This is a genomic window from Vreelandella halophila (assembly GCF_019903425.1).
Taxonomy (GTDB): Bacteria; Pseudomonadota; Gammaproteobacteria; order Pseudomonadales; family Oleiphilaceae; genus Halospina; species Halospina halophila.
In genome coordinates this window covers 337,016-558,743 of sequence record NZ_JACHUZ010000013.1, presented here as the reverse complement: position 1 = coordinate 558,743, position 221,728 = coordinate 337,016, and the positions used below count along the sequence as shown (strand labels likewise).

General features: G+C 62.1%; 221 protein-coding genes (2 of these 221 cut by a window edge). 129 read left to right on the top strand and 92 right to left on the bottom strand.

Annotated elements, in window-relative coordinates; genetic code table 11:
- Both H4I92_RS06900 and H4I92_RS06895 read left to right on the top strand, forming a co-directional pair.
- On the top strand, positions 1-1,804 hold the 3' portion of the coding sequence (locus tag H4I92_RS06900) for a M3 family metallopeptidase (protein ID WP_077529910.1). Its footprint begins 248 nt before the window's first position; the window shows 1,804 of its 2,052 coding nt (coding positions 249-2,052); the start codon falls outside the window, past its left edge; it ends in the stop codon at positions 1,802-1,804.
- A gap of 17 nt (positions 1,805-1,821) precedes the next feature.
- The gene (locus H4I92_RS06895; protein ID WP_077529909.1) at positions 1,822-2,085 is read left to right on the top strand and encodes a YheV family putative zinc ribbon protein; all 264 of its coding nucleotides are present in this window, start codon (positions 1,822-1,824) and stop codon (positions 2,083-2,085) included.
- A gap of 9 nt (positions 2,086-2,094) precedes the next feature.
- Here the strand turns inward: H4I92_RS06895 and H4I92_RS06890 are convergent, their stop codons facing one another.
- The 3 genes from H4I92_RS06890 to H4I92_RS06880 are packed head-to-tail and all read right to left on the bottom strand — an operon-like array spanning position 2,095 to position 4,075.
- Complete coding sequence (locus H4I92_RS06890; protein ID WP_077529908.1) at positions 2,095-3,000, bottom strand: ABC transporter substrate-binding protein; 906 nt, start codon at positions 2,998-3,000, stop codon at positions 2,095-2,097.
- A 12-nt stretch (positions 3,001-3,012) separates the two neighbouring features.
- Positions 3,013-3,399, bottom strand: coding sequence for a DoxX family protein (locus H4I92_RS06885; RefSeq protein WP_077529907.1), 387 nt, complete (start codon positions 3,397-3,399; stop codon positions 3,013-3,015).
- A 22-nt stretch (positions 3,400-3,421) separates the two neighbouring features.
- Entirely contained in the window at positions 3,422-4,075 is a 654-nt protein-coding gene (locus tag H4I92_RS06880) for a hypothetical protein (protein WP_077529906.1), read from the bottom strand.
- 264 nt (positions 4,076-4,339) lie between these two features.
- Between H4I92_RS06880 and coxB the strand changes: the two genes are divergently transcribed.
- Genes coxB through H4I92_RS06865 form a run of 3 tightly spaced genes read left to right on the top strand, consistent with a single transcriptional unit; the run spans position 4,340 to position 7,683 of the window.
- The gene (coxB, locus tag H4I92_RS06875) at positions 4,340-5,122 is read left to right on the top strand and encodes a cytochrome c oxidase subunit II (protein ID WP_077529905.1); all 783 of its coding nucleotides are present in this window, start codon (positions 4,340-4,342) and stop codon (positions 5,120-5,122) included.
- A 31-nt stretch (positions 5,123-5,153) separates the two neighbouring features.
- Positions 5,154-6,740: a cytochrome c oxidase subunit I gene (gene ctaD / locus H4I92_RS06870; RefSeq protein WP_077529904.1), complete on the top strand. Its 1,587-nt coding sequence runs from the start codon at positions 5,154-5,156 to the stop codon at positions 6,738-6,740.
- Positions 6,741-6,795: 55 nt separating this feature from the next.
- Entirely contained in the window at positions 6,796-7,683 is an 888-nt protein-coding gene (locus H4I92_RS06865; protein WP_077529903.1) for a cytochrome c oxidase subunit 3, read from the top strand.
- A gap of 16 nt (positions 7,684-7,699) precedes the next feature.
- On the opposite strand, the gene H4I92_RS06860 is transcribed toward H4I92_RS06865, so the two are convergent.
- Entirely contained in the window at positions 7,700-7,906 is a 207-nt protein-coding gene (locus tag H4I92_RS06860) for a DUF2909 domain-containing protein (protein ID WP_077529902.1), read from the bottom strand.
- A 45-nt stretch (positions 7,907-7,951) separates the two neighbouring features.
- On the opposite strand from H4I92_RS06860, the gene H4I92_RS06855 reads away from it, so the two are divergent.
- The 9 genes from H4I92_RS06855 (at position 7,952) to H4I92_RS06815 (ending at position 17,711) form a co-directional block, all read left to right on the top strand.
- Positions 7,952-8,662, top strand: coding sequence for an SURF1 family protein (locus H4I92_RS06855; RefSeq protein WP_077529901.1), 711 nt, complete (start codon positions 7,952-7,954; stop codon positions 8,660-8,662).
- Entirely contained in the window at positions 8,663-9,259 is a 597-nt protein-coding gene (locus tag H4I92_RS06850) for a hypothetical protein (protein ID WP_077529900.1), read from the top strand.
- Positions 9,260-9,273: 14 nt separating this feature from the next.
- Positions 9,274-10,335 (top strand): COX15/CtaA family protein, encoded by a 1,062-nt coding sequence (locus H4I92_RS06845; protein ID WP_077529899.1) that lies wholly within the window; start codon positions 9,274-9,276, stop codon positions 10,333-10,335.
- Between the two features lie 15 nt (positions 10,336-10,350).
- Entirely contained in the window at positions 10,351-11,253 is a 903-nt protein-coding gene (cyoE, locus tag H4I92_RS06840; protein ID WP_077529898.1) for a heme o synthase, read from the top strand.
- Entirely contained in the window at positions 11,253-11,918 is a 666-nt protein-coding gene (locus H4I92_RS06835; RefSeq protein ID WP_077529897.1) for an SCO family protein, read from the top strand. The genes cyoE and H4I92_RS06835 overlap by 1 nt, the downstream gene beginning before the upstream one ends.
- An 85-nt stretch (positions 11,919-12,003) precedes the next feature.
- On the top strand, positions 12,004-12,657 hold the full coding sequence (locus H4I92_RS06830) for a TetR/AcrR family transcriptional regulator (protein ID WP_077529896.1): 654 nt from the start codon (positions 12,004-12,006) through the stop codon (positions 12,655-12,657).
- Entirely contained in the window at positions 12,654-13,736 is a 1,083-nt protein-coding gene (locus tag H4I92_RS06825) for an efflux RND transporter periplasmic adaptor subunit (protein ID WP_077529895.1), read from the top strand. The genes H4I92_RS06830 and H4I92_RS06825 overlap by 4 nt, the downstream gene beginning before the upstream one ends.
- Before the next feature lie 2 nt (positions 13,737-13,738).
- Positions 13,739-16,810 (top strand): efflux RND transporter permease subunit, encoded by a 3,072-nt coding sequence (locus H4I92_RS06820; protein ID WP_077529894.1) that lies wholly within the window; start codon positions 13,739-13,741, stop codon positions 16,808-16,810.
- The gene (locus tag H4I92_RS06815; protein WP_245800859.1) at positions 16,800-17,711 is read left to right on the top strand and encodes an alpha/beta fold hydrolase; all 912 of its coding nucleotides are present in this window, start codon (positions 16,800-16,802) and stop codon (positions 17,709-17,711) included. The genes H4I92_RS06820 and H4I92_RS06815 overlap by 11 nt, the downstream gene beginning before the upstream one ends.
- A gap of 9 nt (positions 17,712-17,720) precedes the next feature.
- Here the strand turns inward: H4I92_RS06815 and H4I92_RS06810 are convergent, their stop codons facing one another.
- Both H4I92_RS06810 and H4I92_RS06805 read right to left on the bottom strand, forming a co-directional pair.
- On the bottom strand, positions 17,721-18,947 hold the full coding sequence (locus H4I92_RS06810) for an NADH:flavin oxidoreductase/NADH oxidase family protein (protein ID WP_077529893.1): 1,227 nt from the start codon (positions 18,945-18,947) through the stop codon (positions 17,721-17,723).
- A gap of 46 nt (positions 18,948-18,993) precedes the next feature.
- A complete protein-coding gene (locus H4I92_RS06805) occupies positions 18,994-19,596 on the bottom strand; it encodes a TetR/AcrR family transcriptional regulator (RefSeq protein ID WP_077529892.1) in 603 nt (200 codons plus the stop codon).
- Between the two features lie 144 nt (positions 19,597-19,740).
- Between H4I92_RS06805 and H4I92_RS06800 the strand changes: the two genes are divergently transcribed.
- The 3 genes from H4I92_RS06800 (at position 19,741) to H4I92_RS06790 (ending at position 22,320) form a co-directional block, all read left to right on the top strand.
- Positions 19,741-20,580, top strand: coding sequence for an ion transporter (locus H4I92_RS06800; RefSeq protein WP_077529891.1), 840 nt, complete (start codon positions 19,741-19,743; stop codon positions 20,578-20,580).
- A 59-nt stretch (positions 20,581-20,639) separates the two neighbouring features.
- Positions 20,640-21,950 (top strand): serine hydrolase domain-containing protein, encoded by a 1,311-nt coding sequence (locus tag H4I92_RS06795; RefSeq protein ID WP_077529890.1) that lies wholly within the window; start codon positions 20,640-20,642, stop codon positions 21,948-21,950.
- A 112-nt stretch (positions 21,951-22,062) separates the two neighbouring features.
- The gene (locus H4I92_RS06790; RefSeq protein ID WP_077529889.1) at positions 22,063-22,320 is read left to right on the top strand and encodes a hypothetical protein; all 258 of its coding nucleotides are present in this window, start codon (positions 22,063-22,065) and stop codon (positions 22,318-22,320) included.
- 14 nt (positions 22,321-22,334) lie between these two features.
- On the opposite strand, the gene H4I92_RS06785 is transcribed toward H4I92_RS06790, so the two are convergent.
- Positions 22,335-23,444: a hypothetical protein gene (locus H4I92_RS06785; RefSeq protein WP_077529888.1), complete on the bottom strand. Its 1,110-nt coding sequence runs from the start codon at positions 23,442-23,444 to the stop codon at positions 22,335-22,337.
- A 91-nt stretch (positions 23,445-23,535) separates the two neighbouring features.
- Between H4I92_RS06785 and H4I92_RS06780 the strand changes: the two genes are divergently transcribed.
- Genes H4I92_RS06780 through H4I92_RS06770 form a run of 3 tightly spaced genes read left to right on the top strand, consistent with a single transcriptional unit; the run spans position 23,536 to position 28,069 of the window.
- On the top strand, positions 23,536-27,072 hold the full coding sequence (locus H4I92_RS06780; RefSeq protein ID WP_143512619.1) for a response regulator: 3,537 nt from the start codon (positions 23,536-23,538) through the stop codon (positions 27,070-27,072).
- Between the two features lie 10 nt (positions 27,073-27,082).
- The gene (locus H4I92_RS06775) at positions 27,083-27,634 is read left to right on the top strand and encodes a hypothetical protein (RefSeq protein WP_077529886.1); all 552 of its coding nucleotides are present in this window, start codon (positions 27,083-27,085) and stop codon (positions 27,632-27,634) included.
- Positions 27,635-27,685: 51 nt separating this feature from the next.
- Complete coding sequence (locus tag H4I92_RS06770) at positions 27,686-28,069, top strand: response regulator (RefSeq protein WP_077529885.1); 384 nt, start codon at positions 27,686-27,688, stop codon at positions 28,067-28,069.
- Positions 28,070-28,095: 26 nt separating this feature from the next.
- Here the strand turns inward: H4I92_RS06770 and H4I92_RS06765 are convergent, their stop codons facing one another.
- Positions 28,096-28,341, bottom strand: coding sequence for a hypothetical protein (locus H4I92_RS06765; protein ID WP_077529884.1), 246 nt, complete (start codon positions 28,339-28,341; stop codon positions 28,096-28,098).
- 362 nt (positions 28,342-28,703) lie between these two features.
- Between H4I92_RS06765 and queC the strand changes: the two genes are divergently transcribed.
- Both queC and queE read left to right on the top strand, forming a co-directional pair.
- On the top strand, positions 28,704-29,366 hold the full coding sequence (gene queC / locus H4I92_RS06760; RefSeq protein WP_077529883.1) for a 7-cyano-7-deazaguanine synthase QueC: 663 nt from the start codon (positions 28,704-28,706) through the stop codon (positions 29,364-29,366).
- Positions 29,366-30,028: a 7-carboxy-7-deazaguanine synthase gene (gene queE / locus H4I92_RS06755; protein WP_077529882.1), complete on the top strand. Its 663-nt coding sequence runs from the start codon at positions 29,366-29,368 to the stop codon at positions 30,026-30,028. Before queC ends, queE begins: the two co-directional genes overlap by 1 nt.
- A gap of 39 nt (positions 30,029-30,067) precedes the next feature.
- On the opposite strand, the gene H4I92_RS06750 is transcribed toward queE, so the two are convergent.
- From H4I92_RS06750 to H4I92_RS06735, 4 genes are all read right to left on the bottom strand, one after another.
- Positions 30,068-30,361, bottom strand: a complete 294-nt coding sequence (locus tag H4I92_RS06750) for an Lpp/OprI family alanine-zipper lipoprotein (RefSeq protein WP_077529881.1) — start codon at positions 30,359-30,361, stop codon at positions 30,068-30,070.
- A gap of 100 nt (positions 30,362-30,461) precedes the next feature.
- Positions 30,462-30,977, bottom strand: a complete 516-nt coding sequence (locus H4I92_RS06745) for a L,D-transpeptidase family protein (RefSeq protein WP_077529880.1) — start codon at positions 30,975-30,977, stop codon at positions 30,462-30,464.
- 17 nt (positions 30,978-30,994) lie between these two features.
- Positions 30,995-31,708 carry a metallophosphoesterase gene (locus H4I92_RS06740; protein ID WP_077529879.1) on the bottom strand — a complete coding sequence of 238 codons (714 nt, stop codon included), beginning with the start codon at positions 31,706-31,708 and terminating at the stop codon, positions 30,995-30,997.
- 60 nt (positions 31,709-31,768) lie between these two features.
- Complete coding sequence (locus H4I92_RS06735) at positions 31,769-32,155, bottom strand: hypothetical protein (RefSeq protein ID WP_077529878.1); 387 nt, start codon at positions 32,153-32,155, stop codon at positions 31,769-31,771.
- 152 nt (positions 32,156-32,307) lie between these two features.
- Between H4I92_RS06735 and H4I92_RS06730 the strand changes: the two genes are divergently transcribed.
- Genes H4I92_RS06730 through H4I92_RS06720 form a run of 3 tightly spaced genes read left to right on the top strand, consistent with a single transcriptional unit; the run spans position 32,308 to position 35,485 of the window.
- A complete protein-coding gene (locus H4I92_RS06730; RefSeq protein ID WP_077529877.1) occupies positions 32,308-34,047 on the top strand; it encodes a potassium/proton antiporter in 1,740 nt (579 codons plus the stop codon).
- Positions 34,047-34,511 (top strand): cupin domain-containing protein, encoded by a 465-nt coding sequence (locus H4I92_RS06725; protein WP_077529876.1) that lies wholly within the window; start codon positions 34,047-34,049, stop codon positions 34,509-34,511. Before H4I92_RS06730 ends, H4I92_RS06725 begins: the two co-directional genes overlap by 1 nt.
- Positions 34,508-35,485, top strand: coding sequence for a CobW family GTP-binding protein (locus tag H4I92_RS06720; RefSeq protein ID WP_077529875.1), 978 nt, complete (start codon positions 34,508-34,510; stop codon positions 35,483-35,485). The genes H4I92_RS06725 and H4I92_RS06720 overlap by 4 nt, the downstream gene beginning before the upstream one ends.
- On the opposite strand, the gene H4I92_RS06715 is transcribed toward H4I92_RS06720, so the two are convergent.
- The 3 genes from H4I92_RS06715 to H4I92_RS06705 are packed head-to-tail and all read right to left on the bottom strand — an operon-like array spanning position 35,471 to position 38,139.
- A complete protein-coding gene (locus H4I92_RS06715) occupies positions 35,471-36,145 on the bottom strand; it encodes an OmpA/MotB family protein (RefSeq protein WP_077529874.1) in 675 nt (224 codons plus the stop codon). The genes H4I92_RS06720 and H4I92_RS06715 overlap by 15 nt on opposite strands.
- Complete coding sequence (locus tag H4I92_RS06710) at positions 36,142-36,999, bottom strand: motility protein A (RefSeq protein ID WP_077529873.1); 858 nt, start codon at positions 36,997-36,999, stop codon at positions 36,142-36,144. The genes H4I92_RS06715 and H4I92_RS06710 overlap by 4 nt, the downstream gene beginning before the upstream one ends.
- A 33-nt stretch (positions 37,000-37,032) precedes the next feature.
- Entirely contained in the window at positions 37,033-38,139 is a 1,107-nt protein-coding gene (locus H4I92_RS06705; RefSeq protein WP_077529872.1) for a GGDEF domain-containing protein, read from the bottom strand.
- A 175-nt stretch (positions 38,140-38,314) separates the two neighbouring features.
- Between H4I92_RS06705 and H4I92_RS06700 the strand changes: the two genes are divergently transcribed.
- The 4 genes from H4I92_RS06700 to H4I92_RS06685 all read left to right on the top strand — a co-directional run bounded on the left by H4I92_RS06700 (position 38,315) and on the right by H4I92_RS06685 (position 41,071).
- A complete protein-coding gene (locus H4I92_RS06700; protein WP_077529871.1) occupies positions 38,315-38,938 on the top strand; it encodes a YbhB/YbcL family Raf kinase inhibitor-like protein in 624 nt (207 codons plus the stop codon).
- Entirely contained in the window at positions 38,938-40,074 is a 1,137-nt protein-coding gene (locus tag H4I92_RS06695) for an iron-containing alcohol dehydrogenase (protein ID WP_077529870.1), read from the top strand. Before H4I92_RS06700 ends, H4I92_RS06695 begins: the two co-directional genes overlap by 1 nt.
- The gene (locus H4I92_RS06690) at positions 40,074-40,511 is read left to right on the top strand and encodes an acyl-CoA thioesterase (protein WP_077529869.1); all 438 of its coding nucleotides are present in this window, start codon (positions 40,074-40,076) and stop codon (positions 40,509-40,511) included. The genes H4I92_RS06695 and H4I92_RS06690 overlap by 1 nt, the downstream gene beginning before the upstream one ends.
- A gap of 113 nt (positions 40,512-40,624) precedes the next feature.
- Positions 40,625-41,071, top strand: a complete 447-nt coding sequence (locus tag H4I92_RS06685; RefSeq protein WP_077529868.1) for a thioesterase domain-containing protein — start codon at positions 40,625-40,627, stop codon at positions 41,069-41,071.
- On the opposite strand, the gene H4I92_RS06680 is transcribed toward H4I92_RS06685, so the two are convergent.
- Both H4I92_RS06680 and bluB read right to left on the bottom strand, forming a co-directional pair.
- Complete coding sequence (locus tag H4I92_RS06680) at positions 41,068-41,967, bottom strand: haloalkane dehalogenase (protein ID WP_077529867.1); 900 nt, start codon at positions 41,965-41,967, stop codon at positions 41,068-41,070. The two genes, H4I92_RS06685 and H4I92_RS06680, sit on opposite strands and share 4 nt — an antisense overlap.
- The gene (gene bluB, locus H4I92_RS06675) at positions 41,964-42,623 is read right to left on the bottom strand and encodes a 5,6-dimethylbenzimidazole synthase (protein ID WP_077529866.1); all 660 of its coding nucleotides are present in this window, start codon (positions 42,621-42,623) and stop codon (positions 41,964-41,966) included. Before bluB ends, H4I92_RS06680 begins: the two co-directional genes overlap by 4 nt.
- A 79-nt stretch (positions 42,624-42,702) precedes the next feature.
- Between bluB and H4I92_RS06670 the strand changes: the two genes are divergently transcribed.
- Positions 42,703-42,909, top strand: coding sequence for a DUF2905 domain-containing protein (locus H4I92_RS06670; protein WP_077529865.1), 207 nt, complete (start codon positions 42,703-42,705; stop codon positions 42,907-42,909).
- 76 nt (positions 42,910-42,985) lie between these two features.
- Positions 42,986-43,522 carry a macro domain-containing protein gene (locus H4I92_RS06665; RefSeq protein ID WP_077529864.1) on the top strand — a complete coding sequence of 179 codons (537 nt, stop codon included), beginning with the start codon at positions 42,986-42,988 and terminating at the stop codon, positions 43,520-43,522.
- Here the strand turns inward: H4I92_RS06665 and H4I92_RS06660 are convergent.
- The 5 genes from H4I92_RS06660 to H4I92_RS06640 all read right to left on the bottom strand — a co-directional run bounded on the left by H4I92_RS06660 (position 43,512) and on the right by H4I92_RS06640 (position 46,892).
- Positions 43,512-44,246 carry a substrate-binding periplasmic protein gene (locus H4I92_RS06660; protein ID WP_179105643.1) on the bottom strand — a complete coding sequence of 245 codons (735 nt, stop codon included), beginning with the start codon at positions 44,244-44,246 and terminating at the stop codon, positions 43,512-43,514. The genes H4I92_RS06665 and H4I92_RS06660 overlap by 11 nt on opposite strands.
- 204 nt (positions 44,247-44,450) lie before the next feature.
- Complete coding sequence (locus H4I92_RS06655; protein WP_077529862.1) at positions 44,451-44,696, bottom strand: zf-HC2 domain-containing protein; 246 nt, start codon at positions 44,694-44,696, stop codon at positions 44,451-44,453.
- Between the two features lie 75 nt (positions 44,697-44,771).
- Entirely contained in the window at positions 44,772-45,614 is an 843-nt protein-coding gene (locus H4I92_RS06650) for a peroxidase-related enzyme (protein ID WP_077531685.1), read from the bottom strand.
- Positions 45,608-46,222, bottom strand: a complete 615-nt coding sequence (locus tag H4I92_RS06645) for an RNA polymerase sigma factor (RefSeq protein WP_077531684.1) — start codon at positions 46,220-46,222, stop codon at positions 45,608-45,610. Before H4I92_RS06645 ends, H4I92_RS06650 begins: the two co-directional genes overlap by 7 nt.
- A gap of 118 nt (positions 46,223-46,340) precedes the next feature.
- The gene (locus H4I92_RS06640) at positions 46,341-46,892 is read right to left on the bottom strand and encodes a carboxymuconolactone decarboxylase family protein (protein WP_077529861.1); all 552 of its coding nucleotides are present in this window, start codon (positions 46,890-46,892) and stop codon (positions 46,341-46,343) included.
- Between the two features lie 140 nt (positions 46,893-47,032).
- On the opposite strand from H4I92_RS06640, the gene H4I92_RS06635 reads away from it, so the two are divergent.
- Positions 47,033-47,674 (top strand): TetR/AcrR family transcriptional regulator, encoded by a 642-nt coding sequence (locus H4I92_RS06635; protein ID WP_077529860.1) that lies wholly within the window; start codon positions 47,033-47,035, stop codon positions 47,672-47,674.
- 41 nt (positions 47,675-47,715) lie between these two features.
- Here H4I92_RS06635 and H4I92_RS06630 read toward each other — a convergent pair whose 3' ends face one another.
- Positions 47,716-48,174, bottom strand: a complete 459-nt coding sequence (locus H4I92_RS06630) for a hypothetical protein (RefSeq protein ID WP_077529859.1) — start codon at positions 48,172-48,174, stop codon at positions 47,716-47,718.
- Between the two features lie 188 nt (positions 48,175-48,362).
- On the opposite strand from H4I92_RS06630, the gene H4I92_RS06625 reads away from it, so the two are divergent.
- From H4I92_RS06625 to H4I92_RS06610, 4 genes are all read left to right on the top strand, one after another.
- Complete coding sequence (locus H4I92_RS06625; RefSeq protein WP_077529858.1) at positions 48,363-50,510, top strand: FAD-dependent oxidoreductase; 2,148 nt, start codon at positions 48,363-48,365, stop codon at positions 50,508-50,510.
- Positions 50,511-50,668: 158 nt separating this feature from the next.
- Entirely contained in the window at positions 50,669-51,187 is a 519-nt protein-coding gene (gene ectA / locus H4I92_RS06620) for a diaminobutyrate acetyltransferase (protein WP_077529857.1), read from the top strand.
- A gap of 93 nt (positions 51,188-51,280) precedes the next feature.
- Positions 51,281-52,717, top strand: a complete 1,437-nt coding sequence (locus tag H4I92_RS06615; RefSeq protein WP_077529856.1) for an aspartate kinase — start codon at positions 51,281-51,283, stop codon at positions 52,715-52,717.
- 163 nt (positions 52,718-52,880) lie between these two features.
- Positions 52,881-53,954 carry a sigma-70 family RNA polymerase sigma factor gene (locus tag H4I92_RS06610; protein WP_218668162.1) on the top strand — a complete coding sequence of 358 codons (1,074 nt, stop codon included), beginning with the start codon at positions 52,881-52,883 and terminating at the stop codon, positions 53,952-53,954.
- Between the two features lie 9 nt (positions 53,955-53,963).
- On the opposite strand, the gene H4I92_RS06605 is transcribed toward H4I92_RS06610, so the two are convergent.
- From H4I92_RS06605 to pdxH, 7 genes are all read right to left on the bottom strand, one after another.
- The gene (locus tag H4I92_RS06605; RefSeq protein ID WP_077529855.1) at positions 53,964-54,413 is read right to left on the bottom strand and encodes a DUF3429 domain-containing protein; all 450 of its coding nucleotides are present in this window, start codon (positions 54,411-54,413) and stop codon (positions 53,964-53,966) included.
- Complete coding sequence (locus H4I92_RS06600; protein ID WP_077529854.1) at positions 54,413-54,712, bottom strand: DUF6482 family protein; 300 nt, start codon at positions 54,710-54,712, stop codon at positions 54,413-54,415. Before H4I92_RS06600 ends, H4I92_RS06605 begins: the two co-directional genes overlap by 1 nt.
- A 73-nt stretch (positions 54,713-54,785) precedes the next feature.
- Entirely contained in the window at positions 54,786-55,187 is a 402-nt protein-coding gene (locus tag H4I92_RS06595) for a fluoride efflux transporter FluC (RefSeq protein WP_077529853.1), read from the bottom strand.
- On the bottom strand, positions 55,184-55,561 hold the full coding sequence (locus H4I92_RS06590; protein ID WP_143512617.1) for a fluoride efflux transporter FluC: 378 nt from the start codon (positions 55,559-55,561) through the stop codon (positions 55,184-55,186). Before H4I92_RS06590 ends, H4I92_RS06595 begins: the two co-directional genes overlap by 4 nt.
- On the bottom strand, positions 55,558-56,166 hold the full coding sequence (locus H4I92_RS06585) for a DNA-3-methyladenine glycosylase I (protein WP_077529851.1): 609 nt from the start codon (positions 56,164-56,166) through the stop codon (positions 55,558-55,560). Before H4I92_RS06585 ends, H4I92_RS06590 begins: the two co-directional genes overlap by 4 nt.
- Positions 56,163-56,864 (bottom strand): 4'-phosphopantetheinyl transferase family protein, encoded by a 702-nt coding sequence (locus tag H4I92_RS06580; protein ID WP_077529850.1) that lies wholly within the window; start codon positions 56,862-56,864, stop codon positions 56,163-56,165. Before H4I92_RS06580 ends, H4I92_RS06585 begins: the two co-directional genes overlap by 4 nt.
- Entirely contained in the window at positions 56,837-57,472 is a 636-nt protein-coding gene (gene pdxH, locus H4I92_RS06575; RefSeq protein WP_077529849.1) for a pyridoxamine 5'-phosphate oxidase, read from the bottom strand. Before pdxH ends, H4I92_RS06580 begins: the two co-directional genes overlap by 28 nt.
- A 125-nt stretch (positions 57,473-57,597) precedes the next feature.
- Here pdxH and yfbR point away from each other — a divergent pair, with 125 nt between their 5' ends.
- On the top strand, positions 57,598-58,197 hold the full coding sequence (yfbR, locus tag H4I92_RS06570) for a 5'-deoxynucleotidase (protein ID WP_077529848.1): 600 nt from the start codon (positions 57,598-57,600) through the stop codon (positions 58,195-58,197).
- Here yfbR and H4I92_RS06565 read toward each other — a convergent pair.
- Both H4I92_RS06565 and H4I92_RS06560 read right to left on the bottom strand, forming a co-directional pair.
- Complete coding sequence (locus H4I92_RS06565; RefSeq protein WP_179105642.1) at positions 58,176-59,147, bottom strand: L,D-transpeptidase family protein; 972 nt, start codon at positions 59,145-59,147, stop codon at positions 58,176-58,178. The genes yfbR and H4I92_RS06565 overlap by 22 nt on opposite strands.
- The gene (locus tag H4I92_RS06560) at positions 59,122-59,589 is read right to left on the bottom strand and encodes a MarR family transcriptional regulator (protein WP_077531682.1); all 468 of its coding nucleotides are present in this window, start codon (positions 59,587-59,589) and stop codon (positions 59,122-59,124) included. The genes H4I92_RS06565 and H4I92_RS06560 overlap by 26 nt, the downstream gene beginning before the upstream one ends.
- A gap of 224 nt (positions 59,590-59,813) precedes the next feature.
- Here H4I92_RS06560 and H4I92_RS06555 point away from each other — a divergent pair, with 224 nt between their 5' ends.
- Positions 59,814-61,619 (top strand): ExeM/NucH family extracellular endonuclease, encoded by a 1,806-nt coding sequence (locus tag H4I92_RS06555; protein ID WP_080506798.1) that lies wholly within the window; start codon positions 59,814-59,816, stop codon positions 61,617-61,619.
- 22 nt (positions 61,620-61,641) lie between these two features.
- The gene (locus tag H4I92_RS06550) at positions 61,642-63,651 is read left to right on the top strand and encodes a putative bifunctional diguanylate cyclase/phosphodiesterase (RefSeq protein ID WP_077529845.1); all 2,010 of its coding nucleotides are present in this window, start codon (positions 61,642-61,644) and stop codon (positions 63,649-63,651) included.
- Here H4I92_RS06550 and H4I92_RS06545 read toward each other — a convergent pair.
- Positions 63,611-64,150, bottom strand: coding sequence for a DUF4136 domain-containing protein (locus H4I92_RS06545; protein WP_077529844.1), 540 nt, complete (start codon positions 64,148-64,150; stop codon positions 63,611-63,613). The genes H4I92_RS06550 and H4I92_RS06545 overlap by 41 nt on opposite strands.
- A 76-nt stretch (positions 64,151-64,226) precedes the next feature.
- Positions 64,227-65,810, bottom strand: a complete 1,584-nt coding sequence (locus H4I92_RS06540; protein ID WP_077529843.1) for a methyl-accepting chemotaxis protein — start codon at positions 65,808-65,810, stop codon at positions 64,227-64,229.
- Between the two features lie 151 nt (positions 65,811-65,961).
- Here H4I92_RS06540 and H4I92_RS06535 point away from each other — a divergent pair, with 151 nt between their 5' ends.
- A complete protein-coding gene (locus H4I92_RS06535) occupies positions 65,962-66,687 on the top strand; it encodes an SIR2 family NAD-dependent protein deacylase (RefSeq protein ID WP_077529842.1) in 726 nt (241 codons plus the stop codon).
- Between the two features lie 196 nt (positions 66,688-66,883).
- Here the strand turns inward: H4I92_RS06535 and H4I92_RS06530 are convergent, their stop codons facing one another.
- The 5 genes from H4I92_RS06530 to H4I92_RS06510 form a co-directional block, all read right to left on the bottom strand.
- Positions 66,884-67,651 (bottom strand): energy transducer TonB, encoded by a 768-nt coding sequence (locus H4I92_RS06530; protein ID WP_077529841.1) that lies wholly within the window; start codon positions 67,649-67,651, stop codon positions 66,884-66,886.
- Positions 67,648-68,064 carry a biopolymer transporter ExbD gene (locus H4I92_RS06525; protein WP_077529840.1) on the bottom strand — a complete coding sequence of 139 codons (417 nt, stop codon included), beginning with the start codon at positions 68,062-68,064 and terminating at the stop codon, positions 67,648-67,650. Before H4I92_RS06525 ends, H4I92_RS06530 begins: the two co-directional genes overlap by 4 nt.
- Complete coding sequence (locus H4I92_RS06520; RefSeq protein ID WP_077529839.1) at positions 68,061-68,465, bottom strand: ExbD/TolR family protein; 405 nt, start codon at positions 68,463-68,465, stop codon at positions 68,061-68,063. Before H4I92_RS06520 ends, H4I92_RS06525 begins: the two co-directional genes overlap by 4 nt.
- A complete protein-coding gene (locus H4I92_RS06515) occupies positions 68,452-69,198 on the bottom strand; it encodes a MotA/TolQ/ExbB proton channel family protein (protein ID WP_179105641.1) in 747 nt (248 codons plus the stop codon). The genes H4I92_RS06520 and H4I92_RS06515 overlap by 14 nt, the downstream gene beginning before the upstream one ends.
- A 145-nt stretch (positions 69,199-69,343) precedes the next feature.
- Positions 69,344-69,895, bottom strand: a complete 552-nt coding sequence (locus H4I92_RS06510; protein ID WP_077529837.1) for a hypothetical protein — start codon at positions 69,893-69,895, stop codon at positions 69,344-69,346.
- 147 nt (positions 69,896-70,042) lie between these two features.
- On the opposite strand from H4I92_RS06510, the gene H4I92_RS06505 reads away from it, so the two are divergent.
- From H4I92_RS06505 to H4I92_RS06495, 3 genes are all read left to right on the top strand, one after another.
- Positions 70,043-70,702 carry a hypothetical protein gene (locus H4I92_RS06505; protein WP_077529836.1) on the top strand — a complete coding sequence of 220 codons (660 nt, stop codon included), beginning with the start codon at positions 70,043-70,045 and terminating at the stop codon, positions 70,700-70,702.
- A gap of 74 nt (positions 70,703-70,776) precedes the next feature.
- Entirely contained in the window at positions 70,777-72,669 is a 1,893-nt protein-coding gene (locus tag H4I92_RS06500; protein WP_077529835.1) for a DUF294 nucleotidyltransferase-like domain-containing protein, read from the top strand.
- 9 nt (positions 72,670-72,678) lie between these two features.
- Positions 72,679-73,401, top strand: coding sequence for a 3'-5' exonuclease (locus tag H4I92_RS06495; protein WP_077529834.1), 723 nt, complete (start codon positions 72,679-72,681; stop codon positions 73,399-73,401).
- Between the two features lie 70 nt (positions 73,402-73,471).
- On the opposite strand, the gene H4I92_RS06490 is transcribed toward H4I92_RS06495, so the two are convergent.
- Together H4I92_RS06490 and H4I92_RS06485 are read right to left on the bottom strand one after the other, a co-directional pair.
- Entirely contained in the window at positions 73,472-75,139 is a 1,668-nt protein-coding gene (locus H4I92_RS06490) for a BCCT family transporter (protein ID WP_077529833.1), read from the bottom strand.
- A 51-nt stretch (positions 75,140-75,190) separates the two neighbouring features.
- Positions 75,191-75,607, bottom strand: a complete 417-nt coding sequence (locus H4I92_RS06485) for a universal stress protein (RefSeq protein ID WP_077529832.1) — start codon at positions 75,605-75,607, stop codon at positions 75,191-75,193.
- 246 nt (positions 75,608-75,853) lie between these two features.
- Here H4I92_RS06485 and H4I92_RS06480 point away from each other — a divergent pair, with 246 nt between their 5' ends.
- Together H4I92_RS06480 and H4I92_RS06475 are read left to right on the top strand one after the other, a co-directional pair.
- Entirely contained in the window at positions 75,854-77,311 is a 1,458-nt protein-coding gene (locus H4I92_RS06480; RefSeq protein WP_077529831.1) for an NAD-dependent succinate-semialdehyde dehydrogenase, read from the top strand.
- 2 nt (positions 77,312-77,313) lie between these two features.
- Positions 77,314-78,147 carry a uroporphyrinogen-III synthase gene (locus H4I92_RS06475; RefSeq protein WP_077529830.1) on the top strand — a complete coding sequence of 278 codons (834 nt, stop codon included), beginning with the start codon at positions 77,314-77,316 and terminating at the stop codon, positions 78,145-78,147.
- Here the strand turns inward: H4I92_RS06475 and H4I92_RS06470 are convergent.
- Together H4I92_RS06470 and H4I92_RS06465 are read right to left on the bottom strand one after the other, a co-directional pair.
- Complete coding sequence (locus H4I92_RS06470) at positions 78,101-79,456, bottom strand: MATE family efflux transporter (RefSeq protein WP_218668161.1); 1,356 nt, start codon at positions 79,454-79,456, stop codon at positions 78,101-78,103. The two genes, H4I92_RS06475 and H4I92_RS06470, sit on opposite strands and share 47 nt — an antisense overlap.
- Before the next feature lie 129 nt (positions 79,457-79,585).
- On the bottom strand, positions 79,586-79,756 hold the full coding sequence (locus H4I92_RS06465) for a hypothetical protein (RefSeq protein WP_179105640.1): 171 nt from the start codon (positions 79,754-79,756) through the stop codon (positions 79,586-79,588).
- Positions 79,757-80,151: 395 nt separating this feature from the next.
- On the opposite strand from H4I92_RS06465, the gene H4I92_RS06460 reads away from it, so the two are divergent.
- Positions 80,152-81,297 (top strand): porin, encoded by a 1,146-nt coding sequence (locus H4I92_RS06460; protein WP_179105639.1) that lies wholly within the window; start codon positions 80,152-80,154, stop codon positions 81,295-81,297.
- A gap of 133 nt (positions 81,298-81,430) precedes the next feature.
- Positions 81,431-81,976, top strand: a complete 546-nt coding sequence (gene gloA, locus H4I92_RS06455; RefSeq protein ID WP_077529827.1) for a lactoylglutathione lyase — start codon at positions 81,431-81,433, stop codon at positions 81,974-81,976.
- Here the strand turns inward: gloA and H4I92_RS06450 are convergent, their stop codons facing one another.
- Positions 81,977-84,241: a sensor domain-containing phosphodiesterase gene (locus H4I92_RS06450; RefSeq protein ID WP_077529826.1), complete on the bottom strand. Its 2,265-nt coding sequence runs from the start codon at positions 84,239-84,241 to the stop codon at positions 81,977-81,979.
- A gap of 11 nt (positions 84,242-84,252) precedes the next feature.
- On the bottom strand, positions 84,253-84,480 hold the full coding sequence (locus H4I92_RS06445) for a hypothetical protein (protein ID WP_077529825.1): 228 nt from the start codon (positions 84,478-84,480) through the stop codon (positions 84,253-84,255).
- Between the two features lie 237 nt (positions 84,481-84,717).
- On the opposite strand from H4I92_RS06445, the gene mqo reads away from it, so the two are divergent.
- The 3 genes from mqo to H4I92_RS06430 all read left to right on the top strand — a co-directional run bounded on the left by mqo (position 84,718) and on the right by H4I92_RS06430 (position 87,478).
- Positions 84,718-86,199: a malate dehydrogenase (quinone) gene (gene mqo, locus H4I92_RS06440; protein ID WP_077529824.1), complete on the top strand. Its 1,482-nt coding sequence runs from the start codon at positions 84,718-84,720 to the stop codon at positions 86,197-86,199.
- A gap of 110 nt (positions 86,200-86,309) precedes the next feature.
- Positions 86,310-87,200, top strand: coding sequence for an esterase/lipase family protein (locus H4I92_RS06435; RefSeq protein WP_077529823.1), 891 nt, complete (start codon positions 86,310-86,312; stop codon positions 87,198-87,200).
- Entirely contained in the window at positions 87,197-87,478 is a 282-nt protein-coding gene (locus tag H4I92_RS06430; protein ID WP_077529822.1) for a hypothetical protein, read from the top strand. The genes H4I92_RS06435 and H4I92_RS06430 overlap by 4 nt, the downstream gene beginning before the upstream one ends.
- Here H4I92_RS06430 and H4I92_RS06425 read toward each other — a convergent pair.
- Complete coding sequence (locus H4I92_RS06425; protein WP_077529821.1) at positions 87,463-88,065, bottom strand: SCO family protein; 603 nt, start codon at positions 88,063-88,065, stop codon at positions 87,463-87,465. The genes H4I92_RS06430 and H4I92_RS06425 overlap by 16 nt on opposite strands.
- On the bottom strand, positions 88,062-88,910 hold the full coding sequence (locus tag H4I92_RS06420; protein WP_077529820.1) for a cytochrome c oxidase assembly protein: 849 nt from the start codon (positions 88,908-88,910) through the stop codon (positions 88,062-88,064). Before H4I92_RS06420 ends, H4I92_RS06425 begins: the two co-directional genes overlap by 4 nt.
- 154 nt (positions 88,911-89,064) lie before the next feature.
- On the opposite strand from H4I92_RS06420, the gene H4I92_RS06415 reads away from it, so the two are divergent.
- Positions 89,065-89,427 (top strand): DUF4870 family protein, encoded by a 363-nt coding sequence (locus H4I92_RS06415; RefSeq protein WP_077529819.1) that lies wholly within the window; start codon positions 89,065-89,067, stop codon positions 89,425-89,427.
- Between the two features lie 18 nt (positions 89,428-89,445).
- On the opposite strand, the gene H4I92_RS06410 is transcribed toward H4I92_RS06415, so the two are convergent.
- A complete protein-coding gene (locus tag H4I92_RS06410; RefSeq protein WP_077529818.1) occupies positions 89,446-91,683 on the bottom strand; it encodes an ATP-dependent helicase in 2,238 nt (745 codons plus the stop codon).
- A gap of 62 nt (positions 91,684-91,745) precedes the next feature.
- On the opposite strand from H4I92_RS06410, the gene H4I92_RS06405 reads away from it, so the two are divergent.
- The 3 genes from H4I92_RS06405 to H4I92_RS06395 all read left to right on the top strand — a co-directional run bounded on the left by H4I92_RS06405 (position 91,746) and on the right by H4I92_RS06395 (position 94,982).
- Positions 91,746-92,129 (top strand): DUF2237 family protein, encoded by a 384-nt coding sequence (locus H4I92_RS06405; protein ID WP_077529817.1) that lies wholly within the window; start codon positions 91,746-91,748, stop codon positions 92,127-92,129.
- Between the two features lie 2 nt (positions 92,130-92,131).
- The gene (locus tag H4I92_RS06400) at positions 92,132-94,231 is read left to right on the top strand and encodes a tRNA(Met) cytidine acetyltransferase TmcA (protein WP_077529816.1); all 2,100 of its coding nucleotides are present in this window, start codon (positions 92,132-92,134) and stop codon (positions 94,229-94,231) included.
- A gap of 67 nt (positions 94,232-94,298) precedes the next feature.
- Positions 94,299-94,982: an ankyrin repeat domain-containing protein gene (locus H4I92_RS06395; RefSeq protein ID WP_077529815.1), complete on the top strand. Its 684-nt coding sequence runs from the start codon at positions 94,299-94,301 to the stop codon at positions 94,980-94,982.
- A gap of 5 nt (positions 94,983-94,987) precedes the next feature.
- Here H4I92_RS06395 and H4I92_RS06390 read toward each other — a convergent pair whose 3' ends face one another.
- Positions 94,988-96,130 carry an enoyl-CoA hydratase/isomerase family protein gene (locus H4I92_RS06390; RefSeq protein ID WP_077529814.1) on the bottom strand — a complete coding sequence of 381 codons (1,143 nt, stop codon included), beginning with the start codon at positions 96,128-96,130 and terminating at the stop codon, positions 94,988-94,990.
- Between the two features lie 138 nt (positions 96,131-96,268).
- On the opposite strand from H4I92_RS06390, the gene H4I92_RS06385 reads away from it, so the two are divergent.
- Positions 96,269-96,610 (top strand): c-type cytochrome, encoded by a 342-nt coding sequence (locus H4I92_RS06385; protein WP_077529813.1) that lies wholly within the window; start codon positions 96,269-96,271, stop codon positions 96,608-96,610.
- Between the two features lie 172 nt (positions 96,611-96,782).
- Here the strand turns inward: H4I92_RS06385 and ppnN are convergent, their stop codons facing one another.
- A complete protein-coding gene (ppnN, locus tag H4I92_RS06380; RefSeq protein WP_077529812.1) occupies positions 96,783-98,162 on the bottom strand; it encodes a nucleotide 5'-monophosphate nucleosidase PpnN in 1,380 nt (459 codons plus the stop codon).
- A 77-nt stretch (positions 98,163-98,239) separates the two neighbouring features.
- On the opposite strand from ppnN, the gene thiI reads away from it, so the two are divergent.
- On the top strand, positions 98,240-99,742 hold the full coding sequence (gene thiI, locus H4I92_RS06375) for a tRNA uracil 4-sulfurtransferase ThiI (protein WP_077529811.1): 1,503 nt from the start codon (positions 98,240-98,242) through the stop codon (positions 99,740-99,742).
- Positions 99,743-99,780: 38 nt separating this feature from the next.
- Here thiI and H4I92_RS06370 read toward each other — a convergent pair whose 3' ends face one another.
- The 5 genes from H4I92_RS06370 to H4I92_RS06350 form a co-directional block, all read right to left on the bottom strand.
- A complete protein-coding gene (locus tag H4I92_RS06370; protein ID WP_077529810.1) occupies positions 99,781-101,742 on the bottom strand; it encodes a methyl-accepting chemotaxis protein in 1,962 nt (653 codons plus the stop codon).
- 29 nt (positions 101,743-101,771) lie between these two features.
- On the bottom strand, positions 101,772-102,608 hold the full coding sequence (locus H4I92_RS06365) for a substrate-binding periplasmic protein (protein ID WP_179105638.1): 837 nt from the start codon (positions 102,606-102,608) through the stop codon (positions 101,772-101,774).
- 182 nt (positions 102,609-102,790) lie between these two features.
- Entirely contained in the window at positions 102,791-103,186 is a 396-nt protein-coding gene (locus H4I92_RS06360; RefSeq protein ID WP_077529808.1) for a phosphate ABC transporter substrate-binding protein, read from the bottom strand.
- Positions 103,187-103,197: 11 nt separating this feature from the next.
- Positions 103,198-104,397: a porin family protein gene (locus H4I92_RS06355; protein ID WP_077529807.1), complete on the bottom strand. Its 1,200-nt coding sequence runs from the start codon at positions 104,395-104,397 to the stop codon at positions 103,198-103,200.
- 37 nt (positions 104,398-104,434) lie between these two features.
- A complete protein-coding gene (locus H4I92_RS06350) occupies positions 104,435-106,048 on the bottom strand; it encodes a methyl-accepting chemotaxis protein (protein ID WP_077529806.1) in 1,614 nt (537 codons plus the stop codon).
- A gap of 265 nt (positions 106,049-106,313) precedes the next feature.
- Between H4I92_RS06350 and uvrD the strand changes: the two genes are divergently transcribed.
- The gene (gene uvrD, locus H4I92_RS06345; protein ID WP_077529805.1) at positions 106,314-108,464 is read left to right on the top strand and encodes a DNA helicase II; all 2,151 of its coding nucleotides are present in this window, start codon (positions 106,314-106,316) and stop codon (positions 108,462-108,464) included.
- Here uvrD and H4I92_RS06340 read toward each other — a convergent pair.
- Complete coding sequence (locus H4I92_RS06340; RefSeq protein ID WP_077529804.1) at positions 108,440-109,318, bottom strand: patatin-like phospholipase family protein; 879 nt, start codon at positions 109,316-109,318, stop codon at positions 108,440-108,442. The genes uvrD and H4I92_RS06340 overlap by 25 nt on opposite strands.
- Before the next feature lie 160 nt (positions 109,319-109,478).
- Positions 109,479-110,447, bottom strand: coding sequence for an integron integrase (locus tag H4I92_RS06335; protein ID WP_077529803.1), 969 nt, complete (start codon positions 110,445-110,447; stop codon positions 109,479-109,481).
- Positions 110,448-110,573: 126 nt separating this feature from the next.
- Here H4I92_RS06335 and H4I92_RS06330 point away from each other — a divergent pair, with 126 nt between their 5' ends.
- The 3 genes from H4I92_RS06330 (at position 110,574) to H4I92_RS06320 (ending at position 112,731) form a co-directional block, all read left to right on the top strand.
- Positions 110,574-111,164, top strand: coding sequence for a hypothetical protein (locus tag H4I92_RS06330; protein WP_143512615.1), 591 nt, complete (start codon positions 110,574-110,576; stop codon positions 111,162-111,164).
- 109 nt (positions 111,165-111,273) lie between these two features.
- Positions 111,274-111,810: an NYN domain-containing protein gene (locus tag H4I92_RS06325; RefSeq protein ID WP_077529801.1), complete on the top strand. Its 537-nt coding sequence runs from the start codon at positions 111,274-111,276 to the stop codon at positions 111,808-111,810.
- 90 nt (positions 111,811-111,900) lie between these two features.
- Entirely contained in the window at positions 111,901-112,731 is an 831-nt protein-coding gene (locus H4I92_RS06320) for an alpha/beta fold hydrolase (RefSeq protein WP_077529800.1), read from the top strand.
- Between the two features lie 220 nt (positions 112,732-112,951).
- On the opposite strand, the gene H4I92_RS06315 is transcribed toward H4I92_RS06320, so the two are convergent.
- Complete coding sequence (locus H4I92_RS06315; protein WP_077528626.1) at positions 112,952-113,902, bottom strand: IS5 family transposase; 951 nt, start codon at positions 113,900-113,902, stop codon at positions 112,952-112,954.
- A 140-nt stretch (positions 113,903-114,042) separates the two neighbouring features.
- On the opposite strand from H4I92_RS06315, the gene H4I92_RS06310 reads away from it, so the two are divergent.
- The 8 genes from H4I92_RS06310 (at position 114,043) to H4I92_RS06275 (ending at position 118,934) form a co-directional block, all read left to right on the top strand.
- Entirely contained in the window at positions 114,043-114,300 is a 258-nt protein-coding gene (locus tag H4I92_RS06310) for a type II toxin-antitoxin system Phd/YefM family antitoxin (protein WP_077529799.1), read from the top strand.
- Positions 114,288-114,590, top strand: coding sequence for a type II toxin-antitoxin system RelE/ParE family toxin (locus tag H4I92_RS06305; protein WP_061332717.1), 303 nt, complete (start codon positions 114,288-114,290; stop codon positions 114,588-114,590). The genes H4I92_RS06310 and H4I92_RS06305 overlap by 13 nt, the downstream gene beginning before the upstream one ends.
- Positions 114,591-114,682: 92 nt before the next feature.
- Positions 114,683-115,360, top strand: a complete 678-nt coding sequence (locus H4I92_RS06300; protein ID WP_077529798.1) for a hypothetical protein — start codon at positions 114,683-114,685, stop codon at positions 115,358-115,360.
- 96 nt (positions 115,361-115,456) lie between these two features.
- Positions 115,457-116,245: a DUF4124 domain-containing protein gene (locus H4I92_RS06295; RefSeq protein ID WP_143512614.1), complete on the top strand. Its 789-nt coding sequence runs from the start codon at positions 115,457-115,459 to the stop codon at positions 116,243-116,245.
- Positions 116,246-116,539: 294 nt separating this feature from the next.
- On the top strand, positions 116,540-117,574 hold the full coding sequence (locus H4I92_RS06290) for a hypothetical protein (protein WP_077529797.1): 1,035 nt from the start codon (positions 116,540-116,542) through the stop codon (positions 117,572-117,574).
- 172 nt (positions 117,575-117,746) lie between these two features.
- On the top strand, positions 117,747-117,989 hold the full coding sequence (locus H4I92_RS06285) for a type II toxin-antitoxin system Phd/YefM family antitoxin (RefSeq protein WP_058092928.1): 243 nt from the start codon (positions 117,747-117,749) through the stop codon (positions 117,987-117,989).
- Positions 117,986-118,249 (top strand): Txe/YoeB family addiction module toxin, encoded by a 264-nt coding sequence (locus H4I92_RS06280; RefSeq protein WP_077529796.1) that lies wholly within the window; start codon positions 117,986-117,988, stop codon positions 118,247-118,249. The genes H4I92_RS06285 and H4I92_RS06280 overlap by 4 nt, the downstream gene beginning before the upstream one ends.
- A gap of 358 nt (positions 118,250-118,607) precedes the next feature.
- Positions 118,608-118,934, top strand: coding sequence for a helix-turn-helix domain-containing protein (locus H4I92_RS06275; protein ID WP_077529795.1), 327 nt, complete (start codon positions 118,608-118,610; stop codon positions 118,932-118,934).
- A 23-nt stretch (positions 118,935-118,957) separates the two neighbouring features.
- Here H4I92_RS06275 and H4I92_RS06270 read toward each other — a convergent pair whose 3' ends face one another.
- The 4 genes from H4I92_RS06270 to H4I92_RS06255 form a co-directional block, all read right to left on the bottom strand.
- Positions 118,958-119,212 (bottom strand): Txe/YoeB family addiction module toxin, encoded by a 255-nt coding sequence (locus H4I92_RS06270; protein WP_077529794.1) that lies wholly within the window; start codon positions 119,210-119,212, stop codon positions 118,958-118,960.
- Positions 119,209-119,460, bottom strand: coding sequence for a type II toxin-antitoxin system Phd/YefM family antitoxin (locus tag H4I92_RS06265; protein ID WP_077529793.1), 252 nt, complete (start codon positions 119,458-119,460; stop codon positions 119,209-119,211). The genes H4I92_RS06270 and H4I92_RS06265 overlap by 4 nt, the downstream gene beginning before the upstream one ends.
- Positions 119,461-119,643: 183 nt before the next feature.
- Positions 119,644-122,274 (bottom strand): cyanophycin synthetase, encoded by a 2,631-nt coding sequence (cphA, locus tag H4I92_RS06260; protein WP_077529792.1) that lies wholly within the window; start codon positions 122,272-122,274, stop codon positions 119,644-119,646.
- Positions 122,261-123,121 carry a cyanophycinase gene (locus H4I92_RS06255; RefSeq protein ID WP_077531680.1) on the bottom strand — a complete coding sequence of 287 codons (861 nt, stop codon included), beginning with the start codon at positions 123,119-123,121 and terminating at the stop codon, positions 122,261-122,263. The genes cphA and H4I92_RS06255 overlap by 14 nt, the downstream gene beginning before the upstream one ends.
- Before the next feature lie 96 nt (positions 123,122-123,217).
- Here H4I92_RS06255 and H4I92_RS06250 point away from each other — a divergent pair, with 96 nt between their 5' ends.
- From H4I92_RS06250 to H4I92_RS06235, 4 genes are all read left to right on the top strand, one after another.
- Entirely contained in the window at positions 123,218-124,144 is a 927-nt protein-coding gene (locus H4I92_RS06250; protein WP_077529791.1) for an isoaspartyl peptidase/L-asparaginase family protein, read from the top strand.
- A 170-nt stretch (positions 124,145-124,314) separates the two neighbouring features.
- Positions 124,315-125,148 (top strand): MipA/OmpV family protein, encoded by an 834-nt coding sequence (locus tag H4I92_RS06245; RefSeq protein ID WP_077529790.1) that lies wholly within the window; start codon positions 124,315-124,317, stop codon positions 125,146-125,148.
- 110 nt (positions 125,149-125,258) lie between these two features.
- A complete protein-coding gene (locus H4I92_RS06240) occupies positions 125,259-126,107 on the top strand; it encodes a PhzF family phenazine biosynthesis protein (RefSeq protein WP_077529789.1) in 849 nt (282 codons plus the stop codon).
- A gap of 114 nt (positions 126,108-126,221) precedes the next feature.
- Positions 126,222-127,691 carry a malate:quinone oxidoreductase gene (locus tag H4I92_RS06235; RefSeq protein WP_077529788.1) on the top strand — a complete coding sequence of 490 codons (1,470 nt, stop codon included), beginning with the start codon at positions 126,222-126,224 and terminating at the stop codon, positions 127,689-127,691.
- A 44-nt stretch (positions 127,692-127,735) separates the two neighbouring features.
- Here the strand turns inward: H4I92_RS06235 and H4I92_RS06230 are convergent, their stop codons facing one another.
- Genes H4I92_RS06230 through H4I92_RS06215 form a run of 4 tightly spaced genes read right to left on the bottom strand, consistent with a single transcriptional unit; the run spans position 127,736 to position 131,465 of the window.
- Positions 127,736-128,569 (bottom strand): aldo/keto reductase, encoded by an 834-nt coding sequence (locus tag H4I92_RS06230; RefSeq protein ID WP_077529787.1) that lies wholly within the window; start codon positions 128,567-128,569, stop codon positions 127,736-127,738.
- Complete coding sequence (gene arfB / locus H4I92_RS06225) at positions 128,566-128,979, bottom strand: alternative ribosome rescue aminoacyl-tRNA hydrolase ArfB (protein ID WP_077529786.1); 414 nt, start codon at positions 128,977-128,979, stop codon at positions 128,566-128,568. Before arfB ends, H4I92_RS06230 begins: the two co-directional genes overlap by 4 nt.
- Positions 128,980-128,991: 12 nt before the next feature.
- A complete protein-coding gene (locus tag H4I92_RS06220) occupies positions 128,992-130,785 on the bottom strand; it encodes a DUF748 domain-containing protein (protein WP_218668159.1) in 1,794 nt (597 codons plus the stop codon).
- On the bottom strand, positions 130,704-131,465 hold the full coding sequence (locus tag H4I92_RS06215) for a DUF748 domain-containing protein (RefSeq protein WP_218668158.1): 762 nt from the start codon (positions 131,463-131,465) through the stop codon (positions 130,704-130,706). Before H4I92_RS06215 ends, H4I92_RS06220 begins: the two co-directional genes overlap by 82 nt.
- Before the next feature lie 155 nt (positions 131,466-131,620).
- Between H4I92_RS06215 and H4I92_RS06210 the strand changes: the two genes are divergently transcribed.
- Positions 131,621-131,971 (top strand): hypothetical protein, encoded by a 351-nt coding sequence (locus H4I92_RS06210; RefSeq protein WP_077529785.1) that lies wholly within the window; start codon positions 131,621-131,623, stop codon positions 131,969-131,971.
- A complete protein-coding gene (locus tag H4I92_RS06205; RefSeq protein ID WP_077529784.1) occupies positions 131,968-132,576 on the top strand; it encodes a DedA family protein in 609 nt (202 codons plus the stop codon). The genes H4I92_RS06210 and H4I92_RS06205 overlap by 4 nt, the downstream gene beginning before the upstream one ends.
- A gap of 5 nt (positions 132,577-132,581) precedes the next feature.
- Here the strand turns inward: H4I92_RS06205 and H4I92_RS06200 are convergent, their stop codons facing one another.
- Positions 132,582-134,306, bottom strand: a complete 1,725-nt coding sequence (locus tag H4I92_RS06200; protein WP_077529783.1) for a diguanylate cyclase — start codon at positions 134,304-134,306, stop codon at positions 132,582-132,584.
- Between the two features lie 390 nt (positions 134,307-134,696).
- On the opposite strand from H4I92_RS06200, the gene H4I92_RS06195 reads away from it, so the two are divergent.
- The 5 genes from H4I92_RS06195 to H4I92_RS06175 all read left to right on the top strand — a co-directional run bounded on the left by H4I92_RS06195 (position 134,697) and on the right by H4I92_RS06175 (position 138,616).
- Positions 134,697-136,112, top strand: coding sequence for an ATP-binding protein (locus H4I92_RS06195; RefSeq protein ID WP_218668157.1), 1,416 nt, complete (start codon positions 134,697-134,699; stop codon positions 136,110-136,112).
- Positions 136,109-136,801, top strand: coding sequence for a response regulator (locus tag H4I92_RS06190; RefSeq protein WP_077529781.1), 693 nt, complete (start codon positions 136,109-136,111; stop codon positions 136,799-136,801). Before H4I92_RS06195 ends, H4I92_RS06190 begins: the two co-directional genes overlap by 4 nt.
- A 138-nt stretch (positions 136,802-136,939) precedes the next feature.
- Entirely contained in the window at positions 136,940-137,386 is a 447-nt protein-coding gene (locus tag H4I92_RS06185) for an EF-hand domain-containing protein (protein WP_179105637.1), read from the top strand.
- A gap of 108 nt (positions 137,387-137,494) precedes the next feature.
- On the top strand, positions 137,495-138,460 hold the full coding sequence (locus H4I92_RS06180; protein ID WP_218668156.1) for an alpha/beta fold hydrolase: 966 nt from the start codon (positions 137,495-137,497) through the stop codon (positions 138,458-138,460).
- 12 nt (positions 138,461-138,472) lie between these two features.
- Positions 138,473-138,616, top strand: coding sequence for a hypothetical protein (locus tag H4I92_RS06175; protein ID WP_179105636.1), 144 nt, complete (start codon positions 138,473-138,475; stop codon positions 138,614-138,616).
- Between the two features lie 54 nt (positions 138,617-138,670).
- Here H4I92_RS06175 and H4I92_RS06170 read toward each other — a convergent pair whose 3' ends face one another.
- Positions 138,671-139,600, bottom strand: a complete 930-nt coding sequence (locus H4I92_RS06170; protein WP_077529778.1) for a LysR family transcriptional regulator — start codon at positions 139,598-139,600, stop codon at positions 138,671-138,673.
- A gap of 155 nt (positions 139,601-139,755) precedes the next feature.
- Here H4I92_RS06170 and H4I92_RS06165 point away from each other — a divergent pair, with 155 nt between their 5' ends.
- On the top strand, positions 139,756-140,493 hold the full coding sequence (locus H4I92_RS06165; RefSeq protein WP_077529777.1) for an SDR family oxidoreductase: 738 nt from the start codon (positions 139,756-139,758) through the stop codon (positions 140,491-140,493).
- Positions 140,494-140,552: 59 nt separating this feature from the next.
- Positions 140,553-141,284: an oxygen-insensitive NADPH nitroreductase gene (nfsA, locus tag H4I92_RS06160; protein WP_077529776.1), complete on the top strand. Its 732-nt coding sequence runs from the start codon at positions 140,553-140,555 to the stop codon at positions 141,282-141,284.
- Positions 141,285-141,305: 21 nt separating this feature from the next.
- On the opposite strand, the gene H4I92_RS06155 is transcribed toward nfsA, so the two are convergent.
- Both H4I92_RS06155 and H4I92_RS06150 read right to left on the bottom strand, forming a co-directional pair.
- Positions 141,306-142,403 carry a GGDEF domain-containing protein gene (locus H4I92_RS06155; RefSeq protein WP_077529775.1) on the bottom strand — a complete coding sequence of 366 codons (1,098 nt, stop codon included), beginning with the start codon at positions 142,401-142,403 and terminating at the stop codon, positions 141,306-141,308.
- Positions 142,404-142,553: 150 nt separating this feature from the next.
- Positions 142,554-143,165, bottom strand: coding sequence for a class I SAM-dependent methyltransferase (locus H4I92_RS06150; protein WP_218668155.1), 612 nt, complete (start codon positions 143,163-143,165; stop codon positions 142,554-142,556).
- Positions 143,166-143,324: 159 nt separating this feature from the next.
- On the opposite strand from H4I92_RS06150, the gene H4I92_RS06145 reads away from it, so the two are divergent.
- Together H4I92_RS06145 and H4I92_RS06140 are read left to right on the top strand one after the other, a co-directional pair.
- Entirely contained in the window at positions 143,325-145,310 is a 1,986-nt protein-coding gene (locus H4I92_RS06145; protein WP_077529774.1) for a TonB-dependent receptor, read from the top strand.
- A complete protein-coding gene (locus H4I92_RS06140) occupies positions 145,310-146,401 on the top strand; it encodes a PepSY-associated TM helix domain-containing protein (RefSeq protein ID WP_077529773.1) in 1,092 nt (363 codons plus the stop codon). The genes H4I92_RS06145 and H4I92_RS06140 overlap by 1 nt, the downstream gene beginning before the upstream one ends.
- Positions 146,402-146,478: 77 nt before the next feature.
- Here the strand turns inward: H4I92_RS06140 and H4I92_RS06135 are convergent, their stop codons facing one another.
- Complete coding sequence (locus H4I92_RS06135; protein ID WP_077529772.1) at positions 146,479-147,615, bottom strand: porin; 1,137 nt, start codon at positions 147,613-147,615, stop codon at positions 146,479-146,481.
- Between the two features lie 319 nt (positions 147,616-147,934).
- Here H4I92_RS06135 and H4I92_RS06130 point away from each other — a divergent pair, with 319 nt between their 5' ends.
- A complete protein-coding gene (locus H4I92_RS06130) occupies positions 147,935-148,588 on the top strand; it encodes a substrate-binding periplasmic protein (RefSeq protein ID WP_179105635.1) in 654 nt (217 codons plus the stop codon).
- Positions 148,589-148,595: 7 nt separating this feature from the next.
- Here H4I92_RS06130 and H4I92_RS06125 read toward each other — a convergent pair whose 3' ends face one another.
- The gene (locus H4I92_RS06125; protein ID WP_077529770.1) at positions 148,596-149,090 is read right to left on the bottom strand and encodes a YcgN family cysteine cluster protein; all 495 of its coding nucleotides are present in this window, start codon (positions 149,088-149,090) and stop codon (positions 148,596-148,598) included.
- A gap of 119 nt (positions 149,091-149,209) precedes the next feature.
- Here H4I92_RS06125 and H4I92_RS06120 point away from each other — a divergent pair, with 119 nt between their 5' ends.
- From H4I92_RS06120 to H4I92_RS06095, 6 genes are all read left to right on the top strand, one after another.
- Positions 149,210-150,589 (top strand): M20/M25/M40 family metallo-hydrolase, encoded by a 1,380-nt coding sequence (locus H4I92_RS06120; protein ID WP_077529769.1) that lies wholly within the window; start codon positions 149,210-149,212, stop codon positions 150,587-150,589.
- A gap of 52 nt (positions 150,590-150,641) precedes the next feature.
- A complete protein-coding gene (locus H4I92_RS06115) occupies positions 150,642-153,266 on the top strand; it encodes an EAL domain-containing protein (protein WP_179105634.1) in 2,625 nt (874 codons plus the stop codon).
- Between the two features lie 6 nt (positions 153,267-153,272).
- A complete protein-coding gene (locus H4I92_RS06110; protein ID WP_077529767.1) occupies positions 153,273-153,467 on the top strand; it encodes a CPXCG motif-containing cysteine-rich protein in 195 nt (64 codons plus the stop codon).
- 14 nt (positions 153,468-153,481) lie between these two features.
- Positions 153,482-153,883 (top strand): MAPEG family protein, encoded by a 402-nt coding sequence (locus H4I92_RS06105; protein ID WP_077529766.1) that lies wholly within the window; start codon positions 153,482-153,484, stop codon positions 153,881-153,883.
- Positions 153,884-154,025: 142 nt separating this feature from the next.
- Positions 154,026-156,698, top strand: a complete 2,673-nt coding sequence (gene acnA, locus H4I92_RS06100) for an aconitate hydratase AcnA (RefSeq protein ID WP_077529765.1) — start codon at positions 154,026-154,028, stop codon at positions 156,696-156,698.
- 238 nt (positions 156,699-156,936) lie between these two features.
- A complete protein-coding gene (locus tag H4I92_RS06095; protein ID WP_077529764.1) occupies positions 156,937-157,260 on the top strand; it encodes a DUF2288 domain-containing protein in 324 nt (107 codons plus the stop codon).
- A 141-nt stretch (positions 157,261-157,401) separates the two neighbouring features.
- On the opposite strand, the gene H4I92_RS06090 is transcribed toward H4I92_RS06095, so the two are convergent.
- Together H4I92_RS06090 and H4I92_RS06085 are read right to left on the bottom strand one after the other, a co-directional pair.
- A complete protein-coding gene (locus H4I92_RS06090; RefSeq protein WP_077529763.1) occupies positions 157,402-158,223 on the bottom strand; it encodes a TatD family hydrolase in 822 nt (273 codons plus the stop codon).
- Between the two features lie 81 nt (positions 158,224-158,304).
- A complete protein-coding gene (locus H4I92_RS06085) occupies positions 158,305-158,841 on the bottom strand; it encodes a methyltransferase (RefSeq protein ID WP_179105633.1) in 537 nt (178 codons plus the stop codon).
- Positions 158,842-158,955: 114 nt separating this feature from the next.
- Here H4I92_RS06085 and asd point away from each other — a divergent pair, with 114 nt between their 5' ends.
- Together asd and H4I92_RS06075 are read left to right on the top strand one after the other, a co-directional pair.
- A complete protein-coding gene (gene asd / locus H4I92_RS06080) occupies positions 158,956-159,825 on the top strand; it encodes an archaetidylserine decarboxylase (RefSeq protein ID WP_077529761.1) in 870 nt (289 codons plus the stop codon).
- Between the two features lie 61 nt (positions 159,826-159,886).
- Positions 159,887-160,507: a DUF962 domain-containing protein gene (locus H4I92_RS06075; protein ID WP_077529760.1), complete on the top strand. Its 621-nt coding sequence runs from the start codon at positions 159,887-159,889 to the stop codon at positions 160,505-160,507.
- On the opposite strand, the gene H4I92_RS06070 is transcribed toward H4I92_RS06075, so the two are convergent.
- Positions 160,501-162,222 (bottom strand): aminotransferase class III-fold pyridoxal phosphate-dependent enzyme, encoded by a 1,722-nt coding sequence (locus H4I92_RS06070; RefSeq protein WP_077529759.1) that lies wholly within the window; start codon positions 162,220-162,222, stop codon positions 160,501-160,503. The two genes, H4I92_RS06075 and H4I92_RS06070, sit on opposite strands and share 7 nt — an antisense overlap.
- A gap of 129 nt (positions 162,223-162,351) precedes the next feature.
- Between H4I92_RS06070 and H4I92_RS06065 the strand changes: the two genes are divergently transcribed.
- From H4I92_RS06065 to H4I92_RS06050, 4 genes are all read left to right on the top strand, one after another.
- On the top strand, positions 162,352-162,711 hold the full coding sequence (locus tag H4I92_RS06065; RefSeq protein ID WP_077529758.1) for a DUF6164 family protein: 360 nt from the start codon (positions 162,352-162,354) through the stop codon (positions 162,709-162,711).
- 103 nt (positions 162,712-162,814) lie between these two features.
- Entirely contained in the window at positions 162,815-164,443 is a 1,629-nt protein-coding gene (locus H4I92_RS06060; protein ID WP_077529757.1) for a methyl-accepting chemotaxis protein, read from the top strand.
- Between the two features lie 159 nt (positions 164,444-164,602).
- Positions 164,603-165,127: a gamma-glutamylcyclotransferase family protein gene (locus tag H4I92_RS06055; protein ID WP_077529756.1), complete on the top strand. Its 525-nt coding sequence runs from the start codon at positions 164,603-164,605 to the stop codon at positions 165,125-165,127.
- The gene (locus H4I92_RS06050) at positions 165,124-166,647 is read left to right on the top strand and encodes an AbgT family transporter (protein ID WP_077529755.1); all 1,524 of its coding nucleotides are present in this window, start codon (positions 165,124-165,126) and stop codon (positions 166,645-166,647) included. The genes H4I92_RS06055 and H4I92_RS06050 overlap by 4 nt, the downstream gene beginning before the upstream one ends.
- Positions 166,648-166,692: 45 nt before the next feature.
- On the opposite strand, the gene H4I92_RS06045 is transcribed toward H4I92_RS06050, so the two are convergent.
- Positions 166,693-168,723: a CASTOR/POLLUX-related putative ion channel gene (locus H4I92_RS06045; RefSeq protein ID WP_077529754.1), complete on the bottom strand. Its 2,031-nt coding sequence runs from the start codon at positions 168,721-168,723 to the stop codon at positions 166,693-166,695.
- A 179-nt stretch (positions 168,724-168,902) separates the two neighbouring features.
- Between H4I92_RS06045 and betI the strand changes: the two genes are divergently transcribed.
- The 6 genes from betI to H4I92_RS06015 all read left to right on the top strand — a co-directional run bounded on the left by betI (position 168,903) and on the right by H4I92_RS06015 (position 177,371).
- On the top strand, positions 168,903-169,508 hold the full coding sequence (gene betI / locus H4I92_RS06040) for a transcriptional regulator BetI (RefSeq protein ID WP_077529753.1): 606 nt from the start codon (positions 168,903-168,905) through the stop codon (positions 169,506-169,508).
- Positions 169,499-170,962, top strand: a complete 1,464-nt coding sequence (betB, locus tag H4I92_RS06035) for a betaine-aldehyde dehydrogenase (RefSeq protein WP_077529752.1) — start codon at positions 169,499-169,501, stop codon at positions 170,960-170,962. The genes betI and betB overlap by 10 nt, the downstream gene beginning before the upstream one ends.
- Before the next feature lie 79 nt (positions 170,963-171,041).
- Positions 171,042-172,727: a choline dehydrogenase gene (gene betA / locus H4I92_RS06030; RefSeq protein WP_077529751.1), complete on the top strand. Its 1,686-nt coding sequence runs from the start codon at positions 171,042-171,044 to the stop codon at positions 172,725-172,727.
- A gap of 127 nt (positions 172,728-172,854) precedes the next feature.
- The gene (locus tag H4I92_RS06025) at positions 172,855-174,057 is read left to right on the top strand and encodes a choline transporter (protein WP_077529750.1); all 1,203 of its coding nucleotides are present in this window, start codon (positions 172,855-172,857) and stop codon (positions 174,055-174,057) included.
- Between the two features lie 104 nt (positions 174,058-174,161).
- On the top strand, positions 174,162-175,529 hold the full coding sequence (locus H4I92_RS06020; RefSeq protein WP_077529749.1) for a flavin-containing monooxygenase: 1,368 nt from the start codon (positions 174,162-174,164) through the stop codon (positions 175,527-175,529).
- A gap of 156 nt (positions 175,530-175,685) precedes the next feature.
- The gene (locus H4I92_RS06015; protein WP_218668154.1) at positions 175,686-177,371 is read left to right on the top strand and encodes an AMP-binding protein; all 1,686 of its coding nucleotides are present in this window, start codon (positions 175,686-175,688) and stop codon (positions 177,369-177,371) included.
- A gap of 84 nt (positions 177,372-177,455) precedes the next feature.
- Here the strand turns inward: H4I92_RS06015 and H4I92_RS06010 are convergent, their stop codons facing one another.
- Entirely contained in the window at positions 177,456-178,295 is an 840-nt protein-coding gene (locus H4I92_RS06010; RefSeq protein WP_179105632.1) for a tetratricopeptide repeat protein, read from the bottom strand.
- A 67-nt stretch (positions 178,296-178,362) separates the two neighbouring features.
- Positions 178,363-179,322 carry a YbgA family protein gene (locus tag H4I92_RS06005; RefSeq protein WP_077529747.1) on the bottom strand — a complete coding sequence of 320 codons (960 nt, stop codon included), beginning with the start codon at positions 179,320-179,322 and terminating at the stop codon, positions 178,363-178,365.
- Between the two features lie 145 nt (positions 179,323-179,467).
- On the opposite strand from H4I92_RS06005, the gene H4I92_RS06000 reads away from it, so the two are divergent.
- From H4I92_RS06000 to H4I92_RS05990, 3 genes are read left to right on the top strand one after another with little or no spacing between them, the layout of a single operon-like run.
- A complete protein-coding gene (locus H4I92_RS06000; RefSeq protein WP_218668153.1) occupies positions 179,468-180,136 on the top strand; it encodes a hypothetical protein in 669 nt (222 codons plus the stop codon).
- Positions 180,133-180,744 (top strand): ABC transporter ATP-binding protein, encoded by a 612-nt coding sequence (locus tag H4I92_RS05995; protein ID WP_077529746.1) that lies wholly within the window; start codon positions 180,133-180,135, stop codon positions 180,742-180,744. Before H4I92_RS06000 ends, H4I92_RS05995 begins: the two co-directional genes overlap by 4 nt.
- Positions 180,731-181,534: an ABC transporter permease gene (locus H4I92_RS05990; protein ID WP_077529745.1), complete on the top strand. Its 804-nt coding sequence runs from the start codon at positions 180,731-180,733 to the stop codon at positions 181,532-181,534. Before H4I92_RS05995 ends, H4I92_RS05990 begins: the two co-directional genes overlap by 14 nt.
- Positions 181,535-181,752: 218 nt before the next feature.
- Here H4I92_RS05990 and H4I92_RS05985 read toward each other — a convergent pair whose 3' ends face one another.
- Positions 181,753-182,604, bottom strand: a complete 852-nt coding sequence (locus H4I92_RS05985) for an SAM-dependent methyltransferase (protein ID WP_077529744.1) — start codon at positions 182,602-182,604, stop codon at positions 181,753-181,755.
- A 504-nt stretch (positions 182,605-183,108) separates the two neighbouring features.
- Between H4I92_RS05985 and H4I92_RS05980 the strand changes: the two genes are divergently transcribed.
- Genes H4I92_RS05980 through H4I92_RS05965 form a run of 4 tightly spaced genes read left to right on the top strand, consistent with a single transcriptional unit; the run spans position 183,109 to position 186,548 of the window.
- Entirely contained in the window at positions 183,109-183,666 is a 558-nt protein-coding gene (locus tag H4I92_RS05980) for a nicotinamidase (RefSeq protein ID WP_077529743.1), read from the top strand.
- Between the two features lie 14 nt (positions 183,667-183,680).
- A complete protein-coding gene (locus H4I92_RS05975) occupies positions 183,681-185,024 on the top strand; it encodes a nicotinate phosphoribosyltransferase (protein ID WP_077529742.1) in 1,344 nt (447 codons plus the stop codon).
- On the top strand, positions 185,017-185,358 hold the full coding sequence (locus tag H4I92_RS05970) for a TraR/DksA family transcriptional regulator (RefSeq protein ID WP_077529741.1): 342 nt from the start codon (positions 185,017-185,019) through the stop codon (positions 185,356-185,358). Before H4I92_RS05975 ends, H4I92_RS05970 begins: the two co-directional genes overlap by 8 nt.
- An 8-nt stretch (positions 185,359-185,366) precedes the next feature.
- Positions 185,367-186,548, top strand: coding sequence for a cation:proton antiporter (locus H4I92_RS05965; RefSeq protein ID WP_077529740.1), 1,182 nt, complete (start codon positions 185,367-185,369; stop codon positions 186,546-186,548).
- Here H4I92_RS05965 and H4I92_RS05960 read toward each other — a convergent pair.
- Positions 186,534-187,094: a DJ-1 family glyoxalase III gene (locus tag H4I92_RS05960; RefSeq protein ID WP_077529739.1), complete on the bottom strand. Its 561-nt coding sequence runs from the start codon at positions 187,092-187,094 to the stop codon at positions 186,534-186,536. The genes H4I92_RS05965 and H4I92_RS05960 overlap by 15 nt on opposite strands.
- 21 nt (positions 187,095-187,115) lie before the next feature.
- On the bottom strand, positions 187,116-187,730 hold the full coding sequence (locus H4I92_RS05955; protein WP_077529738.1) for a Yip1 family protein: 615 nt from the start codon (positions 187,728-187,730) through the stop codon (positions 187,116-187,118).
- Between the two features lie 178 nt (positions 187,731-187,908).
- On the opposite strand from H4I92_RS05955, the gene H4I92_RS05950 reads away from it, so the two are divergent.
- Positions 187,909-188,640, top strand: a complete 732-nt coding sequence (locus tag H4I92_RS05950) for a sulfite exporter TauE/SafE family protein (protein ID WP_077529737.1) — start codon at positions 187,909-187,911, stop codon at positions 188,638-188,640.
- Here the strand turns inward: H4I92_RS05950 and H4I92_RS05945 are convergent, their stop codons facing one another.
- Positions 188,641-190,242, bottom strand: a complete 1,602-nt coding sequence (locus H4I92_RS05945) for a methyl-accepting chemotaxis protein (RefSeq protein ID WP_218668151.1) — start codon at positions 190,240-190,242, stop codon at positions 188,641-188,643.
- Between the two features lie 150 nt (positions 190,243-190,392).
- On the bottom strand, positions 190,393-191,319 hold the full coding sequence (locus H4I92_RS05940; protein ID WP_077529735.1) for a LysR family transcriptional regulator: 927 nt from the start codon (positions 191,317-191,319) through the stop codon (positions 190,393-190,395).
- Between the two features lie 147 nt (positions 191,320-191,466).
- Here H4I92_RS05940 and H4I92_RS05935 point away from each other — a divergent pair, with 147 nt between their 5' ends.
- Entirely contained in the window at positions 191,467-192,528 is a 1,062-nt protein-coding gene (locus tag H4I92_RS05935) for an SDR family oxidoreductase (RefSeq protein ID WP_245800856.1), read from the top strand.
- Between the two features lie 12 nt (positions 192,529-192,540).
- On the opposite strand, the gene H4I92_RS05930 is transcribed toward H4I92_RS05935, so the two are convergent.
- The 4 genes from H4I92_RS05930 to dctP all read right to left on the bottom strand — a co-directional run bounded on the left by H4I92_RS05930 (position 192,541) and on the right by dctP (position 196,552).
- Complete coding sequence (locus tag H4I92_RS05930) at positions 192,541-193,467, bottom strand: metal-dependent hydrolase (RefSeq protein WP_077529734.1); 927 nt, start codon at positions 193,465-193,467, stop codon at positions 192,541-192,543.
- A gap of 105 nt (positions 193,468-193,572) precedes the next feature.
- On the bottom strand, positions 193,573-194,883 hold the full coding sequence (locus H4I92_RS05925) for a TRAP transporter large permease (RefSeq protein WP_077529733.1): 1,311 nt from the start codon (positions 194,881-194,883) through the stop codon (positions 193,573-193,575).
- The gene (locus tag H4I92_RS05920) at positions 194,880-195,413 is read right to left on the bottom strand and encodes a TRAP transporter small permease subunit (protein ID WP_077529732.1); all 534 of its coding nucleotides are present in this window, start codon (positions 195,411-195,413) and stop codon (positions 194,880-194,882) included. The genes H4I92_RS05925 and H4I92_RS05920 overlap by 4 nt, the downstream gene beginning before the upstream one ends.
- Positions 195,414-195,493: 80 nt before the next feature.
- Positions 195,494-196,552 carry a TRAP transporter substrate-binding protein DctP gene (dctP, locus tag H4I92_RS05915; protein ID WP_077529731.1) on the bottom strand — a complete coding sequence of 353 codons (1,059 nt, stop codon included), beginning with the start codon at positions 196,550-196,552 and terminating at the stop codon, positions 195,494-195,496.
- A 138-nt stretch (positions 196,553-196,690) separates the two neighbouring features.
- Between dctP and H4I92_RS05910 the strand changes: the two genes are divergently transcribed.
- The 13 genes from H4I92_RS05910 to H4I92_RS05850 all read left to right on the top strand — a co-directional run bounded on the left by H4I92_RS05910 (position 196,691) and on the right by H4I92_RS05850 (position 209,253).
- Positions 196,691-197,419: an enoyl-CoA hydratase-related protein gene (locus H4I92_RS05910; protein WP_077529730.1), complete on the top strand. Its 729-nt coding sequence runs from the start codon at positions 196,691-196,693 to the stop codon at positions 197,417-197,419.
- 191 nt (positions 197,420-197,610) lie between these two features.
- Positions 197,611-198,396 carry an SDR family NAD(P)-dependent oxidoreductase gene (locus H4I92_RS05905; protein WP_077529729.1) on the top strand — a complete coding sequence of 262 codons (786 nt, stop codon included), beginning with the start codon at positions 197,611-197,613 and terminating at the stop codon, positions 198,394-198,396.
- The gene (locus H4I92_RS05900) at positions 198,396-198,866 is read left to right on the top strand and encodes a PaaI family thioesterase (RefSeq protein ID WP_077529728.1); all 471 of its coding nucleotides are present in this window, start codon (positions 198,396-198,398) and stop codon (positions 198,864-198,866) included. Before H4I92_RS05905 ends, H4I92_RS05900 begins: the two co-directional genes overlap by 1 nt.
- 48 nt (positions 198,867-198,914) lie before the next feature.
- Positions 198,915-200,126: an acyl-CoA dehydrogenase family protein gene (locus tag H4I92_RS05895; protein WP_077529727.1), complete on the top strand. Its 1,212-nt coding sequence runs from the start codon at positions 198,915-198,917 to the stop codon at positions 200,124-200,126.
- 15 nt (positions 200,127-200,141) lie between these two features.
- A complete protein-coding gene (locus H4I92_RS05890) occupies positions 200,142-200,909 on the top strand; it encodes an SDR family NAD(P)-dependent oxidoreductase (RefSeq protein WP_077529726.1) in 768 nt (255 codons plus the stop codon).
- Between the two features lie 4 nt (positions 200,910-200,913).
- Complete coding sequence (locus tag H4I92_RS05885; RefSeq protein ID WP_077529725.1) at positions 200,914-202,002, top strand: phosphotransferase family protein; 1,089 nt, start codon at positions 200,914-200,916, stop codon at positions 202,000-202,002.
- Positions 201,999-202,781, top strand: coding sequence for a 5'/3'-nucleotidase SurE (gene surE / locus H4I92_RS05880; RefSeq protein ID WP_077529724.1), 783 nt, complete (start codon positions 201,999-202,001; stop codon positions 202,779-202,781). The genes H4I92_RS05885 and surE overlap by 4 nt, the downstream gene beginning before the upstream one ends.
- Positions 202,782-202,826: 45 nt before the next feature.
- Positions 202,827-204,491, top strand: a complete 1,665-nt coding sequence (locus tag H4I92_RS05875) for a long-chain fatty acid--CoA ligase (protein WP_077529723.1) — start codon at positions 202,827-202,829, stop codon at positions 204,489-204,491.
- A gap of 200 nt (positions 204,492-204,691) precedes the next feature.
- Entirely contained in the window at positions 204,692-205,555 is an 864-nt protein-coding gene (locus H4I92_RS05870; protein WP_077529722.1) for a branched-chain amino acid ABC transporter permease, read from the top strand.
- 2 nt (positions 205,556-205,557) lie between these two features.
- A complete protein-coding gene (locus H4I92_RS05865) occupies positions 205,558-206,589 on the top strand; it encodes a branched-chain amino acid ABC transporter permease (protein ID WP_077529721.1) in 1,032 nt (343 codons plus the stop codon).
- The gene (locus H4I92_RS05860; RefSeq protein ID WP_077529720.1) at positions 206,582-207,349 is read left to right on the top strand and encodes an ABC transporter ATP-binding protein; all 768 of its coding nucleotides are present in this window, start codon (positions 206,582-206,584) and stop codon (positions 207,347-207,349) included. Before H4I92_RS05865 ends, H4I92_RS05860 begins: the two co-directional genes overlap by 8 nt.
- Positions 207,336-208,043, top strand: coding sequence for an ABC transporter ATP-binding protein (locus H4I92_RS05855; protein ID WP_077529719.1), 708 nt, complete (start codon positions 207,336-207,338; stop codon positions 208,041-208,043). The genes H4I92_RS05860 and H4I92_RS05855 overlap by 14 nt, the downstream gene beginning before the upstream one ends.
- Before the next feature lie 46 nt (positions 208,044-208,089).
- Positions 208,090-209,253 carry an ABC transporter substrate-binding protein gene (locus H4I92_RS05850; RefSeq protein ID WP_077529718.1) on the top strand — a complete coding sequence of 388 codons (1,164 nt, stop codon included), beginning with the start codon at positions 208,090-208,092 and terminating at the stop codon, positions 209,251-209,253.
- A gap of 60 nt (positions 209,254-209,313) precedes the next feature.
- Here H4I92_RS05850 and H4I92_RS05845 read toward each other — a convergent pair whose 3' ends face one another.
- Positions 209,314-209,769: a MaoC family dehydratase gene (locus H4I92_RS05845; protein WP_077529717.1), complete on the bottom strand. Its 456-nt coding sequence runs from the start codon at positions 209,767-209,769 to the stop codon at positions 209,314-209,316.
- A gap of 120 nt (positions 209,770-209,889) precedes the next feature.
- Between H4I92_RS05845 and H4I92_RS05840 the strand changes: the two genes are divergently transcribed.
- Positions 209,890-210,918, top strand: a complete 1,029-nt coding sequence (locus H4I92_RS05840; protein WP_077529716.1) for an NADP-dependent oxidoreductase — start codon at positions 209,890-209,892, stop codon at positions 210,916-210,918.
- A gap of 45 nt (positions 210,919-210,963) precedes the next feature.
- Here the strand turns inward: H4I92_RS05840 and H4I92_RS05835 are convergent, their stop codons facing one another.
- Both H4I92_RS05835 and H4I92_RS05830 read right to left on the bottom strand, forming a co-directional pair.
- Positions 210,964-212,106 (bottom strand): acyl-CoA dehydrogenase family protein, encoded by a 1,143-nt coding sequence (locus H4I92_RS05835; protein WP_077529715.1) that lies wholly within the window; start codon positions 212,104-212,106, stop codon positions 210,964-210,966.
- Positions 212,107-212,117: 11 nt separating this feature from the next.
- Positions 212,118-213,314: an acyl-CoA dehydrogenase family protein gene (locus H4I92_RS05830; RefSeq protein WP_077529714.1), complete on the bottom strand. Its 1,197-nt coding sequence runs from the start codon at positions 213,312-213,314 to the stop codon at positions 212,118-212,120.
- A gap of 424 nt (positions 213,315-213,738) precedes the next feature.
- On the opposite strand from H4I92_RS05830, the gene H4I92_RS05825 reads away from it, so the two are divergent.
- On the top strand, positions 213,739-215,064 hold the full coding sequence (locus H4I92_RS05825; protein ID WP_218668150.1) for a DcaP family trimeric outer membrane transporter: 1,326 nt from the start codon (positions 213,739-213,741) through the stop codon (positions 215,062-215,064).
- A 101-nt stretch (positions 215,065-215,165) separates the two neighbouring features.
- On the opposite strand, the gene H4I92_RS05820 is transcribed toward H4I92_RS05825, so the two are convergent.
- Both H4I92_RS05820 and H4I92_RS05815 read right to left on the bottom strand, forming a co-directional pair.
- Entirely contained in the window at positions 215,166-216,332 is a 1,167-nt protein-coding gene (locus H4I92_RS05820; RefSeq protein WP_077529713.1) for an acyl-CoA dehydrogenase, read from the bottom strand.
- A gap of 60 nt (positions 216,333-216,392) precedes the next feature.
- On the bottom strand, positions 216,393-217,598 hold the full coding sequence (locus H4I92_RS05815; RefSeq protein WP_077529712.1) for a 3-oxoadipyl-CoA thiolase: 1,206 nt from the start codon (positions 217,596-217,598) through the stop codon (positions 216,393-216,395).
- Between the two features lie 193 nt (positions 217,599-217,791).
- On the opposite strand from H4I92_RS05815, the gene H4I92_RS05810 reads away from it, so the two are divergent.
- The 3 genes from H4I92_RS05810 to H4I92_RS05800 form a co-directional block, all read left to right on the top strand.
- Complete coding sequence (locus H4I92_RS05810) at positions 217,792-219,138, top strand: hypothetical protein (RefSeq protein ID WP_077529711.1); 1,347 nt, start codon at positions 217,792-217,794, stop codon at positions 219,136-219,138.
- Positions 219,139-219,264: 126 nt separating this feature from the next.
- Positions 219,265-220,089 (top strand): IclR family transcriptional regulator, encoded by an 825-nt coding sequence (locus H4I92_RS05805; protein WP_077529710.1) that lies wholly within the window; start codon positions 219,265-219,267, stop codon positions 220,087-220,089.
- Positions 220,090-220,406: 317 nt separating this feature from the next.
- On the top strand, positions 220,407-221,728 hold the 5' portion of the coding sequence (locus tag H4I92_RS05800; protein WP_077529709.1) for a 3-hydroxyacyl-CoA dehydrogenase NAD-binding domain-containing protein. Its footprint extends 790 nt past the window's final position; only the first 1,322 of its 2,112 coding nucleotides appear in the window; it begins with the start codon at positions 220,407-220,409; its stop codon lies off the right edge, out of view.

Here is a 221,728-nt window from a genome sequence, read left to right as displayed (position 1 = left end):
GGTTCACAAGCGCTGCCTGCAGAAGATCACGGAGTACAGTTCCGAGATCAGCCATAACGGCGCGCTCTGCGAGGCCTACAAGCGCCTTGCGGACAGCGACGAGTTCCCCCGTCTGCAGGAGGACCAGCAGGAGGCCCTCCGCCAGACCCTGCGTGACTTCCGGCTCGGGGGCGTGGATCTTCCGGAGGCGCAGAAGGCGCGTTTCGCCACCCTTTCCCAGGAGTTGGCGGATCTGGAAAGCCGCTTCGGCGACAATGTGCTGGATGCCACCCAGAACTGGTACCGCCAGGTGACCGATGAATCCGAGCTCGCCGGCCTGCCGCAGACCGCTCTGGACAGCGCCCGCCAGGCGGCGCAGCAGCGTGGCATGGACGGCTGGGTGATCACCCTGGATTTCCCCTCCTTCTACCCGGTACTGACCTACTGCGATAACCGTGAGCTGCGCCGTGAGGTGTACGAGGCGTTCACCACCCGCGCCTCGGATCAGGGCCCGGATGCGGGGACCTGGGACAACAGCCCGCTGATTGACGAGATCCTGAAGCGCCGGCACGAGCAGGCGCAGCTTCTGGGTTACGACAACTACGCCCAGCTGAGCCTGGCAACCAAGATGGCGGCCAGCGAGGACGAGGTGCTGGGCTTCCTGAACCGGCTGGCCGGGCGTGCGAAGCCGGTGGCCGAGCGCGAGCTTGAAGAGCTGCGTGAATTCGCCCGGGAACAGGGTGGCCCGGAACCTCTGGAGGCCTGGGACCTGGGCTATTATGGCGAGAAACTGCGCCAGGCGCGGTTCAGTATCTCCGAGGAGGAAGTCCGGCCCTGGTTCCCAGTGGACCGGGTGATCAACGGCCTCTTCCGGGTCGTCGAGAAGCTGTTCGACGTGCGCATCGTGGCGGATGAAAGCATCCCCGCCTGGCACGATGACGTGAGCGCGTACCGCATGGAGCGTGGCGGCCAGCCGGTGGCCTTCTTCTACCTGGATCTCTACGCCCGCCAGGGCAAGCGCGGGGGTGCCTGGATGGCTGACTGCCGAGTCCGCTGGCGCCATGACGACGGCAGTGTCCAGCTGCCGGTGGCCTTCCTGACCTGCAACTTCACGCCGCCTGTGGGGGGCCAGCCCTCGCTGCTCACCCACGATGAGGTGGTGACGCTCTTCCACGAATTCGGTCACGGCCTGCACCACATGCTCACCCAGGTGGACGTGGCGGATGTCTCCGGCATCAATGGCGTGGCCTGGGATGCCGTGGAGCTGCCCAGTCAGTTCCTGGAGAACTGGTGCTGGGACCGGGAGTCGCTGGCGCTGATCGCCGGCCATCATGAGACCGGTGAGCCGCTGCCGGATGACATGCTCGAGCGCATGCTGGCGGCGCGCAACTTCCAGAGCGGCATGCAGATGGTGCGCCAGCTGGAGTTCTCGCTGTTCGACTTCCGGCTGCACAGCGAGTATGACCCCGCTGATCCCGTGGATCCGCTGGCGCTGCTCACGGAGGTGCGCAACCAGGTGGCGGTGGTGCATCCGCCGGCCTTCAACCGCTTCCCGCAGTCTTTTGGTCACATTTTCGCCGGCCCCTATGCAGCCGGCTACTACAGCTACAAGTGGGCGGAAGTGCTGGCGGCGGATGCCTTCTCGCTGTTCGAGGAACAGGGCATTTTCGATCCGGAGGCCGGCCGCGCCTTCCGTGAGAACATCCTGGAAAAAGGTGGTTCGCACGCGGCCGCGGAACTCTATCGGGCCTTCCGGGGCCGTGATCCCAGCGAAGAGCCACTGTTGCGCCAGTCGGGCATTGTGCAACCGGATAAGGCGGCCTGAGCCGCGGGAGAACCAAAGTGAAGAAGCGTTTCATTGCCGGCGCCGTCTGCCCACGCTGCAGTGCCATGGACCGGATCGTGATGTTCACCACGGAGGAGGGGACCTTCCGCGAATGCGTGGACTGCGGGTTCGAGGACCGTCAACCTGAGGCGGCGGACATGACGCCCGCCTCGGAGACACTCAAGACCCGGGTCACGCCCACTGAACCGGATCCGCCGAAAAAGGATGACACGCCACAGCCGGTGCGGATCCTGCCTTCCGGGTCCGGGGAGACCCATTGAGGCGGTAAGTCAGCGGCTGCCCTCCGGCACCGGCAGCATAAGATCCGGGCGTATCGGCAACAGCGGCAGCTGCACCGGGGTTCCCCCGTTCTCGAGGAAGGGATTGGGCAGGGGGATGAAGACCCGTTCCATGACCTCCAGTTCCCGTAGTGGCCTGCGGAAATAGGTGTTGAACCACTCCTCATAGTCGCCGCTGAGCATGGCGCGGTGAAGTCCCACGGTGAGGCGCTCGGCCATACGCTGGTCATCAGGGCCCACAAAGAGGTATGAGGGCATCCGGTAAGTGAACACCAGCCGGTCCTCGACCTCCAGCCCCTCGCTCTCATACTGGTCCAGGTCGATGAGGATCTCACCGACGCCACGCAGGAAACAGTCAAAACGGCCCCTCTCCAGCATGGTCAGAAGGTTTCTGAAGCGTGGGGAGGTCTCGACCTCAAAGCCAGCCTGGCGAAGAATACGGGTGTCGGGCCAGTGCGTGCCCTGACCGATGGTCAGGCTCTGCTGCTGGAAGTCGCCGGCGGAGAAGATGTGGTTGAACCGGTGCTGTTCCCCCTTGCGGATGATACAGATACGGAATCCCAGCATGCCCTGGGCAATGGGAATCGGGATGGGTCTGAGTTCACGGTTGCGCTGCGGTGAGGACGCGACGTTCGCAATGCGGACCTGATCCCTGTTACCGGCACTTAGGTGCCGGATGGCGCGGGCCTGGGCCATGGGCATGCTGGGCCGGATCTGCGTGGCTCCGTAATCCGGTGTCTTCGCCAGTACCATCTTTACAAGCTCGCGGATGGCCGGGCTGTCATGGTTGCGCTTCCAGAGCGTTATGGTTTCGCTGCCGCTGTCAGTATCCGCCAGCAGGGGCGCTGCCAGCGCAAGAAACAGCAGAACGACCACGGACTTCCCTGTAGTCAGCATGATCCGCTCCTGTCAGGAATGGACCCGGTATCGGCCCGGTCCGAGCATCAGGATTACCACCGCGTTCACAAGGAAAAGTGCTGGCAGCTCCAGGGCCCAGCCACCGTTGGCCTTGAGCGCGAGCATCTCATGCTGGTGCGCCAGAACCAGGGCAAAGACCATGTTGATGGTTACCAGCACCGCCGCGACACGGGTGTGAATCCCCAGAATCAGCATAGCCGGGGCCAGGATCTCCCCGATCAGAACACCCCAGGCCAGTATCGCCGGAAGGCCGTGCGCGGCCAGAAGGTTCTCGATCGGCCCGACGCCGTTGAGCAGCTTGCTGATCCCGTGCAGCAGAATCAGAAACCCCAGCGCCAGACGCAGTATGAGGCGGGCGAGATCCGGTTGGTTGAGCACCTGAGTCCCCTTCGATCATTTCCTAGAGTGCTGAGCGGAACGAGAATCGGAAGTGGATTCCGTTGCGCGCCAGCAGGTTGGTCCAGTATTCACGCATCCACTGCCAAGCCTCGTCGCTGGCCTGGGCTACAAAGGGTGCCAGATCGAGATCGTAATAGTCCCCGGATCCGACAATCTGGCGCACCGTCACCAGTATGGCCTGATCGAGCTCGTTCGCAAAAGGCTCGCCAATGAGATGATGCACGAGCAGGTTGGCCTCGGTGGCTTCCGGCTCCAGAAGGTTACTGTTGCGGAAAGACCGGTTGTTTTCGTACATCTCTTCCATCAGGCGGTGGCATTGGTAGGCTTTGACCAGCAGCCCCTCCAGCCCTTCATAGCCAGCCAGAAGCACTGACGGGTGGGCGAAATACCCGGTGGCTGTCCTGAGGAAAGGGTGGAACAGCGCCCCAACTCCGGCACGTTCGGCGCAGATCCGAACGCAGTGGATGAGTCCTGGCGTCATTTCCACGTACTCGCGGGCAAATCCGTACAGTGCCCCTGCAGGGTCTTCAGCCTCCACCCGGAAAAGCCCATGCAGGGCTTCCGCCCTGGTGCGGAGCTCCTGCTGGAACTGGCCGCGGGCGGATTCCTGGGCCACGGCCTGGGCGATGATCTGCGTTATGGACTCCGGCGTCATGGACCGTACAGCGCTGGTGGATGGAGACCGCAGGGCGGTATTGTTTCAGTGTAGTTGAGTTTGCGGGCAGTGCCCGTCGGGTGGTCGGGGCCGGCCGGACGCGATAGAATTGGCTCTTGACGGTTGTCATACGCGCAAAAAACGATAAACTCTGCGTAACTTTGCGCGAGAGACCCATACATACCCCCGCGTTCCCAGGGTCCGACGCCACGGCCCGTTCATGGTGCGCGGGGCCGAAACACAATTTCTTGTTGGAGACGAGGTATGAGCGTGCAGGCCCTGCGTGCCGGTGCCCTGGCGACTGCTGTAACGGCGCCGTCCAGCGCCCTTGCCGGTTGGGGGGTTAACCTTCCTGAAGGTGTCACCTCCATAAGCAACACCATCTATGACATCCACATGTGGGTGTTCTGGATCTGTGTTGCCATCGGCGTTGGTGTATTCCTGGCCATCCTCTGGTCTGTACTGGCCTACCGCCATTCCAAGGGGGCAAAGCCGGCGCATTTCCACGAGAACACCACGGTGGAACTGATCTGGACGGTGATTCCCTTCCTGATCCTCATCATGATGGCCATTCCGGCCACTGGCACTCTGGTCGATATGTACGACACCTCTGACGCCGAAATGGAAATCAAGGTGACCGGGTACCAGTGGCGCTGGCAGTACGAGTACATGGATGAGGACATCAGCTTCTTCAGTTCCGCGGATACGCCACGTGATGCCGAAAGGAACCTGATCAAGAAGACAGAAGACTATAAGTACTCCGTGGACAATCCTCTGGTTCTGCCTGTTGATACCAAGATCCGGTTCCTGATCACATCCAACGACGTGATCCACAGCTGGTGGGTACCGGAGTTCGGCTGGAAGCAGGACGCCATTCCCGGCTTCATCAACAAGAACTGGGCAAAGATCGAGGAGCCCGGCACCTACTATGGTCTGTGTGCTGAGCTCTGCGGTCAGGGCCACTCGGACATGCCGATTGAAGTCAAGGCGGTACCAAAGGACGACTATCGCGAATGGGTCGCCGAGCAGACCGGCGAAGACGGTTAAGTATTCAGCGTTTGATTAACGGGGGTTCATCATGAGTGCGGTTGCAGACGCTCACGCCGCTGATCATCACGATCACGGCCCCGCCAAGGGGATTGGACGGTGGTTGTTTACCACCAACCACAAGGATATCGGCACCATGTACCTGGTGTTCTCGTTCGCGATGTTCCTCGCGGGCGGCGCCATGGCCATGATTATCCGTGCCGAGCTCTTCCAGCCAGGCCTCCAGATGGTGGAGCCGGCCTTCTTCAACCAGATGACGACCATGCATGGCCTGGTCATGATCTTCGGTGCCGTCATGCCGGCGTTCGTGGGGCTTGCCAACTGGATGATCCCACTGATGGTGGGGGCGCCGGACATGGCTCTGCCACGCATGAACAACTGGAGCTTCTGGCTGCTGGTGACCGGTTCGCTGATCCTGATGTCCACTCTGTTCATGGATGGCGGCGCTCCGAACTTCGGCTGGACGGCCTACGCGCCACTGTCCACCACCTACGGGCCTGATAGCACCACCTTCTTCATATTCTCCGTCCATATCCTGGGCATCTCCTCCATCATGGGCGCGATCAACGTGATCGCCACCATCATCAACATGCGCGCCCCTGGCATGACCCTGATGAAGATGCCCATGTTCGTGTGGACCTGGCTGATCACCGCCTTCCTGCTGATCGCGGTGCTGCCGGTACTGGCGGGTGCGGTGACCATGCTGCTCATGGACATCCATTTCGGCACGGCTTTCTTTGATGCCGCGGGCGGTGGTGACCCGGTACTGTACCAGCACATTTTCTGGTTCTTCGGTCATCCAGAGGTCTACATCCTGATCCTGCCGGCGTTCGGCATCATCTCCCAGATCATCCCGACCTTCTCGCGCAAGCCACTGTTTGGCTACACTTCCATGGTCTACGCCACGGCCGCGATCGCCATCCTGTCGTTCCTGGTTTGGTCGCACCACATGTTTACTGTTGGCCTGCCGCTGCCCGGTGAGCTGTTCTTCATGTACGCCACCATGATCATCGCGGTGCCCACAGGGGTGAAGATCTTCAACTGGATCACCACCATGTTCCGTGGCTCCATCAGCTTCGAGACCCCCATGCTGTTCGCCATCGGCTTCGTGGTGCTGTTCACCGTGGGTGGGCTGTCCGGTGTCATGCTGGCCATCGCGCCTGCGGACTTCCAGTACCATGACACCTACTTCGTGGTCGCCCATTTCCACTATGTCCTGATTCCAGGCGCGATCTACGGGATCTTTGCTTCCGTCTACTACTGGCTGCCGAAATGGTCCGGCCGTATGTACAGCGAGGCACTGGGCAAGGCGCACTTCTGGCTGTCGTTCATCGGCCTGAACATCGCCTTCTTCCCGATGCATTTCCTGGGTCTTGCCGGTATGCCGCGGCGTTATGCGGACTACCCGATCCAGTTCGCCAATTTCAACCAGGTTTCGACCATCGGTGCCTTCCTGTTCGGTGCCAGCCAGCTGCTGCTCGTATTCATTGTCTACAAGGCTGTGAAGAGCGGCCCCAAGGCGGACGCCAAACCCTGGGATGGCGCGGAAGGTCTGGAGTGGACGGTTCCGTCTCCGGCGCCCTACCACACCTTTGAGCAGCCGCCGCGGGTCGACTGACCCCGGCGGTCCGGATAAACGGAAACCGTAACGGAACAAGAACAGCGGAGGCTGCATGTCGAGCAACCAGTCCTATTACGTCCCGGAGTCAAGCATCTGGCCCATTGTGGGAGCAGTGGGGATGCTCCTGACTTTCTTCGGACTGTCCACCGTTCTGGTGAACCAGTCCAACGGGGATCCCACTACCACAGCCTGGGTCGTGTTCACGGTCGGGGCCCTGGTCCTGGTCTACATGATCACCGGCTGGCTCCGGGATGTGATCCGCGAAAGCCGCGCGGGGCTCTACGATGCCCAGATGGATCGTTCCTTCCGCCAGGGCATGAGCTGGTTCATCTTTTCCGAGGTGGCTTTCTTCGCGGCACTTTTCGGCAGCCTCTTCTATATCCGGTTCTTTGCCGTACCCTGGCTGGGCGGTGAAGGCGCCAAGGGTACCGCGAACATGCTCTGGGAAGGTTTCCAGGCCCAGTGGCCGCTGCTGAACAATCCGGACAACAGCCAGTTCGCCGGCCCGGATGCCGTCATTGGTCCCTGGGGACTGCCGCTGCTGAACACCCTGATCCTGGTGACTTCGTCCATCACGCTGACGCTGTCCCATAAGGCACTCAAGTACGACAAGCGCAAGCCGACCATTTACTGGCTGGCGGCCACAGTGGCCCTGGGCGCGATCTTCCTGTTCTTCCAGATCGAAGAGTACATCGAGGCCTACAGCCATCTGCATCTGACGCTGGATTCCGGTATCTACGGCAGCATCTTCTTCCTGATGACCGGTTTCCACGGCCTGCACGTACTGCTTGGCGGGATCATCCTGTTCGTTGTCCTGATGCGGCTGATCAAGGGGCATTTCAGTGCCCATGATCACTTCGGCTACGAGGCGGGCGCCTGGTACTGGCACTTCGTGGACGTGGTCTGGATTATGCTGTTCGTCTTCGTCTACGTGATCTGAACAATCGACGCGCCGCTCAGAAGGGCGGCGCGTTCAGTTGCAGATTGCCCGTCATCGCCGCCACTCCAATAAGAAAAAGCAGCAGCGCGGACAGCGAAACCCGGACAATCAGTCCATTTACGGTCCTGTGACGACTGCCCTCATCCTTCATCATGAAAAAGAAGCTGCTGGTCAGGCTGACGATGATGCCGATAAGTACGAGGACGATCAGAAACTTGAGCATGGCAGATCTCTTGACGCTGAATAAACCCGATCACTATAACAGACCATGACCGGATCCCGCGGCCAATGGCGCTGGCGGCCGAACCGAGCCATCTGGGGCATCGCCATCGCGTTTCTGCCTCTGCTGCTGGGGCTCGGCGTATGGCAGCTCGACCGGGGATTTGAAAAGACGGAGCGCCAGCAACGCTGGTCGGATGCCAGCGGGCCGGTCGAATGGCCGGTTGAGCAACCCCTCGAGGGGCAGCCGGTGGTGCTGTCGGGGGAATATGATCCGGAGGTCCAGTGGCTTCTGGATAACCGGACCCGGGATGGCCGGCCCGGGTACGAGGTGCTACAGCCTTTCCATACCGCCCACGGACCGGTTGTGGTGAACAGGGGCTGGGTTGCGGCGCCGGCGGAGCGTGATCGGCTGCCGCACCCGGAGACGCCCGGCGGTCGGCGGACGGTTGAAGGCCATATCTGGTCCTGGCCCACGCCACTGGTTCTCGGCCAGGTCAACGCGGTCAATCCGGATGGCTGGCCGCGGCGAGTGGCCAGCCTGGACCGTGCGGATGCCCGGAAAAGCTTCTCTAACCTTGCCGCTGTTCCTGTCCGGCTGGCAGATGAGGGGCAGGCCGGAGCACTGCGCACCGGCTGGACGCCGGATCGCATGGACGCCGCAACCCACTACGGTTATGCCGTGCAATGGTTCGGGCTGGCAGTCGTGTTGCTGACCCTGACCATCGCAACCAGCTTTCGCCGAGACGAGGATTCCTGAGTGACCCAAAACAGTTTCAGTGAAGAGGAAACCCGGCGCGCCCGCCGTAAGGCGGCGATGCTATTCCTGATCGCCATTCTGCCTCTTATCGCCGCCACGGTGATGTACTACACCGGCTGGGGCATGCCCGGCAGCACCACCAATAAGGGCGAATTCGTTGAGGGCCAGGAACAGGTTCTGGACCAGGGAATCCGGGACCCTGATGGCGACCCCTTCCGGAGTCATTTCCTGCAGGAGAACGAAGACGCCAAGTGGTGGATCCTGGTCACCGCGGCTGACTGTGGTGATGCCTGCGTCGAGTGGCTTGACCGTACCGGCAGCATCCACCAGCTGCTGCACCGCGAATGGAACCGTGTACGCCGGGGATTCATCAGCAAGGACGGCAGCGTGCCGGATGGGGCGGATGACCGGCGGCTGGTGCAGCTCTCCGCTGCCGAAAACAATCCCCTGGCGCAATACACGGCGGATGACGCTGAGGCGACCGTCTTTATCGTTGATCCCATGGGCAATCTCGTCCTCCGCTATGACCAGCGCCATTCCGGGGACGACGTACTGGAAGACCTTGAACACCTGCTGGAAGTTTCCCCACTGGGCTGAATCCGGATAAAACCATGAGTACAGCTTCAGGCCCCTCACAGGCCATTGCGTTTCCACGTTTGCGTCAGGCCGCGCTCAGCGCGCTGGTTCTGGCCGCTATTGTGATCATGCTGGGCGCCTGGACCCGGCTGGTGGATGCGGGCCTGGGCTGCCCGGACTGGCCCGGCTGTTATGGGCACCTGACCGTGCCCAGCGGCGAGGAGACCATTACAAAGGCGCAGGCCCGGTTTCCCGAGGCCCCCTTTGACGCCAGCAAGGGCTGGCCAGAGATGATACACCGCTATGCTGCGGGTACCCTGGGCCTTGTGATATTCGGCATCGCCGTCGCCTGCATCCGGCACCGCAGGACCGGGGCGCCAGCCGGGCTGGCCGGCTTCGCCGCGGGTTTCGTGGTGCTGCAGGCCGCGTTCGGTGCCTGGACCGTCACCCTGTCCCTCTGGCCCCAGGTCGTGGCGGCTCACCTGCTGGGTGGGTTTACCACCTTCTGCCTAATGTTTCTGTTGTTCAGGCGTCTTGAGGGCCGAACGGGCAGTGACGATCTGCCTCCCGAACCCAGGGCGGGAGTCCTGGCTCTCAGGCCCTGGCTGTATGCGGGACTGTTTCTTCTGGTTCTCCAGATCGCGCTCGGCGCCTGGACGGCCGCCAACTATGCCGCTGTCGCCTGCACGGAGCTGCCCACCTGCCAGGGGGCACTCTGGCCAGAGATGAATTTCGCTGAGGGTTTCAACTTCTTCCAGTCCGTGGGGCCCAATTATCTGGGAGGCCAGCTCGGCAATGAGGCGCGTGTCGCCATCCACCAGAGCCACCGTATCGGTGCCCTGGTGGTTCTGGTGGTCCTTGGTGCGTTATTCTGGGCAGTGATCCGAAAAGCGCGGGGATCCGCTCTTGCCGGCGCTGCCGGTACTGGGCTGGCACTGCTCCTGGTGCAGATTGTTCTGGGCGTTCTCAACATTCTTCTCCAGGTTCCCCTGGCGATCGCCATTGCCCATAACGCATTCGGGGCCTTTCTCCTGCTGGGTCTCGTCAATCTTCTCGTGCGGGTGGAAAGACTGCGCGTCGCGCCCCCGAACCCGTGAGTACCGGAATTTCCTATGAGTGACAACACTGCTTCCGCGAGACAAGCCATTACCTGGCGCGACTATCTTGAGCTAACCAAGCCCAAGGTGGTTGCACTCATGCTGCTGACGGTCATCATCGGCATGCTGGTGGCTGAACCGGGGCTGCCTTCGCTCGCCACCGTGTTCTGGGGCAATCTGGGCATTGCCCTGCTCTCCGGTGCCGCCGCCGTCATCAATCATGTTGTGGACCATGAGATTGACGCGCGTATGGCCCGTACGCGCCGTCGTCCGGTCGCCACCGGGCGACTGAGCAATGCTGATGCGCTCGGCTTCAGCGCCACCCTTGGTCTTGCCGGTATGCTGGTGCTTGTGTGGCAGGTAAACATGCTCACCGCCTGGCTAACCCTGGCCTCGCTGGTGGGCTATGCCATCATCTACACGGTCTTCCTGAAGCGCGCCACTCCGCAGAATATCGTCATCGGCGGTCTTGCCGGTGCCATGCCGCCGCTGCTGGGCTGGACGGCAGTGACCGGCGCCGTGGATCCCAACGCCCTGCTGCTGGTGCTGATCATCTTCGCCTGGACGCCGCCGCATTTCTGGGCACTGGCCATCCACCGCAAGGAGGAATACGCTCAGGTGGACATTCCCATGCTCCCGGTCACCCATGGCAACCGTTTCACCGAGCTGCACATCCTGCTGTACACCTTCATGCTGTTTGCCGTCAGCCTTTTGCCGGTGGCCACCGGCATGTCGGGCATGATCTATCTGGTGGGCGCCACCCTGCTTGGGCTGCGTTTCCTGCAGTACGCCTTCCGCCTGTGGTGGGGAGATGACCGACGCGTGGCTCTGGATACGTTCAAGTATTCGATCACCTACCTGATGCTGCTGTTTGTCGTCCTGCTGGTTGACCACTTCGTTCGCTTCCCGGAGATCTGATGTCCCAGAACCGCAATATCGCGATTACCGTCATCATCCTCGTCATGGCCGCAGCCGGCGTGATGGCCCTGACCATCTATAACGTCTGGGTAGGCTCCCAGTACGGTGGTGAAGGGAACAGCGAACCCCCGGAAGTGGCCGCGGACAACGTCTACCTTTACGACGAACCGCGCGCGATTGGTGACTTTTCCCTCGTGGATGAACAGGGCGAAGCGGTTGATGAATCCATGCTCCGCGGCCAGTGGACGCTCGCTTTCCTGGGATTCACCCACTGCCCGGACATCTGTCCAACCACCATGGCAACCCTCTCCAAGGCGGACAGCCGTATCTCGGACCGGGCCACCGAGCCCCAGTTCCTCATGATCACGGCTGATCCGGAAAGGGATACGCCGCAGGCCCTGAGCCGCTACGTCACCTTCTTTGGGGATGATTTTAGGGGGGTCACCGGGGACCTTGAAACCCTGCGGAGCCTGGCCTCGGACCTGAACGCCACTTTCACCCACAGCACGGATGCCAGCGGTAATCCGGTGGTGGAGCACAGTGCCCACCTTTCGATCATCTCTCCCGGTGGTCGCCTTGCCGGCCTGATCCAGAAGCCCTTTGACGCCGATACCGTGGCGGACACCTACGAGGCCATCCAGAGCTGGCAACCCGGTAAGAAGTAATCCGGTATCCTTCGGGGCGCACTGCTTGCCGGTCGTGACTTCCGGTCATACAATGACCGTTGGTCACTAAAGGAGTCCGGCACCGGTGCGCTACCAGGATGAACTTTTCCAGCAGCGGGAAACACTGTTGCTGGATACCGCTCTGTCACTGTTCCGCGACAGCGGCTGGGAACGCGTTACCATCGCCCAGCTCGCCCAGCACGCCGGAGTTGCCAAGGGCACCGTCTACAAACACTTCAGCGGTAAGGAGAGTATCTACGCTCGCCTTGCCCTGCGTTTCTCGCGTGACTGCCTGGCCCATTACCGGGCTCTGGAGCCAGCAGGCACGCCCCTCGGCAGCATCCGCCGCCTATTGCACGAAGCTTTCGCCCTGATGCGGGCCCATCCCGTGGATGTGCAACTGTGCCTGCACTGCGACCGGCCGGAACTACAGGCCCGCTTGGGCGAGGACGAGCGCGCGGCCATGGAGGCCCTGGACCGTGAATACCAGGAGCTGTTCCACGAACTGGTCCGGGCGGCGATTGACGCCGGTGAGGTACCGGACAAACCCATTGAGGGCCTTTTCTGGGGCGTGGATGCCATCTTCCAGGGCGTTATGGAGCGTATTGCCGCTGGCGGCCTGGGCCCGGAGCGCCACGGGACCCCCAGCCTCGAGGCCTATTTTGAGCATGTGGTTGAATTCATCGTTGCTGGCCTGACCGGGCCGGACCCAATCCACGGACGGGAGAGAGCCCAATGATCAACAGAATCCCCAGGGGGCCGGTGGCGATGGCGGTTGCGCTGGCGATCCTTCTGGTTCTCTGGCTGCTCAGCGGGGATGTTCGCCGCAGTGCCAGCAACATAGAGGATCCCTACGAGGAATCCGAGCCAACCCTGTCCCGGGTTGAGGTGAGTGATCGCCTGGCGACTCCCTTCCTGCCAGAAGTGGTGATCCAGGGCCAGGTTGAGCCATGGCGCAGCGTGATGGTCCGCAGTCGCGTTGCGGCCCAGCTGGAGAGCCTGAAACCCCAGGGGGCACGGCTGGGTAAAGGCGACCGGATTGCCAGGCTCTCCGAAGAGGACCGGGAGGAACAGGTCGAAAAGGCGCGAGCGGAACTGGAACGTGCGCGTACGGATGTCGAGGCCGCCTCCCGGCTGCGGGGTGCGGATCTCGCATCCCAGTCGGAGTATCTTGCAAGGCGTGCCGAGATGGCAGCGGCCGAGGCGGAACTGGAGCAGGCCCGGATTGCCCTTGATGACCTCACGCCCCAGGCGCCGTTCGATGGCAGCATCAACAGTCACGAAGCCGAGATTGGTGATGAACTCCAGCCCGGCGACCCGCTTGTCCAGCTGGTACAGACCCGGCGCCTGAAGGTCAGTGGCCGTGTTCCCCAGCAGAAGGCCGGGAAACTCGCCACTGGTCAGTCCGTGCGCGTGGAACTTCTGGATGGCCGGGAACTTACGGGCGAGCTGACTTTCATTGCCAGTTCCGCGCATCCGGAAACCCGCAGCTTCCGCATCGAGGCTGAAGTGCCCAATCCCGACAACTGGCGGGTAGCCGGTTCCAGCGCCACGCTGCGCATCGGGCTGGCGCCAGAGCTGGCAACCCGGCTTTCCCCCGCGCACCTCCGGCTCAACGATGCCGGCCGGCTGGGCGTCCGCCACGTCTCCGCCGACGACGACGTGGTGTTCACCCCGGTGCGCCTTCTGAGCACCGATGATGATGGCGCCTGGGTTACGGGCCTGCCGCTGCGCACACGGCTGATTACCCGTGGCGCCGGTTTTGTCCGGGAAGGTGAACGGGTGACGCCGGTCCCCGCCGGCGGGAATGGGGACTGACCATGCGCGGTCTCATCAACGCGGCCCTGGACCGGGCTCGCACCACCATACTGACCCTGATCTTCCTTGTAGTGGCCGGAATCGTGGCTTTCCAGACCATCCCCAGGGAAGCCAACCCCGATATCCCCATCCCCATGATCTACGTCTCCATGGCGCTGGAGGGGGTGAGCCCGGAGGACGGGGAGCGACTGCTGGTCCGACCCATGGAGCAGGAGCTGCGCTCGCTGGAAGGCGTTGAGGAAATGAGCTCGACGGCCAGTGAGGGCCATGCCTCGGTCATGCTGGAATTCGACGCCGGATTTGATGCCGATCAGGCGCTGCAGGATGTGCGCGAAAAGGTGGACATCGCCCGTGCGGACCTCCCGGCGGAAGCCGAGGAACCGCGGGTGAATGAGGTCAATGTGGGCCTCTTTCCGGTGTTGACCATTGGTCTTTCAGGGCCGCTGTCCGAGCCGGAATTGATCCGTATGGCACGGGATCTCCAGAACGAGATGGAGGGGATTCCGGAAGTGCTGGAAGTGGAGATCGCCGGTGACCGGGAGGACATGGTCGAGGTGGTTGTGGATCCCCAGGTTCTGGACAGCTACGGCATCGACTACGCCACCCTGGGCAACCGGGTGGCCCGCAACAACCAGCTGGTGGCGGCCGGCAGCCTGGATACCGGTGCCGGCCGCATGGCGCTCAAGGTTCCGGGGGTGGTCGAGACCCTGGACGATGTCATGTCCATGCCCCTGAAGGTGGCGGATGATTCTGTGGTGACCTTCGGGGACGTGGCCACGCTCCAGCGTACTTTCAAGGACCCTGAGGGGTTCGCGCGCATCGACGGCGAACCGGCGGTGGTGCTGGAAATCTCGAAGCGCACCGGTGCCAATATCATCGAGACCGTCCACAGGGTCCAGCACCTGATGGACGAGGCGCGTGAGCGGCTGCCGGATGCGGTCCGGATCACTACCATCATGGATCAGTCGGATGAGGTCAATGACATCCTTTCCGACCTGCTCAACAACGTGCTGACCGCCATTGTGCTGGTGCTGGTCATCGTAGTGGGCGTGATGGGCCCACGTTCGGCACTTCTGGTGGGCCTGACCATCCCTGGTGCCTTCCTTTCCGGCATCCTGTTGATCTGGCTGTTGGGTTATACCCTCAACATCGTGGTCCTGTTCAGCCTGATCCTGGTGGCCGGGATGCTGGTGGACGGTGCCATCGTGGTCTCGGAGCTGGCGGATCGAAACCGGCTGGCGGGCATGCCGCCCCGGGAGGCCTGGGCGGAGGCCGCGATCCGCATGGCCTGGCCGGTCATCGCCTCCACGGCCACCACTCTTGCGGTGTTCATTCCGCTGTTGTTCTGGCCCGGGGTGGTGGGCGAGTTCATGAAGTTCCTGCCGATCACGGTGATCCTCTGTCTGCTCATGTCACTGGCCATGGCATTGATCTTCCTGCCCATTCTGGGCGGGGTCAGTGGGGGCCGTGCGCAAGGCGGCGATAACCGGCCCAGCCGTTTCGGGCAGGCCTACCGGCGGCTCCTGGACTGCAGCCTGACCTACCCGGGCCGTACGCTTCTTCTGCTGCTGGTTGCCATGGCCGGCATCTACGGCGCCTATGGGGCCTTTAACCATGGTGTTGAGTTCTTTCCGGACGTGGAGCCTGATTCCGCCCAGGTGCACATCCGGGCGCGCGGTGATCTCTCCGTGTACGAACGTGACGCCATTGTCCGGGAAGTGGAGCAGAAGATGTACGGACTCAGGGAAGTCGAGGCGCTGTACGCCCGTTCCCGGGCCAGTGCCGGGGACCAGATGGCGCCGGATGTGATCGGCACCATCCAGTTCCAGCTCGTCGACTGGGAAGAGCGGCGGCCGGCCAGCCGTATCATGGCGGACCTTCAGGAACGCACCCGTGATATTCCTGGTATCAAACTGGAATTCCGGCAACAGCAGCAGGGGCCCGGCCAGGGCAAACCCGTGGAGTTGCAGGTGCGTGGCGCCGATGAGGAGACACTGGAGACGGCAACCGAGCGGATAAGGGCCGCGATGGAAGAGGTGGGCGGTTTTGTGGACGTTGAGGATGACCGCAGTCTGCCCGGCATCGAGTGGCAGATCGACGTGGACCGCGAGGCCGCGTCCCGTTTCGGCGCCGATGTGGTCAGCGTTGGCAATGTGGTCCGTCTGGTGACCAACGGCCTGGTGCTGTCCACCTATCGGCCGGAGGGCGTGCGCGATGAAGTGGATATCCTGGTGCGGCTTCCGGAATTGTGGCGTAACCTGGATCAGTTCGAGCGCCTGACCCTGAATGCGGAAGGCGGCCAGGTGCCGATAACCAACTTCATGGATCTTGAGCCGGCACCCAAGACGGGCGTGATCAAGCGCGTGGACGGCCAGAGAGCCATCACCATCAAGGCGGATGTCGCTCCCGGCGAGCAGGTCACGGAACGGCTCGAGACGCTGCAGTCGGCCATGCCGCAACTGCCGGACGGTGTGGGCGTGGAGGTGGCCGGCGAGAACGAGGAGCAACAGGAGTCGGCGCGCTTCCTGGGCAGCGCGTTCGCGGTGGCCCTCTTCCTGATGTTCACCATCATGGTGACCCAGTTCAACAGCCTCTATCAGGCGGTTCTGGTACTCTCCGCGATTGTGCTGTCGACTGCGGGGGTACTTCTGGGGCTATTGCTCAATGCCCAGCCCTTCGGCGTGGTGATGGTGGGCATGGGCATCATCGCGCTGGCCGGTATTGTGGTCAACAACAACATCGTGCTGATCGATACCTTCAACGTGATGCGCACCGAGGGTTTTTCGCCCTACGAAGCCGCCCTTGAGACCGGCTGCCTGCGTCTGCGGCCGGTCCTTCTGACGGCCATCACCACCATACTGGGGCTGATGCCCATGGTGCTGGGCGTGAATGTGGATCTACTCACACCCTCGCTCGGCATCAATGCCCCATCCACCCAGTGGTGGACCCAGCTTTCCAGTGCCATTGCCGGCGGTCTGGCCTTTGCCACGGTGCTGACGCTACTGGTTACCCCGATTCTGTTGTTGCTGGGCGAGCGTTGGCTGCCCGGCAGAGGAGGTACGCGTGACACCTGAAATCCGTTACATTGAAAGCAATGGACTAACGTTCTGCGTTGAGGAACGGGGCGACCCCGATGGACCACCCCTGTTCCTGATCATGGGCCTGGGGGCCCAGATGACCCTGTGGCCGGAAGCCATGTTGGAGCGCTACGCCCGCGCGGGCTTCCGTGTGATCCGGTACGACAACCGGGATATCGGTCTTTCCTCGGAAATAGACGCGCCCGTGAACGGCCATCCCGTAATTGCCATGGCCCGGTTCCGGATGGGTCTGAAGCCGGACGCGCCCTACACCCTGCATGATCATGTGCGCGATGCCGTTGGGCTGCTGGATGCCCTCGGAATTCAGAGTGCCCACGTAAAGGGGGTTTCCATGGGTGGCATGATCGGTCAACTACTGGCCGCTACTCATTCGCAGCGGGTGCGTAGCCTGGCGCTGGTCATGACCTCCAACAACAGCCCGCGCATGCCGATGCCGAAGCTCGACGTGATGTGGTGGCTACAGGGAGGTGGCATCAAGGGGCACGACGAGGAGGCGGCCGTGGCTCGTGGGCTGGGGCTCTGGAAACGCATTCAGAGCCCGGCGTACCCGCGCGATATGGTGGAGACGGAAGAACGCATCCGCTCCGACTATCACCGCAGCTACCGGCCAAAGGGGATACTGCGCCAGATGCGGGCCATCCTTGCCACCGGCGATCTGTCGGGCTACAGTCGCCGCATCCACGCGCCCAGCCTGATCCTGCACGGCACCGCCGACCCCCTGATCCGACCCCAGGCGGCGCGCCGGCTTCACCGGCTGATCCCGGGGGCGCGCCTGTCCTGGATCCGGGGCATGGGCCACGACCTGGCGGATGAGCTGGTCAACCGGATCGTGGACCAGACGATCGCCCTGACGCGCAGGGCTGACGAGCCCCGCTGACGCCGGTATTCAGCCGCGGCGCGGCTTGAAGGCGTTCATGCCCATGGCAGCGAAGGTGTTGGCAACGGTGATCCAGGGGCTGAGCCCGGGTTTCGGCTTTTTGCCGTCCGCATGGCGGGCGAGCTGGGACTCGTAATAGGTGATGTCCAGCATCAATGCCTTGTCGAGCCCCTTGAAGCCGGTGGAGGGTCGTTTGATGGCCAGCTTCGCCTGAGGGTTGCTGAGCAGGGTGCGTGGCAGTTCCGGGTCCACTGCGACCGGGCGCGCCAGGCCGATGAAATCGGTGGCGCCGGAGTCCAGCGCCTGCTGCATGGCGGTGGCGGAACGGAAGCCGCCGGTGACCATCAGTGGTACGTCCGTATGGCGGCGTACCGCGTCCGCGTAATCCAGGAAATAGGCCTCGCGGGCGTTCTCCTTCTTCGCCTTGAAGCCCGTCATGGCCGGCGCCTCATAGGTACCACCGGAAATCTCGATAAGATCGATGCCGGCCTCGCTCAGGGCCCGGACGACATCCATGGATTCCTCCTCGCTGAAGCCGTCCTTCATGAAATCCGCAGAGTTGAGCTTGATGCCGACCGGAAAGTCCAGGCCCACCGCTTCGCGGATCGCGTCATGGACGGCCAGCACGAAGCGGCGACGGTTTTCCGGTGAGCCACCCCACTCGTCATCGCGCTGGTTGTGGCGCGGGGAGAGGAACTGGCTGACCAGGTAGCCGTGGGCGCCGTGGATCTGGACCCCCGAGAAACCGGTTTCCTTTGCAAGGTGCGCGGAACGGGCGAACTGCCCGATGATGGCCTGGATCTCATCCGCCTCCAGGGCCCGGGGTGTGGCAAACATCTTCTCCAGACCACCCCCCAGCGGCACTGCGGAAGGCGCCACCGGCTGGCTGTTCAGGAACTTCGGGATCTGCTTACCGGGATGGTTGAGCTGCATCCACACCTGGGTGGCGTTGGCCTTCCCCTGTTCGGCCCAGTGCCGGAAAGCCTCCAGGTCGGACTGCTCGTCGAGAACCACGTTCTTGGGCTCTCCCAGTGCGTTGCGGTCGATCATGACGTTGCCGGTCATGGACAGTCCGATGCCGCCATCCGCCCAGGCACGATAAAGGCGGGCGAGCCGTTCATCCGGGTCGTGGCGGGCGTTGCCCAGCTGTTCGCTCATGGCGGACTTGATCAGCCGGTTCTTGATGGGGCGGCCGCGCTGCAGTGTTTTTTCGTCATTCAGTGTGGGGGTGGTCATACAACGGATACTCCATAAAGGGGGTGAATCGGGAATCAGGGGTGATTCAGGGGGCGGGCGCCATCAGCCGGTCCAGGAGCCAGTCCAGATCCGCGCGCAGCAGATCGGCCTGGCCCTCGAGCTTCATGCGCAGGATGCCGCCCTCCCAGTGGTTCCAGAAAATGTCGGTCAGGGCGCTGGCCGGAATGTCGTCGCGGAACTCGCCTGTGCGCTGGCCCTGTTCCACCAGCGGTACAAACCGTTCCCGCCAGTCGCGGTAACCTTTCTGCAGTGCCTGCTGGCACTGCTGGCTGGCAGCGCCGATCTCGGCGGCCAGGTTGCCCAGCAGGCAGCCCCGGATGCAGCCCCGGCGTTCAAACTCGGTGATCATGAGCCCGTACATCTGGCGGATGGTCTCGCGGGCGGATTCACGTGGCTGGTCCAGGTGGCGGTCCATCAGCGCCAGCAGATCCTCGGTGTAATCCTCGATGATCTCGGCGGTGAAGCCTTCCTTGCTGCTGAAGTAGTGGTAGAAGGAGCCCTTGGGGACCTGGACACGGTCCAGAATCTCCTTGAGGCCAGTGCCGTGATAGCCCTGTTCGGAGAGCAGATGGACACCGGCTTCAAGGAGTTCCTGGCGGAGGTTGGGGTTGCGCTGGGGTTTTGACATTATGATTGACTTTCTGTGCCAATTAGACCGGTCGTCTAATCCATCTTCTGAACACTATCTGTTCTGCCCGTGGAGGTCAAATCCTCGTCTGAATGGGGGTGGATCAGTGATAATGCTGTTTTCCGTCCACAGGAGAGTCAGTGAATGGCCCAGAGAGCCAGCGACCTGAAGCGCCGACTCGAGGCGCTGCACCGTAACCGCCTCTTTGAGGGCGCGGTGATCAGCATCATCATCGTCTCCGCCCTGCTCATCGGCGCCCGAACCTACGACGGTGTCAGCCGCTTCGACCAGGTGATGGGGGTGCTCGACTGGGCGGTGACGGTCTTTTTCCTGATCGAGATCCTGATCCGGATGGCGGCCGAGGAGCGCCTGCGCGACTTCTTCCGCGAGCGCTGGAACGTCTTCGATTTCATCATCGTGGTGGCCAGCCTGATTCCCATCGACGATTCGGAAATGGTGCTACTGGCGCGCCTGCTGCGCATCTTCCGGGTGCTGCGCCTGGTGTCGCTGATCCCCGAGCTGCGGATCCTGATGGGATCGCTGTTCAAGGCCATCCCGCGCATGGGCTACGTCGTACTGCTGATGTTCATCATCTTCTACATCTACGGGGCCTTCGGCAGCTTCCTGTTCGGCCACATCAATGATTTCCTCTGGGGCAACATCGCCCGCTCCATGCTGACGCTTTTCCGCATCGCCACCTTCGAGGACTGGACGGATGTGATGTACGAGACCCAGGAGGTGTACCCCCTGAGCTGGATCTACTACCTGAGTTTCCTGTTCCTGACGGCGTTCATCTTTCTGAACATGATGATCGGTATCGTGCTGCAGGTGATGGAGAAGGAGAGCCAGCGTCTGGATGAGGAGAACGGTGAGGGCGAGGCCGTGGAGGTGCATCAGATCCATGAGCGCATGGAGCAGCTCCAGCAGCAACTCGATCGCATCGAAAGCGGCCTGGAGCGCCAGGAGCGCACGCGTCACAACTGATTCCATGCCATACTGGAATGGCACATTGAGCAAGGGAGCGACAGGAGGGAGCGGCCCCAATGAACGAATGGCTCAGGAAACGGCTTCACAGCAGCCGCACCCCGCGGGATCTGGATACGGTCACGACCGTGGACAGCGGCGGCGAACAGAACCCCGCCGACGCCGGTGTGAGCAGCGAGTCCGTTGAGGCCGTCTGGGAGAAGGTGGCAGCCCTGTACCGTACGGGGACCCACCCGGGCCTCCAGATCACGCTGCGCCACCGGGGCCAGCTTCTGCTCAATCGTGCGCTCGGCCATTCCCAGGGTAACGGACCCGAGGACCGCCCGGATGGGCCCAGCGTACCCATGACGCCGGATACGCCGGTCTGCTATTTCTCCGCCTCCAAGGCGGTGACCGGCCTTCTGGTACACATGCTGGCGGAGGACGGGCTCATCAACCTGCTGGACCCGGTCAGTTTCTACTGCCCGGAGTTCGCCCGCAACGGCAAGAAGCACATCACCATCCACCAGATCCTGTCCCATCGCGGGGGCATCCCGGGTCTGCCGAAGGACACGCCCATCGATGCGCTCTGGGACGAGCGCTACATCTGGAAACTGCTATGCGACGCGCGGCCCATAGAGGCGGATGGCAGAACGGTTGCCTATCATGCCATTACCGGCGGTTACGTCCTGGGGGAAGTGGTTCGCCGGGTCACCGGTGAGAGCATTGATCGCCTGCTGGACAAGCGCCTGCGCCAGCCCATGGGCATGCGCTACTTTACCTACGGCATCGACCACGAACACCTGCTGGACCTGGCCTGGAACTACGCCACCGGCCCGAGGCTGGTGTTCCCGGTGTCCTGGATCGTGCGCCGGGCCCTGGGTGGCGACATCAATACCGTGGCCGAGGTCAGCAATGATCCGCGCTTCCAGGAGGCGGTCATCCCCGCCGGGAACCTGTGCGGCACCGCTGAGGAGATGGGGCGTTTCTTCCAGATGATGCTTAATGGCGGTACATGGAACGGTCGGCGCATCTGTGACCGCCAGACCGTCATCCGCGCGGTCCAGGCCTACGGGCGGATGCAGATTGACCGCACCATGATGATTCCCATGCGCTTCAGCGCCGGTTTCATGCTGGGTGCGGACCCGGTGGGGCTCTGGGGGTCGCAGTCGGGCGAGGCGTTCGGTCATGTGGGGCTGATCAACAAGTGGTGCTGGGCCGACCCGAGCCGCGACATCAGCGTGTCGTTGATCAATACCGGCATTCCCATTGTGGGTCATCACCTGCCGGTGCTGGCGGGCTTCGTGAATCAGGTCTGCAGAAGTTTTCCCGTGCTGAGGGAATGCGAGCGGCTGTTGGGGGTTGCCAAGGGGGCTCAGTCCGCTGACTGAGGGATTTTGTAAAATCGTGAAAGGCTGTTCACACCTTGTTGCAATCCTGTGTCAGTAGGGGCAAAATGCGCAAAAAGTAGTCAGTATAACCAGGCAGGGACGGGTTATAGCGATGCACCACGAACAACAGGATGTGATGAGGGCTGAGGCCGAGACCGACATTGCCCTGGACCAGTTCGAAAGTGTCCACGACCACCTTCAAAAGCGGCTCTGTCGGGAGCTGCGGTCACTTCAGGACCGGGTGGATGCCCTCCGGCAATCCCCCACCGCCCACAGCGCCAGCATTGTCAGCACCTACGAGCGCCTGATCCGCAAGAAGCGGGCCTTTATGGAGCAGTGGGGTATGGATACGAGCTGTAGCCGTCATTAAGAGCGCGTGGCTGCTCAGTTCCGTACCTGCTCAACGGCCGGGTCGGCTGATTTGTAGCTGAACGATTTCTCCGGATCCTCGAGGGTAGAAGCGCTGCTGATGCCTGGGCAGGTCTGGGAATCTGCCTCGACACTGATCTGGTTATCATCCCCGTCTTTTGCGTAGAACGCCGTTATCCGGATACAACGTGCCGTGATACCAAAGGCTTCTGTCCCTTCCTCTGAACTCCAGGACCAGCGGTCGGTCTGACTGCGATCCTCCCCCCGGTCATCCTGGGTATTATCGAGGAAAGACTCGAAAATCACCGAATCAGGATCCCCCTCGTCATTCTCTGAGTCCCCGGAACTCTCCTCCTCGTTTACGGTTTCCTCAAAGTCCGCGTTGAACCCGGCAATCAGCTTGCGCGGCTGTTTGAACCCGGATGAGGGGCCGATGCCCTCAAAGGCCTCGCTGGGATAGAGCGTGAATACAAAGCTTTCCGGCGTGAAGGCCACGCGCGCGACGTTGGGGCCAAAGGGGGTGGGGTCGGTCAGTGGTTCCGGATTGTGGGCGTAATTCACGCCCAGCTCCCATGTCTCCCGGTCCTCCTCGGGGGGCTCGGTTTCGGTGACATTCAGTGTGTTGACCCTGATGCTGCCGGGGGCCTCCTCGCGAACGCAGTTGGCCATGGCATCCCGGGCGGTCTGGAGTGGGGCGACATTGCCGGAGGCGATCATGGCTTCCAGAAGGTCAAAGCCGTTTTTCACCTGGTGGTAGTCCGGCAGGTTATCTTTGTTGAACCCTATGAACTTCTCAGTCTCCTTTTTGAAGAAATCATAGGCGTTTTTTGCCTTTGTCTCGTTCTTGGTCTTGTTCTTGGTGTCTACAGCCGGCTTGGCAATCCTTGCGAACTTGCGGAACAGTGTCTTTTCAAGGTCAGCGCCAGCGGGATTGGTGTTCTGATCCCTGTCAATGGTCAGTGAGCCGTACTGCACTTCCGACGGATCCTCGAAGGTGAAACCATCCGTGCAGGAACCCGGGCCACCCCCGGAGGAGCTGCTGTCGAGATCACAGCCGGTGAGTCCAAGCGTCAGGAGCACGGCCAGGGGCGCGGCGTACGCCCTGGAACACAAGCGCGTTTTCATCAATCGACTCCAGCGACCATACTGTTCCGGTGAATGCACATTTCCAGCATAATCGGCCATTGCTTTCCCCGCGTTCGGAGAGATCACAGTTTTGAACGCCAGATTGCCCGCACACCACCGGTATGCCTGGCTACTGCTTTTACTGGCGGTGCTGTGCCCTGTTGTGGCATCCGGGGCCAGCGGTCAGGAGTCCGGGAGCTGCCTGGACGATCCCGTGGAGATCCACAACGGGGAGAAACACCATAATATCGGCAGCTGCTTCCGTTATCTTCAGGACGAGGCTCACGAATACAGCTTTGAGGATGTGATTGCCGGCGATACACCGGCGTTCAATGAGCACACGGTTGGGGTGCTCAACTACGGCTACACCGAGTCGGTCTTCTGGATAAAGCGCGATCTTGTCTACCGCAACGGCAATCATCCCGTAGCCGACTGGGTGGTTGAGCTGGTTCTGCCACTGGTGGACCAGGCGGATATTTATCTGGTCAATGAACAAGAGGAGGTGGTGGCCCAAAAACGGCACCGCTATGCGGAAGAGTGGTCCGAGCGGGAATTCGCGGTGCCCAACCCGTCCTTCCGCCTGAACATGGCGCCCGGCGAGCGTTACACCCTGTACCTGCGCGTGGAGACCCGCAATACCATGCGCCTGCCCCTGAACCTGTGGGAGCTGGACAGCTATCTGGGCAAGGTTGCGGTGGACGAGTGGATCCAAGGCCTGTTCATGGGGGCACTGTTTGCCCTCTTCGCCTATAACTTCTTCGTCACCCTGGTGGTGCGCGAACCGGGCTACATCTACTACACCACCTACATCCTGTTCGCGATGCTGTTCGTGATGACCGAGCAGGTGCATGGCACGCAGGTGTTCGGAGGGCTGCAGCCCTGGTTCCACAAGGAGTACCTGCACATCTACATCCAGCTGAGCTGGATCTTTGGCACCATGATGGCGCGGGAACTCCTGGACACCCGCAACCGCGCCGCCCACCTGGACCAGGTGCTTAAACTCTGCCTGTACGCGGCCATCACGACCCTCGTCATCAGTCTTTTCCACGATTACCACGTGGCGATGGAGTGGACCGTGGTCGGCTCCGTGGGCCTTGCGGTGGTTGTCATCGCCCTGAGCTACTGGGCCTGGCGCAATGAACTGCCCAGTGCCGGGATCTACTTTGTTTCCTGGCTGTGCACCCTGGTCGGCGTGGGCTTCTACGGCACCGCCGTCATGGGGTATTACCCGCTCAACAGCCTCACCAGCCATGCGCCCCAGATCGGGTTCGTGGCCCAGAACATTCTGCTGTCACTGGCGTTCGCCAACCGCATCAAGATCGTCCAGCGCGAGGCCCTGGAGTGGAACCAGCAGGCGGTGGCCAACCTCCACCGCTACCGCGCACTGTTCGAGAATGCCATGGAAGGGATCTTCCAGATGTCGACCCGCTGCCGGTTCCTGGACGCCAACCCCTCGATGGCACGGATCATGGGTTACAGTTCCGTGGAGGCTCTGATCAATGGCGTTCCGGATGCGTTGTGGGCCTGCTTCTCCCAGCCGAGCGTCCGCCACTGGGTGATCCGGCAGCTGGAAAAGGAGGGTGAGGTACACGGCGTCGAAGGCATTTTTGAAACCCGCCAGGGCGAGGAACGCTGGGCCAACATCTCCATCCGCACCATCTACGCCGAGAACGGCGAGCCGAGCCACCTCGAGGGCACCTTCGTGGACGTGACCGAGCGGCGCCAGCGCCACGAGATTGAGAAGGAGCGCGAGAATGAGCGTCTGGAGAAAGAGATCGCCCGCAACTCCGCTGCCGCCAAGAGCCAGTTCCTGGCGAACATGAGCCACGAAATCCGCACGCCACTGGCGGCGATCATCGGTTATGGCGAAACCCTCATGGAACCGGATCTCAGCGAGTCCGAGAAACGCAGCAGTGCCGAGACCGTGGTCCGCTCCGGCCGTCATCTCCTCGACCTGATCAACGACATTCTCGACCATTCCAAGATCGATGCGAACAAGCTCGAAGTGGAGCGCCTGAACGTCAACCTTCCGGAGCTGCTGGATGAGGTGCGCGCCTTCTTTACCCCCAGGGCCCGTGAGAAGGGGCTGGAATTCTTCATCCAGTGCGAGTACCCGCTGCCGGAAATCATCCGCACGGACCCGACCCGGTTTCGTCAGATCCTGATCAACCTGTGCGGCAATGCGCTCAAGTTCACGGACAAGGGCAGCATTCACATCGCGATCCGCTGTGATCGCGAGGAGGAAACGCTGCATGCCAAGGTCGTAGATACCGGTATCGGCATGAAGCCGGAGCAGATGGAGCGCCTGTTCGACCCCTTTGCCCAGGGTACTGCCGCCACCGCCCGCCAGTACGGCGGTACGGGGCTGGGCCTGAGCATCTCCCGCCATCTTGCGGGGCTTCTGGGCGGAGATATCAGGGTCGACAGTATCTACGGCGAGGGCAGCGAGTTCGAGGTCACCATCGACAGTGGTCCACTCGAAGACGTCCACATGATCCGGGACGCCTCGGAAATGACCCAGCGTCGCCGCCAGCTGCCCATGCTGCATGCGCCCCACCTGAGCGGCCGCATCCTGGTAGCGGAAGACAACGAGGTGAATCGCAAGCTGGTGGATCTGCTCATCACCCGCACAGGGGCCGAGGTGGCCCACGTGGGCAATGGGGCTGAGGCACTGGAGCGTGCGACCAGCGAAGCATGGGACCTGATCCTGATGGACATCCAGATGCCGGTGATGAACGGCCGTGATGCCACCAGGGCCATCCGGGAAGCCGGTGTCAACACGCCCGTCGTCGCCCTGACGGCCAATGTCATGGCCGAGGATCTGCAGGACTATCAGGAAGCCGGCTGTGACGACTATCTGGCCAAGCCCATCGACAAGCGGCGCTTCTACGAGATGCTGGCGCGTTACCTGCGGGTGCGCAGTGAAGCCCGGACAGAATCGGTACAACAGTATCAGGGCACGGTTCTGGTAGCAGAGGATAACGAGGACAACAGCCGTCTCGTCGAACGGCTGCTTGGGCGTTTCGGGGTGACCGTCCTGACAGTGGAGACCGGTTCCGCGGCGGTCTCAACCGCCATGAGCGAGACGGTCCACCTGGTGCTGATGGACAGCCACATGCCGGAGATGGACGGCCCGGAGGCGACCCGGATGCTGCGCCAGACCGGGTTCCGGCGTCCGATCATTGCCTTCACCGCTGGCGATGAGGCAGAGATGGACGAACTCCAGAAGGCGGGCTGCGATGGCGTTCTGCACAAGCCGATTGATTCCGGGCAGCTGAGGATTCTGCTGCAGAAGCATCTGGGTGGCCCGGAGCCGGGAGAGATGGTATCAGGGGCGGGAACGGATCCGGATATCCAGCACCTGATCGATCAGTTCCTGGACGGACTGCCGGAGCGGCTCGACCTCATGGAGCAGGCGATAAAGGATGAGCACTGGATGGACCTGCAGCGCCAGGTCCACCAGATCAAGGGAACGGCGGGCGCCATGGGGTACCCGCTGATCACGGAGAAGGCCGCCGAAGTGGAGCGCGCCCTCAAGAACCAGGACGTGACCCACGCGGTCAACCTCTACCCGGAGCTGGCCGGCCTCATCCGGCAGGCTCTGGAGGGGCGGGACAGCCAACAATAAGGATGACGCCATGAACCATCTTCCGGACCATCGTACGAATCACGAAACCGTCAACATGATGTACGGGACCTATGCGGATGTGATCTTCATCCTTTTCCCGTTTGCCGTGATCGCCCTGACCCGCGCCTGGCATGGGCATCCGGAAGCCACGCTCACGGCGCCTGATCTTTCAATTGCCGCGGCCATTCTGGGGGGGCTGGCCCTGGGCAAGTTCGTGCTCGGGCTGATCACCGACCACAACCTGAGCCGATTCCGTGAACGGATCGTGTTCTTTCTGGCGCTGACCTTGCTGCTGGTGCTTGGGCCGGCGATTCTGATGCTGCTTCTGATCACCACCAGTGAGCAGGTGCCCCGGATGGTTGTGTTCGTCCAGCCGATACTGCTGATTGTGGCCATCTCGCTTTATACCACGGCCATCAGCATCAGCAATCTTCTGACGCGACCGGATCCGGTCCTTTTCGCCGGCGAGGATCCGGAGCAGAGTGAATCGGAGGGGGAGCGCGAGCTGGAACTTCCCGGCAGGGACGGAGAAAGTCAGAGAATGTCACGCGATGAGGCGTGAGGGTGCACGCCTGCTATAGTTGGGAAGCTGGAGAACAATCGAGGGGACGCAATGACGAATCTCAACGTGCTTGTTGTTGAGGACGAACCCACCATGCGCCAGATGCTCACCGAGATGCTCTATGCCGTTGGCGTGGGCAGGGTGGTGGAAGCGGGGGATGCGGCGTCCGGGCTGGAGGCTTTCAATGCTGACAGCTTCCAGATCGTGATGCTGGACCTTGGCCTGCCGGATCGTGACGGTCATGAGGTCATGAAGGAGATCAAGGCAGCCAACCGGCAGCAGCATGTGGTGCTGGTTACCGCCGATGATTCCATCGACAGCATTCAGCGGGCGATTACCGCCGGCGCCAATGGTTATGTGGTCAAGCCCTATTCCCGGGAAAAGATCCAGGACGTGGTTGACAACTACATGATGATCCACAACAGCGGCGCCTGAGCCGCTGTTGTGTACCCTCCTGCCTCTCAGGCTACCTGTTTCTGGATCCAGGAGTTGTACCGGGCTGCAAGAGACCGGATATAGCGACTCTCCGCCTCGCTGGGTGTACCCAGAACACCGTGGAAGATCCACCCACGCTCATACAGAGCCAGAACCGAGCGTTCGTCTTCCAGGTTGACGCGCTGGTTGAGGCGCTTGCAGATGGCGTCCAGGAACGGCAGACGCCCGGGGCGGCGGATGCGGTTGCTGTTGTGATTGGCTTTCTGGCTCATGGGACCCCTCCTGTCCGCGTTGATCGGATTCTGTACAACGAAAAAGCCCGGAGGCGGTCACCTCCGGGCTATCGGACAGGGCATGAGCCCAACCGACCGGAGGCGACCCCGCAGGGCTCCCTCCGGCCTTGCATACCGTTCAGGAGCCCGCGGTCGTCAGCGGGTGCTTTCGTGTCGTAATGGATGTCACCCTCACGGGGTTACCATCTGTTGTCATGGTATAACTGCCTTCTGACTCCATACCCTCAGTGTATCCCTGAGCCGGGCTTTTTCAAGAGCGGCTGCGGGTAGTCCCTACAGAGCCTCCGCAATCCGTTCATGGTTGATAGAATGGGCGCGATGTTAACCGCACAGGAATCCCAATGAGCCGCATTGTTGTGATCTACTCGGGAGGCATGGACTCCTACACACTGTTGCACCGGGCGCTGGCGGAAGGCTGGCGTGTGGATGCTCTGTCCTTTGACTACGGCCAGCGCCATGCCCGGGAGCTCGACTGTGCCCGGGCCGTCACCCGGGAGCTTGGGATTGACCACGAAGTCGTCGACATCACCGGCATCCAGAGCCTGCTGGCCGGTTCCGCGCTGACCGATTCGGAACCCGTGCCGGAAGGGCATTACGAGGAAGCCAGCATGAAGGCGACGGTAGTACCCAACCGCAACATGATCCTGCTGTCGCTCGCCATCGGTCATGCCGTGAGCCGTGGGGCGGAGGCGGTCTGGTATGGAGCCCATGGCGGCGATCACGCGATCTATCCGGACTGCCGGCCTGAGTTCATCGAGCAGATGGACCGGGTTGCCCGCGTGGCCAACTACGAATCCGTGCGGGTGGAAGCCCCCTTTATGCATCTGACCAAGGGGCAGATTTTGGGTGATGGGCTGGCAATGGACCTGGACTACAGCCGTACCTGGACCTGTTACAACGGTCGGAACCTGGCCTGTGGCCGCTGCGGGGCCTGTACGGAACGGCTGGAGGCCTTCGCCGCCCACGGCGTTACGGATCCCCTGTCCTATGAGGATGCGCGCTGATGTACCGGATCAAGGAAGCCTTCACCACCCTCCAGGGGGAAGGGCTCCAGGCGGGGCGTGTTGCCGTCTTCTGCCGTTTCAGCAAGTGCAATCTGTGGACCGGCCGGGAAAAGGACCGCGCCACGGCAGTGTGCCAGTTCTGCGATACGGATTTCGTGGGGACCGACGGGCCCAATGGGGGCGTTTTCGGGTCACCTGAAGCGCTCGCCGATCACATCGCCTCCCTCTGGCCGGGCTCCGGGGGTGGGGAGGAATCCCCCATGGTGGTCTGTACCGGCGGTGAGCCCCTGCTGCAGGTGGATGGCCCTCTCCTCGAGGCCTTCCACCAGCGCCATTTCTTCGTGGCGGTGGAGACCAACGGCACGCTGGATGCCCCGGAAGGCATTGACTGGCTCTGCGTCAGCCCCAAGGCGGGTACCGGCATTCGTATCCGGCGCTGTGATGAACTGAAGCTGGTGTATCCCCAGGAGGGGCAGGATCCAGCGGATTATGACGGCATCGAGGCGCGGGCACGGCTGCTTTCACCCATGTCATCCCCGGATGCGGGCGCGGATCGGGATCTGGTTCGGGACGCGAGCACGCGTGAGGCCATCCGTTACTGCATGGCGAATCCGCGCTGGCGACTGAGTGTGCAGATGCACAAGATGGTGGGGATTGAATGAGGGAAGGAAGCCGCCCTGGGGCGGCTTCCCGGTACCGGCTTACTCCTTGCCGGTAGCGCGGTCCAGCATACGCTTGGCCCGCTCGTTGGCTTCCTCAGCCGACTGCTCGGCATTCTTGGCGCGCTCAAGAGCCTCTTCGGCCAGCTCATAGGCTTCGTCAGCCCGCGCCTGTGCATCAGCCGCACTGCTGTCAGCGCCCTCTGCCGTGTTCATGGCATCGTTCGCTGTGTCCATGGCATCGTCCGCCGTGTTCATGGCGTCGTCGTTGGTGCTTGCACAGCCGCCGAGTGCAACAGCGGTCAGAGCAATTCCGGCGAGCGTCAGCTTCTTCATGATAATCCCCTTTTCTTCGGGTTAATGTTCGGCGGGACTCGGCTTTGAGGAGTCCATGCCGCTTCAAGTGTAGCAAAGTGACCGTTTGTGAAAACCGTTTTCACGGACGGATCTCAATAGGTGTACCAACGGTAACCCGGCGCCAGATTTCATCCATTGCCTGGTTGTCCACGGCAATGCAGCCGTCCGTCCAGTCGAGCCCCTTGAAGGCGAAGTTCCACTCACCTGCCTCATTGGGCAGTCCATGGATCATGATGTTGCCGCCCGGGTCCTGTCCCCAGGCCCGGGCCTTGCGGCGGTCCTCAGGGCTGGGGTAGGAAATGTGAATGGAGCGGTAGTAGTCACTCTCTGGATTGCGCCAGTCCAGAGTGTACTGGCCCTCCGGGGTCCGGTTGTCGCCGGCGAACAGTTTATGCCCTTCCGGCTCCTGGCCCAGGGATACGCGGAAACTCTCGATGCGTTCGCCGTCCCGGATCAGGTACAGCCTGCGCTCGCTCTTGACCACCAGCACCCGGTCCGCGCTCTGCGAGCCGTCGCTGGTTGCCGTGGCCGGAACAGGCATGATGAGAGGCAGCAGGAACAGCAGAACAGTGGCGGCTGTTATGGATCGATGCATGGTTGTCCCCATGGGTCTCAGCCCGCGCTGGAACGCTGGTGCTCTGGAATGCCAAGCAGGGCCGGGATCGGCATCAGGGTAATATCACCACCCCGGTAGAGCGTGTCAATCCAGAAACGGTTGCCCGCGTGAATCGGCTGCTCGCAGGATACATGGCCGTGGACCACGCGGGTCACATGGCGTACCGGGGGAACCAGGCCGGGTGTTCGCAGGGCCTGGTTGTAGTCGGCCCGGTCCCAGACCAGCTCCTCCCACTGGCCATCATCCATGGGGACCTCCTGAACGGTACGCCAGTCGGAGGGGGCCGTGGCGTGGATGATGCCTACGGACCCGTTCATGGTCTCCACCGTAAAGGCCAGTGACAGATGCTGGTGGAGCAGGGTGCCCTGGTAGAGCTGGGCGCCCGAGGGCTGGCGGTGAAACCAGCGTCCCCCGTTGTGCTCGTGCAGCACGCGGGCGCCGGGGTCGGCCAGTGCGTCCAGCAGCATCAGCTCGTGGTTGCCGAGCACGCTGAAGAACCAGCGCTCCTCCAGCCGCTCGATCAGCGCCGCGCTGTTGTCGCCACGGTCGACGAGATCGCCCACGGCGAACAGGCGGTCGCGCTCGGGGTCAAAGGCCTGCTGTTCCAGCTGGTGATCGAGCCGATCCAGACGGCCATGGAGGTCACTGACCACGAAATCACGGCCACGCTGATTGCGCCGGAAATAGCGGTGCTGTGTCAGGTCGTGCATGATATGAGGAAACCCAGTGTGATCCGACAGGAGTCACTCCAAGCTAGCAGGGAACAGGCCTCAGGCGGAACCCGTGACGGTTTCATCCGAAACCCGGTAACCGGCGGCTTCGAGCTGGCTCCGGGCCTCGGGCATCTGGTACTCAGGAATCAGGCCATAGGCACCGGCGCCGGAAGGCAGTGGTACAAAGCCGATGCCGCTGTTACGCAGGTTCTGTGCCACTTCCGGAAGAACCGGATCGCCGGTACGGATATTGAGACAGAGCCAGCCGGTGCTGGTGTCGGCGGCCGGCAGCGACAGTGACTCATCACAGATGAGTGATAGAAACCCGGCGGTACGCCCGATCCAGTAATAGGGAGTACGGAAGACCCCGGCGGGGATCAGATCGGTGCTTCTGAGCTGGTGGACCGCGAAACGGACGTCCAGAACCAGAACCTCATCGGTCATAGAGGGTTTCTCCAGGTTGCTGAAACAGGCAAATTGGTGAATCGACTCCGTACAGGACGCTCAAGCGTACTACCGGTTCCATTGAAACTGAAACAGCTGCTTTTTGCAGCCATCATTCTTAAACTCGGGTAATAGAGTCCCGGGAGGACCGATTGACCACCGACATTCTGCTGTTCATTGGCCTGCTGCTCAGCCTGAGCATCCTGCTCAGCCCGCTTTCGAGCCGGGTCGGCATGCCGGTGCTGCTGCTGTTTCTCGCCATCGGTATGCTCGCCGGTGAGGATGGACCGGGTGGCCTGCCGTTCAATGATTTCGGAACCGCCTTTCTGGTCGGTAACCTGGCGCTGGCGATCATCCTGCTGGACGGTGGCCTGAGAACGCGGCGCGAGAGCTTCCGGGTGGGCCTTAAGCCGGCGCTGGGGCTGGCCACCCTGGGGGTGGCGGTCACCGCCGGGCTGACGGGGCTGGCCGCGCTCTGGCTGTTCGAGCTGCCACTGGCCGTCGCGCTGCTGATGGGGGCGATTGTATCCTCGACGGATGCGGCTGCCGTATTCTCGCTGCTCCAGGGGCGTGGTCTGCACCTCAATGACCGGGTCAGTGCCACCCTGGAGATCGAATCCGGCAGCAACGACCCCATGGCCATCTTCCTGACCCTGGTGCTGCTGTCGTTCATCCAGAACAGCGGCCAGGCACCACTGCTGGAAAGCCTCTGGCTGCTCGCCCAGCAGTTCGGGCTGGGCGTGGCCGGTGGCCTGCTGGGTGGGCGATTGCTGGCGGCGCTGATCAACCGGGTGCAGCTGGTGCCGGCCTTCTACCCGCTTCTGGTGGCCTCCGGCGGGCTGGTGGTGTTTGCTGGCATCAACAGCCTGGGCGGGAGCGGCTTCCTGGCCATCTACCTCAGTGGCGTGGTGCTGGGAAACCGCCGGATCCGAATGCTGCCGGCGGTACTGCAGATGCACGATGGGCTGGCGTGGCTGGCCCAGATGGCACTGTTCCTGATCCTGGGGCTTCTGGTCACGCCATCAGAACTGGTGGATCTGCTGCTTCCGGGTCTGGTCATTGCGGCGGTGCTGATCCTTCTGGCCAGACCTATCGCCGTTCTGGCAACCCTCTGGCCCTTTGGCTTTCATGCCCGGGAGCAGGTGTTCATCAGCTGGGTCGGCTTGCGGGGCGCGGTGCCCATTGTCCTGGCGCTGTTCCCGGTTATGGCGGGTATTGAGCACGCCCACCTGCTGTTCAACGTGGCGTTCTGCGTGGTGCTGGTATCATTGCTGGTCCAGGGCACGACCCTGGCGCCGCTGGCCCATTGGCTGCGCCTTGAGGTGCCTTCGGGCCAGGAGCCGCGGCGCCGGCTGCCACTGGATCTGCCCGGCTCCGGCGACCATGAACTGATGGTCTTCGAGCTGACGGGCGAGCGCTGGCGGGAACCGCTGCCGTTCAGTGAGCTGATGCTGCCACGGCACGTGATCTGCGCCGGCGTCTTCCGGGATTCAGAGCTGTTTCATCCCTCGGAGGAAACGGAACTCGCGGAGGGAGACCTGGTGGCGGTGATGGCGTCGCCGGGGCAACTGGAGGAAGTGAGCAAGCTGTTTGATACCCAACCGCGAACCAGTCCGCTGGAGGATCGCCAGTTCTTTGGTGAGTTCGTGCTCAATGGCGAGGCCACGGTCGGGGATGTGGAACTCTTCTATGGCATCGACATCTCCGGCTATGATCCCGGCGACACACTGTCGGAGTGTTTCCGCCGGGCGCACGGGCATCCGGTGGTGGGTGACAAGCTGCGCATGGGGCCGATCAAGCTGGTGGTCAAGGCGGTTTCCGGCGACGCGGTGACCCGGATCGGCCTGAATCTGCACAGTCGCAGCGCCAACGCGCAAACCACGGAGTCATAATGGACGCAGAACACTGGAAACAGGAACTGGGGCTGGCGCCCCACCCGGAAGGCGGCTGGTACCGGCGCTTCTTCGCCAGCCCGATCAATGTCCGTACCGAGCATGGCAGTCGCCCCACCATGACGGCTATCCACTACCTTCTGGAGAAGGGCCAGTACAGTGCCTGGCACCGGCTGCGCAGCCATGAGCTCTGGCACTGGCATGCCGGCGGTCCGGTGCTGGTCCACTGTGCCGATGACAGCGGTATCGCCACCCACAAGCTCGGCAGCCAGTCGGAACTGACCCTGACCATTGACCCCAACACCTGGTTCGCTGCCGAGCCCGCGCCGGAGACCAGCTATGTGCTGGTCAGCTGTACCGTGAGCCCCGGCTTTGACTTTGAGGATTTCGAGTGGGGTGAGCCGGAGGCGCTGATGGCGGCCTTTCCCGAGGATGAACGGCTGATACGCAGGCTGACGCGATGAACAGTATCCCCGCACACCTGATCCTTGGGTTCCTCGGGGTGGGCAAGAGCACCGCCATCATGGACCTGATGCAGCGGCGCCCTGAAGGCGAGCGCTGGGCGGTCCTGGTCAATGAGTTCGGTGAAGTGGGCGTTGACGGCGCCCTGATGGAAACCGGTGGCGTCGCGGTGCGCGAGGTGCCCGGTGGCTGCATGTGCTGCGTGGCCGGCCTGCCCATGCAGGTGGCCCTGAACGAGCTGATCCGGCGCGAGAAACCGGACCGGCTTCTGATCGAGCCCACCGGCCTCGGGCACCCGAGCCAGGTGATCGATACCCTGACCGGCGGCGGTTACCAGGGAGTGCTGCATCTGGCGTCCGTGCTCTGCCTTGTGGACCCACGGCGCCTGGCTGAAGAGCGGGTGCTCAATAATGTCCACTTCCAGGACCAGGCGGCGGTCGCCGATGTGCTGGTGGCCAACAAGGGCGATCTGTGCAGCGATACGGACCAGGCCCGTTTCCACGAATGGGCTGCCGGGTTCGAGCCGCCCAAGGCGCTGGTGGTGGAAACCTCCCATGGCCGCCTGGAGCTGGACTGGCTCACCCGCCCCCACAGCGACCGCCAGGCGGGGGATCCGCATGCCCACGATCACCATCACGGAGAAGTGCCCACCGAAGCGCCGCCGTTTTCCGCGCAGCCCTGGCAGCAGTACCGCAACAGTGGCGATGGCCATTACAGCTGCGGTTGGCGGATCAGTCCGGATTACTGTTTCGATTATCAGAAGCTTACGGCCTTCTGCCACGGCGGCGACTGGCGCCGCATCAAGGGGGTGATGCGCACGGATCAGGGGTGGGTGGCGCTCAACCGGGCCGGCGATGCCCTGAGCGAAGCGGACGTTGATCCCGCTCGGGAGAGCCGGGTGGAAATCATCACGGATACGCCTCCGGACGCTGAGGAGCTGGATCAGCGCCTGAGTGCCGCCCTAGTCGACGGGTAACAGCCTCACCCTGGGCCCCTCATTGCTCTGCAGTCTCAGAAGCAGCTCCACCCGGCGGTTGCGCGCACGGCCCTCGGCGGATTCATTGCTCGTGCGGGGCTGGGTGTGGGCCTTGCCCACGGCGCTCATGCGCTCGGGCGTAATACCTTCCTTCTGGAAGAAACGCACGACCTGCGCCGCCCGCGCCGACGACAGCTCCCAGTTGGAGGGGTAGCGGTCCGTCGTGATCGGCACATCGTCCGTGTGGCCCGTCACCACAATGGGATGGGATGACCGCTGCAGTGTCGGCACCAGCTCCGCCAGTGTGTCGAGGCCCTTCTGTGAGAGTTCGGCCCGGCCCGACTCAAACAGCAGGCCGCTGCTGATGCGCAGACGCAGCCCTTCGTCGCTGCGGCTGATCTCGATGTCGTCGCCCAGGCTGCCCTCCGGCCAGTCCGCCGGGTGGGGGGATGGCCCTACGGTTTCGGGTGCCGGCTCAGTGGTATCAGCCGCGGTCTCGGGGTCACTGTCACCGGCAAAGGTGAGCATGACCACGAACATGACCACCAGCAGCGTCATAACATCCAGATAGACCAGCAGCCAGCTCTCTTCCTCCGTGCTGTCCCTGAGCTCTATGGACCGATGGGGCGGTGTCCGGGGCGGCGTGGTGTCCTCGCTCATGCGTCCGTATCCCCATCATCGTCATGTTTCCGGAAGCGCTCCCTCATTTTCGAGAACAGCCCCTGGTGCGATGCGCTCCCGTTGCCGTCGCGGATCTCGTTACGGTGGTCGGCCACAAACGAGTTCAGGGTTTCGCGCATCAGGGTCGGACGCCGCTTGCGGAACATCATGGAGACCCCCTGCATGACCATGTGCATCACGATCATGCGCTGCTCCGTGCGCCGCTCGAGCTTCACCGCAATCGGCTTGAGCACCAGGTTGGCCAGCAGGATGCCGTAGAAGGTGGTCATCAGAGCCACGGCTAGACTCTGGCCGATCAGCTCCATGTCGCCACTGCCCAGTTGGAACATCATGTTGATCAGCCCCACCAGGGTGCCGATCATCCCGAAGGCGGGTGCAAATCCCGCCATGACGCGGAACAGCTGCGCTTCCGCATGCTCCTTGGCCTGGAGCCGTGCAATCCGCCACTGCATCAGATCGAGGACATCCTCTTCCGGAGTCAGATCCACCGCCAGCTGGATGCCAGTCCGCAGGAAGGGGTTGTTCACGTTCTGGAGCTCCTTTTCCACTGCCGGCATCTGGCCGGTCTGGAACAGCCGGGTGATGCGCATCAGTTCCTCGATGTCGTCCTCGGTGTACAGGCGCTCGTTGCGCAGGACCGTGCCGATGAGCCGGAAGATGCTCAGTACTTCGCGGATGGGGTAACTGATGAAGGTGGCGGCCAGGGTGCCGCCAATCACGATGCCCAGCCCTGGCAGGTTGATGAACAGCGAGGGGTCGGAGACGGCATTCAGGAAGATCGTGGCAAAAAGACCGAGCCCGCCCAGAATGCCGATGAGAGTGGAGGGGTTCATGGCAGATCCCTGTTGCGTTCAGTGTGCATGTGGTTAACGAGTGCCTGGTCCATACCCGAAGCGCTCGCTGATGATCCGGTTCCTGCCCGTGGTTTTGGCGTGGTAGAGGCGTTCATCCGCGCGCTGGAGCAGGGTCTGGATGGCGTCATCTGGGCGTATCTCCGTGACCCCGAAACTGCAAGTCACCTCCAGGGGGCGCCCGTCGGCGGTCACTGGTCGCTCGACGATCTGCTGGCGGATGCGTTGGGCGGTGGTGACGGCGTCGGATTCGTTGGTACCGGGCAGGACCACCAGGAATTCCTCGCCACCCCAGCGGATGACCGAATCCATTGTTCGGCAGCCCGAAGTGAGTCGCTTGGCGACGGTCTGGATCACCTGGTCCCCGATCCCATGGCCCAGGGTGTCGTTGATGGTCTTGAAGTGGTCAATGTCCGCCAGGATGACGCTGAACGGGGTGTTGCTGCGCTGGAAGCGCGCGAATTCCCGGGCCAGACGGTCCGTGCCTTCCCGCCGGTTGGCGAGGTTGGTCAGGGCATCATGGGTGGCGGCGTGTTCGAAGATCTCGGCCATCTGGCGCAGGCGCTCGGCGTGCTGGCGCCGGGCCCGGTCGAGCAGGTAGCTGAACACCATTACAAAGGCGAGGGAAATTGCCAGAACGATCCGGAAGGGCAGAGGATACTCGGCAACGCTGAAAAGGATCCGCCCGAGTGGCGTCAGAGCCATCGCCAGTGTCAGCCAGCCCGCAACACAGCTGATCACCCCGAATCGCGGACTTGAGATGTAGAACACCACGGGTGGGTAGACATAGAGCCACATGACGCCGCTGCCCTGCTCCACGCCCGAGAGGACGACAAAGATGAGTACGGCCGTGATGGTGGCGATAAAGCCCCAGCGCAGCTGGGCCAGGTTGTCCGTCAGCAGATGCAGGAGAAGGTTGGCGACCAGGATGCCGCCGAAGGAGACCATTACCATCCCGAACCACTGTGGGTCAGTGGTCACGTACGCATTGCGCCAGGTGAAGAAGAACAGCGCCACAGCCGCCGACAGCGACAGTATCCGCACAAGGTGCACGATGTCGGATCGGGTCTCGGTGGATTCCGAGGCGGGATCCGGCGCTGTTGGAACCGGGGTTTCAGCCATTGTGGAGCATCTTTCGATGGGAACTGCTGACTGTCATGGAGTGTAGTGCACACCATGGCATTTGCACTGCGCCGCGCACGCCGGTCAGGCCTTTACGACCATGGTGGGGGTTGCACTGGCAGGCCCAGGCAAGGCTCAATGGCATAAGTAATCCATCCTGTCAGAGGAGGTGTGCATGGACATCCAAGTCAAGGACATCAACGAGGGTCAGCCCGTTCCGGAGCACTTTGCGTTCGGCGTGTATGACCCGGACAACCACATGGCCCTGGGGCGCAATCTCAACCCCGAGGTCACCTGGTCGGGGGTCCCCGAGGGCACGCGCAGTTTCGTGGTCATGATCAAGGACCCGGACGTGCCCAGCGAGGCCGGTGACGTGAACCAGGAAGGCAAGACGGTCTCGAAGAAGATCCCGCGCGTGGACTTCTACCACTGGCTGCTGGTGGACGTACCGCCGACGGTCGCACGCATTGAGGAAGGCAAGGAGTCCAACGGGGTCGTGCCCAAGGGCAAATCCCCCTCAAAGGATGCCCTGGGTAAGCGTGGCATCAATGATTACACGGACTTCCTGGCCGGCGATCCGGACCTGGCTGGTACCTATGCCGGTTATGACGGCCCCTGCCCGCCCTGGAACGACGAGATCGTGCATCGCTACACCTTCACCGTGTTCGCGCTCGATGTGGAACACCTGGATCTGGGGGATGAGTTCCGCGGGCCTGACGTGGAGAAGGCGATGGAAGGGCATATTCTGGACCAGGCCTCGGTAACGGCCACCTATACCCTGAACCCGGACCTGCGCTGATGCGTGATTTCGCCTTCAATACCACGCCCTCGATTGCCATGGCGAGCGGGGGCGCAGCCAGCTTGGCCGCGTATTGTCGTGAGCGTGGCGCCCGCTCGGTGTTCATCGTGACGGACCCCGGCATCATCAAGGCCGGACTGCTGGATAAAGCGCAGGCGGGTCTTGTCGACGAGGGGCTGGCTGTGAACTGGTTCAGCGAGGTGGAAGCGGACCCGCCGGACACCGCCGTGCGGGCGGCCGCCGAGCGTGCCCGTGACTGCGGCGCGGATCTGGTGGTGGGTTTTGGCGGCGGCAGTTCCATGGATGTGGCAAAGGTCGTGGCCCTGCTGGCCTCGGATGGCTGTAACCAGTCGCTGGAGCAGCTCTATGGCGTGGGCATGGCAAGTGGGCGCCGCCTGCCCCTGATCCAGGTACCCACCACGGCGGGTACCGGCTCCGAGGTGACGCCCATCGCCATCATCACCACCGGCGAGACCACCAAGTCCGGCATCGTATCGCCCCTGCTGCTGCCGGACCTGGCGTTGTTGGACCCGGACCTGACGCTGGGGTTGCCGCCGCAGGTAACAGCCGCCACGGGCATCGACGCCATGGTGCACGCCATTGAGGCCTACACCAGTGCCCATCGCAGGAACCCGGTTTCGGATGCGCTGGCCCGGGAGGCCCTGGCGCAGCTTTCCGGCAATATCGTGGAAGCGGTGCACAACGGTGAGAATCGTGACGCCCGGGCAGGCATGTTGCTGGGCGCCATGCAGGCCGGCCAGGCATTCGCCAATGCGCCGGTAGCGGCGGTGCATGCGCTGGCGTATCCGTTGGGGGGCCATTTCCATATTCCCCACGGCCTCAGCAACTCCCTGGTCCTGCCCCAGGCCCTGCGATTCAACCAGCCCGTGGCCGGCGCGCTGTACGAAGAACTGGCGCCACTGGTGCGCAATGGCGGCGACGGGGATCTTGTGAGCCGTATGACGGCGTTGATCGAGGCGGTGGAACTGCCGCGCACGCTGCGTGAGATGAACATCGGCGAGGACTTTCTCCCCACGCTGGCCGCCGATGCCATGAAGCAGCAGCGTCTGCTGGTGAACAACCCCCGCGAGGTGACCGAGGCGGATGCCCTGGCGATCTACCGGGAGGCCTTCTGATGGCCGCCGGGGACGAACCGCTGCCACGCGGTGCCTTCGACGCCTTCCAGACGATCACCACCCGCTGGCATGACAATGACCTCTACGGGCACGTGAACAACGTGACCTATTACGCCTGGTTTGACACTGCGGTGAACCGGTTCCTGATCGAGGACGGCGGCCTGGATATCCACAACGGGCCGGTGATTGCGTATGTGGTGAGTTCCGGATGTGAGTATTACCGTGGGGTGGCCTACCCCGAACCGGTGGAAGTGGGCCTGCGTGTGGAACGACTGGGCAACAGTTCCGTGACCTGGGGGATTGGTGTGTTCGGGGGCCATGACGGCCGCCACTTGGCCCAGGGGCGTTTCGTGCACGTGTTCGTCAACCGCGCCACGGATGAGCCCACGCCCATCCCGGGGCCACTGAGGGAGGCCATCGAACGGCTCGCCTCATGACGCGTCTCGGGGTGGTGCCCTGACATCCCGGATTCCCCCCATTCCTGTGACCTGCATGGAGCGGTATCCTTGCGGTTCAGGTTTACGCTATGACTGGCATGCTGGAGTGACCCATGTCCCCATCCGAATTGCAGCAGTACCTGCACGAGCATATTCCCATTTCCGAAGCCATGGGTGTGTCCGTACACACCGCCTCACCGGAGGCGGTGCGGGTTGAAGCGCCCCTGGAGCCCAACATCAATCACCGCTCCACGGTTTTCGGGGGTAGCGCCTCGGCCGTGGCCATCCTGTCCGCCTGGTCACTGCTGCACCTGCGCGTCCGCGATGCCGGCCTGGACGCCCAGCTGGTGATCCAGCGCAACGCCATGGACTATGAAAGGCCCATCCACGGCGCCTTCACCGCCGAGGCACGGCTGGCGGACCCGGAACGCTGGGAGCGCTTCCGCAAGACCCTGGAACGCCGGGGCCGGGCCCGCATCCGCGTGGAATCGGTCCTGACGTTCGCCGATGAGCCAGCGGGCCATCTCACCGGAGAGTTCGTGGCCCTGACCCAGGGTTAGCCGTCCATGCGCGCCAGCAGATCGTTAATGGCGCGTGCGAACGGGACGGGCGAGTCCTCCTGAAGGAAGTGCCCGCCCTTGAGGGTGACATGGGGCTGGCCCTGGGCGCCGGGAACGCGATCCTGCATGTAGCGGTCACCGCCCTTGGTAATGGGATCCCCATTGCTGAAGGTGGTGAGGAAGGGTTTGTCCCACTGGCTGAGCACCTCCCAGGCCTGACGGTTCGCTTCCGTTGCCGGGTCGTTGGGCGAGGCCGGGACGAGGGCTGGGAAGGCGCGGGCCCCGGCCTTGTAGTGACGTGACGGGAAGGGCGCGTCATAGGCCCGGCGCTCATCGCGGCTCAGCCGTCGGAAGCTGCCCACATCCACGATGCGTGCGGGCGGGAATACCGGCGAGTAGAGGGCAAAGCTTTTCCAGAGCTGGAAAGCCCTGGGCATGGCCTGGTCCCCGGTCGGAAGCATGCCGTTACCCACCACAATGGCGCGGAAGCGTTCCGGGTTCTCCGCCGCGTAGCGCAGCCCCAAAAGCGAGCCCCAGTCCTGGCAGACCAGCGTGATCCGCCTGAGGTCCAGCTGCTCGATGAGCCCACCGAGCCAGTCCATGTGGGTCTGGTAGCTGTAGTCCTCGATGTGGGCCGGTTTGTCGGACTTGCCGAAACCGATCAGATCCGGGGCGATGACGCGGTGGCCGGCGGCGGCGCAGACCGGGATCATATGCCGGTACAGGTAGGACCAGCTCGGCTCCCCGTGAAGCATGAGTACTGGGTCCGCATCGGCGGGGCCTTCATCCAGGTAGTGCATTCGCAGACCGTCCACATCCCGGTAGTTGGGCTCGAACGGGTAGTCCAGAAGGCGTTCGAACCGGGATTCCGGTGTGCGCAGTATGTCCCTGCTCATGAGTCTTCCTCCGTGCGGTAGTGGTTCTCGGACAGGAAATGGTCCAGGGAGAGTCCCTCGGTCCAGCCCTCGATTTCCAGCATTGGCCGTTCATAGAAGGCCTCAACGTGCCCTAGGCAGAGGATGGCCATGGGGTGGCCTTCCTCCGGGATGGACAGCAGCCCGCCCAGTGCCCGGGGGTCGAAAAGCGAGACCCAGCCCATGCCCAGGCCCTCGGCGCGCGCGGCAAGCCACAGGTTCTGTATGGCGCAGGAGGCGGAGGCCAGATCCATCTCCGGCAGTGTGCGGCGGCCGAAGATGTGCTTCTCCCGGCCATCACGCAGGGCGACGACCAGCAGTTCCCCGCAGTCGCGGATGCCTTCCACTTTCAGCTTCATGAACTCATTGCCGCGCTCACCCAGTGCTTCCGCGGTGCGCTCCCGTTCAGCGTTCACCAGCTGGTAGATGCGCTCGCGCAGATCCGGTTCGGTGACGCGGATGAAGTGCCAGGGCTGCATCAGCCCAACACTGGGCGCGCTGTGGGCGGCCTGGAGCAGCCGCATCAGCACCTCTTCCGGGACCGGATCCGGCAGGAAATGGCGCATGTCGCGGCGTTCGGCGATGCATCGGTAGAGCGCCCGGCGCTCCTCGTCACTGAAGGCGTGTTGCGGTTCCATGGGCATTGAACGCTGTCGGGAAAAGCCGCAGGATAACCCAGAAGGCGCTTTCTTTCAGTGAATCCTCCGGAGGTGTGCCATGGCGCGCTGGTTCATACTGGCCGGCCTCATTCTGGTGGTGATCGGGGTGGTGCTTCACACCATGCCCTGGCTGCTCAGCTGGTTTGGCCGGCTGCCCGGCGACATCCGCTACGAGAGCGGCCAGACACGGGTGTTTGTTCCCCTGAGTTCGATGATCCTTGTCAGCGTGATACTGACCCTCGTTCTGAACCTGTTCTCCCGCTAGCGGCCGGCGGCTCTTTACGCACCCTGCGGAGCGCTCCAATAATAAAACAACAGTGTATTGAAAGAGGTTAGACCCGATGGGATTCCAGGCGAACGGTATTGAGGTGGCGGTGGTTCAGGGCGACATCACCGATCAGCCGGATATGGATGCGATCGTGAACGCGGCCAATGCGGAACTCCGGATGGGTGGCGGTGTGGCTGGGGCCATCCACCGGGCGGCAGGCCCGGAACTGGAGGAGGAGACCCGGCCCCTGGCACCGATCAATCCCGGCGAGGCGGTTATGACCTCCGCTCCGAATCTGCCGAACCAGCACATCATCCACTGCCTGGGGCCGGTTTACGGGGTGGATGAGCCCGCCTCAACGCTGCTTGCCAGCTGCTACCAGAGGGCACTGGAGCTGGCTGAGAACGCTGGGCTGGAATCCGTTGCCTTTCCGGCGATCTCCACCGGGGCATTCGGGTTTCCCATGGAGCAGGCTGCCGAGGTGGCGTCGCGCACGCTACTGGCCCGTTCAGGCAGCCTGCAGTCCGTTCGCCGTCTCCGCTGGGTGCTGTTCAGTGAGGAGGACCGCATTCTGCACGAAGAGGTGTTCGAGTCCGTTCTCAACGCCTGAGCGAATGCGCCTCTTCGGACCAGGCACCCTCAAAATCCCGGATGATGTGCTCGACATCCTCCGTTTTCCGTGAGAACACCAGCGTGGTGCCCCAGGTCGTTATGGGGCTGTGTGTGATCTCTGGCAGGGAGAGCCTCTCAAGTGCCTGGGTCACAGGTGCCTCAAAATCCAGCAGGTAGTCACCACGCCCCGCTTTCAGCATGCGCAGGGCTGCCTGGTGTGTTGAGGCCTGGTCCACCCGCGTTTCTTTGGCTTTCATGACGGGGTCAAGCCGGTTCATGTAGGTGTACCCCCGGATCAGGATCAGGTGATGGCCGCGCAGATCCAGGATGCTGGCTACCGGATCGGTACCGTGGAGGTGATAGGCCTGCAGGCGTATCTTGCGGAATGAAAAGTCCGGTTCCAGCGTCGAGTCTGACAGCGCGGGCACACCCTGTGATCCCAGCCACAGATCGAGTTTTCCTTTCCGAAGATACAGATAGATCCGGTCAATGGGCAGGCTTCGCCATTCGATCTCGTAACCGGCCTCACGCGCAAGGCGGTTGGTCGCCTCCATGTAAGGCCCTGCCGGCTCTCCCTGCCCGCTGGTGTACGTCAGGGGCGGAAACTCAATATAGGCGCCCTTGAGAACCGGACGCTGCCCTTCTTCATCGGCCCATGCCGCAGCGGTCAGGAGCATCATCCCCGCAATGATGACAGGCAGAATGCGGTGTAAGCCCAGCAAAGGCACATCCATCCTCTCAGTTGACTGTTTCAGGGATCAGGATAGTGCCTTAATTTCAGTCGCGCGACTGGCTTTTGGGAACGGATGTACTCTCAGTGCCCGCCGTTCCGCGCTGCATCCACACTCAGCAGCGTGTCCCGATCCCTGAGCAAATAAAGCGCAAAGCAGGCGGCCAGCATCGGCCAGGCCCCGAAGAACAGGAGGTTATTTCGTGGAATCGTGTTTGATGGTTTTGTTGATCGCGCTCTCGAATCGGTTGAGCGTGTCGGAATCCGTTGGTGGGGGCTCGAACCCGCGGATTACCCGGACGACGGCCTTGAACTGGGTGACGAAGCGCCGACAGTGCGGGCACATGAGCAGGTGCACCAGAAGGGACAGGCGCTTTTGCCAGCGCAGGCGGCCATCGAGGTAGTCACTGGCCAGCAGGGTAATATCACGGCATCTGAGCATGGGCGCCCCGGGTGCTCCCGAAAATGGAATCCTTACATGGGAGGACACCTCGGAAAGCGGGGCGTTACACCCAGCTCAGGACTCGGCTGCGATGCCCGGCTCCAGAGGAATATGGAGGGTGTCCAGCATGCGGTTGATCCCGGAGTAGAGCTCCATGGTGCTCATGGCCTCGATGATGTCGCTGTCACTGGCTCCGGCCTGGCGTGCCTCTTCCAGAAGCTCCGGGGGAACGTGATGGGGATTGCGGTTGGCTTCCCGGGTCAGCCTTAGAAGCGCCTGCTCGCAGTGGGTCAGAAAGGTCGCTTCCGCAGTGGCCAGGAACTGTTTTACCTCGCTGGTACTCACGCCCAGGTGACGCAGGAAACGGCGGTGGTGAACCACGCAGTAGTCGCATCCGTTGTCATGGGACACCATAAGTGCAATGGCATTCTTGAGCCTGGCCGAGAGCTGGCCTCCGAACATCAGGGTGCGGACGCGCCCCCAGACCTGTTCCAGCTGTTCCGGGTTGTGGGCATAGCTGCGGAACAGGTTGGGGACATAGCCTTCGCGTTCGCGGATTTCCGCGAACACCGCCTGAACCCGTGCATCTTCCTCGCCCTCGAGCGGAAGGAAGACAGCGTCGTTGCAGGCACTGGAGTCGGCTTGTGCCGTTGACGGGGCGGCCCCAGGCTCGTCTGACTCGCTGGCCAGGCGTTCGCTGAGCCGCTGTTGCAGGCGTTGTTCAAAATCCATCGAGTAACCGGCTTCACCCGCTATGTGATGGCTTGCCAGATCGCGCGTGGTGGCAAGACCATCGACGAAATGCCGGCAGTGCCGGCACATCCAGAGGTGCGTCTGCACCCGGAGACGCTCTCCGAAGGTCAGCTGGCCATCCAGCCAGTCGCTGGCCATGGCGGTGATCTCATGGCATTTTAGCATTCGCCTGTCTCCCGGAAGCCCTCGATCATGGTGAACAGTTTCTGCCGTGCCCGGTGCAGAGTAACCCGTAAATTGGATCCGGATAATCCCAGAATGCGACAGACCTCATCGGATTCCATCTGCTGGATGTCGCGCATCATCAGTACCGCGCGCTGGGTCTCGGGCAGTGCCTCGAAATGTTTCTCCAGGCACGCCTTGAGCGCTTCGTTGGAGAGCAGGTCATCGGCGGATTCGGAGCCCCATGGCCGGGTTGGCTGAATCCAGCTGCCACCCTCATTGAAGCGGGATTCCAGTGCGGGATCCAGCGGTGCCTGGAAGTCCGTCAGTGTCTCTCGTTTGCTACGGCGGAGCCGGTTGCGGGCACGGTTGGCGGTAATGGTGCAGAGCCAGGTCTTCAGGGCGGAGCGGCCCTCGAACCCGTCAATAGCATCCACCACGGTCACCCATGTCTCCTGAACCACGTCCTCGGCCGTGGCGGGGTCGAGCATGCTCCGTGCAGTTGCCAGCATGGAACCCGAAAACCGCTGGACGGCCGCGTGGTAGGCTTCGGTGTCACGCTGTCGAAGGCGCTCAATCAGTCCCTGTTCGTCCGTCGTTGTCTGCACCATGTCTGCATCCATTACGGTCTGCGGTACGTTCCGGAGTCACACGTGGCTTCATTGCCCCCGTTTCGGTATTCGTCGGGGCTGCTGATACGCCAACAGCAGGCCCTCATGCCGGTACTGATCAGGTGCGCTGCCACGCGAGTGGCTGGAAGGGATCATCCAGCGGTGTTTCCGCAATGTGGTTCACGTAGTTGCTGATGGTCTTCTGGGCGAGCCCCAGGATCACTTCAAGGACCTGCTGCTGGCCATAGCCGGCATTGAAGAAAGCATCCAGATCCGCCTTCTCCACATTACCGCGTTTGGCGATGACTTGCTTCGTGAAGGTTCGCAGTGCTTCAAGCTTGTCATCCGGCAGAGGAGTTTCGTTACGCAGCGCCTGTGAGATCTCCTCGGATACGCCCATCTGTTTGGCGATGGCGGTATGCGCCGGAACACAGTAGGTGCATTCGTGCTCCACGTTGATGGTCTGCCATACCACGGTGATCTCGTCGTTATTGAGGCTGGTATTTGTGAACAATTCGTGCAGGGTGCCGTAGGCCTTCAGGGTCTGCGGGGCTTCCGCGAGCACGGCATGCAGGTTCGGGATCATGCCCATGGACTTCTGGGAGTTCTCAAGGATCGGCTTGGAATCCTGTGGTGCGCTGTCAACGTTGTGTAGCTGGAATGTGGTCATATGGCCTCCTGCGCTTTGTATTTAATGTGAACGGAATCAGTTGGTTTTTGAGCAATCACTCAATAACCAGGTCAAGATAACTGTATTTGAGTATTCACTCAAGCTATAATTGAGTGAATACTCAACAATTGCAGTACACCATGCCAAGAAGCGCTCGACACGATCATCAAGACACCGTCAGGCGTGCTGCCCATCTTTTCTGGGAGCGGGGCTATCACGCCTGCTCACTCAAGCAGCTGGAGGCGGTGCTCGATATGCGCCCCGGCAGCATCTATGCCGCGTTTGGCAGCAAGGAAGACCTGTTCCATGCGGCCTTAATGTTCTACTACGAGCAGCTCCAGGAGGGCCTGAAGCAGGAGCTGGAGTCGCATGGAACGGTGTTGGAAGGTATGCGGGCCTACCTCCGGCGACTCGCCGCCGAGGCGACGGGTGAGATCGGGAAAGGGTCTGCACCCGTTCCCGCCTGCATGATGGTGAAGACGTTGCTGGAAGTCACAGTCGACACGCCGGGGCTGACTGACACTGTGAATCACTTGTTTGACCGGGTTGAGCAGGACCTTACCGCAACGCTGGATCAGGCCCGCGAAAAGGGTGAGTTGCCGCCCAACACCGACTGTGCTCGGCTGGCCCGGCTATGGCAGGCGCAGATCATTGGTCTGCGCACGTTTGCGCAACGCCGAGTGCCGGTACAGGCGGTCACACTGCTGGCCGAAGACATGATCAGTCTACTCGACCCGACTGTCAGTCCTGGTGCCAATAGCCATGGCACCAGGACGCATTAGCGACCTTTACGATCGGGGGCGGGTGTCATCACTTCTGCCGGTCAGTTCCGGAGCGGTGCCAACAGGCGGCTGCCGCCCCAGAGCGCGAGACCGAACAGCAGATGGGGAACGAACGAAGCAGGGATCAGTTTCATGCTGATCGCCATACCCGCAATCCCCCAGCCGAACAACGGGAAGAAAACGAGCAGAACCCCCAGCCATAGAACGCCCGCAAGAGCCAGGGCCGACTTCAGGGACCCCGGATTGAGGAAGATCGCATAGACGAGGGTCCAGGCAATCACGTAAGCGAGATGGAAAAGCAAACCAACCGGCATCGGAAGGCTTGTGCCGAATACCATCTCGGCAAACTTCAGACTGGGCGGCGCTGGCATGGGTGAAAGGCCCAGATTGAACATGGGCACCATGAACAGCGATGGGATGATGGCCGCGATAAGCCCGATCCCCAATGTGCGAGGCCATGAAATGCCCGCTGACTGGATTGCACTTGTGACGGTCGCCATGACGCACCTCCTGGTGTTTATTGGTTGGTAATCACTGGTCCGGACACAGAGAGGGAATGGGTGTTACATGGGGGGCAGGCCAGTCCTGTCCTGCCATCGGGTGTCCAAACCGGGGCAGTCGCTGTAACGTAAGCCACCCGGTGACGTCTTTACGGCAGCGAGCCATTCACAACCAGAAGGATTCCGGAATGAGCAACAGTAAAAAGATCGTTCTAGGCGTCATCGCGCTGTTGGTGGGGGCTTTCTTCCTGTTTGACCTGGGCCGTTTCCTTGAACTGTCGGTCCTCAAGGCGCAACAGGAGCAACTCAGAGAGTTGATTGAAGCCAATCTGTTGCTCAGCCTGGCACTGTTGTTCGTCGTCTATGTGGTCGTCACGGCGCTGTCTCTCCCGGGCGCCGCTGTCATGACGCTTGCCGGCGGCGCCCTGTTCGGCTTCGGCTGGGGGCTTCTGGTGATCTCTTTCGCCTCCACCATCGGCGCCACACTGGCCTTCCTGGTGGCCCGCTTTCTTTTCCGTGACACCCTCAAGGCCCGCTACGCGAACTACCTGAAGAGAATCGATGACGGTATCCAGCGTGACGGCGCCTTTTACCTTGCTACGTTACGCCTGATCCCGGTCTTTCCGTTCTTTGTCATCAACATCGTGCTGGGGCTGACCGGCATGCGGACCTGGACGTTCTACTGGGTCAGCCAGCTCGCCATGCTGCCGGGAACCGCCGTCTACGTGAATGCCGGCACCCAGCTGGCGCAGATCGAGCGCATGGGCGATATTGTTTCGCCGGAACTGCTGCTGTCCTTCGTGCTGCTGGGGGTTTTTCCGCTTATCGCCAAGTTTGTGGTGGGTCGCATCCAGAAGAAGCGGCTCTACGCGGATTTCGAGAAGCCCGAGCGCTTTGACTACAACATGGTCGTGATCGGGGGCGGCAGCGCCGGGCTGGTCTCTGCCTACATCGGAGCCACCGTGAACGCGAAGGTCGCCCTGGTGGAGCGCGGGAAGATGGGCGGCGACTGCCTCAACACCGGCTGTGTCCCCTCCAAGGCCCTGATCCGATCGGGGAAGGTGGCCCAGATGATGCGCCAGGCGGACCGTTACGGGCTGGAAGCCAGCGAGCCGAAGGTGCCCTTTGCCTCCGTCATGAAGCGGATCCACAGCGTGATCCGGACCATTGAGCCCCATGACTCCGTGGAGCGGTTCACCAGCCTGGGCGTTGATTGCATCCAGGGCTCCGCGCGCTTCGTGACGCCCTGGGAAATCGAGTTGGACGAGGACGGTGCCAAACGCCGCATCACCACCCGGACCGTAGTCATCGCTACCGGCGGCAAGCCGTTTGTGCCGCCGATCCCGGGCGTGGAGGACGTGGAACCACTGACTTCGGAAAACCTCTGGGAGATCGAGGAGCAGCCGGGGCGCCTGGTGGTTCTGGGTGGTGGCCCCATCGGCTCCGAGCTCAGTCAGGCGTTTGCGCGGCTGGGTACGACGGTCACGCAGATTGAACAGGGCGACCGTCTCCTGCCTCGCGAGGACACCGATGTCTCGGAACTGGTGCTAAACCGCTTCCGCGAGGAAGGCGTGGACGTCCGCCTCGGGCACAAGGCCAGCCGCTTCGCGGTCGAGGACGGCGAACGCGTGGTCTACTGCGAGCATGGCGGCGGGACAGTGCGGATTCCGTTTGACCGGGTCCTGGTGGCCGTGGGCCGCAAGGGCAATACCGAAGGTCTGGGTCTGGAGGCCCTGAACATCGAGCCCGGCCCGCAGGGCACGGTACCCACCAGTGAGGACCTGAGTGTCGTCTACCCCAACATCTTCGCCTGCGGCGATGTGGCCGGACCCTACCAGTTCACCCATATGGCCGCCCACCAGGCCTGGCACGCGGCAGTGAACGCCCTGTTCGGCCAGTTCAAGCGCTTTAGGGTGGATTACTCGGTCACGCCCTGGGTCACCTTCACCTCACCGGAGGTGGGCCGGGTCGGGCTCAATGAAGCCGAGGCCCGCGAACAGGGCATCGACTACGAAGTCACCACCTATGGCCTGGACGACCTGGACCGCGCCATTGCCGAGAGCGAGGATCACGGCTTTATCAAGGTCATCACATGGCGCGGCAAGGACAGGATCCTGGGCGCCACCGTCGCCGGCGAACACGGCGGTGAACTGCTGACCGAGTTCATCCTGGCCATGAAGCACGGGATCGGCCTGAACAAGATCCTGGGCACCATCCACCCCTACCCCACCTGGAACGAGAGCGTTAAGTTTGCGGCGGGTGAATGGAAGAAGGCCCATGCGCCACAGAAGGTGATCCAGTGGCTGGGGCGGTACCACAGGCGGCGCCTGGGGTAGGCCAGCAGGCTGGCTGGTTCCATTTTCACCAGTCACCCTTTACAATAGACTACGTATTATCCCATACAGGGCTGCATAAAAGCCCTTAAAATCAACGGCAAAGGCATTCAGTCAGAACAGCGGGCACAGCTCCGATGGCTGGATGAACTCGAGACCGAATGACCAGCGATACCTCCAGGGCGGAGGCAATCGAGCTCAGGCAACCGAAGGACACGGATGGCTACCGGTTACACCGGCTGATTGCCGAATGCCCGCCGCTCGACCCCAATTCCATCTACTGCAACCTCCTCCAGTGCTCCCACTTTGCCGAGACCGGCGTGGCCGCCGAACTCGATGGTGAGCTGGTAGGGTTCATTTCCGCGTATATTCCGCCGACGAAGCCGGACACTGTTTTCGTCTGGCAGGTGGCGGTGCATGAGAAAGCGCGCGGTACCGGCCTTGGCAAGCGCATGCTGCGCTTCATTGTGGAGCGCCCTGCCTGCCGTGGCGTCCGCTTCATGGATACCACCATCACCGAGGACAACGAGGCCTCCTGGGGCCTGTTCCGGTCCTTCGCACGGGATCTGGGCGCGGAGACACAGCAGTCCGTTTTCTTTGACAGTGAGGCCCATTTCGGCGGGCAGCACGATTCCGAGATCCTGTTCCGGATCGGGCCCTTCGACGTGAACGGTCACTGAAACAGCATACGGCTCCGGTGCCGGCTACACTGGTTGGCAGGAAAACCGGTCGGTGCCGGGGCGTAAAGTCAGAATCAACGTAAGAACGGTACTATGGCAGAACATACGGTAGAAAAAATCGGTGGTACGTCCATGTCGGATTATACCGCCGTTCGAGACAACATCATTCTCGCCAACCGCGAGGAAGGCGATGTCTACAACCGCATCTTCGTGGTTTCCGCCTACGGTGGCGTCACGGACCGGCTCCTGGAACACAAGAAGAGCGGCGACGCGGGGGTTTACGCCCTGTTCTCCCAGTCCGATTCCGACTGGGCCTGGGGCGATGAGCTGACCAAACTCTCCAAATACCTGTGCGAAATCAATGAAGAGCTGTTCGGGGATGAACTGCTGAGCCAGCAGGCCGACCAGTTCATCGCTGAGCGCATCGAGGGTGTGCGCAACTGCCTGCTCGACCTGCAGCGTCTGTGCTCCTACGGCCATTTCCAGCTGGAAGACCATCTGCTGACGGTGCGCGAGATGCTCGCCGGCATCGGTGAGGCCCACAGTGCCTTCAACACCACGCTGCTGCTGCAGAATGAGGGCTACAACGCCCGCCTGGTTGACCTGACGGGCTGGCGCGATACCGAAACCCTGCCGCTGGATGAAAAGGTGTCGCAGGCATTCGACAAGATCGACCTGAGCCGCGAGCTGGCGATCGTGACGGGTTACGCGCAGTGCAAGGAAGGGCTGATGCGCACCTTCGACCGCGGCTACAGCGAGATGACCTTCTCCCGGATTGCCTGCATGACCGAGGCACGGGAAGCAGTGATCCACAAGGAATACCACCTCAGTTCCGCCGACCCCAAGATAGTGGACGCGGAGAAGGTGGTGCCGCTGGGCCGCACCAACTACGACGTGGCCGACCAGCTGGCCAACCTGGGCATGGAGGCGATCCATCCGCGCGCGGCCAAGGGCATGCGTCAGGCGGACATTCCGCTGCGGCTGAAGAACACCTTTGAGCCCGAGCACACGGGGACGCTGATCACCCGCGATTACGTGAGCGAGAAGCCCCAGGTGGAGATCGTGGCAGGTATGCGGCACGTCTTCGGCATCGAGGTTTTCGATCAGGACATGCTCGGCGAGCCCGGGGCGGACCGTAAATTCCTTGAGATTCTGTCCCGCTTCAAGGTGCACTTCGTCAGCAAGGACACCAATGCCAATACGATTACCCACTACGTGGACACCTCGCTGCGCAACGTGAAGCGGCTGGTGAAGGCGTTGGAAGAGGTGTTCCCGTCGGCGGAGATCTCCACCCGCAAGGTCGCCATGGTCTCGGCCATAGGCAGTGACATGCAGGTGCCGGGGCTGCTGGCCACGGCGGTCAATGCCCTGCAGGATGCGGAGATCCCGGTGCTGGCCATGCACCAGTGCATGCGCCAGGTGGACATGCAGTTCGTGGTGGAGGAAAGTGACTACGAGCGTGCCATCGCTACCCTGCACGGTAAGCTGATTGAGCCCCATAAGCATGAATACGCCATTGTTGCGGCCTGATTGGCTGTCTCAATGGCTGTGATGAGACGCTGCTATTGCTTCAGAGCCCCTGTCTGACAGGGGCTCCCGCCCTTCCGCCCTGTAACACTCGCGGGCGCATTGAGTCATCCATAAACGACCGCATACAGTATATATAGATAGAACCATCAACCAGGGGAATACTATGGATACGCTGTTGGACCCGATGGAACAGCGTGACCGTGAGCTGGTTGACGACGTCAGGGCCGATACGACGGAAACCTGGAAGGAACCGGCGTCAGCCGAGCCGGAAGTGCTGGACGATCAGGAGCCAGCTTCCGTCGTCGGTCACTATTTCCGGGATGCCCACCGCTTCTCGCTTCTCGGCAGGGAAGCGGAGCGCGACCTGGGTCAGTCACTGGAAAAGACTCTTCGTGGTCTGCTCGCGGAAATCGTGGAGCCGGAACCGGAAGCACTGACCATCCGTGAAGTGCTTGCCCGGGTGGAGGCCCGCACCGGCTCGCTGAGTGAGCAGGCACGCCAACATCTGACGGATCTGCGCAAGTGGCGGCGTGAACTTATCCAGAGCAACCTGCGGCTTGCGGTCTATATCGCGCGTGGGCAGCAGGGCCGCGGTCTGCCGTTGCCGGATCTCATCCAGGAGGCCAACCTTGGCCTGATCAAGGCCGTGGAGCGCTTTGATCCGACCCGTGGCTTCAAGTTCTCCACCTACGCCTACTGGTGGATCTCCGAGGAGGTCAAACGGGCCATCAAGCGCGGGCGCCGTGTCGTCCGTACGCCGGACCATGTGGTGGACGAGATCCGGCGCCTGCAGGCTGTGGAGGCCCGTCTCCAGCGTGAGACCGGTGCCCAGCCCGACCGTTATGAGCTGGCGGAGGCTGCTGGAACCACGCCGGATCGCGTGGATGAGCTTCTGGGCTTCGCCCGCCCGGAAGTCTCGACCGCCACGCCGATTTCCAGTGAGGGGGACCTGGAGCTGGGAGACACCCTTACCGATGAAAGTAGTCACAATGGTGAATCACCACTGGAGGAACGGGACCAGGCACGCCTGCTGAAGGACCTGTTCCACCTGCTGCGTGAACGCGAGGCTGATATTCTGGGTCGACGCTTCGGGATCAACCGGGATGAGCCCGAGACGCTGCAGGTGATCTCCGAGGAGCTCGGTATCAGCCGTGAGCGGGTGCGTCAGATCGAAAAGGGCGCACTGAGCAAGCTTCGGGAGCATGCCGCCCTTTTTGCGGATGTGGCCGGTAACTGACTTTCAGCCTCAATGCACCAGGTAGAGCCAGGCGGCGGCCGCCACCTGGCAGGTTACCACTCCTGTTGTCAGCATAAGCCGGAGACTGAGGTACCAGCGCGGCCAGTAGCCGGGCATGGTGAACCAGTCCACAAGGCACATCAGGATATAGAGCACCGGGAAGATCAGTGCCTGCAGGTGCCAGTCCAGTAGCAGTGTCAGCCCCGCGGAAACGAAGAACACCTGACTCAGGAACATGGCATGGATGGGTGACAGCGGATAGCTGTGCTCACCCATCTGCATGCTCACAGGCCAGTAGACGCCGCTCAGAAAGGCGAGTATCCCCGCGCTGTACAGGTAGAAGATCTGGGTGCCAAGCGGGCCGTGGTGGGTGGAGAACACCATGATGGCCAGCGTGGCCAAAAAGGGAATCAGCCCAGCGAGACCGAAAGTGAACGCAAGCGGGCGGATTGCAAGCATCAGCGGTATCTCCCTGTAGGGATGCGCAGCGGATCAATGCCCACCTCATCCAGCCCGACCATTTCGTTGTAGGCCGAATCATGGACCAGCTCCCGGGTGGCAATGCCCGCCTCATCCAGCAGCTCATTGGCCGCGGGGACGCTGGGAAGGAGCATGGTGGCGTTATCGTCGTCCGAAAGAACCCGGTGCTGGCCGTCCAGCAGCACACGGATCATGTAGAACTGGCCTTCGAGTGAACGTATCTCGGTGTACTCGACGCGTTTCGCCGCGTCACGGAGAGCGGGAAGCTGAATACGCATAACCGGGTCCCATCCTGCCCTGTGGTGTATCCAGAGATACGATGGCGTGGTGGTGTCTGGTTTGCCCGTGCTTTCAGTCTGTGCGATCTGTCATGTTCCGCCGGCCTGCCGCCAGCCCCAGTGCGGAGCCGAGCAGCATCAGTACGATTGTGCCCGTGATATTGGCAGTACCGGCCGCTACTGCGCCGGAACGCAGCAGGACAAGGGTTTCGTGGCTGAACACCGAGAACGTGGTGAGCCCGGCGCAGAAACCGGGTACCAGAAAGGCGTGGAGGTTGGCGTGCGCGAGCCTTGATGAGGGTATGGTGGCGCGCCCGGCAATCCAGCCAATGAGAAGGGAGCCGAGGGTATTCACGACCAGGGTGCTCCAGGGGAACGGCGCTTCCGGGAGCATGAACCGGTCCACCCCGTAGCGAATGACACCGCCCAGTGCCGTGCCCAGGGCTACCCAGAGACTGGTGATCGCCTGGTTCATGGCCAGCCTCCTGTCATCGTCAGCCCCAGAATGACCGCACCCAGCCCGGCCACCAGTGTGGCGACCAGGTTGAACACTGCTGTTGCAGCCCGGTGCGTGCGCGCCAGGGTGATGGTCTGGAGGGACCAGGAGGATACCGTGGTGAAGCTTCCGCAGAAGCCGGTCATGGCCAGGGCGGCCGCCACGGGCTGTTCCGCCGCGCCACCAAGGGTGCCGACCAGAAGCCCCAGTACAAAGGCGCCGAGGGTGTTCACCGTCAGGGTGCCGAAGGACAGCGGCGTATGGGTGCGCCGGTCGATCCAGCCCGTCAGGTGGAAGCGGCACAGCCCGCCCAGAGCACTGCCGGCCGCCACGGCCACGAATTCCGTGATCACAGGGCCATCTCCCGGCTCTGGGTGACGGTTTCCCCGCGCACCGGGCACCCCAGGAGATGGTCATTGACCATGCCGACCGCCTGCATGAAGGCATAGCAGATGGTGGGGCCGACGAACCGGAAACCCCGCTTTTTCAGCGCCCGGGACATGGCTCTGGACTCCGCGGTTTCATCCGGAATCTCCTGTACCTCGTGGAATTCGTTGATGATCGGCTGATGGTTTACAAACGACCACAGGAAGGCACTGAAATCCTCGCCCTCTCGCTCCATGGCCAGGAGTGCCCGGGCGTTGCCGACAATGGCCTCGACCTTGCGGCGATTTCGAACAATGCCGGTGTCGGACAGTGCCGCCTCGATCTCCTGTTCACCCCAGTTGGCCAGGCGCTCGGGCCGGAACCCCTCGAAACGCCGGCGATAGCCGGCCTGTTTGCGCAGGATCGTCAGCCAGCTGAGCCCGGCCTGCTGGCCATCCAGGCAGAGTTTCTCGAAGAGCTCATCCCTGTCGGTCACCGGCCGGCCCCAGACCCGGTCGTGGTACTCGATGTAATCCGGGGCGTCGCCGCACCAGGGGCAGCGCCCGTCACTGCGTTCCGTCACATTCTTCATGCTGAGCCAACCCTGTGTAAGTGCCAGTCTGCGTCACAGATCACCCCGTCATGCCGCCACTCAGGCATGGCGCTCCCCTGCCAGACCACGCAAACCCGGTGGCCCTGGACCGTCGTGGTGGCCACTCGCCAGGCGGGATCCGGCCGATCCAGCAGAAGCTGGCCGTTTTCCGGATCGAACGCCAGTGCCTGCAGGTTGCCGGCAATACCACGGGCGGTGGCCTTGATCCAGGCTTCCTTGAGCGTCCAGAGCGTCAGGAAGGCGTCTTCAGGCTGGGTCTGCGCCTGCAACCAATCCGTTTCCGGGCCTGTGAACCAGCGCCGGGCGAGCGCCTGCCAGGGTGGCGTGCGATTGACCCGCTCGGCATCCACCCCGATGGGCCCCTGGCTGAAGGCCGCCAGAACGAGTCTGTCCGTGTGGCAGAGGCTGCTCCGGAAACCGGCATCAGCGGGTGTGATGGCGCCATGGGCCGGGAGCTGGTCGAAATCCGGGCAGGTCAGTCCATGGGTCCGGGTGAAGTGTCGGGCGCCCAGGCGCCAGAGCTGTCGGGCCCAGGCATAGGTGGTCCGGCGGTCGGCGTCCTCCATGGCCTCAACCCGGGCCTGTTCCGCGGCATTGAGCGGGACTTCCCCGCCATTGCCGGGTGGGCCACTGAACAGCTGTGGTGGCGCTAGGGCTGAAGACGCTGGATCCGCCATCCATCACCTTCCCGGCGATACTCAAAACGGTCGTGCAGCCGGCTGGGCCGACCCTGCCAGAACTCAATGCGTTCGGGAATCACCCGGTAACCGCCCCAGAAATCCGGCAGCGGGATCCGCCCCTGACGGAAGCGCTCCTTCATACTCTGGAGCTTGGCCTCCAACGCCTGGCGGGATTCGATCACCGCGCTCTGCTGGGAGACCCAGGCACCCAGCTGGCTGCCCTCGGGGCGGGATGTGAAGTACTTCAGTGACTCCTGCCGGCTCACCTTCTCCACAGCGCCCTCAATGGTCACCTGTCGGTTGAGCGCCACCCAGGGAAAAAGCATGGCCGCGCGTGGATTCGCTTCCAGTGCCTTCGCCTTACGGCTGCCGTAGTTGGTGTAGAACACGAATCCGTCGGCGTCGAAGTACTTGAGCAGCACAGTACGGGCGGTGGGCCAGCCCTCGGCGTCTGCGGTGGCCAGCGTCAGGGCATTGGCGTCCTCGATGCCCGCTTCACGTGACTGGTCGAACCAGTGCTCGAACTGGCGGAAGGGGCAGTCATCCAGCTGGTCACGTTCCAGCCCCGCGCTCTCAAAGTCCCGGCGCATGTCGCCAATGTCCACGGCTTACCTCCTGGGTGTTTTCGTCAGAACACTAACATGTTCGCGCCCGCGTTGCCCGGTGCCAGCTCCATGGCCGTATAATGGCGCCACTGTGAACAACCACCGCCTGCTGGAGTTACCGCATCATGGCACGTCGCACCAGTCCCTTCTTCGCCTACCTTGGCCGCCTGCGCTGGATCCGGCGCTGGGGGCTGATGCGCAATGCCATTGAGGAGGACGTGGCGACGCATTCCTGGGAGGTCTCGGTGCTGGCCCACGCCCTGGCGACCATCCGCAACACGCACTATGACGGGGACGTGAACGCCGATGCCATTGCCGCGGCCGCCCTCTATCACGATGCCTCCGAAGTGATCACCGGGGACATGCCCACGCCCGTGAAGTACTACTCCAGCGTCATGCGCGAGGCCTTTGCGGACGTTGAGCACCGGGCCCAGAAGGAACTGCTGGATCTGCTGCCGGAGACGCTGCGCCCGGCGCTGGCGCCCTACCTGGAGGAAAGCAGCTGGAGTGACAGCACGGCGGAGCTGATCAAGGCCGCGGACCGGCTGGCGGCGCTGCTCAAGTGCGAGGCGGAGCTGCGGGCGGGGAACCGGGAGTTCGAGCAGGCGGCGCAGCAGATCCGCACACGGCTGGAATCCGAGGCGCTGCCCGAAGTGGCGTATTTCCTGGAAGTCTTTGCCCCGGACTACGGCGCCAGCCTGGACTATCTGCTGGAGCGCCAGTAGCGCCATCCCGGGGCCTTGCCCACGACCATGCCGACCCGGACCGCAAGGCCACTGGCCCGCTCAACGGCTTCCTCCACACGACCGCGGTAGATCTCAACCCCGGTCTGGTCCTGTCGGATACGCTCCAGGGCCTTTTCGGCTTCCCGCCACAGCCGGTCGTGGTCCGCCTTCCCGAGGCTTTCTTTCTGCCCGTGAACCTGCAGCCATATGGTGTTGCCCTGAACAGCCGCTTTCACGGGTTCATCCACAATCCGCACACCACTGCCCTTGGAGGTGGCCCAGACCAGCTCCTCGATATCGTCATTGAACATCCGGATGCAGCCGTGGCTGACCCGCTGGCCCACCCCGAAGCGCTTGTTGGTGCCGTGGATCAGGTAGCCGTCCTCCTCCAGCTGGAGCGCAAAAGGCCCGAGCGGATTGGAGGGGCCAGGCGGGATCTCGGCCGGCAGTTTGCGGCCCTCCTCGGCGGCTTCCTCCCGGATGGACTCCGGCGGATACCAGGCCGGGGATTCCAGGCGCATGCGGACACTGGTCCGGGTCAGTGGTGAGGGCGTGCTGGAGTTGCCGATGCCCACCGGATAGGTCACCACCCTGTCATCCCGGAAATGATAGAGCCGGAACTCGGCAAGATTGATGACAATGTCCTCGTGGGGACCGGAGGGCAGCAGGCGCCGCGAGGGGAGTCTTATCCGGGTGCCGTCTCCCGGTAGCCAGGGGTCCACGCCCGGATTGGCGCGCACCATTTCGAGAAAACCGAAACCCCGGTTCTCACCGATGCCGGCGAAGGTGTCCTCGTAGGCCGTGGTGATCCATGTGGGCTTACCAATGATGGTATCGCCCGGCTGCCATTGATGAATCTGCCCACTGGCGGACACGGCGGTGGCAAACGCCCACAGGCAGAGGGCGACCAGGGTTCGGGAAAGGCTATTTCTTTTCGTCAGTGGCAGCAAGATCCTGTTGATCCGTACTCGCGGCTTCGGCATTGGCCAGGATGCGTTCGAACACATCAAGGCATGTTGCCAGCTCATCGTCACTGATGCCACTCAGAAGCTGCTCACGGAGGCCTTCGGCACGATCATCCAGTTTCTTGATGAAGGATTCGCCGTGGTCGGTCAGGTGCAGGCGGCGGGCCCGCCGGTCCTGTTCACAGGGGCGGCGTTCAATCAGCTGCTGGGATTCGAGATTGTCGAGAAGTCGCACCAGCGTGGGATTCTCGATGGACATCAGCTCCGCCAGTTCCCGCTGGGTGACCCCTTCGCCGCCACGGTGCAGGGCAACCATGGTGCTCCAGCGCGCCTGGGTGACGCCGAGATCCTTGAGGCGCTCGTCAAGCAGCTTGCGCCAGCGACGAGCAATGCGGGCCACACTGAAGGGGAACTGACGTTGGTTCATGGTATCGGGACTCTGCTTTGCCTGCCTACCTGCCATCCTATCATCCATTACTTTGGCTGCTTATAGTTTCAGATGCGGTATTACAGCACCCGTTTGGCGTTATTGTGCCTCAGCGGATCAAGATCCGCCACGACATCCCTGAGTGACCTTCTGTTAGTCTAATGCGGGGAAATGGCTTCACCCATAGGGGTTGTCCACAGGTTACAGCGGGAGGAAACGCATCGATGCATAGCCTCAGATGGGTGCCGGCATGGCTGGTCCTGCTGACCATCGGACTCTGGTTCGGTCTCAGCTATGGGTTCTGGCCGTTGCCGGCGGCGGGTGAAGCCGGGTGCCATGGGGCGGTTACCGCTGTGGAGCGCATCCAGGGCACCGGGGTGGTCACGCCGCTGGATGGTCGTGCCGTCCTGACGGAAGGCGTTGTCACGGCGGATTTCACCGCCCGTGAGGCTCTGGGGGGCTATTTCATCCAGCAGGACGCGCATGCGACTGCGCGGGAGCCGGCCTCCCGCGGCCTGTTTGTCTATGCACCCGGCGCTGAAGTGTCGCCGGGAGAGCGGCTTCGGGTGCGCGGTGAGGCGGGGGAATACCACGGCATGACCCAGCTTTCCGACGCCCGTATCGAGGCCCGCTGCGGCGAGCCGGGTTTGCCTGAACCCGCTCCGCTGTCACTTCCATTAGACGGTGAAGGGAAGGAGGCGCTGGAGGGCATGCGGGTCCGCCTGCAGCACGATGCCATCATTACCGGCCTCTATGAGCTGGCACGCTACGGCGTGATCACTCTGGCTGACGGGCGCTTGTTCCAGCCCACCCAGGTTGCGGAACCCGGTAAAGCGGCGCGGCGGGTGGCCGAGCGCAACGAGAAGCGACGCCTGCTTGTGGATGACGGCAGTCGCAGTCAGTTCGCTTCCCTTCCGGGCTGGGTGCTGCGCCACTACGAATCAGGCCGGCGTCTCCGCGTGGGCGATGCACTTAAGGGCGTGGAGGGGATTCTGGACTACCGCTATGACGACTGGCGGCTCCAGCCCACGACGGCACCGGCGGTCCGCACCATGAACCCTCCCCCAGAGCCACTTGAGCGGCCGCGGGAAGGCCTCGTCCGGGTGGCGGGCTTCAACCTGCAGAACTATTTCAATGGCGACGGCAGCGGAGGCGGCTTTCCCACTGCCCGTGGCGCTGAAACCGCTGCGGCCTGGCGGGCCCAGCACCAGCGCCTGGTGACGGCACTGGACGGCCTCGCGGCGGACATCATCGGGCTGGTGGAGCTGGAAAACGATGGTACCGGGGAACACAGTGCCATCGCCTCTCTTACGGCCGAGCTTGAGGGCAGCTGGGCGTATGCCAGCCCGCAGCATCGGCCGGGTGATGATGCCATCGCGGTGGGCCTAGCCTGGCGCAGTGACCGGGTTACGCCTGTCGGTGAGCCGGAGGTGTTGCGGTCAGGGCCCTTCAATAAGGGCAGTCGTCCGCCCATGGCTCAGCGCTTCCGTCATAATGCTTCCGGTGCTGTTTTTCTGGTGGTGGTCAACCACTTCAAGAGCAAGGGCTGCGGTGAAGCCAGTGGCGCCAACGCGGCCCAGGGGGACGGCGAGGGCTGCTGGAGTGCCCACCGCAATGCGGCAACCCGACGGCTGCTCCAGTGGCTGGAGCGGCTCAGAGAGCCCATGGAGGCCCCGAAAGCCGTTCTGGTGGGGGATCTTAACGCCTATGCGCGGGAGACGCCCCTGTCGCTGCTGGAACAGGCCGGGTACCACAACGTACTCGCCGGTCGCCATGAAAGCCCGCGCAGCAGCTACATCTATCGGGCACAGTCGGGAACATTGGACTATATTCTGTTGGCAGGGGAAACAGAAGGTACCGTGGAGGCGGCCGGCATCCAGTCGATCAATGCCGATGAACCGCCACTGCTCCACTACAGCAGGGAAGAACGCGATGGGTTACCGGAGCCGCTGACCGTCTCCGCACAGCAACCCTGGCGAGCCTCGGACCATGATCCCACCTGGGTGGATCTGAAACTTGGTGTCGAGTGAGCAATGACGCTGGAGTGCGTTGATGGCAAAGCAGTCCGGTTCCCTGAGCCGAAGTAACGACATCCGTCACCACTGGCCCGTGCTGCTGCGGCGGGGGCCTTTGCTGATCGTGGCCCTGTATGTCCTTTTTGGAACCAGCTGGATCATGTTCAGTGACATGTGGCTGGCCACCCTGGTAGAGGACCCGGCCAGGGCCAGCCAGCTGCAGACCTGGAAAGGGTTCTTCTACATAGGCCTGACGGGGATGTTCCTGTACCTGGCCATGCGGAGCCTCTACGCGGCCATCGCCGGCATCAGCCGTGAGGCGGCGGAGCGCGAGATGCGCTTCCAGGAGATGGCGGAGTACATTCCGGAAGTATTCTGGATATGGGATCCGGAGCGTCAGTGCCTGAGCTATGTGTCTCCGGCGGTCGAATCCATATTGGGACTGTCGTCGGAGCGCCTGCTCGAGGATCGAGGCCTGTGGCTGCGAACCGTCCATCCCCAGGACAGTGAACGGGTCACCGGTACCCTGGAACACATCATCCGGAGCTGTAAGAGCATCACCCAGCAGTACCGCGTCCAGCATGCCGATGGAACCTGGCTGTGGGTTGAGGACCGTGCCTACCCGATTTGCGGCGAACAGGGTGAGCTGGTCCGGATGGTCGGGGTAACGGAAAACATCACCGAGCAGCACCACCAGCAGGAAGCCCTTTACGAAGCCGCCTACTACGACCGCCTCACGGGCCTGCCCAACCGTTACCTCTTCCATGAACGGCTGGAGCAGCAGTGCCAGGATGCCAGCCGCAACGAGCTGGCGTTCTCCCTGCTGTTTCTGGATCTGGACCGTTTCAAGTACGTCAATGACTCACTGGGTCACAGCGCGGGTGACGAACTGCTGCGCCAGGTGGCTCGGCGGCTCCTGAACGTGGTCGAAGGGCGGGGGTTCCTGGCCAGGCTGGGCGGTGACGAATTCGCGGTCCTGCTTTCCCGCCGACAGGATACGGAGCAGCGTGAAACCGTCGTGCGCGGGATCATCAATGACCTTTCACGTCCCTACCGGCTCCAGGGGGAGGATTCCTTCCTGACCCTCAGCGTCGGTGTGGCGCTTTTCCCACGGGATGGACGCGATGCGGAAAGCCTCACCCGCAGCGCGGATGTGGCCATGTACAGTGCCAAACGCCATGGCCGTAACAACTGGTCCTATTTCGACGAGAGTGACAATCCCGCCAGTACCGAACGCCTGCGACTCGAGGCGGACATCCACCGGGCGGTGGAGAACCGGGAGTTCGAACTGCACTACCAGCCCCAGTTCAATGCCCAGGGTACCCGGATGGATGGTGTCGAGTGCCTGCTGCGCTGGCAGCACCCGGAGCATGGCATGATCTCGCCGGGGGAGTTCATTCCCCTGCTTGAGGAGACGGGCCTCATTGTGGCTGTGGGGGTGCGGGTGATCGAAAAGGCCTGCCGTTGTATCCACGAGTGGCTCGGACGCGGGCTGCCGGACCATTTCGTGCTGGCGGTCAATGTGTCGGCGCGCCAGCTCCAGGATGAACACCTGCTGACGGAAACGCGGCGGCTGATGGAGGCCTGGAATGTACCGGAAGGCATGCTGGAGCTGGAGCTGACCGAGAGCTCCTTGATGGAGGAACCGGCCTATTCGCGCCGCCTGTTTGCGGGGCTGCGCAACATCGGAGTGAAGATCGCCATCGATGACTTCGGCGTACGCTATTCCAGCCTGAACTACCTGCGTGAATTCGCACCGGATATTCTCAAGATCGATAAGAGCTTTGTGGACCCGATCGCAGAGAGTGAGCGGGACCGCCACCTAGTGGAAGGCATCATTCAGCTTTCCCATACACTGGGTATCAGCGTTATCGGTGAAGGGGTGGAGACGGAAGCACAGCGGGCCATCCTGGAGCACGCTGGCTGTGACTGGATCCAGGGGTTCCTGCTGGCCCGCCCCATGCCGCTGGCAGGCTTCGAGACCCTGATGGCGCGGCTGGGCACGATCAGGGCTGAGGTGGGTACTGCTCGAACATGGCCTCAATGACCTGGTCGATCAGCTTGGTACGCTCCTCGCGATCCTGATTTTCGCTCAGGTAGCGCCGTCCCCGGCCTTCCCAGACCACCTGCTCAATGGTGGGGTCGACCATCTCCACCACCAGCTGGCCTTCACGTATTTCGCGGGTCTGAACCGGGCTGTGGGCCATGCCGAAGGTGAAGGGGCTGCGTCCGAATCCGAATCCAAGGCCCACGCTCGGCCCGCGTGACTCGGTGCGTACCTCGTCCTCAATCCGGTACCGAACCAGAATGTCGGGTTCCGCATCCTTCTGGGTGAAGCCCTCTCCGGTCAGTGCCTGCTGCAGGGCCCGTTCTATGCGTGCGGCATCCAGACCCTGAACGGCATCGTCATCACGTTCGGCAAAGCGGTAGCTGTTGTAGCGGTCGAAACCGGCTTTGCCGTCGAAATCCGTGACGGCGTAACGAGCACAGCCAGTGATCAGCGTCAGCAGAATAGCCAGTGTGACCGTCTTGAATACAGTTGCCATCGGTTGAGCCTCCCTTCGGACGAATCCATTATGGGCGCATCCCGCGCCGGAGGGAACCAATCTCGGGCGTTCTCTGTCAGCTCTGGTCCTGGCCGGATCTGAAGCGGTCCACCAGTACGTGCAGATCCTCGGCCAGCCCTTCCACGGCGGAGCTGACCTCTGCGGTCTGGTCCGCCTGCCCGGTGGTCTGGTCCGCCAGCTCGGCGATGCGTGTGATCTGTTGATTGATCTGGTCCGCCACCTGGCTCTGCTCTTCAACCGCGGAGGCCATCTGCATGGTCTGGGAAGCGATGGTGTCGATGTAACCCGCCACCTCCTGAACCTTGGTCTCGGTGTCCTGAACCGCATCAAGCCCTTGCTGGGCCATGCTGCGGCTGTTTTCCGTGGCCTCCAGGGACGCCTGGACCTGCTGCTTGAAGTTGTCGATGATCTGGTGGATGCGGTCCGTGGATTCGCGGGTACGGCTGGCCAGATTGCGCACCTCGTCCGCGACCACGGCAAAGCCGCGCCCGGCCTCGCCAGCGCGGGCGGCCTCGATGGCCGCGTTCAGTGCCAGCAGGTTGGTCTGGTCCGCGATGTCCGTGATCAGCTGGGCGGCGGAGCCGATCTCATCAGTGGCCTCACCCAGCTGGTTCACCGTCTGCGCCACGTTGTCGACACTGCCGGTGAGCTCGCCGATGACGCGGGAGTTCTCGCCCGCAATGCGTGTGATCTCGCCGGTTGCCGTATTGGCCTCGTCCGCCTGCTGCGCGGCCTGGCCCACGCTCTGGGAAACCTCGCTGATGGAGGCCGTCATCTCGTTGATGGCCGAGGCGGTCTGGTCCGTCTCGCCGCGCTGGTTGCGGATCTGGTCGCGGCTGGTCTGCATCAGCTGGTGGCCCTGGGCCGCCTTGGCGGAGAGCTGCCCGGCCAGGTTTTCCATGCGCTCGAGGACGGTGATCAGCCTGGCCTTTTCACTGATCATCAGCATGTCCAGCTCGCGCAGGCCGCTGCCGCGGGGAGAGTAGGTTGTGGCCACAAGCGGGTCCGCAAAGGCATCGGGCCGCAGCGCCAGCGTCTGCTTCAGGCGCTGCTGCAGGCGTTGGCGGTTCCAGGCACCACCAGCGGCGAGTCCGGCGAGGGTGGTGCCGGCCACTACGCCCGGGCTCAACCCGATTGCCAGTGGTGCCAGTGCGGCCCCGGCAACCAGCGCCAATGGCAGGTTCTGCATGGCCAGGGCCTTGATTTCAAGGCTGATGGGTGCGGCACGCTTGCCTGCATTGAGGCGGGCATAGACGCGGCTTGCCCGCTCCACCCAGTCACGCTCCGGTTTGGCGCGTACCGACTCGAACCCCACGATCCGGCCATCACGGCGGATGGGCGTCACATAGGCGCTGACCCAGTAGAAGTCGCCATTCTTGCAGCGGTTCTTCACCAGCCCCATCCAGGGCTTGCCCGCCTTGAGGTGGCCCCACATGTGCTCGAAAACCATCGGCGGCATGTCCGGGTGCCGTATGAGGTTGTGGGGCTGACCGATCAGTTCGTCCTCAGTGAAACCGCTGACTTCCACAAAGGCCTCGTTAACGAACTCGATCACGCCCCGGTCATTGGTGGCGGAGATCAGGGGCCGGTCTTCCTTTACCGGTACTTCTCTGTCGGTAACTGGAAGGTTTTGCCGCATGCCTGATACCTCTGGGGAAAATTGATACTCTTCAAAATAGCAGGTGAACCAATGTTTACCTCATTCGCATTACCCGTAATGGGACTTTACCGGGCCGCTGGCTCAGGCATCATTGGCGGATAACCCCATCCAGCACGAATCAGGAGGTGACATGTGGCGCACAGGCAATGACGCATCCTTCCGGCTCACCGAGCACGTGGTGGTTCTCACCGGCGCCGGCATCAGCGCCGAAAGCGGCCTTTCCACGTTCCGCGACGCGGGCGGGCTCTGGGAGCAGGTGGCCATTGAAGATGTGGCCACGCCCGAGGCCTGGGCGCGTAACCCGGAACTGGTACGGGACTTCTACAACCACCGTCGTCACCAAGTGCTGGCGGCCAGACCGAATGCCGCGCATGAGGCCCTGGTGAACCTGGAGAGCCGTTGCCGGGTCAGCGTGGTGACACAGAACGTGGACAACCTCCACGAGCGGGCCGGCTCCTCCCATGTGCTGCATCTCCACGGCAGCATTATGGAGGCCCGCAGTGCGGTGGACCCGGAAGAGGTGATGGAGCTGGGAGAGCGGGACCTGAGTCCGGATCTCACCTGCAGCCGGGGCCACCCCATGCGCCCGAACGTGGTCTGGTTTGGCGAGGCGGTGCCGGCCATGGAGCAGGCGGCGGAACTGGTCAGCCGCGCGGACCATCTGCTGGTTGTGGGCTCGTCACTGAACGTCTACCCGGCCGCCTCGCTGGTCCAGTTCGTGGAACCGGGGGTGCCGATCAGCGTGGTGGACCCGGATGCCCGCCTGCACCTGCCCGGTGCCCGGGTGATCCGAAAACCTGCGACCGAAGGGGTTCCCGAATGGGTCAGCGGTTTCCGGGCCGCCTTCAGCATCTGACCGGGGCATGAGGGCACCAGGGCCAGTGGCACGGCACTGGCAGTTCTTGGAGCCGTGATCATGGGGCTGCATGGGATCACCACGGCCATGCCGGACTCTGATTCCGATCCTGCGGTGGCTGTGGCGCCCGCATTGCCGATCAGTACGAGGCCGGTTAACTGGCGTCAGCGCCAGCTGGGTGAAAGGGGCGCACCTGTCAGCGCATCTGGAAGCGGATCGGCAGCTGCAGCCGGAAGCTGTCGCCCTCAATCTTTTCGGGAACCCTTGGCAGGGGTTCCGCCCGTTCCAGCATCTCCACGGCGGCTTCATCCAGAATGCCGTACCCGCTCTTATCCACCAGTTCCGTGCGGTTGAGCGAGCCGTCACGGTTGAAACCGATGGTCAGGCTGACAGTGCCCTCCTGACCCAGGCGGCGGGCGCGCCGAGGGTATTCATAATGCTGCGCCAGGTGGCGCTGCAGTTCTGCCAGGTAGGCGTCCTCCTCGGCCTGGTCGCCACCGCCGATGGTGACATTCTGGGTCTCATTGCTGGCTTCCGGAGTGCTGCCGTTCTTTGAGCTGGATTCCTGCTCCTCGGGGTTGTCGGGCGGCTCGACCGGCTCAACACTCTTCTCAGGCTCAGGCTCAGGCTCAGGCTCAGGCTCAGGCTCAGGCTCAGGCTCAGGCTCAGGCTCAGGCTCAGGCTCAGGCTCAGGCTCAGGCTCAGGTTCTGGCTCTGGTTCTGGTTCTGGCTCAGGCTCTGGCTCTTCGGGTTCCGGTTTGGATTCCTCGGGTTCCGAGGAGGTGCTTTCCTCCTGCGCGGGCGGCGGTGCCTGGGTGTTGACCACAATGCCGCGCTTGCCGGTTTCCGGTCCCGGCATTTCGGGCCTGTCCACGGGCCAGCGGAAAAGCACCGCCAGGTGCAGGATCACCGCGAGGCCGATGGAGGCAATGGCAACGAGTGAGCGGATGCGTTCCGGTGTCATTGGCCCGGGTCCGTCAGCAGGATGACCTGGGGGTGACCGGCTTCGTCCAGGGTCTGGAACAGGCTCTCAAGCTCCGACATGGAAAGCTGTTCGTCCACGCCCAGTCGCAGCCGATCGGATTCGTTGTACTCGGGCAGCTTCTCACCCAGTGCGTTCCGTTCAATGGGCGAGCCGTCAAAGCGTAGATTACCGTCCGCTTCCACCACCAGGTCCATGTCCGGGCGGCGTTCATCGCGGCCGTTGGCGGTATCCGGTAACGCCGGCAGCTGGTCCTGCAGGACGATCCCCGCGATCAGGAAGAACAGCAGCAGCAGGAAGACCACGTTGATCAGCGGCAGCAGGCCTTCCTCGAGCTTTTCGGTTAGCGAGGGGTCATTGTCGGATTCGGGGAAAAACGTCTGTTGCTGTTTCATGGGGCGTCCGGGGTTTGACCTGCATCACGTTCCCAGCTGGCGCTGACACCCGCGTCATCGGCAACGCCCAGCCAGTGGGTGAAACGCCCCAGGGCGACGTCATCGCCGGTGCTGATCTCGAGGCGCTTGCCATCGTAGCCCCGGATTCTGTCCGTCAGCGCCGGTTCCTCCAGGGGTTCTCCATTCCACTCAAGCCCGTCCTTCGTCAGGTGCAGCCGGGCGGGCGTCTCGTCCGAGGCCTCGCCACCGGCATCCGGCGCCGGCGTATCCAGCTGCAGCATGCCAACCGGCTCCATGCGGGAGGTGAGCATGAAGAACAGCAACAGGATGAAGACCACATCAATCAGCGGCGTGAGCCGGATGGGCACACGCCGACTGGGTCGGGGCTCAAGCCATTGCATGGCGCTGGGTGTTTTCGGGCCTGTGATCGTCGCTGTGCTGCTGGGCTCCGGTGGTGGCGGTAACCGCCTCGCGGGGCTGGTTGCCCGGTACCTCGCGCCGGAAGATCCGGACCAGCAGGTCGTTGATCTGCTGCTGCATGCGCCGCATCCGGAACTCCATCCAGGCGGCAATGGCGGCGAAGGGAATGGCAATGGCCAAGCCGGTTGCGGTCGTGGACAGGGCCTCATAGATGCCGCCACTGAGCTCCGCGGGGTCCGCCTGGCCCTGGGCGTTGGCCATGGCGTCAAAGGCCGTCATCATACCCATCACGGTGCCGAGAAGGCCGATCAGCGGCGCCAGGGCCGCAATCACCTCAAGGATCTTCAGGGGTGATTCAAAGGGCAGAAGAAGTCGCTGGGCACGGCGGGCGACTTCATCGCGCAGGCTGTCTTCCGTCTCGCCCTGGCTGCGGCGGTGCATGACAAACGCCAGCAACCCGGCAAGGGGATTGCGCTGACCGCTGAGGCTGCGCCGGGCGGCGGCGTCATCGCCGTCACACCACTGGTCGACGCCGGCCCGGATGCGGCGGTTGAGCCGGGGCGCCTGCAGCAGGCTCACCACCAGTGTGTAGAAGGCCGTGCCCAGCCCGAGCACGGAAATGGCCAGGAGTACGCCCATGACGGGACCACCCATGGCCAGGAGTTCGGTAACCGGGGCGAGCAGATTCCCGGAATCAGGTGTGGTAAGACTCATAAGCGTTGCCAGCCCCTCTGGGTATAATCCGCGAAGCGATGTTCGAATGATAAACATTATCATTCAAAAAGTGAAGAGCTGTTGTGCGGAATGCAGAAACCCGGTCCCTGGGAGACCGGGTGTGGCTATTGGCCGTCGCGGGCTGTCAGTGCAGATGGGTGCGGCTGTCGCCGGTCAGCGGTGCCTTCTCATCGAGCTTTTCCGTTACCGTATCGATAATGTCCAGATAGGTGCTGGATTCACGGAAGGAGTCCGTGGCCGGCGCAAAGACGTCGCCCAGGCTCGGCTGCATGGGCGTGTCCTTGCCGGGATCCGCCTCATCGCGCAGGTGGGTCAGTTCTCTGAGACCGGTGACGACCCCCATGCGGGGCTCGCGGATCTGCTCGTAGGCACGAAAGTACAGGCAGCCGGGTGTGCCGATCTGGACGATCAGCGTGTCCAGGGATTCATCCTCGCCGTCGCGCTGGATGGTGGTCCAGGCAGAGAAGTAGAGCATGACCGCCGGGGCGTCCATCTCTTCTCGTACCGTGCGAAGGGCGTTCTGCCATTCCTCGTTTTCCGCGTCCTCCGGCAGGCCGCCGAGTACGAGCTGGACGTTGTTGCCATCGCCCAGCACCACCGCGGTCGGTGGTACGTCGTATTCCCCGAGAATGCCGGCATGGGCAATGGTGATGGCGTCGTGCATGAGATCGGTCACGGGCACCTCCCTTGGATTCGGGTCAGGTCATTCAACAGGACCTGCCCTTAGAATAGACGCTTTGGCAGGGAATCTCGACCCCCGTTCAGCGGGAACAACCAGTGTGGCATAGTGACAGCGTGTTACCCCGCCCCAGGAGATGAGGATTTGTCGCACACTCCCGAGCAGCGCCTTTACCGCGCCTGGCTGGTTATGGCCCTGCTGATTACAGTTATGGGGGTTGCGGCACTGGCATACAACCCTGTACCTGGGATTGTGACCCTCGTGGGGGCCGCATTCTGTGGCTGGCGGGCCTGGCTTGCCCGCCCCGGGGCGCCCGAACCGCTGTCCCTCCGGCTTGAGACTGACCCTGCGCCCGGTTCACTGGGTGGGGATGTGGGTGGCCGGCTCCATCCGGAAGAGGGCACCACCCTCCCGGTCGACCCCGAAGTCACCCTGGTCTGCACCCGCCTGTGTGAGAAGGCCGGTCACCAGACCGTTTCCCATCGCCGTGACTGGGTGTGGTGGGAGACCCGGCCGGCCTTCCCGGAGTCGCACTGTCTTGCCTTCCGCTTTGAGCCACCGGTGTCACTGCCCGCCACGGAGCCAAGACCGGAGCTGAGTGAGGCGGAATGGCACTGTCATCACTACTGGACACTGGTTGTGCGCGGCAGCGTTGCGGGGCAAGTCCGTGAGCAGCGGCTGCGGCTGCGGGTGGTGCCCGGGGAGGCCCGTATGGCCCAGCCAATCGCCCCGGAGTCGGAAGCCCGGAATCAGCCCCTGGCCCGGGATGAACAGGAACCCGCGGACGCCATCCTGGAGGCCTGATTGCGGGCGATGCGGATTGCGCCAGGTACGGGCCTGCACCATGCTGAGGCTGTCACCGTTCCAATGAGGCCGTCATGAATACCGAGCTGCTTGAGATCCGCGACCACATGGCCCGTTTTCCACCCTTTGACGGCCTGGATGACGAACTCATTGATGAGGTTGCCGGAGCTGTTGAGGTGGCCTATTTCAAGGCCGGCTCCATGATCCTGGAGGCTGACCGCGAACTCCACGACCTGTGCTACATCCGGAGCGGAGCAGTGGAGATCTACCGTCGCAACAACGATCTCTACAACCGTCTGGGTGAAGGCGACATCTTCGGGCACTTCAACCTCCTTCGGAACAACCGGGTGCGCTTTCCGGCGCGGGCCATGGAAGACACCCTGATCTACTTCATCCCGGACTCTGTCTTTTTCCAGCTGTGCGAAACGGATGATGGCTTTGCCGAATTCGTGGAGGTGGAAAAGCCGCGCCTGCAGGCCACGGTCGAGGCCCAGCACAAGAGCAACGACCTGATGAGCACCCGGGTGCGCAAGCTGGTGAACCGTTTGCCGCTGCTGATCGAGACGGATACCACGGCACAGGATGCGGCCGCCCGGATGACCGGGGAGAACGTCTCGGCGGCGCTGGTGGTGGAGCCCGCCGTGGATGCGGACTCGGTGATCTATACGGGCGCCGACGGGCGTCAGTGGGCTCTCAGAGGCATCCTTACCGATGCGGACCTGCGCGTACGACTGGTGGCTGAGGGGCTTGCCGGCACAACCCCAGTGAGCCAGCTGCACAGTGGCACCCTGATCTCAATCCAGTCGGATGAGACCGTGCAGGAGGCCATGCTCAGCATCCTGCGCAACAACGTCCAGCATCTGCCGGTGCTGCATCGTCGGCGACCCATCGGGCTTCTGCATCTTTCCGACATCATCCGCTATGAAACCCAGAGCAGCCTCTATCTGGTGGGCAGCATCCTCAACCAGACCACCCTGCGTGGCCTGGCCGGGCTCCGCCATGAGGTGTCCGTCGCCTTCACCCGCATGGTGCGGGATGGCTCCGATTCCAAGGTGATCGGTACCGCCCTGGCGGCCATCGGGCGCAGTTTCGCCCGGCGCATCCTGGAGCTAGCCGAGGAAGAGCTGGGGCCGCCACCGGTGCCCTATGCCTTCATGGTGCTCGGCTCCATGGCGCGCGACGAGCAGACCGTGGTCACGGATCAGGACAACGCCTTGATCCTGAGTGACGACTATGACCCAGAGCAGCACGGCGAATATTTCGCGACCCTTGCAAAACGGGCCTCGGATGGCCTGGCTGCCTGTGGCTATGCCTACTGCAAGGGTGAGATCATGGCCACCAACCCTCAATGGCGCCAGCCCCTTGGCGTCTGGCGGCGCTATTTCACGGAGTGGATCGATAATCCCACGCCGGAGGCGCTGCTGCACTGTAATATCTTCTTCGACCTGGACTGCGTGCATGGTGAAGAGCAATTCGTTGAGACCCTCCAGGGGCTGATCGCCAATAAGGCGCCACTGGCGGACCGCTTCCTGGCGGCCATGGCGCGCAACGCGCTCAACCGCACCCCGCCGCTGGGCTTTTTCAGGACCTTTGTGATGGAGAAGAACGGCCACGAGAACAAGTCCATCAACATCAAGCGGCGCGGTACCGCCCCCGCCGTTGACCTGATCCGTATCCATGCCCTTGCCTGCGGCTCACGGGCCCAGAATTCCTTCGAGCGGCTGGATGACATCGCCAAGACCCAGCTGCTGACGCCCAATGCGGTCGAGAAACTCCGCTATGCGTTGGAATTCATGTCCATGGCCCGTATCTGGCACCATCTCTACGACGTGGAGGCCGGGCGCGAGCCGGACAACAGCATCGAGCCAGAGGATGTCTCCAACAGCGAAAGGCACAACCTCAAGGATGCGTTCCAGGTGTTGAGCAACGCCCAGAGCTTCCTCCAGTTCCGCTACCCCAGACCCTGAGGCCAGGCTATGCTGTCACTCCGTGATCTCAAGGGTTCCCAGCCGGGATGGCCGGACTATATGGCGGGGCGTGCGAGTCGCGCGCAGAATCCGGAGCTGAAACACTTCTACGAGCAGGGCCGGCTGGAGCCGGACACACCCATAAAACGGGTGCCCATGATGGCCATGGATCTGGAAACCACGGGCATGGACGTGAACCGTCACGGCATTGTCAGCATCGGCATGCTGCCCTTTACGCTGGAGCGGATCTATACGGCACAGAGCTGGTACCGCATCGTGAGGCCCCGCCGGATGCTGCGGGAAGAGTCCGTGGTGGTCCATCACATCACCCACTCCGAGGTGGCCAGCGCGCCTGACCTATCGGATCTGCTGCCGGAACTGCTCAACCGGATGGCGGGCTATCTGCCAGTGGTGCACTATCACCCGATCGAACGCCGCTTTTTGGATGAATCCGTACGTGTGCGTCTGGGCGAGGGGCTGATGTGCCCAATGATCGATACCATGGTGCTGGAGTCGCGCTGGTGCCGACAGTCGCTGCGGGCGCGCATGCGCAAGTGGCTCGGCGCCCAGCCGCTGTCGATCCGGCTGCACGAGAGTCGGGCCCGCTACAACCTGCCCTTCTATCGCGGCCACCATGCACTCACGGATGCCCTGGCCACGGCCGAATTGCTGCAGGCGCAGATTGCCCACCGCTTCTCTCCGGACACCCCTGTTGGCGATCTCTGGGTCTGACCCCTGATGGAGTAACCAAAAAAAAGCGGCCCGAAGGCCGCTCTTTTCGTTCTGAATCCGGAAAACCGGATTACTGAGCGCGGGGCTCGCTCATCAGACCTTTCACGATCGAATAGCACCCAGCCAGCAGTATCACAGTGAATGGCAATCCAAAGGATACAGCCATGGCCTGAAGCGCTTCCAGACCACCCCCGAGCAGCAGGGCGATCGCGATGGCACCCTCAATGATGGCCCAGAAAATACGCTGGGACCTGGGTGCATCCACCTTGCCGCCTGCTGTAATGGTGTCGATTACCAGTGAGCCGGAGTCCGACGAGGTGATGAAGAACACCAGTACCAGCGTGATCCCGATAAAGGAGGTAATGGCCGCCAGCGGCAACTGTTCCAGCATCATGAAGAGCTGCAGTTCGAGCGCAGACTCCTTGATGCTTTCAACACCCTGCCCCAGATAGAGCTCCAGCGCGGTGCCGCCCATCGCGGTCATCCAGAGGACGGACACGGCCGAGGGAATAAGAAGAACCGCGATCAGGAATTCGCGTACGGTCCGTCCGCGGCTGACCCGCGCGATGAACATGCCCACGAAGGGTGACCAGGCAATCCACCAGGCGTAGTAAAAGGCGGTCCAGCCCTGGCTGTAGTTCGCGTCTTCACGGCCGAACGGGTTGGATAGCGCGGGCAGATATTGGAAGTAGGCTAGGAGGTTCTTGAAAAAGTCCGTTGCGATCAACAGGGTCGGACCGACGATGATCACGAACAGCAGCAGCAGCGCCGCAAGAACCAGGTTGATCTCGGAGAGGCGCCTTACCCCCTTGTCGACACCCAGAAGAATGGAACAAAGGGCAACGGCGGTGATCCCCATGACCAGGAATACCTTGGTTGGATCGCCGTTGGGAATGCCAAACAGATGGGACAGACCGGCCGCTGCCTGGGATGCGCCGAGACCCAGTGATGTCGCCAGCCCAAAGAGTGTCGCGAAAACGGCGAGGATATCCACGATGTGGCCTGGCCAGCCCCAGACCCGTTCCCCAAGGATGGGGTAGAAGATCGAGCGCACGGTCAGTGGCAGCCCTTTATTGAAAGAGAACAGTGCCAACGCCAGTGCCACTATGCCGTACATCGCCCAGGGATGGAGGCCGTAGTGAAGGATACTGGCCGACATCGCGAGACGCTGCGCCTGTTCTTCATTGCCTTCCGCTCCGCCGAGGGGCGCCCAGTCGGTTCTGACACCGTCTTCGACGGTTGTGCCGGCTATCGAGGTCCCGTAGTGGGTAACCGGTTCAGAAACACCGTAGAACATCAGGCCGATACCCATGCCCGCAGCAAACAGCATCGAGAACCACCCAAGATAGGAGAAATCGGGCGTGGCCTTGGCACCACCAAGCCTTACTTTAGCAAGCGGTGTGAAAATCAAGACAATACACAGGAGCAGGAAGATGTTGGTTCCCAGAAGGAAAACCCAGCTCAGATTCGTCGTCAGGTAATCGAAGATGCCCTGAAAGACGGGCTCTACCTGGTTCTGAAGCGCCAGGGTAATCACGACGAAGAAAAGTATGGCAATGGACGATATTGCAAAGACCTTGCCGTGCAGGTCGATCTCGATACCGCCAACGCGCCCGGAGTAGTTGTCCTGCCCAATCTGATAATCGGTATCAATCAGATTGGCAGGGCCCTCCGGGGCCGGGACGCCGTCGACGCCCTCGCTGCTGTCATTAGACTTCTTTGGATCTTGCGTCTCCATAGAGAACACTCCGTTCTACGTTTCTTTGGACGTTAATAAGGTCTCAGAAGTTCAGGGGCGCACCAGGAAAATCGATGCGTCGGTTTCTTTGGCAACGTGGCTGCCGTTGGAGGGCATGACGATGTCGTGCTTGCCATGGTGGTGGGTTCCCATCACGACAAGGTCCACACCCAGGTCGTCAATCGCATGGACGAGCTTCTTGTCCAGTTCTACCGCCGGGTCTGCTGATACAAGGACCTTGGCGGAGACCGGGCGACCATGAGTCTTGGCCTGCTCGTTGGCGAAGGCTTCGAGCTTCTGCTCGTAATCCTCGGGAGACTTGGCAACGCTGCTCGGTGCGGATTGGGTGACGCTGATGTAACAGATCTCTGTTTCATAATGCTGACCCAGATCTGAAGCCACTTTCAAAGCGCGTTCCAGTGAGTCCAGATGGGCAAGGTCCACGGGGACCAGGATTTTGCGGTACATTGCTGTACTCCTTCCGTGCTCGTGAAAGGGATTTAATGCTGCGCGACCGAGCCTACTAGGCTGCACTCTGTAATGCCACCCATAACCCGGCTACTGCCCTACTATAGTCCAGACAATGGGGTTTGGTTCACTCTGGTGGGAGAGAAAGTGTCCCGTACAGGTATGGCCAACCACGGATGCCACTCCCCGGAACCCCTGTTATAGTCGAGGCATACGATTGCAACGGGCACAAACAGGGGAAACGGCATGATTGAATCACCACTGCTCGAGCGCGCGGAAGGCTACATTGGCGGCCAGTGGGTTGGGAAGGGCAGCGGCGGCACGCTGAGTGTTACCAACCCGGCCACCGGCGAGACCCTGGCCGAAGTGCCGGCGCTTGGGGCTGCTGAAACGGAGGAGGCCATTACCGCCGCCTCCCGGGCCCTGAACCTGCAGGAGCCCGCTTCCCTGGACGAGCGCCGCCGCTGGCTCGAGGGTGTGCGCGATGCACTGAAGGAAGAGCGCGAGGAGATCGGCCGCATTCTCTGCCTGGAGCACGGTAAGCCCCTCAAGGAGGCCGTGGGTGAGGTGGACTATGCTGCCGGCTTTTTCAACTACTGCGCCAACTATATTGACCAGCTGGCGCCGCACACCATTCCCGAGACCCCCAAGGACTGCACCTGGACGGTTCATTACCGCCCGATAGGGGTGGCCGGACTGATCACCCCCTGGAACTTCCCCATCGGCATGATCGCCAAGAAGCTTTCAGCGGCACTCGCGGGTGGTGCCCCGAGCGTGATCAAGCCCGCCGAGGACACGCCCCTGACCATGATCGCCGCTTTCCGGGCCATCCACGACCGGAACGTGCTGCCCAAGGGCATGATCAACCTGGTTATGGGCCCGCCGAAGCCCATCGGTGACACCCTGTGCCAGAACCCGGACGTGACCATGATCAGCTTCACCGGTTCCACCGGCGTGGGTCAGCACCTGATGCGCGAGTGTGCCGGCCGGGTTAAGAAGCTGGCGCTGGAACTGGGCGGCAACGCGCCCTTCATCATTTTCGATGACGCGGACATTGACGACGCCATCACCCAGCTCATTGGCAACAAGTTCCGTGGCGGCGGCCAGACCTGCGTCTGCGCCAACCGCATCTTCGTGCAGTCCGGCATTGCGGAGACCTTCGCGGAACGGCTGGCTGAAAAAGTGGCGGCCCTGAAAGTAGGCGATGGCATGCAGGAAGGCACCGACATCGGCCCGCTCATCAACCAGGCCGGCTTCGACAAGGTGCGTCGTCACGTGAAGGATGCCCTGGACAAGGGCGGCACGCTGAAAGCCGGCCCGCATCCGGACACGCTGCCCGATTCCGGCAGCCTCTTCTACCCGCCCACGCTGGTAACCGGGGTTACCAAGGACATGCAGTGCTGCGACGAGGAGACCTTCGGGCCCTTTATGCCCATGGCGACCTTTGACACTGAGGAAGAGGCGCTTGCCTCCGCCAACGACACGGATTACGGGCTTGCCTCCTACCTGTTCACAAAGGACGAGGCGCGGGCGCAGCGGATGATTCCGGCCATGCGTTTCGGCCATGTGGGTTGGAACACCGGCACCGGCCCCACGCCGGAGGCGCCCTTCGGTGGCATGAAGCTCTCCGGCATCGGGCGTGAGGGTGGCCTGGAAGGCCTGTTCGAATTCGTCGAACCACAGACTGTTCCCAGGAGCTACTGATCATGACGGACGAGGCCCTGGAAGGCGAACCCCTGGCAGGGCTCCGGATCGCCCTGCCGGAAACCCGCCAGCTCGACGTGCTGGCACAGATGGTGGAGCGCCGTGGCGCCGGGACCTGGCGGTGCCCCCTGGTCTCGATCCTGGATACCCCGGATCAGGCATCCGTGCGGGCCTGGCTGGAGCGCTTCAACAACGGGGCCATGGATGACCTGATCCTGCTCACGGGCGAGGGGCTTCGCCGCCTTGCCGCGGCGGCCGAGCGCGAGGGCTGCCACGAGGCTTTCGTGTCGGCCCTGGCCGGTGTCCGGAAGATCACCCGTGGCCCCAAGCCAGTGAACGCCCTGCGTGAACTGGGCCTGAAGAATGACCTGACGGCGGACGAGGCCACCACCGAGGGCGTCATGGCAAGCCTGCGCGAGCATGACCTGAACGGCCGCACCGTGGGCGTTCAGCTCTACGGCGAGGAACCCAACGAGAAGCTCACCGATTTCCTGCGGCACCAGGGTGCAGCCGTGGATACCGTGGCGCCCTACGTCTATGCGGATGAAAGCAACCGCGAACAGGTCGAGGCGCTGGCGAAGGGCCTGGTCCGGGGGGATCTGGATGCCATTGCCTTCACCAGTCAGGCCCAGGTGAAGCGTCTCATGGATGTGGCGAAGGGGATTGGTATGGAGCCCGCGGTGATCGAGGCACTGAACCGGCTCCTGGTGGTGGCGGTCGGGCCTGTTGTGGGGGACAGGCTTGCCCAGTACAGCGTGGGGGTCGACGTGATGCCGGAAGAGTCCTGGTTCATGAAGCCGATGGTTCGGGCTCTGATTGAGCGGCTTGCCGGTTGAGGTGAGCCATACCGCGTTTATACAGCGCCCATGAGGTAATGCCGGCGGCGATGTTGCCGAGCATGGCGCCGGTGAAGAGTCCGTTGAGCCCGCCGATCTGGCCGCCGACCCACAGCAGCGGCAGGAAGCAGGCGAACAGCCGCAGTATCGAGATGATCAGTGCCCGCATCGGCAGCCCCATGGCATTGCAGGCCGAGACCATCAGCATGCACACGCCCAGCCCGCTCCAGCTTACCGGCAGCCGCAGCAGGAAATCCCATAGATGCGCCTGTACGGCCGGATCACTGGCCAGAAGCGGCGCCACCAGGCCGGAGACCAGCAGCCAGACGGCCGCGATGCCCAGCTGAAGCAGGATCACGAACCGTACTGCCAGCCATATCAGCAGCGCGACCCTGTCGGGCCGACCCGCCCCCACATAGCGCCCGATCATGGGCGGCATGGCCATAGTGAGCGCCAGTACCGTGACCAGCGAGAAGAATTCCAGTCGTGACCCGAGACCCCAGGCGCCCACTGCCGCCTCACCAAAGGTTGCCACAAAGCCCGTGGCCAGCATGGCCGCGATGGGTGGCATCAGCTGGCTCAGCATGGCCGGGCCGGCGATGGAGCCGATCTGCGTAAGCGCCGGCTTAAGGTCCAGGTTTGAGAGGAGGAAGGTCAGCCACTGGCGCGCGAACAGGCGGGAGTAGACCACCAGGGTCCCGGTTCCGAAAGCCGCGACCGTGGCCCAGGCCGCGCCCGCAATGCCCCAGTCGAACGTGAAGATGAACAGCGGGTCCAGGGCCACGTTGATCAGGCTGGTGATCACCATCATGGCCCCGGGCAGTTTGGTATCTCCGTGGGAGCGGCACAGGCTGTAGCCGAAATACAGTACCGCGCCCAGCCAGGCTGCCAGCAGCCAAGGCGCCCAGTAGGCGTCGACCAGCGGGTGCAGTTCGTCGCTGCCACCCATCATGGCCAGGATCAGGTGGCGGCTGAACCAGATCACCACCGCCAGCAGCGCAATCAGAACCGCCCCCGAGAGAACCACGAGACCGCTCAGTCGACGCGCCCGCAACGGATCATCAGCTCCCAGCACACGGGATATGACGGCGGTGGTCGCAATGCCGATGCCGACCTGGACGCCGATGATGAACATCTGCAGTGGCACCGTGAAACCCAGCGTTGCCAGAGGCTTGACGCCCAGCTGGCCAATGAAGGCGCTGTCTACCAGCTGGTAGCTCATCAGGGCCATCACACCGAACAGCATGGGCCATGTGAGATGAAACAGTTCCCGGCCCGGGCGCGGGTTGTCCACGGAGGTGTTGATCATGGGTAAAACAGCGGCTCCACTGGCAACGCGGAAAAGACTATTATGCTAGCGGAGATGGTGGGGGATTCACACACGCAAAAGGGAAGGCTCTTTCTGAATGCCTTCCCTTACGATTGCCTGGCGTACCAGTTACTTGCGACGGAGTACCGCCTTGAGACTGCGCGTTTGAGCGGGGCGAGTCAGGGCTTCGAGCGTCATGTTGTCTTTGTTGGGACGATTCACGTCAGCCCGACGGGACGCTTCAACCGGCGCAGTACCGCGGCGGCGAACATCTTTTTGAACGAATTTGGTGCGCATCATTCGCCTCCTATAGGGTTTCCGGTTGATGTATGTCATTGGTTTCATCCTCCGCTTGGGGCAATGTGAACCCCGCGCGTGTGGACGGCGTATTGCCTCCCGTCAAGAGACATGACAATCATGGACGCATGTTTCCAATTGGAAAATAAGGAAACATACTTAGCCTGCTCACTAAAGCAGGGCCCAGAGTTCGTCATGCCGGGAGTCCGCGTTCAGTGGGTAACGTAACGGATCAGTATGTTGGGTTGATGACAAATTAATTTTGCTTAACGGCAGATCCTGATCTACGCTCTTAGCATCCTCGCCCAAGTGGGTGCAGAGACCGGAAAACTAGGGGGCGCATAGATGGAAATGCGTCACTTGGAAGTGAACCAGAAGAAACAGAGAGGATGATGACCATGAAAAAGAAGATTCTGGCCCTTGCGGTTAGCGGTGGTCTGGCAGCTGCACCTATGGGTGCAATGGCAGCGCCGGAAGTTTATGGCCTGATTGATATCGGCCTCGAAAGCTACAGCGATAGCGACGGTGTTGGCAGCGAGATTTTCGCCGGCCTGAACTCTGTTGGGAGTAATTCTGATGATCGGGATTTCGCCCTGTCGAATGGGCTGCAATCCCGGATCGGTGTGCGCGGCTCTGAAGAGCTTGATGTTGCCGATCTGACTGCGTCCTACAACATGGAATTCTCGGTTGACGTGCTCGACGAAGACGGCGGCACTGCCTCTGGTGATCTCGGTACCCGCCTTGGCTGGGTCGCGCTCGGCAGCGACTGGGGCAAGGTCAAGGTCGGTTCGCAATGGCAGGCCCTTTATGAATTCGGTGGCTGGAACACGCACCGGACTGACGTGCATGGCTACGGCTCCTACTACTACACCACCGGCAATCTGAGTAATTCCCAGGCATTCGGTTTCCGCCAGGATAGCGCCATCAGTTATGAGTATGGCAGCGCCTGGGGGCACTCGGATCCTTTTGCGGCTCAGGTTACCCTGGGGATTGGTGAAGGTACCGCAGACGGTAACAATGGCACTGTTCAGAACGAAGAAGGGATAACATCGCTGCAGGCGGCCTTCCAGTACAGCATTGATCAGCGCATCAGTGTAAACGCAGTCTATGCAACAGAGTTCAACAGCTATGACACCACTGTTGGGTATGCCAACACGACCGCAGGGGCGCTGAACCAAGAGCCGAGCCTGTATAACGTTGGTGGCCGCTGGAGTGTCACCGATGCGCTCGAACTGGGCGTGAACTATACAAACGTTGATCTGGACGATGCTGGTGACAACAACGTGGACAGCATCGCGTTGGCGTCCTTCATGGACTTCGGCAATGGCCTGAGCGGTCACCTGGGTGTGGCGCAGGCTTCCGACGACCGGGCGGACGAGCGGGACATGGACCTCAACGTCTATGGCTACATCAAGCAGAAGCTGTCTGACCGTACGGACATCCGCCTCGAGCTTGAGACTGCCGATTACGACGATTCTGAAGACGGCTCACTTCAGGGCGGTACTGCAACGATTGCACTGGTCGCCCTGCAGCACAACTTCTGATCACCTGATCGGAAGCAACTGCAGCACAGAACGGCACCCTTCGGGGTGCCGTTTTTCGTTGCGGCTCCGGTGGCCTTGGAACACCGCCCCGTCGTACCCATCTCCTGTGTAAAGCCACCAACAGGAGAACACCATGCCACAGCATTTCGATGACGCCCCCGGCCTCTGCCATGAACCGGATGCGGAGACGCAGCAGTATCGCCTGAACCACACCATGGTCCGTATCAAGGATCCGGAGAAAAGCCTGGATTTCTACACACAGGCGCTGGGCATGCGCCTGATCCGGAAGCTGGACTTCGAGGACATGCAGTTCACCCTCTACTTCCTCGGCTACCTGCCGGAAGGTCATGAATCCAAGGTGCCGTCGGACCCGCAGGAACGCACGACCTACAATTTCGGGCGTGAGGCGCTGGTGGAGCTGACCCACAACTGGGGTGACGAGAACGACCCGAACAAGCAGTTCCATAACGGTAACGAGGAGCCCAAGGGCTATGGGCACATCGGTGTGGCCGTGCCGGACGTGGAGTCCGCCTGCCAGCGCCTGGAGAACCTGGGGGTTCCCTTCCAGAAGCAGCCGAACGACGGCAATATGAAAGGCATCGCGTTCGTGAGGGATCCGGATGGTTACTGGGTGGAGCTCTTCCAGCCGGATTCCCTGGCGAAGATGGGCCGGGCCTGATCAGGCCACCGGGCGAATGAACAGCTCGTGGATGGGAGCCGGTCTGGCAATACCAAAGCCCTGTCCGTAATCCACGCCAAGCTTTCTGAGGGCCTCGATGAGGTCCTCGCCCTCCACGAATTCCGCAATGGTGCACAGGCCCATGCTGCGGGCCACCTCGCAGATGGCGCGCACCATGCTCTGGTCGTGCGGGTTGGCCAGAAGGTCCCGCACAAAGATCCCGTCAATCTTGACGAAATCCAGCTCAAAGCTGCGCAGGTAATCAAAGGTTGCCAGTCCGGTGCCGAAGTCATCCAGGGAGACGCTGCAGCCCAGCGCCCGCATGGCGCGGACCTGTGCGACAGCGGCGGAGCGGTTGCCGATCTGCTCCGTTTCAGTGATCTCAAAGCTGATCTTTGAGGCGGGGACGCCGGCCACCCGGAGTTCCTGGTCAATGAAAGCCACCAGTTCCGGGTTGGAAAGGGAGGTGCCGGCCAGGTTGATCGCGCATTTGGTCGTACTCTGGAGCCAGTCCGGATTGGCAGCCAGGGTTCTCAGTGTGGTGCGGATCACCCACTGGTCGATCTCGCCCATGAACCCGAAAGTCTCCGCCACCGGCAGGAAGCCACCAGGGCTGATCAACTCGCCGTCGCGCTCGCGCAGGCGTACCAGTATTTCATAGTGCAGGCCTGTGTCCTGGGGTGAAAACGGCTGGATCCGTTGCGCGAAGAGCTCCAGACGATCCTCGGCAAGCGCGGATTTGAGCCGTTCGATCTGCTGGGTTGTGGCGTGGCGTTCAGCGATCAGGTTGCGTGTGTTCTCAATGATATGGATGCGCGGCGTATGCTGCTCGGCCTGCCGTGCGGCCTGGGTGGCGGCGCTCAGGTAGTGGATGGGGTCCTCGAGGTTGCCGTCCAGGGGGGCTGCGCCGACGGTGACCCGAATCTGGGTCTGGTGCCCGCCCGGTTCCAGCACGCTGCCGTCGAAGTCGTCGTAGAGTGACTGCAGCTTGCGGTGCAGTGCCTCTGTGGACTCTGCCGGCATCAACAGCACAAAGGTGGCATCCGCAATGCGGGCAGGCAGGGCGCCGGGCCCGGTCGTCCCCATAAGCCGGGCTGCGAGCTGGCGTTCCAATGCGTGGCTGGCCTCGAATCCCAACAGTTCCTCGATGCGGTCCGCCTCCAGGACCTGGAGGTAGACCAGCCAGTCGGGTGTCTGCCGGCTGTGAGCGCGGGCATCCAGCGCGGCTCTCAGGTCCTCGGTGAAGGCGCGGTCATTGCGCAGTCCCGTCAGAAAATCCGTCCGTGCCTGCTCCTGGAATCCCTGGATCAGGCGCGTCCGCTCCGTGGTGATGGCTGACAGCACCTGCGCCATGACTGCCAGACCGCCCACCAGAAGCAGCGAGCGGACCAGGTCCGGGAGTGTGATGATATGGGGGAGTCCTCCCATGCCATTGAGGGAAAGCCCCAGAAACACCCCCACGAAAACCGGGATGGCAACCAGCCCACTGGGTGCTCGGGTCTGGAGGATGAACCAGCAAAGCAGTGGGAAAAAGGCGAAGCCAATTGCTGTGGAGTAGGAGCTTTCATCCAGGCCGTGCACCAGCATGGCCAGCAGGATCAGCCCTGAAGTCAGGGCCAGCCAGATCCATGGCATCCGCTGCATCCAATCGAGTCGGATCTGTTTGAGGAAGTAACGGGGATTGCTCAGCAGTGACTGGGTCAGCGGTGCGAACAGAACGATACCCAGTGTTTCGAACGCCAGGTAGACGAATACGATGTCGTGGAATGCGGCGGATGCGGCAACCGGGTTGCCCAGGCGGTAGCCGACGGCCCCGAACAGAGCCGTGACCAAGCCCCCGGCAAGGGCAGCCCGGGTGTAGAGGGCGATGAGTTCGGAAAAGGGGCCTTTTTTCTGGCCCAGCCGCCAGAACCGGCGCATCAGGAACGCACCGGTTGCCGCTCCCAGGCACTGGCCGCTTGCGGCCAGCACAGCCAGCATGGGAGGTGAGCCGTCGAGCCACATCAGCCAGATGAAGAAAGCGGGGGTCAGCACCAGGAGGGCGCGATAGCCCAGCACTGCGGTGGCCCCGATGAAGATCCCGGCTGGGGGCCAGAGGGCGGACATTGACTGGTCACCGATGGTGAACCAGCGTGATGCCTCCGCGCTGACGATCAGGACGAGAGCAAGGGCAATCCAGCCCACGGGAGACCGCCAGTGTGTGGGCGTGGGGGCATAGACTGAGCGGGGCTGAGCCCAGGTCAGAGTGATGGGGGTTGGCAACATGCCGCTGTCGGTTAACCTGCTTTGTTGAGCCTGTCTTCAGGGAGCCCCGGCAGCGGGAAAAGGATTCGGTTGAGTGTCTTTACCGCATCCACGTAGTCTGCAAACTCGTCCAGCTGCCCTCCCGCCTCATGGCGCAGGGCATAGGTCCTGAGTTCGGGCTGGCCGTGACCGTTCGTCTCGGTAATACGAACGATACTATACCCTTGGATGCATTCGAGCGTTTCTTCACTGACCGGCATATCGACCCCATCCTGATCGCCAGAATCCTCTTTGAACCTATTCTGGCGCCACGCCCACCCTGCTCCTACGGTGACTTCGTTACCAGAATGTGTCCGAATGTCACCGACGTCTACCACGAAGGTCGAATACCCGTGGCCCGGTGTTCCCGTTAATCTTCGCCCGGCGCCGGGAAATTACAGGTGAACATCTGTTATCATTCCGAGCCGTGTTGCCCAAAAGGCTGAGGTAGTGTGTTCATGACGACCACCACGGATGTCGTCCTCGTAGGCGGGGGCGTAATGAGTGCTACTCTCGGGGTGATCCTCCGGGAGCTTGATCCTTCCCTTAACATCACCCTGGTCGAGCGCCTCGACCACGTTGCCCATGAAAGTACCGACGGCTGGAACAATGCGGGTACCGGCCATGCCGGCTACTGCGAACTGAATTACACGCCCGAGGATGAGCAGGGCAATATCAGTATTGACCGTGCGCTGGACATCAACGCGGCCTTCGAGGTCTCGCTCCAGCTCTGGTCCTATCTGGTGAGCAAGGGCGAACTTGAGCCCGGGGAGTTCATCCACACCACGCCCCACTGCAGCTTCGTGTGGGGGGAAGACCATGTGAACTTCCTGCGCAAGCGCCATGAGCAGATGAGCGCCCACCACCTGTTCCGGGAGATGGAATTCTCCGAGGATCCGCGGGTGCTCGAGGATTGGATGCCGCTGATCACCGATGGCCGGGATCCGATGGAGCCGGTTGCGGCGACCCGGGTCGGGCACGGCGCGGATGTGGACTTCGGGTCCCTGACTCGGGCACTGGTGCGCTACCTGGAGAGCAAGCCCAACTTCGAGCTGCTGCTGAACAACACGGTCACAGCGATGGACCAGGCGGACGACGGCAGCTGGCAGGTCGCCTGCCGGGACCGGCACACCGGCGCGAGCCGGCGCCTGGACGCGGATTTCGTGTTCATCGGAGCCGGCGGCGGTGCCCTGCCGCTGCTGCAGAAATCCGGCATCAAGGAAAGCAAGGGCTATGGCGGCTTCCCCGTGAGCGGCCAGTGGCTGGTGTGCCGCAAGCAGGACGTGGTCCAGCGCCATGACGCCAAGGTCTACGGCAAGGCGCCGGTGGGGGCACCGCCAATGTCCGTACCCCATCTGGACACCCGCATCATCAACGGCGAGCCCGCCCTGCTTTTCGGGCCCTTTGCCGGCTTCACCACCAAGTTCCAGAAGGAGGGCTCCTTTTTCGACCTGTTCTCCTCGCTGCGGGGCAGCAACTTCTCCTCCATGATGGGCGCGGGCATGAGCAACATGGACCTGACCCGCTACCTGATCGGCGAGGTGTTCCAGTCCGCCGAGGAGCGGATTGAATCACTGCGCAACTTCTATCCACGGGCGACATTCGACGACTGGACCCTCCAGCACGCCGGCAAGCGCGTTCAGGTGATCAAGAAGGACGACAATGGCCGGGGCGTGCTGCAGTTCGGCACCGAGGTGGTGGCCGCCAGCGACGGCAGCCTGGCCGCCCTGCTGGGCGCATCCCCCGGGGCATCCACTGCCGCCAAGGCCATGATCGATGTGCTGGAACGCTGCTTCCCGGGTCAGATGGCCGAGGATGGCGAGTGGACCCGCCGGCTGCAGGAGATGATTCCTTCCCATGGCCGTTCGCTCAAGGAGGATGCCGACCTCCTCAATGAGGTCCGCCCCTATACCCTGAGCACCCTCAAGCTGAACGAGTGAGCCGCCGGTGGCTGCGCTGGCGGCCCTGACCGGCCCTGAAGTCAGTGGTTACCCGGTGTACTGGTGTATACTGGGTAACCATGACCACTGACCCCTCTATCAGGACGCCCATGTCACGCTGGCAGGACCATGCCTCCGCCATTGCCAGCGGGTTTCTCGGGGACTGGCTCCAGGCCCGTGAGAGCCCGCTGGCGATGCCCATGCAGGTGCGCCATCAGGAACGCGCAATCGATACCGGCGCGCCCGATGTGCCGGATGCCTCCGGCACCATCGTGTTCCTGATCCATGGCCTGACCGAACTGGAATCCGTCTGGGCCTATCGGGATGAGCCGGACAACGGTTACGGCCCCGAGCTGGCCGGGGCACTGGGCGCCACGCCACTGGCTCTGCGTTACAACAGCGGGCTCCCGATACACCACAACGGGGAGCTGATGGCGGAGGAGCTGGAAACCCTTCTGGAGAACTGGCCGGTGCCGGTGGAGAACCTGATCCTGATCGGCCACAGCATGGGCGGGCTTTTGATCCGCGCCGCCTGTCATCATGGGCGCCAGAGTGGCCACCAGTGGTGCCGCAGTGTCGGCAGCTGCGTCTACATCGGCTCGCCCCATGACGGCTCCTGGCTGGCCCGGGGCGCGCACCGGGTCGCGGAACATCTGACCGCGATGCCGAAGGATTACCTGCGCGTGGCGGGCGAGTTCATCGACCTTCGCAGCGAGGGCATCCGCAACCTGTCCCGTGGCGAGGTTACCGCACCCGATGTGGAGGAGCCGCCGCTCCTCCCAGGAGCGGATCATTATGTGGTATCGGGTCTGCTGGCCCGCAATCAGGCGCACCCCGTGAATACACTGTTCGGGGATGCCCTGGTCCAGGAACCCAGCGCCCGGGGTGACGAACGCTCCGGCTGGGTGCTTGCGGGTATTGCGAATTTCCCCGGGATCCATCACATCCGGCTCGCCCATGAGCCGAAAGTGGCCCGGCAACTGAAGGAGTGGCTGACATGACCACTGAGACCACAGGCAACAACACGCGCTGGTGGTGTGGCGTTGCGGATCTGGCGGGCGTGAGCCTGGAAGAGGCGGCGCTGGGTCTGGAACGCATCCACCTTTCCATTGCGGACGAGACCTTCAACGTGCTGGAGGCCATTCCGGTGACCCGGCCGGTGAGTGAACCGGTGCGGCTCATGCACCACGGCATCAGCCGGTTGTCCTACCGCAGCGTCGCCCTGCTCGGGCGTGGCCTCAATGCCGCCGCTGGTTTCGGGCTTCAGTCGCGCCCCTGACGCACCAGGGTCTCCAGGTCCTCGCTGATCTGGCTGATGGACTGATCCGAGCGGATCAGCAGGCGGGCCCGGGCCTGGCCGTCGAAGACGTAGACGGCGCTGCTGTGTGAGACGTCGTAGTTGCCGTCCTCATCCGGCTTGCCGTAGCCGAAGGTGGTGCGGTAACGCTTGGCCAGTTCGCGCAGGGTCGCCTCGTCCGAGGTCAGGCCCACGATGTTGTCCCCGAAAAAGTCCACGTACTCGCCGATGCGCTCCGGCGTGTCCCGCTCCGGATCCACGCTCACGAACAGCAGCGTCACCTCGTCCCGCATGGCCTCCGGCATCTGCTTCACCGCGTTCTGGAGCCGGGCCATGGTTGCCGGGCAGATGTCCGGGCAGTTGGTGAAGCCGAAGAACAGAAGCCGCACCTGACCGGCTCTGTCCTCCGGGGTGAAGGGTTCGCCGTCGGTGGCCGTGAGCTGGAACTCGAGCTCCGGCATCAGGCCCCGGATGTTCTTGGCGTTCCAGTTCGTGTCACTGCCACTGCAGCCGGCGAGGACCAGCAGCAGGCCCAGGACGACGCTCAGGGTACGGATGGTCCGGCTCATGCGTGTACCTCCTCGGCGTCGCGCGCCTGTTGTGCCTTTGCGCTGTTGCGGTCGTCGCGCATCATCCGTCCGATCACGATGAGAATGGCGATGCCGCTCATCATCGCCGGCGGAATCCAGGTCAGGACCCCGCCCAGCATCTGGTCGGTCTCCGGCGCCATGGGCCAGGCCCGGCCGCAGACCTCGTAGACGTCATACACCATGCTGTCCGAGAACAGGATCCAGGCCCCGAGCGCGCTCTGGGGCGGAATGATCAGCACCAGCAGGATGATGCGCTTGCCGTAGCCCAGGACCCGTTCGGTGTGCGGCGAGCGCGGGTCCAGGATCAGCCACCAGAACAGAAGCCCGTCCAGCAGCATGGACCAGTTCATTACCCAGTACAGCGGGCGGCTGAGCATGGCATCAAAATGCAGCTCCGGCGTGAGCCAGAGGTAGATCAGCCCCACGAACAGGGTGGCGGCGATCAGCGGCTGCTGCAGCACCCGGTAGACCATCTTCACCGGCCACAGCACGGGGTCGAGCCAGCCGGGCAGCTGGCGTGCCCAGAAGCGCATGATCGGCAGCGGGTTGGAGAGCACCATCAGCAGCGGCCCCAGGTGATGGAGCACCAGGTGCTGGCCGCGGTGAATGAAGAACATGTACTGGGAATAGTAGTCGAAGCGCGTGTGCATCACCGTGTAGCACAGCAGCAGCCCCAGCAGGAAGGTGAAGACCCGCAGCACGCCGGGGCGCTCCTCCGCCGGTAGCGCATAGAGCCCCTGCAGGTACATCGTCAGCACCACCACGAACGCGATCAGCGTCAGCGGCGAGAAGTCATAGGGAAGAAGGTAGTGATACCAGCTCATGGGCTACCGGGCGATAGTGTGTTGCGGCCCGCAATAATACCGGAAGGTGTGTGGATTTTCACCGTTACCAGCGGATTGACTGGCCACTCTGGCTGCCGTGCCGGCTCCCCGGATACACTGGCGGCCATTGATGATGAATTGAGGAACGCTGTCCATGACCGAGACTGACGCGCCATTCGACAAGACCTGGCCGATGATTGTCTATGTGCTGTACCTGGCTAGTCTGGTCAGTGGTGTTTTGATTATTAGCATTACGGCGGTCATTGGTATGGTCATCGCCTATGTGAATGGAACGGATCCTGACGAGCGCCTGCGGACCCATTACCGCTTCCAGATCCGTACTTTTTGGATTGGCCTGCTCTATACGGTTCTGGGGAGTATTACATTCCCGGTCGGCATTGGTGTCCTGATTCTGATCTGGGCTGTGGTCTGGCTCATCATCCGCTGCGTGAAGGGGATGGTGGCGCTCAATGAGGGCCGGGCCCATCCCGAGCCCGCGAGCTGGATGTTCGGCTGAGTCGATCTGTGTGGCCTCTCAGTGTGACAGGGCTCGGAAGTACAGGTGCGCGCTCTGTTTGCTGAACTGCAGGGTGCGGCCTGAGTGGAAGCGAACCTCAAAGGCCGTATCCGTCTCACGAACGACCCCGCCGGTGCCATAGAGCACGTGTTCCACTTCCCGGGCCTGCCAGATGGGGTGGGTTGGCGCCTCCCCGGACGCCGTCTCAGGTGACGGTGCCTCAAGCACCACGCTGTGCAGTTCCGCGTAGCGCCGCGCGATGCGGGTGGCCGGCTCGGTTACGGTCACGGTTTCCTGCTTCCCGTCCGTAATGCCCTCGCCCAGTTCCCGGCTCAGCCCGAAGGCGCATTCCGCCACGAAGCGGCTGGGCAGGCGCTCCGGGTCCGAGCCGTCCGTGGTCAGCAGGTGCAGGTGTTCCTTCGTGCGCGTGATGCCCACATAGAGCAGGCGCCGCTCGCTTTCCAGCAGGGCATCCAGGTCCACGCTGCCACGGGCGGTGTAGGGGAAGGTCTTCTCCTGCAGGCCGGGGATGACCACCACCGGCCATTCGAGCCCCTTGGTGCGGTGGATGGTGGCCAGGTGCACACCCGCCTGCTGGTTGGAGCCGGCCCGGGCCTTGAGATCGCGCAGGTGGCGCAGGGCGGTGGGGGCGTCCAGGTTCAGGGTGGCGAGGTAGCGCTGGAATCCGGTCACGACGCCGATGCGCTCGTCCGCCTGCTCGTGGGTCAGCGCCAGGCTGCGGATGCCCTCGAACAGCTCGGTGGCGGTGGCGTAGTCCTCAAGAAGCTGGTGGACCGGTCTGCGGGTGCCTTCCAGTGCCGCCAGTGCCTCGCCCAGCTTGCGGACCTTGCGCGCGGGCAGCGGCTTCCAGTCACTGGTGTCCAGCTGCTGCAGCACCTGCCCCCAGTCCCGGGTGAAGGCGGCCAGCTGGTCGGCAATGGCGTTGAGTTCCTGCTCCTTCAGGCCACAGTGCGGAAAGCGCAGCACCTGCTGGAAGCACTGGCGCCGTTCCGCCCGGGCGGCGTCACCGGGCTCGCGGTGTTCGCCGGCGGCCAGTGCCAGCAGTTCCATCAGGGCCGCCACCTCGCGGGTGAAGAGCGCGCCCTTGTGGGCATCGATGCGGTAGGGAACGCCCCGGGCCAGAAGCCGAAGCTCAATCGGCACGCTCTGGCTCCAGACCCGCACCAGCACCGCCATCGCCTCCAGCGGTTCCCCGGTTTTCTGGCGCTGCTCCGCCAGGCGCACCACGGCATCCGCGTCCTCGCGCACCTGCTCCAGTTCGATGGTGGTGTCAGGGGTGCCCGGATGGGAATGACAGAGTACTTCCTTGCGGTCGCTGTTGTGGGCGATCAGGTGATTGGCCAGCAGCGCCACCCGGTGGCCGTAACGGAAGCTGTAGGAGAGGCTCAGTTCTACCGGGTCTGGGAACTCCTCGCGAAACCGGGAAAGGATGAACTCCGGCCGCGCGCCCCGGAACTCGTAGATGGTCTGGTCCGGGTCGCCCACCACCGTCACGCGGGCGCGGTCTCCGGCCACCACCTTCAGCAGCAGGTGCTGGATCTCGTTGGTGTCCTGGTACTCATCCACCAGCACCATGTCCATCTTGTTGGACACCAGCTCCCTCAGCTCCGGATGCTCGTGCATCGCTACCACCGGCTCATAGAGCATGTCCGCGAAGGTGATGCGCCGGTGGTCCTTTCGCCATTTCTCGAAGGCGTGATACAGATCCAGCAGGTAGCGGTGCTTCGGCTCGAAGCCCAGCGCCTCAAAGACCGTCTCCGCGCTGTCGAGGGTGGTCTTGACCCGGTCAATGAAGCCCGTGGCCGTTTCCACGAACTCTTTCTTGTTGCGCCGGATCTCGTCCTGCAGGTCCTCGGGGGCGAAGCGCAGGGTCAGCTGCCAGGCCTGGAAGTTCACCTCCTGCTCGCTCAGAACCTCGCCCTGCCAGGCGGGCAGGTAGCCCTCGCGCACGAAACGGCGGTACAGGCGCAGGCCCATGGCATGATAGGTTCGGATCTCGGGAAGCTGGAGCCGGGTGTCGGCGGTGATGGTCTGGAGCTTGGCCTGGAAGTCCGCCCGGGCGCTGCGGTTGAACATCAGGATCAGGATGCGCGCCGGGTCATGGCCCTGCTCCAGCAGATAACGGATGCGCCAGGCGAGCGTGGTGGTCTTGCCGCTGCCGGCCACGGCGGTGATCACGCAGTGCTGGTTATCGAGGGTGACGACCCTGTTCTGTTCGTCCGTCAGTGACATCATGCGGGGGACCTTCGGGCAGCGGCGCCTATTGTAACGGCAGCAGAGGTAATGAGGGTAATGGTATGAGCGAACCGGAAAGCATTCAGCGCAGCGTCCTGGGCGAGCCCCTGAAGGCGTGCGGCTACGATCCCATGACCGGTTTCTACCGGGACGGCTGCTGCCACGTGGGGCCCGAGGACATGGGCGTGCACGCGGTCTGCAGCGAAGTAACCGAGGCCTTCCTGGAATTCTCCAGTGCCCAGGGGAATGACCTCGCCACGCCCATGCCCGCTTTTGGCTTTGAGGGCCTGAACCCCGGCGACCGCTGGTGCCTGTGCGCGGCGCGTTGGAAGGAAGCCTACGAGGCCGGCTGTGCGCCGAGGGTGGTGCTCCAGGCCACCCATGAGTCCATGCTGGAGTACGTGGATTTCGCCACCCTCAAGGCCTACGCGGTGGATCTCAACTGAGCATGGAAGCGGCGCTCTCCCAGTGGTTGCAGGTGGCCCTCCCGGTGCTTCGCGCGCGGCGGCACCGGGGTGTGCTGGTGCTGGCCGGGCCCGCGGACTGGGGGCGCGCCCTTGCGGCCGACGTGGCGGCATGGCGTGAGGGAGACGGTCTATGGGTTGGAGATGCAGATCCGGCGCCCGATATGGCCCATTGCACGGGAGCGCAGGCACGCCAGTGGCTGGGCCGTAACCTCTCCCTGATCGTCTGGGACAGTCACGCAGGGACTCACCCGGCCGGCCTTGGTGCGGTCAGTGGCGCCCTGGTTGGCGGCGGCCTTCTGGTCTGGCTGGTGCCGCCACTGGCCGAATGGGCGCAGGGATCGGACCCGGACTATGACCGTCTGCGCCAGCATGCGCCCCCCTACCGGTTTCTCTCACGGGTGGCGCGGCTGCTCGGGGAGGCCGCGGAGCAGCCCCCGAATGCCCTGGTTACCCCGGAGGTCACGCATGCGGTACCGCCGGAATCACCAACGGTAACCCGCCAAGCACCAGAGGGGCCGACAAGTGACCAGTCCCGGGCCATTGAGACCATCCTGGCGATGGGCCGGGCCGCAACGCCAGCGCCGGTGGTCCTGCGTGCGGACCGGGGCCGTGGCAAGTCCGCAGCGCTGGGCATGGCCGCGACACGGCTGGTGCGCGAATGGGGCCTGCGGGTCTGTGTCACGGCAGCCCGCCCTTCGGCACTGGACAGCTTCTGGGCCTTCGTGGCGGCGGGCTGCCGGGAACAGGTCCTGTTCCGGGCCCCGGATGAGCTGCTCCGTCATCCCCCCGTTGCTGACGTGTTGATGGTGGACGAGGCGGCCACGCTGCCGGTGCCAATGCTGGCAGCGATGACGGCACACTGGCCGGGCTCGGTGCTGGCCACCACTGTCCACGGCTACGAGGGAACCGGCAGGGGGTTTGACCTGCGCTTCCGGGGTGTTCTGGAACGCGATTACCCGGCCTGGCAGCGGGTGATGCTGGAGGAACCCATCCGCTGGGCGCCAGATGATCCCCTGGAGGACCTGATGAACCGGTTGCTGTGCCTGGACGCGGATCTGCCTGCGACTGCCTGCCCGGACGAGCCTGTGGCCTACCGCGTTATTACCCAGGATGAACTGCTGGAGGATGACAGCCTGCTGAAGGCGGTGATGGGGCTGCTGGTCAGCGCCCATTACCAGACGTCACCGGATGACCTGCGGCAGCTCCTGGACGATCCGGAGACGGTTGTTGTTGCAGCCCTGCAGGGCGATACCCCCGTGGGTGTGGCCTGGGGGCTGCACGAGGGCGGGCTCGACGCGGATCTGGCGCGTTCGGTCTGGCTGGGCGAACGCCGCCCCCGTGGCCATCTGGTGGCCCAGTCCCTGGCCTTCCAGGGCGGTGATCCGGCGGCGGCCCAGCGGCGTTACCTGCGCGTGACCCGTATCGCCGTGCATCCGGATTGCCGCCGGCGGAGAATCGGGCAGCGGCTGCTGGCCGCGATGGAAGAGATCGCCGTTGCGGACGGGGTGGACGTGCTGGCCACGAGCTTTGGCGCCACGCCGGAACTGCTGGCGTTCTGGCAGGCCGCCGGCTTCCGGTTCCTGCGCCTGGGCACGAAGCGTGATGCCGCGAGTGGCACCCATGCCGTCATGCTGGGCAGGCCGCTCACCCATGACGGGTTGGAACTGTGCCGTTCCCAGGGCGAGCGTTTTGCGGCGCACTGGCCCTGGCTTCTGCCGGCGCTGTCCAGTATTGAGCCCGAGGTACGGACAGCGGTGGAGGCGATGATGCCGACGCCGCCGGAGCGGGATTCCGGAACGCTCAGTAGCGTGGATTGGCGCGAGATCGAGGCCTTCGCGAAGGGTGCAAGAGAACTGGAGGTCTCCCGGTTGCCTCTGGCGCGGCTGGCCGCTCAGGATCCTTCCGTGGTGGATGGCTGGACCGAAGAGGAGCGGCGGCTCTGGCAGCGTTCGGTTAATGAAGGAGCGGGCTGGGAAGCGCTGCGCCGGGAGCGGCTGGTGGTGGGGCGGCGCCCGGGGCTGAAACGGCTCCGGGCTCTGGCCCGGTGCCTTGTTGAGGAATGGTCGGAAAGCGGAGTGTGACCGCTTCGGTTTCATCGGGGTGGGGATCCGCGAACAATATGGCGAAATCCATTCCCGGGAGTAATCCATGCACCCCTGCCTCCTGAACCCACTGCCGGCCCTGCTCCTGCTCGGTTCCCTGGTGCTTGCCGGTTGCGGCAGCTCCCCCGGGCCTGACCGCGCTGAAAGAAGTACGGATGCGAGCACCGCCCTGATGGAGGCCGCCGCTGAGGGTGATCGGGACCGGGTGGAAGCGCTGGTGGCGGATGGGGGGGCGCTCAATGCCATGGGCCCGGACGGCACCCCGCTCTACCAGGCAGCGGATGCGGGTCACGGGGAGACGGTGTGGTATCTGCTGCGCCAGGGGGCGGATCCGGACCGCGGCCTGGAAGGTGGCATAACGCCCCTGATGGCGGCTGCTGCGGCGGGCCGGCAGCGCATCATGGATCTTCTGATCCGTGCCGGCGCGGATGTGAACGCACGCAGCGACGCGGGCGAGACGCCGTTGACCTACGCGGCACTGAACAGCCAGCTGGTGGCAACCAACCGGTTGCTGCGCGCGGATGCAGCGGTGAACACGGTCAACGAGGAAGGTGAGTCACTGCTGATGCGCGTGGTGGCCCGCAATGACCTGTTGCTGGCCGGGGTTCTCGTGGATGCCGGAGCGGATGTGGGCTATGAGGCGCCGGATGGCCGCACGGCACTGGATGTGGCGCGGGCCAACGGCAATCGTGACCTGGTGATGATGCTCGGCAACGCAGGGGGCAGCTGACCGGGCTACAGGTCCTGAAGCGGGTGTTCACCTTCCGGCCAGGGAGAGGTGAAGTGGGACCGGATCCAGCCTGTCGGGACACTGGCCACGTCACTATGGGTCCAGCGCGGTTCGTGATCCTTGTCGATCAGCCTTGCCCGGACCCCTTCGAGGAAATCGCGATGGCGGGCGCAGTGCACCGCCACGATCAGTTCCATCATGAAGATGTCGCGCAGGCTCTGCTGCAGGCCCCGGTGCAGCTGCTCGAATACAATGTGCGCTGAGACCGGGCAGCCGTTGCGCAGGTTGTTCTGGGCGGCCTGGAACCATTCGGATTCCGCTTCGGTGTTGAGAATGGCGTTGACCACGGCCACCACGTCCCGGCCGCGGCAGATCCGGCTGATGAACTGTTCATGGTGCTCGAGGTTGGATTCGGAGAGGTCCAGCTGATACTCCGCCGCAAAACCCTGGAGGGTTTCCAGAAGGTGGCGGTCATTGGTCTCCGGTGAGCGGGTCCAGCTCTGGTCGCGCAGTTGTTCCATGAGCTGGTCGAAGCCGTCACTGGGCACGGCATAGTCGGCCAGGCTCACCCTCAGGGCGTCGGCCACATTCAGGGTGGCGCCGGTCAGGCCCATGAACATGCCGATGCTGCCGGGCAGGCGGTTGAGGAAGCGGCTGGCGCCCACGTCCGGGAAGAATCCGATGCTGACCTCGGGCATGCCCATTTTCAGGTCGGGTGTGACCAGGCGGTAGCGGGAGGCATTCATCATGCCCAGGCCGCCGCCCATCACCACGCCCTGGCCCCAGCACACAACGGGCTTGGGGTGATGGGCGATGGTGTAATCCATGCGGTATTCCGCGGCGAAGAAGCGTTCGCCGTCATTGCCCGGGCGGCCCTTGGCGTTCTGGATGGCGTCATGCACCGAGCGCACGTCGCCGCCGGCGCAGAAGGCCTTTTCGCCGTTACCGCAGAGCACGATCACCCGTACCTCGTCGTCTTCGGCCCAGGCGTCGAGCTGCTGCTGGATGGCTTCGATCATCGGCAGTGTGAGGGCATTGAATTTACGGGCGTTGTTGAGCGTGATGAGCCCGAGTGCGCCCTCCTGGCATGCCTGTTTCTCGAAGAGGACTGGGTCTTCGGCCTGGTTCTGCGCTGTGTCGGCCCCCATGGGCGTGTCTCCTGTATACCGCGTTCGCCGTTGGATACGGGCCCTTATCCTACCGGAATTGCGCCGGGGCACCAATCGAGGCGGATGCGTGCGCCGGGGTAGCGGTTATAATGCGGCCTTCGTGAATGGGAGGTGTGCATGCGGAGTATCCTGGCGGTTCTGGCTGCGGTGGCTTTGACGCTGGTGTTTTTCTTTGTGGGGCAGGCGCCGGCGGGTGATCCGGATGCAGGCGAGGCGTTGGCGAGTGGCTGTGCCTCCTGTCATGGCAGTGATGGTATTGCGGCGGTGGATCGGTACCCGTCGCTGGCGGGGCAGAATGAGGGGTATCTGTTCAAGGCGATGAGGGCCTATCAGGATGGGGATCGGCGTGGGGGGCAGGCTACGGTGATGCATGGGCAGGTTTCGGGGCTTTCGGAGCAGGAGTTGCGGGATCTGGCGGCTTATTATGCTGAGATGCCTCGGACGGGGGCTGAAGATTAGGGCTGCATAAGACTGTAAGTCTGTTGCCGGGGTGGGGCTTTGGGGCCTCTCTCCGGGAACCGCCACAAGTACGTCCCTGTAGGCTACCGATTGCCATCCCTGGCAATCGAGTTTCCCTCCGAGAGGCCCCAAACCCCCACCCTTCGGGCAGTGCTGGATTCGCTAACCGTGGTTATCCCGCTTTTTCGATGATCTTGTAGCAGGGTTTGTAGGCCTGGCCGGGGAGTTTCATCCGGTTCTGGGCCACGAAGGCGTCCAGCAGGGTTTCCAGGGGTTCGAGGAATTCCGGGTCGCCTTCGATCTCGAAGGGGCCGTGTTCTTCCACCTGTTGGATGCCGTCGGCCTTGACGTTGCCGGCGACGATGCCGCTGAAGGCGCGGCGCAGGTTGGCGGCGAGGTGGTGGGGTTCCTGGTCACGGCCCAGGTTGAGCGCGCGCATGCTTTCGTGGGTGGGTTCGAATGGGGTCTGGAAGATGGGGTCGATCGTGAGCACCCAGTTGAAGTAGTAGGCGTCGCGGTTTTCGCGGCGGTAGTCGCGCACGGTCTGCATGCCTTCGTTCATGGCGCGGGCGACTTCTTCCGGGTCGTCGATGATGATGCGGTAGCGGCTGGCGGCTTGGTCGCCGAGGGTATTACGGATGAACTGGTCGATCATCTCGAAGTAGTCGGCGTTATCGCTGGAGCCGCTGAGGATCAGCGGGAACGGCAGGTCTTCGTTGCGGGGGTCGATGAGCACGCCCAGCAGGTAGAGAATTTCCTCGGCCGTGCCGGCGCCCCCGGGGAAGACAACGATGCCGTGGCCGGCGCGCAGGAAGGCTTCCAGGCGCTTTTCGATGTCCGGCATGATCACGAGTTCGTTCACGATCGGGTTGGGCGCCTCGGCGGCGATGATGCCGGGCTCGGTGATGCCGACGTAGCGGCCGCCGTCGATGCGCTGCTTAGCGTGGGCGATGGTGGCCCCCTTCATGGGGCCCTTCATGGCGCCGGGGCCGCAGCCGGTGCAGATGTCGAGGCCGCGCAGGCCCAGCTCGTGACCGACATCCTTGGTGTAGTCGTATTCCTCGCGGCTGATGGAGTGGCCGCCCCAGCACACGACGATGTTGGGCTCGTGCTCCGGGCGCAGGACTTCGGCATTGCGCAGCACCTGGAATACGAGGTTGGTGATGTCCTCGGAATGCTCGGGGTTGTACCAGCCGGCGGTGGCGAGGATGGAGTTGGCGTAGACGATGTCGCGCAGCACGGAGAACAGGTGCTCGCGGATGCCCCGGATCATGGTGCCGTCCACGAAGGCGCTGGGCGGGGCGTTGTGGAGCTCGATCTTGATGCCGCGCGGCTGCTGCAGCAGGGCCAGGTCGAAGTCCTGGTAAGTTTCCAGAATGGCCTTGCTGTCGTCGCTGATGGTGCCGCTGTTGAGCACGGCCAGGGCACACTGGCGGAACAGGTGGTAGAGACCGCCCTCGCCGTCGTCCTTGAGTTGATTCACCTCCTTGCTGGAGAGGATCTCAAGACTGCCTTCTGGGGAGACGCGTGCGTGAACGCCGAGTCGGGACATAGTGTTTGGCCTTCAGTGTCGGTTAAAATCACGCCTCTTCTGAATCCGGACGTGATCCAAGCCGACTAGTGTTACCCATGGTCCATTACCTCATCAAGATTTCGCCGGAAATGGCGGTTAAATCCGATCCCGTGCGGCGCAAGCAGTTGCGCCAGATGCGGCGTAATGTGCGTCGCATGATGCGCCAGCTCGACGAGCGCATTGATGTTCGCCCGGGCTGGGACCGGATCGATGTCTACGTGCCCGGCGAGGATCCGGAGGCCGAGCAGCGGCGCACGCAGGAGCACGGTGGGGATGCGGGCCTGGCCGAGCGGGTCATCCATTACCTCCAGCGCATGCCCGGCGCCCAGTTCATCCTGCTGGTGGACGACCTGCCCTGGCAGAACTTCGAGGACGCGGCCGAGAAAGTGACCCACGTCTACCGGGAGCGGCTGGCGGGCAGGACCTTTGCCGTGCGCGTGAAGCGCCGGGGGGAGCACAGTTTCAGTTCCCAGCAGCTGGAACAGTTTCTGGGCGGTCACCTGCTGAAGCACACGGGGGCGGCGCGCGTGAACCTCAAGCAACCGGAGGTGCCGGTCAACCTGGAGGTGAAGCGCGAGAGCATGGTGGTGGTGCGCCGGCGCTACCCAGGCCAGGGGGGCTTCCCGATCGGGACCCAGGAGCCGGTGCTGTCCCTGATCTCGGGCGGCTTCGACTCGGCCGTGTCCTCCTACATGGCCATCCGGCGCGGGCTCCAGACGCACTTCCTGTTCTTCAACCTCGGCGGTACGGCCCACGAGGCGGGTGTGCGGCAGATGGTCCGCCACCTCTGGGCGGACTACCAGTCTTCCCACCGGGTCTACATGATCTCTGTGCCCTTCGAGGGCGTGATTGGCGAGTTGATGACCCGGATCAATCACGCCTACCGGGGTGTGATCCTCAAGCGTATGATGCTGCGCGCGGCCGAGCGCATCGCCAATGAGATGCACATCTCCGGCCTGGTCACCGGCGAGAGTATTTCTCAGGTTTCCAGCCAGACGCCCATCAACCTGGGTCAGATTGACCAGAGTACGGATATGCTGGTGCTGCGCCCGCTGGTGTTCATGAACAAGGACGAGATCATCGATGTAGCGGACCGGATCGGTGCCTACTGGATGGCGGCGAACATGCCGGAGTACTGCGGCGTGATCTCGGACCGCCCCACAACCCGTGCGAAAAAGGGCCGCGTTGAGCGTGATGAGGATTTCTTTGATGACGCGGTCCTGGACGCCGCCGTGGCGAACCGCACCATGACGCCGGTGGACCAGATGCTGGAAAGCGAGGTGGGCATCGACGACGTACCGCGCGTGAACACGCCCTCACCCGTTGATGTGGTGATCGATATCCGCCATCCCGGCGAGGCTGAGGATGCCCCGCTGACGCTCACCAACAACGAGATCCGATCCATTCCCTTCTACGAACTGAATCACCGCTTTGAAGAGCTGGATGCCGGTAATCGCTATCTTCTCTATTGCGATGAGGGCAGCATGAGTACTCTGCATGCTGGACATCTCATCGCGGAGGGGCATGAGAACGTGGTGGTGTACGACCCTCAGGATTAAGCCCGCACCGGACATTCCAGCTCTGCCTGCTGTTGGTCTCAGATTTTGAAGCGGCCAACGACCTCTCTGAGACGCTCCGCCATGGAGGCGACTTCATCGCTGGCACGGTTGGTCTGTTCGGTGCCGGAGCTGCTTTCCTGCGCGGCTTCAACAATACGGGTGACGTTCTGGTTGATCTCTTCGGCTGCCTGGCTCTGTTCCTCGGCGGCCGTTGCAATCTGGGTCACCTGGTCGCTGATGGTTGAGACCGATTCCTCGATTGAGGTTAGCGACTCCTTGGCACTCGTTGCCCGCTCCTGATTCTCGTTGGAGCGTTCCTTGGCCTGTTTCATGGTCTCGACCGCCTTGTTTGTCTCCGCGATCAAGCCATCAATGATCCCCTGGATCTCCTCGGCGGATTTACTGCTGCGCTGGGCGAGCGCCCGGACTTCGTCCGCAACGACCGCGAAGCCGCGGCCCTGTTCGCCCGCTCTTGCGGCCTCAATGGCGGCATTCAGGGCGAGAAGATTGGTCTGCTCCGTGACGGAGTGAATAACGTCGAGGACGGTCTTGATCTCCTGGCTGCGCTCGGAAAGCTGACCAACAACCGTTGTCATGGCATCAAGTTCATTGCCCAGGGTTTCCATTGCCTGCGCGTTCTCGGCGACAATGGTACCGCCTTCACGGGCCTTGGTGTCGGCGTCCGAGGCGGCGTCGGCTACCTGGCTGCCATTGCGGGAAACCTCCTGCACCGTTGCCGTCATCTCATTGATGGCGGTGGCAATCTGGTCGGTGTCATTGCCCTGGCGCTCAACCGTCTGGCGGGTCTGAGTGGCGATGTGGTTCAGTTCTTCCGCAGCGGAGGCCAGGCTCTGGGTGGTGCCATCGACTTCCTGGATGGTTTCCTGCATCCGCTGCAAAAAGGCGTTGAACTGGTGCGACAGCTGACCGATTTCATCGTTCGTTTCCTCCGGCAACCGCTGCGTGAGGTCACCCTCGCCGGCGGCGATGTCATACATCCGCTTGGTCACCCTGCGGATGGGGCTGGTCAGGTAGCGGGCCAGCGCCACCGCAATGCCGGCCGAAATCAGGATGGCCAGAAGGCCCATAAGCCCGATCTGCCATGCCAACTGGTTGGCGCCGGCCATCATCTTGTCTCTCGGAACGAGCCCCATGAACTGCCAACCGAGCTCCGGGGATGTGAAAACCGTTGCCTGATAGGCGGTCCCGTTGAGGGTTACCGTGCGGCTCCCCTCGTCTATGCTCGCCAACCTCGACAGGGTCGGATCGTCAAGCTCATCCACGTTGGTGAAGTTGGTCTCCGGAGCCAGCGGGTTGGCAAGAATGGTTCCGTTATCCTCTATAAGTACCAGGCGCCCGCCTTCCCCCATTTCGATGTTGTTAATCATGTCCATAAGACCCTGGAGCGAGACATCAATGCCAACTGCGCCGACGAAATTACCGTCTTCATCACGAACTTCATGGGCAACACTGACCAGGCTGGTATCGTCCGCTTCAAAGTAATAGGCATCGGTCATGATGCTGCCGCTGTCTGTGTTCCTGACCTGCTCGTACCAGGGTCTTTCACGGGGATCGTAGGGGGCGCCACTGGCGCCGATTGGCCATTGAACGAACTCACCCTCACGACTGCCGAAGTAGACATAGGCCAGGCCACCCTTGGCCTCGGCGTAACGCCTGAAAAGCCGATACAGGTCCGCTTCCGATTCGCTGTTTTCCAGGGGCGTCATTTCGCCAGCGCGGCTTGCATCCAAGTAGCGGGAAAGGGAGCCAACTGACTGGGAGATACGGGGATCCGAGGCTAGAAACCTGGCTTCCTTACGCATCGTCCTGAAAAACTGGGTGATCGAATAGTCAACCTGTTTGATCTGTTGGAGACTGGCTCTTTCAGAATCCTTCTCGGCGGCTTGTCGCGCCTCGTAGATAGCAAGCGCCGAGACGCTTCCAATAACGGTGGCAAGCACCAGGATAAAAGTCAGTACCAGCTTTTTCGTGATCGACATTGCGGCTCTTCCTGCAGTGGGTGCATTACCTACTCACTAAAAATAGCAGGCTTTGACTGTCTCACTGAGTTGTAGCGGTTGAATATGCGGTCATACATGCCTGTCTCCGTAATGGCTTCAAGGGCATTGTTGAAACGCTGCACCAGGGCTTTCGACGTCGACGCACGGCTGAACATAACGTGGATGGGTGCCTGCTTTACCCTCAGGGGGTGTGCTTCAAAGGCGTCTTCAAATGCTGACCCTTTGATCCGGGTACGCAGTACAAGAGGGTCAGCGAGAATAGCGTCAATGCGTTTGCGGGCGAGCTTCCTGTAGTTCAGGAGACCACTGCGGGTCGTTTCTATGTGGTTATGGGCATGGGGATGTTGCCTCAGGGCCTCAAATTGCTTGCCATAGTCATAACCCTGGGTGATCCCGATTTTCAGATCCCGCTCGATCACGTCTTTGAGTGCTGACAGCTCGTACTCGTCCGGCTCTCCCTGTCGCATGAACAAGCGCACGGTTTCTGTACGATAAGGGCGCGAAAAGTAGGCAAAATCAGCTCGTTCCGGGGTGTAATCCGCGCCAGCCGCCAGATCGACCCTTCCTTCCCGGAGTTCTCTCAGGTGTCGCATCCAGGGTTGCTTGACCAGGGTCAGCTCGCAGTCCATCCGGTTGGCTATGGCTCGTATAAGGTCGATATCCAGACCCCTAAGGTCTCCCTGATCGTCTCTATATTGGTAGGGCTTCCAGGGCTCCCAACCCATTCGGAGTTCGCAGGCGAAGCTTGTGGCAGGCGTTGTAAGAGCCAGAATCAAGGCAGCGATGATTGTGCTTGGCCGGGCCCATGGCCGGGAGTGTTTGCGCGGTGCGCGACTGTTGGTCATCGAAATTCCCATTGGGCTGTTCCCTTGGGCTCTGACTACCTGTTATTGGAAACGAGTTTCCAAAATTAAGTTGCACTTAAAAAGTTATTTGGAATTGAATTGTACGGAGGGAGTTGATGCCAGGATTGCTTGTTGCCAGGACCCATCACACCGCTTTGACGGCATGATGGGTCCTTGGGGGATCAGGGAGTCAGAATGACCTCAACAGAGTCATCCACGTCCGCCGGATCGGCATAGCCGACACTGTTCGGCGTGGCGGCAACCTCGTCGACCATTCGTGCGGAATCACCGACTTCCGCGGGGGGCTGCCCCTCTCCGGTGAAAGTCTGTTCTGCCCAGAAGGATTGGAGCTGGGAGTTACTCCGGCCGGTAATCCATTCATGGAACTCCGCCCGAACCTCGCTGCCTTCAGCGATCTCAAACGGCGTGGCCGCATTGCTGCGGTTGAGGTATAGGTCCCGGACGTCATTTTCAGACAGATTATCCGGGCCATCCGGATGAGCGATCACCACAACGTCCGCCATGCTCAGGGGGGCGGCGAAGAGGCCGGCAAGCGCAATCATGCGTAATGTTTTCATGTCGGGTCTCCTTAAAAGGCCGCGTCGAGCTTCAGGGTGTAAACGTTGGTGTGGTCGAAGCGGTTGCCCTGGCCAGTCGCAAAACTTGTGGCGTTACCACTCAAGCCGCCGGAGGTGTCGCCAAAGGCTCTTGAATGGGTCCAGTCCGCCTTGAGGGCGATACCCGGCATCGCATCCCAGCGTACGCCGAGGCTATAGTCTTCGCGCTTTTCGTTGAACGCCGCCAGCGGACCCTGAGGACGCTTATCGTCATCCTGGGTTTCAACCCACGCATAGGTCACATAGGGCATCACGTCGTCGAACCGGTAACCGAGGGTGGCATAAGCGCCATCACGTTCCGGGAACACCCCGTCTGTATCCCGCCGGGTTATCTCCGAAACCGCCAGGATGTTGCCTTGCTCATACTCAAGACCCAGTCCGTAGAACTTGCCGTCCTCGTCTTCAATTTCCAGCTGGGGGGCAGCGGTACCTTCCAGAAGATTGTCAATCGAGGTTTCGGCGCGCGCGGCGACGCCCCGTACTGTCCAGGTGTAATCCGTCCAGGAGACTACGGCGCCGGCTATGTTGCGCAGCTCCGCTCCCCCGACCAAGTCCTGATTTTCGCTGTGTCCAGTAAAAACCTGAGTACGGATCGGTTGGCCGAGAACGTCAAAGTTATAGGTCACATCTGCCCCGGTAAAAGAGCTCAGAGAAACCTGGTCATAGACCGCATTAGGAGCTCTGGTGAAGGGTTGCGCGTAGCCCAGATCCAGGGAGTCGGAGTACATGAACAAGGGGGTGCGCATTTTACCGGCGCGCAGGCGCAACCCGTTGTTCATCTTATGACTCACATAGCCCCATTCCAGCTGGGTTTCCCAGTTATCGCCCCCTTCCGCTTTCGGTTTCCCACGGGAAAGCAGCTGGAAGGTGGCCTTGGTCTGATCACTCAGGTCAAAAGTGCCCTGCACGGCGAACAGTGTCTGGGAACGGACGTCAGAGTCCTCAGTAATACCAGCGTACCCGGCATTGTTGCTGGCACGGGCATAGCCGGTGCTCATGAAGCCGTTGATGCGGAAGTCGGTGTCACGCGAATCGCGCATGTCCTGCTGGAGCCGTTCAAGCTGGCTCTCGAGGCGATCCAGTCGCTCTTCCTGGGCATGGGCGCCGGTGACGCCGGCGCTGACCAGAAGGCATACGGCCAGGCGGGTTTTAGTGGTGCGCAGTTGCTTCATGGTTGTACTCCATTGAGGGGGTTTGAGTTGGTTTGGTTCAGACGCGGAACTGTGAGGCAATCTGGTGCAGACGCTGGGTGATCTCCCGGCTGTCCTGGCTCGCCTGGTCCAGTTCCTGAGTGGTTTCAGTAATCTGTTCGGCGTTGCCGTGGATGTCGGTGATGTTCTTGACCACGTCGTTGAAGGTGGCGGTCTGCTCGTGGGTGGCGGCTGCAATCTGTTCGTTGATGCTGCTGATGCTCTCAACGTTCTCAAGAATGCTCTGCAGCACCTCCCCGGATTCCCGTGTGGCATCCACACCGGTGCGGGCCTTTTCAACACTGTTCTGCATGGCTTTGACGGAGGATTCCGCCAGGCTCGAGAGCTCGGAGATCACCGTTTCAATCTCCGCGGCGGAATCCTGGGTGCGCACGGCGAGGTTCCGCACTTCATCGGCCACCACCGCAAAGCCACGGCCGTGCTCACCCGCCCGGGCGGCCTCAATGGCCGCATTCAGGGCCAGCAGGTTGGTCTGTTCTGTAACGGTCTTGATCGTGTCCAGCAGCCCGGCAACCTTGGTGGAGTGGGTTTCAAACTGGTTGACGAGTTCCGCGCTCTGGTCGATTTCCTGCGCCAGATCCTGGATGGTCTGCACGTTGCCGGAGACGTGATCCTTGCCACGGTTGGCGTATTCCGCCGCACCCTGGGTCTGCTCGGAGGCGTCGCTGGCAAAACTGGCGACCTCTTCCACGCTCTTGACCAGCTCATCCACGGAGTGGCGTGCCGAGGCGATGGCCGAAGACTGGTCGTTGATGCGCTGCAGGTTCGCTCTGCTGGTTTCCGACAGCTGCTGGGAGACCTCTTCCAGGCCCTCCACATCCTTGCTGATCGTGCCGAACGCGGCGTGCAGCTTCTCAATGAAGGCGTTGAAGTGGGTGACCAGTTCCCGGAGCTCATCCCGGCCGTCGTACTGGATGCGCGAGGTAAGGTCGCCCTCACCCGAGGCCATGTTGCGCAGCGAGTGGATGACACGGTTAAGGCTGCTGGTGATTGAACGGGCGATGAACAGGCTGACAACAACCAGGGTGGCGATCGCAATAACGGCAATGCTCAGCCCCAGCGTCGTGCTGCGTTCGGTGGTCACGAGGGTCTCGTCGATGGAGTTGCTGAAGGCGGTGCGCGCTTCATCACGCACGGTGGTCATATCGCTCATCAGCTCCTTCAGGCGCTTGGCATTGGCCGAAGCATCCTTACCCAACGTGCGCATATCCGCATCGCCTTCAATGAAGGCCGTGGCGATACGGGTCGCTTCGCTGTAGTAGCGTTCCAGGTCTTTGGAGAGCCGACCGAAACGGTCGCTCATCTGCGGCGCAAGGTCCTGCAGTTCATCCAGGTTGGTCTGGATGGTGTTGTAATAGGTCTCTGTCTCCGCAAGTCTCTCCTCGTTGCCGGTTGTCACGGCCGCGTTGATCTGCGCTTCCATCAGCTCCAGCTGCCCAAGGTTGACGGTGGCCTTCTCCATCATTGGATGCAGCTGATCATTGACCTCATGCAGGCGGCTGGCGTTGTTGTTCTGGACGTAAAAGTTAAAACCCTGCGTGATCAAAAAGGCCAGGATCGCGATCCCGACCAGAAGCGACAGTTTCAGTGAAATGGAGAGTCTTTGTAGCATGGCGTCCCTGTGGTACCTGTGCGGAGTTGCAGCATTATGGGGAGACGCCAAGTTGTTTGGTACTTAAAGATCTATTCAATTTGTAATTCAAATGCCAAATGGTATTTCACGCTGAAAATTGTCATCAGCGTCGATCCCAGGCTTTCTGCTGAACCTCGCTTAAGGCACTGCGCGTAAGCCACAGGTGGGGAATACTGGATGCACACACAGGGTCCCCTGTTATACTGCGCAGGTTTCACGCACCGGCAAAGGGCCCAGTGGCACTATGGATGTCTCTTCCATCCTCGATCCCCTCAACGACGCCCAGCGCGAGGCCGTCACCGCGCCGGACAGCCATGTACTGGTTCTGGCCGGCGCCGGCAGCGGCAAGACGCGCGTGCTGGTGCACCGCATTGCGTGGCTGATCCAGGTGGAGCAGGTGGCGGCCTCGAGCATCATGGCCGTGACCTTCACCAACAAGGCCGCGCGTGAGATGCGGGGGCGGATCGAGGAGATGCTCCAGATCCCGACCCGGGGCATGTGGGTCGGCACCTTCCACGGTCTTGCCCACCGCCTGCTGCGCGCCCACTGCCAGGACGCCGGCCTGCCCGAGAACTTCCAGGTGCTGGATGCGGACGACCAGCTGCGACTGGTCAAACGCGTGATGCGCGAGCTGCAGCTGGACGAAAGCCGCTGGCCGCCCAAGCAGGCCCAGTGGTTCATCAATTCCAGCAAGGACGAGGGCCTGCGCCCGGACCACATCGAGGATCACGGGGATGTGTTCACCACCACCCTGATCAACGTCTACCGCGAGTACCAGAAGAACTGCCAGCGCAGCGGCCTGGTGGACTTCGGCGAGCTGCTGCTGCGCTCCCATGAGCTGTGGCTGGAAAAGCCCGAATTGCGTGCTCACTACCAGAACCGCTTCCGGCACATGCTGGTGGACGAGTTCCAGGACACCAACGCCGTGCAGTACGCCTGGCTGCGGGTGCTCAGCGGCGACCGCGTGCCGCTGACGATTGTGGGCGACGACGACCAGTCCATCTACGGCTGGCGTGGCGCGCGCATCGAGAACATCCAGCAGTTCCAGCAGGATTTCGGCGGCAGCCGGCTGGTGCGCCTGGAGCAGAACTACCGCTCCACCCAGACCATCCTCGAGGCGGCCAACGCCGTGATCGCCAACAACCAGGGGCGGCTCGGCAAGGACCTGTGGACTGACGGCGAGACCGGCGAGTCCATCGACGTCTACTCCGCCTTCAACGAGCAGGACGAGGCCAACTACATCGCGGACACCATCAGCGACTGGGCTCAACAGGGCAACGCCCGCTCCGAGTGCGCCATCCTCTACCGCTCCAACGCCCAGTCCCGCGTGCTCGAGGAATCACTGCTGCGCCAGGCCATTCCCTACCGCGTCTACGGTGGCCTGCGCTTCTACGACCGCCAGGAGATCCGCAACGCCCTGGCCTACATGCGGCTGGTGAACTACCGCCATGACGACGCCGCCTTCGAGCGCGTGGTGAACATCCCCACCCGGGGCGTGGGCGCCAAGGCGCTGGAGACGGTGCGTGAGGCCGCCGGGCGCGAGGGGGTCTCGCTGTGGCAGGCCACCGTGAACCTGCTCCATCACCAGCTGCTCAAGGGCAAGGCCCGTACCGGCCTGCAGACCTTTGTGGACCTGATCGAGCAACTGGCGGACAACCACGAGAGCCTGCCCCTGCACTCACTGGCCGAACGCGCCATCCGCGATACCGGTCTGCGGGACTACCACGGCAAGGAGAAGGGTGAGAAAGGCCAGGCCCGGGTGGAAAACCTGGACGAACTGGTGGGCGCGACCCGTGAGTTCCGGGTTGAGGACGACCAGAACCTGCTGGGCGAATTCGTGGCCCGTGCGGCCATGGATGCCGGTGAATCCCAGGCGGAAGAGGACGAGGACAGCGTCCAGCTCATGACCCTGCACTCCGCCAAGGGCCTTGAATACCCCATGGTCTTTCTCACGGGCATGGAGGAAGGGCTCTTCCCGCACAGCATGTCCGCCGAGGAACCCGGCCGCATGGAGGAAGAGCGCCGGCTGGCCTACGTGGGCATGACCCGCGCGATGAGCAAGCTCACCCTCACCTACGCCGAATCCCGCAAGCTCTACGGCCAGGAGCGCTTCAATGCGCCCTCGCGTTTCATTCGGGAGATCCCGGATGAGCACATGCGCGAGGTGCGCCTGCGCAACACCGTGACCCGTCCCACGATGTTCAGTGATGTGGGGGGTGCTGCCAGCAGCACGGATACCGGCTTCCAGCTCGGCCAGCGCGTGGTCCACCCCAAGTTCGGGGAAGGCATCGTAATGAACGCCGAAGGCGCCGGCGCCCATGCCCGGGTACAGGTGAACTTCGCGGAAGGCAGCAAGTGGCTGGTGCTGGCCTACGCCCCGCTGGAACCGGCCTGAAGCCAGGGCGCTGAGCGGCCCAGCCCGCGCCGGAGCTGCCTCAGTAGCCCCGGCGCCTTGGCGGCGCGCCGTTTGCGGATGGTGTCGATCGCGTTCTGGCAGGCGTTGTACCCTTCATCAAAAAGGGCTTGGCTCTGCGCCGGATCGGTACGGTCGTAGTCCGCCAGATCCAGTGCCAGCACGTAATCCGCCTCGGCCAACTGCGTCTGGGTGTGGCTGTCGATGGCAATGTCGAAGGCGGTCACCAGCGCATCAAAGTACCCACCCGGCACCCGCCGCCGCGTGCTGCCGTTCAGATCCACCCCCATCACGAAATCCACGCCCCACTGTTTAAGCGGCGAGATTGGCACATTCTCGACCAGGCCACCATCCACCAGCAGCTGATCCTCCCGTTCGATGGGGCTGTAGAGTCCCGGAACACAGGCGCTGATCATGGCGGCCTCGGCCACGTCTCCCTTGTCCAGAACGACCTTGGTTCTTCTGGCAAGGTCGGTCGCAATGAACGCCATCGGGTACGGCGACCCGGAGAAGTCCCGGTCCCCGATGTGGTGGCGAACAAAGTCGCCCATAGCGGCATTGTTCATGATGCCGTACTTCGACCAGCCAAAGCTCGACAGATGCCACCAGTCCAACCCCGAGCAGGCGCCCCTGATGCCCTCCGGTGTGTGACCGAAGGCATAGAGCGAGGCCATGATCGCGCCAATGCTGGTGCCCGTGATGTGCGTCGGGCGAAGACCATGCTCCTCCAAGGCTTTCAGCACCCCGAGGTGGGCGATGCCGAAAACAGCCCCGCCGCCCAGGGCCAGGCCGAAAGTGGGTTCGCGTTGGGTGAAGGGGGATTCAAATCGGGCCATGGGCGTCCTGTGATGTTCCGGTAATGGGAAGGATGCATCCTATTGTCCAAAAATGAGAACCCGGTTGCCACCGAGGAATTGGCACCGCGACCCCGGCCGCGCTACGTTGGTTACACGGTGGCTAAAGTCCGCCGGGGCGGTAGCGTGGTCAACAGCGGTCTCAGCCCAGAGGGCTCGAGACGCCGGCGAAGCCCTGCCCCAGGACGTGGGTGTAGATCTGGGTTGTACGAATATCCGAATGACCCAGTAACTCCTGGACTGTGCGGATGTCACTGCCCCTCCTGAGCAATTCTGTTGCAAACGTGTGTCTCAGGGTGTGGCAGCCAGCCGCCTTGCCGATACCAGACCGCTTAACCGCGGCTTTTACGGCTTTCTGGACGCTGCTTGAATGAATGTGGTGACGGACGATATTCCCGGAATCGTCCGTGCAGCACCCGTTCGACGGGAATAACCACTGCCAGGCCAGGGAACGCCCTGCGTTGGGGTACTTGCGGGCAAGTGCGAAAGGAAGACTGACGGGCACCTGATAATCCGGATTCGACATCTTCCATTCGGAACGAACTTGCTGGATATGAGTCTGGAGTTTTTCGAGCAAGAGACCGGGGAGTAACGTTGTGCGGTCTTTACCACCCTTGCCGTCTCGAACAGTGATTACACTCCGGGAGAAGTCCACGTCTTTTACACGGAGCCGTGTAGATTCAACAACGCGCAGCCCAGCGCCGTACATCAGCGAGGCCATCAGGTCGTAGGGCTCGGAGAGCTCCGCGATAAGCCGCATGGCCTCTTCATGAGTGAGCACTACGGGAAGTCTCGGAGGCCGCTTTGCCCGGGTAGTGCCGCTGATATCCCCAACGGGAACGCCAAGGACCTTGTCGTAGAGAAAGACAAGGGCGTTCAGTGCCTGGTTCTGGGTAGCGGCCGCAACGTTGCGTTCCACGGCCAACCATGTGAGAAATTCGCGAATCTCTTTAGCACCCATCTCCTGCGGATGGCGAACTCCGTGGAAACGGATGTAGTAGCGAATCCAGTACCAGTATGACTTCTCGGTGCGAACGCTGTATCGGTTGAGTCGAATCACCCTCCGGACCTGATCACGCAACCGTAGGTTGGTGCTTGCTGTTGATGGCATGAGGCGCTCCTTGCCGATAACTGTAACTATATACAGTATTATTGAAAGAGTAAAAGCGAGAAGTCAAACGATTCCACTGCATCACCTTGGATTCTGCGCTAAGGTTCTATTCTATAAGGCGTTTGCGTGCTGGCATCTTATGGAAGCAAGTGGCGCTATCTAGAATTCACGAATATTGATATCGCTGAATTCCAGCGATTACCTGTTAGATTGGTCAGGCATATGAATCGAGCTCTAAAATATTCACTTATTGGCTTGGCTGTTCTTTTGGCAGGCGTGTTGGCCCTTCTTTTTCATCTCGCAGCTGGGCCTACTATTGTAGAGGAATATCTTAACCACGAAGCGCCTGATGAGTTGGATTTTTCATTTAGCTATTGCCGCGCCGACTCTCAGGAAGAGGACAATTCCAGCAAGATCGTATGGCAGGAGGGCGTGGCAATTATTGACGTAACGCTGTCGCCGACCTGCGGGACCTCATGGCTTTTTGGAAACTACAAGGTTCTTGAGTCTGGCAAACTTGTACTTGGATACAAGAGCATCATTCCCTCTATAATCGGCTGCGACTGTGGGTATCCAGCCACATATCGCATCGTTGGATTGGAAAAAAGAGATTACGAGATAGAGCTCCGCGAGTACGCGTTCATTAATAGAGTTCCTTGGTTGGTGCGCAGCTGGATGGAAGCTGGACCTGACATTGTTGAAATCGAAGAATTCTGAAAGCAATCTAACCATGCCAGCCACGGCGACGGCTACTGCATTGCGGCTTCGCCTCCATTCCGTAGCCGCGCGTGCTGAGCGGCGTTAGAGCAAAAAGAAGGAGGGAGAAATGGCCAACTTTGTTTATGTCGACAATTCCAATATTTGGATTGAAGGTATGCATGTTGCTGCCGCGGCTAATGGCAAAGCTCCGGATGTTTGGGATGCTGTAACCAACAGTATTTGTGATTATGACTGGAAGTTCGATTTCGGTAAGTTGTTCAACTTTGTCGCGGGGGATCAGTCCGATGTTAAACGGGCAGCTCTTTTCGGCTCACGTCCACCTAGAAATGACTCTCTTTGGAACGCTGCTGAGGCGAACGGCTTCGAGGTGATAGTTCACGACCGTAATGTTGCGAATAAGGAGAAAAAGGTCGATGCGGAAATTGTGACTCAAATGATGGCCGACTCATACACACAATGGGAAGAAGGCGACGAGTTCACACTTGTTGCAGGAGACACCGATTACGTCCCAACAGTTGAGAACTTGGTCGCGCGAGGGATTAAGGTAAGCGTGGTCTTTTGGGAGCATGCATCGAGGGAGCTGAAAGCTGCCTGTTCAGAATTTACTCCCTTAAACCAATACTTAGACCACCTCGCTCGCTAGCTCTAACCAGTTGCTGCACCCGGAAAAATTACTCGCTGTGCTCCCAATTTTCCGGTGAGCAAGGCGTTATGTAGAAAAGGAGTTCGAGCAATGAGCAGTTGGAAACTTTCAAAGTCTTTTGACTATGACGGGCGGGAAGTTCGTTATGGCCGGTTGGGCGAAGGTCCGCCACTGGTCCTTGTTCATGGGACTCCCTGGTCATCATTCAATCTGCGTCATCTGATACAGCAGCTGTCCAAAGAGTACACGGTCTATTTTTTTGACCTGCTGGGCTATGGCCAATCTTGTACGGCGGAAGGCGACGTGTCGCTGGGTGTGCAGAATAAGGTTTTGGATAGCTTGCTTACTCATTGGGAGCTGGATGACCCGATTATTGTCGGTCATGACTTTGGTGGCGCTACCGCGCTCAGAACTCATCTTCTCAATGGACGGTCTTTTAAGAAGATTATTCTGATTGACCCGGTCGCGGTCTCTCCTTGGGGCTCGCCATTTTTCCGCCATGTAAACAGGTATGAAGCCGCTTTTTCAGGGCTCCCAGACTATATTCACGAAGCTGTGGTCCGGTCCTACGTGCAAACGGCTGCTTTCAAGCCACTTACTGAGGCAACACTAGAGGGAATCGTTTCGCCGTGGACTGGTGAGCGCGGCAAGACAGCTTTCTATCGTCAGATGGCTCAAGCAGACTCTAAATATACCGACGAGGTCCAGTCGCTTTATCCTACGATTACTACACCTACCTTGATCCTCTGGGGACGGGAGGATAGCTGGATACCGCTGGAGCGCGGGGAAGAAATCCACAGCTTGATTCCGGGATCGGTTTTTCGCGTGATTGATGATGCTGGCCATCTCGTCATCGAAGAGAAGCCTGATGAGTTGGTGCAGGAAATTTTGGATTTTTGTGCAGACCTCGCAACTACATAACCAGTCGCTCAAGTTCGTTCCCGGCCTGGCGGCCGTCCACCGGACGGCCCTGTCGGGCCGCCGCTTAGCTATTCGTTAGGGAACCTCTGAATAACCAGTTTTGAACGCCAATTCCCGATTTCGATCCGGAGATGAACCGATTTCGGCGATAAATGCCCGGTCTATTTGTTCATCTTTTGTCCGGTTAACGCCTTTTTGGCGGCCACCGGACACACTTCCCCTACGCGGGGAGGTATCGTTCACCGACAAGCATGTTGCTGAACGCTGCCAACAGGTAAAGCCGATTGGCGTTCTTCGCCAGGCCGCGGTAGCGGACCTTAGCGTAACCAAACTGACGCTTGATGGTACGAAACGGATGCTCGACCTTCGCCCGAACACTGGCCTTGATCTTTTCCGCCCTGGCAAGGTTGCTGCCTTCCGCCAGCTGTCGGGTAACACCAGGGCGCCGGGCGATGAACCAGTCGACGTTCCGGTGCCGGTGCTCTTTGCGCTTCTCAATGCCCCGGTAACCGGAATCGCCAAAAACCCGTGTTTCATCGCCGTGGAGCAACGCGCCAGCCGCATTGAGATCGTGCTCATTGGCAGCAGTCACTTCCAGCGAATGGATCATCCCAAAACCGTCATCCACACCAGTGTGCATCTTCATTCCGAAATACCACTGGTTGCCCTTGCGGGTCTGGTGCATTTCCGGATCCCTCTCGCCGCTTTTGTTCTTGGTCGAGCTGGGCGCGGAGATGATGCTGGCATCCACGATGCTGCCTTCGCGCAGCATCAGGCCCTGGCGCTCCAGGTGCTTGTTCACTTCCTTGAACATCGCCTTGCCCAGGTTGTGCTGCTCCAGAAAATGGCGGAAGTTGAGAATGGTGGTTTCGTCCGGAATCGAATCGGCCAGGGTCAGGCCGGCAAAGCGGCGCATGGACTCGATCTCGTAGAGTTCGTCTTCCATCGCTGGATCGGAAAGGTTGTAGAACAGCTGCATGCAGTGGATGCGAAGCATCACCTGCAATGGATACGGCCGGCGGCCGTTCTCGCCCTTGGGATAGTAGCGGGCAACCTTGTTCTCCAGCTTCTTCCAGGGGATCAGCTGATCCATGCGCTCCAGGAACTTCTCGCGGCGGGTCTTGCGCTTTTTGTTCTGGTATTCGGCTTCGGCAAAGCTGATCTGGCTCATGGCGTGAAGACCTTCCCGATTGGTGGCTCTGGCGCTATTGTCGCAAATCCGGGGGCTTTTTCAGAGGTTCCTTAGCTGTGATTGCCTCACCCGAAAAGTGGTACTATAGTGTCACTATCAGTCTGATTTAGGGTGAGCCCATGAAAGTTGAGCTTGTTACGAACCTTAAGCGCCAGGCCACAAAGATTCTGGCAGACCTGCACTTGTCCAAAGAGCCGATACTGATCACGGAGCATGGGCAGCCATCCGCATACCTTGTCGATGTGCAGGATTACGAGTTTATGCAGCGCCGACTTGAGCTGCTTGAGGGGCTCTCACGGGGAGAGCGTGCTGTACTTGAGGGAAGAACGTGCAGCCAAAGTGAGGCCAGGGAGAAAATGAGTAAATGGCTGAAGTAATCTGGACGGAGCCTGCCCTTCAAGAACTGGATGCCATAGCTGAGTACATTGCTCTGGATAATCCTGTTGCCGCAAGTCACCTGGTCCAAGAAGTTTTCGATAAGACCGAGCGCTTGGAAGATTTTCCCCAATCCGGACGGATTCCTCCAGAGCTCCCTAATTCGGTATACAGGGAGGTAGTGGTTCCACCGTGTCGCATTTTTTATCGTGAGGATAAGAAGCGGGTTCTCGTCCTCTATGTCATGCGAGAGGAGCGGCAGCTACGTGCGTACATGCTTGGGAACAGCTAACCAGGCGCGTCACTCGGATGCCTTTGTCTCCGCTTCGCTACGTCAAAGTCACCGGTGCGCTTGGGCGTTAGCCAATAAAGGAAAGGTGTTTCATGACCATTTTTGGCGTAGTAACCACTGCAGTATATATTTTTTTAGTAGTGGCTTTGAGATGGTCTAGTCTTCCCGAATTGCAGAATATTCCGCTCAACGAGTTCGGTGATTTTCTAGCCGGCATTTTTGGCCCCCTCATGTTGTTCTGGCTGATTCTCGGATATATTCAGCAACAAAAGGAACTGAGGCAAAACACCAACGCACTAGAATTACAGGCTGAAGAGCTAAAAAGGTCTGTAGAGCAACATAAAGAGCTTGTCGCTACCACTCGGGAGCAGTTACAGGCGGACTTGAAAGCGCTAGAAATGGAGCAAATAAAAGAGCTGAGAGCAGCTCACCCCTCATTCTCCATAATCAGTGCAGGATGGCGCTCTCGAACCGGTAAAGAGAAGAAGTATGAGATTGAAATACTGAATTCTGGCGAAGCGGTTACGAGCGTTTGGTTCTCTACTGATCCAGCTATTCCTCAAATTGACGCCAGAAAATTTCCATACTTTCCACGCCAACAAAAGCAAAAGTTAACGTGGGACAACCTAACAAGTGGCGAAGCTCCTGACCACGTTAAACTGACGGTTAATTGTACCGACGGTAATGCGAGACCTTATTGTAAAAACTTTGATCTCCGTTTAGATGAGCATGAAAAATATCATCTGGAAGGAGTTTCGGAAATTGGCTAACCAGTGCAGGCACGGCGACGTCTACTGCATTGCGGCTTCGCCTCCATTCCGCAGCCGCGCATGCTGCAAGCGTTGTGCCGAAAAAAGGAGAGAATTATGGAGCAGCCGTTGCAGTTAATTCTAAGGGTAATTGTGCTTTCATCCCTCTTCCACCCTGTCAGTGCAATAGCTGAAATTTACAAGTGCCCCGCGCCGAACGGAAACATTACATATTCTCATAAGCCGTGTGGTAACGGCGAAGTTAAGAGCGGCAATGACTGGGTAAGTGTTGAAGAGAAGCGAGAACAAGAGAAACAAGAGCGCGAGGCCCGTCGAAAAAAAGGTTCTGATTCAACTAGGTGTTCGGCCTCTGATAGTGGCTTATCCTCAGGAAACGGAGAAGCAGAGGTAGAACCTACGCAAGTACAACAGACGGCGCCAAAGCCAAAGTGGCACAGCTTCGAGTCTGAAGATAAAATGAGCGGCGATAAATCGGCTTACGCCGTCTCTCCTAGCACGACTTCAAACAGGCCAATGGAATTTCCATACGGGGGTACAGAATCTTGGATAGGTTTCGGCTGCGACAGCAAAAATGAGTGGGCTTATTTGGGGTTTTCGCAAGCTCCCAACCTGAACAATACTGAAACGAAAGACGGTTACAATCTTTTCGGCACTAGGGTCCGATGGGATGATGCTGTTGATAGCGAAACCTTTACACAGGAATGGGGTGACCCGATTTTGCATTTCCGAAACAATAATCAGGTTATTCAGCGCATTGTCGGAGGCAATACGGTGCTGGTAGAACTGAATTGGCATGGACAAAAGCGAGCCGTTATCTTTACGTATACTTTACGCGGCTCGTGCAAAGCTATTGCTGAGGCTCGACAGCGTTGTTCAACCTACTAAAATATAATCATGCCAGCCACGGCTACTATCGTCTGATCAAAAAGCCGCCATCGTGGACGCGTATTGAGAGCGTTGGGTCTTCCCCCTGTCTTCCTGAAACAACATGCGGTTGCCCACAGCATTTAGTACGCCGGTGTGGGAGTTTTCTTCGCTGCAATCATTAACATGTGGCTGGATCTTTTGGACCATGGAGCGCCCAACCAGTCGCTTAAGTTCGTTCCCGGCCTTGCGGCCGTCCACCGGATGGCCCTGTCGTGCCGCCGCTTAGCTATTCGTTGGACACAAGGACAAGCAATGAGATTCGTATTCGGAGTACTGGTCGTCACCGGGTTGTCGGTCCCAACGGTCGTAGGAGCCATTGAAGACGCTGTATGTGGGCAAGTCAAAGCGCTTTCCGAACGGGGAGAACTGAAAGAGAGCCTTATAGAACTTGGCGAACCCGTCGGGACTTACAACCCGGCAATGCGGCTTGCAAGGAGTCCGGGGGCCATATACGAAATCGATGTTAACGGCGACGGAAACTCAGAGCGTCTGGTTGCGTTGCGTGGCCGGGGCAGCTGCTCAGGAACGTTTTACACTAGCGAGGCGGCTCTGAACACGGTGATCAACAATGCAACTAGAGAGGAGAGAGAGATAGCTTACCCTTTGAGTCATCTGGTGAATGATGACACGCGGTGGGATTTCTGGGGAACCGACGACCACTTCATTCGCATAAGCGGAGCACTCTATGCGGTAACAGGTGCGTTCCATGAGGAACCGCCAGTACCTAGAAGAGTGGATATGGTATCCACGGATGGTCGCAGGAACGTTTGCCGTTTCGATGCGCCCACCGAGATCAAAATAACATATTCAGGTGGTAGCGACGCCGGTGTGTGCGGTGACATCCTCAACGGAAACGCGACGGAGGTTAAGCCATCGAAGAATGTCAACGTAGATAGGGACGCACTTAGGAAGCGAGCTGCCTCACCCCTCGCAGCCGGCAAACAACTCGATTTGGATGGCGACGGTGCGATGGAGACTATCGCCTGGCTAAATTACGCCAGCACGGCAGGATGCGGAAATGATTGGCAGACGATTGTCGAACTAGAGCCTGATCGGGGAATCCTTGCGGACACGCAACTTTCTGCTGCATTAAAAGAGAACATGTACAACATAAGCGACACGGCTGGGGAGCCCTGGGACAGGGTGAGGGTGTTCGAGAGAGGCGATTCTCACTATATTTTGGCGCATGGTCGGTCTGCGGATGGTGAAACGGCAAGAGGTGTATTTCAATGGGACCAAGGCGGCTTTCGTAGAGTCTGTAAGATTCAATTGTTGCCGCAGTACTAGCCGTGCGCGAATGATCGCACGGCATGAGTCCAACAAAGCGCTTCAGCAGACCGCCCAGCCGCTGCGCGTCTGGGCGGTCTGCTGAGCGTCATCGTTATGCCGGGCGTTCGTCTTGACGTACGTACCCAGAGGCGTACACTTGGTGAAAAGTTGAACACGCAAGAGGTGCGTCATGACCGGAATCACAGCAACTGAGGCGCGCAGCAACCTATATCGGTTGATCGACGAGACCGCCGAGTCCCACCAACCAATCGTCATCATGGGTAAGCGGAACAAAGCCGTCCTGGTTTCCGAGGAAGACTGGTCTGCAATTCAGGAAACACTTTACCTGCTCTCCGTACCAGGTATGCGGGAGTCTATTCGTGAGGGGATGGATACCCCTGTGGATGAATGCGATGAGGAGCTGGACTGGTGACATGGAAGTTGGTTTACACCAAGCAAGCCCAGAAAGATGCAAAGAAGTTGGCCTCCAGCGGCCTCAAACCAAAAGCCCAGGAACTGTTAGCGCTGATAGCTGAAGATCCATACCGCAAGCCGCCTCCGTTTGAGAAGCTCATTGGTGATCTTGAGGGGGCCTATTCACGCCGCATCAATATTCAGCATCGTCTTGTCTACCAAGTGCTCGAGGACGAGCAAGTGGTGAAAGTCCTCAGGCTCTGGAGCCACTACGAATGATGCATAACCAGCCGCTGTTGCCGGACAATTTTTCCACTGCTTCGCGGTTCCAAAATTGTCGCAAAGCTCCGCGTTACATCTTCCGTTCTACCTTCGAGTAAGATTGCGGTATATACGGCAATGCCGTACTATCAGGGATGCTTTTCAACGAAACCAGCACCTTCAACAAGCTTTTGCCGACATATCGTCACGGACGATGAATACCGGGCCCTGCAGTCGCTTCTGATGCAAAGACCCGAGGCAGGGCGGTCATCAAGGGATCTGGAGGTGTCCGAAAAGTTCTCTGGGCTCCCACGGGATCAGGCAAGAGCGGCGGGGTCCGGGTTATCTATTCTTAGAAGAAATCGGAAGACGAAGTATGGATGCTGACGCTTTACCACAAATCAGAGCGCTCAACGATTCCTGGGCAGCTCTGAGGCAGATAGCGGAGGCGATCCTGAACGAGATAAAAGAGTTCAAAAAGGGCAACGTCGAACTTACGACGCGTCAGCTTTCCGAGCCCTCCTCCCCGCAGGAGATCAGACTCAAGCTTAATCTCTCACAGTCGGCATTCGCCGCGCTGATGGGGGTGAGCGTGCGTACCTTACAGGATTGGGAGCAGGGCCGAAGGGAACCACAAGGTCCGGCGCTGGCCTTGTTGCGGATAGCCGAGCAGCATCCAGAGGTTTTCAGTGAACTCGATTAAGGAAGGCGTAACTCAGCGTTAAATCAGTAGTGATATCGAACCTGGGCAATAACTAAGGCGTCATCCGTGACCTTGTACACCATTCGGTGTTCCTCATTGATTCGGCGAGACCAGTAACCGGCGAGGCTGTGCTTGAGGGGCTCCGGTTTACCAACACCTTCGAACGGCTCTCGCTTGGTCTCTTTGATCAGCTTATTGATTCGGTTAAGGATCTTTTTGTCGGTTTTTTGCCAGTATAGATAGTCTTCCCAGGCGTTCTCGGAGAAGATGAGTTTCATTCAAGAAGTTCCTTTTCCTGACCACCTTCTTGTTCCAGCTCGGCAACGGATTCCATCAAACGCCGGGCGTTTTTGGGTGCGCGTAGAAGGTATGCAGTTTCTTGCAGCGCCTCGTAGTCCTCAAGGGAGATCATTACCACGGACTGCGACTTGCTCCGGGTGATGATCACAGGGGAATGGTCCTCACAGACCTGCTCCATGGTTTTTGCTAGATTGGTTCTAGCCGCTGTGTAGCTGATGGCATCCATAAGGCTTCTCCTGTACAGGATGTTGTTCATGATCAGAATACCGTACGCTAAAGGATTTAACAATCGACTGCACAGCGAGCGATTTTTCGCCGCTTCGCGGCTCCAAACCGGCGCGTGAGCCGGGCGTTAGCTGGCAGTAAGCTTCTATCGGGGTTGGTGGGGTCAGGCTGAGAACCGTCGGTTTCAACCTTTGGCAATATCAGCCTGTGTCGGGAAGCTCCGCCCCTTGAGACGTTCCGTCGTGCCTTGGATGTCATCGACGAAAAGCAGTAGAAAATCCCCCTCATTCGCCTCCCCGATGGCCTTTGCCACTGCCTCCTGTTCACTCATGATCGTTTCGGCCTGAAGGGACGGATCGGCATGCGTGGCGCCGAGGTGAATGAGCTTCGCCGCCTCACCGGTCTTGCGCCCACGGGAATCCGTCTCATACACATAGAGAAGATCGCACAGACTGGCGAGCTGCCCGCCCAGGGCCCGGAGATCCTCGTCCCGCCGGTTGCCGGGGGCTGAGGCGACACCGATCCTGCGCTTGGTGGCCAGCCCGTTGACCAGGGGTTCAAGCGCCTCCAGGGCCGGGACGTTGTGACCGTAGTCGATCAGGCATTTCACACCATCCGCCTCGAAATAGTTCGTGCGGCCCGGCATCTGCGCCGGTGTCGGATGGAAGGTCGAAAGCCCCGCCCGAACGTCGTCGATTTCAACCCCGTGGCTGATGGCGGCTGCGGCCGCGGCCATCGCGTTCTTTATGTTGAAAGGCGCATGGCCTTCGAATGCGATCGGCACATCGTTGATGTCGACGATTTCGACGGTGACCTTGCCTTTGAGCAGAACGATCTTCCCGTTCTTCACCGACAGCACCATGCGGTGGTCACTGAGGTGCTCGGCCAGCGCCGGATTATCGGGATTCATCGTGAAGTATATGATTTCACCACGCGCCCAATAGGTGCCATGCTCCATCACTAAGGGGTCGTCGGCGTTGAGAACGCAATACCCGCCTTCCTTCTTCACCGAATCGACGACGACGGTCTTGCAGCGGGCGAGTTCATCCAGCGTATGGATATCGTGTTCGCCCAGATGATCGGAGGCGATGTTCAACAGGACGCCGACATCGCATTCGTCAAAACCCAGCCCGCGACGCATGATCCCACCGCGCGCGACTTCAAGCACGGCGTGCTCGACCGTCGGTTCTCGAAGCACGGCCTGTGCCGCGGCGGGGCCGGAATAGTCGCCACGCAGGATGATATGGTTGTCGATCTCGACCGTACCGGTACACCCCATGCCGACGGAATGCCCTGCCTGACGAAGAATATGCGTCGTCAGGCGCGTCGTTGTTGTCTTACCGTTGGTACCGGTAATCGCGCTTATCGGAATTCGGCCGTTGTTCGTCGGGTCGGGGAAGAGCATATCCACCACATGCTCGCCCACGGGACGCGGCGTGCCATGGGTCGGCGACATATGCATGCGGAAACCCGGTCCGGCATTGACTTCGACGATACCGGCTGACTGTTGATCCAGCGGTACGGACAGGTTTTCGGCCAGAAGGTCGATGCCGATCACGTCGAGCCCGACAAGTCGGGCAACCCGTTCCATCGTGAATCGCACCTCCGGGTGCACCTCGTCGGTCAAATCCGTTGCGGTACCGCCGGTCGAGAGATTGGCGGTCGATTTCAGGTACGCGATCTCGCCTTCCGGCAGCACGGTATCCAACGTAAAGCCTGCCTGCTCCAGCATCCGGTGGGTCTGTGCGTCCACATGAATCTGGGTCAGCAGGTTTTCATGACCCACGCCACGGCGCGGATCGGCGTTCTCTGTATCGATGAGTTGCTGAATCGTGTTCGTTCCATCGCCCATCACATGAGCGGCCCGACGGCGTGCCGCGGCCAGGAGTTTGCCGCCGATCACCAGAATTCGGTGGTCCTCGCCCTTGATGTAACGTTCCACAAGCACGGTTTCGTGATGCGCATAGGCCGCTTCATATCCGGCTTTCAGGTCTTCGACAGAGGTGATGTTGGTGGTCACGCCGCGTCCATGATTGCCCGACAGCGGTTTGGTTACGACCGGCCAGCCGAGCCAATCCGCCGCGCTTTGCGCATCCTCGAAGGAATAACAGGCTTGTCCGCGCGGCACCGGAATCCCGGCATCATCCAGTATCTGCTTGGTCCATTCCTTGGAGTCGGCGATGGAATAGCCGATGATCCCGGACGAATCCGTCACCGTCGCCTGAAACCGCCGTTGTTTGACGCCATGGCCAAGCTGCGTGTAGCTGGTGCCTTCGGTAAGATTATAGGCCGGGATGTTCCGGGCCCTGGCGGCATTGACGATCGACCCGGTGGAGGGTCCGAGCGCATTGGCGTCGCGAACTTCTTTTAGATGATCGATATAGGGACCGAGGTCCACGTCCTCGCTATCGTATAACTTCTGCGCGATTTCCACCGCAGCCACACCCGCGGCGAGGCCTGTGGCTTCGTCCCGGTAGCGATAGACCACGTTGTAGATACCAGTCTCATAGCTGTCGATGGCTTTTCCGTATCCGACCGAAAAGCCAACCAGGTTCTGCAACTCGATCGCGAGATGCTCGACCAGATGCCCGGCCCAGGTACCATCTCTGAGCCGCTGCAGAAAGCCACCCGGTTCCCCGACCGAGCAACGGTGCTCGTGAATGCTGGGGATCAGCTTCTCAAGCTTATCCGCTATCCCCGGAACCTGGTCGCTCGGGCGCTCTTCCAGTTCGTCGATGGCGAGCCGCATGTAGATGGTCTTGTAGCGGCTATAGTAATTCGGCCCACGCAAAGCGCGGTGTTCAAGAATTCGCAATCCAGTGCTCCAGCCCTTCCGCCCTGAGTTCTTCTGGTCCCAGGACCCGCCGATCCGTCAGGTCAAATCCATAACCATCGACCAGCGCATGCATGATGACATTGTGTACGGTGACAGCTTCCCCGTCCGAAAGATCGGACACGTTCGAGCCTGATATCTGGGAACTGTCAACGATGATGACATGACCGGGCCCGAAAGCCCGCATGACATCACCCTCGAACAGAACAGCCGCATCCTCACCCAGGCCGACGCCCAGGTATTCGGGGTTGGTGGCGCCCACTTCCATCAATCTTGAAAAGCGTCCACGCTCAAGGAAGTGGGTATCGATGATGACGCCGTCAACCAGGCCGAAGCCGGCAGTCATCTGCACCGCGCCCTTGCGCAGGGAATCGTCAGCCGGACCGCCATAGACCATCGTCTGGGACTGACAGGCCGCCCCCGCGCTCGTCCCCGCGATCACCGTGCCCGATTGGTGCAGCGCACGAATCGTCTCCATAGCGGGAGAACCGCCGAGAACATACGTTAGCCGCATCTGGTCGCCGCCGGAGAGGAAAATAATGTCCGAGTTCCGGATCATTTCAACGAATTGGTCCGACGCCGCGTCGCTGCGTTCGCGGATCCGGATGTCCAGTACGTCCGACGCCCCCAGGCTCGAAAACACCTCGCGATACTGACCGAATACATCGTCGGGAACGCCGCTTGCCGTCGTGATGACACCGACGATCGGCGCCTCCTTTTTCGACAACAACAGGACACGGCGCAGTATTTCCGACTCGGACGTCCTGTCCTCCGCGCCGCCGATTGCGACAAGCGGTCCTCTGGGGGTCATTTTGGCGGGTATGTTCATTGACGGCACTTCGACCCCCACAATTGAATTGTCTACGGTAGTATACATGTAATATCCGACCCATTGGCTGATGACGTAACCTTCTGGAGAATGAGCATGATTCGCGGCTTTAGTCTCGCAGTTCACGGCGGCGCGGGCGTTTTGCATCGCGATTGCATGACGCCGGAGCGTGAGGCCGAGTATCACGCCGCGCTGGACCGAGCCTTGAGCGCGGGTGAAGCGGTACTCGACACGGATGGCTCTGCGCTCGACGCCGTGACCCAGGCGGTTTGCGCCCTGGAAGACGACTCGCTTTTCAATGCGGGGCGCGGCGCCGTCTTCACGCGCGATAAGCAGCAGGAAATGGATGCCTCCCTGATGGACGGCAGTAATCGCCGGGCGGGTGCCGTCGCCGGAATCTTCGGGCCGAAGAACCCCATCCTGGCCGCTCGCAGCGTTCTCGAGAACACCGATCACGTTTTCATGATTGGAGAGGGCGCACTTGCCGTCGCGCGCACCGCCGGGCTCGATTTCGAAGACAAGGATTACTTCTTCACACAGGAACGGTGGGAATCACTGCAGGACACGCTGAAGATGCATGCGGAAGGGACGCTCGACGACGATCCCGCACGCCGTCACGGTACCGTCGGTGCCGTGGCATGCGATCGCAACGGTCATCTTGCGGCGGCGACCTCCACCGGCGGCATGACGGCGAAGCGCTCCGGCCGCGTAGGCGACAGCCCGGTAATCGGCGCCGGCACCTATGCCGATGACGCCACCTGTGCGGTATCGGCAACCGGCGATGGCGAAGCCTTCCTGCGCCTGTGTGTTGCACATGAAATCGAGGCACGCATGCGGCTCACCGGTGTCTCACTGGAGCACGCCGCCGCGGACGTGATCACGACCGAACTGACGGCCTTGAGCGGAACCGGAGGCATCATCGCGCTGGACTGCAACGGTGCCATAACGATGCCCTTCAACTGCAAGGGAATGTATCGCGGCTGGACCGTCGAAGGGGACGGTCGGAAAACGGCCATCTACTGAGGTTCCATACCTCGACCCGGCAAGCGGAATCTGACTCACGATGGTCAGAGCTCACTCTACTGTTTGCGTTAATATTCCTGAATTTTTACAGGCGCTTGTGCATTAGCGAACATTCAGGTGCACGAAAAAGCGTAAAATTGTCTGTGTGCCCAAACTAGAGCGTGACCGAAATGAAAAAGTTCATAGGTTTAACGTTGGTTATATTTGTAAACGGGATTTTCCTTCAAACCGCAATTGGAGAAGAGTCACAGACAGCTTTGGTGCCATTACCCTCGGTCGATGACTTCACCAGAGGCGAAGATGGCTGGGGAGTAGGGCTTGGCCTGGGTATTGAATACGAGTCTGCCTACGAAGGATCCGATGAATTTGAACTTGAGGTCGATCCTGCTGGGGCAGTGCAGTGGCGAAACGGAGATGATATCTACTATTGGGCGGGGACGGCGCTCGGCTGGCGGGGACTTCGATCTCAAACCTGGTTTTTTGACGCGGCTGTGGCTTTCCCCTTCGAAGAGGGCCGTGAAGAGAGTGATTCCGAGGACGGCCGTTTGGATGGTCTTGGTGATGTCGACGGGAGCACTGAACTCGTTCTGCAGGCGCGTCGTGCATTCGCTTCGGACTGGCGTTATTGGCTGGATGGACGACTTATTGCCAGCGAAGACGGGAGCCTTGGTATTTTTGGGGTTGGGCGTCGTTTCGGTGATCAAACAGATGGTACGGGCTCGGAGCTGGGTGTTGTTCTGGTTTTTCACGACAGCGATTATGCGAATCGAGATTTTGGTATTAACTCAGAACAATCAGCTAATTCCGGGCTGGATGAAACCGATCTCGGCGGTGGCTTTCGCTCCATCGGGTTGAACTATACCTTCCGTTATTTTATGAGCGACAACTGGCAGGTTTTTGGCGAGGCCCTATACGAGCACTTTAGTAGCGATGTCAGGGATAGCCCAATTGCGCGCAGCGATTACGAAGCGGAAGTGGGTGTTGGGGCAATCTACGTATTCTGAATCTGGATCAGATATTTCTGAGCTAACCGATATCCCGCCGCGCCGCGGCTCCAAACCGGCGCGGGACTCGAGCGTTAAGGAGTAGTTTTGATTGGGGAGGAACGTCTTTAATGAGGAGAGGATTCAAACAGATCGACGTTTTTGGAGAGCATCCCTACACGGGTAACCCAGTCGCGGTTGTGCTGGACTCTGAAGGGCTTTCTACTGAAGAAATGCAGAATTTCACCCGTTGGATGAATTTATCAGAGAGTACCTTTCTCCTGCCTCCAACGTCTGACGAGGCCGACTACCGTGTCCGGATATTCACGCTTGCCCATGAGCTTCCGTTCGCGGGGCATCCGACACTGGGTACCTGTCATGCGTGGCTGGAAGCGGGTGGTCAGCCCAAACAACCTGACCGCATCATTCAGGAATGCGGAGCCGGCCTGGTGCCCATCAGGCGCGATGGTGGTCTCGCATTCTCGGCTCCGCCATTATTACGTTCCGGTGAGGTTGAAGAGTCGTTTGTTCAAGAGTTAGCCACCGTACTGGGTATCACCCGCAACGAAATTGTTGATGCTCAGTGGGTCGATAATGGACCCGGGTGGGTTGGCGTATTACTCGAAAGTGCGGACGCTGTTCTATCTGTAGAGCCTGATTTCAATCGCTATTCCGGCAAAGGTAACCTCGATATCGGCCTCGTCGGTCCCTATCCCGAAGGTTCGGGGTGTGCTTTTGAGGTACGGGCTGTTTTCAGCGACGAGCATGGGCAAGAGACAGAGGATCCGGTAACCGGCAGTCTCAATGCCTCCCTTGCGCAATGGCTGATCGCCAGTGGGCGCGTGAAAGCGCCTTATGTTTCAAGCCAGGGTACACGCCTTGGTAGGAGGGGCCGACCGCGTATCAACCAGGACGCTGAGGGCACAATCTGGGTGGGCGGTGACACGTTTACCTGCATCAACGGTGAGGTTGAGATTTAGCGAAATGAAGCCTGGTTGCCGGTCCTGATGAATGATTGAAGAAGCGCTCCATTCAAGGCATCTTGCAGGCATGCGCATTTCGCGACCAGACAGACTGACGGGCAGGGGTTCATCATGAAAGTAGTTGTCGTTGGAGCCGGTATCATGGGGACCACTTTTGCCGCCCTGGCAAAAGAAATGGCGCCTGAACTGGACATCACCATCCTGGAGCGGCTGGATGGTGTCGGAGAAGGGAGTTCAGCCGGGTTCAACAACGCCGGGACCGGGCATGAGGCGAATTGTGAGCTTAACTATACGCCCGTTGATGAGGAAGTCATTTCCGTTGAAAAGGCCCTGAAGATCCATGCCCAGTTCAACGTGGCCAAGCAGTTCTGGGCCTACCTGGTCCAGCAGGGCATCATCGAGGATCCCGGGAGCTTCATCCACCAGACCAAGCACTGCACCCTGGTGCCTGCCCAGGCCATTGATATGTTGCGGCTGCGCTACCAGGAGATGTCCGCGCATCATTTCTTCGAGCAGATGCGCTACTCGGAAGACTTTGATGAGATCAAGAGCTGGATTCCCTACACCATGGAAGGAAGGCCCCGCCATGAACAGATGGCGGCGACCGTTGTTGAAACCGGCACCGACATCAATTTCGGTGCACTGACCGGCCATATCGCCACGCATCTGGTGCGGAATAGGGGCGTTACCATTGAGCATGGCGTTCATGTCAAAAGGGCCCACCGCAGTCCCTCCGGGAGCTGGCTGCTGGAAGCCTATCAGCACGGGGAACCGGTTCAATACAAGGCGGATGTGCTCTTTGTGGGGGCCGGCGGCGGTGCCTTCCCACTGCTGAAGAAAAGTCACCTGCCCTTCCGCCACCGCTTCGCGGGGTTCCCGGTCGGCGGGCGCTTCCTGCGGGCCTCGATCAGCGAGGAAGAGGCGAAGCACTACACCGCCAAGACCTATGGCAAGGCGAAGGTCGGTGCGCCGCCGATGTCCGTGCCCCATCTGGATCTGCGTGTGGTGGATGGCCAGTATTACCTGCTGTTCGGCCCGTTCGCCTCGTTCAAGCCCATTCTTGAAAAAGGCAGGGGTCTGTTTGATTACCTGAGTGGCCTGCGGCTGCATGACATTCCCAGCATGCTGAACGTCGCCATGGAACACTTCTCGCTGGTGAGATACCTCGTGTCCGAATCGTTCAAGGGCACGAAGAGCATGTACGAGGAGCTGGAGAAGTTTGCCCCTGGCATGAGTGAAAAGTTTGACTGGAAACCGATCCAGGCCGGCCAGCGGGTACAGATCATCAAGGATGGGAATCTGCAGATGGGAACCGAGATTGTGGTTTCCGAGGACGGGACCTACGGCACGCTGCTGGGCGCCTCGCCGGGCGCCTCTGTCTCGCCGGAGGTGATGCTGCGGTGTCTTGAGCAGCTGATGCCCTCCCGTATGGCCACGGAAGAGGCCCGGGAAAAGCGCAAGGAGATCTTTCCCGAAGATGACCTGAACACACTGATCAACGATCCTGAGCGTTATCGAGCGATCCGGGATGAGGTGAACAGGCAGTTGGGGATTATGGCAGGGGGCTCGTCAGACGCCTGAAGTACTTGGCGTCGAGGGCCACACCGTTGTGTCGCCCCGTCGGATCATACAATCGGCAGTGGCCCATGCCTTTCAGGCCGAGGGAAAAGCCGCTCCAGTTCAGCGAGCTGTTCCTGTGTGAGCGTGGTCTCGGCTGACGCCCGGTTCTCGGCTTGGCGCTCCGGGTTACTGGTTTTCGGAATGGCGATGACGTCGTCGTGCGCTTGCAGCCAGGCGAGCGCGGTCTGCGCCGGGGTGATGCCGTTGCGCTCGGCAAAGGCCCGCAGGGCGGGCTGTTCCAGGAGCCTGCGCTGGCCGAGCGGGCAGTAAGCCATGGCCGGAATGCCGTGTTGCCGCATCCAGGGCAGGGGGTCGTTCTCGATGGTGCGCTCGCCGAGGTGGTAAAGGAGCTGGTTGGCGCTGCAGGCGTCGCCGCCGGGCACCTTCCAGAGATCCGCCAGGTCGCTTGCGTCAAAGTTGCTCACGCCCCAGTGGCGGATCAGCCCTTCCCTTTGCAGATCCTCAAAACCGGCAACCGCTTCAGCCAGGTCAGCCCCGCCGCGCCAGTGCAGGAGGTAGAGGTCGAGCCGGCCGGTGCCCAGACGTGCCAGGCTTGCTTTGCAGGCGGCACGGACGCCACCGCGTGAGGCGTTGTGCGGAAAGACCTTGCTGACCAGGAAGAGTTCCTCGCGCCGGTTTCCCATGGCCTCGCCGACAATGCGCTCGGCGCCGCCGTTGCCGTACATTTCGGCCGTGTCGATCAGTGTCAGCCCGGCGTCGATGCCAGCCCGCACGGCTTCCACCTCACGCTCGCGGTCCTGCGGGCGCTCGCCCATCCGCCATGTGCCCTGGCCAAGCGCCGGGATGCGTTCACCGCCGGGGAGTTCAACGTATTTCATGGCTCCACCTTCCCTCTCAGTGCCTTGGTCTTGCCTCTCCGTGTCTTGCTCTCAACGCGCCGTCGTTTGGCGGATTTGGTCGGCCTTGTGGGTCGACGGGTTTTTTCCTGTTTTACGGCACCCTGGATCAGGGTTTTCAGCCGTTGCAGCGCGTCTTCCTTGTTCTGCTCCAGGGTACGGTAGGACTGCGCCTTGATGATGACCACCCCTTCCTTACTGATGCGCTGGTCGGAGAGCGCCATCAGTCGTTCCTTGTAGAAGGACGGCAGGCTGGAGCCTGGGATATCAAAGCGCAGGTGCACGGCCGAGGCGACCTTGTTGACGTTCTGGCCGCCGGCACCCTGGGCGCGGATCTGGGTGATCTCGATCTCCCAGTCAGCAAGTTCCACGGTGTTGGATATTGTCAGCATGCGGTAACCACCTCAATCCGCTGTGATGCCCACCTCCATGGCAAGGCGTTCGCCATCTTCTGAGTCGATCTCTCCGGGGTCAAGCAGACGAACACGGTCAGTCTCGATACGGTCTTCGGCACTGGGATCCACCAGGGCATCGCGCACCGCTGTGGCGCGGGCGTTGGCGAGGGCTCTGAGGTCAGCGTCCGTGACCTGCTGGGCGGCAATCACCTTTTCGGCCAGGTGGTTGCGATACGCCAGGGCATCAAAGCCGCTGTCCTGTGATGATTCACCCTGCTCTTGCGTGAAGCGTGCCCGGACGGCTTCCAGATACGCGTCCGGGTAGGAAGCAGTGAACATTGTCTCAACAACCTCCTGGTTCGACCCGGCCGTGAGGCTGGGCTCCGCGACGTCGCGGCCAGCCTCAGCCAGGCGTTGCCGCAGGGCCTCAATGGCTTTGCCGCGCTGCAGTGCCGGGCCGTCGAACGTCCGGCTGAAGGGGCCGGGGAGCTCCAGAACCAGTTCCGGGCGCTGGTTTAGCGCCTCGCGCAGCTTGGCGACGCGTTCACGCTGGGGCGGCAGGAGATCGGAGCGCCCTGCCGGGAACTCAACCTGGCCGAGCTCCTCCGATTCAGCGCCAACGAGGCTGGCCAGGAAGCGGAACGGTGACTGGACGACGGACTTGATGGCGTTGCCCAGTGCCTGGCGGATCACCTGGTTGATGTCGAATTCCGGGCTGCCAACATCCCCGGTCACTGGCAGGTCCAGGTCGATGACGCCGTCGCTGTCCTTGAGCAGGCCAATGGCCAGGTCCAGCGGCAGGTCCATGGCATTGCTGGCGTCCATCTTTTCGCCGAGTTTCAGGTCGCGCAGCACCAGGTTGTTCTGCCCGTCGAGTTGGTTGTCCGTGACGGTGTAATCGAGATCCAGATCCATGGTGCCTCCGGCGATCTTGCGGCCGGCGAAGCGCACGGTGTAGGGGGAGTATTCCGGGATCTGAAGGTTGCGGAACATCAGCTTCAGGCTGGTTTCGCGCATGGGGTGCCAGGCGTGAAGGGTGCCGTCCACACGGGCCAGACCGTATTCCGCGACCTCGCCTTCCAGCGCCACCTGAGCCGGCTGGGCCGAGGTGGAGCTCAGGGTCGATATCTTGCCACCCAATGTGTGGATGCTCGTTGAGAAGGGCAGCGGCAGGGATTTATCCGCAAACCGGAGAGCGCCGTTGGTCAGTTCAATACCCTCGATGGTGATTGCGAACGGGTCCGCCTCGCTGTCTTTGGGTTCTTCGTCATCCGTCTTCCCTGCGCCCTCCTGTTGGGGCTCTGCCATAAGCTGCCCGAAATTGGTGCTCTGGTCCTCGTTGATAGTCACCCGCCCGAACAGGCCATCGACGGAGATTGGGCCGGTTTCCAGCTGTCGTTCCGCGAGGCGCAGATTGAGTTCTTCCGTCTGAAGGCTCTGCCAACCGATGAGTGGTTCGTCGTTGGCGGGGGCCCTGATGCTGAGCGCCTTGATGCCGCCGGAGCCCTCGAAAGCAAAGGGCTGCTGCGCATCGGTACGCATCCGGCCATTCAGGTTGAGCGTCCCGTCGCCGAGCTGCACATCCGCCAGTTGCTGCAGGTAGGGTTCGGCCTGCGCCAGTGCCAGTTCATCAATGCGGGCGTCGCCTTCCAGAGCGAACGCCGGGCTGAGCTGAAGTGACCCGTCAAAGTCGAGCATGCCGCCTGCCGCGAGCTGCCCTTTCATGCGCACCGGGAAGGGGGCGTCTTCCTGCAGCGAGACATCCCTGGCGGACAGACTGAGATCCTCCAGTGCCAGCGACACCCGGCGAGCTGCCCTTTCATGCGCACCGGGAAGGGGGCGTCTTCCTGCAGCGAGACATCCCTGGCGGACAGACTGAGATCCTCCAGTGCCAGCGACACCCGGTTCGACGGCGCAGAGGTGGTTGCGGTGTCCTGCAGGTTGTCAGTGAAGCGCAGAGCGCCGCCGTCGACGTGCAGATCGTTGACCCGTAATGCGAGTGGTGATGAAGCACCGTCTTCGTCTGGAGTCTCGTCTTCCTCTGTGGCCTCCTCCGAGGGAGTGGTGGCTAGGCGGGAGAAGCGCGTCCCGCCCTCGGCGAAGCGTTCTTCCTGGACCAGCGGCTGATCAAGTTGGATTGTCTCCAGGGTCAGGACGCCATCAACCACGCTGGACCAGGCGACATCGATGAACAGCCGCTGCCAGCCGAGCAGTTGCTGGTTGTCGGTGTCGTCGAGGGCGAGCCCGTCGATCTGGAGAGTGAGTGTGTATGGGTTGGTGTGAACCGCCTCGATGCGGAGTTCCCGGTTGTAGTCTTCCTTGACGGTGCTTACCGCCAGGTACTGGATGATCCAGGGCAGGGCCAGGAACCCCAGCAGGGTGTAAGCAACGACCAGGGCGAGGAGCCAGAAGCGGATCCGCCGTGGAGAGGCCCACCGTGTTCGCAGGTAGCCGCCAAAACGGCGTAGGGAGTCACTTGGCATCGGACCACATCCATGGGCATTGGAATGAACAGTACTGCCCAGACTAAACCCGCCGGTGCCTGTCGTCACCTCTGAGTGCACCGCACGGAATCTTCCTGCTCATCCCGGGTGCTGATAAGCTGGCGCTAATACCCCTTCCGATTGGACACAGACCATTGCTGACTGCGGCGCGCAACCTCTGGCGGAAACACCGCTTCCTCGTTATTGCATTCATCACGGCGCTGGTGGTGACGGCATTCTTTGCCGCACGCCTTGTGTTCTTCAGCCTGTACTGGGCCGAGCCCGCCCGTCAGGATCAGCCGGTGGAAGGCTGGATGACCCCTCGCTATGTTGCGCTTTCCTACGACCTGCCGCCCGGGGTGGTCCGTGAGGTGCTGGACCTGAAGGCCGTTGATGGTGAGCGCCGCACGCTCGAGGAGATCGCCAAGGACTCCAGCCTGACTCTGGAGGAGATACAGCAGCGCGTTGATGAGGCCGTGCGTTCCCATGAGGGTGACAGGGAATGACAGACACGGTCTTCCTTCTTGTCGCCACCTACGGCAGTGCCGCCCTGTTTGCCGTGACCTTCCTGAGCTGCCTGGCCATGCCGGTACCGGCATCCCTGATGATGCTTACCGGTGGTGCATTCGCGGCCTCGGGGGACCTGCCCCTGGTGTCCGTGAGTCTGGCGGCCTATGCGGGCGCCCTGAGCGGCGACCAGGCAGGGGCCCTGATTGGGCGCTCGTGTGCCGGATGGCTGGAACAGTGGGCCGAGGCCCGCCGGAGCCGGGCCGTTCTGCTGGCCCGGGCGCGGGCCTCCGTTGACCAGTGGGGTGGTATGGGCGTTTTTCTCAGCAGGTGGCTCGTCAGCCCGCTCGGGCCCTACGTCAACTTCGCCGCGGGCGCGGGACGCATGCGCTGGGCACGTTTCAGCGTATGGAGTGCGGCCGGGGAAGCGGTGTGGGTGGCGCTGTATGTGGGTCTGGGTTATCTGTTCGCCAGCAGCCTTACCGCCGTCGCTGAGTTCGCGGCTGACGTGAGCGGGCTGATCGCCGGTGCGGTGGTCGCCGTCGGCCTTGGAATCTGGCTGCGGATAATGCAGAAGCGCCATCAGGGGCGAGTGAAGGGCTGATTCCTTCAGTCTGTTATCCGGTTGCCCTTGTGCCGGTACATATCTGCGTCCGCTTGTGAGAAGAGGTCGTCGAGTTCCTCGGTATCATCCGGATAGATGGCGACGCCGATGCTCAGGCCCACAAGCACTTCCTGGCCGGATTTGAGTGGGATCGGAGCATCCCCGATTCGGGCCAGATCTGCTCTCAGGCGATCCAGATCCTTGTCTTTCTGGATCCCTTCAAGCAGTAGAACGAATTCGTCACCCCCGATCCGCGCGACAGTATCCGAGGCCCTTGTCAGTGCCTGAAGGCTGCTGCCTATTGTCAGGAGCACGTCATCGCCGGCGGTATGGCCATAGGTGTCATTGATCTGCTTGAATCGGTCCAGATCAATGACAACCAGTGCAAAGCTTTCTCCCGAGCGCCCGGCCCGTGCAGCCGCTTCCATCAGGCGTTCCTGAAGGTGTTTTCGGTTGGCAAGCCCGGTCAGAGGGTCATGGTTGGCCTGCTTCTGCAGGAGCTGTTGCTTCTCCCTCAGTCTGCGGTTGGTCATTTCGAGTTCGCGTGTCCGGTCTGCCAGCGCCAGTGACAGCAGCAGCATCTCCGTGGCGGAGCCGATCAGTAGAGCGTTTGTGGTGAAGCTGTTGGAGGGAAGAACACCCACGTTGTGCAGGGCGATGACAAGAACACCCAACAGGAAAGCCACCCAGGCGAGTACGAAGAAACGCGCCCCTGGTTCTTTCAGATAAAGGCTGACTGCGCCCATCAGGAGAGCGACGACCGAGAAGACCATGGACAGTAGATTGACTGCGACCGCCGCTGCGTAATACGAGACGAACACTGCGGTTAGAAAGGTGAGTCCGTACGCGACGCTGAGTGAAGGCATAAGCCAGCCCAGTTTAAGCCGCGTGGGTGTACTGGCAAGGAAGCGTTGAACGAAGAGGGTTCCGAAAACGCCGGCGGCGGCTACCCCGCCGGTGGGAGAGAGGTGTGCGAGCCAGGGTGAGCCAGGCCACAGGAACTGACCGGTCAGGCCCGACAGGCCGGCCTGGCCAACCCCGAGAAAGCCAATGAACCCCACGTAGGTCAGGTAGAGCGTGTCGCGCAGCGAGAAAAACAGGAACAGGTTGTAGATGAAAAGTGCCCCAAGCACCCCATAGTAAAGGCCCAGAGCCGCGTAGGCGGTCTGGTCACTGCGCCAGAGTCCATCGCCCTGCCAGAGAGTGACCGGCACTGTGAGGGTGCCTTCGGAGCGCACCCGCAGGAAGGCCTGGTAGTCACTGTTGGGAGAGAGGGATACTGGGAATACGTGATTCCGGTGGCTAACGGGCTTGCCGGAGAATGGCAGCAGGTCACCCGACTGCTGTTCCGCGAGCAGCTTGCCGTTGCCCAGCAGATAGAAATCAACCTTATCCAGTGACGAGTGGCCTATTTCCAGGAAGGTGTTTTCCTGAATCCGGCTGGAAGTTGAGAACTCAAAAGCCAGCCATATCTCATCCATGGTGAGACCAAAGTTGGTCCGGGAGGGGTCATGGATTTCCGCTCTGGAGAATTCACCCTGCTGATACAGTTCAACGGCCCTGTTTAAGGGCAGCTCCTGTTGATCATTGGTATAGATCGCGGCTGACGGTGACAGGCTATGCTGTGTTTCAGGCCCGATCACATGGGATGGTACCTCCTGCGCGAATCCTGCCGGGGAATGCAGCAAGAGAATCACCATCCAGAGGGTCAAGCCAACAACCTTCAGCACATCATCTCCAACCACTCCTGGCAACGCGTGCTTACGCAGCCGGTACTGCTGTGTGTCAGTTCATCAGTATAACTGATGAACTGTTAGTCTACTTTCATTTTCCTTCGGATGGTCCAGGAGGTGATGTCGCGCTTGATACTCCTCCCTGCGGTTCGGGGCTATTATTCCTTGCATCTGGTTGTGATTCGTCGGGATCCGAATCCGCCCTGGGGTCTGGCTGCGCATAGAAATGCATTTGCCGGGTGTAATTTGAAGAAACTGCGAAGTTGGAGTGCGTGGGGTTGCCCTGGCCCCATGGAGCGGGATACTGGTGGTTACTCCGGCTACGGGATCAGGGGAGCGTAACGACGGATGGGAATGCATGGCATAACGGCACGGTTATTTCTTGCCATGTTGGGCGTCACTCTCGTTGCGGTCCTCGCCATGGTGGTCGCAACGCAGTATACCTTCCAGGACGATTTTCTTGATTATGCCCGGGAGCGTCAGCAGGAGCGTGTCGCGTCCCTGGCCGAGCGACTTGCCGATTACTACGCCGATACCGGGGGCTGGTCGGCCCTTCGCTCCCCGGAGGCATGGCAGGAGTTGCTGCATGAATCGGTCTGGCGACTGCCGCCGCCAGGAAGACGCCGACCAGACCGGAAGGAGCCGAATCATCATACCCCCAACCCTAAACCCCGCCACGCGCCGCCCGGATCATTCGGGCTTCGCCCGGCATTGCTGAATGCCGTTGGTGAGCCGGTCACGGGGCCGGACCTGCCGGTGGGCGAGCTGGAAAGGGTGGCGATCCGTGTTGGTGGGGCCACAGTGGGCTGGCTGGCGTATAGGCCCGTCGAGCGGATTACGGACCGGATTGCCCTGCGGTTCCGGGACCAGCAGTTCGAAGCTGCCTGGGCCATAGCGGCCGCGGTCAGTGTGCTGGCGGGGATGGTCAGCCTGTTGCTGGCGCGTGGGCTGCTTGCGCCTGTTGGTCGTCTTGCCGGCGCAACCCGGGCGCTTGCCGCCGGTCGCTTTGATACCCGTGTTCAGGAGGCACGCCGGGATGAGCTTGGCCAGCTCGCCCGAGATTTCAATCGCCTTGCCGAGACCCTGGAGCGTAACGAGCAGCTGCGTCGCGAGTTCATGGCGGACGTGTCCCATGAGCTGCGGACACCACTGTCTGTTCTGCGGGCCGAACTGGAAGCCATGGAAGACGGCGTCCGGCCACTGAACCATGAGAGCCTGACCGGCCTTCAGCGTAACCTGGCGGCCCTGAACAAGCTCGTCGAGGATCTTTACGATCTCTCGCTGGCCGATGCGGGAGCGCTTGCCTACCGTATGAGCCGACTGGATGCGGTACAGCTCGTTGCCCGCATCGCGGAGCAGTGGCGTGGCAGTTTCGCGAACGCGGGCCTTGAGCTGTGTGAGGAACTGCCCCCTCAGGCGGTCATGATCAGCGGCGACGAGCAGCGCCTGGAGCAGCTCGTTGCCAACCTGCTGCGCAACAGCCTCCAGTACACCGGGGCCGGAGGCCAGGTCCGCATGGCGCTTGCTGATGAGGGTGGTAAGGCTGTATTGAGTATTGAGGATTCGGCGCCTGGTGTGGCGGCGGAGAACCGCGCCCGGTTGTTTGAGCGACTCTATCGCGTTGAAGGGTCGCGCAGCCGTGCCAGTGGCGGTGCCGGCTTGGGGCTGGCGATCTGTGAGCGCATCGCCCAGGCGCACGATGGTGACCTCACAGCCTACGAATCGCCTCTGGGTGGCCTTGGCATCCGGCTGCGCTTGCCGCTTGACCAGCGACCCTCGACAAGCGCGGAGGTCAGCGCATGATGATGACGTCCGAAGGAACCCGGATCCTGGTGGTTGAGGATGAGCCACAGCTGGCGTCACTGCTGGCGGACTACCTGCGTCAGTCCGGCTATGAGCCGCACCTGATCGGGGATGGGCGCGAGGTGGTGCCATGGGTTCGTTCCCACCGACCTGAGCTGGTGCTTCTTGATCTGATGCTGCCCGGCGAGGACGGCATGGGCGTCTGCCGCGAGATTCGCCGTTTCAGCGAGGTGCCGATCATAATGGTGACCGCCCGGGTCGAGGAGATTGATCGTCTGCTGGGGCTCGAACTCGGGGCGGACGATTACATCTGCAAGCCGTTCAGCCCGCGCGAGGTAGTGGCGCGGGTCAGGGCCGTGCTGCGTCGTAGCCGCCCGGATTCTGGTGTCGACTCTACTGGGGGCCTGGTCGTGGACGAAGCCGCTTACCAGGCAACCCTGGATGGCGAGCCGCTGCCCCTGACGCCGGTGGAGTTCCGCCTTCTGGCCGCCCTCGCCGCGCATCCCGGTCGAGTCCTGTCACGTGAACAGCTCCAGGACCGCCTCTACGACGACTACCGGGTGGTGACCGACCGGACGGTGGACACGCATGTGAAGAACCTGCGCCGCAAGATGGCATCCGTCCGCGGCGAGCAGGATTTCATCCGCTCGATCTATGGCGTGGGCTATCGCCTCGAGCCGATCGACTGACCACCGCACTCGCCCATCGTCTCCACATTCTCTCCTTGATGCCTGCTTACTCACTCCATAGAGGGGCCCGACAATAAGTCATGGGTCGCGATGAAGCGCGGCCTGTTTGAAACCGATTCATCACGGGAGAGACATACCATGAAACAAAGCAAGCTTCTGACCACCGTTCTCACCGGCGCCCTCGTTGGCACCCTTGGCGTGGCCTCGGTCGCGCAGGCCAGACCCCATCATGGCCCTGGGCACGGACCGGGTATGCTCATCCAGGAGCTGCCGGCCGAGGTGTCGGCTCTGATGGAGCATCATTCCGGTTATTTCTCGCAGGCGGACGCCAACGGGGATGGCCAGCTCAACGCCAAGGAGCTGAACGCGGCTATTGAGCGGATGCGGGCTGAGCGCCGACTTCAGCGCCTTGATACCAACGACGATGGTAGCGTGAGCGCTGAGGAATTCAGCGCACCGTTGCGCAGGCGGCTGGAGCACATGGACCGCAACGATGACGGAACCATCGGGGAGGAAGAGGTGCACCCCGGGCATAAGCGTCACGGCAAGCATCATGGCAGGGAGGATGATCACGGCTGGTGGTGAGCCCGTCCAGCGGCCGGCGCCGGAGGGTGCCGGCCTTGCAGCGCAGGTTGTTCTCACCGGAGCCTACCGGCCATTATAGGTCGACAACCAATACGGAGGGCTCCAATCATGCGTAAAGCTGCATGGCTTATCCTGACCCTGGGAATGGCCGCCGCGCAGGCTGCCGGGGCTTCTGATTACCCTTACCCGGTGGAGCGTTTCACATTCGACAGTCAGCGACAGGAACTGTCCATGGCCTACATGGATGTGGAACCGGAGGGCGACAGCGCCAAGGGGGTTGTCGTGCTGCTGCACGGCAAGAACTTCAACGGCGCCTACTGGGAGCAGACCATCGAATTCCTGCGCGAGCGCGGACACCGCGTGGTGGTGCCGGACCAGGTCGGGTTCGGGCGTTCCAGCATGCCCAGGCGCTACCAGTTCACCTTTGACCAGCTGGCGGCCAATACGCGGTCACTGCTGGAAGAGCTCGATATTGAACAGGCCACCGTCATGGGCCATTCCATGGGCGGCATGCTGGCAACCCAGTTTGCGTTGCAGTACCCGGAGACCACTGAGCATCTGGTGCTGCTTAACCCGATCGGTCTGGAGGACTGGCGGGGCATGGGCGTTCCCTATGTGTCCATCGATACGATCTACAACAGCGAGCTGGAAAAGGACTTCGAGAGTATCAAGGCGTACCAGAAGGCCAGTTACTACGACGGTGACTGGAAGGAACGCTACGAGCCCTGGGCAAGTATGCTGGCGGATCAGTATGAGGGCAAAGATGGGGATCGCTTCGCCTGGAACATGGCGCTGACTGCCGACATGGTTCTTTCCCAGCCTGTGGTCTATGAGCTGGATCAGCTCGAAATGCCCACAACCCTCCTGATCGGCACCCGCGACCGCACGGCCATTGGCCGCGGGCTGGTGGATGAGGAGCTGGCGCAGCGGATGGGCGATTACACCCAGCTCGGCAAGAAGGCGGCGGAGCGCATTCCGGAGGCTACCCTGGTCGAGTTCGGGGACGTCGGGCATCTGCCCCATATTGAGGCGCCGGACCGGTACCTCGACGCACTGGGAGAACAGCTTCCGTAGTCCAACCGGCTGGTGGAGTGGAACGGCGAGTCGGTGCAGGATCATCGCCACGCGCTGCAGTTCATGCAGCAGGCGGAAGCCGGTGCGCCTCAGACGATCGCCATCCAGCGCCGGAACGGCAGGGCCATCCGTCTCCAGGGGGCGGCACCGGAGTGACCCCTCTCCCCTGCCTGCTCAGTGTGGTCCAGGCTTGGCCATGCTGGGCCGGTTTCATTGATAGTTCCCTTCACCTTCCCTTTCTGACATGAGTTCCCTGGCCACGTCGTGGATCTGCTCCCGTAACCACTGATGTGCCGGATCCTGCCGGTAGCGCACATGCCAGCCCAGGTGCACCGGGAAGGTGCCGAGATCTGCAGGTGGCGTCACGACCCGCAACCGCGGGTCACGGACAAAGCGGCGGCAGATCAGCTGAGGCAGTGTGGTGCAGTAGTCGGTGGTGGCGATCAGCTCGGGGATGGATAGAAAGTGGGTTACGGAGACGGCGACATCCCGTTCCAGACCCTGGCGCCCGAGCGCCTCAAAAAGACCCTTCTTCAGCCGACCGGGCGGCAGCATATTGACGTGCTTCAGGCTCTCGAACGCTTCACGCGTCAGCTGTTCGCCCTGGAAGGGGTGGTCCGCCCGAAGGACGCAGGCGAGACCGTCCTCCATCAATGACTGCACCACCAGGTTGTCCGGTGGGTCCACAATCCGTCCGAGTACAAGCGCGGTATCCCCGGCGGCCACGCCGGTTTCCGCCAGGTCCGCGCCGTAGGGAACGATGCGGATCTGGATGCCCGGCGCCCGGTGCTGCAGGCGTTCCACGAGCCTTGGCACGAACACGTATTCCACGTAGTCATTGGCGGCGATCACAAACCGCATGGTTGTTGTCGCTGGATCAAATGTCTGCTGCTCCAGCACCAGATGGTCGATTTCTCCCAATGCATCGCGGATGGCAGGGCCAATGGCCAGGGCTTTTTCCGTCGGCCGCATGCCATAGCGTTCCCTTATGAACAGCGGATCCTGGAACAGTTCCCGGCAGCGGGCCAGGGTGTTGCTGAGTGCCGGCTGGGTAATGCCCAGGCGTTTGGCGGCGCGCGTGACGCTGCGTTCTTCCAGCAGCGCGATGAAGGTCCGTAGCAGGTTCAGGTCATAGCGCATGGATATGTCGATTCAAAATATCTGGAATAACAGAGATAAATTAGATGAATTTTTTGCGTTACGCCATGGTGTCACCAGTTCAGATGCATCAGGCCGCCCACCAGGGCAGCCGTCAATAAATGAATCGGCAATTCAGATCACGAGGAGTTATGACCATGTCCGACATTACGGGGAAAACCGTCATCATCACCGGTGCCAGCAGTGGCCTGGGCGAGGCCGCCGCGCGGATGCTGGCTGACAAAGGGGCCAGGCTGATGCTTGCTGCCCGGCGTGAGGACCGGCTCAAGGCACTCACCGATTCCATCAACGCGGCTGGCGGTGAGGCGAGTTACCAGGTGGCGGATGTCACCGACCGGAGCGCCATGCAGTCGCTGGCGGACCAGACACGTGAAACCTATGGGCGGATTGATGTGCTGATCGCCAATGCGGGACTGATGCAGCTGGCGCCGCTGGATAAGCTCAAGGTTGATGAGTGGGATGCCATGATTGATATCAACATAAAGGGTGTTCTCTACGGTCTGGCGGCGGTCCTGCCGACCATGCGGGAGCAGCAGTCCGGCCATATCATCAATCTTTCCTCGGTTGCGGGCCACACGGTCTTCCCGGGTGCTGCGGTCTATTCCGCCACCAAGTACGCGGTCAAAGCGCTCTCGGAAGGCATCCGGCAGGAGTCGAACGGTGAGATCCGCGCGACCAATATCTCACCCGGGGCGGTTGAAACTGAGCTCACCGACCATATTACGGATCCGGGCGCCCAGGAGGCGGCAAGTGAGCTGTATTCCGTTGCCATCGGCTCCGACGCCATCGCCAGGGCGATCACCTATGCTATCGAGCAGCCGGGGGACGTGGATGTGAATGAACTGATCATCCGGCCCACGCAGCAACAACTGTAATCCTTTAGAATCCGGTATCCTCGGTATACCCAAAGGCGTTCATTCTGCAGTGAGGAACCATGAATTCAGTGATCGAGCTTCTGAAATCCCATCGCTCCATTCGCAAGTTCACCGGGGAAAAGATTCCCCATGACCTGTTGCTGGAGCTGGTGAGTGCCGGCCAGAGCGCGGCGACCTCCAGCCACATCCAGGCCTACAGCGTGATCCACGTAACCAGGCCTGAGAACCGTGAGCAGATTGCTGAGCTGGCCGGTGGCCAGGGGTACATCGCGAGCTGTTCGGATTTCCTGGTGTTCTGCGCGGATATGAAGCGGCCCACGGATGCGGCGGAACGGACCGGCGCCAATGTGGTCCGCGGGATGACCGAGCAGCTGCTGGTGGCGAGCGTGGATACCGCGCTGATGGCGCAGAACGTGGCGGTGGCTGCGGAATCCGAGGGTCTGGGGATCTGCTACATCGGCGGTATCCGCAATAACCCGCAGGCCGTCAGCGATCTGCTGCAGCTGCCCGACCATGTCTACCCGGTCTTCGGCATGTGCCTTGGCTACCCGGCCCAGGATCCGGAAGTGAAGCCGCGCCTTCCTGTGGAGGCGATCCTCAAGGAGGATGTCTACAGCGAGGATCCGGATCAGGTTGAAGCCTTCGACGACACCATGCAGGGCTACTACCAGGCCCGCACCGGTGGCAACAAGGACAGCAACTGGTCACAGAATCTAACGCCGCTGTTTGATACCAAGCTGCGCCCGCATATGCGGGACTTCCTGGTTAAGCGTGGGTTTGAGATGAAGTGACTAGGCGGTTCCGCCGTCGCCCTAGCTTATAACACTCCGGTTGCGGCCGCTCGTCTTGCCGTGGTAGAGCGCGTCGTCGGCGCGTTCGATGCAGGCCTCGAGCGGTTCATCCTGCTGCCAGTCCGCAATCCCGGTGGTGATGGTGACGCTCAGTGTCCGGTCCCCGGCCTGGAAAGTCAGCTGGGCGACGGCCTCGCGGATCCGTTCCGCAACGCTTAAGGCCAGCTCCAGGTCGGCGTCATGGAGCAGCACCAGGAATTCTTCACCTCCCCAGCGGGCCAGTGCGTCCCGGTCGCGGATCTGCCCCTGCATGCTCCGGGCAACAGCTTTCAGAACGGAATCACCGTAGCCGTGGCCATAACGGTCGTTGATGCGTTTGAAATGATCGACATCGATGAGAATGGCGGCTGAAGCGGTAAGCCTCTGTGCTGTCTCGGGGTGAAAGCGGTCGGCCAGGTTGAGAAGGCCACGCCTGTTGGGAAGGCCCGTGAGGTTGTCGGTCTCTGCGAGTGTCTGCAGGTGGTGTTCCGCGCGCTGGATGCTGTGGGAATGCACGTTCAGGATCATGGCCAGAATGACCAGCGCCAGGATCATGTTGAAGTAATGCAGCCCATGCAGGATCTCGGGGGCCAGAGGGTGCAGAGGAACGACCGTACGGGTCCAGAGGCTGATGCCAATGTACAGGGTGATGAGGATCACCATAACCGAAATCTTGATCCTGCTCGACGCCCGGGCATCGAGAAACACCAGTGGCGTCAGAGCCAGAACGTAATAGTGGAAGCCGCTCTCCCAGCCCAAAACCCGTGATGCAATGCCTGCATGCAGGATGACTTCCACGCCGGTTATCACTAAAACGGTCTGTAGCCACTTTACGTCCGCCATCGACTTCTGGCAGAAGCCGTAGACGCCAACGCTGAGGACGTTGACAGCTGCGAGCAGCCATACCTCAAGGCCCAGGAAAAGGAACAGAAACCCCAGGTGCAGGAAAAAGGCGGCCGTTATACCGGATCGGATCACGCTGCCCAGCCTGTCGGACCTGCTGACTTCCTTTCGGGCCCGCGGGGTAACCTCGGAGGGGGTGGAGCCCGGAGGCGTTGCGTCGGAAGCATGTCTGGCCATCGATGTGCGCTCCGATCCAGAGTGTGGTCAGGGTCCGGCGCTGTCCGTTGTCCGGAGTATAGGAAACTCCAACCCGCGTTGCTTGGTTTCAGCCGGCATCATTCCAGACTGTAACGAGGGTCTTTGAGCTTACGTGTGGGCCCGGAAGGCTCAAAATGGTGTTGGGGCGGCTATGGCCAGACAGGAGGCTCGGCTGCCGTGGGTTTCCAGAATGGTGAACGTCTCCAGTCCCAGGCCCGCCGCCTCGATCTGTGCCCTGAAATCCTCCTCGTAGGTGACCCGCCCGAAGTCGATGCTGGTAAGCCGCCGCAGCATTGGCTTGAACGCTTCCATCATCCGTGAGTGGCTGTACTGGATGGTCTGGGTGAAATGGATGCGCCCCCCGGGTTTGAGGAGGGTGCAGCAATGGCGCAGGGCCCGCTCGGGCTCGGGCAGGAGCATGAAGCTGGCGGAGAAGTAGATGGCGTCATAGGGGCCGCCCTGATGGTCGTAGACGGACTCCTGCCCTACCGTTACGCGCCCGCTCAGGCTGGACTGCTCCAGCCGCTGCCGGGCCCGCTCCACGTAATCCCCATCGATGTCGATACCGGTGATGTGCAGCTGCTTCCCGGTGACCCGCCCGGCATTGGCCAGCAGCGCCCCGGCGGTGCCGATGCCCACGTCCAGTACGGTGGCGCCTGCAGGAATACGGTCCAGCACTTCGGCGTACCAGCGTGACGTCAGCTTCAGAATCAGCGTGTCGTAGATGGCGCTTCGGATCATGAGCAGAAAGCCTATCATATCTGGAGGCTGGGGCTGACTATCTGTGAAAGGCGGTGTTGATAATCGACTCATAGTGTAATAAGAGTGATTTGTATTTACTCTCAAATTAATTATCAGTAGGATCCAGCTCACATTCTGGATTCAACCGAGGAAGACACTATGAAGCGCGTGGCAAGTACCCTGATCGCCGCACTGCCGTTTGCGGCTGTGGCGGCGGATGGTTCGGAGTCGGAGGCGGGCACTACCACCTATCGCCTGGAGCCTGTGATCGTGGGCGAAAGCCTGGACGGGCGCGGGCAGGAAACCCAGTCTCGGGATTCGGTGAGTGGCCAGCAGTCGCGGGATTACAATCCGGCGAACGCCTACGACAGCCTGCGCCTGGTGCCTGGCGTGAACTTCAACCAGAACGGGACCCGTTATGGAAGCCCCTCACGCATCCGGGGTTCCGCCCTCTGGAGCACTGCGGATGCCATCGAAGGCCTGCCTCCGGTTCGGCCCGCCGGCAACGGCACCGAGGACGGCGGCTTCAATACCGGGCTCGGGGCCATCATTCCCGCCGTTGCGATTGAGCGGATCAATGTCGCCAAGGGCGGCCTGGGCGTACGCTACGGCGGTAACGTGGACGGGGGTGTAATCACCACCGACCTCCAGCAGGGCGGGGGCGATGTCAGTGGCGAAGTGGTCTACGATTATTCGCCCATTCGCGAGCATCTCTTGATGGCGGATGTCGGGGGCGAAACAGACACCGGCCGTTTTGATTACTACTTTGCCGGCAAGACACTGGATGGTGATTACGATGAGGTGACCAGTCGCACCGGTGAAAAACAACTCGATCAGAACCTGAATTCCGGGCTGGCCCGGCTTGGCTTTCAGCCCTCACAGGACACGCGGCTGGAAGTGATCGGTGTCAGCGGCCACGAGGAACACGACTGGCGGGATCTGGGGGAGACCAGTAACAATCGGCGACACACCACCAACCAGACCAACTATCTGGCATTCCAGGCCCAGCACGGCGCCGACCCGGGTGAGTGGCACTGGAGCACGGGGTACACGCTCTATGACCGCGAAGCTGAGCGCTACAATGTGAGTACGGCCACCATGCTGCGCGATCGGCCCCAGAAGACCCATACGGTGTTTGCCGAGTTGGGCCAGGTTGTCGAATTCAACAATGACATCCGCTGGTCGCCGGAAGTCAGTGTTCAGCACGTTGACCATGAACAGCGCGAGGAAGCGCCGGGCAGCGAGAAGGAACAGAACTTTACGGATTCCAGCGTGGGCTGGTCCAACACCCTGGCGGTGGGTGAACGCTGGACCTTTACCGGTGGCCTGCGAAGCGCGCGGCTCGACAGTGACGGCGGCGAGGACCACATCACCGTCTACGAACTGGGCGCGGCACGCACCTTCCTGTCCACGGGGACCCGGCTCCATGTTTCGAACTCGACCAACTACTATCGCAACAAGGGCTATGTGTTCTTCGCCTCGGGCGCCTTTGGCGGGGATGACATTCCTGGTGGCCTCCCGCCCGCTGAAACGGAAACCACGGAGCTGGGTATACGCCAGCAACTGCCGCTGGCAGCAGGTGGCTTCGTGAAAGCCGTCGTCTTTGACCGGGAAACGGAAAACGCGCCCAACTTCGGCGTTTTTGGTGCCGGATCGCTGACATTTGATACCACCGAGGCCAGGGGTGTGGAGTTTATGGCGGACCTGGGGCTTAGCGAGACCCTGCGTGCCCAGCTTTCCTATACCCATATGGAAACCGAGATCGTGAACGCTTCCGCGTCCACAAATGACCGTGTCGGGGATACAGCGGTCCCTGCCCCGGAAGATACGGCGGGTCTTGGTCTGAGCTGGGACGCGACGGATCGCCTCCGGCTGAGCTCAACGGCGAACTACGACAGCGGTTACCGGCAGGTGGACGAGAGCAGTAATGGCGCGACCGTCACCGAAGCGGACTCTTTCGTGCGCTGGAATGCCGTTGCCGAGTGGCGGGCCACGGACAACTTCACGGTGGCCGTGCGTGGCGAGAACCTGCTCGACGAAAAGGACCTCAACTTCAAGCAGGCCAGCTCGGACGGCTCCACCAGCGGTGAAGTGGGTGAAACACCCGGCCGGTTCTTCGCGCTGAATCTGCAATACCGTTACTGATGAAACAGCGAACACGGCGATGGCTGCAGAAGCTGCATTTGTGGGCCGGCCTGGTGCTGGCCCTGCCGCTGATCCTGGTAGCTGTCACCGGCGCCCTGCTCGCCTACGCCGACCAGCTCTCACCGGTGTTCGACGGTGAGGCGTGGCAGGCGGAAGCCGAGGGCGAGCCCCTTGCCTGGAGCGCCCTGGTGGTCAAGCTCCGGAGCTGGCGGCCGGAGACCCGCATTGCCCATGTGGGCGGGGATCGTCATGGCAGCAAGCCATTGATGGCGTACCTGGTTTCGGAGTCGGAAGGGTTTCAGCCCGCGCTGATCGACCCCTACACGGGCGAAATCACCGAGCGCCAGCCGGAGCAGGAGTGGGTCAAAACCATCGAGGCACTGCACCGCAACCTGCTGGCCGGCTCCGTCGGACGGCAGGTGGTCGCGGTCTCCAGCCTGGCCATGGTGGTCCTGGTTATCATCGGTGTCGTGCTCTGGTGGCCCATGCGCAAGGGAACGCTGAGCCGGCTGCGCGGTCGCGGTGCCCTGCTGCACTGGCACAATCTTGTGGGGCTGGTAGTGGCTCCTGCGCTGATCCTGTTCGCACTGACCGGCGTGACTCTGACCTATCACAAGACCGTGATTCCCACCCTGTACCAGTTGGCTACGGGCCAGGATGAGCCCACGGCACCGAGCGTCGAGACCACCGGAGAACAGGCTTCGACGCAGCAGGTGGTGGGCGCCGCGCGTAACCGGATGCCCGGCTATACCATTCAGGGGTTTTCAGATCCCAAAGAACCGGATGAGCCCTATAAGATCCGCTTGAGGGCGCCGGGTGACCTGCATCCGAACGGCTGGCATATCGTCCACGTTCATCCCACCTCGGCTGAGGTGGTGGGTGTGCGCCACATGGCTTCGGAATCCTGGGCCAGCTGGTACGACAACAGTTGGCTGATGCTCCACACGGGTTCTTTTCTGCCGGCGTGGCCAAGGATCCTTTGGGTATTACTGGCGCTGTCGCTGCCGGTTCTGGCCGTTACGGGTGCGTGGCGCTGGTGGGTTCGAACGCGTAAGCGCCGTGGTCGGAGTGGCCCGCATACAGGCTCGTGAGGAAGGTGGATAAAGCAGAGGTGGGAAGGATGGAGGGCGGCCCCTAAAAGCAGGCGGCCGCCCCGATAAGCTATGGATCAGAAGTAGTAGTCCATGGTTACGTACATGGCGTCGAAGTCTGACTCGTAGACATCGCCATCGCCATTGATATCACCGTTGGAGTTCAGATACTCGACGTAGACCCAGCCGGGGCCGTAATCATAGCGCACGCCAGGAGAAATACCGTAAACGGTATCGGCGTTGTTCGTGTCTGTATCCGTCGTTGCCGCCGTTGCATCGAGGTACGCGAACCAGTTGCCTGAGGTATAACCGCCCTGAAGCGCATAACGGGTGTTCTCAATATCCGCTTTAGCGCCTGCATCGGGGATATCGCGTTTAACGCGGATCACCTCCGCTTTGGTGGTAACAGGCCCATATGATCCTTCAAAGTACGCGGCGAAAGCGCTGTGCGAGCCGTCATCGTTGGTGCTGCAGGTTGTCGTATCGCATTTGTTTCCCAGGTCCTCAATGTCCTGGAGAATGCCTGCCTGAGCGGAAATGCCAAATGTGGAGCTGGCGTTGCTTTCCTGCTCAAAGGTGTAGCTGATGTCGGCGACACCGGTCTTGATTTTGCGGTAGGTTGCGGGAACCCCCTTGAAGCTGCCCCAGTGTCCATTGTCGTCGACAGTGTCAGTGCTGGTCTCACCCCAGTCGTCCTGATGGAAATAGGCAACCGAGATATCCAGATTGGAAAGCTGCCCCGTGAACTTGGCGCCAACATCCATCTGGTCACCGTAACCGCCCAGCAGCATATCACCGGGCCAGAAGTTCACGGTTTTCCAGCCAAAGGGTACCTGAGACTTACCGATTTTAACGTCCCAGTTATCGTTCAGATTCCGCCCGACCCAAAGCTTGTGGACCGCGAATCGATCACCCGTGGAGTTGTTCACTGGATCGGTAAAGCTGCCTGGCCCAAAGCGCACTTCGGTCGATAAGCGCCATGGCCCGTCGTCCTGAGTGTGGTCACCATACAGGATGAACGTTTCTTCACCGATATCGCCCCCAGTCTCGTTGTCCAGGTTTTCATTGAACTTGAGCGAGCCGAAATCGGAGTTGGTCACGTGCCGGTAGGTAGCCCAGACCCCCGCTGAAATATTGGTCGTCGCAACGGCCAGTGAGGGGGCGGTTGCCGAAATGGCGGCTGTTACTGCTGCACCGATCAGCTTTTTCTTCATTGCATAGACTCCTTTTCTAAGGGATTTCCGAAACTCCGAGTTGCGAGAGGGTAATTTTATTTTAATTGATCGTCCAGTTAAAAAAAGAAACAGCGATGCTGTCGGTGATGGAATTCCAGCGTTGGGCCTGCCCCGGGTGAATTAACCGATCATTGCAATTCGGGCTCGTGATCGGTCACAAATAACATTAACCTGAAGCAATCGGACCAGGTTCATGGGTAGGGGATCGATGGGGCGGAATGGATGCTTTCGAGCATGCCTCGTGCTGGCGTTGGTGCTGACATCGGGAGTGGGTGCGCATGCTGGCCAGAGTGTAACGGTGGCGGCACCCAATCTGGCCAACCTGATTGAGCGGGATGGTTCCGGTGTCTACCAGAGGCTGATGGCGCGCGCCCTGGAGCCATTGGATGTGAAAGTGGAATCAGCTTTCTACCCATACCGGCGTGCCCTCCAGATGTTTGAGCAATCCCGGGTTGATTGTCTGCTCTCACTGACTGACGTGGTGCGTCGGCGCGTTGGCAGCGACGCCATTGTCTACAGCTATCCGCTGGGCAGGTTCAGCTTCCATATCTTCACACTTGCTGAAAACCCTCCGGTTGAGTCCCTTGAGGCGCTGGAAGGCCGGGTGGTCGGTAGTATCAAGGGGCATGAGCTGTACCTGGGCCCGATCACCGAGGGAGATATGCAGATGGAATCGGTACGCTCCGAAGCGCAGGCGGTCCGGATGCTGAAGATGGGGCGCCTGGACGCTCTGATTGCCGCCCTCCCGGACATCCGGCCCCATCTGGATCGGCTGAGCTATGCCCCGGATCGCCCCCTGCTCGAGAGCTACGACCGCATCAACTGCCATGATACGGCGAAAAACCGGGCCTTTGTTCAGGCCCTTTCCAGGGAACTCAGAGACCTCAAGGAAAAAGGTGTCTATCAGGAGGTTATGGGGGCGTTATACATGCCGTTTAAGGATCCTCGCTGAGGCCTTGTCAGGAAGGTGGAGTAGAAGGGGCTGCCGGTTCGGGCTCCTCCTGGATCCAGTCGATGATATGGTCCTCATAGTCCGCCGGGTCGACGATGGGCTCGGGAAGAACACGACCCTGCACTGAGATCCCTGCTGTATGGACGGTGGCGCGTGAACCGGAAACCAGGTGGTGCCACCAGGCCAGCCCACGGCCCTCGGCGATCCGCCGGTAGGCGCAGCTTTTTGGCAGCCAGTCGCTGTTGCGGGCAATGGCGGGGGTGACCTGCAGGCAGTCCGGCACTTCCTCCAGGCGGTTGGGGTAGTCCGAGCACAGGCAGGTGCTGCAGTCGAGCAGCCGGCAGGCGATCTGGGTGGCGTAGACGTCGCCGGTGTCCGCGTCCTCCAGCTTGTGGGTACAGCAGCGCCCGCAACCGTCACAGAGCGACTCCCATTCAGCAGCCGTCATCGCTTCCAGCGGCTTGCGCTCCCAGAAGGGAACGCTCCCGTCAGTGTTGGCCATAATGCACCCCCTGTTTTCCGCGAGGGTACGGTGATCGAGCGGCGCCTTCAAATGCTTGTTCGCCCGGAGCTGCTCCCCTATGCTCGAAAGCCCCGCAACCGGTGAACAAGGAGCACCCCATGCTGGAACCCGTCCTGCAACGCATCGACAACGGTCTCGAGGAATCCATCGGACGCTGGTCCGAACTGCTGCGCATCCCCAGTGTCAGCACCGACCCGGCCTATGAGCAGTCCATGCGCAAGGCAGCGGAGTGGCTGCGGGATGAACTGGCGCCGCTGGGGTTCCGCATCGATATCCGCGAGACCGAGGGGCATCCCGTGGTCATCGGCCACCATGAGGGTCCGGACGGTGACGCCACTCACGTTCTCTATTACGGCCACTACGATGTGCAGCCGCCGGAGCCGCTGGCGGAGTGGCGCAACGAGCCCTTTGAACCGACGCTTGAGGACAGCCCCCACGGCCGGAAGATGGTGGCCCGGGGCGCGGTCGACGATAAGGGCCAGCTGATGATGTGGGTGGAGGCCCTGAAAGCCTGGCACGCGGAACACGGCGGCCTGCCGATACAGGTGACGGTGTTGCTGGAAGGAGAAGAGGAGGTCGGCAGTAAAAACCTCCGGCCGGTGCTGGAACGCTACCAGGACGAACTGAAGGCGGACGTGTGCGTCGTGAGCGATACCGGCATGTGGGACGTGGACACCCCGGCCGTTACCTACACCCTCCGGGGCCTGCTCTACACCGAACTGACCTACCGTGGCCCTGGGCATGACCTGCATTCCGGCTTCTATGGTGGCGCCATCGAGAACCCCATCAATGGCTTGACCCGGGTGCTCGGCGCCCTCCAGGACGATCAGGGCCGGGTCCAGGTGCCCGGGTTCTATGACGACGTGGTGGAGCCCTCCGAAGAGGAATTGGCGGCCTGGCGGGCCCTGAACATGGACGATGCCGGCTTCCTTGCCTCCGCCGGCGTGACCACCCCGGGGGGTGGCGAGTCGGACCGCAGCCTGCTGGAAAGGGTCTGGTCCCGGCCCAGCTGTGACATCAACGGCATCATCGGTGGCTTCACCGGTAACGGCGCCAAGACGGTCATCCCCCGGGAAGCCAGTGCCAAGGTCAGCTTCCGGCTGGTGCCCGACCAGGATCCGGATCGCATCATCGAGGGGCTGCGCCGTTTCATCGATGCGCATACCCCGGCGGGCTGTTCCATTGAACTGACGGTTCACTCGGCGGCCCCGGCCATCCGCATTCCCACGGAATCCCGTTACCTGAAAGCGGCGCTGAGCGCGCTGGGCCAGGTCTATGAGCGCGAGCCTGTGCTGCTGGGCAGTGGCGGCTCCATTCCGATCGCGGCCTGGGCCAGGGACATCCTCGGCATCGACACCCTCCTGATGGGCTTCAGCCTGGAGGATGACGGCATGCACAGCCCCAATGAGAAATTCGAGGTGACCTGCTTCCATCGCGGCATGCGGGCCCATGCGGCACTTCTGGAGCAGCTCAGGTAGTCCGGCGGAGGCACGGCCTCGTACCCCTGTCTATACTGCAGGTCCGGGAAGCATGAGCACTGGAGTGGCCATGGGCTGGGGTGCATCGCACAGTGGAATTCCGTCGAGGGTCGCGCTCTGGCCCATGCTCATCGTGTTCCTCATGCTGATGGCGCCCGGGGTGTGCGCTGTCACCGTGGCGCCGCTAGCGGAAAGCCAGAATCCCACGGGCGCTATCGAGTACTGGCCTGAGCCGGATGGCCGTTCGATCGATATCCAAGGGATTCTTTCGGGGCAGGGCCCCTCGGACTGGACCCCCGTGCAGGGTGATGTCGTCAACTTTGGCTATACCCGGCAGGCATTCTGGTACCGCCTGCCCGTCGAGAACGCTGTTGGACAGCCCGTTGAGCGGCTCCTCGAGATTACCTATCCGCTCCTTGATCATGTCGAGTTCTATCACGTCCGTGATGGCGAACTGGTGAGCGGTTATCGTACCGGCGACCAGTATCCGTTCGGCTCCCGCGCCATGCAGCACAGGACCTTTGTGTTTCCGGTCCCGCTCGAGCCCGAGTCCAGCAGTCGTGTCTATCTTCGGGTGACGACCTCCGGTTCGCATCAGGTGCCACTGGTTCTCTGGAAGCCTGAAGCCTTCTATGAGGCCAATGAGGCCGACATGGTCGGCCGCAGCATGTTCTACGGCATGCTGTTGATCATCGTGATTTTCAACGTGTTTCTCTACGCCGTGCTGCGGGAGCGCAGCTACCTCTACTACATCCTCACCAACGCCACACTCCTGGTGCTGATGGCGAGCCTGCACGGCATGGCCTTCCAGTTCCTCTACCCGCAGCAGCCGGAACTCAACGAGCGGGTGACGCTGGTGGCATCGGCCATGATTGCCCTGTTCTTCAGCCTGTTTGCCCGCACTTTCCTCAACATCACCCGTGACATGCGCTTCCGGCGGCTGGTGTTCCATGCCCTGACCGTGGCAACCGGCCTGAACACTGTGGCCGCGTTTTTCCTCAGTTATGACCTGTCCACGCGGTTGTCCGTCTCGCTTGCCGGGATCGTCAGTCTCGTGATGTTCGTGATCGGGCTGATGATGGTCATGCAGGGCCATCGCGCCGCGCGCTATTTTATGGGGGCGTGGATCATGCTGCTGGTGGGTTCCATGGGGTGGATACTGCTGATCGCCGGCATTGCACCGGTTAATTTCTTGACCCGGTATGGGGTGGAACTGGGGGCGGTCTCCCAGGCCATGGTTCTGACCTTCGCCCTCGGCCAGCGCTTCAATGATGAACAGCGGGCCCGGCTGAAAGCGATGAAGGAACGCGAGAGCATGGAGCAGGACCTTCTGGAGCAGGCCCAGCACCATGGCCTGACCGGGCTTCCCGAGCGAAATCTTCTTGAAGTGGTGCTGGAGCGGTGCATCGAACGGGTGGACCGGACCGGGGACAGCAGCCTGGCCCTGGTCCTGATCCATTTCCGGGGGTTTGATGACATCAACAAGACTCTCGGGCATGAGAACGCGGACCAGCTGCTTTACCAGCTGGCCTGGCGGATGAACGACGTGGTCCTGGGCCTGCCGGATTCGGTCGTCATCGAGGAAGCAGCGAGCGGGCCCTGTACCGTGGCCCATGTCGAGGGCATCACCTTTGCCTGTGCCTTCCACCCCCGCCAGACGAACGCCATGCCGGACCAGATGACGGCCCTGGTCAACGCCCTGCGCGAGCCGGTCGAGTTCCGGGGGCTGAGCCTGGACATGCGGATGGTGGGCGGCTGTTCCTTCTACCCGGAAGACAGCGGCGACATCACCACCCTGCTGCGCCATGCCTTCATCGCCTTCGATCAGGCGGAAAGTGGGGTGAACCACGTGGCGGTCTACACCGAGGCCATCAACCCGTACAGCGAGCGCCGCCTGACGCTGATGACGGAGCTGCGCCGGGCCATCGGTGAGGACGGCCTGGAGCTGCATTTCCAGCCCCAGGTCCGGCTGAGCTCCGGGGAGATCTGCGGCTTTGAGGTGCTGCTGCGCTGGAATCACCCGGAGTACGGTTTCATTCCGCCGGACGAATTCATACCCATGGCCGAGCAGACCGGGCTTATCCGGCCCCTGACGCGCTGGGTGCTGGACCGCGCCCTGCTGTTCGGCGCCTCCATGGATGCGGCCGGCTACCCGGTGCGGATCTCGGTCAACATTTCGGCACTGAATCTGGAGGAGCCCGCGTTTGCGGAGCAGGTGCTAGGGGTGCTGGAGCGGCATGGGCTGCCGACCGGGCGGCTCATCCTGGAGGTGACCGAGACGGCGACCATGGTCAATCCCGTGGCCGCGCTCCAGGCGTTGCGGGGGCTGTATGACGCCGGTATCCGCCTGGCCATTGACGACTTCGGCACCGGGTACTCGTCGCTCTCCTACATCCGCAAACTGCCCGTGCACGAGATCAAGATCGACCGCTCCTTCGTGATGGAGATGGACGCCAACCGCGACGACGCGACCATCGTGCGCACCACCATCAACATGTGTCATGATCTCGGCTTCGAAGTGGTCGCCGAAGGGGTGGAGAGCGATGACACCTCGCAGTTGCTGCGTAACATGCAGTGCGACATCGTGCAGGGCTATCACCTTGCAAGGCCCATGCCAGAGGAGGATGTGGCCAGCTGGCTGGAGACCTGGTATCGCGCTACCGCATCAGGAGGGTAATGCTGTATGGCGCTGACCGAGACGGTACCCGTACCCTGTCCGTGCTGTGGGGAGGTGATCGACGTTCTGGTCGACTGCTCCCTGAGCGACCAGACCTATGTGGAAGACTGCTTCGTCTGCTGCCAGCCGCTGGTGTTGACCGTCTCAGTAGACCCCGAGACCGGTCAGCCAACGGTGGATGCCATCCCTGAAAACGCCTGAACCGAGGAGAGCCAATGCTCGCACCCGCCACCGCTTTCTACGCCGTTGTCTTTGTGGTCCTCAAGCTGATCCTCGTATGGCGGGTTGTGGCGCTGCGTCAGCAGCTGGGCGTGGGGGTCGGCGATGGCGGGCACCAGGAGCTGAATGTGGCCTCGCGCATCCACGGCGACTACATCGAATCCATGCCGTTGATGCTGGTGCTGATGTTCATTGCGGAGATGAACGGCGTGGCCTATGCCGCGCTGCATACCGTGGGCGGCCTGTTCCTGGTGAGCCGGATTGGCCACGCCTGGGGCATGCACGAAGCCCAGGGCCGCTGGCATGCGGCCCGTGCGGCGGGTGTTGTGGGCACCTGGCTGGCGCTGCTCGGGGCCTGTGGCCTGCTGGTGTACAACGTGCTGACCATCCGTTACTGATTTGACCTCCCGTAACCGATCTCGGGTTACACCTACAGTTCTCTGTTCATTTCCAGTACAATCCGCCACCGATCCGGGCCGCTTGAATACCCGCTCTCTGGTATAATCGGCCCGTCGAATAACCCTACATAGGGAGGATGCCATGTCGCCTGTCGATAGTTTCAAGACCGCCCAGACCCTCGAGTCTGGCGGCAAACAGTACCGGTATTTCAGTCTGCCGGAAGCCGAGAAACACCTCGGTGACCTGCAGCAGCTGCCGGTTTCTCTCAAGGTTCTGCTCGAGAACATGCTGCGTCACGAAGACAACGAGACCGTGACGAAGGATGACATCGAAGCCATTGCCGGCTGGCTGAAGAACCGTTCCTCCAGCCGCGAGATCCAGTACCGCCCGGCGCGTGTGCTGATGCAGGACTTCACCGGCGTGCCCGGTGTCGTGGACCTTGCCGCCATGCGTGACGCGGTCAAGAAGGCCGGTGACGATCCCGAGAAGATCAACCCGCTGTCGCCGGTGGACCTGGTCATCGACCACTCCGTGATGGTCGACCAGTACGCCACCTCCGACGCCTTCCGCGCCAACGTCGACATCGAGATGACCCGTAACCGCGAGCGTTACGAGTTCCTGCGCTGGGGCCAGGAAGCCTTTGATAACTTCCGCGTGGTTCCGCCGGGCACCGGCATCTGCCACCAAGTCAACCTCGAGTACCTGGGCAAGGTTGCCTGGACCAAGGAGCAGGACGGCGAGACCCAGGTCTACCCGGACACCCTGGTCGGCACCGACTCCCACACCACCATGATCAACGCCCTGGGCATCCTGGGCTGGGGTGTTGGCGGCATCGAGGCGGAAGCCGTGATGCTGGGCCAGCCCATCTCCATGCTGATCCCGGAAGTGGTTGGTTTCCGCCTGACCGGCTCCATGAAGGAAGGCGTGACCGCCACCGACCTGGTACTGACCGTCACCCAGATGCTGCGTGAGAAGGGCGTGGTCGGCAAGTTCGTCGAATTCTACGGCCCCGGCCTGGATAACCTGCCGCTGGCCGACCGTGCCACCATCTCCAATATGGCACCGGAATACGGCGCGACCTGTGGCTTCTTCCCGGTCGACGGCGAGACGCTCAACTACATGAAGCTCTCCGGCCGCAGTGACGAGCAGATCAAGCTCGTCGAGGAGTACAGCAAGGCCCAGGGCATGTGGCGCGATTCCAGCAAGCCCGAGCCCAAGTTCAGCGACTCGCTCGAGCTCGACCTGGGCGACGTGAAGGCCTCCCTGGCCGGCCCGAAGCGGCCCCAGGACCGGGTCGACATGCCGGCCATGAAGAGCACGTTCGAGAAGCTGCTGGATGACTCCGGCGTTCAGGACAAGGACAAGCGCGTGCCGGTCAAGGGTCAGGATTACGACCTCGGCCACGGTGACGTGGTGATCGCGGCGATTACCTCCTGCACCAACACCTCCAACCCGAGCGTGCTGATGGCGGCCGGCCTGGTGGCCAAGAAGGCCCGTGAGAAGGGCCTGGACCGCAAGCCCTGGGTCAAGTCCTCGCTGGCGCCCGGTTCCAAGGTCGTAACCGACTACCTGGATACCGCCAACCTCAGCAAGGAACTCGACGCTCTTGGCTTCAACCTGGTCGGCTACGGCTGCACCACCTGCATCGGTAACTCCGGCCCGCTGATGGATGAGATCGGCGACGCCATTAACGAAGGCGGCCTGCAGGTCTCCTCCGTGCTCTCCGGTAACCGGAACTTCGAGGGTCGTGTGCATCCGGACGTGAAGGCCAACTGGCTGGCGTCACCGCCCCTGGTTGTGGCTTACGCCCTGGCCGGCACCACCCGTGTGGACCTGGAAAACGAGCCGCTGGGCAATGACCAGAGCGGCAACCCGGTCTACCTCAAGGACATCTGGCCCTCCAACGCGGAGATCGCCCACGAAGTCTCCAAGGTGGACGACGAGATGTTCCGTAAGGAATACGCCGACGTCTTCAAGGGCGACGAAGTCTGGCAGGGCATTCCGTTCAGCAAGGACAAGACGTACAAGTGGGACGATGAGTCCACCTACGTGAAGAACCCGCCGTTCTTCGAGGGCATCGAGAAGCCGCTGCAGCCGCCGAAGGACATCGAGGGCGCGAACATCCTGGCGCTGTTCGGTGACTCCATCACGACGGACCACATCAGCCCGGCCGGCTCCATCAAGCCGGATTCCCCGGCAGGCAAGTACCTGCAGGAAAAGGGCGTGCATCCGAAGAACTTCAACAGCTATGGTTCGCGTCGTGGTAACCATGAAGTGATGATGCGCGGTACCTTCGCCAACGTCCGCATCAAGAACGAGATGCTGGACGGCGTCGAGGGCGGCTTCACCAAGTTCGTGCCCACCGGCGAACAGATGGCCATGTACGATGCGGCCATGGAGTACCAGAAGCAGGGTACGCCGCTAGTCGTGATCGCCGGCAAGGAGTACGGCACTGGTTCCTCCCGTGACTGGGCCGCCAAGGGCACCCGCTTGCTGGGCGTGGAAGCCGTGGTGGCCGAGAGCTACGAGCGGATCCACCGTTCGAACCTCGTGGGCATGGGCGTCCTGCCGCTGCAGTTCAAGGAAGGCGAGAACCGCCAGACGCTGGGCCTGACCGGCGACGAGAAGATCAGCATCAAGGGCCTGGACGGGAATCTCCAGCCCCGCCAGGTGCTGAAGCTTGTCGCCGAGCGCCCGGACGGCAGCACCACCGAGACGGAGGTGATCTGCCGCGTGGATACCGCCAACGAGATGAACTACTACCTCAGCGGCGGCATCCTGCACTACGTGCTGCGCAACATGATCGCCAAGTGAACTCTGGCGGTTGATGGGTTAGCCTCTTATTGAGGTAGCCTTCAGGAAAAGGGTGGCCCGAGGGCCACCCTTTTTTGTCTCATGATTGTTGAGCGTGTAGCAGGCAGGCGATCGGGGAGGGCTTTCAGGGAATCGCCACGAGTACATCCATGTAGGCTGCTCTTCCGCCATCCCTGGCTCCAGAGCTTCCCTGAAAGCCCTCCCCGATCCCCTGCTTTCGAACGTGTTGGAGACGCTGATGTCGCTTGAAACTGACGGAATTCCTGAAAACGACGACGAACTCCGCGCCAAACTCCACCAGGAGACAGCCCAGATCGGGTGGGTGGAACTGCAGCGATTCTACGCCCGGGGCAATGTCGTGCGCGTGGCGCCGGGGCAGGATCTGATTGAGGTTGGGTTCTCACTGGTGCGGGACGACAAGGCCCGTTTCCAGCAGTGGATCCAGGATGGGTCCGTGGGTGAGGTTAAGCCGGATGAGGCCCAGGGGTGGCATGATTCGGATGCGACGGTCTGGGCCCTGGTGGTTGCCCCCTGGGTCCTGGTTCAGCCGAGTCACCAATAACGCCTGATCGGTAAGGGGAATGGGGGAGTGCTTTCAGGGAAGCTCGGTTGCCAGGGATGGCAACCGCGCAGCGTCCATGGATGGATTCATAGCGATTCCCTGAAAGCACTCCCCCATTCCCCTTGCCAGGCAACACCTTCCTCAATCCTGCTGACTGAAGAACACCGCCTCACTGTTCCGATAAGCCTGCGCCAGGAACTCTTCGACTTCCAGCCCCTTGTGTTGGGCAATGAACTCCCCAACGAACGGCAGGTAGTACGGCATGTTCTCCTTGCCCCGGTACGGCACCGGCGCCAGGAAGGGTGAATCCGTCTCCAGAAGAATCCGGTCCGCCGGCGTCAGGTCGATGATCTCACGTACGTTCTCCGCCTTCTTGAAGGTGCAGATCCCGTTGAACCCGATGTACCAGCCCTGCTCCAGCGCATAGCGCGCCAGTTTCTCACCGGACGTGTAGCTGTGCACCACACCCCGCTGCTTCAGCGACCCCTCGAACTCCTTCAGGATCTCCATGGTGTCCTCATCCGCATCCCGGGTGTGGATCACCACCGGCTTGTCCAGCTCCGACGCCATCTGCAGCTGCTTGCGGAAGACCGACTTCTGGGTCTCCGGGTCGCTGAAATCGTAGTGGTAGTCCAGCCCGATCTCGCCAATGGCCAGCAGCCGCCTGGGGCTTGCCGCCATCGCCTCGCGGATGTAGGGGTCCAGCCCGTCGTGCCAGTTGTCCGCCTGGTGCGGGTGAATGCCCTGAGTGCCGTAGACGCGCGGATGGGCGCCCACCAGGTGCTGCACTGTCTCCAGGTTATCCGGCGACACCGTGATGGTGATCAACCGCTCGATGTTCACCTGCTCGGCGGCCATGACCACATCCTCCACTGGCTCGCCCTGGAGGTAGTCCAGGTGGCAGTGTGTCTCGATGATGGGGTGCTCAAAGACCGGAACGGGGCGGCGCTTATGTTTGCTCATGGGTGCGTCTCCGACGGCTCCTGGCTGATGGCAACAGCCATCCATGATAGCGGAAGATGGCCTTTATGGGCATGGATCGTCTCAGGGTTCGTGACGCGCGCCCCAGAGGTAGAGGGCGGTCTCCAGCAGCGGCAGGTAGACCCAGTCCGGGTTCGGGTAGCGCATGATGATGAAAAAGCCCCAGATCAATGCCAGTGCTCCGATGTACTGGGGATGCTTCAGCACGGAGAACGGGAAGCCCTCGATCCAGGGCACCCGGTGGCCGAGCTCGCTGCCGTAGAAAACCCCCACACGCCCAAGCCGTGCGAAGACGCTGGCGTTGAGGAACAGGCCCATGCCGACGAGGACGGCGCCCATGCCCAGCATCAGCGGCCCAGCGGTCGGCAGTGGCAGCCAGCTGCCCCCCATCACCACGCACCAGCCCAGAAAGACCACGCCCTGAATGACTTTGAACCCGTAGAACAGCTTGTGGACCACATCCACGGGCGGGCCCAGCGACGCCAGTGGCGGGCGCTGGCAGAGGGCATACCAGCGTTCGGGGTGGTTGGCGACGGCGTAGTAGGTGATCCGTTCCAGGCTCAGAAGCAGGGCGCAGAGAACAAGGGCGGTCAGCAGCATGGGCGACTCCAGGATGGCTCGACAAACCCGGCGGAGCATGACGGGTTGAGATGACGCTTTGGTGACAGTGCCGGTCGTCATCAATCGGTCACACCGTGGCGGCATCCTGCAGGGATGAACCCGAAAACACTGCTTCACCAGCTGTCCGCCATCGAGCGGCTCAACTTCCTGCTGACCAACCGCATTCCACGGCGCTGGGCCACCCGTTTCATGGGCTGGTTCAGCCGCATCCGGCAGCCGTTGGTGAAGCGGGTGTCGATGGCGGTGTGGCAGGCCTTTGCGGGGGATCTGCGGCTGGACGAGGCGCGCCGGGACCACTTCGAGAGCATGCACGACTGCTTCATCCGGGAACTTCGCCCCGGGGTCCGCCCCGTAGATCAGCGGGCCGGAATACTGGTCAGCCCCTGTGACGGCATCGTGGGCGCATTCGGCGCAACCAACGGTACCGAGGTATTCCAGGCCAAGGGCTTTCCCTACTCACTGGAGGAGCTGCTTGGGGATGCGGAGCTCGCCGGGCGCTACGCCAATGGCCGCTTCCTGACCTTGCGGCTTACCGCCAGCATGTACCACCGCTTCCATGCACCGGAAAGCGGCTGCATGCGCGAGATCCGCCATATTGCCGGGGACACCTGGAACGTGAACCCCATCGCCCTCAAACGGATCGAGCGCCTCTTCTGCCGCAATGAGCGAGCCGTCCTGGAACTGGCCCTGGAGGGCCGGCAGGACTGCCGGATCCTGATGGTCCCGGTGGCCGCCATTCTGGTGGCCAGCCTGCGTCTCCATGCACTCGACGAGCCGCTGGGCCTGAATTACGCAGGCCCGGCCCGTATTCCTTGTGATCTGGGTTATCAGCGTGGCGAGGAAATGGGCTACTTCGAGCAGGGCTCCACCGTCCTGCTGTTCACCGGCCCCGGTTTCCACTTCGAGGAGGGTGTGGCGACCGGCGCGCACTGGCGAATGGGGGAGGCAATCATGCGGTACTGATGACGACAGCCATTCCGCGGCAATACGCAACCTTACCGACCAAACCGGAGGACGACACGCCATGAAACTGCTTGAAGCACTTGAGGAACAACGGTGGGACGACCATCGCTATTACCACCAGAGCCGGATCAACCAGTCACTGCACCTGGTCAGCGCGATCAGCTTCCTGACCGCCTACGTCTACCTGGCCATCAACCCCGTGGTCTCGGCGCTGCTGGGCTGGGGCGTGGCCATGGTCTCGCGGCAGATCGGGCATTTCTTCTTCGAGCCCAAGGACTACGACAAGGTGAACCGGGTGACGCACTCGCACAAGGAGGACATCAAGATCGGCTACAACCTCCAGCGCAAGCGCATCCTGCTGGCCTTCTGGGCGATGACGCCGGCACTGGCCTGGATGCAGCCGAACCTGTTCGGGCTGATCGAGGCACGGCCGGGCGCTGGCGGTTACCTCTACACCCTGTCACTGCTCTGGATCGGGCTGGCCGCCATTGCGCTTGTGGGCCGGACGGTGCACCTGTTCTTCATCCGTGATGTACAGACGGGCGTGATCTGGCTGATCAAGATCCTGACCGATCCGCTCAATGACGTGCGGATGTACTACCGCTCGCCCTTCCACCTGATGCGGGGCCAGTTGATTGACCCCATGGACGACATCAGCCCCGACGGTTCCCGCCGTCACTGAAGCGGCTGGTCACCGGCTGCTCCCCCTGCCGGCGCCGTATGGCGGCGGGTACGGGGGAATGGCAGCCGCTGGCGAATCAGCTCGCCCAGTACCCGCTTGCGGATTGCGGCGTTACCCAGTTCCGGGTTCTCCCAGAACCAGCCGTCCGCGGCCATGGCGCGACCAGCCGCGACAAAGCGGGTCATGAAGGTGCTGAAGGCCTCGTCGTCATAGTCGTGACTGAAGATCAGGCGACCTGTCCCCGTCCAGGGCAGCTGTATGCCCTGATCCCGGAGGTAGAACTGGAACATCCAGTTGTAGCGGCTCCGCGCGGTGTAGATCACGCTCCAGATGGAGACCAGGTTGGCAATGCGCAGGGGCAGCCCCTCCGCTTCCAGCTGCTCGTTGAGGCGTGCTGCCCGCTGGTTCCAGACGCTGTGCAGGTCCCGGTAGAAGGACGCGATCGCAGGCCCCCGCAGCCGTTCCAGAAAGACGTTCATGCAGCCCATCACGGACGGATGGGCGTTGAAGGTACCACGGGCGAAGCAGATGTCCGCGGGGCGGTCCGGCCGGTAGCGCTTCATCAGCGGGGTCCGCCCGCACAGCACGCCCACGGGCAGGCCGCCGCCCAGGGTCTTGCCATAGGTGACCATGTCCGCCTGGAGCCCGAAGTACTCCTGGGCGCCGCCGGGCGCCAGGCGGAAGCCGGAGAAGATCTCGTCCAGGATCAGCACGATCCCGCGCTCGCTGCAGACCTCGCGCAGCCGGTGCAGCCACTGGCGGTAGGCCTCCGGCTCGAACCCGCACTGGCGGTCACCGGCGATCAGGGCCGCGTCGCCGGGGGCGCCGGCGTTGGGGTGCAGGGCCTGGAACGGGCTGACCAGCACGCAGGCAATGTCACGGCGGCTGCGCAGTACCTCGAGGCTGCGTTCGTCCCGGTCCCGCAGGGTGTAGACGTCACTGGCATCGCGCTGGGAGCCGATGCCGGGCTGAACCCCGTCCCACCAGCCGTGGTAGGCACCGCAGAAGCGCACCAGCTGGGAGCGGCCGGTGTGGTAGCGGGCCAGGCGCACCGCCTGCATCACGGCCTCGGTGCCGGACATGTGGAAGGAGACTTCATCCAGCCCCGAGAGGCGTTTGAGCGCCCGCACGTTCTCCAGTACGACCGGGTGGTAGGCGCCCAGGTAGAGGCCCAGGGAGCGGGTGCGCTCCTGGCCTTCGGCCAGGCAGGCCCTGTAGAAGTCGTGGCCGAATACGTTCACCCCGTAGGAGCCGGAGGCGTCCAGAAGCCAGTTACCGTCGATGTCGCGCACCCAGGGCCCCTCGGTGGCCTCCGCCATCATGGCGGGTGGGAGCAGCCGGCTGACGAGGTGGCGGAACTGGAAGGGCACACGGTAGCGGCTGGTGAAGTCCAGGTCCGAGAGGCCTTCGGCGAGTTCCGTCCCGGCCTGCAGTGCCTGCGGAGACCGCGCGTGCAGGTTCTCCGAGAGCCGGTAAAGGCCCGCCCGCCGCTGTTCGGCGATGCGCTCAGGCGCGTCGTCGCACCGGAAGAAGGTGGCATCGTCGTAGTCGTAGTACGGCAGCAGCCGGGCCACCCGCCGCGCCATGCGGGAGTGGCCCTGCAGTGAGGGATGCTTGGCGCGGGAGAGCTGTAGGCGCTGGTAGAGCCGCGGACCGAGCCAGAGGATCACGGCGGCAGCAAGGGCGAGCGTCGTCAGGGCGGTGACGCTGGGCATGGGGGAACCTCCCGGATGGATAGGACATGTTCTTCCCCAGCATGCCGGTTCTTTATGAGATCCATGTGACAGCCACGCGCCGGACGGCTGCTATAATGGCCGCAGTCCGCGATGAGAGGTATACCCGTCATGGGGCATCTGCTGCTGAACCTGCGCAACGTGCCGGAAGACGAGTACGAGGAGGTCAAGACACTGCTCGAAGAGCACGACCTGCCCTACTACGAGACCGAGCCCAGCCGTTGGATGGTGTCGTTCGGTGGCATCTGGCTTGAGGACGCCGCACGGCTGGAGGAAGCGGAACAGCTGCTTGCCGCGTACCAGGCTGAGCGCGCCGAGCAGGCCCGGGCCGCCCATGAGGACGCCCTCGCAAGGGGCGAAGCCGAGACCTCCGGCCAGCGGTACCGGCACAACCCCCTTGCCTTCATCGGCGCCCTGATTGGGATTGGTGTGATCCTGTACCTGGCGCTCATGCCCTTTCTGACCCTCTAGTCGGTCGCACCGGCTTACTCCGAAAGTATAAGGGCACCCATACTGATTATATTCTAATCTGTCCTGAGACCTTGAATAACAAGACAGATACAGAGTGGCTGGTATGGGGGCACTTCAAAAACAGGTTGTACTGCGGTTGTGTGCCGGTATCGGCGGGAGTGTGCTGGTTGCTGTTGCATGCAGTTTGCTGCCCGTGCCGGAGCTGGTCCGTTTTCTTCTGGCAGGGGGGCTTGGTGCGCTCGCCGCAATCCTGCCCCTGGTGGCACTGCTACAGCGTGTGCAGATGGAAGCGCACGGGGACGCCCAGGCGGAGCATCCTCTGTTGCAGGCTCTCATGCCCTCCATATTCCGCAAGGCACGGACTGGTGAGGCGCTGGAGCAGACCCTGGTGGAAGGGGCGGATGCTAATGCCGTCTCGGCGGCCCAGGTTTCCTATGCCGCCGACCGCCTGCGCAGTCGCCTCGACCGTCAGGTGGAGAACACCAACCATATGACGGACTACGCCGGGCGGATCATGGAGACCATCCGTCAGTCGGCGGAACAGGCCTCGGAGGCGGCGTCCGCGGCGAGCCAGGCCAGCGAGGTCAGTGACCAGGGGCAGACCGCGCTTAGGGAGGCCATCGAGCAGGTCCGCAAGGTGCATGAACAGTCCGCGGAGACGGTGTCACTGATCCAGGCGCTGAACGACAAATCCGAGACCATCCAGAACGTGACCTCCGTGATTGAGGGCATCGCCGAGCAGACCAACCTGCTCGCGCTCAATGCCGCCATTGAGGCCGCCCGCGCCGGTGAACAGGGTCGTGGCTTCGCGGTGGTGGCGGATGAGGTACGTCAGCTTGCCGGCCGCACCTCGGAGGCGACCAAAGAGGCGTCCAGCACCCTCGAATCCATACAGCAGGATACCGGCCACATTGTGACCCGGGTCAAGGAGCTGGCCAGCAGTGTCGAGAATGGTCTTGATTCGGTCGAGGCCGTTGGCCATCAGCTGGATGAGATCAATACCGGCTCAAGGAAGGTTGAGGAGCAGGTGCGGGGGATTGCCGAGGGCGATCAGCACAATGAGGAAAGCCTGGGACAGATGTTCAGTTCCATCGAGAGCCTGCGCGACGAGATGCGGGACAGCGATGAGGCCGTGGCCGAGCTGGCACAGCAGGCCGCAAGGCTGATGGAGCTGGCGGAACAGACCAACGCCGAGTTCGCGCTGTACAGCAGCGAAAGCTACCATCGCCCCTTCTACGAAGCGGCCAGGGCCGGGGCGGCACAGATCGCGCGCTGCTTCCAACAGGCGCTTGAGCGTGGCGAGCTGACGCGTGAGCAGTTGTTCAGCAAAGAGCGTACCCCGATTCCGGGCACGGACCCGCAGAAGTACCACAGCCCCTTCGATGCCTTTACCGACAGGCACCTGCCCGCGATCCAGGAGCCCGTGGTTGAGTCACTGGAGCCCATTGTCTTCGCGATCACCGCCGCGCCGGATGGCTATGTGCCCACCCACAACAACGTGTTCGCCCATGAGCCCACCGGCGATCCCCAGGTGGATCTGGTGAAGAGCCGCAGCAAGCGCCTCTTCAATGACCGCACCGGGGCGCGCTGCGGCAGCCATACCCGCGACATGCTGCTGCAGACTTACCGGCGCGATACCGGCGAGATCATGCACGACCTCTCGGTACCCATCTACGTGAACGGCACCCACTGGGGCGGTTTCCGGCTGGGCTACCGGCCGGCGCAGCATTGAGCGGCGCACGGCCCCGATCAGGTGTGCCGACCATTCTGGCCTGAAACACTGCCATAAGGGCGGTCAGGTACTAAAGGATCTTTCCACCCCACGTATTGCTCGGAGCAGGTAACAGTGGCAGTTTCGTTTACTGCATGCTTACCGGAGAGAGGATCCACGATGCTCTGTTTTGCCTATGGCTCCAACATGTCCATACGCCGGCTCCAGGCAAGGGTTCCGGAATCCCGTTTCCTGACGGTTGGCTGGCTGAACCACCACCGTCTGGTCTTCCACAAGCGCAGCCGGGAGGACCATTCGGCCAAGTGCGATGCGTTCCATACCGGTGATCCCGGTGACTGGGTCCTGGGCGTGGTCTACGACATCCCGGATCGGGAGAAGCCGATCCTGGACCGGATTGAGGGGCTGGGGAACGGTTACGATGAGGCGCTGATCCGGCCCCGCACGCCGCAAGGGGAGTCGCTGGAGGCCCGGATGTATGCTGCCACGGACATGGATGCCTCACTGGTGCCCTACAGCTGGTACCGGGCCCATGTCCTCATCGGCGCCCGAGAGAATGGATTTCCAGTGGATTACGTTGAACGCATCCTGCAGACCCCGGCACAACATGATCCGGATTTCGCGCGCCACCAGAACGAGCTGGCCATCTATCCGGAGGATGTCCTGCCGCACGGGGCCGTGACATGACACAGGCGGCTTCCTCCACCCGCTGGCTGGATCGGATCGAGCGGGCGGGCAATGCCTTGCCGCATCCGGTTACCCTGTTCGCCATGGCGCTGGGGGGCGTTATGGTGCTTTCCCAGGTGGCCGCCTGGGCGGGGTGGTCCGTGCGCAAGCCGGCGGGCGCCAGTGGCGAGGGTGAACTGGTCCAGGCCCGTGGGCTGCTTGAGAGCGATGGGCTCTGGTGGCTGCTGTCGCACCTGGTGGAGAACTTCATGCAGTTCCCGCCGCTGGGGCTGGTGCTTGTGGCCATGCTGGGCATTGGCGTGGCGGAACGTTCGGGGCTGCTGCCGGCACTTCTGGCCCGACTGCTCAGGTTGACGCCCCGGGCGCTGCTGGCGCCAATGGTCGTGCTCCTGGGAATCCTGTCCTCGGTCACCCTGGACGCGGGCTACGTGGTGCTTCCGCCGCTGGCGGCCATCCTGTTCCACGCGGCCGGGCGCTCACCGCTGGCGGGGCTGGCGGCGGCCTTTGCCGGCGTTTCCGCCGGGTTCAGCGCCAACCTGGTGATCACGGCTCTGGATCCATTGCTGGCGGGTCTGACGGAGACAGGGGCGCGCATACTGGACCCGGATTACGCGGTCGCGGTCACGGCCAACTGGTGGCTGATGATCGTCTCCACCCTGGTGCTGGCCCTGGTGGGCTGGTGGGTGACCGCCCGGATCGTGGAGCCCCGGCAGGCGGACGTCGAACTGACCGTGGAACAGGAGAGCCAGGCGGACGACGATCTGGGTGACGATCCCGGGCGCGGGCTGCGCACCGCCGGGGCCGTATTCGGGATCACCCTGGGCCTGGTGCTCGCGGCGGTGCTGGTGCCCGGGGCGCCACTCCACGGCGAGGGGGAGAACTTCGCCCGCTGGGTCGAGGCCATGGTGCCGCTGCTCCTGATCCTGTTCCTGCTGCCCGGGCTGGCCTATGGGTTTGCTGCCGGGACCCTGAACAGCAACCACGACGTGGCGCGCATGCTCTCGGACACCATCGCGGCTCTGGCGCCCTACATTGTGCTGGCCTTTGTGGCGGCCCAGTTCATCGAGGCCTTCAACTACAGCCAGCTCGGCCTGCTTCTGGCGATCACTGGTGGCCAGTGGTTGGCCTCGCTGGCCGTGCCCGCGCCGGTGCTGGCGGTCGGCTTCATCCTGATCGCCATGCTGGCCAATCTGTTCATTGGCTCCGCTTCGGCCAAATACGCCTTCCTGGCCCCGGTGTTCGTGCCCATGCTGATGCAGGCCGGGCTGAGCCCCGAACTGACCCAGGCCGCCTACCGCATCGGGGACTCGGTGACCAACATCATCACCCCCCTCAACCCGTACTGGGTCATTGTCCTGGCCTTTGTGCAGCGCTGGCGGCCGGAGGCCGGCATCGGCACCCTGATGGCGCTGATGCTCCCCTATGCCATCGCCTTTGCCGTGGTATGGCCGTTATTACTCGCGGTCTGGGTCGCTCTGGGCATTCCGCCGGGCCCGGGTGCGCCGGTTATACTCGGCTGATCCAGATGCACGGAGGGTCTCCATGAGGAACTCCTCCGGCCTCTGTCACTGGGAATGAAGGGGCTGTGGTCCTTCTCCGGCAGTATCCCTGCCAGTGTTACCCGCCGGATCATGTACCGGCTCTGGGGCCGCTGAGTCAGCACCCAGAACCACCAGGTGATCGACGGGATCCAACTCAATGGGCAGGGTGCGCTCGGGGTTGAGTTCCAGATGCCGGTTACTCGAATCCGCCCGACCACGGTAAACGCCGAGCGCGGTCTCGCCCAGTGACGCGACATGGCGTTCAATGGCCGCGAAGGTGGTTCCGAGCTCCCGCAACGCCTCCGGCACGGGCCGGAACCCGATCTCGGCACCTCCCTGGGTGAAGAGTTCGTCGTAGACCAGGCGCAGCTCCCGGCGCAGGGCCACCTGGCCCAGCAGATGGCTGAGCATGACTGGGGTCAGGAAGACCTCGCTGTCCCGGGCCACCAGAAGCGCTTCGTTATGCGGGTCCGTCAGCTCCAGCAGCACCTGGGGCGCAGGGGCCTGTGTCCGGGTCAGGTGATCCCTGAGCTGGAGATAACCAACCATGGCCCGGGCGTCCGCCTCCTCACCGCTGGCCATGCGGTCACTGCTCAGAAGCATGACGGAGTCATACTGCTCGGGATTCAGCTGCGTGATTTCCCCCTCAAGCAGGTAGTCGGTCTCCACATGGCGGCACTGGACCCGCCTGAGTTGCGGGTTATAGCGCGTTACCGCGGCCTCGCGTTCGGTACTGGACCAGAATGACACGATGGTGATGTCGGCGGTCTCACCGGGGTAGCTGTCGAGCTCATGGATCAGGGCGGGAACACGGTGGTTCCACCCTAGAAGAAGGATGCGACGGTGTGCCGGTTCAGCCGCCTGTGCCGGGGCCGGCTGCCGCACCAGTGCCGGCAGGTGGCGGCTGTCACGCGCCGGGCTGGTATCCTCGAACTCCCGGGCCATCAGAACCAGCCCATCTCCTGTCTCCAGTACCCGTGTTTCGGGAGCGTTCAGGTTTACACGCCACTCATCCCCCGAGCGCTCGAGAACCCCCAGGACGATGGCGTCGGGCCTGGCCGCGGCGAGCTCCCCCAGGTTCTGCCCGGCCCATTCGTCCTGGAACCGGATATAGAGTTCATTGCCTTCCGGCAGGATCATCATTTCCTGGAAGACCTCAGCCAGCCCCGGATGCCGCAGTGTCTGGACCATGAAACGGCTGAGCATGGCATCACCGGCCACCAGCTCCAGGTCCCCGCCGTAGGCACCGCGCAGAAGGCGCTCCCGGCGTGGATCCTGGAGTTCCGCGACCACATAGGGCAGGGGCATGTTCTGCTCCTTTGCTTGGGCGGCGATGGTCAGCAGGATCTTGATGGTCTCGGTGTCCGCGTTCAGCAGGCTCTCCGTGGTCTTGGTGCTTCCGGGAATGATGACGGCGGCCGCGTCGAGGCAGGCGACACGCCGCAGTGCTTCCGATTGCAGTGGGTCGCCGGAGCGCAGGATCACCTGGCGGGCACGTCGGCCAATACCGCTGTCGCTGCGAAGCTGGTGTTCCCGGTGGGCGGATACCTCGTCCGCCAGCGCCACCAGCCGCAGCCGGCTGGCATCATTGCGGCGCAGGAACAGGCGCATGCGCTCGGTCGTTCCCAGCAGCTTGGCGATCAGCGGCAGGGTCCGGCTGGTCCAGCCCAGTACGGCAATGTGGTGTTTCAGTGAGACGGGAGTCAGGCCGCGCTCCAGGTTGGTCATAGCGCTGATCAGCCAGCGGGTCATGATCGCCACGAGCGTACCCATGAAGACGACGTAGCCACTGATGGTTAGCAGCGTGGAGACGACCCGCTGCCAGCTGCCCTGGTCATCACCGAGATAGCCCGGGTCCGTCAGGCGCAGGAAGGCCCACCACAGGGCCTCACCAAACCCCGAAAAGGCGCCCTGCAGGGGCAGCACCAGCAGGCCGCCGATCGTTGAGATCAGGGCGATCAGCAGACCAACCACCATCAGCTGAAAAAAAGCCCCCTTGATCAGTTGGCGCTCCAGGAAAAACTTCAGGCGGTCGACGAAGCGGAGTGGTGTCATGAGCCTCCCGGGCCATTGCGTGCTGCCGCCAGTGTAGCGGAAATCCGAAAAAGCATCCTATCGACAGGCTGCTGATCTGAAAGCTCTCTGCGGTTGGGTTACCATCAACTGCTCACGCGCCTGTTGATCAATGGCGATCAGCAGGCTATCCTTATTTTAATTGAACGGTTAATCAACTTATGCCCAAAGTAGGAGTCAAGGAAGAACGCAGGCGCCAGCTCATTGAAGCCACCCTTGAAGTGGTGGGTGAGCTGGGGCTCCAGAGCGCCACTATTGGCGCGATAAGCCGCACCGCTGGTATGTCGTCGGGCCTGATCAGCCACTACTTCGGAGGCAAGCAGGCGCTGATCGAGGCCACGCTGCGCCAGCTGCTTGAGGAACTCAAGCTCGCGCTTCTGGAGCACACCGGAGCCGGGACACTCACGCCCCAGGAGCGGCTGATGGCGATCGTGGAAGCCAACTTCAGTGACTTCCAGCGCTCCACGGCCACCACCCGTACCTGGCTCAGTTTCTGGGCCCGGGCGATGCATGAACCTGGGCTGGCGCGTCTGCAGCACATTAACAACCGCCGCCTCTACAGCAACCTCTGCTATTCATTCCGGCAGCTGTTGCCGGCAGAGGTGGCTCGGAGCGCCGCGAAGCAGACCGCCGCACTGATCGACGGGTTCTGGCTGCGCAGTGCTCTATGGCCTGACCAGGAAGAGGGCTTCCGCGAGAGCGAGAAACTCTGCCAGGCGTTTATCAACGACACACTGACACAGCACGGAGTCGAACCATGCCACTGACCCGCTACCAGAACTTTGTGGCCGGCCAACCCATGGCCAACAGCACCGGTGAAACCTTCGAGGTGGTCAACCCGGGCACCGGTGAGGTGATCTACGAAGTTGAGGTGGCGGATGAAAGCGTGCGCCAAGCCGCGCTGGAAAGCGCCCGCGAAGGCTTTGCCACCTGGTCCGCCATGACCGGTATGGAGCGCGCCCGCATCCTCAATCGGGCCGTGGCGCTGCTGCGCGAACGCAACGACGAACTGGCGAAGGTGGAAGTGCTCGACACCGGCAAACCCTGGCAGGAAGCCAGCGAGGTGGACGTGAACACCGGTGCCGACTCCCTGGAATTCTACGCCGGCCTTGCCCCGGCTCTGGAAGGCAACCAGCAGGACCTGGGCGGCGACTTCTACTACACCCGGCGCGAGCCGCTGGGCGTGTGCGCGGGCATCGGCGCCTGGAACTACCCGCTGCAGATCGCCTGCTGGAAGTCCGCGCCCGCGCTGGCCTGCGGCAACAGCATGATCTTCAAGCCCTCCGAGGAAACCCCGCTGGGTGCACTGAAGCTGGCGGAAATCCTCATGGAAGCCGGCATGCCGGCGGGCGTGTTCAACGTCGTCCAGGGTGCGGGCGAGGTTGGCAGCTGGCTGAGCCACGAACCCAATATCGACAAGGTCTCCATTACCGGCGAGGTGGGCACCGGCAAGAAGGTCATGGCCGGCGCCGCCACCACGCTCAAGGAAGTCACCATGGAGCTGGGCGGCAAGTCGCCGCTGATTATCTTTGATGACGCGGAAATCGACAACGCCGTATCCGCCGCCATGCTGGCGAACTTCTACACTCAGGGCGAGATCTGCACCAACGGCACCCGCGTCTTTGTGCACGAGGACCTGTACCCGACCTTCATCGAGAAAGTCCTCGAGCGCACCCGCAACAACATCATCGCCGGTGACACCCTGGATCCGGACACCAACTTCGGGGCCCTGATCTCCAGCAGGCACCGCGACCTGGTCATGGACTACATCCGCAAAGGCGTGGAAGAAGGCGCGACCCTGGCCTGCGGCGGCGAGGAACTGTCTCCGGCCGGCGCGGAAGGCGGCTACTTCGTGGCGCCGACCGTGTTCACCGGCTGCACCGATGACATGACCATCGTGAAGGAGGAGATCTTCGGCCCGGTCATGAGCGTGCTGACCTTCCGTGACGAGGATGATGTCATCCGCCGCACCAACAACACCCAGTACGGTCTGGCCGCCGGCGTCTTCACCCGCGACATCAAGCGCGCCCACCGGGTTATCCACCAGATCCAGGCCGGCATCTGCTGGATCAACGCCTATAACGAATCACCCTCGGAGATGCCGGTGGGCGGCTACAAGCAGTCCGGCATCGGCCGCGAGAACGGCGCGGCGACCATCAATCACTACACCCAGCTCAAGTCCGTCTATGTAGGCATGGGAGATATCGAGGCGCCTTTCTGACTGGCGTTTTCCGACGAACTCGATCAGGGGGAGGGTGGGGTGCCCCGCCCTCCCCCGGCAACGACACCGGAAGAAGACCATGAGTAAACACCAATACGACACCATCATCGTCGGTGCCGGCTCAGCCGGCTGCGTGCTGGCGAACCGGCTCACAGAAGACCCCCACCACCGGGTCCTGCTGCTCGAAACCGGTGGCAGCGACCGCAGCATCTTCATCCAGATGCCCACGGCGCTGTCCATCCCCATGAACACCAGCAAGTTCGCCTGGCAGTTCCACACCGAACCGGAACCGTACCTCGACAACCGCCGCATGCACTGCCCGCGCGGCAAGGTACTGGGCGGCTCCTCATCCATCAACGGCATGGTCTACGTGCGCGGCCACGCGAAGGACTTTGACGAATGGGAAGCGCACGGTGCCGACGGCTGGAACTACCAGAACTGCCTGCCGTACTTCAAAAAGGCCGAAACCTGGGTGTTCGGCGGTGACATGTACCGTGGCGACGCCGGGCCGTTGGGCACCAACAACGGCAACAACATGAAGAACCCCCTGTACCAGGCCTTCATCGACGCCGGTGAACAGGCCGGCTACCCCGTGACGAAGGACTACAACGGTCATCAGCAGGAAGGCTTCGGCCCCATGCACATGACCGTGCAGAACGGTCGGCGTTCTTCCACCGCCAACGCCTACCTGCGGCCGGTGATGAACCGCTCTAACCTCACTGTGATGACAGGCGCGCTGGTGCACAAGGTCCTGCTCAACGGCAAACAGGCCGTGGGCGTGCGCTACGAGCGTGGCGGCAAGGTCCAGGATATAAAGGCCAACAGCGAGGTCATTCTCTCCGCTGGCTCCATCGGCTCACCGCACATCCTCCAGCTTTCCGGCATCGGTAACCCGGATGTGCTCAAGAAGGCCGGTATCGAGGTGAACCACGCGCTCCCCGGCGTGGGCTCGAACCTCCAGGACCATCTGGAGTTCTACTTCCAGTTCCGCTGCAAGCAGCCCGCCTCGCTCAACAGCAAGCTCAACCCGTTGAGCAAGGCGTTGATCGGTGCGCGCTGGATCCTGAACAAGGACGGCCTGGGCGCCACCAACCACTTCGAATCCTGCGCTTTCATCCGCTCCAAGGCGGGTGTCGAGTGGCCGGATCTCCAATATCACTTCCTGCCGGCGGCCATGCGCTACGACGGCAAGGAAGCGTTCGACGGTCATGGCTTCCAGGTGCACGTCGGGCACAACAAGCCGAAAAGCCGGGGGCATGTGCATGTGCGCTCCGCGGATCCGAAGGCCGCGCCGGAGATCCTGTTCAACTACCTCCAGCACGAGGACGACCGCGAAGGCTTCCGCGACTGCGTGCGCCTGACCCGCGAGATCATCAATCAGCCGGCGATGGACGACTATCGCGGTGAAGAGATCCAGCCGGGTGTCGACGTCACCTCGGACGAGGCGATCGATGCCTTTGTGCGCCAGGCCGTGGAAAGCGCCTATCACCCCTCCTGCACCTGCCCCATGGGCACGGACGAGCAGGCGGTGATCGACCCGGAAACCCGGGTGCATGGCATCAGTGGCCTGCGTGTCGTCGATTCCTCCGTTTTTCCAACCATTCCCAACGGCAATCTGAACGGGCCGACCATCATGGTGGCTGAACGCGCCGCGGACCTGATCCGCGGGCGTCAGCCCGAGGCGCCGCTGGATGCGCCGGTGGGAATGGACGAGCACTGGCGTGTGCGCCAACGGGCCGGAGAGCCCGAGCGCGTGCTCCGCTAGGCACTTCTCCTACCCAGTGTCACAAACGCTGTTACGGGCGGCCTGTAAACGGCTCCAGGCGGCCCGGTAGGGGAGTTATTGCCATAAGAAAGCAAATTGACGCCGCAACCAGCAAAGGAGTTGGTTTATGTTGACCTGGTTAAGTATCGGACTGGTATTCACCTTTACCATGATTGCAGTGATTCTCCTGCGATGGGGCAACCTGCAGGTGGTGGGCGTGACCCCGGTGCGTACCTTCACCTTCATGGCCATTCTGTTCACATCCGGCCTCGACGTGGGCCTGATCATGTTCCCGCTCACTGAATTCGGTGGCTATGCGGAGGACTACAGCGTTACCAACCCGCTCGCGATCGAGTTCGGGTTCTGGGCCTTCCTGATCTGGGGCTTCTACTTCCTTACCTGCTTCTATTTCTGCGTGATCGAACCTCGGGTGAAGTTCTTCGAGATTCCGCTGGTGAAGGTCATCAACAACGTGGTGATCATCGGCACCTGTGCCTTTACCGCCTACCTTCTGCTTAAGAACCTCCCCTGGTATCTGCCGGAAATGGGCGATGACGGCACGGCACAGACGGTGTTCTACGCCATTGTGTTCATCTCCATCGCCATGGCCGTCTACTCCAGCACCAGCCTCAAGTACGTTCGGGTACTGAGTGTGAGCACCAGCTGGATGTTCATCGGGCTGATCGCGCTGTTCTGGTACTACGCCTTCATGACGGAGAACGGAACTTTCGGCGATTTTGCCGGGACCCTCAGCCTATTGGGTGGCTATTTCGGCAACATCCACGAGTTCATGCTGCCGCTGAGTGACTACCACGCCTTCTATCTGTACTGGTGGTTTGCCTGGTCCATCATGATCGGCCAGTTCACCTCGCGTTTTGTGGGCGGTCTGCGCACCTGGCAGCTGCTGCTGGCCATGCTCTTCCTGCCGTCGATCGCCATCGGTATCTGGTTCACGGTGCTGTACTACTATCACCTTGAGGACATCGGCACCACGGGTGTGTTCAACATCCTCATGGTCACGGTGGGCATCACCATGGTCATCAACTCCCTGGACTCGCTGATCCGGCTCTACACCGACAACCTGAACCTGACGGTGAAGCGCTTTGGCAAGGGACGCTACTTTGCGGGCAACCTGGCGGCGATGATCGGCCTGACCCTGCTGTTCCAGCTGGAGTTCCTCAAGATCCAGTGGGTCGGTGCCCTGGTGATCGGGATCTACTTCGCGTGCATCCTGTACATCATTACCCGCTACTGGAGCACCGTAAGCCGGATCAACAGCTCGCCGGAGGAGAACAAGCTGGACTACAGCCTGGTGGATTCCGCGAACTGATTGCCTGATGGGCCGTTGTGGCCGGAATGACTGGATAACGTCTGAACCTTTCTGGTAGAAAAGACGTTGTCCGGCATTCCAACAACAACACAACGGAGTCCATCATGGAACAAACCCCACGGGTCGCGGTCATCGGGGCCGGGCCCAGCGGCCTCACGGCAGCCAAGAACTGCCTTGAGGCCGGTCTTGATGTCACTGTGTTCGAACAGAGTGACCAGGTCGGCGGCAACTGGGTCTTCAACAGCCGTACCGGCCATTCCAGCGTCTACGAGAACACCCACATCATCAGCTCGAAGGCGTGGTCGGAATACGAGGATTTCCCCATGCCGGCGGACTATCCCGAATACCCCAACCACCGCCAGCTGCATGCCTACTTTGAAAGCTATGCCCGCCATTTCGGCGTCATGGAGGTTATCCGGTTCGAGCACTGGGTGGATCAGGTCACCCGTAACGAGGACGGTACCTGGCACCTGAAGGTGACTGGGCCCGGGGGTACGACCGTGGAAGAGGACTTTACCCACCTGATGGTCGCCAACGGGCATCACTGGAATCCCAAGAACCCTGACTACCCGGGCACGTTCAATGGCACATGGATGCATTCCCACGACTTCAAGGGCGTCAGTGACGAGTGGCGAGGGAAGCGCGTGCTGGTGATCGGCGCCGGCAACTCCGCCTGTGATGTGGCGGTGGAAACGGCGCGCGTGGCGGATCACGTGGCACTGAGCATGCGCAGTGGCCAGTGGTTCATGCCCAAGTTCATGTTCGGAAAGCCCACGGATGTGCTGGGCTCAAGCATGCCCACCTGGGTGCCGAACCGGATCCGTCAGCTGCTGTTTACGGCCCTGCTGAAGCTCCTCCAGGGGGATTACTACCGCAACTACGGCCTGCCCAGACCCAGACGGCCGGTGCTGAGCCACCATCCGACCATCAACTCGGACCTGCTGGATTTCATCCGGCACCGGCGCATCCATCCACGACCGGCGGTCCGTGAGCTTAACGGGGATACCGTGATCTTCCAGGACGGGCGCGAGGAGGCGTTTGACCTGGTGGTCGCCTGTACCGGATTCTGGATCAGCTTTCCCTTCTTCGATCCGTCACTGATTGACTTCAGCAATGCCGAACGGGTGCCGCTGTACCGGAAGATGATGCACGCGGACTTCAACAACCTCTATTTCATCGGCCTGTTCCAGCCACTGGGCTGCATCTGGCCGCTGGCGGACTACCAGGCCAAGCTGGCCTGCCAGGAAATCCTCGGCCACTACGCCCGCCCGGCGAATATGCGCCTGGCCATCCAGGAGGAGGCGGCGAACCCGCACCTGGACTTTGATGCCGGCGGGCGCCATTCCACCGAGGTGGATTACCACCAGTTCCGGCGGGACCTTAAGAAGGAACTGCGCAGGGCGGGTGTCGAGATAGGGCGTCCACCCGCGGGTAACCCCGGGCGCTACAAGGATTTCAGCAGGGCATCCTGAGGGGACAGTAGGTGCCCTGTTTGTGATCCGCTTCCACCCATTAATGTAAATTCTGGAGAGAATGTGCCAACGAGGCCAATGCCCTGACAGGGAAAGTTGAATAGTATCCCGACGTTTATGTCTTACGAATAAACCATAACAATCAGGAGCTCTTGGATGATCAAAGTTGATGACAGGCCCACCACGCTGCACAGCCTGTTCTACTGGGCACAGCGTTCCCCAGATATGGTCTATATGAATCAGCCGTATCCGGATGGCTCGGTGGAGGAGACCACCTGGAAGCAGGCCGCTGACCAGGTGCTGCGCGTGGCCGGGTACCTGAAGTCGCTGGAACTGCCGGAGAAAAGCTGCATCGCCATTCTGGGCAAGAACAGCGACCACTGGATCATGGCGGACCTGGCCATCTGGGCGGCCGGCCACGTCTCGGTGCCGCTGTATCCCACACTCAATGGGGAAACGGCCGCCTATGTGCTGGAGCACAGTGAGGCGAAGCTGATGGTGCTCGGCAAACTCGATGGCACGGCCGACGGCTGGAACGACATCAAGAATTACCTTCCCGCGGACATGCCGATCATCTCCCTGCCCATGTCTCCGCGCAAGGACACGGAGCGGTGGAAGGACATCGTGGCGCGCACCGAGCCGCTGGAAGAACCGCACCTGCCAGCGCCGGATGAGCTGGCTACGCTGGTCTACACCTCCGGCAGCACCGGCAGGCCCAAGGGCGTGATGCACTCGTTCGGGACCATGATCTCGGTGGCCGAGGGGCTCAAGCAGATCTTCCCCGTAGACCAGAACGATCGCATGCTTTCCTATCTGCCGCTGGCCCACGTTGCCGAGCGCGCCGCAGTCCAGACCTCCTCGCTGTACTTCGGGTTCCCGCTGTACTTCGCCAACTCCCTGGACACCTTCCAGGAGGACCTGCAGCGGGCGCGCCCAACACTGTTCTTCTCCGTGCCGCGTCTGTGGATGAAGTTCTATCTCGCCATCTGCGACAAACTGCCGCCGAAGAAGCAGAAGGTCCTGTTCCGGATTCCGCTTCTCAACCGGGCGGTCAAGCGCAAGATCCTCAAGCAGCTCGGCCTTGACCATGTGCGTGCCGCCCTGACCGGCGCGGCCCCGCTGGCGCCGGAGATCATTCACTGGTACCGCAATATCGGGCTGGAACTGCTCGAGGTCTACGGCATGTCCGAGAACTTCGGCTACTCCCACGCCAACCGCCCGGGTGACGCCAAGGTCGGTACCGTGGGCGTGCCCAATCCGGGCGTGGAACACCGCGTGACGGATGAGGGCGAGCTCCAGGTGAAGAGTCCGGGGCAGATGCTCGGTTTCTATAAGAACGAGGAGAAGACGAAGGAGGAGATCACCGAGGACGGCTTCCTCAAAACCGGCGACATGGCCGAAGTCGACGCCAACGGCTACACCCGCATCACTGGCCGGGTTAAGGACCTGTTCAAGACCGCCAAGGGCAAGTACGTGGTGCCAGTGCCCATCGAGGGCCGCTTTACCCATCCCAAGGTGGAGGTGGTCTGCGTGGCCGGCGCCAACCAGCCCCAGCCCTGTGCGTTGATCACGCTTTCCGAGGAGGCCCAGGCGGAACTCCAGAAGGGCGGCGATCGCGCAACCGTCGAGAAGGAACTGGCGGAAGAGCTGGAGCGGGTGAACTCGGAGGTCGAGGACCACGAGAAACTGGCCTTCGCTGTGATCGTGAAGGAACCCTGGACCATGGAGAACGGCATGCTGACGCCGACCATGAAGATCAAGCGCAACGTGATCGAGGATCACTACGCCGAGCGGCTGCCGAAGTGGTACGACCAGAAGAAGAAGGTGGTCTGGGAGGAGTGAGCGCCTCCTGATCACCTTTAAACCAGACCCCCAGTCCCGGAGGCGCCGGCGCTGAGGGTCTGTTTCCAGGCGGTGACTTAAGGGTCAGTCGCCGTAGATGACCTCTTCCAGGCGGCGGATCTCGTCCAGGCTGTCCAGGCGCTCCTCGTTATTCATGCCATCCCGGTACAGGCGCTGGTTCTTCCGGCCCTGGGGGCTGCCGTTCTCGGCGGCCAGGGTTGACCAGGCATAGGCCTTCTTCAGGTTGCGCTCCGTGCCCTGGCCCTCGCCATAGAGGTAGCCCAGGTTGGCCTGGGCGCCCACATGGCCCTGCATGGCGGCTTTCCGGTACCAGCGGTAGGCGGTCTCCGCGTCCTTCTCAACGCCTTCGCCCTGGAAGTACACGAAGCCCAGCATGGCCTGGGCGCCGGCGTGGCCGCGCTCTGCTGCCACCCGGTACCAGTGGGCCGCCAGTTCCCGGTCCTTCGGGGCGTTGTTGCGACCCTCAAAGAGTTCGTCCCCCAGCTGTTTCTGGCGGTCCGGGGAGCTGCGGGCGATCCGGATCTCCCGCGCGAGCAGGCCGTCGTCCTTTTCAAGGTAATCCATGGCCGGCTGATAGCCTGCATCCGCGGCGGCTTCAAGGTGTTTCTCGGCCGCTTCCAGCTCCCGCTCCTCGCGCAGAATGCGGCCGAGCCGGTACCGGGCCTCCGCGATGCCGTGTTCGTTCGCCAGAGTCTCAAGCGTGACACGGGCCTGCTCATCTGAATCAAAGCCTGTGCCGGTTTCCTGATAGAGGTTGTACAGCTTCATGCGCGCGCCGGGGTTGCCCATATCGGCAAGCTCACGGTAGAGCTCAGCGGCGGCGTTGTGGTTGCCTTCGGCGCGCATGCGGTCCGCGTCTTTCAGGGAAGGGGCCGCGCAGGCGGCAAGCAGCAGGGCGGTCATTAACAGCGTGGTTTTCTGCAAAAAGGGGACCCTGTTGGTTGGGTGGGCCGCCCGGTCTGCCCGCCCATCAGACGTGGTTGCGCAGGCCGAGCTCATCCGGGTAGGGAGTAAGATAGTCCTGGCGCTCCAGATAGGCAACGGGTTCCCGCCTCTGGGCCATGCGCAGTAGGGTCATGGGCACTACCAGCGGCACCTGCCCCTGCTGGTAGAAGTCGATCTGCTCGTGCAGCATCTCCCGGTCCGCATCGCTCATGGAACCGCGCAGATAGCCCATCAGGTGCTGCATGGCGTTGGCGTGGTCGCCGCGGGTGATCTGCTTCTGCATGGCCTGCATGAAGGCGCTGATGTAGCGCTCCGCGATATCCGCCAGCGGCTCCGCCTTGAGGTCAGAAAGCATGGGTCCGAGATCCCGGTAGGTCTTCTGGCAGTGCGCCAGGAGCTGAAACTTGTGCCGGGTGTGGAAATCCAGAAGGGCGTTCCGGGTCAGCCCCGCCTCAACCATGCGGCACCAGTCGTCATAGACAAAGACGCGCTCGATGAAGTTCTCGCGCAGGTGGCTGTCATTCAGGCGGCCTTCCTCCTCCACAGGCAGCAGCGGGTAGGCTTCCATAAGCGCCTGCGCGAACAGGCCCCGGCCGTCGCGCCGGATGACCTGCCCTTGCTCATTGTGGATGCGGATGCGTTCCATCCCACAACTCGGGGACTTGGCCTTCAGGATGAAGCCGCGCAGGTTCGTGAGCGAGGGCAGGGCTTCCCGGATCCAGTGCTCCATGGAGGCGGTGTGATCCGCACTGCCACTGGTGGTGATCAGGCGCAGGCCGTCCTGGTGCTCACGCAGGTGGATCGCTGGCCGGGGTACGCCCAGGCCGGATTCCAGTTCTGGACACAGGGAACGGAATTCGAAGTAGTGGGAAAGCACTTGGGAACAGTAGCGGGCGTGCTTGTGGCCGCCGTCGTAGCGGACTTCCTCGCCGAGGAGGCAGGCGCTGATACCCACCGGGATTTTCCGGCCCTGCTCGTGACTCATGGATGACCTCCGGAGACAGTCGTATTTCCCGTACATACGTTTCAGCCTAGCATGGCGATTTCAGGCTGTGGTTCGGGGTCAAGGTTAGATTCGTCACTGGCCGTAACGGCCCCTATAATGGCGGCTCCACTCAGGAGGGGGTGTGTTGGAGCGAGCCCGAGTCATTGCCGGCCTTATGGCCGAGGCCTGTCATGAGCTGCACAGCGCGTGGGCGCCGGCATGCCGGCTGCGCACGCGGGTGGGCTCGGGCCGCGCCACCTGGCACCGCTATGATCCCCGCCGTGATGACCATTGCATTACGATTGGTGCACTCATGGTTGCGGACAAGGCACAGCCCGCCCTCTGCGGGGGCTGGCTCTCCATGCGGGAGATCCAGGGGCGCGGCTACTTCGGCGGCACCGTCTCGGAGCTTAACCTGCTCGCCCATGGCTGCTGCCATGAGTTCGCCCACCTGCTCCAGACCCGGGCTGGTGGCAGGCGTTACGGGCAGGTGCACAACGCCGTGTTCTACCAGTGGCTCGACCGGCTCCACCAGTCCGGCAGCGCCACCACCCTGCGTTCCCGCCTGGCTGAGGCAGCGGCGGCCGAGGGCCTGCCGCTGGCCACGACACCGGTCACCCCGGCGGCGGAGACCGAAGCCCTGACCCGGTTCTCACCCGGCGACCGGGTCGCCTTCGGCCAGGGGCTGCAGGGTCGTATCCGGCGCGTGAACCGGCGCACCTGTACCGTGGACGGCACCGGCCCCTGCCGCGGGCGGCGCTACCGCGTTCCGCCCCGGATGATGACCCCTATTCGCGAAACGGAACCCGTATGAACCAGACCCTCAGCATTAACGGTCTCGGCACCGGCGAGCTGGACGCATTCAGCCTGGACGTGGCGCCCGGCCGTATCCTGTGCCTCTCGGGCCCGTCGGGCTCCGGAAAGTCCCGCCTGTTGCGCGCCGTGGCCGACCTGGACCCGCACGACGGCGAAGCGAGCCTTAACGGCACACCCGCTCACAACCTCAAGGCCGACGAATGGCGGCGCCGCGTCATGCTGGTCCCTGCCGAGAGCCGCTGGTGGCATGACACCGTGGGTGAGCACTGCGGCGAGCCTCGCGAATCCGACCTGACGGCCCTCGGGTTTGAACCCGACGTCCACCAATGGCCGGTCAGCCGTCTCTCCTCCGGGGAGAAACAGCGGCTTGCCCTGTACCGTGCCCTGTCACTGGACCCGGAAGCCCTGCTGCTCGACGAGCCCACCGCGAACCTCGACGAAGCCACCCGGGAAAGGGTCGAGCAGTGGCTGGCACGGCGCATCCACGACCAGGGCCTGCCCACCTTCTGGGTAGCCCACGACCCGGGCCAGATCGCCCGTGTCGGCGACACCCACTACCGCATCAGCGGCCGCCGGCTGGAGGAGGTTAACCATGGAACTGATTGAGCTCGAATACTGGCAGCTCGCGCTCGCCTCCGTGCTCGTGATCCTCCTCGCCGCCTGCTCCTGGTGGGTCCGCCTCGGCTTCGGCCGCTCACTGGTCATCGCCGCCGTACGCACCACCATCCAGCTCTCGCTGATCGGCCTCATCCTCGAAGCCCTGTTCAGCGTCGGCGCCCTGGGCTGGGTGGCCCTGATGGGCGTGGCAATGGTCATACTGGCCGGCCGCGAAGTCATGATGCGCCAGCGCCGCCGCCTCAGGGGCGGCTGGGCCTTCGGCATCGGCACCTCCGCCATGTTCGTCTCCGCCTTCACCATCGCGGTGATGACCCTGCTCATCGTCATCCGCCCCGACCCCTGGTACCAGCCCCAGTACGCCATCCCGCTGCTGGGCATGATGCTCGGCAACACCATGAACGGCATCGCCCTCAGCCTCGACCGCCTCACCGACACCGTTTGGCGCCAGCGTGAGGACATCGAGGGCCGCCTCATGCTGGGCCAGCGCTGGCAGGAGGCCATCAGTGACATCCGCCGCGAAGCCATGCGTTCCGGCATGATCCCCACCATCAACATGATGGCCGCCGCCGGCCTCGTCAGCCTCCCCGGCATGATGACCGGCCAGATCCTCGCCGGCAGCCCACCCGCACTCGCTGTGAAATACCAGATCCTCCTGATGTTCACCATCGCCGCCGGCACCGGCTTCGGTACCATGCTGGCGGTGACGGCGGGGAGTTACCGTTTATTCGATCATAGACAGCGCCTCCGGACTGACCGCATCACAGACCCGACTCACTAGGCCGAATCGCCTGAAAAGCTCAGGGATCGCAGGGTGGGGGAGGTCTTACCGGGAAGCTCTGGAGCCATGGATGGCGGAAGAGCAGCGTACAGGGATGTATTTACAGCGATTCCCGGGAAGACCTCCCCCACCCTGGGAGCCCGTCTTCAACAGTCTGGACATAAAAAAGCCGGCCCCAAAAGGCCGGCTTTTCAATCCAGGTTCACCTGTTCAGGTGATTACTGGGTCTTCTTGAAGCGGAAGATCCCCCAGGTCAGGTAACCACTGTTACCGCCGTTGACCCAGTTCTTCAGACCCGTCTTCATGCGGTCGATGTACTCCTGGGACACCAGGTTCTTCTCAACCAGCTCCTGCTCACGCCTTTCGGTCTCCTCCAGAACCCGACCGTAATGACGCGGCAGCTGGGGCGTGTTGTCCTCAAAGTCCACCTCTTCCATACCGTTGCGCTTGCACGCATCCCGGTAGAACGCCGGAGAACCCAGAGTATCCAGATGCAGACGGTCCAGGATCGGCTGCAGAACGCCATCCGGGCAATCATCCGCCATCATCGGATCCGTGAAAATGAACAGGCCGCCAGGCTTGAGAACACGACCAACCTCCTCGATCACCTTTTCACGGTTGCCACTGTGCAGGAACGAATCCTGGGAGAACACCACGTCAAAGCTGTCGTGCTCGAACGGCAGCTCCTCGAAGTTGCCATCCAAGACCGTGATCCTGTCCTCAAGGCCGGCATCCCTGTTAAAGCCACGGTTACGCTCATTCTCAACCTCTGAAAGGTTCAGGCCCGTAACCTCCAGACCCAGCGCCTGGTGCAGGTAACGACCGGAACCGCCGAAACCGGAGCCCAGGTCCAGCAGCTTCTGGCCAGCTTCCACGTGCGGTTTCATCAGCTCGCCCATGTGCTCAACGATCCGGCGGCTGGCGTCAAGGATTGGCTCCTGGTCGTCCTTGTAAAGGCCGACGTGCAGATCCTCACCGCCCCAGACGTGGAAGTAGAAATTATCGGCATCGGTGCTGTTGTAGTAGTCACGTGCCGTGTTGACGGCTTCACAGTCGTACTTCTCGGTCATGAGATCAGACCTCCTCAGTCTGTTGCTTTTCCTCGGTAAACTGTTTCCCGCAGCAGCGGATAATGCTGCATACAGCGAAGCCCCGGTTGGGGCAACCGTATCCAATGCCACAGCATGACGCTGTCCGGCTGGCCGCTCGCCTGTGCAGCGGCGTGGCTTCTGCGTTTCCGAATCAGTTCTTCTGGTCAGGGAAAGTGTCCATCACGTGTCCAACGAACGTCAGACCAGACCATGCGGGCAGCTTTCCTGCTCGACGGCCTCTTGGTGAGGCCAGACCGACATCGCCCCGATGAGCCGGCGCACAGCGGGACGGGGATTCAAGCAGCGGGGTCACAGCCTGCTGGCTGAGCCCGAGTGATTGCGGGTTTCCCGTATACCCTACCGGCTTGGGAGAAGATTTCAAGTCTCCCGGGGGAGGCGCGGGCACTCAGATGCTTGATTCAGTCTCTCGCTGGAACCATAGTCGGTACGTGGAAAACCCGATTCAGCCCGGAGGAGGTTCCGATGAACCCGTCCTATGAGAGTGATGATGCGCTCCTCGTTGTGGATGTCCAGAACGATTTCTGCCCTGGCGGCGCACTCGGGGTGCCGGACGGCGATGCCGTGGTGCCGGTCCTCAACCGGGCCATTGAATCCGCCCGCCAGGCAGGCGTGCCCGTAGCCGCCTCCCGGGACTGGCATCCGCAGAGCCACTGCAGCTTTGAGGCCCGGGGTGGTCCCTGGCCGCCGCACTGCATCCAGGAGACCGAAGGTGCCGACTTCCATCCGGATCTGGTGCTTCCGGAGGATGCCCACCTGGTTTCGAAGGGCACTTTTGAAGGCGAGGACCAGTACTCGGCGCTGGACGGGACAGGGCTGGGCGACTGGCTGAGGCACCAGGGTGCCCGCCGGCTCTGGGTCGGAGGTCTGGCCGAGGATGTCTGCGTGCGCGCAACGGTCCTTGAAGCACTCAAAGAAGGCTTTGCCGTGAACCTGATGCAGGAGGCCACCCGGCCCGTGGACCCCGACGGTGGCCTGCGGGCGCGGGAAGAAATGCGTGAAGCCGGCGCCAACATCGTCTGAGGCTGGGCTCGCGCATGCTGTTCACCGATCTCTACGAACTCAGTATGGCGCGTGTCTATCACGCAGAGGGCCTGAACGGGGATGCTGTTTTCGAACTTTTTTACCGGCGCCTTCCGGAAGGCCGGAATTATGTGCTCAGCTGCGGCCAGACCCAGGCACTGCAGGCGCTTCTGGATTTCCGCGTCACACCGGAGGAGATCGACTGGCTGGAGGGGTTCGGTCGTTTCCCCGGGGACTTCCTCCAGATGCTGGCGGGGCTGCGCTTCACAGGGGATGTGGATGCCATTCCGGAGGGCAGTGTGGTATTTCCGCTGGAACCCGTGCTCCGTGTACGGGCGCCGCTGATCCAGGCCCAGCTGGTGGAGACGCTGCTGCTCAACATCCTGCATACCCAGAGCGTACTGGCGAGCAAGGCGGCACGCGTGATGCAGGCCGCCGGGGGGCGGCCGGTGATGGACTTCGGCGCGCGTAAGGCCCACGGGCGTGAAGGTGCCATGAACCTGGCCCGGACAGCCTGGATCGCGGGGGCCGCAGGCACCTCCAATGTCGAGGCCGGGCGTGCGCTTGACATTCCGGTGCTGGGCACCATGGCGCACAGCTTTGTGCAGGTGTATGGCGATGAGGCACAGGCCTTCCGGGCCTTCAGCCACTACTGGCCGGAGACCACGCTGCTGGTCGACACCTGGGATACCCTCAACGGTGTGGACCGGGTGATCGAGCTGCTGCGCGGCGCCGGTGAGGGGGCACCCCCTGCCACCGCTGTGCGGCTGGACTCGGGGGATCTGCTCGAACTCTCCCGTGCCGCGCGCCAGCGCCTGGATGCGGCGGGTTTCCCGGACGTGAAGATTGTTGTGTCCTCGGGGCTCGACGAATACGCGATCCAGGAACTGGTGGCATCCGGCGCGCCCGTCGACGGTTTCGGCGTCGGCACCGAATGGGCGGCGGCTTCGGACGCGGCCAGCATCGACTTCGCCTACAAGCTGGCCGAGTACAACGGGGAGCCGCGCATCAAGGCCTCCAGTAACAAGAGTACCTGGCCCGGGCCCAAGCAGGTCTGGCGGCACAGTCAGCAGGGGCGGATGGTCGGAGACACGGTGGCCGCGGCCGAAGAACCGGCACCAGAAGGGGCCGAGCCCCTGCTGCAGCCGGCCATCCGCGCTGGTGAGGCCTGTGCCGGGGCCCTGCCGTCGCTGCAGACCGTGCGTGAGCACGCCGCCCACGAACTGGCGGCCCTGCCGGAGGCGCTCCGGTCGCTGACACCCGTGGACACCCCATACCCGGTTGCCATCAGTGATAGACTCGAAAGCCGTAAACGGCAACTGATTCAGACGTATCGGGGTAGAAAGGGCGATGACTGAGGAACTGGACCCGGAAACCTGGCGGCAGCGGCTTCTGGATTTCCGCGAGGAGCTGCAGGAGATTGAGCGTGAAGGCGGGAACTCGACCGGTACCGTGGAGCTGGATCAGCAGCGGATGGGCCGGCTTTCGCGCATGGATGCCCTGCAGGGCCAGCAGATGGCGCAGGCCTCTGCCCGGCGCCGTCAGGAGATGCTGACGCGTATCGAGGGCGCTCTGCGGCGGATTGAGACGGGAGATTTCGGTTTCTGCTTCGTTTGCGGTGAGGACATCGGTGAGGATCGGCTCAGTGTGGACCCTACTGTTACGCGCTGTATTGACTGCGTTGGTGCCTAGCTGTCGTGATGCCTGATCCGGGTTCCACCACCGCCAATCTGCTGCTGATTGGACTGCTTCTGTGCCTGAGCGTGCTTGCGGACGTGGTTGCCACCCGTACCCGCCTGCCGCGGATATCCCTCCTGGTACTCATCGGTGTCCTTGTGGCTGTGTTTCAGCAGGGCGTGATGGGCTCTTCCGAAGCCCGCCCTCTGGGAGAACTGAGCGAGCCGCTGATCACCCTGGCACTGGTGATGGTGGCTTTTCTGCTGGGGGGCGAGCTGACTCTGGACCGGCTGCGGGCTACCGGTTCCGTCATCGTGGTGCTTTCACTGAGCGTGATCGCATTGGGGGCCACGGCCGTTGCCATCGGATTGCTGAGCATTGGCTATCCCCTGGCGGTGGCGTTCTCTCTGGCGGCCATCTCGGTGGCCACGGATCCGGCGGCCGTGAGCGAAGCCATCCGTGAAACGGGGAAGGATGACACCCAGTCCCGGGTCATACGCGGCATCGTGGCCATTGACGATGCCTGGGGCATCATTGTTTTCGGGCTGGTCATGGCCGGGCTTGGTTTTCTCGTCTCCGGCGATGGCGCAGGGGCGCTTCTCGAGGCCGGCTGGGAACTGGGCGGGGCGGTACTCGTCGGTATGGCGCTGGGTCTTCCTGCGGCCTGGCTGACCGGCCGGCTGCGGCCCGGGGAGCCCACCCAGTCCGAAGCCCTGGCACTCGTCTTCCTGATCGCCGGACTGTCCGAATACCTGCATCTGTCGTCACTGCTGACCGCCATGGTTGCGGGCTTTGTGATCGTCAACATCACCCCCCACCATACCCGATCCTTTACCGAGATTGAGCACATCGAGTGGCCGTTCCTAGTCTTCTTCTTCGTGCTTTCCGGAGCCAGCGTGGATTTTGCGTATCTGGGATCAGCCGGTGGAGTGGTTCTGATCTATATCGGTCTGCGGGTTCTGGGGCGCTATGCCGGCGGGCGTCTGGGTGTGGCTCTGCTTGGCCATCGGGGGCGGGAACTGAGTCCTGGTATCGGTCTGGCGCTCACGCCGCAGGCGGGGGTTGCCATGGGCATGGCGCTGCTGGCGGCTGAACGCCATCCGGACCACGGCAGCCTGATTGTGGCCACCGTGGTCACTTCCACCATTGCGTTCGAGCTTGCGGGGCCGCTGCTGGTCCGGCGGGTCCTGTCACGCGTCGGGTAGGACCATGGGGGCGGCAACCTCATCGCGTTTCGCCCGGCCGCACAGGTACTCCACCAGGGTCAGCGCGAACGCCAGTGCCGTGCCCGGCCCCTGGCTGGTAATGCAGTGGCCGTCGACCACGACCCGCTCACCAACCCGGCTCTGATCAGAAAGCTGGTTCTGGAAACCGGGATGCGCTGTGGCCCTGCGGCCCTCAAGCAGGCCGTTGGGCTCCAGCGCCACGGCCGGCGCCGCACAGATGGCCCCGTAGAGCCGCCCGGCTTCCTTCTGGGCCCGCAGTATGTCCACCAGTGGTTCACTTTCGCCAAGGTTCCGGGCTCCCGGCATGCCGCCGGGAAGGGCGACCAGGTCGAAGTTCCGGTCGCCGCAACCCGTGATCAGGGTGTCGGCGGTGATCCGCGTCTGCCGGGCCGCGGTGACGGTGGCATCAGCGTGTACGCTGGCCACGGTCACCTCAACGCCGGCCCGACGGAGTACGTCAATGATGGTGACGGACTCGATGTCCTCGCTGCCGTTGGCAATGGGGACCAGTGCCGTTGCGCTCATGGGTCCTCCTTTGTTGGGGGCTTATAGGCCTGCCTCTACAAAGGTGGGGCCGAAACCGAAATTCCACAACAGGCCCGTGGTCGCTAGAGTGCTGACCAGCAGTACCAGTGCGAGCGTCAGGATGCCGCCGCAGTAGACCATGGACTGCTCCTTGCTCATGCTCATCACCACGGGCACCCCTTTCCACATCAGCCAAGCACCGTAACTGGCGGCTGCCAGAAGGATCATGGCATTGCCCCAGGGGTCCGGGTAGAGCAGGGTCAGGCCGGCGATGTACATGGGCGTGAGTGAATAGGCCACCAGGGCCAGGGCGTTGTTGCCGTTCTTTTCCGTCTCCGCCCCAAAGGTGGTGGCCATCCAGTTGATGCCATAACCCAGGGCGAAACTGCCTGCCAGAATGGCCATGTAGGTCAGGATGACCAGCTGCATGGCGCTGTCCGGCGTCAGCTTGATGAGCCGGTCACCGATGGTCCAGCCGGTTTCCACGGTGCCGATGTAGGCGGAGATCGGCCCTATAAGCGCTAGGATCAGGATGTAGAGGCCGTACACCACCATCGGTGTGGGCTTTTCCTGCTTGATGGCCGCCCATTCGGTTTCGGGGCGGAAGAGCATGCCGAAGGCGTGACTAAGGATCATGGTGCAATTCCCTGTGTTGTTGTTGGAGCGGAGCCGGTGAGGCCCGGAACCGATACCAGTGTAATACACCATGAAGACAGTGCGTTAAGCGCCGTATTACTGCATTGCGTTATATCAAGACGGGCACGGGAATCCGGTTCTGGTAGACTGCGCGCTTCATGCGGGGGAGTGATGGATCATGGCGGAACTGGGGCTGTACCAGATACTGCTTGCGAATCTCGTGGTGCTGGCCGGGGCCTGCCTGCAGGGCGTTGTGGGCTACGGTATCGGCACCCTGTCCGCGCCACTGCTGTTTCTCATCAGCCCAATGCTGGTGCCTGGTCCTCTGACCCTGAACTCCACCCTGCTCACCCTCATGATGCTGGCGCGTAACCGGATGGCGGTACGCGTCCGCGAGGTACGTCTGGCCATCGGCGGTGGTATGGTCGGAACCTGTCTCGCCGCTGCCACCCTCATGGTGATCTCACCCTGGGGCTTCGAATTGATATTCGGGGTGCTGATCCTCGTGGCCGTGGGGTTGAGCATGGCCGGTTGGCGACCGCGCCTGACCGGGCGCAGCAGTGTTCTGGCTGGTATGGCTTCTACCTTCATGGGGACCATTACCGCCGTGGGTGGACCCCCCATTGCCATGATCTACCAGAACGAGCGTGGCCCACTGGTGCGCGCCAACATGTCCGCCTTCTTTCTGTTCGCCAGCCTTCTGAGTCTCAGCGCCCTGGCGTTCTCCGGCTATCTGGGAGCGCGGGAATGGCTGCTGTTCCTGGTTACCGTTCCAGGCGTGATCGCCGGATTCCTGCTATCCGCGCGCTTTGTGGGCAGGGTCGATGGCGAACGGCTGCGCGGTCTGATACTGGGCATCGCCGCCCTCGCCGGGGCGGCGGCCCTTGTACAGGGGCTGCTCAGCCTGTAGTCAGGTCCGGAAGCGCGATACCTGGTCGCTCAGGGAGCGGGCGTGTTCCGCCAGCTGCTCGCTCACATTGTTAAGGCTCTTGGAGCGCTCGTCGCTGTCCTGTGCCAGATCGTTGATGCGGGTGACGTTCTGGTTGATCTCCTCCACGGCCTGGGTCTGTTCTTCGGTGGCCGAGGCGACGCTGGCGTTGATGTCGGTGATCCGGTTCATGCCCTCCAGGATGCTGTTGAGTTCCTCCTCGGCACGGTTGGAGCTCTCCACGCTCTGGGTAGCCTGCTGGCGCCCGGTTTCCATGACGTTGACGATGTTCGAGACGCCGCTCTGCAGGTTTTCGATCATGTCGTTGATTTCAGTGGTCGATTTCTGGGTGCGCTGGGCGAGGGTGCGCACTTCATCCGCCACCACGGAGAAGCCTCGCCCGTGCTCGCCGGCGCGGGCGGCCTCGATCGCCGCGTTCAATGCAAGCAGGTTGGTTTGGTCAGCGATGCCGCGAATGACATCCAGAACGGTGGAAATGTTGCCGGAATCCTCCGAGAGCTTCTGGATCACGTTCACCGCTTCCTGGATCTGATCCGCCAGCCGCTTCACTTCACTTGAGGCTTCGTGAATGATCCGACTGCCGGAATTGGCACTTTCGTGGGTACTACGGGTGACCTCGGCGGCCTGATTGGCATTAGAGGCGACCTCTTCGATAGCACTCTGCACTTCGTTGATGGCCGTTGCGACCTGGTTGATGGATTCAGTCTGGTGATAGATGCCGTCACGGTTGGCCGCGGCGGTCTGCTTCAGTTCGCCGGCCCCCTGGTCCAGGCTGGTCGACAGTTCTTTTATTTCGTGGATCATCGACTGGAGGTTGGCAAGCACGGCATTGAAACTGTCCGCGAGTTTACCGAGGTCATCATTGGCATCGGATTCCACCCGTTGGCTCAGGTCGCCTTCGCCCTGCGCGATGTCGTCGAGTCGCTTTCTCAACTGGGTAATGGTGCCGATGATCAGTCTGGTGGCAAACAGGAAGATGCCGATGCTGATGACGAGTACAATCAGGGTTGTGGTCACTGTGGTGGCAATGCTTGCCCGACCCTTTTCAGAGGCGTTGGAGGCGGTGGCGACGGCCTCCTCATCGGTGAATTCGCCGGCTTCATTGTAGAAAGTGCGCAACTCGTCAAAGCGGGGGATGGTTTCGTTCTTCATGCGTTCCCTAGCGCCTTGCGGGTTACCGTTGGCAGCCATCTGGTTGACTGCTTCCGCGCTGCTGCGCCACCTGGAAAATGCATTCTCGAAGCCGGAGAGATGCTCGTTGATACCGCTGCCGTCCATGCTTTCACGGGCATCGTTCATGCGCTCCAGCGCCTGGTCCGCGTTCTCAGAAAAGGTCTCACGGTGCTCGGCGAGAGGCTCGCCGCGGGCGGCGGCCACTAGCAATGCGTCCTGGGCAATGTAGGCTTGGTGCAGGTCACGGTCCGCATTCAGGACGGCACTGATTGAGGGCAGGAAAGAGCCTGAGACATCATCGATGTCATCAACCAGATCCTGAACGGTGGTTACCTTCAGGATCCCAAGCAGAACAATGGCTAACCCCGTTAGCGCAAACGGAAGCAGCATTTTTGTTTTTAACCCGATTTTTCTTATGGCTTGCATGGCTGTCTCCACAGCAAGGGGATGACTCTGCATTTAATGTTCAAAGTAGCAGAGTTTGCCGGGACTACTGAGTCGATTAAGCATATTTTTGTGCAATTGGTTGCCGCTCAGTATTTAGTTGTCCCAGCAATCCCAAGGTGGTTGTGGACTCAACGACTCGAAAAGGAAATCGAGGAACGCACGAACTTTGCGGGCTCGCAGCCGCCGTTCGGAGGTCAACACGTAAAGGTCGCGACAGCCCGGCATCACCTCGCAATGCCAGGCCTTGAGCACAGGCACCAGCTCTCCGCTGACAAGCGCATCAGCCACCAACCAGGTTGGAAAGAGCACCAGGCCCTGCCCCATCAGCGCGGCAAGGAGCAGGCTCTGCGCGTCATTGCTGTAGAGACTTCCGGAAACCTCATAAGGGGTTGCGGATGATTCGCCGGTCGTCTGGAAGTACCAGCGTTGGCGGCCCATCTCGCCCTGATAGACAAGACAGTTGTGACCGGTCAGTTCTTCCGGAGTGTCCGGTTCGCCGTGTGTGTCCAGATAGCGTGGCGCGGCGGCCACAACGTAATTCATGGGCGCCAGACGGCGCGCGACCAGTGACGAGTCAGCGAGGTTGCCCACGCGAAAAGTGATGTCGTGCCCTTCGCGCACGGGGTCGACGACGCGATCATCAAACTGCAACTCCGCCTTGATACCGGAATGACGACGCTGGAAATGGTGCAAAAGCGGCACAACCTGGTGCTGGCCGAAGGCGACGGGCGCATTGATACGCAGTACCCCACTGGGTTCCGTGCTGGGGTGCGCCAGCGCCTCGGTTGCGGCGTCCAGCCGTTCGAGCACTTCCCGGACTTCTTCGTAATAGCGCCATCCTGCTTCGGTCAGCGTTACGGCCCGGGTATGGCGGTACAGCAGTGGCTGTCCGATGGCCTCCTCCAGTCCGCGAATCTGGCGGGAAATAGAGGATACGGCCCGGCGGAAGTAGCGCGCCGTGGCGGTAAAGCTGCCAGTTGCAGCCACCCGCTCGAAGACACGCAGGGCATTGAGGTCCATGGCTCTGAGTTCCATCAAGTTGCGTGAAACGCAATAAAGATTTGCAGTTGTTTCTATTGTAGCAACGATGGGCCTCTAACAGACTGCTGGGTATCGAATGGTCCTATTCCGATGGGCACTCCTCCTGAACCTGAAAAAGGAACCTGAATGATGCGTAAAGGCACGGCACTGGTTGTGGGCGCTACCGGTATCACGGGCGGCAACCTCGCCACCTATCTAACCGCCAGTGGCTGGACCGTTTACGGTCTCTCACGGCGAGCAACGGAGCAGACGGGTGTGATTCCCGTGAGCGCTGATCTTCTGGACGAGGCGGCGGCGGCCGAGGCCCTGGCCGGCCTTTCGGTCACCCACGTGTTTTACTGCACCTGGGTGGGTCGCGACAGTGAGAAAGCCAACGTCGAGGCCAACAGTGCCATGATGCGCAACCTGTTCGCGGCGCTCGACAAAGAGAACCTGCAGCACGCCTCCCTGGTCACCGGGACCAAGCAGTATCTCGGTTCGTTTGAAGCCTATGGAAGTGGGCGTATCGAGACCCCATTCCGCGAATCCGAGCCGCGCGTCCCTGGCGACAACTTCTACTACGCGCTGGAAGACGTCCTTTTCGAAGCGTCTGAACGTCACGGCTTTGCCTGGAATGTGCATCGCCCGCACACGGTGATCGGCTATGCGCGCGGCAACGCCATGAACATGGGCGTGACACTGGCGGTGTACGCCTCGATCTGTAAGGAGACCGGGCAGCCGTTCGTGTTCCCGGGCTCAACAGTTCAGTGGAATGCACTGACCGACATGACGGATGCACTGGTATTGGCGCGCCAGATGGAATGGGCGGCAACCACGCCGGGGGCGGCCAATCAGGCCTTCAATACGGTGAACGGGGACGTCTTCCGTTGGCGACGGATGTGGCGGGAAATCGGCGAGTATTTCGGCCTGGAGGTGGCGGACTGCCCCGAGACGCCGCAGCCGTTAGAATCACAGATGGCGGATGCCGACTCGACCTGGCGTGCGATTGCTGAGAAGCACGAACTGGTCGAGCCGGACGTCAGCAAGCTCGCCTCCTGGTGGCATACGGACGCCGATCTGGGGCGCGACCAGGAGTGCGTCAACGACACGACGAAATGCCGCGATTTCGGCTTTGACCACTTCCGCGAGACCCGTGGTGCATTCCTCGACCTGTTCGAACGGCTGCGGGCTGAGCGGATCATTCCCTGAGATAGTAAATGCTCAGTGCCGCGTGGCGTCGGCGGCGATGGCCTGCTGGTAGGCCTTTTCCGCCTCCTCGGCCAGCTCGTCCAGTCCCTGAAGGTGGCGGCTGTTGTTCTGGTGCCAGGGGTGGAAGCTGTACTTGAAGTATTCCAGCCATGACGGGATCTGGCGGCGCAGCAGGCCCGGGCGACCGAACAGGGTGTTGAGCACCGTAAGGTGGCCGCGCCAGCCCTCGCGTTGGCAGGCGTCGCTGGCGGCGCTCATCTGCAGGTAGAAGCGGGTAACGTTGGTCCAGAAGAGGGTGGTGGCGCGCAGCATGCCCACCACACGGTGCGCATAGGCCTGCGGGCCGCGCCCCACGCATTTCTCCCAGACGTCGTAGCACACGGATTTGTGCTCGACCTCTTCCATGGCGTGCCATTCCCACATGCGCCGGTAATCCTCCTGGGAGCCCTCCAGGATCTCCGGATGGTCCAGCAGGAAGCCGCCCATCAGGGCCGTGAAATGCTCCAGAGCAATGGTCTCGCACAGCAGGTCCTGGCGGCTGCCGTGCTTCTTGAACCAGTCCAGCATCTGGCGCACATGCTGGTCGAGGCGCCCGGCGGGCAGCCCGGCGTCTTCCATGAGCTGGTTGTACTCGGCATGCTCGCGGCTGTGGTAGGCCTCCTGGGCGATGAAGGCAGAGGCCGCCTTGCGCAGGTCCGGGTCCGGGATCTCATCCCGGTAGGCGCGCACGGCATCGATGAACAGCCGCTCGCCGGCCGGGAAGAACAGCGACAGGGTGTTCATGAACTGGCTCAGGTGCGGGCCCATGGCATGCCAGTCGTGGATGCGTTCCTTTGGCGGCAGGAAGTGCAGGTCCCGGCGCTCCGGAATCATCATGCCGCTTTCGGTTTCGTCCGGGGTGGTACCGGCCTCGCGCGGGTGGATCGTGGATTCAGCCATGACGCCGTCTCCCTGTGGTGGATGAGTCACCTTCCAATGTAATCCTCAAGGGGGTACCGGCAAGACCCGGGTGACGCGAGGAGGCGTCACCCGGGCAAAACGTTTTCAGAAGAACAGATCCGGAAGCCAGGTAGCGATCTGCGGGAAGACCATGATGATCGCCACGCCGACAATCTCCACGATCACGAAGGGGACCACCGAGCGGTAGATGTCCTTCATGGTGATGCCTTCCGGAACGATCCCCTTCAGGTAGAAGAGGTTGAAGCCGAAGGGCGGGGTCATGTAGCCGATTTCCATGTTGATCATGAACAGGATGCCGAACCAGACTGGGTCGAAGCCCATGGACTCCACAATGGGCGTGAACACCGGCAGGGTGATCAGCATGATGCCGACCGGGTCGAGGACCATGGCCAGCAGGAACACGATCAGCATCATCGCGATGATGACGCCCCAGTCGCCGAAGGGGATCATGGCCATCACGCTCTCGATCAGCTCCTGGGCCCCCATGCTCTGGTAGGCGGCGCTGAACGCGTGGGCCGCGAACAGGATCCACATGATCATGCCGGTGAGCTTGAAGGTGCGGATGGCCGCGCCGTACAGAACCGACCACTTGAACTGGCGGTACACGGCGGCGGAAATCAGGGCGCCCAGGACCCCCATGGCGGCGGCCTCGGTGGGCGTGGTGATACCACCGATGATTGAGCCCAGGACCATGACCACGACCCCGATTGGCAGCAGCACGGCGCGCAGGGCTCGGAGTTTCTCGGGCCAGGTGCCGCGCTGCTCCCTGGGCAGCGCCGGGGCGAGCTCAGGCTGAAGCTGGCAGCGTACCAGGATGTAGATGGACGTCAGCACCATCAGCAGGATGCCGGGAAGGATCCCGGCGGCGAACATCTCGCCCACGGAGACATCGGTGATCAGCGCGTAGAGGATCATCATGATGCTTGGCGGGATCAGGATCCCCCAGCCGCCGCCGGTGTTGATGACCCCGAGGGCCATTTCCCGGTCATAGCCGCGCTCAAGCATCGAGGGCAGCGCAATCGTGCCCATGGCCACCACGGCGGCGCCGCTGATTCCGACCATGGCGGCAAACACCGCGCAGATGCCGAGGGTGCCGAGCGCCAGCCCGCCCCTCAGGCCGCCGCACCACAGGTGCATCATCCGGTACAGGTCCCGCGCGACCCCCGTTCGCTCCAGGATCATTGCCATGAACACGAACAGCGGTATGGCCACCAGCGTGAAGCTGCCCATGGTGCTCCAGATCTGCGAGACCACCATGAAGAAGGAGTCGAAACCCCAAGTGAAATAAAGAAAGATCACGGACACGCCGCCCAGCACGAACGCCAGCGGCAGCCCCAGGAGAAGGAAGAACAGCAGCGCCCCGAAGAAGAGCAGCGTCAGGAGTTCAATGCTCATGAGCGCTCTCCTTCGTCATGGGTGGGGCCGTTGAGATTGAACGCCACGGTGATGTCCTGCAGCAGCTTGGCCAGCCCCTGCAGCACCAGCAGGCCGGTGCCAACGGGAATGGCCAGCTTCACCGGCCATATGGGCGGGTTCCAGGCGGAGTGGGAGGTCTCCCAGCCGGCCATGGATTCCCAGGCCATCTCGATGCCGAACCAAAGCAGCGTCAGGGTGAAGATGAAGAACATCACCGAGGTGACGATATCCAGCCCGGCCCGCTTGCGGGGCGCCAGGTTGGAGTGGAGGAGGTCGACGTTGACGTGCCCGCCATGGGCCATGACGTAGCCGCCGGACATGACGGCATAGACCCCGAAAAGCATCTGGGTGAGTTCGTTCGTCCAGACGGTCGGGGCGTTCAGCAGATAGCGGAAGCCCACCTCCAGAAGGAGGAAGGCGAACATTGCGAAGATGATGAGCGCGACCGCGCGCCCCACGGCATCATTGAGCCGGGTTACCCCGGCTATGAACGCGTTGATGGCCCCCATGATTCACTCCGAGGTAACAGGTGACAGCCGGACCGCAGCGCGTTGCTGCCCTGGGCCCGGCTGGTTCAGTGGCGTCGGGTTCAGAGGTAGCCAAGGTCCCGGAGGTAGTCCTTGAGCATCTCCATGGCCTTTTCAGCGCGGTCGCTGCGTTCAGCTTCCTTCGCCCAGAGATCACGGGCGGTTTCCATCAGTTTGTCCTGAACGTTCTGGGGCAGCGTGTTGATCTTCACGCCGAGCTCCTTCTGGGCCTTGGCCAGCACCAGGCGTTCCTTGTACTGGTATTCGTTGGTACGGACCCAGAACTGCTCATCGAGCGCGTTCTTGACCACCTTCTGCATGCCGTCGGGGAGTTCGCCCAGCGCCTTCTGGCTGACGATGATCACGTCCGTGCCCGCGATATTGAGCGCCGGGCGCACGTGATACTTGGCGATCTCGTAGAGGCCCATGCTGTAGGCGCCCTGGACGGCCCCCCAGTGCGCGCCGTCCACCACGCCGGAATCCAGGGCGGAATAGAGCTCGCTGCCAGGGATGTAGGAGGCGGCGGCGCCGGCCTCGGTCAGGAAGGACTGCAGGGCGCCCGAGGAACGGATCTTCATGCTGGTGAAGTCATCCCAGCTTTCAATCGGCTCCTTCACCACCATCTCGGTCGGGTAGACCTTGTCGGTGGCCCAGTAGACGCCGTGCTCGGCAGCTTCCTCGCGCAGCATCTGTTCAAAGCCCAGGTTCTTGTGGAAGTAGGCCACTTCCCAGACGTTACGGAAGGCGAAGGGCAGCCCTGATGCGATGCCGGCCAGCGAGATCTCGTCCTGGGCGTACTGGGGCGAGATGGTGCCCATTTCCAGAACGCCGCGGCTGACCGCCTCGAAGGTTTCCTTGGCGTCAAAGAGCGCGCCCGCCTCGTGGAGTTCCAGTTGCAGGCGCCCGTCGGTGCGTTCCTCGAGAACGCGCTTGAGGCGTTTCAGGCTGTCCGTGTAGGAGCTGCTGGAACTGGGCCAGTGCGACTGGACCTTCCAGGTCCAGGTTTCCTCTGAATCATCCTGTGCGACCACCGGGGTAGCAGCCAGTGCGGCCGACACTCCGAGCGTCAGCGCGGAGGTGTAAAGGGTCAGTGCCTGACGGGCACGCGAAAGAAAGCTCATAACGGACCTCGATCATTGTTGTATTTATGTTTAGAGTTTTACTAGGCAGAATCATTGACTGCACAATGAATTCTATTGTTTGAAACTAGCACACGGCCTGAGCCATCGAAACCCCTTAGACCATTACAGGAGCCCTGCATGATCGAGGTAACCCGCGAAGCCGGAATCGTCCATATGACGATCCGCCGCCCCGAGAAGAAAAACGCCCTGACACCGGCGATGTACAACACCCTGTCGGCAACCGTGGATGAGGCCGGCGCGGACACCAGCGTCCACGCGCTGGTGATTACCGGTTGCGAGGGCATCTTCACCGCGGGTAACGACCTCGAGGACTTCCGCGCCAGGGCCCGCGCGGACAGCCCCGGCCCCTCCGCCGGTCTCGCCTTCATTGAACGCCTGATCCATTGCGATACGCCGGTCATCGTCGGGGTTGAAGGCCCGGCCATCGGTATCGGCACGACGCTGCTGCTGCACTGCGACGTGGTCGTCAGCGGCGACTCAGCAAGCTACAAAACGCCCTTTGCCGACATTGGCGTAACGCCGGAAGCTGCATCAACCGTGATGGGGCCGCTCTGGATGGGGTTCCGCCGGGCGACGCAGCTGCTGGTGCTTGGTGAGGGGCTGAACGCGGAAGAGGCCGTTAACGCCGGGCTGGTGACCCACCGTGTCGCGGACGGTGAGGCCGAAGCGCGGGCGCTGGCCGAGGCGCGCAGGCTGACCACGAAGTCCCGGGATGCCCTGCGTGCCGGGAAGCAGCTGATGCTCGCGCCCTGGAGGGAACAGGCCCTGGCGGCCCTGGACCGGGAGCGGGCGGTATTTGCCGAGCGCCTGCAATCGGATGAGGTCCGTCACCGCCTTGGCGTGTGAGGCTCAAGCCCTGCTTCGGTTGTTGTTATTGAGCGCCTCGATTCTGTATAGCGAAATTATGTTCCGTAATTATTGACGCATTCCAATTTCTCGTGACAGTTTATCTATAAGGCGCTAAGCCATTCCTGGCAGCGACAGAATGTATCGCTGTGAAGGCGTGGCTGGAATCAACTGGCAGGGGATCAATCCGCATGGGGCGTTTCAACCAACAGGTGGCCATCGTAACCGGCGCCGCCAGTGGCATTGGCCGGGCCACGGCCCTGAGACTGGCGAGCGAGGGCGCCGTACTGGCCCTAGTGGATCATGCCGAAGACGGGCTCGAGGCAACCGCCAATGCCCTGCCGGCGGAAACCGAGCGCCTCCTGTTAGCGATGGACATCTCGGATGAAACCCGTGTCCGTTCCCTGGTGGAGGACGTGGTCCAGCGCTGGGGCCGGGTGGATGTGCTGTGCAACAACGCCGGCATTGCCGGCTCCCATCCCGTGATCACCGAGCAGGACCAGGAGGAGTGGCAGCACCTGCTCAACGTCAACCTCGTCGGCACCATGCTGCTGATCAAGCATGTGGCCCCCCACATGCAGTCCCGGGGGCGCGGGAGCATCGTCAACACCGCTTCGGTGGCCGGGATCCGGTCCGGGGCCGGGGGCAATGCCTACAGTGCCTCCAAGGCCGGCGTGATCAGCCTGACCCAGACCGCCGCCTGTGACCTGGGCGCTGACAACGTGCGGGTCAACGCGGTGTGCCCGGGGCTGATCGAGACCGGGATGACCCAGCCCATCTTCGATTATGCCCGCTCCCGTGAGAAGGAACACAAGCTCGGGGCGCGCTGTGAACTGCGCCGTTACGGCAACGCCGACGAAATTGCCGCCGCCATCACCTTCCTGGCCAGCGACGATGCCAGCTACATCACCGGCCAGGCGCTCCCCGTCGATGGTGGCAATACCGCGTCACTGAACATGCCGGGGATGAAAGTCTGATGTCCGACGGAAGCAGTGCCAACACCATTATTGATGAATCTGACGCCCCGGGGTTCCACAGTGTCCTGGGCTATCGGCAGGCTCACTGGGAAGACGGCTGCTCCGTTCTCACCGTTGAACTGCAGCCCCACCACATGAACCTGGCCGGCGTGATCCATGGCGGCGTCCTGTCCTCGCTCCTGGATATCGCGATGGCCCACGCGGGCACCTACTGCCCGTATCCGGGGCGCATGCGCAAGGCGATCACCCTGTCGCTCACCACCACCTTCACCGGCCAGTGCCGGGGCGGGATCATCACTGTCACCGGCACCAAGCGCGCCGGGGGCAGCCGTGTCTTCAATGCCACCGGCGAAGTCCACGATGCCGAGGGGCAACTGCTCGCCATGGGCGAAGGCGTATTCCGGATCCGCTCCGGCAGCGAGGGTCTTGAAGGTGTGCCGATTCCCGGTACGGAAGCGGCTGAGGAATAAGGAAGCGTGGCCTCCGGGCCGATGAAATAACGACAAAGAGGCATGACTATGTTTGAGCTGTCCGAGAAGGCGGAGAAACTGCGCGACCAGCTGCTGGCGTTCATGGATGAGCATATCTACCCCAATGAGCGGCGTTACCAGGAAGAGACCGCCAATGCCGACAACCGGTGGGATCCGGCGCCGGTGTTGGAAGAGCTGAAAAAAAAGGCCAGGGCCCAGGGGCTTTGGAACCTATTCCTGCCGGACAGTGACCACGGGGCCGGGCTCAGCAACTTCGACTACGCCCAGCTGTGCGAGATCATGGGCCGCTCCCACATGGCGCCGGAGGTGTTCAACTGCTCCGCCCCGGACACCGGCAACATGGAAACCCTCGCCCGCTACGGCTCGCCGGAACAGCAACGCCAGTGGCTGCAGCCGCTGCTAGACGGCGAGATCCGTTCCTGCTTCTCGATGACCGAGCCGGATGTGGCCTCCTCGGATGCCACCAATATCGGGTGCCAGATCCGCCGCGAGGGCGACGAATACGTCATCAATGGCCGCAAGTGGTGGTCCTCCGGCGCCATGACCACCAACTGCCGGATCGCCATCGTGATGGGCAAGACCGATCCGGAGGCCGACAAGCACAAGCAGCAGTCGATGATCCTGGTGCCCATGGATACCCCCGGCGTGGAGATCATCCGCCCGCTGACGGTTTTCGGTTACGACCACGCGCCCCACGGGCATGCCGAGATCCACTACAACAACGTCCGGGTCCCGGCCGACAACATCCTCCTTGGTGAGGGGCGGGGCTTCGAGATCGCCCAGGGGCGGCTCGGCCCCGGCCGTATCCATCACTGCATGCGCACCATCGGGGTGGCCGAGCGGGCCCTGGAGGCGCTGTGCGAGCGCATCAACGAACGCGAGGCCTTCGGCCAGCCATTGGCGAAGTTCGACTCCATCCGCAAGGACGTCGCCCGTTCCCGGCTCGACATCGAACAGGCCCGGCTGCTGACGCTGAAGGCAGCCCACATGATGGACACCGTCGGCAACAAGGTGGCGCGCCAGGAGATCGCGATGATCAAGGTGGCGGCGCCGCGCATGGCGCTCGAGGTGCTGGACCGGGCGATCCAGGCGCACGGCGCGCTCGGGGTGTCCCAGGACAGCTTCCTGGCGGCGGCCTGGGCGCATGTCCGCACCCTGCGCCTGGCGGACGGGCCCGACGAGGTCCACCTCGACACCATCGCCAAGCTCGAACTGCGCGATTACCCGAAGAACCACTGAGCAGGAGACCCGACAATGACAAGCCCCCTCTTTGATATGACCGGCAAGGTGGCCCTCATCACCGGTTCGACCAAGGGTATTGGCCGCTCGATTGCCGAGGAGATGGCGCGCTGTGGTGCGAAGGTCGTGATCTCCAGCCGTAAGGCGGACGCCTGCGAGCAGGTGGCCGGCGAACTGAAGGAACAGGGCTTCGAGGCCATCGCCGTGCCCTGCCATGTGGGCCGCAAGGAGGACCTGCAGAACCTGGTGGACCAGACGCTGGCCACCTGGGGCCGGATCGACACGCTGGTCTGCAATGCCGCCACCAACCCGGTCTACGGCACCACCCAGGAGATGACCGACGAGGCCTGGGACAAGATCATGGACACCAACGTCAAGGGCACCTTCTGGCTGACACAGATGGCCCTGCCCCACATGGCCGAGAATGGTGACGGTCAGGTTGTGCTGCTGTCGAGCATTGCCGGGTTGAAGGGGAACAGTGTTATCGGCACCTACGGGGTCTCCAAGGCAGCCGAGGCCGCCCTGGCCCGTAACCTGGCCGTGGAATGGGGGCCGAGCGGCATCCGGGTTAACGCCATCGCGCCCGGGCTGGTACGGACCGATTTCGCCAAGGCGCTGGTTGAGGATCCGGAACGGGTTCGCAGTGCCGAACAGCAGACGCCGCTGCGCCGGATCGGCGAGCCTGTGGACATTGCCGGGCTGGCGGTCTTTCTTGCGACCCGGGCCAGCGCCTACGTCACCGGCCAGGTGATCGTGGCGGACGGCGGCGAGACCGTGAGCTGACCCTATGGCACCCCAGGCTGACACCCTTGATCCCGATCTGGTGGACGTGCTCGACGCCCACCGCTTCGATGAGAACGCACTCCAGGCGTGGCTCGGGGAGACGATGCCCGAGATCGGCCAATGCCGAAGGATCCAGCAGTTCCAGGGCGGGCAGTCGAACCCGACCTTCCTGCTGGAGACCGATACCGGCCAGTACGTGCTGCGCAAGAAGCCCCCCGGCCAGACCCTGCCCTCCGCCCACATGGTGGAGCGTGAATACCGGGTGATCCGGGCGCTTTCCGATCACACGACGGTCCCCGTTCCCCGCGCCAAGGGCCGGTGCGAGGACACGGAGGTGATCGGCACGCCCTTCTACATCATGGACTTCATGCCCGGTCGGGTGGTGAGCCACCCGGCGCTGCGCGAACTCGACCACGGCGAACGCCGGTCGGTGCACAACGCCGCCATGGACACCCTGGCCGAGCTGCACGCGGTGGATGTGGCGCAGGTGGGGCTGGAGGACTTCGGTAAGCCCCAGGGCTACGTGGCGCGCCAGGTCGCACGCTGGAGCAAGCAGTACCAGGCCTCGAAGACCGACGAGATGCCGGCCATGGACCGGCTCATGGCCTGGCTGCCGGATCACCTGCCGGCTACCGACGAGTGCGCCATTGCCCATGGCGACTACCGCGTTGGCAACCTGATGCTGGCCTCGGATCGCCCGGAGGTGACCGCGATCCTCGACTGGGAACTGGCCACCCTGGGGCACCCGCTGGCGGACCTGGCCTACTACTGCCTGCCGCATCACCTGCCGATGGAGCTGGAGGGATCCCGGGGGATCGTCGGTGAGGATCTGGAGGCCCTCAACCTGCCCACCGAGCAGGACCTGATCGAACGCTACTGCCGCCAGTCCGGCCGGGAGCGGATCGAGGACTGGCACGTGTTCGTCGCCTTCTCGCTGTTCCGCCTCGCGGCCATCCTGCAGGGCGTTTATGCCCGTGCGCTGCAGGGCAATGCCAGCAATGCGGATGCCCTGGAGGTCGGCAAGCGCGCGAGCGCACTGGCCGAGGCGGGCTGGCGCGTGGCCCAGAACGGCGCCAAGGGAGGCACGGTATGAGCGAGCCGTTGGTACGACGGGTACTGGTCACCAACGATGACGGCGTCCGGGCCCCGGGATTGGCGGTGCTTGAGCGCATTGCCCACAACCTCGCCGAGGAGGTCTGGGTCGTGGCGCCGGAGCATGACCGCAGCGGGGCCGGGCAGAGCATTTCCATGCACCTGCCGCTGCGGCTCTACGCCCAGGACAACAGCGAACGCCGCTTTGCCCTCTCGGGCACGCCCGCTGACTGCGTGCTCTTTGCCCTGGCGCAGTGGTTCGGTGAAACACCGCCGGACCTGGTGCTTTCCGGGGTGAACTGCGGCGCCAACATCAGCGATTCGGTGCAGTACTCCGGAACCGTGGGGGCTGCGCTGAGCGCTGAGCACATGGGGATCCCGGCGATCGCCCTGAGCCAGGCTTTCCTGGACCCGGAGGCCGTTGACTGGTCGCCGGTGGCGGAGCTGGGCGAGCGGGTCATCCGTGCCCTCTGGAACCCGGGCGACGAGCCGGTTCCCTGCTGGAACATCAACTTCCCCGCCTGCGCGGCGGAGGAGGTCGAGGAACTGCGCTGGGCGCACGAGTCCAGTGGTTCCATCCAGCGGACCCGGCTGCAGCCGGGCCGGGATGGCCGGAACCTGCCGTACTGGTGGCTCGGTTTCGAGCGCAGCTCCCGGCACATTACCGATCCGGGGATGGATGTCTCGGTGTTGCGGGACCAGTCGATTGCGGCCACACCGCTGCGCCGCGGGACCGGCTTCCCCAACGGCATCGACACCCTCCCGATCGGGGAATTGTAACGACACCATTGATCCGGCTCCTGGCCGGTAAAGGGGAGAACAACAATGTTTACAAGACACCATGGGGTCTGGCCCAAGGAACTTCCTAAAACCATGACACTGCCGAAGACCAGTGTGTTCACCAACCTGTCCATAGCGGCACTGCGGTACCCCGAACATCCCGCGATCATTTTCTACGACCGGGTGATGACGTACCGGCAGCTGCTGGACGAGGTCGAGGCGCTTGCGGGGTATCTCCAGTCCAGGGGCGTCAACAAGGGGGACCGTGTCCTTCTCTTCATGCAGAACGCGACGCAGTACGTCATCAGCTATTACGCCATCCTGCGTGCGGACGCGGCGGTCATTCCCATTAACCCCATGAACCGCACCGCCGAGCTGGAGCACTACATCAGCGATACCGACGCCCGGATCTGCCTGGCGGGGCAGGAGCTGGCCGGGTTCATCGCACCGCTGCTGGACACCACCCCGCTCGAGGAGGTGGTGGTGACGGCCTACAGCGATTACATCAACCCGGAGACGGACCTGGATCTGCCGGCGGAAGTGGCGGCCCCGGGAGCGGCCCTGGAGAAACCGGGGCTGGTAAGCTGGAATGAGGTGATCCGGGCCGGACACACGCCCTCAGCGCATACCGCGGGCCCCGATGACATCGCCGTGATCCCCTACAGCTCCGGCACAACCGGGGCACCCAAGGGCTGTACCCATGTACACCGGGCTGTCATGGCCACCGCCGTACATCGCGCCTTCTGGAACCTGAGCACGGCCGATACGGTGCAGCTCTCCACGCTGCCCTTCTTCCACGTCACAGGCATGAGCGGTTCCATGAACAGCCCCATCTTCAGTGGCTCGACCTCCGTGATCATGACCCGCTGGGATCGCACCACAGCGGCCAGGCTGATCGAGCGCTACCAGATCAGTGGCTGGACCAACATCGTCACCATGGCCGTGGATTTCCTGTCCAACCCGGATCTCGACAAGTACGACATCAGCAGCCTCAGGACCATCGGTGGCGGCGGGGCGGCCATGCCTTCGGCCATTTCGGAGAAACTCAAGAGCCGTACCGGCCTCGACTACATCGAGGGTTACGGGCTGTCGGAGACCATGGCCGCGACCCACATCAACCCGCCGGATGCGCCCAAGTCCCAGTGCCTCGGGGTGCCGGTCTTTGATGTGGACTCGCGCATCATCGATGTCGAGACGCTGGCGGAGAAGGGGCCCGGCGAGGTGGGCGAGATTGTCAGCCACGGGCCGCAGGTCACCATCGGCTACTGGAACCGGCCGGATGAGACCCGCAACGCCTTCGTCGAAATCGAGGGTAAGTCGTTCTTCCGGACCGGGGATCTGGGCTACTTCGACGAGGATGGTTACTTCTTCATGGTCGACCGCGTGAAGCGGATGATCAACGCCTCCGGCTACAAGGTATGGCCCTCGGAGGTGGAGAGCCTGATGTACCGTCATCCGGCGATCCACGAATGTTGCGTCATCTCGACGCCAGACCCCAAGCGGGGCGAGAGCGTCAAGGCGTGCATCGTGCCGACCGAGGAGGCGTGGCCCACCATCACCCCCGACGAGATCCGGAACTGGTGCCGGGAGATGATGGCGGCCTACAAGGTGCCGCAGGAGATCGAGTTCGTCGACGAGCTGCCAAAGTCACAGACCGGCAAGGTGATGTGGCGGTCGCTGCAGGAAGAGGAATGGAAAGAGTCCTCCTGACATGATCTTTGAACCGCACTGCGGAACATGATTCTGTCTGTTGACAGAAGGTTCTCTTGAAGTACGCTTGGATGAGGAGGATCAGAAAAAACAGTATCACGAAGCGAGACCATGGAGCTGGACAACCCGAAAAACCATCTGTAGGTAACAACAAAAACCTGCGGCATCCAATAACAACGATTTGCCACAAGGGGGACAACTTGAACATTCTGCTTCAGAACCTCATCAACGGGCTGACGCTGGGGAGCATTTACAGTCTCGTTGCGCTCGGGCTGACGCTGGTGTACGGCATCCTGCATATCCCGAACTTCGCCCATGGCGCGCTCTATATGGTGGGCGCGTTCATGACCTATTTCTTCATGGTTGACCTGGGTGCCCACTACTGGATCGCCATGCTCGGTTCGGGCGCCGTGGTGGCCGCGCTGGGGGTTCTTTGCGAACGCCTGGTTTTCCATCCGCTGAGGCATTCACCCCCGATCCACGACAAGATCGCCGCCATCGGCATCCTGCTGTTCCTCGAGGCGCTGGTGCAGATGCTCTGGGGCGCGGACTTCCGTCGCATGTCTTCGCCGTTCACCGGCGTGATGAATATCCAGGGGCTGATCATTCCGGAACAGCGGGCACTGATCATCGCGGGCGCCGCCGTGCTGGTTGTGGGCCTGCAGCTGTTCCTGCGCAGGACCATGACCGGATCCACCATCCTGGCCATGGCCCAGAATCGTGAAGGGGCTTTCCTGGTGGGGATCGATGCCAACCGGGTGGCGATGATGACCTTTGCCATCTCCGGCATGCTGGCCGCCTTTGCCGCCACCCTCTACGCCCCGATCAACCTGGTGTATCCCGCCATGGGGCATCTGGTGATCATGAAGGCCTTCGTGATCATCATCATCGGTGGCATGGGCAGTATCCCCGGCGCCGTCATCGGCGGCATGATCATCGGCTTTACCGAGGCGCTCGGGGGCTTCTACCTTTCGAACGACTATAAGGATGTGATCGCCTTCGCACTCCTTGTCGTGATTCTCTCCATCCGCCCGCAAGGGCTCTTCACGAAGGGGGCGCACTGATCATGTGGTTGAAACTGGCAGCTTTACTGACCCGTCCGGCAACCAAGTACGTTTTCATCGCCCTGGCGCTGGTGTTTCCGCTGGTTGCCCAGAACGAGTACCAGATCTACGTCATGGCGTCAGCCTTCGTCTGGGCCATTGCCGTCTACGGGCTCAATATCATTACCGGCTACTGCGGTCAGCTGAACCTGGCCCACGGGGGCTTCTTCGCCCTGGGCGCCTACACGCTGGGGCTGCTGACGGCGGACTACAGCTGGAGTTACTGGCCGGCCTTTGTGGCGGCCCTGGCGATGACCGCGGTCGTGGGTTTCTTCGTGGGCATTGTCTCGCTGCGCCTCAAGGAGCACTACTTCGCGATCTTCACGCTCTGTGTCGGTTTCATCATGTACATGCTGATGGACAAATGGGAGGAGCTGACCCATGGACCGGTGGGCGTGCGTAACATCGCGCCGCCCAACGGCTTCGGTCTGGTCGACTTCACCGAGACCACGCCGATCTATTACCTGGTACTGGTATTCCTGATGCTGACGATGTGGTTCATTGGCAGGCTTTCGCGTTCGCTGCTCGGGCGGACCTTCACGGCCATCCGCAACGGTGATGAGCTGGCCCAGTCGCTGGGAATCAACCTGATGCGCAACAAGGTGCTGGCGTTCGTTCTCTCAACCACCTTTGCCGGGCTGGCAGGGGCGCTTTATGCCGGAATGGTCCGTTTCATCGGACCCGAGGACGCCAACGTCCTGCACACCTTCGACATGATCACCTACCTCCTCGTTGGCGGCATCGGCACGCTCTCCGGCCCCCTTGTCGGCACCATCGGCATCGTGTGGCTGACCCAGTCGCTGCAGTTCATGGAGGAGTACCGGATGATCCTGTTCGGCCCCTTGCTGGTGTTCCTGGTGATCTTCTTCCCACGGGGCATCGTCGGCTCCTTCCTGAGCTGGCTCCATCGCCGTACCCAGGGCAAGGCCGAAGCAGCGGCCAAGGCACAGCAGAGCCGGGATACGACCGGCCGGAGGGTAAATAACAATGCTTAGAATCGAGAACCTGACCAAAATGTTCGGTGGCCTGGCGGCGGTGAAGGACATTTCCGTCGAGTTCGAGGCGAATCAGGTCAACGCCATCATCGGCCCCAACGGGGCTGGTAAGAGCACGTTTTTCAACCTGGTGGCCGGCTCGCACAAACCCAGTTCCGGCCGGATTATCTTCGATGGGGAGGACATCACGACGCTGCGCTGTGATCACATTGCCCAACGCGGGGTCGGTCGCACCTTCCAGACCACCAACCTGTTTGAGCAGGCGTCGGTGCTGGACAACCTGATCGTAGGGCACCGGCTGCGGACCCGTTCAGGTCTCTGGGATGTGCTGGTCAATTCCCGGCGCCTCCAGCAGGAGGAGAAGCTGAGTCGTGAAAAGGCGCGTGAGGCCCTGGATTTTGTGGGGCTGTCCCATGTGGAGAATCGCTTTATCGCGGACATTACCCAGGAGGAACGCAAGCGGGTGGCCTTTGCGCTGGCTATGGCGACCGATCCGAAGATCCTGCTTCTTGACGAGCCGGCGGCCGGGGTCAATCCCGAGGAAACAGATGGGCTGGCCCAACTGATCCGCAAGATGAAGGACCACGGCCTGACGGTGTGCCTGATCGAGCACAAGATGGACATGATCATGGGGATCGCGGACAAGATCATGGTGCTGGACCATGGCGAGAAGATTGCAGAGGGCGCACCGGAGCAGGTGCGTGAGGATCCGGCCGTGATTGAAGCCTACCTGGGGAGTGACGACGATGCTGCAGCTTAACAACGTCGATGTCTGCTACGGCAGCTTCAAGGCCATCAGTGACATCTCCATGTCGGTGGAGTCGGGGGAACTGGTGGTTCTGCTCGGCGCCAATGGCGCCGGCAAGAGCTCCCTGTTCAATGCCATCAGCGGGCTGATCCGGCCCAGCGCCGGCCAGATCGAGTTCGAGGGGCAGCGGCTGAGTGGGCTCAAGCCCAGCGGCATCGTTTCCGCGGGCGTGGTCCAGTGTGCCGAGGGGCGCAAGCTGTTCCCGCAGATGAGCGTGATGCAGAACCTGATGATGGGGGCCTACGTCCATCGTCGGGACAAGGCGGGCAACCGCCGGCATCTCGAGGAAGTGTTCGAGCTCTTCCCGATCCTCAGGGAGAAGTCGGACGAACTGGCCAGCGCCCTTTCCGGGGGCCAGCAGCAGATGGTGGCCATCGGGCGGGCCCTGATGAGCCGGCCGCGCCTGCTGATGCTCGACGAGCCCTCGCTGGGGCTGGCGCCGCTGGTCGTGCGCCAGATGTTCGACACGATCCAGCAGATCAACAGCCTCGGCACGACCGTGCTGCTTGCGGAGCAGAACGCGTACGCAGCGCTCAAGATTGCTTCCCGGGCTTACGTCATGGAAGGCGGCCAGCTGGTCATGGAAGGGGACCGGGAGACCATGCTCAACAACGACGAGGTTCGCAAAGCGTACATCGGGGCATGACCTGAGAAGTATCCACAACAACAAGGCAACACCGAAGGAGACAACAATGAAAACACTCAAAGCATTAACCCGCGCGTTCGCCCTGGCCGCATTGGGGGCCGGTTTTTCCGCCGGCGCCCTGGCCGAGGACACAGTCAACATTGGTTTTTCCGGCCCCCTGAGTGGCGGTGCCGCCGTTTACGGGGAAAACGTCCTTTCCGGGCTGGAAATGGCGGTGGATGAAATCAATGAGGATGGAGGGGTCAAGATTGACGGTGAAACCCACAAGGTCAATCTGGAAGCCCTGGACGATATGTATTCGCCCTCCGAAACGGCCACCAATGCCAAGCGCCTGACCCAGGAGTCGGACGTGTCGGCGATCTTTGTCCCGCATACCGGTGGCATCTTCGCCCTTCAGGATTTCAATGTTAAGGACAACTTCCTGATTATGGCCTATACCAGCACGCCGACGGTGACCGAGCAGGGCAATCCGCTGACCGTGCGGATCCCGCCGACCTTCGACGGCTACGTGAAGGTTTTCACGGATTACGCCATGAAAAAGCATGGCAAGAAGCTGGGCATGGCGGGCGCGACCCACGAGTACGCCAAGATCTGGGCCAAGATGCTTGAGAAGGAGTGGAAAGCCCAGGGTGGTGAAGTGGTCGCGAAGAACCCGATGAGTTACAACAAGTCCGCCGACTTCTACACCGGCGTGAGCCGGACCCTGGCCGCCAGCCCGGATGTACTGTTCGTTGGTGGCGCCTCGGAGCCCACAGGGCTGGTGGTGCAGCAGGCCAATCAGCTCGGTTTCAAGGGCGGCTATATCGTGATGGACCAGGCGAAGCTGGACGAGATGGCGGACGTTGCGGGCGGTATTGAGGCGCTGAACGGCGCTGTCGGCGTAACACCGCTGTCGATCTACGAGTCCGACTCGGCCAAGGCCTTCATCGAGCGCTACCAGGAGCGGTACGACAAGATGCCGGGCTCCGAGGCGGCCTACAACTACCTGGCGCTGCATGGGCTGGTGAAGGCGATGCAGATTGCCGGTACCACCGATGCGGAGGCGGCCCGGGAGCATATCGGCCAGGCCATGGTTGAGCTGGACAAGCGCTTCAACCCCTACGACGTGACCGAGGTGACCGAAAACGGCGGTTTCGTGACCGAAACCACCATGGCGGTGGTCGAGGACGGTGAGCTGGTCCAGAAGGAAGTGAACCTGGAACTGGATTAACGCCGGAGCACCGGCAGGAAGGGGCCTCAGGGCCCCTTTTTTAGCCGGCGCCAGCACGGTTCAGCTGAGATACATTGCCAGGTTCTCGGCCACGCAGGCAGGCTTGTCTTCGCCCTGGATCTCGATCCGGGTGGTGAAGGTGGCGAGCGTGCGCTGGTCATCGACGGCGGTCACGTCGTCCAGTGTGACCTCGGAGCGGATGGCTGAACCGGCCCTGACGGCTTCGGGAAATCGCAGCTTGTTGAGCCCGTAGTTGATGCTGGCGCTGACACCGGTGACCCGCAAGACAGACTGGTTCAGCACCGGGATGAGCGAGACCGTGAGAAAGCCATGGGCGACCGTGCTCTGCCAGTAGGTCTCGCGACGAGCGCGCTCGATGTCGATGTGGATCCATTGGTGGTCTCCGGTGGCATCGGCGAACGCCTGGATCATTTCCTGCGAGACCGTCTTCCAGGCGCTGTGCCCGATCAGTGTCCCCACATGGTCGTGGAGCGCTTCCAGGGGAATGTCTTTCATGACCTTATCCTTTTAGAAATAGTATTCCGCTTATAGAAATTAAATTCTGAAATAATTCTGGCCCAGGGGGTTGTGGTGTGCAACCGACCGGGCCTATTCCCACCACGGAGGAGAAACCCAATGCCACAGAATGAACAGGTGATCCTGGCCGAACGCCCCACGGGGATGCCGGATGAAACCCATCTCGTGCACCAGGAGGGGCCCATGCCCGAGGCGGCGGAGGGCGAGGTCGTTCTGAAGACGCTCTACCTCTCGCTGGACCCTTACATGCGCGGTCGGATGAACAATGCGGCCTCCTACGCCAAGCCGGTTGAACTGGGACAGGTCATGGAAGGCGCCACCGTCAGTGAGGTGGTGGAAAGCCGCTGCGAGGGCCTGGTGCCCGGCGACATCGTCCTGGGGTACGGCGGCTGGCAGCGCTACGCCTCAGCCCCCGGTAAGGCACTGCGCAAGCTGGATCCCGGCCAGGCGCCCATCACCACGGCTCTTGGCGTCATGGGCATGCCGGGCTTTACCGCCTATGTGGGCCTGCTGGACCTGGGCCAGCCCCGGGCGGGTGAGACGGTGGTGGTCTCCGCGGCCGCCGGTGCCGTCGGCCAGGTGGTCGGGCAACTGGCGCGGATCCAGGGGTGTCGCGTGGTTGGTGTGGCCGGAGCCGACGATAAATGCCGCCAGGTCACCGGGACCTACGGCTTTGACGCTTGCATCAATTATAAGGCGGAGGATTTCGAGCAGCAGCTGGATGACGCCTGCCCTGACGGCATTGATGTGTACTTTGAGAGCGTCGGTGGCCGGGTCTTTGATGCGGTCATGAAGCGCGTCAACGATTTCGCGCGCATCCCGGTCTGCGGCCGTATCGCCCATTACAACCAGACGGAGCTGCCCGAGGGGCGTGACCGGTTGATCCCGTTCATGGGTAAAGTGCTGGTTAAGCGGCTGATGCTGCGCGGCTTTATCCAGTCCGACCACCTCGAGCGTCAGCCCGACTTCCTCAGGGACATGGGGGAGTGGCTCCGCCAGGGTCAGGTGCACTATCAGGAAGACATCGTGGAGGGCCTGGAGAACGCGGTCAGTGCCTTCCAGGGCCTGTTGCGCGGGGATAACCGTGGCAAGCTGATGGTGCGGGTGGCGCCGGACCCCACTGCCTAGGGACCGGTGCCGGGGTGGCCAGGGGCCGCCCCGGTTCGTCCGGTGTCAGCCGGCTTCGAGCAGGCTGACATACCGTTCCAGGTGGAAGTCATCATCACCGAGCTGGTGATTGATCATGATCAGCCGCTTGGCGTAATGGCTCAGGCTGTATTCCCAGGTCATGCCGATACCACCGTGGAGCTGGATGGCCTGTTCGGCGATGAACTGGCCGGACCGGCCGATGACGTTCTTGGCCGCCGACAGGGTGCGGTTACGCTCGACACTGGCCTCGTCGTCGGCCACATTGGCCGCCAGGATCGCCATGGAGCGGGCCTGCTCGAGCTCCGAGTTCATGTCCACCATGCGGTGCTGCAGTACCTGGAAGCGGCCGATGGGCACCCCGAACTGCTTGCGGGTCTTGAGGTACTCCAGCGTCAGGTTGACCGACTCTTCCATGGCGCCGATGGCTTCCGCGCAAAGCGCCGCAACGGCGCGCCCGGCCTGGTACTGGATCACCTCGCCGGCGGTGCCCTCGGTGCCGATGAGCGCATCCGAGTCGACCCGGACGTTATTGAGGAAGAGGTCACAGCCCTTGGCGCCGTCCATTGTACGGTAGACGCGGCGCTCCACGCCCTCGGCCTCCGGGTCGATGGCGAACAGGGAAAGCCCCTCGCGGTCACGGGCATCGCCACTGGTGCGCGCGGAGACAAGGATCAGGTCCGCCGCATGGCCACCGATCAGTACCCCCTTGCGGCCGTTGATCACGTAGCCCTCGTCCGAGCCCTCGGCACGGGTCTCGACATCATCCAGGTTGTAATGGCTCTGGGGCTCCTGCAGGCCCACGGCCACCTTGAGCTCGCCGGTGGCAATCCGGCCCAGCCAGTCGTTCTTCTGGCTCTCGCTGCCGGCCTGGGCGATCAGGCCGCCGCCCAGGATAACGGTCTGGCGGTAGGGTTCCAGGCACAGGCCTCGCCCCATCTCCGTCATGACCGACTGCACGTCCACGCCTGAGCCGTTGAACCCGCCCATCTCCTCTGGGAAGGGGACGGCACAGAGTCCCAGCTCGCCGAGTTGGTTCCAGAACGCCTCGCTGAAACCGAGTTCGGTTTCCTCCACCTCCAGTCGTGTCTGGAAGTCGTATTCGCCGCGGACCAGGCGCGCCATGGTGTCCTGCAGCATCTGCTGATCTTCGTTGAGCGTGAAATCCATGGGTGCCTCCCTCAGAGCCCGAGAATCATTTTGCTGACGATGTTCTTCTGGATCTCGTTGGACCCACCAAAGATCGACAGCTTGCGCAAGTTGAAGTACTGCGGGGAAACGGCGGCGCCGTGCGGATCCGCAAGGTAGTCGCCCTCATAGCCGTCCTGCAGTTCCTCCTCCGGGAACGGCTGGGCGTAGGGGCCCAGGGCGCGCCGTGCGAGGTCGGAGATCGACTGACGGATCTCGGTGCCACGGACCTTGAGCATGGAGCTTTCCGCGCCCGGAACGCCACCTCCCTCAACGGAGGCGATGATGCGCAGGTTGCTGATCGAGGCGGCCTGAAGGTCAATCTCGATCTGGGCGACACGGGCGGCGAAGGTGGGGTCCTCCAGCAGCGGCCGGCCGTTCTTGCGTTGACGCGAGGCAATGCCCTTCAGATGCTCCAGGGCGGCCTTGGAGTTCCCGATCCCGGCCAGGCCGGTGCGCTCGTAGGTGAGCAGGTACTTGGCGTAGGTCCAGCCCTTGTCCTCCTCGCCCACCAGGTTCTCCACCGGAACCTTCACGTCGTCGAAAAAGACTTCGTTGACCTCGTGTTCCCCATCGAGCGTGATGATCGGGCGCACCGTGACACCGGGGGCGTCCATGTCCATCAGCAGGAACGAGATGCCTTCCTGGGCCTTGACCTCGGTGTTGGTCCGCACCAGGCAGAAGATCTTGTTGGCGTGCTGGCCGAGGGTGGTCCAGGTCTTCTGGCCGTTGACGATGTAGTGGTCGCCATCGCGCACGGCGCGGGTCTTGACCGAGGCCAGGTCCGAGCCGGCACCCGGTTCGGAGTACCCCTGGCACCACCAGTCCTCACCGCTGAGGATGCGCGGCAGGTAGTACTGGCGCTGCTCCCCAGTGCCGAATTTGATGATGACCGGCGCCACCATGCTGACGCCGAACGGGACCACGCGCGGGGCGCCGTAGCGGTTGGATTCCTCGTCCCAGATGTGCTTTTGCACAGCGGACCACTCCACCCCGCCGTATTCCTTGGGCCAGTGGGTGGCGTACCAGCCCTGCTTGCTCAGGATCTGCTGCCAGCGTTCGTGATCGTCGCGGTTGAGGCGCCGCCCACTCTTGACCTTGGCTGCGATGTCGGCCGGCAGCTTCTCTTCAAGGAAGCTCCGGACCTCGTCCCGGAAGGCCAACTCGTCGGCCGTGTAGTTCATGTTCATCGGTCACCCTCTCGTTGGTCCAAGCGAATGTTATTCGATATCCATTACTTTAGGAGTTTTTGTGCAATTTTGAAATGATATACCGCATAGCAGAATTTATTGCAGGCAAGGATGCCTTACATCAGCACTGCATCGCAATAGTAGGCCTTCCCGTTTTGTATGGAACCGTTCCGCAGAATTTGGTTTTGAATTCTTGTGCGGAAAAATTGTGTTAGCTATATTCGTAATTACGGAAGTTGGTACTGCTAAGCGGAACGACTATGTTTCGTTTTGCAGAACAATGAGCTGTAAAGTACCAATGGACGTGTCAGAGCAGAACGCGACTCGATACAGGCGTCATGCGGGGACGACCAGCGCCGGCTCTTCCGGCAGCTGCTTCTGCAGGACGCTACTGATGACAACAAGACACAAAGCGAGGTTTGCAATGACAACAACAAGACCATTCAGAACACATCCCTTCACCCGCGCCTGCGCCATGGCCAGCCTCTCGCTGACCGGTGCCATGGCCACACCGGTACTGGCCCAGGATACCCAGGGTGAGGTCGATGAGCTCCGGGAGCAGGTTCAGGAGCTGCAGCGGCGGATCGACAATGCCGTCTCAGAGGCACCGCAACCGGACCGGGACAATCCCTATCTGGTGCGTGACGGTGATGGCATCAAGATCGGGCGAACAACGATCTCCTTTGATGGTTTCATCAAGGCCGACGCGATATTCGGGTCCAATGGCGATGGTACGAAGAATACCTATTCAGTCGGGATACCCCGGAACTTTGCGGCGGCGGCGAGCAGTGGGGAGAGTGATTGGAAAACCGGTTTCACGGCCCGTGAAAGCCGGCTGGCAATCGGCTCAAAGACCGACGAGGTTGCCGGCCATACCCTGCGGACGTACCTGGAGATGGATTTCAACCAGGACGCTGATGCCCCCGGTAACGAGGTCGTTTCCAACAGCTACGCACCACGGCTGCGCCAGGCCTACGGTTCCTGGAACGGCTGGACCGCGGGCCAGACCTACACCACCTTCACGAATCTGGCCGCATTGCCGGATATCCTGAACCAGGGCTACATGGCAGCATTTATCTACACGACACAGCCCCAGCTCCGTTATACGATGGCGGCTCCCGGCGGGAAGTTCATGGCGGCGCTTGAGAATCCGGAAGATGGTTTTGGCACTACGTCCTATGACGACCAGTCCTATCCGGACCTGACGGCACGCTACCAGCTGCGGAACCGGTATGGTATCTATTCCGTTTCCGGGGTGCTGCGGAACATGGAACACGACAACCCCGCTGGTGAGGATGATGAGAAGCTTGGCGGGGCGGTATCGCTGAGTGCCCGGATCCCAACGATCGGGCGGGATGACCTGCGCCTGCAGTACAGCTACGGCCACCTGGGGCGTTACATGGGGCTGTTCACCTACCCCGACGTGGACCTTGGAGAGCAGGCTGCTGGCGAGGTTGATCCGCTGACGACCTACGGGGCAACCGCGGCGTATCGCCACTTCTGGAGCCCCACCTGGCGTTCCAGTCTGGTGCTGTCCCAGACGGAAATCGTTGAGGACCTGGCGTTCAGTCCTTCAGGCGCCCTGGGTGATTTCGACAAAGTAGCGTCTATCCACGCGAACCTGATCTGGCAGGCGCATGAGAATTTCCAGGTTGGGCTTGAATACGCTCACTGGGATTTCCGCGCTATTGCCAACGACAGCAACTCCCAGTACGAGCAGGTCATGGCATCGGCGAAATACTCGTTCTGAGTGGCATCATCCATGCGGGTCTGGGCGCCAGGCCCGCGACCCCAGTAATCAGGACACCCCGGCCGTGAAGCCGGGGTGTTTTTTTGGGGCGAGGCCCGGGGTCAGCTGAACGCCTGGATGCCGGTCTGGCCGCGACCCAGGATCAGGGCGTGGATGTCGTGGGTGCCCTCGTAGGTGTTGACCGCCTCAAGGTTCATGACGTGGCGGATGACATGGTACTCGTCAGAGATGCCGTTGCCGCCGTGCATGTCGCGGGCGGTCCGGGCAATGTCGAGGGCCTTGCCGCAGTTGTTGCGCTTCAGCAGGGAGACCGCGTCCGGCGTGGCGGTGCCGTCGTCCATCATACGGCCAAGCTGCAGTACGGACTGCAGGCCCAGGGTGACCTCGGTCTGCATGTCCACCAGTTTCTTCTGGATCAGCTGGTTGGCGGCCAGCGGCTGGCCGAACTGCTTGCGCTCCAGAGTGTAGTCGCGCGCGGCATGCCAGCAGAATTCCGCGGCGCCCAGCGCCCCCCAGCAGATGCCGTACCGGGCCTTGTTCAGGCAACTGAACGGCCCCTTGAGACCCTCCACATCCAGCTTGTTCTCCTCCGGTACAAAGACCTCGTCCATGAATATGGAGCCGGTGTCGGAGGCCCGCAGGGAGAACTTGCCCTCAAGCTTGGGCGTATCCAGGCCTTCGGCACCGCGCTCCAGGACAAAGCCGGTGACCGTGCCCTCCAGCTTGGCCCAGACCACGAACACATCGGCGATGGGCGAGTTGGTGATCCAGGTCTTGGAACCGCTGACGCGATAGCCACCATCCACCTTCCGCGCCTTGGTCTCCATGCTGCCTGGATCGGAACCGTGATCGGGTTCGGTCAGGCCGAAGCAGCCTACTTTCTCGCCGGAAGCGAGCTGGGGCAGCAGGCGCTTCTTCAGTGACTTCTGGGCGAAGGAGTGGATGGGGTGCATCACCAGGGAGGACTGGACGCTCAGCGCCGAGCGGTAGGCCGAGTCCACCCGCTCCACCTCGCGTGCGATCAGGCCGTAGCAGACATGGTTCAGGCCGGGTCCGCCGTATTCCTCCGGCAGGGTTGCACCGAGCATGCCGAGTTCGCCCATGTCGGTGAAGATGGAACGGTCGAATTCTTCGTGACGATTGGCCTGGGTGATACCGGGCATCAGCCGCTTGTCGCAGAAACCGCGAATGCTGTCGCGGACCTGGCGTTCGGTCTCGTCCAGGCGGGATTCGAGGGAGAGCAGGTCGTCCCAGGGTGCAGCAGCCATTAGCTTACTCCTGAATCTGTAGGGTTGGGGTGGGCACAGGTCCTTCGGGACCCTTACCCGTCATTCGGTAACACGTTCCAGGACCGCGGCAATGCCCTGGCCAACGCCGATGCACATGCTGATCAGCGCGTAGCGGCCTTCCACCTGTTCCAGCTGGCGGGTTGCCGTGAGTGCGATCCGGGCCCCGGAGGCGCCCAGCGGGTGGCCCACCGCGATGGCGCCCCCGTTGGGGTTCAGCCGCGGATCCGTGGGATCAAGGCCGAGCCGTGTGGTGCAGCCGAGCACCTGGGCGGCGAAAGCCTCGTTGATCTCGATCACGTCCATGTTGTCCAGGCCCAGGCCGGCACGCGCGAGCGCCTTCTCGCTTGAGGGCACTGGCCCGTAACCCATCACGCGCGGCGCCACCCCGGCGATGGCCGCCGAGACGATACGGGCCCGGGGCCGGAACCCGGCCTTCTCGCCCGCTTCCCGGGAGCCGATGATCAGGGCCGCGGCCCCGTCGTTGATGCCGGAGGCGTTGCCCGCCGTGACCACGCCGCCGTCGAACAGCGGTTTGAGCCCGGAAAGGGCGTCAACGGTGGACTGGGGCCGCGGATGCTCGTCCTGGTCCACGCTGACCGGCGGTTTACGGCGCCCCTGGGGCACCTCGATGGGGTGCAGCTCGCCGTCGTAGAAGCCGGATTTCAGGGCTGCATCATAACGTGCCTGGCTCTGGGCCGCGTACTGGTCGATCGCTTCCCGGGAGAGGCCCATTTCCGCGGCAATATTATCCGCCGTCTGCGGCATGCTGTCGTTGCCGAATGCCTGCTCGATCCGCGGGTTGGGGAAGCGGGCACCGATGGTGCTGTCGTAGGCCCGGAGGTCGCGCCCGAAAGGCGTCTCGCTCTTGGCGAAGACAAAGGGCGCGCGGCTCATGCTCTCGGTGCCCCCGGCAACGAACAGGTCGCCCTCGCCGCAGCGCACGGCACGGGCGGCGTCCACGATGGCCGCCAGGCCGGAACCGCACAGCCGGTTAACGGTCAGCCCCCCGGTTTCCAGGGGAAGGCCGGCCATGAGCCCGGCGTGGCGGGCGACGTTGCGGGCATCCTCGCCGGCCTGGTTGGTGCAGCCGGCAATGACGTCCTCGTAGTCGGCCGGATTGAAGCTGTTCCGTTCGATCACGTGCTGGATGACGCTGCTCAGCAGATCGTCCGGGCGCACGGGTGATAGGGCACCGGCGTGGCGCCCGAAGGGCGTTCTCAGGCCATCATAGATGTAAGCGGACATGCTTTCCCCCATGCAGGTGCTAAGGCGCTCACCCCGACCGTTTTGATGGGCCCAACAAGCCGCCCTGGATGAGCTATGGTGTTAATAATGTTATAATAGTTTTGCTTGGCAGAACGTTGTTCTGTATTCGGTTCAGGTTAGCGCGAGGATTGTTGCCAATGCAAGTCGTTACGGGCGGCGGGGAGCCCGCTCCATGACGCGTTACGTTCTGCCGTTTGCGGCCCTGTGTGAGCTGGTGGCGCTGGTTAGTGGTGTTGCGATGCTGAGTCGGGTCGCGGGGGGCGCGTTCCTGGTGTACTTCCTGTTCCGGATTCCCGAACTCGAAGGGTACGCGCGATACCTGATGCTTACCGCCGTCACGGTCATTGGTGGTTTGTTGGCCGGCGGCCGCCTGAGCGGGCCCGAACTGGGCGAGGCGGCCACGGCCGCCGCCTTCTACGGCACCTTCCTGGGCAGCCTGGGCACGATGCAGTGCCTGGTCAGGCGCTTTGAGCTGCTCCGCAGGGCCCACGATGTGCTCCTGGCCGGGCGGCCGGTCTGGCTCTATCCCAAGTACGTGCTGACCAGCTGCACCATCGCTTCGGTGCTGAGTTTTGGGGTCATGAACCTTCTGTGCGGCTCCCTGCCGGAGACCCTGCGCCAGCGGGGCATCTCTGGAAAGGCCCGTACGCGCTGGTTGCGCAGTATCCTGACCAGCACCCTGAGGGGCTTTGCCCTGGTGCCGCTCATTGCCCCCACCAGCGTCGCCGTTGCCATCATCACCCGGGAGGTTCCCACCCTGGGCTGGGCCCAGATGCTGCCCTTCACGCTGGTTGCCGCGCTGGTGTTCGTGGCGGTGGGTTGGCTGACGGAGCACCGGCGCTTCACGGCGGTCAGTGCCCAGCGCACCGAGCTCGGCGGCTGGCCGTCCGGCACCGGGCAGCTGCTCGCGGTGGTGGGGGCGGTCTTTGCGGGCATCACGCTGTTGGCGACGCTGACACCCCTGAACGTCTCGCGGGCCGCGATGCTGTGCGTACCGGGCATTACCTTCCTTTATATGGCATTGAAGGACGAGTCCCCGGCCGGGGCCGCCACGGAGATGGTTAACAGTGTGGCCGGGTTGGGTAATGAGATCTGTATTTTTGCCGCCTCGGCGGCGCTGGGGGTGACGTTGTCCGCCCAGGTGCCCTCCGAACTCCTGTCGCAGCTCCTGGAAGGGCAGGCGAGCCTCTTCCTGCTGATGGCGGGCAGCCTGCTGATCCTGCCGCTGTTTGCCTGCTTCGGCATTGCGCCCATTACCGTGTTGAGCTTCCTGGCGGGGGTCCTGGGCGAAATGGTGGCCTCAGGCCTTGATCCGCTGCTGGTGGCGGTGGCCCTGGCGATCGGGTTTTCCCTGGCCATGATGCTGTCGCCCTTTGGTCCCTCGGTGATGCTGCTCTCCCGCTTTGCCGGCATGTCGCGCTGGGTTGTGGCCTTCGGCTGGAACGGCCGGTTTGCCCTGTTGTCGATTCCCCTGATGCTCGGGGTCCTGTGGCTCTGTCAGTACGCTGCGATGAATTGAGTCCAGGGAAGATGAAAAAGCGACACATATCCGTTAGAATGTTCCGCATAGCAGAATCTGTGGCCATAAAGCGCTCACCAATGCGCCATGGCACCGCAATGTTCAGAAGAGGTAAGGCATTACTTTATGGCTAACGATGACATCATGACCCCCGACCTGGCACTGGCCTCGGAGGAGGCACGTTCGAAAGAGCCGGAGAAGGACCGCAAGTTTGTAGAGGCCCTGTCTCGGGGGCTCGATGTCCTGCGGGCATTCAGTCAGGGGTCGGTGATCCTGGGGAACCAGGATATTGCCCACATCACGGGCCTGCCCAAGCCGACCGTCTCGCGCATGACGCATACGCTGACCCGGCTGGGCTATCTCAGCTACAACCCGGTCTTCGAAAAGTACCAGCTGAGCGCCGGCGTGCTGGCGCTGGGCTATGCCTATGTCTCGAACCTCAAGGTCCGCCAGCTCGCCAAGCCCTACATGGAAGAGTTCGCCCGCCGCACCAACATGTCGGTGGGGCTGACCTGCCATGACCGCCTGCACATGATCTACGTGGAGAACCGGATGCCCCCGGAGGCCACGCTGCTGCGCATGGAGATCGGCCTGCGCCTGCCGATGGCGACCACCTCGGCGGGGCGGACCTACTGCGCCGCCGTCAGCGAGAGCGTCCGGACCATCCTCATGGACGGCATGGCCAAGAAATACGGGGACCAGTGGCCCGAGAAGAAAGAGGGACTGGAGCGTGCGATCGAGGATTACAAGACCTCGGGCTTCTGCCTCTCCGTGGGCGAGTGGGACCGCAACATCAACTCCGCCGGCGCTCCCATCGTCCTGGAAGACGGGACCACCATGGTGCTGACCTGTGCGGCGCCCTCCTACCAGATCTCGGGCGAGGAACTGCGCAACACCATCGCGCCGCAGATCACCATGCTGGCGGGTGACATCGAGTCACTCGGCGGCTGAGGAGCCCCGGGCCCTGACCCGGACGCCCCTGTCCGGCCGGCCTCCGTTTTCCCGGAGTCGCCGGCCTTCCCCCCTGATGCTGCAATCATCCCTCGGGTTCCCCGGATCCCGCTGATCCCGTTCCGTCCAGTGCGGATGCACCCCTTCCCGTTATGGCACTCATGCCGCGCCATGAGTGGCTCGCGCCTGCGCGGATCGTCGCTCCGTCCACCCTCCGGCTTCAATCATCTATTGAAACAGCGTCCGAAAATCGTTTTAATCGGGTCATGGTTTCGCTTGTTAAAACTTAATTCCGTAAAACCGACAAGGAGAGCGACATGTCCGACGTCGTCACCTATCAGCGTGAAGGCGCCATCGGCGTTATCACAGTGAACTACCCCCCGGTTAACGCCCTCAGCCAGGCTGTGCGTTCCGGCCTGCTCGACGCGCTCGACCAGGGCCAGAAGGACGCCGATGCGAAGGCGCTTCTGCTGGTCTGTGAAGGTAAGACCTTTATCGCGGGGGCTGACATCCGGGAATTCGGTAAGCCCATGCAGGAGCCGGCCCTGCCGTCAGTGGTGGAGGCTTACGAAAACAGCGACAAGCCGATTGTTGCTGCTATTCACGGCACCGCGCTGGGCGGTGGCCTGGAGGTGGCGCTGGGTTGTGACTATCGGGTTGCGCTCGACAGCGCCCGGGTCGGCCTGCCGGAGGTCAAGCTCGGCCTCCTGCCCGGCGCCGGCGGAACCCAGCGGTTGCCGCGCCTCGCCGGGGCCCGCAAGTCACTGGAGATGATCACCTCCGGTGACTTCGTTCCGGCCAGCGACGCGCTGGAAGCCGGCATCGTCGACAGTGTCGAGGCCGGTTCCGACAGCCGGGCGGTCGGGCTTGCCTTTGCGCAGAAGGTCGTCGATGAAGGGAAGCCGGTGCGTCGCGTCCGGGATCTCAACGAGAAACTCGACGCCGACAAGGGCAGCGAGGTCTTCGCCGAGTTCCGGGCCAACCTGGAGAAAAAGGCCCGGGGCCTGTTCGCGCCCTTCAAGTGTGTTGACGCCGTTGAAGCCGCCTTTGAGCTGCCGTTCGAAAAGGGCATGCAGCGTGAGCGCGAGCTCTTCCAGGAATGCATGGAATCCCCGCAACGCGCCGGGCTGGTCCATGCCTTCTTCGCCGAGCGCGAAGTCTCCAAGGTTCCGGGGCTGCCCAAGGACACCCCCGTGCGCGACGTTGAGCGCGTGGGCATCATCGGCGCCGGCACCATGGGCGGCGGCATAGCCATGAACTTCGCCAACGCCGGTATTCCGGTGCGGCTGCTCGAGGTCAAGCAGGAGGCGCTGGACAAGGGCCTCAGCGTGATCCGCCGCAACTACGAGAACTCCGCGAAGAAGGGCCGCATCACCCAGGAGCAGGTGGAGCAGCGCATGGCGCTGATCGAGCCGACGCTCTCCTACGACGATTTCGCGGATGTGGACCTGGTGATCGAGGCGGTGTTCGAGGAGATGGGCATCAAGAAGGACATCTTCTCGACCCTCGACCGCGTCTGTAAGCAGGGCGCCATCCTGGCTTCCAACACCTCGACGCTGGATATCGACGAGATCGCCTCCTCGACGGCCCGCCCGGCGGACGTGGTGGGCATGCACTTCTTCAGCCCCGCCAACGTGAT

Bases quoted from the DNA above. Each gene is read 5' to 3' on its own strand.
- H4I92_RS06890 (WP_077529908.1), bottom strand. From the start codon at position 3,000: ATGCTGACTACAGGGAAGTCCGTGGTCGTTCTGCTGTTTCTTGCGCTG.
- H4I92_RS06880 (WP_077529906.1), bottom strand. From the start codon at position 4,075: ATGACGCCGGAGTCCATAACGCAGATCATCGCCCAGGCCGTGGCCCAG.
- coxB (WP_077529905.1), top strand. From the start codon at position 4,340: ATGAGCGTGCAGGCCCTGCGTGCCGGTGCCCTGGCGACTGCTGTAACG.
- ctaD (WP_077529904.1), top strand. From the start codon at position 5,154: ATGAGTGCGGTTGCAGACGCTCACGCCGCTGATCATCACGATCACGGC.
- H4I92_RS06865 (WP_077529903.1), top strand. From the start codon at position 6,796: ATGTCGAGCAACCAGTCCTATTACGTCCCGGAGTCAAGCATCTGGCCC.
- H4I92_RS06860 (WP_077529902.1), bottom strand. From the start codon at position 7,906: ATGCTCAAGTTTCTGATCGTCCTCGTACTTATCGGCATCATCGTCAGC.
- H4I92_RS06855 (WP_077529901.1), top strand. From the start codon at position 7,952: ATGACCGGATCCCGCGGCCAATGGCGCTGGCGGCCGAACCGAGCCATC.
- H4I92_RS06845 (WP_077529899.1), top strand. From the start codon at position 9,274: ATGAGTACAGCTTCAGGCCCCTCACAGGCCATTGCGTTTCCACGTTTG.
- cyoE (WP_077529898.1), top strand. From the start codon at position 10,351: ATGAGTGACAACACTGCTTCCGCGAGACAAGCCATTACCTGGCGCGAC.
- H4I92_RS06835 (WP_077529897.1), top strand. From the start codon at position 11,253: ATGTCCCAGAACCGCAATATCGCGATTACCGTCATCATCCTCGTCATG.
- H4I92_RS06825 (WP_077529895.1), top strand. From the start codon at position 12,654: ATGATCAACAGAATCCCCAGGGGGCCGGTGGCGATGGCGGTTGCGCTG.
- H4I92_RS06820 (WP_077529894.1), top strand. From the start codon at position 13,739: ATGCGCGGTCTCATCAACGCGGCCCTGGACCGGGCTCGCACCACCATA.
- H4I92_RS06810 (WP_077529893.1), bottom strand. From the start codon at position 18,947: ATGACCACCCCCACACTGAATGACGAAAAAACACTGCAGCGCGGCCGC.
- H4I92_RS06805 (WP_077529892.1), bottom strand. From the start codon at position 19,596: ATGTCAAAACCCCAGCGCAACCCCAACCTCCGCCAGGAACTCCTTGAA.
- H4I92_RS06800 (WP_077529891.1), top strand. From the start codon at position 19,741: ATGGCCCAGAGAGCCAGCGACCTGAAGCGCCGACTCGAGGCGCTGCAC.
- H4I92_RS06795 (WP_077529890.1), top strand. From the start codon at position 20,640: ATGAACGAATGGCTCAGGAAACGGCTTCACAGCAGCCGCACCCCGCGG.
- H4I92_RS06790 (WP_077529889.1), top strand. From the start codon at position 22,063: ATGCACCACGAACAACAGGATGTGATGAGGGCTGAGGCCGAGACCGAC.
- H4I92_RS06785 (WP_077529888.1), bottom strand. From the start codon at position 23,444: ATGAAAACGCGCTTGTGTTCCAGGGCGTACGCCGCGCCCCTGGCCGTG.
- H4I92_RS06775 (WP_077529886.1), top strand. From the start codon at position 27,083: ATGAACCATCTTCCGGACCATCGTACGAATCACGAAACCGTCAACATG.
- H4I92_RS06770 (WP_077529885.1), top strand. From the start codon at position 27,686: ATGACGAATCTCAACGTGCTTGTTGTTGAGGACGAACCCACCATGCGC.
- H4I92_RS06765 (WP_077529884.1), bottom strand. From the start codon at position 28,341: ATGAGCCAGAAAGCCAATCACAACAGCAACCGCATCCGCCGCCCCGGG.
- queC (WP_077529883.1), top strand. From the start codon at position 28,704: ATGAGCCGCATTGTTGTGATCTACTCGGGAGGCATGGACTCCTACACA.
- queE (WP_077529882.1), top strand. From the start codon at position 29,366: ATGTACCGGATCAAGGAAGCCTTCACCACCCTCCAGGGGGAAGGGCTC.
- H4I92_RS06750 (WP_077529881.1), bottom strand. From the start codon at position 30,361: ATGAAGAAGCTGACGCTCGCCGGAATTGCTCTGACCGCTGTTGCACTC.
- H4I92_RS06745 (WP_077529880.1), bottom strand. From the start codon at position 30,977: ATGCATCGATCCATAACAGCCGCCACTGTTCTGCTGTTCCTGCTGCCT.
- H4I92_RS06740 (WP_077529879.1), bottom strand. From the start codon at position 31,708: ATGCACGACCTGACACAGCACCGCTATTTCCGGCGCAATCAGCGTGGC.
- H4I92_RS06735 (WP_077529878.1), bottom strand. From the start codon at position 32,155: ATGACCGATGAGGTTCTGGTTCTGGACGTCCGTTTCGCGGTCCACCAG.
- H4I92_RS06725 (WP_077529876.1), top strand. From the start codon at position 34,047: ATGGACGCAGAACACTGGAAACAGGAACTGGGGCTGGCGCCCCACCCG.
- H4I92_RS06720 (WP_077529875.1), top strand. From the start codon at position 34,508: ATGAACAGTATCCCCGCACACCTGATCCTTGGGTTCCTCGGGGTGGGC.
- H4I92_RS06715 (WP_077529874.1), bottom strand. From the start codon at position 36,145: ATGAGCGAGGACACCACGCCGCCCCGGACACCGCCCCATCGGTCCATA.
- H4I92_RS06710 (WP_077529873.1), bottom strand. From the start codon at position 36,999: ATGAACCCCTCCACTCTCATCGGCATTCTGGGCGGGCTCGGTCTTTTT.
- H4I92_RS06705 (WP_077529872.1), bottom strand. From the start codon at position 38,139: ATGGCTGAAACCCCGGTTCCAACAGCGCCGGATCCCGCCTCGGAATCC.
- H4I92_RS06700 (WP_077529871.1), top strand. From the start codon at position 38,315: ATGGACATCCAAGTCAAGGACATCAACGAGGGTCAGCCCGTTCCGGAG.
- H4I92_RS06695 (WP_077529870.1), top strand. From the start codon at position 38,938: ATGCGTGATTTCGCCTTCAATACCACGCCCTCGATTGCCATGGCGAGC.
- H4I92_RS06690 (WP_077529869.1), top strand. From the start codon at position 40,074: ATGGCCGCCGGGGACGAACCGCTGCCACGCGGTGCCTTCGACGCCTTC.
- H4I92_RS06685 (WP_077529868.1), top strand. From the start codon at position 40,625: ATGTCCCCATCCGAATTGCAGCAGTACCTGCACGAGCATATTCCCATT.
- H4I92_RS06680 (WP_077529867.1), bottom strand. From the start codon at position 41,967: ATGAGCAGGGACATACTGCGCACACCGGAATCCCGGTTCGAACGCCTT.
- bluB (WP_077529866.1), bottom strand. From the start codon at position 42,623: ATGGAACCGCAACACGCCTTCAGTGACGAGGAGCGCCGGGCGCTCTAC.
- H4I92_RS06670 (WP_077529865.1), top strand. From the start codon at position 42,703: ATGGCGCGCTGGTTCATACTGGCCGGCCTCATTCTGGTGGTGATCGGG.
- H4I92_RS06665 (WP_077529864.1), top strand. From the start codon at position 42,986: ATGGGATTCCAGGCGAACGGTATTGAGGTGGCGGTGGTTCAGGGCGAC.
- H4I92_RS06655 (WP_077529862.1), bottom strand. From the start codon at position 44,696: ATGCTCAGATGCCGTGATATTACCCTGCTGGCCAGTGACTACCTCGAT.
- H4I92_RS06650 (WP_077531685.1), bottom strand. From the start codon at position 45,614: ATGCTAAAATGCCATGAGATCACCGCCATGGCCAGCGACTGGCTGGAT.
- H4I92_RS06645 (WP_077531684.1), bottom strand. From the start codon at position 46,222: ATGGTGCAGACAACGACGGACGAACAGGGACTGATTGAGCGCCTTCGA.
- H4I92_RS06640 (WP_077529861.1), bottom strand. From the start codon at position 46,892: ATGACCACATTCCAGCTACACAACGTTGACAGCGCACCACAGGATTCC.
- H4I92_RS06635 (WP_077529860.1), top strand. From the start codon at position 47,033: ATGCCAAGAAGCGCTCGACACGATCATCAAGACACCGTCAGGCGTGCT.
- H4I92_RS06630 (WP_077529859.1), bottom strand. From the start codon at position 48,174: ATGGCGACCGTCACAAGTGCAATCCAGTCAGCGGGCATTTCATGGCCT.
- H4I92_RS06625 (WP_077529858.1), top strand. From the start codon at position 48,363: ATGAGCAACAGTAAAAAGATCGTTCTAGGCGTCATCGCGCTGTTGGTG.
- ectA (WP_077529857.1), top strand. From the start codon at position 50,669: ATGACCAGCGATACCTCCAGGGCGGAGGCAATCGAGCTCAGGCAACCG.
- H4I92_RS06615 (WP_077529856.1), top strand. From the start codon at position 51,281: ATGGCAGAACATACGGTAGAAAAAATCGGTGGTACGTCCATGTCGGAT.
- H4I92_RS06610 (WP_218668162.1), top strand. From the start codon at position 52,881: ATGGATACGCTGTTGGACCCGATGGAACAGCGTGACCGTGAGCTGGTT.
- H4I92_RS06605 (WP_077529855.1), bottom strand. From the start codon at position 54,413: ATGCTTGCAATCCGCCCGCTTGCGTTCACTTTCGGTCTCGCTGGGCTG.
- H4I92_RS06600 (WP_077529854.1), bottom strand. From the start codon at position 54,712: ATGCGTATTCAGCTTCCCGCTCTCCGTGACGCGGCGAAACGCGTCGAG.
- H4I92_RS06595 (WP_077529853.1), bottom strand. From the start codon at position 55,187: ATGAACCAGGCGATCACCAGTCTCTGGGTAGCCCTGGGCACGGCACTG.
- H4I92_RS06585 (WP_077529851.1), bottom strand. From the start codon at position 56,166: ATGAAGAATGTGACGGAACGCAGTGACGGGCGCTGCCCCTGGTGCGGC.
- H4I92_RS06580 (WP_077529850.1), bottom strand. From the start codon at position 56,864: ATGGCGGATCCAGCGTCTTCAGCCCTAGCGCCACCACAGCTGTTCAGT.
- yfbR (WP_077529848.1), top strand. From the start codon at position 57,598: ATGGCACGTCGCACCAGTCCCTTCTTCGCCTACCTTGGCCGCCTGCGC.
- H4I92_RS06560 (WP_077531682.1), bottom strand. From the start codon at position 59,589: ATGAACCAACGTCAGTTCCCCTTCAGTGTGGCCCGCATTGCTCGTCGC.
- H4I92_RS06555 (WP_080506798.1), top strand. From the start codon at position 59,814: ATGCATAGCCTCAGATGGGTGCCGGCATGGCTGGTCCTGCTGACCATC.
- H4I92_RS06550 (WP_077529845.1), top strand. From the start codon at position 61,642: ATGGCAAAGCAGTCCGGTTCCCTGAGCCGAAGTAACGACATCCGTCAC.
- H4I92_RS06545 (WP_077529844.1), bottom strand. From the start codon at position 64,150: ATGGCAACTGTATTCAAGACGGTCACACTGGCTATTCTGCTGACGCTG.
- H4I92_RS06540 (WP_077529843.1), bottom strand. From the start codon at position 65,810: ATGCGGCAAAACCTTCCAGTTACCGACAGAGAAGTACCGGTAAAGGAA.
- H4I92_RS06535 (WP_077529842.1), top strand. From the start codon at position 65,962: ATGTGGCGCACAGGCAATGACGCATCCTTCCGGCTCACCGAGCACGTG.
- H4I92_RS06530 (WP_077529841.1), bottom strand. From the start codon at position 67,651: ATGACACCGGAACGCATCCGCTCACTCGTTGCCATTGCCTCCATCGGC.
- H4I92_RS06525 (WP_077529840.1), bottom strand. From the start codon at position 68,064: ATGAAACAGCAACAGACGTTTTTCCCCGAATCCGACAATGACCCCTCG.
- H4I92_RS06520 (WP_077529839.1), bottom strand. From the start codon at position 68,465: ATGCAATGGCTTGAGCCCCGACCCAGTCGGCGTGTGCCCATCCGGCTC.
- H4I92_RS06515 (WP_179105641.1), bottom strand. From the start codon at position 69,198: ATGAGTCTTACCACACCTGATTCCGGGAATCTGCTCGCCCCGGTTACC.
- H4I92_RS06500 (WP_077529835.1), top strand. From the start codon at position 70,777: ATGAATACCGAGCTGCTTGAGATCCGCGACCACATGGCCCGTTTTCCA.
- H4I92_RS06495 (WP_077529834.1), top strand. From the start codon at position 72,679: ATGCTGTCACTCCGTGATCTCAAGGGTTCCCAGCCGGGATGGCCGGAC.
- H4I92_RS06490 (WP_077529833.1), bottom strand. From the start codon at position 75,139: ATGGAGACGCAAGATCCAAAGAAGTCTAATGACAGCAGCGAGGGCGTC.
- H4I92_RS06485 (WP_077529832.1), bottom strand. From the start codon at position 75,607: ATGTACCGCAAAATCCTGGTCCCCGTGGACCTTGCCCATCTGGACTCA.
- H4I92_RS06480 (WP_077529831.1), top strand. From the start codon at position 75,854: ATGATTGAATCACCACTGCTCGAGCGCGCGGAAGGCTACATTGGCGGC.
- H4I92_RS06475 (WP_077529830.1), top strand. From the start codon at position 77,314: ATGACGGACGAGGCCCTGGAAGGCGAACCCCTGGCAGGGCTCCGGATC.
- H4I92_RS06470 (WP_218668161.1), bottom strand. From the start codon at position 79,456: ATGATCAACACCTCCGTGGACAACCCGCGCCCGGGCCGGGAACTGTTT.
- H4I92_RS06465 (WP_179105640.1), bottom strand. From the start codon at position 79,756: ATGATGCGCACCAAATTCGTTCAAAAAGATGTTCGCCGCCGCGGTACT.
- H4I92_RS06460 (WP_179105639.1), top strand. From the start codon at position 80,152: ATGAAAAAGAAGATTCTGGCCCTTGCGGTTAGCGGTGGTCTGGCAGCT.
- gloA (WP_077529827.1), top strand. From the start codon at position 81,431: ATGCCACAGCATTTCGATGACGCCCCCGGCCTCTGCCATGAACCGGAT.
- H4I92_RS06450 (WP_077529826.1), bottom strand. From the start codon at position 84,241: ATGTTGCCAACCCCCATCACTCTGACCTGGGCTCAGCCCCGCTCAGTC.
- H4I92_RS06445 (WP_077529825.1), bottom strand. From the start codon at position 84,480: ATGCCGGTCAGTGAAGAAACGCTCGAATGCATCCAAGGGTATAGTATC.
- mqo (WP_077529824.1), top strand. From the start codon at position 84,718: ATGACGACCACCACGGATGTCGTCCTCGTAGGCGGGGGCGTAATGAGT.
- H4I92_RS06435 (WP_077529823.1), top strand. From the start codon at position 86,310: ATGTCACGCTGGCAGGACCATGCCTCCGCCATTGCCAGCGGGTTTCTC.
- H4I92_RS06430 (WP_077529822.1), top strand. From the start codon at position 87,197: ATGACCACTGAGACCACAGGCAACAACACGCGCTGGTGGTGTGGCGTT.
- H4I92_RS06425 (WP_077529821.1), bottom strand. From the start codon at position 88,065: ATGAGCCGGACCATCCGTACCCTGAGCGTCGTCCTGGGCCTGCTGCTG.
- H4I92_RS06420 (WP_077529820.1), bottom strand. From the start codon at position 88,910: ATGAGCTGGTATCACTACCTTCTTCCCTATGACTTCTCGCCGCTGACG.
- H4I92_RS06415 (WP_077529819.1), top strand. From the start codon at position 89,065: ATGACCGAGACTGACGCGCCATTCGACAAGACCTGGCCGATGATTGTC.
- H4I92_RS06410 (WP_077529818.1), bottom strand. From the start codon at position 91,683: ATGATGTCACTGACGGACGAACAGAACAGGGTCGTCACCCTCGATAAC.
- H4I92_RS06405 (WP_077529817.1), top strand. From the start codon at position 91,746: ATGAGCGAACCGGAAAGCATTCAGCGCAGCGTCCTGGGCGAGCCCCTG.
- H4I92_RS06400 (WP_077529816.1), top strand. From the start codon at position 92,132: ATGGAAGCGGCGCTCTCCCAGTGGTTGCAGGTGGCCCTCCCGGTGCTT.
- H4I92_RS06395 (WP_077529815.1), top strand. From the start codon at position 94,299: ATGCACCCCTGCCTCCTGAACCCACTGCCGGCCCTGCTCCTGCTCGGT.
- H4I92_RS06390 (WP_077529814.1), bottom strand. From the start codon at position 96,130: ATGGGGGCCGACACAGCGCAGAACCAGGCCGAAGACCCAGTCCTCTTC.
- H4I92_RS06385 (WP_077529813.1), top strand. From the start codon at position 96,269: ATGCGGAGTATCCTGGCGGTTCTGGCTGCGGTGGCTTTGACGCTGGTG.
- ppnN (WP_077529812.1), bottom strand. From the start codon at position 98,162: ATGTCCCGACTCGGCGTTCACGCACGCGTCTCCCCAGAAGGCAGTCTT.
- thiI (WP_077529811.1), top strand. From the start codon at position 98,240: ATGGTCCATTACCTCATCAAGATTTCGCCGGAAATGGCGGTTAAATCC.
- H4I92_RS06370 (WP_077529810.1), bottom strand. From the start codon at position 101,742: ATGTCGATCACGAAAAAGCTGGTACTGACTTTTATCCTGGTGCTTGCC.
- H4I92_RS06365 (WP_179105638.1), bottom strand. From the start codon at position 102,608: ATGACCAACAGTCGCGCACCGCGCAAACACTCCCGGCCATGGGCCCGG.
- H4I92_RS06360 (WP_077529808.1), bottom strand. From the start codon at position 103,186: ATGAAAACATTACGCATGATTGCGCTTGCCGGCCTCTTCGCCGCCCCC.
- H4I92_RS06355 (WP_077529807.1), bottom strand. From the start codon at position 104,397: ATGAAGCAACTGCGCACCACTAAAACCCGCCTGGCCGTATGCCTTCTG.
- H4I92_RS06350 (WP_077529806.1), bottom strand. From the start codon at position 106,048: ATGCTACAAAGACTCTCCATTTCACTGAAACTGTCGCTTCTGGTCGGG.
- uvrD (WP_077529805.1), top strand. From the start codon at position 106,314: ATGGATGTCTCTTCCATCCTCGATCCCCTCAACGACGCCCAGCGCGAG.
- H4I92_RS06340 (WP_077529804.1), bottom strand. From the start codon at position 109,318: ATGGCCCGATTTGAATCCCCCTTCACCCAACGCGAACCCACTTTCGGC.
- H4I92_RS06335 (WP_077529803.1), bottom strand. From the start codon at position 110,447: ATGCCATCAACAGCAAGCACCAACCTACGGTTGCGTGATCAGGTCCGG.
- H4I92_RS06325 (WP_077529801.1), top strand. From the start codon at position 111,274: ATGGCCAACTTTGTTTATGTCGACAATTCCAATATTTGGATTGAAGGT.
- H4I92_RS06320 (WP_077529800.1), top strand. From the start codon at position 111,901: ATGAGCAGTTGGAAACTTTCAAAGTCTTTTGACTATGACGGGCGGGAA.
- H4I92_RS06315 (WP_077528626.1), bottom strand. From the start codon at position 113,902: ATGAGCCAGATCAGCTTTGCCGAAGCCGAATACCAGAACAAAAAGCGC.
- H4I92_RS06310 (WP_077529799.1), top strand. From the start codon at position 114,043: ATGAAAGTTGAGCTTGTTACGAACCTTAAGCGCCAGGCCACAAAGATT.
- H4I92_RS06305 (WP_061332717.1), top strand. From the start codon at position 114,288: ATGGCTGAAGTAATCTGGACGGAGCCTGCCCTTCAAGAACTGGATGCC.
- H4I92_RS06300 (WP_077529798.1), top strand. From the start codon at position 114,683: ATGACCATTTTTGGCGTAGTAACCACTGCAGTATATATTTTTTTAGTA.
- H4I92_RS06295 (WP_143512614.1), top strand. From the start codon at position 115,457: ATGGAGCAGCCGTTGCAGTTAATTCTAAGGGTAATTGTGCTTTCATCC.
- H4I92_RS06290 (WP_077529797.1), top strand. From the start codon at position 116,540: ATGAGATTCGTATTCGGAGTACTGGTCGTCACCGGGTTGTCGGTCCCA.
- H4I92_RS06285 (WP_058092928.1), top strand. From the start codon at position 117,747: ATGACCGGAATCACAGCAACTGAGGCGCGCAGCAACCTATATCGGTTG.
- H4I92_RS06275 (WP_077529795.1), top strand. From the start codon at position 118,608: ATGGATGCTGACGCTTTACCACAAATCAGAGCGCTCAACGATTCCTGG.
- H4I92_RS06270 (WP_077529794.1), bottom strand. From the start codon at position 119,212: ATGAAACTCATCTTCTCCGAGAACGCCTGGGAAGACTATCTATACTGG.
- H4I92_RS06265 (WP_077529793.1), bottom strand. From the start codon at position 119,460: ATGGATGCCATCAGCTACACAGCGGCTAGAACCAATCTAGCAAAAACC.
- H4I92_RS06255 (WP_077531680.1), bottom strand. From the start codon at position 123,121: ATGAACATACCCGCCAAAATGACCCCCAGAGGACCGCTTGTCGCAATC.
- H4I92_RS06250 (WP_077529791.1), top strand. From the start codon at position 123,218: ATGATTCGCGGCTTTAGTCTCGCAGTTCACGGCGGCGCGGGCGTTTTG.
- H4I92_RS06245 (WP_077529790.1), top strand. From the start codon at position 124,315: ATGAAAAAGTTCATAGGTTTAACGTTGGTTATATTTGTAAACGGGATT.
- H4I92_RS06240 (WP_077529789.1), top strand. From the start codon at position 125,259: ATGAGGAGAGGATTCAAACAGATCGACGTTTTTGGAGAGCATCCCTAC.
- H4I92_RS06235 (WP_077529788.1), top strand. From the start codon at position 126,222: ATGAAAGTAGTTGTCGTTGGAGCCGGTATCATGGGGACCACTTTTGCC.
- H4I92_RS06230 (WP_077529787.1), bottom strand. From the start codon at position 128,569: ATGAAATACGTTGAACTCCCCGGCGGTGAACGCATCCCGGCGCTTGGC.
- arfB (WP_077529786.1), bottom strand. From the start codon at position 128,979: ATGCTGACAATATCCAACACCGTGGAACTTGCTGACTGGGAGATCGAG.
- H4I92_RS06215 (WP_218668158.1), bottom strand. From the start codon at position 131,465: ATGCCAAGTGACTCCCTACGCCGTTTTGGCGGCTACCTGCGAACACGG.
- H4I92_RS06205 (WP_077529784.1), top strand. From the start codon at position 131,968: ATGACAGACACGGTCTTCCTTCTTGTCGCCACCTACGGCAGTGCCGCC.
- H4I92_RS06195 (WP_218668157.1), top strand. From the start codon at position 134,697: ATGTTGGGCGTCACTCTCGTTGCGGTCCTCGCCATGGTGGTCGCAACG.
- H4I92_RS06190 (WP_077529781.1), top strand. From the start codon at position 136,109: ATGATGATGACGTCCGAAGGAACCCGGATCCTGGTGGTTGAGGATGAG.
- H4I92_RS06185 (WP_179105637.1), top strand. From the start codon at position 136,940: ATGAAACAAAGCAAGCTTCTGACCACCGTTCTCACCGGCGCCCTCGTT.
- H4I92_RS06180 (WP_218668156.1), top strand. From the start codon at position 137,495: ATGCGTAAAGCTGCATGGCTTATCCTGACCCTGGGAATGGCCGCCGCG.
- H4I92_RS06170 (WP_077529778.1), bottom strand. From the start codon at position 139,600: ATGCGCTATGACCTGAACCTGCTACGGACCTTCATCGCGCTGCTGGAA.
- H4I92_RS06165 (WP_077529777.1), top strand. From the start codon at position 139,756: ATGTCCGACATTACGGGGAAAACCGTCATCATCACCGGTGCCAGCAGT.
- nfsA (WP_077529776.1), top strand. From the start codon at position 140,553: ATGAATTCAGTGATCGAGCTTCTGAAATCCCATCGCTCCATTCGCAAG.
- H4I92_RS06155 (WP_077529775.1), bottom strand. From the start codon at position 142,403: ATGGCCAGACATGCTTCCGACGCAACGCCTCCGGGCTCCACCCCCTCC.
- H4I92_RS06150 (WP_218668155.1), bottom strand. From the start codon at position 143,165: ATGATCCGAAGCGCCATCTACGACACGCTGATTCTGAAGCTGACGTCA.
- H4I92_RS06145 (WP_077529774.1), top strand. From the start codon at position 143,325: ATGAAGCGCGTGGCAAGTACCCTGATCGCCGCACTGCCGTTTGCGGCT.
- H4I92_RS06140 (WP_077529773.1), top strand. From the start codon at position 145,310: ATGAAACAGCGAACACGGCGATGGCTGCAGAAGCTGCATTTGTGGGCC.
- H4I92_RS06135 (WP_077529772.1), bottom strand. From the start codon at position 147,615: ATGAAGAAAAAGCTGATCGGTGCAGCAGTAACAGCCGCCATTTCGGCA.
- H4I92_RS06125 (WP_077529770.1), bottom strand. From the start codon at position 149,090: ATGGCCAACACTGACGGGAGCGTTCCCTTCTGGGAGCGCAAGCCGCTG.
- H4I92_RS06120 (WP_077529769.1), top strand. From the start codon at position 149,210: ATGCTGGAACCCGTCCTGCAACGCATCGACAACGGTCTCGAGGAATCC.
- H4I92_RS06115 (WP_179105634.1), top strand. From the start codon at position 150,642: ATGAGCACTGGAGTGGCCATGGGCTGGGGTGCATCGCACAGTGGAATT.
- H4I92_RS06110 (WP_077529767.1), top strand. From the start codon at position 153,273: ATGGCGCTGACCGAGACGGTACCCGTACCCTGTCCGTGCTGTGGGGAG.
- H4I92_RS06105 (WP_077529766.1), top strand. From the start codon at position 153,482: ATGCTCGCACCCGCCACCGCTTTCTACGCCGTTGTCTTTGTGGTCCTC.
- acnA (WP_077529765.1), top strand. From the start codon at position 154,026: ATGTCGCCTGTCGATAGTTTCAAGACCGCCCAGACCCTCGAGTCTGGC.
- H4I92_RS06095 (WP_077529764.1), top strand. From the start codon at position 156,937: ATGTCGCTTGAAACTGACGGAATTCCTGAAAACGACGACGAACTCCGC.
- H4I92_RS06090 (WP_077529763.1), bottom strand. From the start codon at position 158,223: ATGAGCAAACATAAGCGCCGCCCCGTTCCGGTCTTTGAGCACCCCATC.
- H4I92_RS06085 (WP_179105633.1), bottom strand. From the start codon at position 158,841: ATGCTGCTGACCGCCCTTGTTCTCTGCGCCCTGCTTCTGAGCCTGGAA.
- asd (WP_077529761.1), top strand. From the start codon at position 158,956: ATGAACCCGAAAACACTGCTTCACCAGCTGTCCGCCATCGAGCGGCTC.
- H4I92_RS06075 (WP_077529760.1), top strand. From the start codon at position 159,887: ATGAAACTGCTTGAAGCACTTGAGGAACAACGGTGGGACGACCATCGC.
- H4I92_RS06070 (WP_077529759.1), bottom strand. From the start codon at position 162,222: ATGCCCAGCGTCACCGCCCTGACGACGCTCGCCCTTGCTGCCGCCGTG.
- H4I92_RS06065 (WP_077529758.1), top strand. From the start codon at position 162,352: ATGGGGCATCTGCTGCTGAACCTGCGCAACGTGCCGGAAGACGAGTAC.
- H4I92_RS06060 (WP_077529757.1), top strand. From the start codon at position 162,815: ATGGGGGCACTTCAAAAACAGGTTGTACTGCGGTTGTGTGCCGGTATC.
- H4I92_RS06055 (WP_077529756.1), top strand. From the start codon at position 164,603: ATGCTCTGTTTTGCCTATGGCTCCAACATGTCCATACGCCGGCTCCAG.
- H4I92_RS06050 (WP_077529755.1), top strand. From the start codon at position 165,124: ATGACACAGGCGGCTTCCTCCACCCGCTGGCTGGATCGGATCGAGCGG.
- H4I92_RS06045 (WP_077529754.1), bottom strand. From the start codon at position 168,723: ATGACACCACTCCGCTTCGTCGACCGCCTGAAGTTTTTCCTGGAGCGC.
- betI (WP_077529753.1), top strand. From the start codon at position 168,903: ATGCCCAAAGTAGGAGTCAAGGAAGAACGCAGGCGCCAGCTCATTGAA.
- betB (WP_077529752.1), top strand. From the start codon at position 169,499: ATGCCACTGACCCGCTACCAGAACTTTGTGGCCGGCCAACCCATGGCC.
- betA (WP_077529751.1), top strand. From the start codon at position 171,042: ATGAGTAAACACCAATACGACACCATCATCGTCGGTGCCGGCTCAGCC.
- H4I92_RS06025 (WP_077529750.1), top strand. From the start codon at position 172,855: ATGTTGACCTGGTTAAGTATCGGACTGGTATTCACCTTTACCATGATT.
- H4I92_RS06020 (WP_077529749.1), top strand. From the start codon at position 174,162: ATGGAACAAACCCCACGGGTCGCGGTCATCGGGGCCGGGCCCAGCGGC.
- H4I92_RS06015 (WP_218668154.1), top strand. From the start codon at position 175,686: ATGATCAAAGTTGATGACAGGCCCACCACGCTGCACAGCCTGTTCTAC.
- H4I92_RS06010 (WP_179105632.1), bottom strand. From the start codon at position 178,295: ATGACCGCCCTGCTGCTTGCCGCCTGCGCGGCCCCTTCCCTGAAAGAC.
- H4I92_RS06005 (WP_077529747.1), bottom strand. From the start codon at position 179,322: ATGAGTCACGAGCAGGGCCGGAAAATCCCGGTGGGTATCAGCGCCTGC.
- H4I92_RS05995 (WP_077529746.1), top strand. From the start codon at position 180,133: ATGAACCAGACCCTCAGCATTAACGGTCTCGGCACCGGCGAGCTGGAC.
- H4I92_RS05990 (WP_077529745.1), top strand. From the start codon at position 180,731: ATGGAACTGATTGAGCTCGAATACTGGCAGCTCGCGCTCGCCTCCGTG.
- H4I92_RS05985 (WP_077529744.1), bottom strand. From the start codon at position 182,604: ATGACCGAGAAGTACGACTGTGAAGCCGTCAACACGGCACGTGACTAC.
- H4I92_RS05980 (WP_077529743.1), top strand. From the start codon at position 183,109: ATGAACCCGTCCTATGAGAGTGATGATGCGCTCCTCGTTGTGGATGTC.
- H4I92_RS05975 (WP_077529742.1), top strand. From the start codon at position 183,681: ATGCTGTTCACCGATCTCTACGAACTCAGTATGGCGCGTGTCTATCAC.
- H4I92_RS05970 (WP_077529741.1), top strand. From the start codon at position 185,017: ATGACTGAGGAACTGGACCCGGAAACCTGGCGGCAGCGGCTTCTGGAT.
- H4I92_RS05965 (WP_077529740.1), top strand. From the start codon at position 185,367: ATGCCTGATCCGGGTTCCACCACCGCCAATCTGCTGCTGATTGGACTG.
- H4I92_RS05960 (WP_077529739.1), bottom strand. From the start codon at position 187,094: ATGAGCGCAACGGCACTGGTCCCCATTGCCAACGGCAGCGAGGACATC.
- H4I92_RS05955 (WP_077529738.1), bottom strand. From the start codon at position 187,730: ATGATCCTTAGTCACGCCTTCGGCATGCTCTTCCGCCCCGAAACCGAA.
- H4I92_RS05950 (WP_077529737.1), top strand. From the start codon at position 187,909: ATGGCGGAACTGGGGCTGTACCAGATACTGCTTGCGAATCTCGTGGTG.
- H4I92_RS05945 (WP_218668151.1), bottom strand. From the start codon at position 190,242: ATGCTGCTTCCGTTTGCGCTAACGGGGTTAGCCATTGTTCTGCTTGGG.
- H4I92_RS05940 (WP_077529735.1), bottom strand. From the start codon at position 191,319: ATGGACCTCAATGCCCTGCGTGTCTTCGAGCGGGTGGCTGCAACTGGC.
- H4I92_RS05935 (WP_245800856.1), top strand. From the start codon at position 191,467: ATGATGCGTAAAGGCACGGCACTGGTTGTGGGCGCTACCGGTATCACG.
- H4I92_RS05930 (WP_077529734.1), bottom strand. From the start codon at position 193,467: ATGGCTGAATCCACGATCCACCCGCGCGAGGCCGGTACCACCCCGGAC.
- H4I92_RS05925 (WP_077529733.1), bottom strand. From the start codon at position 194,883: ATGAGCATTGAACTCCTGACGCTGCTCTTCTTCGGGGCGCTGCTGTTC.
- H4I92_RS05920 (WP_077529732.1), bottom strand. From the start codon at position 195,413: ATGGGGGCCATCAACGCGTTCATAGCCGGGGTAACCCGGCTCAATGAT.
- dctP (WP_077529731.1), bottom strand. From the start codon at position 196,552: ATGAGCTTTCTTTCGCGTGCCCGTCAGGCACTGACCCTTTACACCTCC.
- H4I92_RS05910 (WP_077529730.1), top strand. From the start codon at position 196,691: ATGATCGAGGTAACCCGCGAAGCCGGAATCGTCCATATGACGATCCGC.
- H4I92_RS05905 (WP_077529729.1), top strand. From the start codon at position 197,611: ATGGGGCGTTTCAACCAACAGGTGGCCATCGTAACCGGCGCCGCCAGT.
- H4I92_RS05900 (WP_077529728.1), top strand. From the start codon at position 198,396: ATGTCCGACGGAAGCAGTGCCAACACCATTATTGATGAATCTGACGCC.
- H4I92_RS05895 (WP_077529727.1), top strand. From the start codon at position 198,915: ATGTTTGAGCTGTCCGAGAAGGCGGAGAAACTGCGCGACCAGCTGCTG.
- H4I92_RS05890 (WP_077529726.1), top strand. From the start codon at position 200,142: ATGACAAGCCCCCTCTTTGATATGACCGGCAAGGTGGCCCTCATCACC.
- H4I92_RS05885 (WP_077529725.1), top strand. From the start codon at position 200,914: ATGGCACCCCAGGCTGACACCCTTGATCCCGATCTGGTGGACGTGCTC.
- surE (WP_077529724.1), top strand. From the start codon at position 201,999: ATGAGCGAGCCGTTGGTACGACGGGTACTGGTCACCAACGATGACGGC.
- H4I92_RS05875 (WP_077529723.1), top strand. From the start codon at position 202,827: ATGTTTACAAGACACCATGGGGTCTGGCCCAAGGAACTTCCTAAAACC.
- H4I92_RS05865 (WP_077529721.1), top strand. From the start codon at position 205,558: ATGTGGTTGAAACTGGCAGCTTTACTGACCCGTCCGGCAACCAAGTAC.
- H4I92_RS05860 (WP_077529720.1), top strand. From the start codon at position 206,582: ATGCTTAGAATCGAGAACCTGACCAAAATGTTCGGTGGCCTGGCGGCG.
- H4I92_RS05855 (WP_077529719.1), top strand. From the start codon at position 207,336: ATGCTGCAGCTTAACAACGTCGATGTCTGCTACGGCAGCTTCAAGGCC.
- H4I92_RS05850 (WP_077529718.1), top strand. From the start codon at position 208,090: ATGAAAACACTCAAAGCATTAACCCGCGCGTTCGCCCTGGCCGCATTG.
- H4I92_RS05845 (WP_077529717.1), bottom strand. From the start codon at position 209,769: ATGAAAGACATTCCCCTGGAAGCGCTCCACGACCATGTGGGGACACTG.
- H4I92_RS05840 (WP_077529716.1), top strand. From the start codon at position 209,890: ATGCCACAGAATGAACAGGTGATCCTGGCCGAACGCCCCACGGGGATG.
- H4I92_RS05835 (WP_077529715.1), bottom strand. From the start codon at position 212,106: ATGGATTTCACGCTCAACGAAGATCAGCAGATGCTGCAGGACACCATG.
- H4I92_RS05830 (WP_077529714.1), bottom strand. From the start codon at position 213,314: ATGAACATGAACTACACGGCCGACGAGTTGGCCTTCCGGGACGAGGTC.
- H4I92_RS05825 (WP_218668150.1), top strand. From the start codon at position 213,739: ATGACAACAACAAGACCATTCAGAACACATCCCTTCACCCGCGCCTGC.
- H4I92_RS05820 (WP_077529713.1), bottom strand. From the start codon at position 216,332: ATGGCTGCTGCACCCTGGGACGACCTGCTCTCCCTCGAATCCCGCCTG.
- H4I92_RS05815 (WP_077529712.1), bottom strand. From the start codon at position 217,598: ATGTCCGCTTACATCTATGATGGCCTGAGAACGCCCTTCGGGCGCCAC.
- H4I92_RS05810 (WP_077529711.1), top strand. From the start codon at position 217,792: ATGACGCGTTACGTTCTGCCGTTTGCGGCCCTGTGTGAGCTGGTGGCG.
- H4I92_RS05805 (WP_077529710.1), top strand. From the start codon at position 219,265: ATGGCTAACGATGACATCATGACCCCCGACCTGGCACTGGCCTCGGAG.